Below are 214,019 nucleotides of genomic sequence, written 5' to 3'. Positions count from 1 at the left end.
GTCAGTCGATTCTTATGATGCAAGTCGCAAAGCTATATGGGATTTTAAACATATTGACGAGAAAGTTAGAATATCAACAAACCCTACTCATAAAAAACAGCTAGAGGATTATATATTCATAAGAAACAACAAGGTTGTGGGTAGTAATGGGCTAAAAGTGGATAAAGTTAATTATTTGTTGCCAAATAAGGCGGCAGCGGAATATAATAAAAACTTACTCAAGTTCGATGTAAACATATACTATATAACTGGGAAAAATAAAATAGTCAAGTTTCAAAACAGATAGTACCTATGAGTCAAAAATTTATATGGAAAGCCAAAACCATCAACAAACCATTAGATGATGGAGAGCTATTACAACTAATGTTGCAAAAATTGTTTGACATCAGTTTTATCAAACAAGTTGAATGGATTATAACAGATTGGAATGATAAAAAATACAAGATAAATAGTAGTGACCCTGAGCAAGTGTATCAGGAAATGATTGCCAAAATCCCTAAAAAAGATTACATATTTGGATTTGATCTTGGAGGGTCATCCCCTTATGAGTGGGAAATAGGTCTTGCTTTTGGAATGGGAGCTCGCATTTTATTTACTTTCAGCAGTGATTTAATTGAAGAAAAACCTAAGCAGGATTTACTGTTAGAACAATTTAAAACTGTTCATCAACAAGATAATACAGAATATGCTTTTATTCATCCACTAAACCACTATTATGATTTGGAGGACGACAAGTATTACAACCCTATAACAATACAAGGCATGTTCGAAGGAGTTTACTGGGCTAATTTCATAGGGCAAGGGCATATAGAGTCATTTGATTATCACAAAATAAACGCAATGAATGCCTACAAAACAGAATGGCTTGGCGACAACAAACACCTCTTTTTGCAAGCAGTAGCAGACATTCATCAAGTAACAAGTAAATCGTCTGAAAAAGAGTTGGTTCGTTTGACTAACCTATTCAATAAGGCAAAGGTGGAAGGTTCTAAATGGTATGATTAATTGGAGCAAAGAAAGTGAACAAAATTGGCACTACGGCTATATAGATGAAGACGAATAAATAGCTCATGACTGAAAATCATTTTGCCCAAAGGTTCAAAAGCTTTGGGGCTTTTTTTATTCGAATACCGCTTTGCCCAAACCATAGGCGAAGAATACGTGTTGGAGCATCCACAACTTAGCAGCCAAGAAAGTCAACTTTAGCCTATCACATACTTATCAGCTCAACGTAGCCCTCCCCTACTTTCCTTGCTCAAAAGCCGCCCTAAAGAATCCGGTCAAGTTGATAAAATTGATTGTCCATAGTTCGTGGTTTTGCTGAATGTTGGCAAAGGCTGCGTCTTTGTATTGGTTGGCTTGCTTGGGCTGCTGGGCATCAAACAGGTGTTCTCCGCTTTGCTCAAGGTGGGCAAAATGGGAGGCTTCTTTGCGGATGGGCTTTTGCCAGGTAGCCAAGGTAAATACTTCGCTGCCTAGCTCGCAATAACACCGTACAAATGCCTGGTAATCTTTTTGCCTGGGGTGGAGTATTTCGCCTACGGCATAGTTGACCATCTTTTTTTGTAAGAGCGTGTCTATATTGAGAATAAACTTCAGAACATTGTCAACAACAAAAGCTTTTTGTAACTGAGACTTTTCAAACTTGTTTTTATAAAAGTCTTGCGTATCCTGAGGTATTTCCTCTTGACCAAAAAGTATATCTTTCAAACCAACCCCTAGAGCTATAGCAATGCTCTCCAATTGCTCAACAGTCAGTTTCTTACCCCGCTTTTCCCATTTGCTATATTGAGATTTATCAATGCCTAACCTATCTGCAACTTCTAGTTGTTTAAGGTTGAGCCCTTCCCTAATACGCTTGATTCTTTCTGGTAAATCCATGCACAAAAATTCAACTTATTGCCGATTTAAACAACGAAAGGATTTATTTGTCTACAAATATATTTGCAAAAACCATTTTGTTGATTAATTTTGAAACAAAAAGACATTAAAGTCTACAAAAGGACTTAATCTAACACTTTCATTCAATGAATAATCAACTGCAAAAAACCTATTTAGGTAAAGAGCTGATTTTTACCTCCGATGGTTGGATAAATGCCACCCAAACAGCTAAAGCCTTTGACAAAGACATAAGACTTTATACTCGTTCCAAACAGTTTACTGAGTATGTAGCTGCTATGTGCGAATATTATGGTAAAGATGAAGATGACTTTATAAAAACCATGAAGGGGAACTTTACCGATATGCAAAAATTACACACCGACAATGAAAGTGATGTGCAAAAATTACACATCACTCAAGGCACCTATTTTCACCCTTTTTTGGCGGTACCTTTTGCCCGATGGATAAACCCACGTTTTGCAGTTTGGTGCGATGACGTGATGCGGCAAATACTCACCGGAGAGCTCGAACTACGCTACAAAGACCTTAGGCAAGACTATGGTAAACTGGAAGAAAAGCACGACAAGCTTTTCGAAGAACTCAGGCTTTATCAACGTCCCGAAGAACACAAAGACACGCCAAAACTCTAACCCTTTATATTGTACAACAATGACCAAAAACAACCCAAACAACCACTCAAATTGCGAGGCAAGCGCCCTACAACAACTTGCCGAAACCTTTGGCAGCTTAGACGAAATGAAAGACCTGTTCGACGGCATATTGAGCCGGATGATGTGGGCTTACCAAGGCAGTGCCCAGGCCAATTATCAGCTGGTGGGCGACTATGATTTTATCTACCAGCTAAAGCAAGCCCTTACACAAGACCTCAAAAAATTAGCCCTGAAAAATCCAGCCCCAACCTACGCTCAAACGCCTTACTACAGCAAAGTAACAAGCCCCCAATGCAATCCGCCCAAGGTGAGCAATGCCGCCCAAGCCCTGCAGATAGCTGAAGCAAAGGGCATTACCGACTTTAGGGTAACCAAACTCAACAACGAGTATGTGTTGCTCACCAATTGGACCCAAAAAGAGGTAACCGCTTACCAAAACAATACAAATCAGGCACTTTGGGGTAGTTTTTCGGACGAGGGTGTTTTTATGATTCGTTTTTTACACTTAATGACAAACACCGAAGGCTTATGAATCACAGCTTTACAGAAGTCCAACAACTGGTAACCACACGGTTTGCCAGCCTGGAGGCATTCATTCTTTATTTAGATGAGCTACTGGAGCGGCTTGCCTGGGCGTATGCCGGGCGGTATCAAAACCAAACACATAGTGTGTTTGACTATGACCTGATAAAAAGCCTAAAGCAAGCCCTGATACAAGACTTGCAGGGGGTAGAGTTGCTGTTTTGCCCGCCCCCTTTGCCCCCTCCCGAACCCAACGACTACAACATACGCCCTTCGTTTTTGCGTCCTCTGGTTACCAGTGCCACCAAAGCACACCGTATAGCCAAGGCAAGGGGCATTGACAAATACGAGGTAGGGTTTGAATACGGCAAGGCGGTATTGGTGCTCGATTGGAGCGAGCAAGACTTTGACGATTATTATAGGGCGGGTGGCAAAATTTGGGGCAACTACAACGAACACGGGCAGTTTGTAGCCCGGATGCTGCATTTAATGTAGCCTTGCCTTTTTGTGTGGGGTGCAAGAACGCTATCCTGCTTATTAGCTGGAGTTAGGCAAATCCAGTACCTCTAATGGTTATACTGTCAGATGGCTCTATATTGTTTCGCAATGCATCGCAGCGAAATATAGCCATCTGACAAGCCTTTTGAGGAAAGTGCGTAACATTCGTTTTTAGTACAATGTTGGCGGTAGGTATCCATACAACAGTTCTCACTAAGTAGCGATAAGTAATTAGCTATAAGTAAGGGTAAGTCGCTCATAATATGGCTTTTATGCCTACTCATTAGATATATTTCATTCTGCCTCGGTACTTCACTGAAAATAAGTTATACTATGAGTTGTTACCTATGAACCAAATCTACAGCAGTTTATTGCAATAAACCCAACACAGTAAAACAGGGCACGACTTGCGACTTGTTGCTTACAGCTTTATCTTACTTTCAAAATCTTAAACTCAATTCTGCGGTTTTTTCGGCGATTGACCGGGTTGTTATTCGGAAACTTTGGGCGAGTAGCCCCATAGCCTCTATAGATCAGTTGGGCAGGTTTCACCCCGTTTTTTGTCAGGTATTTGTATACCGAATAAGCCCGTTGGGTAGAAATTTGTAAGTTGGCAGCCGCCCGCCCGGTATTGTCGGTATGTCCGGCTATTTCACCCTTTAGTTTAGGATGCTTCTTTAAAAAACTGACCAATCGCATCAATTCTTCCTCCGACCTGGCATCGTGTAGTTCGGTGCTACCCGACTCGAAATACACCTCATGCAACACAAACTGTGCTCCTTTGCGTGCTTGAAAGGCTTCTTTGATGTGGTCTATTTCGGTTTTAATCTTCCCTTGATATTTGTACACCACCCCTGCCAACACAGCCAACACCAACAATAAAAATACTGGTTTGCGCACCTTGTGCCAGGTCGTAATCGGCTTTTGGTCTTTGAGGTAGCTAATCAACCGCGCTGCTTCGGTATGTGCCGGGTCGGTTTGCAAAGCTGCATGGGCATACTTCAGGGCGGTTTCTTTGTCGGCAGCCTTGCCCTTTGCCATAAACCGCCGTTCGTGGATGTGTGCCACGCCATACAACGCAGGGGCATCGTCGGGAAACACCAGCAACGCTTGCTCAAACTCTTTTTGTGCATCGTCTTCGTTTTGGTGTTCCAAAAAATTATACCCTCGCTCTATGTGCCCTCGTGCCACATTTTGCACTTCGCGCCACTCCGCTTCCGACATTCCCAAATCCAGGGCTATTTCTTTCAGCTCTGACTGACTCAAACCTTTACGCTGGTTTTTTATCTGAAGTATTTTTTCAAAATAAGCTTCTATACTTTGGCTATCCATACAATCAATGTTTTAGTTTTTTTAAGTGGGATTCTTTCAAAAGCATAAAATACTTTGAAGCCTGCTCTGATCAATACCAACTTGTTTTTTTGGTTGATAGTTGCATTTACTTTTTCGTCTTAGTCTCTGGTACTCTTTGCAGGCGATAAGTTACTTTAAAATGTTGATAAGCTATTGCTAAAACTGGATGTTTGGGGTATTTTTTCACGAGCTTGCGCCAAAGCTCATTCACTTCTAAATAAAAGTGTTTTTTGTTCCAGAAAAACATTTCGTTGAACACGGCAATAAGCGGAGACTTGGTTAACTGGTTTTTTAGTTTAAACTGTCGATAGGCAATGCTCATACTTTCATTATTTACATACTCTGCCATCACTGCATCCCCATCGCAGCCTCCCTCCCCATCGCTCCCTAATAACTTCAACTTTATAATATGATATTTATAAATGCTCTTTGCCTGGCTTAAACTCAAAGTAATATGCCTTTTAGATGATTTCACCTTTAACAATTCCTCCCCCATCATATCGGTGATGACCACCTCATACCTTGCTTTGGAGCTGTCTTTGGTGTGTTCATCGTACCAGGCAAAACTCAGTTCACGAGACAAAACCTTCAGTTTTGATGGCAGTAAGATGCCTACGGGCGGCTCAGGACAACGTTTGCCCCAATGATAGTAATAGTGATGCTTATAAGAGCTTTTTTGAGGGTTCTCAACTTTGAGATTAATTGGGTACTGGGGATGAGCTTTGGCGTAAGCAAGTAATTGTGCCTTTAGCAACTTTATAGCATAAGTACCTGCTTTATTAATTTCGACAGTAGCTCCGCTTTTGTGTAATAACACCACATAGCTTTTAGGAATCACATTTATTTGATCAAACAAAGTAAACCGTTGAAAAAAAAATACCCCCCTCCTTTTGTTATTGGTAGCTATCACCCTAAACTCTCCAAAATCGTTATCGATTGATTCTAAAGCAAAGTCGTTTTTACTATTGTCGTTTTTCTGAGCCAATGCAGACAAGCCAGTCATATATAAGCCCACTAGCAGTAATAAAAAGTATAGTTTTGTAGTCATTTTGTACACCCCAAATTTGTTTTTAACCTGTACCTATTACTTTTGTAATATACTCTATATACGACCATTATAGGATAACAAGTACTCATTAAAGCTTATAAATACAGGATGAGGAATAAGTTTAAACACAATGCTGATGCTATAAAACGAAACCAGGTAAGGTAACTGCTTTGCCCACTTCAAAATACAACATAGTATTTCGTACAAATCAGCATAACAACTTCTATTGATATGAGCAATAAATTAAATCTTCCCCCTAAAACTGTTTTGGTTTGCACAGGAAGCAAATGTGGCAGCAAGGGTGGCAATAATCATTATAAAAGCCTGCGGGCAATGACCCGAAGCGCAGGCAAAAAAGATGAGGTACAAATCATAAGAACTGCTTGTTCGGGCAATTGTAAAATGGCACCATTGGTAGGCATTATGCCCAAAAACAAATGGTATGGGCAAGTAAACAACGACAAGGTAGTCAAGTTGTTTGGCAAACTAATAAAGCCTAAAAGTAAAGGAAAGAAGAAACCCTTTAAAATACCTAGTACAATGGAAAAAATAAAGTAATCCAAAAGAAGGCAGTATCTGTTTGTTCCGCCTTGCGGAATCTCTGATTGGACGATGAAAAAAATCTTTGCGTAGCATTAGCTACGGAACTATTTTTTGAAGAAGTACAACGGTCAGAGACGAAATTCAGTGGATTAGGTTATTTTTGTAGTTTTACCTAAAGCATAACCTCACAAAAAAAGCCCCTGAGTTGTCAGGGGCTTCTTCATTTATCTTTTTAATTGGTCTTATTAGTTACCGTGCTGTTCGCGTACCTGACCAATTTGTTTGTCGATGGTAAACAAACCAACGCCGTCTTCACCAATAATTTCAAACAACTCTACAATACGACGAGCAATGGCTTCTTCCTCTATCTGCTCATTTACAAACCACTGCATAAAATTATCTGTAGCATAATCGTTGGTCTTGCGAGCCGCTTCTACCACTCGGTTGATCGCGTTGCTTACGCTGATTTCTTGCTCTAGGGCAGTTTCGCAAAGCTCACGCAATGAATCATACTCGTGACGCACATTACTTATTTCTGGTGATACTGCTTTGCCTCCGCGCTCAATGATATAGTTAAAAATTCTTAACATATGCGAACGCTCTTCGTCGGCTTGAGTCATAAAAAAAGTAGTGGCTTTTTCGAAGCCTTTCTCGGCACACCAAGAGGCCATAGCTAAATACTTAGCTGATGAATTACTTTCTATTTTTATTTGGTCGTTTAGAATCGATTCCATGTCCTCTGCTAAAGAGGTTTTTAGTCTTACTAAATCTTTCATATCGGTATAAGGTTTAGTGTCAAAAAAATAATACAATTGTTTAAGGGAGTGTGTAAATACCCTTATTGCATGCAGGATTATATGTCCCTTGCTTATGTTTGGCTAATTGCCTTAGCTTTACATGATATTATAACTCAAATTTAGGCAATAGGTTTGAAACAAACCACAGACAATGCCTATATATAATCAGTCTAAGTACAGGTAAAAATGAAATAGAAATAGCGAATGCCTTCCTTTAGCCTGTATTTGACACACAATTGAGTATGGTAAATTTACCTAAGAAAGTGGCCTTGAAAACAACCTTGCATAAGGGCATATGCTACAAAAACTTTTCATTGCCAACGTATGTTTTACCGCTACTTATAGCCCCTTCCTCTTAATTGAACAATTTCTCTGATTAATATCACTTTACCTAAACACCAGACATTTGCCCCTCCCACCAAAATACCAATTACAAAAGTTTGTATATGGTCTTTTTTATAATCTATTTTGCACTGGTTCTCAAAACTTCAACGGTGGCACAAACCACAAACAGCTCTTAGAGCTTGTAGTAAACCAACACTTTAGTCAACAAAGCTTCTTCAGCACCTTTATTTAAATGTAATAGAGGTAGCACCAGAAGGTCTATCAAAACTTTTGAAAATTTATCAGCAAATGAAATTTGACCGAAAGAAATACAAAGACGACTTACTTTTAGATTTTTATAAATACATTTTAAAACCTCGAATGATCGAGGAGAAAATGCTGATTTTACTGCGCCAGGGCAAAATCAGTAAATGGTTTTCAGGCATTGGCCAGGAAGCCATCGCTGTAGGTAGCACACTTGCGCTAGAGCCCGACGACTACATATTGCCTATGCACCGCAACTTAGGTGTGTTTACATCTCGTGGTATTCCTTTAGAGCGTTTGTTTGCCCAGTTTCAAGGCAAAGACCTAGGCTTTACCAAAGGGCGCGACCGTTCATTTCACTTTGGCAGCAACGAGCACCATATCATTGGTATGATCTCGCACTTGGGTCCACAACTATCGGTAGGAAGCGGTTTGGCGCTGGCAGATTTGCTTAACAACGACAAAAAAGTAACCATTGCCTTTAGTGGCGATGGAGGTACCAGTGAAGGTGAGTTTCATGAAGCATTGAATGTGGCGGCAGTTTGGAACCTTCCCATTATTTTTATGATAGAAAATAATGGCTATGGTTTATCAACCCCTGTAAATGAACAATACAAATGCGAATGGCTCAAAGACAAGGGCATAGGGTATGGAATGGAAGCAGTACAGGTAGATGGCAACAACTTACTGGAGGTATACAGTACAGTACGCCATTATGCCAGCGAGTTGCGCCAAGACCCTCGCCCTATTCTTATAGAAGCCCTTACTTTTAGAATGAGAGGGCACGAAGAAGCTTCGGGCACCAAGTATGTACCCAAACACCTTATGGATGCCTGGGCGAAAAAAGACCCAGTGATCAACTACGAAACCTTTTTGAAACGCCAGGGAGTACTCAACGATCACATCATCGAAGAAATCAGAGAGTACATCAAAAAAGAGATCGATGAAGGGCTTGCCACTGCTTATGCAGAACCATTGCCAGAGGCATCTGTTGCCACCGAAGAAGCCGACTTGTATGCACCTTATGAGTTTACCCCTACGCCTCCCAAAAACAAAGTAATGAACCCAAAACGCTTTGTAGATGCGGTATCTGACGGTTTGCGACAAGCTATGGAACAGTACCCCAACTCGGTCATTATGGGGCAAGACATTGCAGAGTATGGAGGAGTATTTAAAATTACCCAAGGCTTTGTCGAACAGTTTGGCAAAGGACGGGTACGTAATACGCCTTTGTGCGAGTCGGCCATTGTAGGCATTGGCTTGGGGCTTTCGGTCAAAAAATACAAAGCAATTGTAGAAATGCAGTTTGCAGATTTTGTGACTTGTGGGTTTAACCAAATCGTAAATAATCTTGCCAAGGTACATTACCGCTGGGGGCAAAACGCTGACGTAGTAGTGCGTATGCCTACTGGTGCGGGCGTAGGGGCAGGCCCGTTTCACTCTCAATCAAACGAGGCTTGGTTTTTTCACACTCCAGGGCTCAAAATTGTGTACCCATCTACCCCTTACGATGCCAAAGGCTTGCTTACCGCCTCTATTGAAGAACCTAACCCGGTGATGTATTTTGAGCACAAAGCCTTGTATCGTTCTATTACTGAAGACATTCCTGACGATTATTACACCTTGCCTATAGGCAAAGCACGGGTAGTACAAAAAGGTGAAGATGTGTCTATCATTACTTATGGTATGGGAGTACACTGGGCAAAACAAATTGCCGCTGAGTTGTTTCCTGACCACCCCGAAACAGTAGAGATTTTGGACTTGCGTACCCTGCTCCCCTGGGACAAGGAAGCAGTAGAAGCCACAGTAAAGAAAACTGGTAAAGTAATTGTCGCTCACGAGGATAACATAACAGGGGGGATTGGAGCAGAGATTGCTGCCTGGATCGCAGAGCATTGTTTTCAACACTTAGATGCTCCTGTAATGCGTGAAGGAAGCCTTGATACTCCGGTGCCCTTTGCTGCCCCTCTTGAGCAAATATACTTGCCTAAAGAGCGCATAAAAGACAAGGTGAACACCTTGTTAAATTTTTAATAATCAGTGAAAATCACTAACTTGGCGGGGATTATATACGTTCATGAGTAATGTAACGTTATTAGAACAACACATTATTTTAAAACAACACCCCGTCATGTTAGCTCAAAAACTTCTACGAACTTACTTCTTCATCATTACATTAGGTATACTTGTATCCTCTTGTTCACAAAGGTCGCAATGTCCTGCTTATGAACGTCCCGCCGGAGGAACTGTAAGAGTGTTTGAAAGCGGAGGAAAAACTCCAGCTGAGCTACGCAAACAAAGCCTTAAAATACTAGATAAGCAACAAGCCTACATACGCGTAAAAAGAGACAAAAGAACAGGCTTGGTAAAGAAAAGCAAAAGGGTAATGAGAAGAAAAGGCAAAAAGAATAAAACACGTACTCATCGTGGTTTTAAAAAAGATCCTAGGTCTAACCGTGGCTTGCGAGGTTACTAACAAAAACATACCCCACCCTTGGTGGCTTGGGGTAATCTAACCCAAATTAACGATGTCTGTCCAAGAAAAATTTTTTAAACGAAGCGTACAACTCCTGGTTACTCTCAGTCTGATGGCTGGCGGGTGGTTTTCGGGCGTAGCGCAAGAAGATAACCGTACACTTAAAAACCCAAACCGTTCTCGCTTTCGGACAAAGGTAAAAAAACAAAATGACCGAAAAACGACCAATTATACGGGTAATATCCGGGTAAGTAAAAGCCGAAGAAACAAACGTTCTCTTGCCATACACCGTCTAAAGGCCCGTGGCAAAAACAATCCTAAAAAACTTAGCCAATTTACAGGCAATTATACGTTGCGCAAGTCATCAAGAAAAAAGATGTCAGCACGCAGTAAACGCCTATCAGGAGTGATGAGTTATAGAGCTAAAAGGAGCTCTATTGCATCGCGACGTGGCAACGCAAGCTCGTTTAGAGGAAGAATGCGTTATGTCAACGTAAAGGCTCACCGGGCACGAAAAGCCCGCAAAATATCGTCTTTTATGGGTAAGACTACCCATCGCCTGCGTCGAAGAGGGCCTCATACCCCGCGTAGTTCTTCAGTAACTTCTTATCGGGCTCCTCGCTCACGTAGTTTCCGCAGAACAGCCAACTACAGCAAAAGACGACTCAAGAGAGGGTTTAGCAGACGAAATGTCAACCCACCGGCTTATAAAAGAAACCGTTCTAACAAACTACAGTACAACTCACGAGAAACCAAATGGATGATGCCCAAGCCGCGTAAAGTAGACAAAAAACGCAGCAAAGGCTCAGACGACGAATAAGGTTATACTTTGACAAGAAATTCTATTACATAAAAAAACCTGCAGGTTTGATTCAAACTCTGCAGGTTTTTTTTATTTGATACGTCATAACAACCTTTGCAATTATACAGTCATTAGTTCAGTTTCTTTCTTTTCGTACAGATCGTCTACCTTGTTTGTAAAATCATTGGTGAGTTTTTGTACAGACTCTTCGGCACGTTTTACTTCATCTTCTGAAGCGCCTTCTTTTTGCAAGTCTTTCAAAGAGTTATTGGTGTCTTTGCGCACATTGCGAATGCTTACTTTACCGCTTTCAATTTCTTGTTTTACCTGCTTTACCAGTTGTTTTCTGCGTTCTTCGGTAAGTGCAGGAATATTGATGCGAATGTTTTCGCCATCGTTTTGAGGGTTCAAACCCAAGTCGCTGTCACGAATCGCCTTTTCAATACCAGCAATCACACTTTTTTCGAAAGGCCTAATCATTAATGTACGAGCATCAGGTGCAGTTACAGAAGCTACCTGATTTAAGGGAGTAGGCGCCCCATAGTAATCTACCTGAATAGAATCAAGCATGTTAGGCATTGCTTTACCAGCTCTAATTTTATTTAGCTCGTGGTTGGTATGTTGCACTGCTTTGTCCATCAGCTCTTTGGCTTCTGCCAAATACATTTGTATCTCTTCTTCCATTTTAAAGTTATTTTTGTTTACACTGATCTATAGAAACAAACACTGGTACTTTTCAATACCAGTGTTTGCTTTCTTAATCTACCGAAATAAGCGTTCCGACTTCCTCTCCTTTGACAACTTTCAAGAGGTTACCGGGTGTATTCATATCAAAAACAATGATAGGTAAACCGTTTTCTTTACATAGGGTAAATGCGGTCATATCCATTACATTGAGTCCTTTGCTATAAACTTCTTCAAAAGAAATGTTAGAAAAACGAGTAGCATTCAAGTCTGTTTCGGGGTCTGCGGTATACACCCCATCTACTTTAGTGCCTTTTAGCACCACATCAGCCTCAATCTCAATCGCACGCAAACTTGCGGCTGAGTCGGTTGTAAAATACGGACTACCAATACCCGCACCAAATATCACTACCCTGCCTTTTTCCAGGTGCCGTACAGCTCTACGCTTGATAAATGGTTCACATACCTGTTCCATTTTGATTCCTGACATTAATCGGGTGAATAACCCATGACTTTCGAGAGAACTCTGCAAAGCCATTCCATTGATTACAGTTGCCAACATTCCCATGTAGTCACCTTGTACACGGTCAATACCGGTACCTACAGTTTCAACGCCACGAAAGATATTTCCTCCTCCGATCACAATGGCAACTTCAATGCCTTCCTGCACTACCTTTTCTATTTCCTGAGCGTATTGTTCAAGACGTTGGGCATCGATACCGGTTTGATTTTCACCTGCCAATGCTTCCCCACTTAGTTTTAGAAGTATGCGTTTGTATTTCATCCGTATAAAAAGTTTCAAAAATGTTGACAACCTCCCTATAATTTCACAACCAAGAGAGAATAAAGTTAAGATTTACCCAGTCTATTTCCCAACAATGATGTTAAAGCATGCAATGGTTTTTTGTCAGGAAACAGAAAACAGGTACATCTACTATTACTAATGCTTTTTACAAAACATTGTACAAATATAATATAAATACTCGAATTGCTCACAGATAATCTATTCTTTGGACAAACAGTCCCCTGAAGCAACCCAAGCCAGCTTTACAGCCCTGGCAACCATTAAAACTGCCACCTAATAACGATCATTATATACATTCAGATTCTCTGGTGGATTCAACGCTATTTTTTGGCCATCTTTTACAATTGTTAGACAGGGTATTTTATAGATCAAGTCTTTTCAAATCTATGCCATCAGGGATATTTTTTTGACTAACTTTACTTATATGCCCGACAGGGGAGGCTGGTTATGCAAGCGCTACGACTCAATTATCAGTTTAAATTTTTATCTATCTTATGCGTATTTATTTATTACTTACATTAGTGACCTTATTTGGCTTATTCTTTTTTCAATGTAAAAGTACCTCTGCCAATAAAAACGACGACCCAAAAAATGCGACTTTGAAGAAATTAGGAGAAGAAAAATACGGAGCATCTGCTCACTACATACCCAGCCCTGGTAAAAGTTATGTGCTTTGCTACAAAAAAGAGAAAGGGAATAGTGTCAAATCAACCCAAAAGACAGTTGATTTTTTTGTTTTTGAGACCCAAAGTAACAAAACCGTTTATGAAAATAACTTGCAAAACGGGTATGTGAAATGGTTTAGTGATTATCAACTGGAAATGTTTTTAGTGCCTGGCATTATGCCTGCTAATAAAAGTAAGGATGATTTTATTACTATTTATAACCTAAAAAATAACACAAGTATCAAAAAAAGTACAATTACAGGTGGTAACAAAGATTAATGCTATACTACCTATACCACCCAAAGGTGCACCATTGTTCTACCAGCTATCTTCTCGGTTTACTGCTCTTTTTAAGGTTTCAATGGCATTAGTTGCAATACACAACCTGAAAATTTACAAGCACTTTCCCAAAAAAAAGCATTCCAATACAATACACTTATAGTCAAGTACTTAAACAGGCTCCTCTTTAGTATTATCTATTAACCAACCTAGTATTTTTGCCTACCATGTATGGCGGATAAAAATATATCCCAAAAAATATTTCATATTTTTGTATATTCAAGTCATCCCCAAAACACTGCTCAGTTCGTATATGCACATCACATTTAATATTTTTTTATGAAAAAGTACATACTCACATTCACACTTATAATCCTATCGTTTGTAGTGTTGTATAATGTCAAGCTTCAGTCGGACACCACTGAAGATACAACAGACAAGGCAAAAGCGACTCTTGCCCAAAAACAAGCTACAACGAAAAAACCTGGGGTAGAAAACTCAGCAAATGCCCCCCAAAAAACTTTGCAAAAACAGGCGATTGCCTCAACAACAAAGTTGGCAAAAGCCCCAAAAAAGTCGGGTTATTTGTCGCTTAACCACGCCAAATATGCAAAGGTAAAACACTTGACTTATGCAGAAATAAAAAAACTGCCCAAGCGTGACCGACCTGACCTAGCTGCCTTGCAAAACTTTGAAATGACCGAAGACCCTAAGCTAGGTTACCCACCTAACCATAGAAAAATAGCCGCCTACAACTATGCAAAAAAACTGTTGCGTAGAAAGGCCCGTCAAAAGGCCATTACTGGGGTAAAATGGCAAGAAAGAGGGCCAAACAACATTGCAGGGCGTACCCGTGCAGTGATGTTTGACCCTAATGATGCTACAGGCAAAAAAGCCTGGGCAGGAAGTGTAGCTGGGGGGCTGTGGGTAAACAATGACATTACGAGCCCTACTTCTTCCTGGACTGCCATCAACAATTTTATGGCAAACTTATCTATTGGAACCCTTGCCTATGACCCTCAAAACAAAAACACTTTCTATGTAGGTACAGGGCCTGGTTTTACAGGAAGGTTTAGAGGTGCCGGTATTTGGAAATCGACCGATGGAGGAAGCAATTGGACGCAACTGGCCAGCACAAATGTTGAAAATTTTCACAACGTACAAAAAATTGTAGTAACCTCTACCTCTACTATTATGGCAAGCACTGGTAAAGGTTTGATGAGGTCGACCGATGGAGGGAGTAACTGGACAAGTGTTTTAAGTGAATTTAGTGCAGATGTAGAACTTGCTTCAAACAATCACCTGTTTGCTGCTACCAAAAACGGGCAAATATATAAATCAACTGATGATGGAATCAATTGGACCAAAATTACCCCAAAAGATGGAGGAATAAGGGTAGAGCTTGCAGTATCTCCCTCGAACCCTAATATTGTGTATGCTGTAGCTGAAGGAGGCGCTGGCAGTAATGATGTAGCTTGGTTTGTTAAGTCGGTAAATGGTGGGGATAACTGGACGGATATTACTATTCCTAAATACCGTGACCCTCTTGGCAACGAGCAAAACGCTCACTTTACGCGTGGTCAAGCCTTTTTTGACCTTATTTTGGCAGTACACCCAACCAACCCCAATGTAGTGTTTGCAGGTGGTATAGATGTAAACCGATCGGTAGACGGTGGAGTTACCTGGGAACGAATTACTAATTGGGTGGGAGCACTGGCCGACTCTTACGCTCACGCTGATCAACATGCCATGATGTTTAGGCCTGGCTTTAACAATGAACTTTTGATTGGTACCGATGGAGGTGTATTTTTATCTCAGGATGTGACAGCATCAAGCCCTACTTTTTTTGAAAGAAACAGAAACTATAATGTCACCACTTTTTATAGTGTAACTATGAAAAATGAGAAAAACTCCAACTACTTTATAGCAGGGGCTCAAGATAATGGTTCTTTGAGAACAACCGACGCAGGTATAGGTGCGGGCTATGAAGTAACTGGGGGAGACGGGGCTTACTGTTTTATAGATCAAAACAATTCAGCTATACAGATCACCAGTTATGTATACAATAGCTATAGGTTGTCTCAGGATGGAGGAAAATCTTTCAAGAGTATTTCGGACGAAACGTCAAAGGGTAGGTTTATCAATCCAACCGAATACGACAGTAATGCTGATATTTTATACGCTGCGGGTGGTTTAAATGAGCTTACCCGAATTCAAAATATAAGCAGCACCCCAGGCAACCTGGAAACGCTTACCTTAAGTATGAACAATCGCCAAATCACTCACATCAAAGCCTCCCCTTATACTGCAAACCGTTTGTTTGTGGGAGTGCGCATATTTGATGGTGAAGGCAAGATATACAGAATTGACAATGCGCATACTGCCAACCCAAGTGTGACCGAAATCACGGGTACTTATGCTGGTAGTCACGGTGGGTGGATTTCAAGCATAGATGTTGGTGCCAGTGACAATCAGTTGTTGGCTACCTTTAGCAACTACGGCGTAAACTCTGTCTATGAAACTACCAATGGGGGGACTAACTGGTCTAACAAAAACGGAAACTTGCCCGATATGCCGGTAAGGTGGGGGTTATACAACCCAAACAACAGAGCAGAGGTACTTTTAGCAACTGAAGTAGGCGTATGGTCTGCCGACAACTTTACGGCAAGTAGCCCAGTATGGGAGCCTACCAACACTGGTTTGGCCAATGTACGTTGTGACATGATTACTTACCGTAGTGCAGATGGAACAGTGGCAGTGGCTACTTTTGGAAGAGGCGTTTTTACTACCAATATTTTTTCAACGGTTACCAGTGCAGATTTTTCTACCAAACAAACGGTAGCTTATGCTGGCATGCCAGTAGAGTTTGCCAATAACTCACTCAATGGTTCTACCTGGGCTTGGAACTTTGGCGATGCTCAAACCTCTACTTCACGCAACCCTACCCATACCTATGCAGCAGCCGGAACCTATACCGTAAGCCTGAGTATAGATGGCGGTGGTGGTGACAAGACCAAAACCAGGACAAATTATATTACGGTGCTGCCCGCCAGGAATACTCCTTACACCTTGGCAAATGGGGGCAACTTTGAAACCAACCAGACCGACTTTATTGGCAAGTCTTTGCTTCATGGGGTCAATAACTGGGAGCTAGGTACACCTACTGGTACACTTAACACTACCGCCTCTGGTAGCAATGCCTGGAAAACAGGGCTCACTGCCAATATAAAAAATGAAGCCTTTAGTTACGCATCGGCACTATATACGCCAAGTTTTAACTTTACAAGTACTGCTGGTGCTTATAAATTAAAATTCAAAAAAAGTATTAAAACAAAGTATTGCAATGCACCAATTGCAATGCAAGTACAATATAGTACCGATGGAGGCAAAACCTGGGACATACTGGGGTCAAGCAAACCTACGTTTGGAGCTGTAAACTGGTATAACCGAGGAACATTTACGGGTTGTAATATTAACAGAGACATATTTCCTTCATTGAGTCAGGATGGATGGACTGCGGCAACAGCTGATGGTACTATTAATGAACAAACGGAGTATGATGTGTCCTTCTTAAAAGGCAATACAGGGGTAGCATTCCGCTTTGTGGTAGGAGTAAGTGCAGGTAGTGATCCTGAAGATTATGAAGATGGGTTTATGATTGATGATTTTGAAATTGCATTTACTGATCCAATCGCAGAGTTTGAAGCCAACAATACTGTAAGTTATGTCAATGAAAGTGTTCAGTTCAATTACCGTTCAAGTGGAGCCACTTCGTTTAACTGGGATTTTGGCGATGGAGGAACTGCTACTACCGAAAACCCTGGTCATAAATATACCAACCCAGGGGTGTATAATGTTAAGTTAAGTATTAATGGGTCGGGTGGGGCAAAAACCACAACAAAAACAGGGTATGTAACTGTTTTACCCTCCAAGCCATCTAATTATGGTTTGGCTGATGGAGGAAACTTTGATGTAAACGCCCAGGATTTTGCTGCTAAAAATACTGCAGGAACTAAGTTTGAAAGAGGTAAATCTACTGTCGCAGGTAAAGATGGTACCGCCTCTGGCGAATCTGCCTGGGTAACAGGTTTGTCAGACAATTATATTGATGACTCTAGAGCACACTTGTATACGCCCCTGTTTGATTTCACTTATTTGGGTACCTATACACTTGAATTTAAAGCCAAACATAAATTTGAAGACAACTGGGACGGGTTTATTGTAGAGTATACTACCGATAAAGGACAAACCTGGTTTAAGCTAAACAACAAACAAGAAGAAGGTTGGTATAATCAAATTTCGCATCCTGAGTCTATATTTGGCATTCGAACTCCTTTGTTTAGTGGCAGTACCAGCGGGGAGTTTGTAACCTATGCTACCGATCTCTCCTTTTTGGGTGGCAATGCCGATGGAGTAGCATTTAGGTTCGTGTTTTTGAGCGATGCTGCTACTACAGATGCAGGTGTGGCATTAGATGATTTTGTAATGACAGGACCAGTGGCTGGTCCTCCAGTAGCAGGGTTCACAGCAACCAATATTACTGGGTGTGCAGGACAATTAGTTACTTTTACCAATACATCTACTGGTAGTATTACAAGTCTTACCTGGGATTTTGGCGCCAATGCATCGCCTAGAACTGCTGTGGGGGTAGGCCCTCATCAAGTAGTCTACCTTGCCCAAACCGCCACAAAGAATACAGTAAAGCTAACCGCTAATGGTTCTATTGTAGAGCAAAAGGTTGACCTTGTCAGTATTAATCCTAAACATTCTCCATCGCTGAGCACAACTGTGGTAGATCAAAATACAGTGATACTGAATGCGTCAGCAGGTGATGCTTATCAATGGTATAAAGATGATGTGGCAATTAATGGAGCCACTAGTCAAACCTATACTGCCACAGTCAGGGGCACCTACAGTGTAGCGGTCACCATTGGAGGCTGTACTGCACTTTCAAACAGGGTACCAACCAGTCTTCACAGCACCGATTTCTCAAAAAGTATCAAGGCTTACCCAGTGCCAAGTCTTGGTAAAATAACAGTCGAGCTGAACACTTCGGATATCGGGCAGGTGCAGGTAAATGTGACTGACCTAAGCGGAAAGGTAGTATTCCAAACAATTTTTGATAAAAAAAGCCTGACATTTAAAGAATCACTTGATTTATCGGGTTTGAGCAAAGGGGTGTATTTATTAGAAATAGTGACTCGTAAAAATAAAGGGCTCAGAAGAATTGCAATAGATTAAATCCCTCTTTTATTTGTAAAATTTGAGCTGGATTCTTTATAAAGAGATATGTCTACTTGGGCATATCTCTTTTATTTTATCTATTCACAGCAAAAATTTTATTTTTATCTCCCTTGAACTCTATATTTACAAAAACAAGTCACCCCCCCTTATGAACACAATATTTTTGCGCTGTTTTATAGTTTTCATTCTCACAATCGTAACACAGCTTACTGCTCAAGCTCAAACCAGTAAAAAGCTGCTCGAGGGTCAAGCCTATGAAGCACGCACTTTTGTTGTGAAACTCAAACCTACCGCTCATCAGGTAGTACGTACCCAGTCTATTTATTCTGGCGATTTTCAGCAAAACCTTGCCCAAATAAAAGGGCAAATACAGCCTATATTCTCTCCACCTGTTGCTTCTAAATCGGCGGTGGCTCCCTCCAATCAGGCAAGGTACATTCAAGCCAATGATGTCAGCCTGTTTTATCGCGTTCGCTACCAATCTACTCTTACAGTAATGGAAGCAATTCAACAGGTAAAAAGTTCTGGTCTTGTTGAATATGGTGAACCAAGCTACCTGCACACAATTGATAACACCCCCAATGACCCCTCTTACCACAAACAAGAAGCATACATCAAGAAAGTACAAGCTGATTTGGCGTGGGGCATTACCAAAGGCGCTGCTGATGTAGTAATTGCTATTATAGATACTGGTATAGATATAGATCACCCTGATTTGGCAGATAACATCTATATCAATAAAGGTGAAATTCCTGGCAATAAACTAGATGATGACCACGACGGGTTGGTAGATAATTACAAGGGCTGGGATTTAATAGGTAGTTCGCTGGCTTCGCCTAAGCCTGACAATAACCCTGACATTGGCAACAATGGACAAGAACACGGCACCCATGTAGCAGGCATTGCCGGAGCCATTATGAACAACCACTTTGGGATTGCAGGAATAGCTCCCCAGTGCAAACTAATGATTTTTAAGGTAAGTGATGACACCCCCTCCGATACCATTGCAAGAGGGTATGAAGCCATCAAGTACGCCGCAGATCAAGGGGCAGATATAATTAATGTTTCCTGGGGCAGAGCCACTAACTTGCATTCTAAGTTTGAACAAGAGATGATCGCTTATGCTACACAGAAAGGAGCCTTGGTGGTAACATCAGCAGGTAATAACAGTAGCAATAGTTCATTACAAGCTCCTTCTACTTATCAGTTTGTGCTAAGTGTGGCCAGTGTAGACACCCAAGATGTAAAATCTCCTATAAGTAATTATGGGTTAAATACAGACATAAGTGCTCCTGGCGAACAAATTATAAGCACTGCAGCCAATGGTCGCTTTGAAACCAAAAGAGGCACTTCTATGTCTTCGGCAGTGGTGGCAGGTGCAGCAGCATTGGTCAAATCAAAAAAGCCACACCTGACCGGACTGCAAATTGGCGAATTGTTGAGAGTAACCAGCGACAATATAGACCACTTGAACAAACCTGCATATCAACAACAACTGGGTGCGGGTAGGCTTAACATTCTAAGGGCACTTACTGCCAAACCTTCACCATCGATTAGAACCACCCAAGTTTTGCAGCTGGATGAGCAAGATCAGGTACTAAATATCCGCTCTGTATTTACCAATTTACTCACAGCTACCAATGATTTAGTGAAAATAAAAGTAACGGGAGATAGTAGGTTTTTTGAAGTAAATACAGATCAAATAACTACGCCTAACAAATTGGGGACGCTGGAAAGTTTCGATAACAACCACCAACCTTTGCAGCTAAAATTTAAACCTTACGTCCCACGCCATTGGATTACAACCTTGACTTTTAGCTATAGTTCGGGGAGTTATACTGCTACCGAACATGTAACAGTAAAGCTCCGCTCCAATGACTACCTTACAGTAGAAAAAAATCAGTTGAAGGTAACCTTAAGTGACTACGGACGAATAGGGACGGATGAAAACTGGAACCATCTACAGGGAGAGGGTTTGGTTTATAAGGGCAAACGCTTATTACTGTCTGCGGGCTTGATCATAGGGAAAAGTAGCCAGCAAGTGGTTGACGCAGTGTTAGCAAATAATTCTCCTGTAGGTTTTCACGATCATTTTATTCCAGCCCAAAAAATTAAACAAGTGACTTTACCTCGACTTGCCGACTTTGAATACGAAGGGGTAGTGACGGATGCTCAGGCGGGCAATCATCAACTGGGGTTGCAAATAAAGACAAGGTATTACCTTTGGAATAAACCTCCTTATGACAAGTTTATGGTAGTGGAGCATACCATTACCAATACAAGTAACACGCCTCACCAAAATTTATACGCTGGTTGGTTTGCCGATTGGGACCTGCCTACACTCCATAGCATTTACCCTCGCAATCAAGCACGCTGGGATGAAGTAAATAGAATGGGGTATGTTAGAAGTGCCGAAAGTGATGAACAAGAATTTGCTGGTATTATGCTGCTTACACCTGATAAACAAGCTACTTATTATGCCATGGTCAACCGTAGGTTTGCCCGACCAGAAGAAATACTCTCAGACGGATTTAGCAGTGCCGATAAGTTCAAAACGTTGTCATCGGGCACCTCTCATAATATAGCCCCCCTTACTGGAGCATCAGACGTGAGTCATGTAGTGGGTGCAGGACCTTTTAGCCTTGCTCCTAACCAAAGTACTACTGTTACGTTTGCCTTTGTTGTAGGCGATCATCTCGAAGACCTGATAGCACAAGCTAAAGAAGTACAACAACTATATAATGGTAAAAGTACATTGGCACCACCAACCCAACTCAAGAACAATTTAAAAATATTACCTAACCCGAACAATGGCGAATTTTTGGTCAAAACTGGCGGGGCACAAATCAAAAGTGTGGCAATATTTGATATAAAAGGCAGGTTAGTAAAGCAACAATTTTTGGTCAATGACTCTAAACTTAAGCTTTCATTGGGAGCCGCCACCCAAGGGGTTTATTTTATCCGAATGTATACTTCAGATGGGTATTTTACCAAAAAACTAATCATTAAGTGAGTGCAAAAAAAATACCCGTTGAGTTTATAGTCCCAACAGGTATTTGTCAATGAGTGTATATTTATAATAAATACCAAGGCAGCATTAAACACACCTAATGAGTAGGTGTAATCACCTTATGATGAGCAAGTTACTTACAGCTAATTACTTGCTGCTACTTAGTTGGTTTTTACTCAAACAAAATGAGTAATTGATTTTTTTCTACGTTTTGCCCTTGTTTTACTTTAACGGCTTTGACTTTGCCATCAGCCGGACACTTGAGAGCATTTTCCATTTTCATTGCCTCCAGAATCATCAAAATATCCCCTTTTTTCACCTCATCACCTTCGTTTACATTTACACTAAGAATTAGCCCTGGCATAGGCGCTTTTACATCATTTACCTTGTTTTGGTTCACATTGTCCATGCCAAGGCGCTTGAGCAACAAGTCCATCTTATCTTCAGAGTTTACCGTATATAAGTGCCCGTTGACCTGTAAAGTAAAAGTTTTGGCAAGGTAATCGGCCTTAAGTATTTCTACCTGAAAGGTTTTGTTATTGTGAATAATATGATAGCTGTTGTCTTGCAACTGTAACAAGTCCCACGAAAATTCTTCTCCATTGAGTTTCAAACCCTCTTGATCAGTGAGTACTTCATAGGTTTTGGTGGCTTCTTTTGATGCCTGGGCGGGGGTAACTGTTATCTTTAACATATTATCTATCAAATAATATTTTTTAATTCATTAATATTGGGCAATAGCTGCAAATATTGTATGCAACCTAAAAATCATAAATAAGCTTATCTTATTCAAGTTATAAATGTCGGAAAATATATTACTTTTAAAAACAAAAAAGCTGAAAACCAAAGCAATAAATCTGCAAGGCATTGTATGGCTCATGGCAGTATTAGGTGTTACCTGCAGTTTTGTTGGTTGCAAATCTTCTAAAAAAGTAGTTGCCAACCAGCAAATGAAACAAACAACAGATAGCAGCATTGTGTCATTGCCCAAGGTAAAAGATACAGTGAATGCGAAGCCTCTCTCCTATCGCCCCGCTACACCCCGCACCCACGACTTGCTACATACTAAACTTGAAGTACGATTTGACTGGCAAAAAAGGCATTTATTAGGAAAGGCAACGCTGATACTTCGTCCTTATTTTTACCCACAAGATAGTGTAGTTTTAGATGCTAAAGGCTTTGATCTGCATTCGGTAAAAATTATTACCAGCAATGGACAACAAGAATTTGAAGAAGACCTGAAGTACCAATACGATCAGCGTAAACTTACTGTAAGGCTGGGGGCTACTTATACCCGCCGACAAACCTATACACTTGAGATTGCCTATACAGCCAAACCTTATGATTTGCCTAAAGGAGGAAGCAAAGCAATTACGGCTGATATTGGCTTGTATTTTATAAACGCAGATGGCAACACCCCTTATTTGCCTCAACAAATATGGACACAGGGAGAAACTGAGGCTAATTCGTGTTGGTTTCCTACTATAGACAGCCCCAATGAACGGTGTACTCAGGAAATGTATATTACAGTAGCCAATAAATTCAAGACGTTGTCGAATGGCGAATTGGTGTATTCACGAGAAAATGCCAATGGCACCCGTACTGATTATTGGCGCATGGAACAACCTCATGCCCCTTATTTGTTTATGATGGCAGTGGGCGATTTTGCTGTGTATAAAGACCAGTGGCAGGACAAAAAAGTACACTACTATGTAGAAAAACCTTATTTGAAATATGCCAAAAGCATTTTTGGGCGAACCCCCGAAATGTTGAGTTTTTTTTCAAAAAAGCTCCACTATCCGTTTCCCTGGAACAAATACGCCCAAGTGGTAGTGAGAAAATTTGTATCAGGCGCAATGGAGAACACCACTGCGTCGGTATTTAATGAAGGACTACAGATTGACGACCGGGCTTTGTTGGATGCACATTGGGATGGAATCATTGCCCATGAACTGTTTCACCAATGGTTTGGCAACTTGGTTACCTGCGAATCGTGGAGCAATCTACCTTTGAACGAAGCCTTTGCCAACTACGGCGAATACCTTTGGGCAGCTCACAAGTATGGCAATGATGAAGCAGCATATTTGGCACAACAAGAATTAAGGGGTTATTTGGCAGAAGCCGAAACCAAACAAGTACCCTTGATCAGGTACCGCTATAAACACCGCGAAGATATGTTTGATGCCCACTCTTATAACAAGGGAGGAAGGGTATTGCATATGTTACGCAAGTACGTGGGTGAGCAAGCCTTTTGGCGGGCATTGAATGTATACCTGACTCAAAACAAATACAAAGCAGTGGAGGTTCATCATTTACGCCTGGCTTTTGAGCAGGTAACAGGCCAAGACTTACAGTGGTTTTTTAATCAATGGTTTTTTCGTGCCGGACACCCCAAAGTAAGGGTTCAACATCAGTTTGACAGTGGCATACTCACCCTGCATACCAAGCAAATAAATGATTCTTTGGCGGTGTTTCGCTTGCCTCTCAAAATAGCCATCTGGCGCAATGGTAAAAGGCAATTGCACACAATTGATATTACTCAAGCAACACAAACTTTCAAGTTTAAGCTTGCCCAAGCCCCCGACTTGGTAGTGTTTGATGCAGAACAACAACTATTGGGGCTAATAGCCCACTCCAAAACCGATGCCGCAATGGCTTATCAATACACCCACGAACCCACCTATAAAGCCCGGATGGAAGTGATAGACAAAATTTATAACAAGGAGCAACTGAGTCCGGTTTTGGAAAAAACACTACTTACAGCGCTTAAGGACAAGTTTTGGGCTATTCGTCAACGCGCCATAGAAAAACTGGCCAATGATGTGCACCCTCAAAAAACCTTGGTAAAAAACCTGCTTGAAAAACTAGCCATGAACGATCCTAAGACATTGGTAAGGGCGTCAGCTATTCGTGCTTTGGCAACTTTAGACAAAAATCAGTATCAATCACTCTTTGCCAAAGGGCTCATGGCAAAGTCTTATGCAGTGGTAGGGGCTTCGCTAGAAGCGTATATTCAGACAAATGCTCCTGACATCTCAGAAAAAATTGTTAAATTTGAGCATTATAAGGCGTTGGAGGTAGCAAGTGTAGTAGCAAACTATTATGCCAATACCCAACCTCCCAAAGCGTATCAATGGTTTGAACAAAAGCTGTGGCAAACCTCATTGTTTACCCAACACCAGCTTTTACAATCATTTGGTTTGTACTTAATGAATAGTACCACAACCAACAAAAAAAAGGGTATTGATCTACTTACCCGATTCATTCGGGGGCAGGCGTCCGATTCGGTCAAGTTTTTAGCTTATCAATCGCTAAGCTACCTCACCGATATGCCAGAGGTAGAAGATTTACTCAGAAAATTAAAAAAAGAAGAAGTCAACCCTGAATTGAAGAAGATGTACGAGCTGGTTTTTCAGGAATAATCACGTTTTTCGTTTAAAAAACACTGACACAAAGAATTACATTCAAGAATTAAAACGCACAGTAAAATGCACGAAGACGAAGAAGAAGAATTGATCAATGCCCCCAAAACCAACGCAGGCAAACGGTTGGGTAATATGTTGAAAAATCGGGGAGAGGTGCAAAAAAAGAAATTCAAAATCCCTAAATTCTTTCGCAGCTTTTACTTTATCACAGGAAGCATTTTTTTGATATGGATGTTGTTTTTCGATATCAACGATTTGTATACCCAGTACCAACGTCGTGAAAAACTAAAGCAATTACAGAAAGACAAGGTTTTTTATGCCAATGGCATCAAGAAGATAAAAGACGAACGTGCCAGGCTCTCTACCGACCCCAAAAAACTAGAGAAGTTTGCCCGTGAAAAATATTATATGAAAAAGAAGGGCGAGGATGTATATGTGGTGGTAGAAGAAAAGGACAAAGAAGAAACAGTAGAAGCTAAAGTGCTCAATCCCAAAACCAATGCAACACCTCCACCCGCACCAATCAAACAAGATACTACCCAAAAAAAATAATGAGAAAAGCCTCAAAACTTCACACGTAGGTAAATTTTGAGGCTTTTGCACTTAAATCTATCAGTCACTAAAGATCATCTTTTTTCTTGGTAGCCTTGGGCACATCTAAGAAAAAAGACGAGAACTCATGGGCTTTCCAAATACCTTTATCATTGCGTTTCATTGTAACCGGGCGAGGTCGAAAACCTGCTACATCGACAAATACTTTGACCCTTCCGCTAGACTCTTTACCACTGTATTTGTTTCGAGAGGTTACTACTTTATAGGGTTTGCTGGGGGTATATCCATTTTTTAGAGTAGCCCCCTTAAGGTAAGCCTTGGGAGCATACGCCCAAAAATTACCTCTGCTACCTCCTCTTTTCAAACGATTTAAGTGATACATTACACTACGCCCAGGTTTGTAGCCTTTATACACGTTGCCACTTACTACCTGAGACTGATCTATAGCAATAGTGAGGCATTGCATACCTAATTTTTCGTTTTTACCCATATTGAGCAATGCCGCAAGAAACATAGCAGCTCCTCCCTCAGGGCTCCTCGACATTTTGTTACGCATCTTGATAAACTCTTCGGGTGATGCGGGTAGTTTATTCAAGGTCACAATTTTTTGGGCAAAACTGGTTTGGCTGCCCAGCATTAGAACTACAAGCCATAAAACGACGTGTCGGGTAGTTTGTATTTTCATAATCTTAGTTTTTAGGTAATTGATACATCTATTCAAACGCCTTAAATGGCCACTTGTTCTATATAAAGGGGGCTTCCTACTATAATTGACTCTATTTCAGGTCTTTTTAATTTTTTAAACGCCGATTCATCCGTTTTTAGCTTAGAAGTAAAAGTAGCAATGCCTTTTACTACCGGAAACACATGGTCACTGGCTTGCCTGAGCAATTCTACTACTATTTGGTTTACTGTACCATTGGCTATGCCTCCAGGTTCGTTCCAAGCAATCTTCAATGATTTTACCAAAGTATTACTGGAACTTTGCAGTTTAAGGGATTCTACCTTCCCTCCTACCAAGTGAGCGGTGGCTCCTGTCAATAACAACACCTGATGTTGCCTCGCAACTGCCACCAATACAGTGTCATCTTCTATCAACTTGACGCCTGCTCCTTGAAAGCCAAAAAATAAGGGAGCCTCTTGTCCAATTTCTTCAAAAGCTTTTAAGTCCCCTTTTTTTTCTATTTTCCTGATCACTTTTGGCAAGTTTTTGAGCGTTTGGGCACTGGCATCGGTGTTGTTCCCCTCAAGGTCAAACCAGGGTGTCTTCAAATTCAGCTTAAGCGGAAAACTATCCCACCAGTTTTTTGCCAGGTTTTGGTGCAACATATCCACCTCCTGACTAGAGATATACCAATAAAAATTCATATTTTTTTTTTAAAAAAAATTAATGGGTTGTTTTAGTGATTGTTTCCACAGATAAAACAATCCATTCCCCAGCGTTTATTTTCTGGCTATACCAGATTTGTTTAAAACTATATTGTCCATTACTTCCTCCTCAATATAAAAATTTCGTCCTTACTTTATGTTCTTTTTCGTGAGTTACTCAAAGCTTTCGTCAACTTTGCCACTTTTTTGCAAACTCTTTCCAATTTGAATTGTTATTTTTGCAGAAATAACTCAAATACTTGATACATGTTCCTTAAAATCATTCTTATCGTGGCCGGAAGTATTTTCTTTCCGGCAGTTGGTTATTATTTAGACTACCGGGATCGCAAAAAACGCAAGGGTAAGAAAAAGCACAAAAGTATCAGCTCATAACCCCATCCTTTTAATAATCATTGTATTGTCATTGCTATTCTCAAACTCCTGAGTGATAAACTCATCTCCTTTTCATTATGAAAAAGCACATAGCTATTTTGGGCTCTACCGGCTCTATAGGCACACAAACCTTAGAGGTGATAGCCGCCCACCCTGATCAATTTACAGCGTCGGTATTAACCGCCCACAACAACGTAGACTTACTCATAGAGCAATGCCTGAAATACGCTCCAGTAGCTGCGGTTATTACTAACCAAACCCATTACAGTAAGCTAAAGGAAGCCCTGGCTCATACTCAAACCAAGGCAATGGCAGGAGAAGATGCCTTAAGTGAGGTAGTAACTGCGCCCGAAATCAATATTGTACTTACTGCATTGGTGGGCTATTCGGGGCTTAGACCCACATTGAGCGCTATTAGGGCAAAAAAACACATTGCACTGGCTAATAAAGAAACTTTAGTAGTAGCAGGTGAGTTGGTAACGGCATTGGCCAAACAACACGAGGTAAACATTTACCCGGTAGACTCTGAACATTCGGCCATCTTTCAATGTTTGACAGGAGAAGAACAAAACCCTATCGAGAAAATCATTTTAACTGCCTCTGGTGGTCCCTTTCGGGGAAAAAAAACCAATGACTTAGTCAATGTTACCAAAGCACAGGCACTTAAACACCCCAACTGGACAATGGGTGCCAAAATAACCATTGATTCGGCAAGTCTTATGAACAAAGGGCTAGAAGTAATAGAAGCCAAGTGGTTGTTTGGACTAGAAGCCAGTCAGGTAGAAGTCATTGTTCACCCACAATCTATCATTCACTCACTCGTTCAGTTCGAAGATGGCTCTATGAAGGCACAAATGGGTTTGCCTGATATGAAACTACCCATACAATTTGCCTTAAGTTATCCTCAAAGGTTGAAATCTGACTTCGAAAGGTTTAACTTTGCCAATTATCCTAACTTAACCTTTGAACAACCTGATGTGAAAACCTTTCGTAACTTAGGATTGGCATTTGACGCAATGCATCAGGCAGGTAATATGCCTTGTATACTCAATGCTGCCAACGAGATAGCGGTAGACAGGTTTTTGAAAGATCGGGTCAAGTTTTTAGAAATGTCGGATGTAATTGCCAATTGTATGGCAAAAGTACCTTATGTTGCTACGCCTACTTATGACGACTTTGTATATACAGACGCTGAAACCAGAAAAATGGCCGAAGCTATATGCGATCGTTAAGTAACACCCGTTGGATATAATGGTTTACTAAAACTTTATTAATCGCTGCATGAAAAACTTATTGTTGAGTATCTTGTAGCCCAAAACATAAACTGTTGAAAAACAATGGCTGATTGCCTGCACAAAACATATAACCAGTAAGCACAATCAGTTACATTCACAAGAAAAACAAAAAATATGGATACATTCATAATGATTGCCCAGCTTCTGGTAGGGCTGTCTATTTTAGTGGGTTTGCACGAAATGGGGCACTTGTTGGCTGCCAAAATGTTTGGAATCAGAGTAGAAAAGTTTTCTATTGGGTTTGGTCCCCGAATTGTTGGTTTTACGTACAAAGGCACCGAATATATTATTGCTCCTATATTTTTGGGAGGCTACGTAAAAATTACTGGAATCATTGATGAATCAATGGATACCGACCACCTTAAAAAAGAACCAGAACCCTGGGAGTACCGCGCCAAACCCGCCTGGCAACGCCTTATTGTTATGATGGGGGGCATCATTGTTAATGTTATTACCGGAATTATTGTATTTATTTGCCTTACCTTTTATTATGGAGATACTTACACTCCGGCAAAAGCCACCGAAAAATATGGAGTAACCGTAGGAAGCATTGGTAAAGAAATAGGGCTGAAAGATGGAGATAAAATACTTAAAGTCAACGGAGAATCGGTAGAAAAATTCAGTGAGTTTCGCAGCAAAATTATCACTGAACGCGACTGTTTTTATACTATCGAACGCGATGGCAAAGAAATGACAGTGAAGGTACCCAACAGCATGCTCAACAAACTGGTCAGCATGAAAGGAGTAAATCCGCTGTTTTCACCTCGTTTTCCTTATGAAGTAAACAAAGTAAAAAAGAAAACTCCTGCCGCGAAAGCTGGATTAAAAAAAGGAGACAAAATATTGACCATAAATGACCAAACTACCCTACTGTTTGATCAGTTGAGTCCAGTACTCAAAGAAAATAAGGGCAAAGAGGTACGCATTCAGGTTGAACGCAACGGAGAACAAAAAACGCTTACGGCTAAATTAGACAGTACAGGCACTCTAGGGTTTTACCCTGAAAGTTTATTGGAAGAAAAACAAGTGCAATATTCACTGGGAGCTTCCATAAGTTTGGGTACTTTCAAAGCTTTTGATGTAATCTATCAGCAAATCAAGGTTTTTGGACGTATTTTTAAAAATGATGCTTCAGCAAGTAAATCATTAAGCGGACCCATTGGCATTGCTAAGTTTTTTGGTACTGAGTGGATTGCTCAACGATTTTGGACATTGGTAGGGCTATTGTCTATGGTATTGGCTTTTATGAACTTCTTGCCTATTCCAGCCCTGGACGGTGGGCACGTAATGTTTCTTACTTACGAGATCATCTCTGGTCGTTCTCCTTCCGAACGTTTCCTGATTATAGCACAAAACATTGGGATGGTACTATTGCTAGGTTTGATGGCATTTGCTATTATCAATGATGTTATAAAATTGTTTTAACAACGTTTAGTGATCTTTCATAAATAATTTGAGCCATTAAAGTGTATCTATTGCCCTCATTCTTCTCAAAAAAAAAGCCTCATAGCTTTGGCTATGCACCGTTTTTTTTGAATCGTCTGAGAACAATATATTTTCTTAAATTGGCACATCTTATTTTTTCCAGATCACTTATAAAAAATATTCGAAACTTCCGGTAAAATCTTTGGCAAAAGGTTTATCGGAAGTTTTTTTATGTGCGTTACCTTTCTGTAAACCATTATCTATCACAATGAATATACTCACTACTTTACTCATAAGCATTAGTTTGGCAAGCCATGCACCAATACACTCCAACAAACACGAGTTTCACACCAGTATAGCTGAAATAGAATACAACAATCAATCAAAGGCATTTGAGGTCAGTCTCAGAGTTTTTATTGATGACTTTGAAAAAGCACTGGGCAGTTTATCGGGCAAAAAAGAAACACTCGACAAGTCGGACAAACACCACCAGCTAATAATGAAATATATTCGTCAACGCTTTTTTATTACAAACCGTCGGGGTAAAAAAAAGGAGATGACCTTGATAGGCAAGGAATTTAAAACCGACGCAGTGTGGCTTTATATAGAAATCCCCTTTAGAGAATCGCTGCGTAAAGCAACGTTTACAAACTCGATATTAATGGAGCATTTTGACGATCAGGTAAACATTATAAACCTCCAATATAAAGGTAAAAAAGAATCTTTTCTATTTCGCAAAAACAAACTAGTACAAGGGGTTAATATAGGCAGATAGGTTGTATCTCCTCACTGAATGGAGTGCTCACTATCTTCTTTTAGCTCCTTTTCTTTGCGTCATCAATTTACTAAGTACTAAGGCAAAACTATATACACATTAAATGCCTATTTGTACCTACTATGGGAGGCAAAGTAAAAGCATTAAAACAAATCACTGAGAGAAGGTTATAAACACTCCAATTCCAGTTTTTTAGCCACCGTTGTCACATTATCTAATCGCATCTCTATAGTTAGTTGTATCAATTGATGGATGGATGGGTAAAGCATTACCAGCTTGATGACTTATCTAAACTATTTACCAAACCAGGTCAGGGAAGAAAATTGATACCTTACCCAAAAATTGGTGCCTTATAGGTGCGCAAAGTAGTAGAAACTGAACGTTAGCTATTTATCAATTTCACGGAGTTTGAACTTTAGGTAAAAATAACTTTGCTATGTTGCTTATCCGTTATATATAAAACGTAGGCTTTCTTTTTTAAGATTGTTTATAGAGCCACTTCACCACTCGAGGCAACATTGGCTTCGTTGAGCACCTAACACTCTACAAGGAAAATCACTCCATTCAAGCCACTTTCAAAAAAGAATCCTAACACGCTCCACCCCTCACTTATAGCTTTTCTTGATTGCTTACAAGTAACTCACTATAAATGACTTACCACCTTTTGTTAACAATTTGTGCTCCCTTGATGCACCTTTGTAATGCTTTGCCAGATGCTTAACTTCCCTTATTGCCTTAACTTAATAATAGGTTCAAAACCAAGCGTCCAAAACCACAGTCAAAACGTGAAGTTATTGGACAACAGTTTTTTAACAGTACACCGCTAAACATTTTCAAAACAATGCAGAAAAATCTCAACAAATCAGAAAATGAACAACAGCCGACCAATCAAACAATAAGGCCGCAATTATCTACTCCAACAAAGGTCACCCAGATGAAGAATCCTTCCAAAACGTTCACTACTAAAGAAGGACAAAAACCACCCATACAAGCTAAACAAAGACCGATACAGGCTAAACAAAGGCCGATACAGGCTAAGCAAAGGCCAATACAAGCTAAACAAAGCCCCATACAGCGTAAACCAAATGTAGACAACCAAGATCTTAAAACCCAAATGGGCAAACAATATGGGGTAGATTTATCAGGTTATAAGGAGCACCAAAACTCTTCGTTTCCGGACAAAGTAGGGGCACAGGCCACCATTCAGGGCAAGGACATTCATTATGCCTCTGGGCAGTTTACCTTACAAAACCGTAAGCACGAGCTAGGCCATGCTATAGACAATACCCTCAATGGCACCCCTCAGGGCAACACTACCATACAAGGGTACAACATAGACACCACCCGCGAAGAGGTTGCAGACAAAATTATGCATACGCCTTTGCAAAAACAATCAGACGATACTACTCCCGTAGTACAACAAAAAAGCAAAAGTAGCGGAAAAACAGTATTGCAACGCAAAGGAGAGAAAAAAGCACTAAGAAATACCCTGGAACCCAACCCAGACTTGGGGTATAAACGCATGCGCCGAGGAAACCGTAGAGGATCAGTCAGCGATACTCATGGATTAAGTACAGTAAAGGTAGTTTATCTTCGTAATTATACGGACATGCGAGAAACTACTGTTAATAATAAGACTCTTAAAGATAGTTTCTTCAATAGGGAACTGAAAGCTCAAAAACAAGCCATAGGTCAATGTTTGCCTCATGGTACTGATGTAGAAAAATGGATTACACAAAACTACAATGCACTGACAGCCTATTTGTTTAGTTACCTGGGCGCAGGCAACTGTGGCACGTTTGGCAGTGTTATCTTTGAGCAACTTATAGCACACACCACCGATCAATTGGTGGCCAGATGCAGCATGGTTGATACCACTGAGTATTATGACCATGGCTTTACGGTTACCTTACCCGCCAATGCCCAGTTTGTTAACCTTCAGAATGCGATTGTGAGGGTCACCAAGGACAACAGAGGGAATATTCAAACAAAACATCGAAAAACTGTGCGCGTTCTTGCCAATAGTGTAGACCCAAAGAAATGCACAATCGTTGATGGTTGGAATAATTATCAACTGCAGACTCTTGATCAGTTTCAGCAAAAAGACAACGTTTATGGTAGTATTTTAAACAATGCAAATATTCGTGTACAGAGCTACAAAAGAGCCACTGGTTATGACCCTGTAGAGCCCATAAGGGAGATTCTACAAAGTATAGGAGATGGTTGTCTGCAAGACTTGGAACAACAAGTAAAGAATAATAACCAACAATTCATTAGAAACCCCTGGAGCAACTGGACAAAGTATCCACGGATACGAAACTATAAAGACACGAAAGATGGTTATGACACCGTCTCAGACCCTAATTTTGATGAGAACAACGCTACGGACAATCAAAAACTCAAGCTTAGCTATATATTCGATTTCCCTGGGCGAAATACTGTGAATGATCAAAGACCATTGGGCACACAGTTAGAGGATCCGGATACCACACGTCAAGAAATCGAAGTTTTGCTAAAGGATATAAAAGACTTTGATATCGCGGAAAAAGAAGAGCTGATAAAGAGTTTTAACTGGAACAGGTATCAGGAAATGTCTATGAGTATTAGAGGTAATCTGTATAAGTTCGTGCGTAGCACAGCCCCTCTAACAAGGTTATTTCTTCAGACAATAAATAATAATAGCCACAAGGTCAAGGAAGTTTTGGGAGGGGATAATTTATGGAAAGGCAGCTTGACAAGAACTCAAAAAGCCCAGGCAGGTTTGCTCCTTAGCGCACTAAACCCTCAAGATGCTTTTGAATTTTTAGACGGCCTGGATTCGGATAAAAAACGTGCTAACTATTTGAATGAGGTAGATACAGACCTCCTAAACCTTTATTATCAAAGAGGAAACAACCTAATAAACCCATTCAATGATATCCCACGAAAGTCAACCATTATTAATGGTCTGAACGAAAGAGCATTTAAAGCCTATGCCACAACGCTCAACCATCACCAACAAGAGACACTGAAAAGCTATTGTAATGATCAACACAAAGTTTGGCTGAAAGAAGCAATAAATCTAAATAACATCATAGACAACCTGTCATTCTGATTGATTTTATCGGTTTTTGGCTTAGTCGTTATTAAGCATAGCTTTTATTTTCAAAAAATCGGCCTATTCTACCCAATGGATAGACCGATTTTCTTTTTTAAGGTGTTTTCCTCCTCCATAATAGAGCCACTTCACCACTCGAGGCAACATTGGCTTCGTTGAGCACCTAACACTCTACAAGGAAAATCACTCCATTCAAGCCACTTTCAAAAAAGAATCCTAACACGCTCCACCCCTCACTTATAGCTTTTCTTGATTGCTTACAAGTAACTCACTATAAATGACTTACCACCTTTTGTTAACAATTTGTGCTCCCTTGATGCACCTTTGTAATGCTTTGCCAGATGCTTAACTTCCCTTATTGCCTTAACTTAATAATAGGTTCAAAACCAAGCGTCCAAAACCACAGTCAAAACGTGAAGTTATTGGACAACAGTTTTTTAACAGTACACCGCTAAACATTTTCAAAACAATGCAGAAAAATCTCAACAAATCAGAAAATGAACAACAGCCGACCAATCAAACAATAAGGCCGCAATTATCTACTCCAACAAAGGTCACCCAGATGAAGAATCCTTCCAAAACGTTCACTACTAAAGAAGGACAAAAACCACCCATACAAGCTAAACAAAGACCGATACAGGCTAAACAAAGGCCGATACAGGCTAAGCAAAGGCCAATACAAGCTAAACAAAGCCCCATACAGCGTAAACCAAATGTAGACAACCAAGATCTTAAAACCCAAATGGGCAAACAATATGGGGTAGATTTATCAGGTTATAAGGAGCACCAAAACTCTTCGTTTCCGGACAAAGTAGGGGCACAGGCCACCATTCAGGGCAAGGACATTCATTATGCCTCTGGGCAGTTTACCTTACAAAACCGTAAGCACGAGCTAGGCCATGCTATAGACAATACCCTCAATGGCACCCCTCAGGGCAACACTACCATACAAGGGTACAACATAGACACCACCCGCGAAGAGGTTGCAGACAAAATTATGCATACGCCTTTGCAAAAACAATCAGACGATACTACTCCCGTAGTACAACAAAAAAGCAAAAGTAGCGGAAAAACAGTATTGCAACGCAAAGGAGAGAAAAAAGCATTAAGAACTACCCTGGAACCCAACCCAGACTTGGGGTATAAACGCATGCGCCGAGGAAACCGTAGAGGGTCAGTCAGCAATACTCAGGGATTAAGCACAATAAAGGTAGCTTACCTTCGTGATTATGTAGAAACATGGACTTGGGAAAAGAAGTCTGATAATGACAATAAAAAAGTGCCCCAAAAGGGCAGCTTTTTCATACAAGAATTAATAGCACGAGAAGACGATATACTCAATTGTTTGCCTAAGAAAACTAATTTCAACGCCTGGGTTTCCAAACACCATAAGGCGCTGAAAGCATACCTGTTTAGCTACCTGGGAGTAGGCAACTGTGGCACATTTAGTCAGGTTATTACTGAACAACTGAAAGCAAACACTACTGATCAATGGGTGGTTCAATGCAGCATGGTTTCTGATATGAATTACTATGACCATGCTTTTGTTCTTACCTTGCCTAACAAACCTAAGAGGGTTGAGCTTAACAATGCAATCGTGGGAATAACCCGGAATGGAGGGGAAGTAAAGGATCGTAGAGAGACCGTAAATGTTCTTGACAGAGATATAAACCCTGAAGAGTGTACAGTGGTAGACGGTTGGAATAACTATGAGTTAATGACACTTAAGCAGTTTCAAAATGGGAAAAACCCTTATAATAAGGAGCTGAACAATTCAAATATTCGTGTAGAAAAGAAGCATAAAGCTACTGGCTATGACCCTGTGGCTCCTATAAGGAACATTCTGCAAGACATTGCAAAAAAGTGCATGCAAGACCTGAACCAACAGTTAAAGGAGGATAAGCCACAAATCATCCAAAAGCCTTGGGAGAACTGGACATCGTATCCACGGGTACAAAACTACAAAAAAAAGAAAGATGATGTTCTGGCTGTTTTATCCTCTGATTTTGATAAGGAAAATGCCCCCAAAGAGCAACAAGAACTCCATAGACTTATGTACGACTTTCATGGAAGTAATACTATTAATGATCAAAGACCATTGGCCACACAATTAAAAGACCCAGATACCACGGATCAGGAGCTCGAAAAGTTGCTGCAAGGTGCTGTAAATTTTGATGATGATACAAAGAAAACCGTAATAAAGAGTTTCGACTGGGACAGGCTAGGAGAAATACCAAAAATAGTTAACACTTACCTATTTGCGATGGTATTTATGGGTAACTCTAACTCTACCTCTATGACAGAATTGTTTCTTCAAACAATAAATAATGATGCCAACAAGGTTATCAAAATTTTAGGTGGCGAAAAGGACTACAGAGCAATCCTTAAGATCGTCAAAGAAGAGAAGAGAAAGCTATTAAACCAAGTACTGAATAACAACAATGACAACAGTAATTAGTACACCTACTCCTAAATTTGTAAAGTCTATTTTATGTTTTTTGTTCAGTATGCATCGAAATTTAAAAACCAAACCATGCTAGTTCACTGTGGAATAAATTTTGAAATTCGTCAGAAAACAAAACTCACTTAAGTGTTCTATTTAAGAGCAAATGTACTGGTTTTATGCCAACATTGCATTTTAGGGTAAAGCGGTAGCGCTCAACAAAACTGTGTTTTTTCAAAAATGTATATTGGTTATCAGTACTTTATGATTTTTTGACATGGTTCATTGAACAGACTCACAAAAACAGCCTAAAAGTTATCTTTTAGGCTGTTTTTGTTATTTTAGTTTATTTATGGCTTATTTTTTTCTGCGCCGTCTCTTACCCCCATTTTGTAGTTGTGTAAGCCGCTGTTTATAAGCTTCAATAGAGGCCTCTCTTTTTACAAGTTCCCGTTTTAAGTCCATCTCTGCGCGCTTCGATTTTGCAAGCATATTATGCAATAGCTTTTTTTGACTTTCTCTTATCTCTTTGGCTTTTTCTTCTTCTTGCAATTTAATTTCTTCTACTTCCTGATCTTTGGTTCGTAGTTTTTCTTGGGTAACAACCAGCTGGTCTATACTTTTCTGTAGGTCACGTTCTGCTTTTCTCAGTTCATCTGCTTTATTTTTCAGTTCCAGTTCCTGAGACTTAAGTAAGTTAACATTTCGGTTTACCACCATAATCATACGTTTTTTACCCAAATCAAAAGCATTCATTTGAACTTCTGCATTGATGGTTTCACCTTGAATGGTTTCATATTGCCACTCAAAAATAGTGGCTCCTGTATCAAGGGTTTTCTTGACATGTGCTTTCAATAGTTCACTAGACCTTTGCCCATCGGCTTGCTCATTGGGAGAGTAAGAGTCAGGCATGCGGTCTATCATGTCTACCTTATCTTTTACCCCAAACATACGCAAGGCTGCATCATTACAGTCTATAATCAGGTTGTTCTCTATCAACCAGATGGCATCACGGTGGCGTTGATAAACCACCGTTTTCATGTCCATTTCACGCTGCGCCTGCTTAAGCTCTTCCAGGTTTTTACGTAATGTCTCTTCTCGTTTTTCTACACTCTCACGTTTTCTTTTTTCATCTTCGAGTGCCTTCTCCAGTTCTGTCTTTTGTTTGGTAATCTTTTGGTTTTGCCTTTCTACCTCATTTTGAGTCGCTACCAACTCTTCAAGATTCTGGCGCATTTCTTCTTCCTGAGTTTTCATCTGTTCACCCAGTTGTACCGACTCTAGTAATAGTTGCTCTGTACGTTTACTTGTTTTGATAGAAGCGAATGTAGAAGCAATGCTTTCTCCAAGTTTTTCAACAAAATCAATTTGAAAAGGTTGGAACTGATAAAAAGATGCTAACTCTACTACTCCAAAAATCTCATCGTTCAATTTAAGCGGCACAATCAAAATACAACGAGGGTTTGAGTCACCCAAACCAGAAGTAATGTTTACATAGTCATTGGGTACATCAGTAATATACACCGTGCTGCCTTCTTGAAAAACCTCTCCAACCAGTCCTTCTCCTTTATGAATGACTTTGTCTACATACTTACGTTTTTCGAAAGCATAGCTTGATAGTAGTTCAAGGTATGGAGAGTCGCCTTGGCGATCGTTCACAATAAACAATCCACCTTGGTTGGCATTAGTATATTTTACTAGGTTGGCAATAATATCATACGTAAACTCTTCTACTGCCCGATCTTTATCTTCACGCAAAATATTGGCAAACTTGGCCAAACCTTCAGATATCCAGTTACGCTGTCGGTCACTTTCTGCCACCTGACTCATTTTGTCACGCATCTCAAGCAACGCCCCCGTCAGTCGGTCGGCTCTTTGTAGCCCATTATCAACGCTTAATTGATACTCTACATCTAGTTTACCCTCACCTATAGCAGTAATAAAGTCAGTTGCATTCTGGAGGTTTTCAAATAATGTATTGATTGCGTGGGCTACCTTACCCAGTTCATCTTCTCTTTTGTAAGGCACACGTTGTTCAAAGTCGCCTTCGCTAATAATATCATCAATTTTGGCAATTTTTGATACCGGTCCTATTACTACATAATCTATGTAGAGATAACCTAAAAACAATAAAACAATATTGGCACTAAAAAGAGCAATGAGAATGTTTCGACGCTTGTCGTGTTTGTCAGTAAAATACCTTAAATCAGCCTGTACCAGCTTGCTATCCTTTTCGTACATATCGGATGAGTTTTCAAGCAAGTATTCTATGGCTTTTCTGACGTTTGAGTTGAGCGTTTGGGTTTTATCATCAATGGTTTTGAGATTTGCTACAACCTCAGCATTTTTTTTGTAGAGTTTCCAGGTTTCCTTTACTACACCAAGCGTAATTTGCACCGCTTTAGGAGCTGGCTTGTCAATATGCACTTGTTCATTATCTACATCAACATATCCCCCTTTTTCAAGTGCCATCAAATAGCTATTATGTTTATCTACAGCCTGCTTCAATTTTGTTTTTAACTCAGGGAGGTTATCTCTTCGGTTTTTGATTTCTAAAGCATACAACGCTATTTGCTGCGATAATGCTCCATTTTTTCCGGCAATATTTATGGTTTTTTCCGAAATTTCAATCAAAGAGTTATTATAGTATTGTACATACAAAAAGTTTCCTGTGATGATGCCTGTTAAGAAAATAACAAACAAGGTTAACTTTAAACGAATAGATAGGTTTTGTATGTTTTTTATCCTCTTAAGCATATTTCATTTCTTTTTCAATTGCTTTCCGTCTTGTAAAAGGGTGTTGTTAGTCGAGTCTTAGTCTGCGCTAATTTCAAAAAAAAAAATCAGTACTGCTATTCTTTAAGTAGCTTTTTCGCAGTAAACAGGAGATTATTTTTGATTAGGTAATATAGTGAAAATCACGCCAAACTTAATATAAGAATCAATAATTTTACTTTACAGGCTTAGTCAGCTATAAGGTAATGATATGCTTGTTGGCTTCTTACATTATGTTTGTAAGCCTGGTTGTTCTTCCCAAACATCTCTGCCATTAAATAATGAAAGATTTTGACGGTTCAATGATTCAAAAGACAACCTTATGTATATAAGTGTAAATAATGAAAGATTTAAGTTGCGCTTATTGACTAAAAAAAAAAGAATAACTTATAAATTACAAACTAATGTATAACTTTGCAAGTCTTTTGGAAGAAAGATCCAAAGCACTACTTATACATTGCTCAACTTTCTTCTAAATAGTCATAAGGTTCTTTTAGGAGTGGACAAAAAATAACTTTTCATATTTAAAGGTAATTTTTCCTCTTGGCATTTTATTGCTCTGGCAGTTCCGCCGGGATTGCACGCTTTTAGCCAAAGGCAAAGCTCCTATTCTAATGTATATCAAAACCTTAGAGCTTGTTTAAATTTTCGCGTTTAGTGTGATTTTCGATGAGTTTTGTGCTCAGATGCGTTAAATTTTGAAGTAATAGCAGCGCTATTGCTGATAAATTTAGCAATATATGAGTGCAAAAATCGCGTAAAACGCCTTTTAGGTGAATTTTAAACAAGCTCTTAGCTACTGCGTGATCTTTTTTAAAAGAAGTCAGGGGGAGTAAAGCATAAGAAATTTAGTTTACGGTGTACTTATATACAAAAAATAAGCAAAACCAGTTTGGGATTCCCTTTCTCTTCTACTCTTTGTTGAAAAACACAAAGTAATGAAGGTTTGCTGGCTTTTTATCATCCCCATTTTAACGGGAAAATTTTTATACAAATGAAAATTAATAAGCTATCAGTCATTATTCCAGCTTATAATGAGGAGAAAACAATTCACCTTATTCTTAACAAGGTAAAAGATGTTCAGCTGTTAGATAATATCAAGAAAGAAATTGTAATTGTTAACGACTGCTCTAAAGATGGCACTGAAGAGGCTATTCAGAAATACATAGAGGCAAATCCTGAGCTTCATATTAGTTATTTTAAACACGAAAAAAACCAGGGAAAAGGTGCTGCCCTACACACAGGTATCCAAAAAGCCAGTGGAGAATACCTGATTATTCAGGATGCCGACCTGGAGTATGACCCCCGCGAGTATAATATGTTGCTTAAACCTGTACTTGAGGGTTTTGCTGATGTAGTATATGGTTCAAGGTTTATGGGACACAACCCTCACCGAATTCTCTTCTTTTGGCATACCATCGGCAATAAATTCCTGACCTTTCTATCTAACATGTTTACAAACCTTAACCTGTCAGACATGGAGACTTGCTATAAGTTGTTCAAAACTGATATGATTCAAAATATCAATCTAAAAGAAAAAAGGTTTGGGTTTGAGCCTGAAGTAACGGCCAAAGTATCCAGAATAAAAAACGTGAGAATTTACGAAGTAGGTATTTCTTATTATGGGCGGACTTATGCTGAAGGCAAAAAAATTAACTGGAAAGATGGTTTCAGAGCAATTTACTGTATCCTTAAATATAACATCTTTTCAAGAAAATAATATTACGCTTTAAAATTAGACACTCTAAACAATTATATTTTACTCACAACATATCATGGGTTTATTCAAAAAAAGACAAAAAAAACTTGACTCACAGGAAGTAGGCTTGGACATAGGTATGATTTTTCTCAAGTTTTTCTTAGATACAGAATACCTTCACTATGGGTTTTGGGAAAATGGGCTCGAGCCCGAAGTAAAAAACTTGCGTGCTGCTCAAATCAACTATACCAATCATTTGTTTAGTCACATTCCCGAAGGAGTAAAAACAATTTTAGACGTAGGCAGTGGTACAGGCAAAGTAGCAGAGCAACTAATAAAGAAAGGCTATCAGGTAGATTGTGTATCACCCTCCAAACGTTTGACAGCCCGGATTAAAGAGTTACTAAGCGACAAAGCAGAAGTTTTTCATGGACGCTACGAGGATGTAAAAATTGATAAAAAATATGACTTGGTCCTTTTCAGCGAAAGCTTTCAGTATATTGACATGCAAACCAACTTTGAGAAGTCAGCACAGTACCTCAAAGAAGGCGGACATATTTTAATTTGTGATTTTTTCAGGTATCAGGAGCACAACCATCGCCCATTGGGGGGAGGACACTGGCTAGACCAATACAAAGAAATTTTAGCCAAGCACCCATTTGATATAATCAAAGATGAGGACATTACTGACAAAATTGCTCCTACAATGACTGTAGTAAATACTTTTACGATGGAAGCTATTCGTCCTTCGTTTGAACTAGGAATGGATTTATTCCAGGATCGTTTCCCAAGAATACATCGTTTTGTAAACTGGAAGTTTAAGAAAAAACTAGCAGGAACTAGGGAAAAACATTTTAAAGGCGAACGTAACGAGGCAAATTTTAAGAAGTTTAAAACTTACCGATTGATATTGTTACAAAAGCGCGCTCATTAGTCAGTGTATATATAATGTGATCAGTACCTGTAAACTTATGTTACAGGTATTGGTACTACTTATATCAAAAAAAATGTATTTGGCGCACGCTGCTACACAACAAAGAGACGAAAAGAATAAATGATAAAGAAGTATATAAATTATTTACCTTTTGTAGGCATTGGCATCGTATATATTGCTGGTGCTTTTTTAGATGTAATGGATATTGACGCCTCTCAATATGCTGCTATGTCAAAGGAAATGATGGAAACTGGCGAATACCTGCAGGTAAAAGAGCGCTCGCAAGACTACCTTGACAAGCCCCCTTTATTGTTTTGGGTTTCCGCTTTGTTCTTTAAGTTATTTGGAGTATCAAACTTTGTATTCCGAATTGTCCCCATTATAGCTTCTTTTATAGGGTTTTATGCTACTTATCGCTTAGGTAAGCTTTATTACAATACCAGAATAGGCTACCTGGCGGCACTGGTGCTGGCCTCTTGTCAGGCAATGTTTCTGATGAATCATGACATACGCACTGATACTATGCTCACTGCAGCTACTATATTTGCTATCTGGCAAATTGCAGAGTTTAATGAGTATAAAAAATGGCTCAATCTTATTCTCGGCTTTGTAGGCATTGGTATAGCTATGCTTGCCAAAGGTCCCATAGGGTTGATGGTACCTGTGCTGGCCTTTTCGGTGCACTTTATTCTCAAACGTAGCTGGGCAAGCTTTTTTCGTTGGCAATGGTTGGTAGGACTCGTTATTGTGGCATTGATGTTACTTCCTATGAGCATTGGTTTATATATGCAGTTTGACGCTAACCCTGCTTATGCAAACCATCCAGACAAAAGTTCTGGACTCTACTTTTATTTCTGGAAACAAAGCTTTGGTAGGCTTACTGGCGAAAACACTTTTGCTTCCAATGATGCACAAAACCCTCCTATATACTTTTTAGCTCAAAATTTTTTATGGAGTTTTCTACCTTGGGTATTGATCTTTGTACCTGCGCTTTTTCAAAATATTCGCCAATTATTCCGACAAAAATTCAAAATATCGAATAATAATAAGCATAAACAATTGCCAGAAGGGATTACTACTGGGGGGTTTGTTTTACCGTTTCTAGCTTTGTCACTATCCTCATATCAGTTACCTCACTACACCTTTGTTGTATTTCCACTGGCCGCTATTATACAAGCTCGTTATTTACATAAGGTATTGTATGAGCCAGCCTATAGGAGTAAATGGATGCGGGTAAATATGGGGCTACAGATTTTTACTATCATTATCCTTTGGGCACTGGCTATCATTCTTTCAACCTGGGCTTTTCCTTTGCAAAATATACTCACATGGGGAGTAGCTATTGCAGCCCTGGCTGTTAGTGTGTACTTTCTTATTACCCGAAAAAATGCATTTCAAGCTCTTATTATGCCCTCACTGATGACTATCATGGGAGTTAACTTTTTAATGAATGCCCATGTATACCGTAACCTATTTGAGTATCAAACAGGCTCAGTTATATCTAAATATGTGGCACAAACAAGAGAAATCAAACTCAACCGTTTTTATGTATTTGGGCAAGATTTGCACTTTGGTTCGCTTGACTTTTACCGTTCGGGGTTTACAAAAGATTTAGTAAACTCAAAAGATTTATTAGATTTGGCAAAAGAAGGTACATGCTGGATTTACACTAACGAGAAAGGTTTGGCAGAAATTAAAAACCTACGGCAGAAGACAACAGTGATCAAAAAACTTAAGAAATTTCCAGTATCTATGATCACGCTTCCCTTCTTAAACCCTGAATTAAGAGACAAAGAAGTAACAAAAGTATTTTTGGTGAAGTTCTCTTTGACTAAATAATATTTTGTCTAAACTGATATATCAACAACAATAACTAAGGCCTGGCTAATATTACGAATTTAACAAATATATGACATAAGCCTAACTCCACTAAGTATACCTCGTATAAAAAATAGGAGTTTTATTATTTCACATGTTCTTAAATTTATTTAGTAGCTATGCCAAAAACAGCATTTTGGAAACTACCCTTTGCGAAGCAAAATCACTTCATTGAAACTTCTATCGAAGAATTTTCAAACCAGAGCTATGAGAACGTTTCGGTCAAGTACATCAGCCAACAAATTGGAATAGCCAAAGGTACTCTTTACAAGTACTTCGAAAACAAAAAAGACTTGTACTTGTTTTTGGTCGAGTACGCCATTACGAAGAAATATCAAACCATTGATCGCTTACTGCAACAGTCCAATGAAGATGAATTATCTGAAGTTTTATTACAAATCTACACAAGCACAGCGCGGTTTGAGGTTGATTTCCCAGTATTGAGTCGTTTTTTGTATTGTGTACACCGCGAACATCCTCACCACGAGCTAGGCAACCTCCCCCAATTATTAAAGAAACAAGCTTGTAACCATTATCGGGCAATCTTGCATGATCAACAACAAAAAGGCAATGTTAGGTCAGACATTCCGTTAGAAATGTTAACATTTTTCGTAGTACAACTTGGTTGGGGCATTAGAGATTATTTTTTAAATAATCATTCATCAGCTTTTATCGAAAATGAAAGTTCTAAAAGCAAAACAGGGGCTAGTTTAAGAGAAATCGCACATAGTTTTGCTTCACAACTGACTTTGTTGGTAAACGAAGGAATAGCTTGAAAACTACTTTCGTTTTATACCTAATCTACACTGTACTACTCCTTCTGCCAGTTATATCACTCCTCTATCATTTTTTGCCTCTTCTAAGTATTACTTTTTTATAGTGAAACTTGCATCCCACATTTCCTTAAACTTTTTTATTAAAAAAACAAGAACTTTACGACAAAGTTATCGTTAAGACATACGGACTAAGAACACATGAGGGCCTTCTTTGATTTATCATATAATAAAATACTCTTCAGAACGTACTAAGGGTGTTTTTAATAAAAAAGTGCAAATTTAACTACACCACAACTAAACACATGAACAAAAAAACAAAAATATTATTTGTCATTTACCTAATTGTAGCTCCTACTGTATACTTTATTTCTTCGGCACATACGCCAAGCAAGCAACAAAAGGTAAAACAACAATTTGTCAGCCAACTGCCAAACAATGCAAAAGATCAGTATACAGCCATTGCTTTTATAAATGATGATGCACGCCAATACCAACATGTTTTAACCAAAATATTTAAAGGTAAGAAAATAAAAACAGTTTTTTTTGTGGCAGAGCACCAACAAAAGGTGGCTACCCATGCATCTTTGAAAAGCCAACAAGGGATGTATGCAAACAATCGTTTTTTTAAAAAGGCAGGTATAAAAATTGACAACGAAACTCCATCTATGCAACTATTTATTGTTGACAAACAACACAAATTGGTGCTTCATAAAAAGTACAACAACCCATACACCATTCAACCAAAACAATTGTTTTCTTATTTGAAAACCCTATAAAGAAAGCCCTTGCTGTTAACAGTAAGGGCTTTCTTTATAATAAGATATATATCTGCTTTTTTTAATCATCACTCTCATCAATGGTGACTTCAGGTTCACCAAAATTCACAATCATTCCAATTCTAAAAGTATCTGACAATGGGTGTTGGTGCTGCGCAGTTAAAACATAAGAAACATCTACCTGTACAGCTTTATACTTTACCCCCATGCCTAAAGTAAAAAAGCGACGATCACCTTTGGTGGGGTTTTCAGAAAAGTAACCCAAACGAGCAGCCACTGTATTGTCATACCAATACTCTAGCCCTACTGCCCAAGTAATTTCCTGCAATTCTTCGCGCCAGCCTTCTGGAGCATCAGCAAAAGATTCGACAATGCCTCTAATCACAGGTTTATCTTGAGTGCTTCCTTTAATAATTACACCTTCTGGGGTAACTACCGGAGGAGAAGGTACCAACAACTTATTGAAATCTACTCCAACTGTCAATAACTGAAGAGCGTCTAAATGCAAGCCAACAGAAGTGCCTAACCGAAAGTTGGTTGGTATTACTCCTCTTATTGCTTTATCATTATATGAAATTTTAGGTCCTATGTTAGAAATATGCGCACCTACTGCCCAATCTACTGGAACGGTGCCAAAATTTCCTTCATTTTTATAAAAGACAGAAATATCTCCTGATCCAGTGGCTCCTGCCTGGTTTTGGAGTTGAGTGGCACTCAATACATCGGCAGTAACATTAGAGTGGATAAAGCGACCACTAACCGCCGCACTAAAATGATTGGATAATTTGCGGGAGTAGGCAAAGGTAACGGCAAATTCACGGGGAGAGACTTGCTGACTGATTTGTCCGGAGGCGTTTACAAAATCTAAATCTCCTAAATCAAAATAACGTACTGCAATGCCCATGCTTTGATTCGAAGAAATCTTATAGTTACCCGTCAGATGATAGAGATAAAGTCCTTCTGTCATCACCTGTAACCAAGGGGTTTGAGCAAATGAAAACGAGGCTTTGTTGTCGATAAAAGCTAGTTTGGCAGGGTTCCAATATATGTCATTTACATCTGACTTGGTAGCCACCCCTACTTCTCCCATTCCTGTACTTCGCGCATCAGGTGCTATAGTGAGAAAGGGTACTGCGCTTCTTACTGCTCTTTGTGAAGTATTTTGCCCAATGAGAGTGGTAAAGTTTTGCCTTTGAACCTGACCATAAGCCTGAGTGATCATAACCAATGCCCATACAAATAATGTGGCAGATTTATGCAGCATTATCACAATGTTTAATTTTACAAAACAGTTCTCTACAAATGATTTTTATAGCCAACTGCTCTAGTAATCATATCGAGCCTATTTATACCCATTAATTGATGGCTAAAGACTAAAATTTTCTTCAATACCATCAATGCTTTTAGTAACATGTCTACCCATGGATGGGGCTTCGGTAAACCTTAGCAATAGCTATCTGGTTTAGCTTAAAACTTCTTTGCCTTGTCTAACTTCGAAATTTTTTCTAAAACCTGGACGCTTACTTTGAACAAATTACTTAGCGATGGATACAATTGGTTTTTAATGATTACCTGTGTTCCGAATATTAATTAACAGTAGAGGTGTATATCTATAGAGTAAGGTTTTAGAGATTTGGAAAAACTTTAAAGGATGAAATCAGGTCCAGCCTAACATCACCTAAAATGATATTCAGATAAGCTTTTTGTAGATAATACATATTCTGAAATAGGGTAACAAGATTGCTACCAAGTCTATTTGGGCAGTTGTATTATGTCTTTGTATGTGGTTAGAGGAAAAACACATAATATGCTTTTCACTATGATATTCAAAGTTAAAATATAATTACGTATGTAAGTTCGTTTCAAATATATTGTTCTTAAAGATAAAGTATTTTGTGGCATATTCATAGAAACAGCTACAAATACTCTACTGAGTGCAAATATAAATACGATAAATTCAATTATATAATATATTTGCCATAAATATTTCTTATAAGTAAAAATACAAGTGTTTATATCGTCAAATCACTCTTTAATTTAAGTTTAATTGCTTGAGGTTTACCCAAAACAACACTAATTGATGTGTTATAATAGTATAGAGTTGTTTGAGCAACCCTCTCCCCTACAACCACTGCATAAATAAAAGTCAGTCTAATTTGCTGTTTAATTGATAGAGCTTAAAATTAAATATAAGCCACAAAAACAATTCAGTACAAAACAACCCCAAAACTGCCCCATATCCAGCAAAGTTATAAATCAATATCAAACTTAATATAATATGAAAAACGGCCCCTATCATTGACAAAACAGTATATGTAAACTCTTTGTTCGTGACTAATAAAACCTGGCAAGCAGGCAAATTAGCCACTGCCAGCAGTGGAGTAAAGCTCAATATTTGCACAAAAAATGATACCTCAGGCAATACTTTACCAGCAAAAAGATACACTACTTCAGGGGCAAAAAAATAAAGTATGCCTGTGGCTGGCACCACAAAGACCAATATTAACTGCAAAAATCTTTTAAAAAAATGTTTCAACTCCCATAACGACTCGTTGGCAAGTTGTGCTACTCTAGGGTAAATACTTTGATGAATCACAACTACTGCTTGCCGTGCAATCATAAATATACGATCGGCAATACTATATAAACCTAAAGTTTCATTCGTAGCAAACAAACCCATAATAATCACCGTAGAATTAAAGGTAATAATGTTGGTAATGTTTGCCACAAACAAGTGGAAGTCTTGTCGCAATATATGACAAATAGATTGATAAGAAGGCTTATAGAAACGAACTTTAAAACGAACAATCATTACTCCCCACGCACCCAAGCCAGCAATCATGCTACCCAAACCCCAAAACAAATTGATGAAAATATAGTCTGACTTTTGGTGTACAAACAATACAATCCCTACAATCAAAAGGATTTTGGCGAATAAATTAAAATAAACAAGGTAGGGCATTTTCTCAATCCCTTGAAAAAACCATACAGGTAATAAAATTTGCCCTAATACAATGGCAAAACTACCATAAATCAGTCGGCTATTATTACCCAAAAACGGGATCGCTTGCACTAATAGAAACAATAAAAAAAAAGATACTAACCCCAAAAAGATTTGTGTATAAAAAAAATCACTTACTTTTTGAATACACTCTTTAGGTTTGGTTTTGTATAAACGGGCTATTTCACGCGGGGCAGACAATGAAAAACCGTAGTTGGTAAATACCACCAGGTAGAGCATCAGACTTTGAGCAAAAATGAGTAAACCAAAGTTGTCGGTACCTATCAAACGTATAATATAAGGATAGAGTAGCCAGCCAAGGACAAGGTTACTTAATTTCAAAAAAGACATTGAAGCAAAATTTTCAATCATCTTTTTATCAAAAAACAATATTTTACCTATATATCTCAAACTATCATTGTGATTATACTACCTGTACTATATCTACTAAAAAACGCTTAATAAAACACCAGACACTTCACTTTAAAAACAAAATGATGGTCTGAATTTCGCATAATTTTTGATAAAACCCTTCAATATCTACCACTAGGTTACTTTTATGGAAGTGATTATGCTTAAAAACCAAAAAGCGTAGCTTTAACTTTATATATTCATATTTTTTCATGTATGTTCAATTTACGTAGCTCAAGCTGATGAATATGCAGAAAAACTATTCAAACTAGTTATACTAATGTTGGCGACCATTGATATTTGCATGGCTAATTCTTTTATGTATCATACTGACTTTCAGGTACAGGCACCTATTATTACCTACAAGGGGCCTATTACGCATGAATTAATTGCCAAAATTAAGGGTTATATTCAACGCACCTTTAAAAAAACCAAAGTCCACTACAAGCTATTAGCAATATTTATAGAGTTAGCTCAAAATGTAATTGTTTACTCAGAGGAACAAAACACGTTTATTGGCAACGAATCGGTAGGCACCCTTATTATAGACGAACGGGATGATTGCTACTTACTTATTACAGGCAATACTGTAAGCAACTCCTCTGTAGAAACACTTCTCGAACGTTGCGAATACATTAATTCTTTGGACAGAGATGGGCTCAGAAAGTTTAAACGAGACTTACGCAAGAAAGACAAGGATCAGAAAAATAAAAGGGCAGGTATTGGATTAGTACAAATGGCGCTGCTCTCTGGACACGGACTACAGGTAATAGCAGAGAGAATAAACGATGAATTTACCTATCTTGGGTTTTGTGTAAAAGTGATGAAATAAGCTTTATCAGACTATCACCTTGCAATCATATGCTTCAAAAGAAAGATCCTTCCCATTTTCTATTTTTAAAGCTATTTTTTTTATATTTATGATCTAAACCTTACATTATCATAAATAATAAAATGATTATTCATTGATTATTATACCTCACCAATTAAAGTAAGATGGGTAATGTATATAAAAGAATAAATAAAGGTTAGATCATGAAAGATTTGTATATAGAAGGGACCAAAGGAGTGTTTTTCACACCAACTATACGTTTGAACGCCAAAACGGGCAAGTGTGAGATTCTAGGTGAGTCATACATTGAGGATGCACCTCAATTTTATGAGCCTATCCTTAACTGGATTGACACTTATGTCAAAGAGGTTAAGGGGACACTTACGTGGGATTTTCGTCTGGTATATTTCAATACAAGCTCTTCTAAAACTATATTGAATCTTTTGCAAACACTTAAAAACTATGAAAAACAAGGGGGCAAGGTAGTGATTAACTGGTATTATCCTGATGATAACGATGACTTGCTTGCCGAAGGTGAAGATTTTATAGAAGATAGTGGTTTGCAAATTAACTTGATTCCTTATATACTTGAAGATGAAGACGAAGAAGAAGATGAATTTACCCTAGATTAAACGTTTATCAAAGAACAAAATTAAAACAGCCCCATCAGTATTTTTATTGATGGGGCTGTTATGTTATTACGTAGCTTGTGTATTTGTATTTTTACCTTACGCCAAACGGTGGTTGATATGGTTGATGTAAAACAATACTAAACTGCTCCTGTAAAACCTGCAAAAACTCTTGCTCATTGGCTAGTGCAACTACGGTTTGTTCTTTGCCCACGCGGGTTTTAAAGTTCAAATCACTTAAAGTGATGCGTCCTTGTGGGGTAGAAACAGAACAAACCCGATTGTGTGTAAAATGGGTATCAGGCGATGTTTGCATATAATGACAAGCACCCTTAAAATCATCTAGTTGGCGAGGGGTTAAGGTAAACTTCCACCAATGCTTATAATTTGCACCTCCATCGTCCGATACAGCATATTGATAATATGTCTCATCTAGTTGCTTTAGGCGATAATACCGCCCTTTTTGCACTTGAACTTTGTCTGGTACAAACTCAATCGGATAAACGAAGTTATCACCAAACCCTACATCTACCAACCACCTTTTACCCTCTAACGCCACCAAATTAGTCAAATGCCCTAGTGGTATACCATAGTCGCCCTGATCGTTGATGACGGCAGCTGCTAGTATAGTAACATCAAACCCTATTTGCCTAAGTGCCCAGTTGAACAGGCCATTTAACTCAAAACAAAACCCTCCCCTGTTGTCATTCACTATTTTTTTGTAAAACTTTTCTACGTCCACCTCTATGTAACGGTTGTAATGAATGTCGAGATTTTCAAAGGGTACTTGGTGCATGTGAGCATAGTGAAGTAACCTTAAAGTTTCTAAGTTGGCCAAAGGCAATTTACTTCCTTTAAAACCTATTCTATGAAGGTATTTTTGTAAATCCATTGCGTTGGTTTGCCTTTATATATTTTTGGTCAGGTCATTCTTCTTCTTTTGTACCCGCCAAGGTGGGTTAATTCGGTTTTCACCTGCATAATAAAGACATACTACATTACCGTCAGGGTCGTTGATATGAGCTTCGCGCCAAAGGTAGCGTTTGTCGGTGGGCAACTCGGTAAACTCTAGCCCGGCAGTTTGTAACTTGGCTACCTTAGCATCTAAATTGTCACATTCAAAATATACCTTCGTACCATTTTGTGGGATCGCTTCATTGCGGAGGGCTACCGAAAAGGTAGCCTGCCCATGGTGCACCAAAAAGCGGGCATAGTGGGGCGTGTCTACTATAAGCTCAAGACCTAATGTAGTATAAAAATCAACTGACTTTGCAATATTGGTACTCGATACTGTAATTTGATTGAGGTTCATAGTTATCAATGTTTATTATCATAACTCACGTCAAGCGTGTGATTTGTTTTTTTTAAAAAAAGCCAACCTAAACAGTTTAAATCGTTTTTTGTTGGCAAGACATTGCCGACTTGTATCCTGTTGAATAGCTAAGAATCCATGTAACTTGGCAATTACAGAATATCAGCTATTATTTAACCAGGCAGAAAACATCCAAACTGTTTTTTCTTGAGTAGCAATAAAGTCGCTCAGCATTGCTACAGTTCCTTCATCGTGTAAATCGGCGGCGTACTCTAATGCTTGGCGCTCTATAGTAATGAGTGTTTGCATACTTTGTATTAGCATATTTACTGCTTCTTGGTCTTCCAGTACATTTTTACCTTCAGCAATTTGGGCGCGCTCCAAATAATCAGAAAAAACGTGTAAAGGAGTAAAACCCAAAGTAAGTATACGCTCAGCAATTTGATCTATTTTTTCCTGAGCATCGGTATACAACTCTTCAAACTTAGCATGTAACTCAAAAAAGTTTTTTCCTTTGATATTCCAGTGAAAACCACGCAGGTTTTGGTAATGAATCTGGAAATTTGCCAATAGTTGATTCAGGTCATTTGCCAATTTTCCGGCTTGTTCTTTATCCAGGCCTATCAGATTTAGTTCTGCTGTTATCATGAGTTATATATTAAATTAATAGATTTTATTTATCACAAAACTAATTCTTATAGACTCACAAATCAAATCAATAATTATTATGTTTCCATAGAGGTAAACTATATTTGTGAATAGATTAAATCATTAGCAATATTATGGTAAGCCTTATACAACTTGAATATATAGTAGCAGTAGACACTTACAGGCACTTTGCTACGGCAGCAGAGAAGTGTTTTGTTACACAGCCTACCCTCAGTATGCAAATCAAAAAGATGGAGGAAGATTTAGGAGTCGTTGTATTTGACCGCAGCAAACAACCAGTAGTGCCAACTGATGTAGGCAAACTAATTATTGAACAAGCCCGAAACACGCTTCGTGAATCAAGCAAAATTCAAGACATTGTACAACAGTTTCAGAACAATGTAACAGGAGAACTTAAGGTCGGTATTATTCCAACATTAGCACCTTATCTGCTGCCTTTATTTGTGGGTAGCTTTACCAGAGAATACCCCAGCATACAGCTCCAGGTGTATGAGCTACTTACCGAAGAAATCATAGACCATTTGCAAAAAGATTTGCTGGACGTAGGTTTGCTGGTCACCCCTTTGCGGGAAAAAGGAATGGTAGAAAAGCCTATTTTTTATGAAGAGATTATGGTGTATACGAGCAAAGACCACCCTATTTTAACCAACCAACAGTTACGTCCGAAAGACATTGCCAGCGAAGAGCTTTGGATGCTAAATGATGGGCATTGCTTTTATAATCAGGTGGCCAACTTGTGTGGGTATCAGGAACAAGCTCAAAAACAACAAACTTTTAACTACAGGAGTGGTTCGCTGGAAACTCTCAAAAAAATGGTAGAAGTAGAAGGTGGGTTTACCTTGTTGCCTGAACTTGCCACGCTGGATTTACCATCAGGCAAACAAGCTCAAATACGTCGTTTTGAACCAGAAAAACCCTTACGTGAGGTAAGCCTGGTGTATGTACGCAACTTTGCCAAAATCAAATTGTTAGATTTATTGTTTGAGCATATTGCCCAAAATATACCACAAGATATGCACAACAAAGATAAGGGCAAAGTAACTGAATGGAGGTAACTATTGGTAGATGGGAGGGTTACAGTTTATGCAAAAATTGGCTGTTTTATTTTCAACAGTAAAACAGCACTCGCCTTCAACCCAATTATAAGCCAGTTAAAAAAGCGATTTTGTAATCCTTCGTGAACTTTCCCTCAATTCATCTATATTTGTGCCCTGTCTTAAACACTTCTTTCAATTGAGTTGTAGGATATTTTGTATCCAGTGGCTTGTTTAAAAGTCAGCGTCTGGGCTAAAAAAGTAATTTTCAATTCAAAAGACAGGCTTTAAGCAAGCGTCAAGGTTAACCAATGGGAAAAATCTACACTTGATGATTCCTTTGAAGTCTCACTCAAAAACAAGCTTATAACTTAGCTGTAGAGGTAACCTGACCATAAGTTTGCTACAAAACACACTGGATATGAAAGAGTCAAACAAGCATTGATGCCTTACAACTTGCATTATTTTAAACAAACAAAATGAGCGAAACTACTACTCCTCAAATAGGTATCATTATGGGCAGCAAGTCAGACCTGCCCGTGATGCAAGACGCAGCCGATATACTCAAAGAACTGGGTGTGGCTTATGAAATAACCATTGTATCGGCACACCGTACCCCTCACCGTATGGTAAACTATGCCGAAAGTGCTCAAAAAAGAGGGCTTAAAGCTATTATAGCTGGGGCTGGTGGAGCTGCTCACTTGCCTGGCATGGTGGCCTCTATGACTACCTTGCCCGTGATTGGTGTACCTGTAAAATCAAGCAACTCTATAGATGGTTGGGACTCTATCTTGTCAATTTTGCAAATGCCCAATGGTGTACCAGTGGCTACAGTGGCGCTCAACGCTGCCAAAAATGCGGGTATTCTGGCAGCTCAAATGGTGGGCGCTTTTGACCTCAATGTGCAAGTCAACCTACAAAACTATAAAATAAGCCTTGCCAATAAGGTAAAAAAAGACGCACTAGAGTTAGGTGGTAAAGATGAATTTTAGCATCAATGGTAAAAGCTGATAGCGATCTAACCCACAATACCTCACTGCCAAGACAAAATTTAAATGAGCCTTGAACTTTGCCTAAACTACCTAAAACAATTGAAAGCTTTTAAAATCTGATTTTTTCAATTAATTTGAATTATATTTAGTTACAAGCATCTAGCAACAAGCTTCAAGTATACATAGTATAAAAAGTGTCTATTTTTATTGCTTTGCAAAGAGGTTAAAAATAAATAAGACTTCATTGCTTGTCGCTTGAAGCTTGCTACTAGTGCATCAGGGACTAAGTTACTCACATATTATTTGGCGACTTATTTAATCCCTAATGCACTAGTACTCTGGCTTCTAAGTAGGTAAAGTAGAAATTTTGATGGATTAACTACGTTGAGCTCGCGAAAAGCTCGGTTTTGGTTACTGACGATCTTCAAAATTTATCCCGCAGGGAACTAAGCCGTAGCTATGGGATATTTAGCCTGTGGCAGAGCTCAGCACAGCGAAGCTGTAGCTATCGGTTTTTAAGAGAAGCTAGTGAACAAAAGGCGTGAAATAGCGCTTTACTTATGTAGTGTCCAGAGTACTAGATAACACCTACGCAATCAAAGACCAATTAATGATTTAAAACTATGAGCGAATTTAAACCTTGTGGCTGCGATAACGGCTACTTTTTTCCATCTAACCTTGACGAATGCCCCTATTGCGAAGATGGACAGGGTGGCGGCAATGTTCAGGAAATGCCTCCTTCTATGCCTAACATGGGCAATCAGGGTTTTGACGATGACAGCGACTTTAATCCTGGCCAAGGGGGTGGCTTTGGTGGTTTAGACAAAACCAAGCTTGACACTGGCGGAGGAGGAGGTATGTTTGGAGGAGGCTCGCCTCAAACCGAGATTTTTGGCAACTCTGGCGGTGGAGGGGGAGATTTAAGTCGCACTCAGATTTTTGGTGGAGGCGGAGGATTTGACCCACAACCCAACTTTCCACAAGTACCCCAGCAACAGGGACGTAAAATGGTAGGCTGGTTGGTGTCTTTTACTATAGACGAAAATGGGGTAGATTTTAAATTATATGAAGGACGCAATATTATAGGTGCCGATGGTGCTTGTGACATTAGTATTTCAGGCGATCAGGCAGTATCAGGTAAACACTTGACCATATTACACCGCATGGGGCACTTCAAATTCAGGGATGAGTTTTCTACCAATGGAACCTTTATCAATGATATATTTGTAGAAGAAGGTACGCTCAAAGATGGTGATGTGATACGTATAGGAGAAACCATTTTCAAATTCAGAAGTATTGCCTAATAAACTTTTAACTAATGGAATTTACAATGATGAAAAACGTGCTTAAGAAGTATGCTTGCCTTCTTTGGTTAGTGGCAGGCTTTGGTCTACTCAGTTCGCAATCGTATGCTCAACGTATCAATGTTACAAAAATAGATACTGCGGCTTTTCCTGAGTTAAAAGTAGAGTTACAACTGGTAGGTGCTGATAAAGCCGTAAAAGACGACTTTAAAGTATTAGATGAGAAAAACCCTACCGAACCTATTTCTTTTAACCTGGCAGCTCCCGAAAAAAAAGATAGTGCTGCTAAAAAGAAAAATCGGGCGATCCTGTTTTTGATAGACGCATCAGCAGTAATGAACGGCAACCCTATTGCTAGTGTAAAGCGTGCCCTGACCAATAGCCTGGGGGTACTTACACCTGACGATAAAATTCAAATTGCCTACTTTTCTGATAGTGACAAACTCTCTTATTTGTCGCCAGACTTCACCAATAACTTTGCATACTTTACTGAAGCAATCCAAGATAAGATTGTAGCCCACCAAGATACCAGCAGTACTCCTGTATCTAAAGTACACGCCTCTATTTATCATGCTCTTGAGGTACTGGATGAAACCGAGTTGGAAGGGCAAAAAATATTGATGGTATTGTCGGCAGGTAAAAACAAAGGAAGCTCATTCAGTTCTACTGAATGCATCAAAAGGGCTAATCACTTTAAAATTCCTGTCTATTCGGTTACTTACCAATTAGACAACAAGCCTCCCGATGACTTAAGTCGCATTAGTACTACTGTAGAATTTGAAGGGATACCCAAAGGTGAAAGAAGTAGAATAGTGAAAACTTCCAGCGAAATTCAACGCGCCATCAGCGATTTTTTCTCTATCAGGGAAGAGATCATAGAAAACCAAGGCATTAACGTAATGCTTACCTTTGACACTGAAGCAGCAGCTGACGGAAACGAACATAGCTTTGAAATTCGCTATAAAAACGAGAGCAAACGGGTCACTTACTTTTCACCTTTGCGCCCAAATACGGGTGGTAATTTTTTCCGTAAGTACGGTATTTTTATCATCATTGCAGCAGGCGCTTTGCTGGGCATATTGGTGTGGTTTGTGCACAGCCGCAATGTGCGACGTGCCGAAGAAGAACGCATTGCAGCCGAAGAAGAAGCTGAAGCCGCTGAACAGGCAAGAATGGCGGCTGAAGCTGCTCAACGCCAAAAACAGGAGGCAATGATTAGAAAACAACAGGAGGAATCAGCCAAACAAAGTGCCGCAACTGACCAACGCCTTAAATCGCTTGAAGAACAAAACATTCGCTTGCAGGAACAAGTAAGGGCTCAGCAACTCAACGCACAAAACCATCAGCCAACCCCGGTTGACCCTAAGTTCGACATGAAACGTACCGTTATCTCTGGTGGCGGTGGTGCACCCACCTTGATGGTTTCGGCGGGGAGCTTTAGTCATAGCTTTTCGCTCAATAAACCTAAAATGTTTATTGGACGCTCAGAAGACAATGACATCACCATACCTACTCAAACAGTATCAGGACAACACGCTACCATTACCATAGAAAAAGGTAGTTTTTACCTCACCGACCTGGGCAGTACCAACGGTACTTTTGTAAATGGCTCACGGGTGTCAAGAACAATTTTAAAATCTGGAGATATGATTAAATTAGGTGCGGCAAACCTTAAATTTCATATTTAAACAGATGGAAGGAACGTTATAACGATATGAAAAACTTTCATTTTGGTAGCCATACCGATATAGGGCATGTACGAAAGCAAAACGAAGATTCTATGGGGTATTATGAAACCTCCAATGGATATGTTTTTGTGGTGTGTGATGGCATGGGCGGCGCTGCTGGAGGCTCTACAGCTTCGCGGATGGCTGTAAACAGCATCAAAACCTTTTTTCAACACCAATACTACCCTAATCCCATAGAAGCTATCAGTCAGGCAATACAATATGCTAACCAACAGATTTTTCAAGCAGCTCAGAAAGCCCCCGGAATGCAAGGAATGGGCACCACTTGTGTGTTAATGTTGGTGCGTAATGATCAGGTATACTATGGGCATGTAGGCGACAGTCGCCTTTATCGTTTAAACCAAGGCGGCATATCCAGGGTAACTAAAGACCATTCGTTTGTGCAAGCTTTGGTAGACCAGGGGGTAATAAGTGATGAAGAAGCTGAAACTCACCCCCGTCGCAACGAATTGTTACGAGCATTGGGTACCCAACCTGTAACAGAAGTAGAAGTGTCTTTTTCGCCTATTATACCTAACAAAAACGATATATTTTTACTTTGTACCGACGGGCTCAATGGCTTGGTGCACGACAAAAGTATAGAAGGTACACTTAACTCTCCGATAGATGTAGAGCACAAGGCTATAAAACTGGTACAGATGGCAAACAACCTGGGAGGTTATGACAATACTACTGTACAATTAATTGAGTTTTATAACTTGCCTGAAAAGCATAAATTTAACTCAGGTGAGCAAAAGAGTGTATTAGGCGGTACGCTTATTAATAACCCACCACCTACCAGTGATTTTTCTGATACATCTTCTGCCGATGATATAAACGCTGGATTTAATGATTTTTCACCAGAAGATATATCGCAAGGTACATCTTCTGACTTTATACCATCACCTGAACCAGAAACCTACCCTCCTACTCCAAAAACACCTAGTCCAAAAGGAAAAGGACCTCACGCTAAACGTGACTACGATCGTGATGAAGATGACGAGGAAGACTATCAAGATAGTCGTGGTGCACGAAAACGCCGCAACAGAGGATCAGGCTTTAGGCTAGACATAGACTCTCCTATTATGCAGGTATTGGGCAGGCTGGTATTGGTAATAGTGGTGTTCTATGGAGCTCAATGGTTATATAAATACGCTGTGAAAGAGGGCATTATAAATACAGGTATTGTAGACAAAACAAAGAGGCTGTGGCAAGATGGGGAAGAAACTATTAACAACGCCAAAAACAAATACAATGCAGCAAAAAAGCGGATAAAAGATGCCCAGGATTTCATTAATTCTACCCAAAAATCCTTGAACAATACTTTACTTAAATTAGACAGTTTACGTAATAAGTTTAACCACATCACGGTGCAGGTAACAGAAAAAACCAAGGACTTAAAAAAGTTGGCCGAAGAGCAGGGCTCAAAACTTGAGTGGATACTGGAGGTAAACGGGCTAAAGTCTGCCGATGAAATTGAAACAAAGAATATTAAGAAGTTAATTGTACCTAAAGAAAATCCCAAAAAGGTGATAGATAAACTAGATGACTTGAAACAAAAAGCACAGAAAACCATTGCCGAAGAATCAGCAAAATTAAAACAATAAACAGAGAAGTATCCAATTTACTTCTACCAAGTAAAATTTAGAAAGCTAAAAGTCAGCGTTATAAAAATAAGTTGTATTTTTGCTTTTAAACCAAAATGTAATGGGCGAGAATAATAACAACAACATATTAAACTACCGCATAGAAGAATTAGTCCAGGAGAATCAGGTCTTTCGTTCTTACGTGGGTACACACATTCAGTTTCCCAAAAAAGTCTTGATTAAAACCCTTAACCCATTACTGGACTATAACCCTGAGGCAAAGGCTTCTTTTATGGAAGAAGTAAAAAAACTTGCCGCTGTACAACACCCCTATATTGCCACTTTGTATGATTGCCTGGAGCAAGGCGATGATCTTTACCTAATATATGAGTATCTGGAAGACTATTCGCTTACTCACCATATTTATCGCCAGGGTGCAATGAAAGAAACAGAGGCAATAACTCTGTTTATGAAAATACTGGAAGCCTACCAGTATGCACACCAAAACCAATTGATCAATGGTGCTATCAGCCCCAATCATATTTTTGTGTCTCAAGACCAAGAAGTAAAATTGCTAGCATCAGCTTTGAGCAATGTTTTTTTAACCGAAAATTTAAAACTACAGAATGTAGAATTGGCAGCTTATATCAGCCCTGAACAAGCCCGTGGACAAGCCACTAACCAAGCAAGTGATGTATACGCATTGGCAGTGATTTTTCACTTTATGTTGCATGGCAATCAACCTTACGAAGGAAAAACACTTGCTCAACTACAAAAAGATATTATTCAAACTCCTTTGCCTCTGAAAAACACTAGTGCTGGGTTGACAAACATACTGCAAAAGTCTTTAGCAAAAGACCCGGCACAACGTTTTGCGACACTGGAAGAGTTTATAGAGGCGTTGAAAAAACATACAGAATCGCTTAACTCAACCAAAACCAACCCTACTCCTGCTGTTTATCCTGACGATCTGGAAGAAGAACCTGAAGTTTATGCTGAAGATGTAAAGGTGGTAAATTTACCTTTGTATATTCTCATAGGGTTGGTGGGTGTTATGCTTATTTACAATTACGCCAAAGACAACACCAAAAAGTTTGTCAATACAGCAGTAGTATTCAATATCCAGGATACCAGCTCTATTCGCTCTATGCAAGACTCTATCAAGAGAGCCAACAAAGCGCAACGAGTGAGTGACAGTATTCGCCGTATGACCATGGGTAAAGCAAATGACAGCACTAAGGTATTTATTCATAAAGCAGGCTATGGTGAAACCCTCGAATGGTTGGCAAAAAGGTATTATGTACCTTTAGAAACCCTTGAAAAAATGAATGATATAAAACGTACTGATAAAATTCGCCCTCGTACTGGGTTAAAAATATTGGTGCGTGACATTTATAAACTGAAAGCAAACGAAAATATTTATCACGTATCCCGTAAATATCGTATCAACCCAAAAATAATTCTATATGCTAATGGAATTTCGCTGGCAAATGCGAAGCGACAATACGACGAACAAGGGATGTTGATAGAAGAAGAGAAACCTATTTATGAAGGAAAAGAATTGGTGATTCCATTAAATGCTCCCAGATATTAACCCTCATAAATGACTTGCCTCACTTCAGTTGTTTCGTTATGAAAACTACAGAGGTGAGGTATATTTATTTCAGGCATCATAAGATAAGAGTATGTTTAAAAATTAGTTTGTTGTCTTATTTTCAAAGGTGAAACAGCACTCGGTTTGATGCATCTAACACGAAAACTTCCTATAAACGAACGCTTTAAACATACTCTAAACCCAACTAAAAGCACTTTAAACTTTATTATGTAATGATCGGGGAAAAAATTCTTAATTATCATATAGATTCACTCATAGGCGAAGGGGGTGTAGGAACTGTATACCAAGCAACCCATACTCAGCTTGGCAGAAAAGTAGCCATTAAAGCCCTTAACCCACTGTTGGTAAACAACGAGCAAGTAAAACAGCGTTTTCGGCAAGAAGCAACTACACTGTCCAACCTTCAGCATATCAACATTATTACTCTATATGATTACTTAGAAAACGAAAAAGGCTTGTTTCTAATTATGGAATACGCACAGGGCGAAGCACTTGATAGGTTTATTAAGAAACGCCCCATTCCTGAAGAACAAGTTCGTTATTACTTTTCGCTTATATTGGCAGGTATGGAGTATGCCCACAAACAAGGCGTGATTCACCGCGATATAAAACCCTCAAACATTATTATCACTCAAGATGCTGGTGCCAAAGTATTGGACTTTGGGATTGCTAAAATTTTAAAAGAAAACAAAAACAACCTGACCAAACCTGGTGCTCAACTAGGTACAGTGATGTACATGAGCCCTGAACAAGTACAAGGTAAAGAAATAGATCAACGAACTGACGTATACTCGCTAGGGGTTACCTTGTTTGAAATGCTTACGGGAAAAGCGCCTTATGACGAAACTCAACTTACTGAGTTTGATGTGTTCAATAAGATAGTAAATGACCCCTTGCCTCCTTTGAAGCAGTTTGATGGTACCATTTCGGAACGAATGCAACAATTGATTGACAAAGCCACTGCAAAAGATCCAGCACAACGTTTTCAGAGTTGCGCTGATTTTAAAGAAGCATTGCTCAAACAAGAAGAGGCCACAGGAGATACTACCAGTCAATCACAAAACTTAAGGCCTACCCAAGTAAAGGCTACAGATGCCGTTGCACGTAATACCAGTGCTGCCAGTCAAAAACAGAGGAACAAAAATACCCGCCCCAAAAGAGTCTCTTATGCCCCTTTGTATATCTTGATCTTTGTTTTAGTGGGGCTTGTAGGCTTTGTTATTTACAGTGAATTTATGGGAGATGGTGCCCCTAAAAAAGGCATAGCCGATAACCGAAAAAACACTACGGGCAAGGATCAGGAAGTGGTAAAGAAAGATCCCAAAACAGTAGAAGATCAGAACAAGACAAAAGAGGAAGACAAGGAAAAAGATAAAGAGGACGAAGAGAAGAAAAAAAAGCTTGAGGCACAAGAAGCTGTCATTGATAGTCTGAATTCAATCAAAAAACTTTTGCAGGACACACTAAAAACAATCCAGCGAAAACGTGCCGATTCGTTGATGAGAGGACTAGTAGTAGATGGCAGACTACTCGAAGAAGACGAGCTTGCCGAAGGAATGACGGTAGAAGTTACTTTGGTAAACAATCGCTCAGATGTAAAGTTTAAGGATGTAGTGATTGCTATAAAGTACTTTAATGCCGCCGGAGCTGAGTTGGAAGAATATGTACACAAGTACGGCGACTTAGCTAAAGAACCCAAAGTACCAGTTACTTTTAAGATAAAACGTAACATAGAAGCTGCTCGCTTTCAATGCATACGAAAGTCGGCAAACCCACAAGACCTAAACCCACCTGCTCAGCTAGACTCACTCAACCAGAAAATTAAAAAGATTGCTGAGGAAATTAAAACAGCCCAAGAAAAAAAAGAAGAAGAGAATTGATCTGTAGGATTGTTGAATACGCAGCATAAAAAAACGTCTTTTGAGTATCTCACAAAAGACGTTTTATATATAATATATCGCTCACACTACTGCATGGTGACTGAGTAGGTAGTAGTACCTGTTTTGGTGCTCTCAACGGTCATTTTGAAAGTTAGCTCAGTCGAAGTAGCGTTTACATCAGAAAAGCTACTTGCGTAAGCTGTACCACTGGCAGGAGTAAAAGTAATAGTACTGCCAGTAACAGTGTAAGTACCTGATTCGGTAGCGCTTCCTAAGGTATGAGTATAAGAACCGTCAGAACTGAAGGTCACTGTTTTACCCTGAAAGGTAGTAACCTCCGTATTGTTTTGGTCAGTCACTTTTGAAACTGTCCAGGGTTGCTTAGCAACTAGTAAATCAGTTGTGCCTGGATCATTGTCACCACCTTTTTTGCAAGCTGTAAAAGCAAAAACACAAACAAGGGTCATTAGTAATAAAGAAAAATAATTCTTTTTCATAATTTCTCGAAATTTTAAATATATCAAAGCAAAAATAACTAAAAAAATCAATTAAATACGCAGTCTGTTTTCCGAATTATAGGAAAACCTGATTTTTATAGCGTTATGCAATCAAACATATACTTGCATTATTTACTCAAAGTAAGCAAAACAAGTTGTCTATTTTTTTGAAATTAACACTGTAGCCATAGCTGCTACTCCTTCTTTACGTCCAACAAAGCCCAAGCGTTCTGTTGTAGTGGCTTTTACAGACACATCATCCACAGAAATATTCATTACATTGGCCAGACACTGCTGCATTTCTGGGATGTATTGCCCTATTTTTGGGGCTTGCAAACAAACTACGGCATCTATATTTCCTATTTCATAATTGGCATCCTTCAGTAGCTTTATCACATCCTTCAGCAGTATTTTACTGTCAATGCCCTTGTATTGAGGGTCTTTATCAGAAAAGTGATACCCTATATCACGCATATTTGCTGCCCCTAGCAAAGCATCACAAATAGTATGTATGAGCACATCGGCGTCTGAGTGCCCAACTGCGCCATGAGTGTGGGGAATTTTGATTCCACCCAGCCAAAAATCAGCCCCTTCTTGTAGCTGATGTACATCATAACCTTGACCTACACGTATTTTCACAATATTTTCTTTTAATGATTAATGCAACAAATTACTCTATCCTACTATTTTTCGCGCTGATTTTTGTCCCCACAACCGAGTTTACGAGTCCTTAGAGACCGTGCTCAGCGCAGCTAAATCAAACCACTTGTAAGTCATTAGATGCTGATGTATATCGGCGCCCAAAAAACAACTTACTTTAGGGTATCGATCAGTGACACGCAGGTGAAGCGAGGACGGCATTAAAAAAAAGCGAGTAGCAACGAATATCAATATTTTAGCGACATTAATCAAATATCCTACACAATGTATTGGTAAATGTGAACAAACCAACCTACTTGTCACGCTTTTCTATAATAAAGGGTACTGCTATTTTCGGGGACCAAAATCTGATTGGCTATATCCATCATTTGCTGAGCGTGTACTGCTTGTATTTTCTCAGACTCATTGTTTACTGCATTAGCATTGCCCAATAACGCCGCAAAACTAAGGTTCATGATTCTGGTAAGCACCTCTACCTCCGAAAACACCAAAGTAGACTCTGCCTGATTTTTCACTTTACTCAACTCTTGTTCTTGTATTTTATGATTTTTGAGCTCAGTAATGATTTTTTGCACTGCCTCATCGCCCTCTTCCAGCGACACACCTTCGTTGAGGTTGCCATGTACCACCAACAAACCTGGCTCTACTGACCCGGTAATATAAGCATTGACAGAGTTAAATATATTCTTTTCTTTGACCAACCTGGTATACAACCTTGACGATTTGCCTCGCCCCAACACATCGCTTAGCAAATCTGTAGCATAATAATCAGGGTGGCTTTTAGATACCATGTGATACACCTTATAAAGCGCATTCATTGGCACATCGCCAGTGACTTCTGTATACCTGGGCTCTGTTTGTTTCGGTTCTTTGGGTAGCTTTCGCTGATAGTCGGTGCCCGCCGGAATGTCACCAAACCATTTCTCGGCAAGGTACTGTAGTTGTGCTTTATCTATGTTGCCGGCTACTGCCAAAATAGCGTTATTGGGAAGGTAAAACTTTCTAAAAAAATCTTTTACGTCTTGCATTGTAGCACGCTCTATGTGCGAAATATCTTTGCCTATAGTTGCCCAACGGTAAGGGTGTACCTGATAAGCCAATGGTCGTAGCTTGAGCCATACATCTCCATAAGGCTGGTTCAAATACCTTTGCTTAAACTCTTCTATCACTACCTTTCGTTGAACTTCTAACACCTCAGGGTCAAACGATAAGCTCATCATACGATCAGACTCCAGCCAAAAGGCTGTTTCTATGTTAGCAGTAGGTAGTGTAATGTAGTAATTGGTAATATCAGGCGTAGTGTAGGCATTGTTTTCGCCTCCTACTCGTTGTAAAGGTTCGTCGTAAGACGGAATGTTTTTAGACCCACCAAACATTAAGTGCTCAAATAAATGGGCAAACCCTGTTTTGCTTTCGTCCTCATCTTTCGAGCCCACATTGTATAGTATATTGACCGCCGCTACTGGGGTAGTAGTGTCTTGGTGTAGGTATACTTGCAAGCCATTTTTTAGTGTAAAGTATTGATAATCAATCATAAACGCCAAAGTATAATTTGATGGATGTGTGTGTAATAGTGCTTTTAAAGTATTGCTACACAATAAAACGAAATCAGATTTAAAAAGTCTTGTTTTGAGGTACTATATTTTAGCTAAGAAAATAATGTACTTGCAGAAAGGGATTTAGGGAAAGTATACGGGTAAAAGGCAGGAAAATACAATAAAAAAGCAGACGCCTGATAGTGTGAGAAGCACAGGCGTGGGGTGTATTTTTTTAAACCAACACAGAGTACAAACGTTCGTACAAGATGCTATTTAGTTCAAGCATTACTTTGGCACCAGAAAGTAGTTCTTTAAGTTCGGCAATTTCGGTAAGGGTAAGTACATAACAACGCTCGCAACTACATGGCGCTATTATTTCATAATCATAAACGGCGTCAGAGTTGTTTGCCATTAAGTCCAAATCTATGTTATCTACTGCTTTTTTGAATTTATAAAAGCAAAGTACTTTGTAGGAGGTAATCACTCCATTAAATTCTACCCAAAAACAACGATCTTTATTTGATTGGTATACCGCACCATTTGGGGTTTGGTAAACTTCTATAAAGTGATTTGGTATATCTTGCTTCATTGTTGTGTTTTATATGCTGTTGGTATTACAAAAGTATGCATTATTTATAATCAGTCCAAATAAATGTAAGTTTTCAAGCATTACAAAAAAAATAAATTGTGCAATTACCTTGAATAGTCATATTTTTTCAAGACAAAGATATAATACTTCTTCCTTTACAACACTGACAGATGTCATTGCAAAGCATAGAAAACAGTGTCAACTAAAGCAAACATTGATAAGCACCTTCCTATTTATCTTTTTTATAAGATTTGATAAGCTTATGGACAGTTTTTTTATCTATGCCCGTTATCTGTAAATTACCACTCGTAATGGTTTCCTGCACCAACGGTGCCGATAAAATTTCGCCCTCAAAAACAATCACCAAGGGTTTTTGCAGGTTCTTTTGGGTCATTTGAATAAGCTTTGCTTTCCCCGCTTTATTTAACTTAATAGATAAAGTTTTGCCCTGAGGTGTAGACTTAGTAGTCATTTTTTTGAAATCTGCAAAAGTAATGGCTACAGATTTATCTATCCTCAACGATCTATCTGGGTTATTGTAAAAAGGGAGCTTTACCCCTCCTTGAGCCGCAGTTTGAAAAATACCACTAAGACTTGCCTGATCGTTTTGTCCATAGCTTAGCTGGACAACCAACAGAGTAAACCCTAACATCCATATCAGTTTTTTCATAGAAAGTTTAATTTAGATTAATCTTCTTCATTACTCACTAAAAACTCTTGTTGTTGCCTAATAGCTGAAATAAAGTTCTCCATAAAGTCTTTTTTACGCACTTCACTCAGTTTATCAAGCGACAAAAATGGGTTGAGGTCTTCCAATTCTAACAACAACCAACTACTATCGTCCAAACGACAAGCATCTACCCGTTGTATCCCCCAATCCATGTTGTTCCAGGCAATAAACTTTTGAGCAAAAGCAAGGTCAGTATCATTAGGGATAAACTCTTGAAGTTCCCACCTTTTCTTTTTGTCTGGTGCATACAAAGCATACTGAAATTGACCATTGAGGTAATAAAAGGAGGCTTCGTACACAAAAGGCACAAAAGGTTGAATAAGCATGTCGGTGAGGTCGTGCTGTGAAATAGCACTTTTGGCAACAATTTTCATCCCTATCGAATCAGCCCCCAGCTTGGGCTTAAGTATGTAGTGCGGTGCGCTCCCCAATACCGATAACTCCTCTATATTGTCTATTGTAGGAATAACAGGGTACTGTTTTTGGGTGAGTTCGAGCAAATACTGCTTACCATGCATATCTGCTTTGCCATCCATAGAGTTAAATATTGCCATACTACTTTCATTTACTACCGATAAAAATTCATTGAAATATTCCTGGTAATAAATCACAGGTCCTGAGTTTCTTACAATGATCAGGTCGGCTACTTCAACGAAACCAATGGCTTGCTGAGGGTGGCAAATTAATAGATTGAAATGTTCTTTGAGTTGTGAAGTAATGTATAAATCTTCTTCAGGATAGTTTCTCCCTTTTGCCTCATAATACAGGTCAGTGATGTATAAAATGGATTTCATAACAAATGCTTTGTGATACAACAAACCCACTTTGCCCCTCAAACAATAAAAACTATGTGAGATAAATCGGGTGTGTGGCAAAAAATAAAAGAGGTTGTCTCATAATTCAAAAGTTGTCTAATTTCATTAGAGAAAACCATTTTTCAAGAAATTTTATCCCTGCCAGGTTTTTAAAACCCAGCAGGCATGACTAATACTCTAGTACTCCAGACACTAAATATGTAAAGCACTATTTCGCTTCTTTTGCCCTTTGGCTTCTCTTGAAAAATATCGCGTAGCTATGGCTATGCTCAATTTTTAAAGATCGTCAAAGAACAAAGTCTAACTAAATTGTTACTTTACCTACTTAGAAGCTAGAGTACTAGACACTAAATACGTAAAGTATTATCAACTATTTTTTAAACCCACAGGCATTTCTGGGATGAAAGCCTCCGCCTATAGGCGAACCTGCCGGAGGCATAGAAGGCGCAGTAAATTTGTGTTTAATGATGCCTTTCTGAAACTTTTCAATCTCTGATGCAGCAAAAAAGTAGTGTGCTTTAGTGGCTCTGTCTTTTACAGATGTTTGCTTGTTTTTGAACCACTCTTTCATTCCCTGTAATTCATAAGTAGCAATGGCTTTCACCTGAGTAGCTGCCTTAGGGTGGTTGGCAAGTTGCATAAGTTGATAAAGCACTGTATTATTTACTACTTTTTGCACTTCACCAGGGTAGCCTTGCTTGATATTACTTTTTACGGTAGCCTCTATCAACTGAGTAATTACTTGCTGTAAACCAGGGTTTTTAGTATTTCGGGCATGGTATTGTACCAAACGTGCAGCTCTTTCATGGTGCAACAACATCTTAAGGGTAATGCTGGCAGCTGTTTCGGCGGCGGCCAAAGGATCGAAGGCTACCCCGGTACGTGCTCTAAAGTTTTCGTGATTACGAGAATACCCATAAGCTTTTGGTGGAATTATCTTAAGCGTTTTTTCGGGCAACACCAAAGCCTTGGGCTCTAGAGTTGCCAACAGTGCCTTAAGTGCCTTTTGTTGTTCTTTTGCCGGAACTATGCGGGTTACTTGCTGTTGGTCACCTCGCAAAGCATAAGTATAATACAAGCCTCCCACCACTTTCGACGCGGCTTCTACCTGGTAACGGTGCAACAAATATACTGGTACCAATACATCTTCCAAGTGAGACATAGGCTCACCCATTCTAATATTTTTCTCTGAGAACTTCGCCAGTGCTTTGGCACGTACCTTCATTATTCGGTCGAGTTCGTCAGCAGCATTGGTACCATTGTCCCACAGGTGTGCCAAAGGGTGTGCTCCACCCATCGGGCGCGCATCGGCATCAGAGATATAATACAACCCTTGCTTTATTGCATCATTCAATATTTTGTTCAAAGCCTTTTTTTCATCCGTATTCGGAAGAAACTCACTATAACCATACTTAATCGCTACCTTGTCCCAATTACCTATATTGGTATCATACACATCAGCCCAGCCTATAGCCCCATTGCCCTTTAACTTGACCAATGGGTGAGGGTAATCCATTACCGAAGCCCTTTTGTTTACACTAGACGCAAAGTTATGCGACAAACCAAGGGTGTGCCCTATTTCGTGGGCAACTAATTGGCGTAAGCGAGCCAATGCTATTTTTTGCATGTCTTCGGGTACTTTAGTACCATTGGCATAGGGCGCCAACAAGCCCTCAGCAATCAGGTAATCTTGGCGAAGCCTAAGCGAGCCCAATGTCACATGTCCTTTCATAATTTCCCCGGTACGAGGGTCAGTTACTGTAGCACCATAAGACCAACCACGCGTAGAACGGTGTACCCAATTTACTACATTATAGCGTATATCCATAGGGTCGGCACCTGCGGGGAGAACTTTTACCTGAAACGCGTTTTTATATCCGGCTGCCTCAAACGCCTGGTTCCACCAACGCCCCCCTTCCAACATAGCCGATCTGATAGGTTCAGGCACGCCAGGGTCAATGTAGTATACAATAGGCTTTATCGGCTCGCTTATTTTAGCCTGAGGATTTTTCTTTTTAAGCCGATGGCGTGGTATCATGTTTTTTACAATGCGATCGTTGAGTGAGCTGGCATAGTCTACATACGACAAGCGACTAAAACCAGCCCTTGGGTCAAACTGTCGAGGTTTGTACTTATTGTCTGGCAACGCTACCAAAGAGTAATGCTGGCGCACCGTAACTGCACCGGGCGTAGGAGCCACACTACGTATATGTTTGCCTTGCGCGTTTCCGGTAAAGGTAAGGGTTGCTTCTACCTCAGTATTTTTAGGAAAATTTTTGGTACGGGGCAAATAAAACGCAGAACGGGTATTGTCCAACCGATAATGCCCTTGCTTTTTTGATTTTAGACGGTTGACCACCCCATGAGCATCTCTCAGAAAGAAACGAGTAGCCTCTACCAACACCTTATCACCCTCAACTGCTGCTACCTGAAAACCCCATAAAACCGACTGAGCAAAAGCCAACTCCACGGCTTGTTTTTCGGCTTTATTTTTAGTGTTGGCTCTATACTTATAGTTAGGTTGAACCATCAAAACCTTATTACCCACTCGCTGAAATTTTACAATACGGCTCTTCCCCAACTGCCCTCGGTCTAGTCCAATGTCGTTAGAACCCACCCCACCAGCAAGTGATTGAACATATAAGATTTCCTGGTCAAGCTTATCTATTTCCAGCCATAACCCGCCGTTGTCTTTGTCCCAATACAAAGGAAAATAACCCTCAAGTTTTTTCATTCCAATGGTTCTTTGTTCAATGGTAGGAGTGCCTATTTGTACTTGCGCCCACAACCCAAAAGATAAGCAGATACAAATGGGCAGAAGTAATAATTTTTTATACATTATAGATGATGTTTAAATCTTTGTTCCAAAAAGATGACGAGATGTCAAACAATGTTACCTTTATAAATAGCTTTGAACTTATAAATTTGTCAAATAATTATCAAAAACCACCGATAGTTTAACTTTTCCCCAGAAGTTTTTATTTTTTTGTAGAAAATCAACCCTCAAAACCTACAGTTAAAATGAACATAGAAGAATTTAGAGAGTTTTGTATTGCCCTGAAAGGAGTAACCGAAGAGCTACCTTTTGATGAAGACACCCTAGTGTTTAAAGTAATGGGTAAAATGTTTGCCCTTACAGGAATGGAGACATTTGCTGGGGTAAATGTAAAATGTGAACCCGAAAAAGCCATAGAGTTGCGCGAACAATACAATGCAGTAAAGCCTGGCTATCATATGAGCAAAAAACACTGGAACACAATTGAAGTAAACAGCGACATGCCCGACAACGAAATTCGCCAATGGATACAACACTCCTATGACCTGGTGGTGTCAAAACTACCCAAAAAAGTGAAAGAAGAGCTTAGTAAAACTACAAAAATAACCTAATCCATAGAACTTCGCCTTTGAGCACTGTGCTTCTTCAAAAAATAGTTCCGTAGCTCTGGCTACGCAAAGATTTTTTTCATTGCTCAGTACACAAATACTGTTTTCTTTTGGACCACTTTATTTTTTCCGTTTTACTTAAAACAATGGAATGAAAGCATTGTTAAAAAAAATCTTAAGGTTTTATTGGCGGGGCACTTTGTTTTTGGTTGCTTTTGTAGTGTTATACCTGGTAGGTGCAGTAGTGGGAGCCCTCATTACTATGGGCACTCACAAGCCCCAAAAGCTAAGTAAAAATGCAGGTACTGACATCATCATTTATATTACAAGCAACGGTTTGCATACCGACATAGTGTTACCCGCCCAACATGCGGTTAAAAACTGGCAAAAACACCTACCCCCTACCACCCGCAAAAAATACGCACCATACCCTTATATTAGTTTTGGTTGGGGCGACAAAGACTTTTTCTTGAAGTCAACCCACACCAATACTCCCAACTTCATTACAACCCTCAAAGCCACCTTCGTACCTTCCCAAAGCCTGATGCATTTGTCTTTCTATCAAACGATTAATGCCAGTTCGCCCAACGTATACCCGTTGGTTGTATCCTCTACTCAATACCGGGCATTAGTTCATTATATACTCAAATCGTTTGAACTCACTCCAGAGCAAAAATTTCTTTGGGTAGCCAAAGGCTATGGCAACCACGACTTATTCTTTCAGGCAAAAGGGCGTTATCATTTATTTAATACTTGCAACAACTGGACAAACCGAGGGCTAAAAAAAATGGGCATCAGCACGGGTATTTGGACTCCATTTGAGCAAGGAGTATTGTACAATTTAAAATAACAAACACTCTCATAGAATCAAGGTGTTTGCGTATAATTAAAAAATAAAGTGACCCCCAAAGAAATCAGCACCTGTTTGTTCTAATTTAGCAGAATCTCTTATTGAAGAAGTACGACAATCAAAGACGAAGTTCAGTGGGTTAGCTGCACAGCGCTTGACCTGAAGGTCTGCGGTTAAGTGAGTTTTGTAGTTTCCCTTTAAGAGGTAGTAGCATACTTATGTTGGTACTGTTTGCTTGTTTGGTAACGCCTCTCAAGCATATCTAGCCTTTGGTAAGCCTGCTCCAGCAATAACTGTTTCTCTCTCAAAGCGGCTTGGTACGCCCTGGCCTTGTCTTGTGCTTCCTCTATGGCAATGGCTTGCTCTTTAAAATTTAAAAAAGGCTGCTGATCAGTTGTAAAAACCTCCAGTGTATCGGCGTAATGCTCAAAACGAATACGCAGGAAAGCACTGGCATAACGAGGTTGCTTGGGCAAAGGTACCAGTTGATGCTGAAAACGTTGCCAGGCAAAAAACTCATTGCTATGAGGTGCATATACATAATACTCGCTCAACTCTTTGTTCTGATAAAGTTGTAGCCACCTTTGATACACCTCTGCCCATGACATGTGCTCAGGGACAATGTCTAATATAATCTTAAATTTAGTAGTTTTATTATTATTTTTGATTACACTTTTATTATGAATGATAATGCTTGTGATAGATTTTTTACCTACCTGATTCATAACAAGTTTGATATCTAAGTCAGACTGAAGCCTTTCCTTGAGCTTTAATTGCATATTTTGGCAAAATGTATATGCCCACGCAAACTGTGAAAAATTAAGTATATTCATATTGCTATCATTTTTATTATATATGCAAATATAATAATTTATTTCAGTTTTGACACTCTATTCTTACTTTAAACTACTCACACTTTCAGAAAAAAATATAACCAACTCATAAACAAGTAGTTACATTTAATATTTTTTTGCAATTATTAGAATTTAGCCCACAAAAAAACCTTTGATCGTATTCAAACTACCAAAGGTCATTAAATATTTTTATTGGTGTACTTTGCCCTCAAAATACCAATTGACAAGCAATTGTTAGGCAGCAATTTCTTGCTCATTGAGCCAGTCATTGACAGCATCTATATCATTAAAAAAACTCAGACTGATTTTACCAGACGACACCACCGCCTTGAACATCTGTTCCATAGATAAGCCCGTCACAAAATCTTGTGGCTTAATAATTCCGATTTTTTTAATGTTTGCCTCTAAATACTTTGTGATAATATTTTGTTGGTACCACTCCTGAAGCTCAGGCTCTATTGTAAAATTAAAGTATTCAGCATTAATAATTAAACTTACAGGTTGATAGGCTTCAATAACCAAGACAAGTTGCGAGAGCGAGTCTTTAAAATCCTGATTTTCTATAGCTACAGGTGGGGTTTGCCAGGCGATCTGAATATTTTGCTGAGATTTATTAAAACTTATTGTGCAAAAATCTGAGTTAAATAATTCTTGTAACATCATGATAAAAATTTTGGTGAATGATTTTTTGTTGTTTTTTTCTGTAATTTTTTCTGGTTAAAACACAGAAAATGAGGCATAAAATGCACAGTAAACCTCTTGCTGTCCGGATCTTATATCATTTTAATTGGGCTTAAGTGGGTAGGTAAATGTTGCATAATTAACTGAATAAAGATAATAGAGGTCAATAGTTGTACACACGCATTCTAATTATTTTTGTTGGGCTAAATACCATTGTTTACTTAAATAATTATGATTTTTTAATTATTGTATGTTATTTATTCTGTTTTTTATCATTGCATAGGTAGTACTATTAATTATTTATCTATTACTTTGCGAGACAAAAAGACTTAAAATACACATTTTTAAATAACATTACACCAAAAAAAATAATTGGTGCAGCGCTCGCTCCAACCAGCCGCCCTACACCAAAATATTTAAATAGAGAATAAATATTACTTTTGATAGAAATACTTTAAATGATTACCCTTTATCTCATTACAAAACTTATAACATCCGCTTACCCAGAAGTGGCTACACAAAAACAAAGCGTTGTTTTTTCATCACATAAAGTCATTAATTTCTGCTTAAAATACCCATTATATTAACCCAATACAATGAATAGCTTCATCCATAAAGTCTACCTAGACACTGCTGGCGTATCCAGGCTATTGCCCCAGGCAGCCCACGCCATGCAAACCACCATCATGGCCCAGCAATACCAAGGTAAAGCAGGCATCAAACAAGAGGCCGCCAGGCTCATCCCTTCATTGCGCCATCAGGTAGCCACCTTGCTTGGCTGCCACCCTCACGAAACCGCCATTACTGACAACACCACACACGGTGTAAACATTGTAGCGCAAGGCATACAATGGCGTAAGGGCGACTGTATTTTAATTCCCGATAATGAGTTTCCTTCCAATGTTTACCCCTGGCTAAACCTGGTAGCACAAGGAGTAGAGATTGTACGCATACCTACTCAACAGGGCAAGTATACTGTAGAGGATATTGCAAAAGCAATCACCCCTAAAACCCGCTTGGTCGCGCTTAGTCATGTAGGGTACTTGTCAGGGTTTAGAGCAGACATCAACGCTATAGGTGAGTTATGCGCCCAACAAGGCATATTGTTTTTTGTAGATGCTGCCCAAAGTGCCGGCTTACTAAATATCGATGTAAAAAAAGCCAAAGTATCGGCATTGACTACCTGCAGCTGGAAATGGCTCAGAGGTCCGGTAGGGGCTGGTTTTTTGTATTGCTCTGAAGAGCTGATGCCTCAGCTCAAACCAGCATATGTGGGGGCAGGCGCTATGCAACAGTCAGAGTCTGACCCTGCCACACTGCCTTTTGACTTTAAACCTGGAGCAGCCCGGTTTGAGTATAGTTCGCTCAATATATCTTCTATTGCAGGCGTACATGCCGCTATCAAACACCTGAACCAGGTGTCTACCCAAAAAATTGAGGCAAAAGCTTATGCTGACATTAGCTTTTTGTTTGGCGCTTTGCGCAACGCTGGCTGTACCATGTATACAGGTCAACAACCACCAGAAAAAACACAAACAGCTGGTATTTTATCGTTCAAGCACCCCGAAATACCTACTGCTACCATCGAACAATTTTTAGATCAACACGACATTGCCTATGCACACTGGCACGGCTATACCAGGCTATCGCCTGCGTATGACACCCCCCAAGCGGCACTAGAGCAATTTGTACATATACTTAATCACTTATTAATTTTAGCATGAGTAAGCTTCCTATTATTTTTGATGATCATTTAGACCACTCGAAAATTGAATTACAATATTTTGTAGATACCCGCATTGGCAAAAACACCTGCAAAGCAAAGTGTGAGTTTTGTTGGCTCGACAAACCACACCTCAACCATTTTAAACAAACACCAGAAGAAGCCGAAGTCATTATCAAAGGACTTGAACACCATGGGTTTAAGGTGGTTCCTATAGTATCTGATAGCTTTGCCGAAAACGGCAAATACCTAAGATCAAACATTTTTAAAGACAACGATGACTGGTACATGGGCAATGCTGCCTGGTCGAGCGGCAGACCTTTGCTGCAAGACAACTACGAAGAGTTGCTGGATTTGTGCATAGACAATAATGTAAAAACCATTATTATGACTAGCCATGGTACTGAAGATAAATCCAAAGATTTTAAGGGACTGACCCAACCCTCGGTCGTAAAAAAAGCTACAGCACGTATTAAAGAATTTTCGGCAAAACGCCACTGGAAGTTTAAGGTAATTCTCACTTTTACGATTAGCCGCGCCAACATGACCGAGCAACACCTTAAAAGCTACTTTGCCCATTGTGAAGCACTAGAGGCAGATGTAATACGTTTGAATAGGTTTGCCGATAAACAAGGCATTTATGAGCATTTACGCCTCACCAAAGAAGATACCATTGCTTGCTATCAACTCATGAAAAAAGTGTATGACGAATACGAAGGTAATGTGCAATTAAGCGTAAGCGAAGACTTTGGCAACTGGGGGGTAGAAGTAATGGGGTTTCCGGCAGAGGTAGGCAATTGTGTAGCCGGTGAGTATTTGTTTGGGGTGGTATACCCCGACGTATATGTGTGCCCGGTAAACCTTACTCTTAAGGTAGGCAAAATACAACCCAACCACACCATACAATGGAACCAAGAGGTAATAGATCAACTGATGGCAGCCAAAACCCACCCCGATTTTGGGGGTTGCATAGGCGTAGCTTATCCTCATTCGCAAGAAATAAGGGATTACTTTCAAGACCTTAAGCTTGCTACTGTAAGGTAGCATATATAGGTGTGGTTAAACTGCACAATGAGCAGGGAGTAGTTTAGCCACACTAAAATAATTTGAATTATTCGTAATTCCCTACTTTATTTCCAGTATAATCAAGTCAAAATCTTTGTAGTTGGCTTTTTTGAGCCCTACCATAAACTCCCCCTTTTTCAAGCGCGTTTGCTGTGGTTTCAACATGGCGTTGCCAGGCGCTACCAAGGTCATTTCTTCGTTGTGCGCCAACTTGTCTTTGTCGTTAAACCAACGCACATCTACTTTTAAACTTTTAATGGTAAGCGTTCCTGTGTTTTTCACCTCAAGTATAAAATCATGCGAAAACTTGTCGCTGTTGGGTATCATAGTTTCTTCGCGTTGCCTTACCTCTATATTGATGCCCACCGGAGGCGACTGTTCCCACTGCAGGGGCACCAGTTTGGCAGGTTCATATTTGCCTTCCGGCGATGTTTTAGAAATTTTCACTACACTTAGCAAGGCATCTTTAAAATGAGGGGGAAAGGTTTGTTGTCTGAATATCTTAGCAAAAGGAATATAATCGTTGGGGCGTATAGGCACATCTTTGTCTGCGTTTAACACCTCAAAGTCTTTTTCAAACTTCACCTCTCCGTTTCGGTCAACCAGCTTTAGCCGCAGGGTAAGCTGCGACACCTCAAACACTTTGCTTTGAATGCTCCCCCTGAGCTGATACAACATTTCATAATCCCCCCGGCGATACAACGAGCTCTCCAGGTCGAGCGCCAACCCAGTGGCATTGTCATTGCCATTGTGCAACACCACAGGCAAATCAATCACATTGCGGTTATCTGTTTTTTTTACAATCACAGGTTCGGTGTTTTTGGGCTTGGGGGGAGGTGGTGTAGCATGCACAGGCAATTTATTTATGGGCATCTTATCGCGGCTCATGTCCCATATAATATACCCCGACACCCCCAGGGTAGTAAGCAATACCAAGGCAACCAATAGTATGCTTTGCTTGCTGGTTTTGGGTGTTTTTTGTTTTTCGAGCCGACTAATCAAACGCAGGGCGGCATCATGGGCATAGTCTGCCTGCACACAACGACGTGCATACGCTTCGGCCTGTTTCATGTCAGTTTTTTTGCCCTTCTTGCGGTTGCGTTGCCAATATGCCACTGCCAGGTGGTAAAGCGCATCGGCGTGAGCGGGGTTAATTTTTACGGCAAGCTGTAGCTCTTTTATGGCATTGTCCCAGCTTTTGTATTGCACAAAACTTTTACCACGGGCAAGCGAAGCATCAAACGTGCTTTGTATATGTTGCCAGTCGTTTTCACTCAACCCCAGATTTTCGGCAATACGTTTCAACTCTTCGGTTTGCAAAGGAGCTTCGGCACGTTCTTGCTGAATTTTGAGAATCTGACGCACATAGTTCTGTAGTATTTGGTCAAAATCGCTCATCCATCTTCAATTTTAAACGAAAGGGAAAATACAAGGCTACAAAAGAAAAAACAAGTATTTAAAGCCTTTAGCTGTTAGTCATTAGCTTTAGCTTGTCGCAGATGGCGCACCCGTTTGTCTTTTTTAATGCTTAAGTCGATAGCCCAGGTCTATCTAACGATCGTTTTATCGATACATTTTAGGCTGGGCAACCACAAAGGTATCCCTACAATAACACCGTTTGTTTATTGCAATGCCTCAAATGCGCTTTTAAAAAACTCTTCGATGTTTAAGAAGTGGATGTCCTTACAAGGTGCTAGGGACTAGGTGTAAGGTTCTAGGTACACCCTATAAGCAACTAACAAATTCATTGTATGCTTATTTTCAGTGGCTTATGAATTTGTTAGTTAAAAGGTCATTTTTTGGTGTCAAAAGCATCGTACGTAAGGGGTGTTTTAATTTAACTTTTTTTACGAGGTTTTAGATTTGCTACTAACGGAGTAGTACTTCTGGCAGCAGCTGGTGGTGGTGGCGGCGTGCCACCATTTTCACAACAGTTGCCACCTTTTATGTTTTTCATTTGATTTTTGCTCAAATGATTGTTGTTGATAAAAAATGACTTATTTTTGAACCTAAACATAATATTGAAATTTATAAGTTATTATTTGGGTAATTAGTACACTATCCAAAGATATAAAAGTGATCAAAGGAATAGTCAATCTAAATTATATTATACGAAGCTTAGAGAAAAAAATGAGAATCATAACTTTAACCTTGCTGTTGCTGTTGAATGCAACCGTAGTGACTTTTAGTCAAAAAAATACAGAAAAAAGTGCTTTTAATAAATTGTACCTAAAAGCCTTGCCTCTTGTGCAGAATAATGACATTGATAGCGCAAAGATAGTTGCTTTTAACGCTTTTAATATAGCGGCTAATAATAAAGAAAAAAGAAAAGCTAGTTTTTTGCTAGGGCACATTTATAGGATAAGCAAGGAGTATAACAAAAGTAATAAATTTTACAACTTATCTATTAACACACAAGATAAGGCCTGGCAAGCATATGTTCAAGTCAATATTGCTAATAATTGCATGAGTTTAAACAAGCCTTACGAAGCTATACGATTGGGTCAGGAGGTGGTTAATAGTGGTTTTCATGCCAATTATTTATATGCTGTGTATACTACAATCGGTAAAGCTTATGCCAATATCAACAAACCTGATTCTTCGTTTGCTTACTTAGATAAAGCATACAGCAAAATACTAACAATAAAAAACAATAAGATACTTAAAGCCAATCACTTTTTTACTATTGCAAAAACAAACGAGATGTTTGGTCGGTATGATGATGCTGTGCTCTATTATAAAAAGTCACAAAAACTTAGAAATAAAAATGAAGATAGATGTAATGTGTCGTTGCATTTAGCGCAATGCTACCTTAAGAGTAATAATTCCAATCTAGCGGAAAAATATTTAAGGTTAGCAGAAAGTATAAATAGCGGTAGCTTATATAATAAAGCATTGCTTTTGAAAACTAAAGGCATATTGTTTTTTAAGCAGAAAAAACTGAGTGAACTTAGCTTGGTGTGTCAAAAGATAAATGATTTGCTCGATAACAACTTAAGGGAGATTATAAAAGAAGATCAGTTGTTTTACGTGAAATCAAGGAAAGAATTATTTCATAAAAGGAACCTACTACAGTTGGAGTTTGATCAAAGAGCTATTTCGGCAAAACAACACCTACAAACAGTGGCTACTCTAAGGTTGGCGGGTTTCCTATCAATGGTGTTTTTATTAGTTATTGTGCTCATTATTTTTGCAAGGCACAAAACTAAAGCAAAGAAAAGAGAACAATTACAATTGTTAAGTTCAGAAAATATAGGTCAAAATATAGTTAAAATAAGAAGCTTGAAAGTGGTTCATACTGCAAAAAAGGATGGCACTCTAGAGCAAGAAAATGAGCTTACTGAAGATGAAAAAGCCAAACAGGTTTGTGATTGGATATCAAGCAATGCCACTTTTACCCTCCGAAGAGACACTTGAATCTCCCTTTTCTGTATTGTCATATATTTTTGCCAAGGCTTTCTTATACCCGTCTCTCTCTTCTTTTATAGTTGAAATATCCTCTAAAAGCCTTTCAATGTAAGCTGAAAGATGGGCAAGAGTTTTACTTTTAACATTCTCACAGCCCTGATTACTGCTACCTTGTTCTAATATCATCTCGCCCAAGCCCAAAAGTATATAGTTAGGCGATACATAAAACCTATCATACAAAGCTATTAGCGTATGAGAGTCTATCTTTCTTGTAAGGTTTTCTATTTTTGTTATAGTACCCTTAGAGAGATTAAGCTCTCTTTCCAGTTCTTTTTGCCCCAGTCCTAAACTTTTTCTTGCAGACGTTATTCTTTTAGCTACTTCTTCTAGCATACCTTAATTACTTTTTTCAGCCTAAAACAACCGATTTAGTAAAAATAAAAACCTTTATAGTATTTTTAAACCTAAAATAGTATATATTTGTACCAAGCTTATACTAAAAATATACACTCAATACAAATATAGCAATGATTGACGAAAATCATATCTCTGAAATTAATGATGTTCTACACATCTATTCATCAAAAAAATAAAAATACTATCGATGAACAACCAACTACAAAAAACCTTCTTGGGCAAAGAAATAGTGTTTACACCCGACGGCTGGATAAATGCTACCCAAACCATAAAAGTAATGAAAGCTAAAAGGCTGGATAACTTTATCAAATCAAAGTATTTTACCGAATATGTAAAAGCATTTTGTAAGTACCATTGCTTGGGCTACAGTGATGTAGTAAAAACCTTTAAAGGCAACTTTTCAAAAAGTGATCACTCAAAAGCAGGGATCACTCAAGGTACTTACTTCCACCCTGATTTGGTGGTATTGTTTGCCCGATGGATAAATCCTGATTTTGCGGTGTGGTGCGATACCATTATCAAACAGATACTCACAGGTGAACTTGAAGTACGTTACAAAGACCTTCGCCAAGACTATGACCAGCTAGAAGAGAAACACGACAAGTTATTTGAAGAGTTGAGGCTTTACCAAAGACCCGATGAAAATAACCAAAACAACAACGAACCTTTAAACGCTTAAACCTCTGCCCTTATGCAAAACCCCCAAACAAACACTACCGCCATACAACAAGTCATTGAAACCTTTGGCAGCGAAGCCGAACTATTAGAACTGTTTGACAACCTGCTGCACAGAATGACATTGGCGTATGCTGGCAACCCGCAGCCCAATTACTTTTTAGTGGGCGATTACGATTTTTTACACCAATTGAGGCAAGCCATTAAACAAGACCTGCAAAACGCTTGCCCTGCACCCCATTACCGGGCGTTGCCTACAGAAGACCATTCGCACATACGCCCACTGACCAGACCTAAGCCAATAACCAGCATTGAGCAAGCTATAGCCATTGCCGAAGCTAAAGGAATTACTGATTTTAGGGCAGTAAAACTCCAAAATGAATATGCATTGTTTACCAATTGGACCCAACAAGACGTAAAAGCCTACCAAGAATCGGTGGGTAAACTATGGGGTAACTTCTCCGATGAAGGTGTTTTTATCATTCGTTTTTTACACCTGATGCAAGACAATCAGGAGAACCTATAAGGTCACAACAATGAAAAACAGCATAAACAAAGAAGCACAACCCACTGCTACAGCTATACAACAATTGGCCGAAAACTTTGCCAGTTTAGATCAGGTAATGCAGCGACTCGATGCCCTGCTGCATAGGCTCACGTGGGCTTATGTGGGCAAGCCACCAAAGTATGCTTTTATGGTGTACGACATAGACCTGGTCAAAAGACTCAAAGCCGCCATTTACAAAGATTTGCAAAAGGTGTATACCCACCTACACTATAGCCCGCCCCCCCTGCTACCACCCGAACCCAACGACTATAATGTAGCTCCTTCGCTTTTGCGCCCTGCCATTACCAGCAAAGCCAAAGCCGATAGAATAGCCAAAACAAGGGGCATGACAAAATATAAGGTAATGCTTGAAAACGGTAAGGCTGTGCTGGAGCTTGATTGGACAGCACAAGACTTTGACAATTATTATAAGTCGGGAGGTAAACTTTGGGGCAACCACGGCAAAAACGGGCTTTTTATAGCGCGCTTGCTGCACCTCATGTGAGTCATCATTTTCTGGGTTTAAACCAAAAGGCTTACAAGTAGCATAAATTCCACGTTTCTTTTTTGTGCCAGGTTTGTACAGGTATGCTAAAAAGCAAAAAGGGCACGTTGTTGAACGTGCCCTTTTTGTTTGGTATATCGTCACTTGAGCTTTTAAAACCCAGTGTTTATTCAATGAAGGCTTATTACTTCACTACCATTGTTTTAGTAAATACTTTACCAGCTACTGCCAAACGGTAAATGTAGATGCCTTTTTGCAAGCCAGTAGTGTTCAACTGTACACGATGTGCACCAGCCTCTAAAGCTTGGTTCAACACAGTAGTTACCACTTTACCTGACAAGTTTAACACGTCTACTTTTACCTTACCAGCCTCAGCCAACTCAAAACCAATTTGAGTGCTGTATTGGGCAGGGTTAGGGAAGTTTTGCTTCAAAGTAGTTACAGTAGTAGGCGCAGCCAAACGTTGGTCAGTACCATTGTCTACACCCACCAACTCGATGTTATCAACCCAGGCAGCATCATCACCAGAAGACACAGAGTAGTCTTTGTTGTAGGTCCAGGTAAGGGTATGCTCACCAGCTGCTACGCTAAAGTTTACACGGCTCCAGTCTACATTGCCACTCCATTTTTCTTGCAATTGACCATCTACATAAAACTCTAAGAAGTCGTAGTTGCCCTCAGAAGAAACTTTTCTGTCAAAGAAAACGGCACCGTTGGCACCAAACGTTTTGGTGATTGACATGCTCACTTTTTCGTCGTGAGTAATAGTTTGCGATTTTGCCGCATAACCAGTAGCTCCGCCAGTTTGGGTTACTTCCCATTTGAAGTCGTTGCTAGTACCACTAAAAGTGAAAGCCTCTTGGCTAAAATCAGTAGTTTCGAAGTCAATAGCAATTTGAGGAGTTTGTCCTACTTTAGGATTAATCAATTCAATATTGTCTAAGTAAGCAGCATCATCGCCTCTTTTCTGTGAACCGTCTTTGGTATAAGCCCAAGTCAAAGTATGCTCACCAGCAGGTACCGCAAAACTGATGCTTGTCCAGTTGATATCGCCACTCCATTTGCCTTGCTCTTCTCCGTCAATAAAGAATCGCAAAAAGTCGTATTTTCTTTCAGACGAAACCTTGAAGTTGAACGCTACCGCAGCACCTTCGTTGAAAGTTTCAGTAATCGCTACTTCAGTACTTTGGTTATCGGCAATAGTCAAAGATTTTACTCCATAACCAGCCATTGATACTGCTTGAGTAAGCTCCCATTGTTTGTCATCGGTAAACGAGAACGCCGCTTGAGTAAAGTCGTTGGTTTCAAAATCAACCATTTTAGAGGTAGCCTTGATCCAGATATTGAAGGTTTGCTCTGCAGATTCTTTGCCATCGTTGGCAGCAATTACTACCTGAGCAGCACCTGCCTGACCAGCATCAGGAGTACCACGCAATACATATTGACCATTCTCTTTAGCAAGAGTTAACCAAGCAGGGCCAGAAACTAAAGAAAGGGTTACGTCATCACCGTCTGCATCCATTACAGTTACATTGTAAGTAAAAGTTTGGTTGGCAGCAATACTTGCAGCAGGAACAGAAGTAAACTCAGGGGCAGCATTTACAGGTTTGATACCAATAATAGCCGCGTTGCTTTCTACCCAGTTGTGGTCACCACCGTGTGTAATCATCTCGGTTAGGTAAAAATAACCGTTAGAGCGTCCAGCCCATCCCCAGTTAATGCTGAAGTAATCACCTTCGTTTGTTACTTCATAACCATCTAAGGCAAACAAGTGACCAGCGTTGGTAGTTAAGGTACTTCTTGCCGAATACAATACAGGACGTCCTTCTGAAAGCTCTTCTTTCATTTTGTCAGACCAGTCCTGGGCAGAGTAACGGCTTTTGTAGATCATGCTGATGCCACGATCGTAACGGAAATAATTTTTCAATGCAGTTACTACGTCTCTAGAGTATGCTCCAGAAGACTCTCCACTGTAGTTCATTCTTACAGAAACTCCACAGTGATACAATAGTTGTGCGTTGTGCTCGTCAGCTCTTGACTTTGACATAGCCGACCAGTCGTAAATAGTGTTGCCAAAATCAGCCGACAATTCACCATACGTATTGTGGTTATAAGTTCTTGAACCTTGTCCCTGGCGTGGGTGCTCCCAGAATCTCATTACTTGACCCATAGCAGTAGCTACACAACCAACCAAAGCACGTCCGCTAGGTCCTTTTTCGTCTTCTGGACACTGAGCGTTCCAGCCACTTCCCTGGCTATACAAGATGTCAGACATCATAGGCTCTACCTTGGTTTTTACACGCTTAGACTCGTTGCGGGTCAAACGGCTCCAGGCAGCTCTATAAGAAGTTCTTCTTGCCTTTTGTTGAGTTTTTACCAGGTCGTATACATAAATTTTGTAGTTTTTCATCCAGTTCTGAATCACCGGATTTTGGAAAGAATCATCCAAAGGATTTGTTTCTGAATAGCCCAATACAGGCTTGGCTTTATCATCAGCAGATACAATCACATAACCACCTTCGTTGTAAGACACAAGGTAGTATACTGTCATGCCTTTGTACACTACAGCTTCACAGCTTTTTACTGTTTTTTGGTTTCCTGTAGTTCTTTGGTTTCCGTTTTGGCTAGAAAGCCAGTTGAGTGCAACACTAACTGCTGTCGACTTTTGGATAGGGTCAGCAGCAAGGTTTCCTATGAGCAATAAGCTCATAAAAAGAGTAGTAAATAATCGCTTCATTCTAAGAGTGTTTTGTTTGTTAAGGGTTAATTAGTTTTAGCGCATTATTTTTCTGAAAAATAACAAGTAACAGTGTTTTGATAAAGCATCGTCTACATTCAACAAATAATTGTTAAGTACATTTTTTTTAAGCCTGGCTATGCGAAGTCAATTCCTCACTTAACACTGCTTTTCCTCAATTATTACTTGTCCATAGCTCGTCTTACAATCAATAGCTGGTGTTATATTTTCTAAAAAAATAATAGAATGACAGTAGTCAAATAAAATACCTGGCTTACACCAGAAAAGTAGTTTTGAAGTAGGTTTCTCAACATATATATGCTCAGCACCCGAATCTTAATAAACTACAAATTTTTATTTCACATTACTTCTTTTGTAAACTAAATTTAGTCAAAAAATAAAATATTCTTTATTCCGAATCGTTTTGCAAAGCTATTGAAAAAAGGAGCGCAGTCACACATTAGGAGCCTAAAATGTTTACACTTTTTTAACAAAAACCCTCCGAAGTAGCAATTAATCCCAATCATAATAGTATCATTGACCATATCAGCACAATAAACTCTTTGATTAATCTAAATGGAAAGTAAAAATTTTCATAGCGGATAAGTACAATTAATGTGTATTTTATCGAAAGCAAATAATCAGAAAAAGACAAACGTTTTTACGTACCCTTTAGTTGCCTTAAACAGCTACTACCGAAGTCAATTCTACAGTTTTGCCATCTGCCGGAATTATCGCCTGAATGCCTTGGTTATTTACTGACTTTTTGACGCTGGAGTATTGCATAAAATAGCGGCTGATTTTACCTTGACAATCAGCCTCCGAAGTCTAGTACTCCAGACACTAAATGCAAAAACAATTAGAGCAGTTCTTTGTCGTATTTTTAAGAATGGAAAAACAAATGAGTAGGAAACAGGCATCAGGCTTCAATATAATGTGTTCAACCACACACCTACCCAAAACACTTCAATACTGATTACTTCCTTTTTAAAGAAGGAGGGGAGGTAAAAGCAAGACCTAAAGGGAAAGAAAAGAAAAATTATAGCCAATACAATCAGGTGATTAACTAAGCATATAATAACCACAAGAAATATTAAATCACTTTTTACTCCTATGTAGGTGATTTTTTTAGTAACTTAACAACTACCTGGCTTAGGTCAGATACGCATTTACTGTATCACAAACAAACTTTAAATTTATATAATTATGACAATCGCAAGTATTATAGTATGGATGCTATTAGGAGCACTTTCTGGATGGATAGCAAGTAAGCTGATTGGTGGCATAGGCACCGGATTGCTTGGCACCATATTAATTGGTATAGCAGGTAGCTTTTTAGGAGGCTGGCTTGGTTCTGTACTCAAAATATCAGGGGCAACAGTTGGAGGGTTGAGCCTTCCCAGCATATTTACCGCAATATTTGGTTCTGTAGTATTACTGTTTCTTATTAAATCGCTGAGACGTTAAATACAACTACACACAACCTCATTAATTAAAAAAGGCATACGCTACCAAAAAAGTATTTGGTGGCGTATGCCTTTTTTAAGCAAATCGTAAAAATAACTTTGCCTTCCAACGCTAACGTTATGCTCTAAAGCTCAGCATACCACACGACGTATCGTCGGCATATAAATATTTAAAGTTTGCTGGTGTAAAACCTGTTGGCATTTTTGACTAACAAAACTATAAACACTTAAAAATGAACAATTTATATACATGTTAGTTGCTGGTAGCACAGGGGCTAACTTGAAGCTTGTTGCTGAAAGCTTGTTGCTGAAAGCTTGCACCTGTTGACGCTTTTGACTAGCAAATTTATAAACACCTGAGAATACATGTATTGTGAAATTCGTAGTTGCTTAAAACTCAAGGTGTAAAACCCAGTATCTAGCATCTAGAACCCAGAACCCAGTAAGGGCTACCAACCACATCATTTACTTACCACCTTGATGCTCCGCTTAATCAGGTCAATCTTTTCTTCGAGCCCTTGCAGCGTTTGGTCAAGAATAGTCACGTGCCCCATTTTGCGCGAAGGTTTGGTTAGCTTTTTACCATACAAATGCAAATAAGCCCCCTTTACCCCCAAAGTATCGTTTACTCCCTCATAATGTGCATTGCCAGTATGCCCGCTTGCCCCCAACACATTCACCATTGCCGCCAAACTCTGTGCACTGGTGTCTCCCAAAGGTAAATTCAAAATAGCCCGCCAAAGTTGCTCATATTGTGAGGTACCATTGGCTTTGATTGTATGATGCCCACTATTATGAGGTCGAGGGGCCACTTCATTTACTAAAATTTTGCCTTCTTTGGTCAAAAACAACTCTATTGCCAGCAAGCCTACCATATCTAGTTTAAGCATTACCTCTTGTGCCAGGGCTTCGGCCTGAGCAGCTTGTTCGGGGGTAATTTGGGCGGGTGCCAACAAGTAGTCTACCAAGTTGTGTGCAGGATGAAACACCAGCTCGACCACAGGGAAAGTGCGCATGCCTCCGCTTTCGTTACGTGCTACAATGACCGAAATTTCCTTGTCAATGTCTACCAGCTTTTCGAGCAAACTGGGTTTGTCAAATCCATGTTCAAAATCATTGGGACTGGTAAGTTTTTGTACCCCTCGCCCATCGTATCCATCTTTGCCCAATTTCTGAAAAGCAGGCAAGAAGTCAGCGTGATCAGCCAACTGCCCCTTATTGTCTATGAGCACAAACTCAGGCGAAGGAATTTGATGTGTTTGATAAAATTGCTTTTGTAAACGTTTGTCTTGAATAGTTCGAATGACCTGGGGTTGAGGAAAAACTTTTTTTCCTTCCTGGTGCAGTTTCTCCAATGCATCTACATTTACACTCTCTATCTCTATGGTAAGCACATCGACAGTTTGCCCAAACTGATACACCGTATCAAAATCAGTAAGTTTACCTACTTCAAACCTGTTGGCAAACAATTTACAGGGTGCGTTGGGGTCAGGATCTAACACACTAATATCAAGGTCGAAATCAATGCCTGCCTGGATCAACATACGTCCCAGTTGCCCACCTCCTAATATACCTACTTTTTGCATTTTGTTAATTTAATGATTTGTACCTGTTTTTCAGGCTATATACAACGTGACAATTGGGGCAAATTTAGGCAAAAAACAGGGGATTCGCCCAAATTATCGCATAATAGCGCCCATATCAAACAATAAAAAGACACATAAACTTAAACTTGAAAACAGACTTTTTTTAGTAATAAAATACTAGATTGCTCACCTAAAGTAAAACAATAATATCATTCGTTAAATACCTAAAGTAATTATGCCTGATCAAATAATGAAAACCCAAAATGAGGGTGCCAATACACAAAACAAGTCTAAATCGCAAGTTGTACACAATCAAACTATTAAAACCAACCAAACTCCTCATAAGGCTAAGCGTGGAGCAGTAATACAGCGAAAAACCACGCCTTCTAAAACAGAAAAATGGACGTTTAGCCAATTCGAGAAAGCCTACAACACCCCGGTAGACCAAAGTGAACTCACCACCGAAGAAAAAAAATACTTTGAGGAGTATGAAAAACGCGCACAAGTATACCTCGATCGTGCCGGAAGCAAATGGGGCGGAAAAACCAAGATTACCGGAAGTATGTTTGCCAATGCTGCCCGCTGGAGCTACCTGCACTATGGCAAAGACATGAGCAAGGTAGTACCAGTAGAGTTTGCACTTGCCCAGGCTCAATTTGAGTCTCACCTGGGAATGACAGGACGAAGTGCATCAAAAAACCCGTTTAACATTGGAGAATATAACAACAGTACTGCATCGTTTGTGAGCAAAGTAAAAGATGGAGATATGGGAGTAGCCATGTACTATCACCTCATGGCAGAAGACTACCTCTCGGCGCGCACCTCAGACGAATTGCTCGAAAACTTTGTCAATGAACGCGGAAGTCGATATCAGGTAGACGATGGTGGAGTAAGTGACAAAAGCTATGAGGCCGATGTAAAAAAGCAAATGGGGTTTATTGGCAGGTATGCCGATAAAAACGGGGCTAAATTCACCACTACTACTCCTGACAAAAAAACTACTACCGCTAAAAAAACCACCAGCAACCCGGTAGAGACAGTCTATAAAAAATATAGTAGCGGCAAAATAGATATGATTGCCTTGGGCACAGCACTGGTGCCATTGGCAAAGTCGCATGCCTCGCATATATTACAGGTATTTGATAAACTCCCCTGGCTGCACCGCGATAACCTGGCGTATGTAATGACCAACCACGGAGGCAGTGCGCTGGCATCGTTTGATAAAAAAGTATTGCAACGAATAAGTGATGAGCTAGACGCTGTTCCTTGGATTAGCCGCACATATACAGCCACCCAAATACAAAAGAAAAAGGTGGATGCGTTGCTAGGCGGACAAAAAAAACAGCCTTCTTCTAAGAAAGGAATTGTAACGGCAAGCTCGCTGAATGTACGCAAGGGGGCAGGAGCCAATTTTGGAAAAAATGGTAAGGCAATCAAAAATGGCGCAGAAATTACCATATTAGAAACCAAAAACGGATGGCACCGTATTGGCGACCACCGCTGGGTATCGGCTAAGTATGTGTCGTTGGTAAAAACCGAAGAAAAAGACAAAAATACTAAAGGCAAAAGTAGTGTGCCTACCTCCACCAACTTCAAGGCATCAGAGTTTGATTGTCACGATGGCACTGCAGTACCCCCTGAGTATTATCCCAACGTACAAAACCTTATGAAACAACTGGAAATATTACGCACCGAAATGGGGGCAAGCATTGCCATTAATTCCTCTTATCGCACCCCAAGCCATAACAAGGCAGTAGGGGGCAAAGCAAATAGCCAACATTTGTATGCTAAAGCTGCCGATATAGTCGTTAAAGGGTATACTCCTAAACAAGTACATACCAAAATAGAAGCGTTGACTAAAGCCGGAAAAATGACCCAAGGCGGGCTGGGGCTTTACAAAACATTTGTACATTATGACATTAGGGGTACTAAAGCCCGCTGGGACTTAAGTTAAAAACCCTAACCCAAGAAGTTGTGAAAAATGTATTTATTTGGTTGATGGTGGGCAGTCTTTGGGGCTGCCACGGATCAACCTCTACTCAACATCCACCTGTAGCCACCCCCAAAGACTCTGTTGTTTCTACTACCATAGTGGCTCCTTCAGCTCAAAAAGAGGTCAAACCTCCTGTAAAAACAATAGAAATTCCTTATGACGCTACCGCAGGCAAAAAGAGGGCATTGTTGGCACAAGAAGCTTACAAAAACCCTCGCGACCAACGTACTTATGGAGCTGACCCCAAGGCAAAAGCCAAAGGTGAAAAGTTAGATTGTTCTTATTTTGTCCGAGAGGTAAGCACTACTGCCCAATCTGACAAAGCACGTAGGATCAAACAACAAAGGGGTTATTTACAACCCCACGAACTGGTAAAATACGATCAGTTTTTCACCCCAAAACGCCTGTATGCCAACAAACTAAAATCGATGAGTGGCAAGATGGCCGATGTGTTGCAAAAGCATGGTGTATACAGCACCAGAGTAAACGATATACATCTGGGCGATTATGTATTTATAGGTAAGGGCAAAACCCGCAGCATACAGAGTATTGGACATGCAATGGTAGTAAGTAAAATAGATACCATCAATGGGCATCTCAGGTATTACTTCATTGATGCGGGTTATCGTGGTATCAAAAAAGTGAATGGAGTAATAAAAAGAGTAAAAAGAAGCGTACGCAGTGGGTATTATATTACCCACCAGGGTACTGTATGGAGTGGTAAATATATCAGGTATTTTAAAGGTACAGGCCGCCCCAGGTAGAGGTTAACCATTCAAGGCAAGCCAAAAGGCTTGCCTTGAATGGTATTACTTTATTTATATTGAGAGCCTAACGGCGCTTCCTTATCTTACGTATTTTCAACATGTTTTTATCCAACTGCTCTACCTTATAGTCTAACCCATTGCCTACCTTACTGGCAATATTGAGAATAGCTACACGGTTTCTTTGTGTCCAATGCCAGTTATATTTATCAAACGAAGGTCCACGGCTGTTCCCATGCTTTCTCCATCTGTGCTTAAGAAGTTTCCCTCCTTTTTCGAAAGTAAGTCCCGTATATAACAAACGATTGGGCACTTTATTCTGCTCTGCCACTTCATAAGGACGGTATACTATTACTCCTTTGACAGACTCTGAAGGAGACATCACCCAATGCTGGTATAAATAGTTTTGGTTGACTCTTGTGTTGTTGTTATTGTTTAAGGTAGGGGATGTGAAGGTGAAGGCTGCTGTTACTAAAGTTAAAATAAATGTACTCATCATAGTCTTAATTTATATTTTGGTTGCCATAGTATTGTAGGTTGTAAGGTGTTTGGTTAATTGCTATTATTTAGAGCATGGTACGCTAAAAAGGGAGCATAAAGTTTTACTTTTCCATATAAATTTTGTCCTATTTTCTTCCACCAATCAATAATAGGTAATATTACTAATCAATTACCAAGCAACTTCCCCAATTCGCCTTGGTATAGTTGTATTATTTACAGATTGGCACGTGGAACAATTCTGCTATATTATAACACTCACCAACAGTACATCAAATTGCTTATAATATAACCTAAATGAACATTGTTTGTATTTCAACTACTACCCTACCCCCCCTTCCGTCTCTTGTATTATTCTTGAATATTATCACTCAACCTAGTACCTCAACCTCTAAATACCTGATACATTATTTCGGCGATATTTGCCCCCTGACTTTACTTAAAAAATATCGCGTAGCTATGGCTATGCTCAATTTTTGAAGTTCGTCAGAGAACAAATCTCATCCAAAATAAATGGTGCATTTACTTAGAGGATAAGGTACTAGTCATAGTCTTGCCCCACTTTAGCTTATTTTTTTGTATAACTTTATACTAATGAATTGTTCAAAAATAAATTTACACTCTGAGAGGTGATTTTTCGCCTTGATACTTCGTTATTTTTAGCCTTTGGCAGAGCTAGCTGTAGCCATCGGTTTTTGCCCGTAGCACTGCTATGGGCGCAAAAAATAGCCTCGTCTCAAAACAAAACCTCTACCTCAAGAATAGCAATTTAATTGCTCACCATTCCTTAGAGTTTCTACCTGTTGCTTGAAAACAAGCAAATATTTATTAAAAAACACAAAAAAACCGTACACCTTCACATGGTACACTGTAGATACACGCGAAAATGAGGCATTAAGCCTATCTATATGTTAATACCTGACATATTTTTAACTTTAGAACAGCACCTATGAAAACCCTCCAATGCCTTATGGCAACTTTGGTCTACGTACTGACTATACCGCCTGTATGGACGCAAAAACTTTATCAATACCAAAAAGAAGGGAAGTGGGGTATACTTGATGAAAACAAACAAGTAGTGTTACCTTTCAAATACGACAAGATTCACTACGTTAATCAAGGGTTTATAGTAACAATCAATAAAAAAAAAGGTTTGCTGACCAGGGAGGGCAAACAAATGTTAGCTATTCAATACGACTATATCAGTCAAAACAAGAATGGGTTGATCATAGGTAGTAAAAATAAAAAATATGCGTTGTTTACTGCACAAGGCAAAGCGCTTACGCCTCATTTGTACAGCAACATGTACCATAACGAGCACGCCCAGCTATTAAAGGTCACCATCAAAAAACCAGGGCAGACCAAAAAGCAGGGCTTTATCAACCATCGGGGCAAGGTAGTAATTCCAATTAAATACGATGAGCTTGACAACTTTTACAAACACCCTTTGGTGAGCGTAAAAATCGGCAAAAAACAAGGCATGCTCAACAAAAAAGGGAAAGTAGTAGTACCCATTGTCTACAGTTATGCCTACTATTTGTCTGATCAGCTCATTCTTTTGAAGAAGAATAAAAAGTATGGGGTAGTTGATGTAAACAACCAACCGATACTGCCCATTAAATACGATAAAATAAGCAGCAGTTTGTTGTTTGAACAGTTTTTGGCTGCGGGTAACCATCAATATATAGGGATGTTCGATACCCAAGGCAAACAAGTGTTGCCTATCAAATACACCAAAATAGAAGCTTCCAGTTCAATGATTAAGCTTACTTCAGCCCACCATAAAGTAGGCTTGGCCAATGCTAAGGGTAAGCTCATTGTCTCCCCTAAATATGACTATATCAACCCTTATGCTAATGGGCTCATGCCAGTACAACGCAACAAAAAAACGGGTTATATCAATGCTCAAGGCAAAGAGGTGATAGTATGCCAATATGAGAGTGGAGGGCAGTTTAAACAAGGGCATGCACTAGTAAAAACACAAGGGAAATGGGGCATTATTAATACCAAAGGCGAAATGGTAGTAGATGCCATATATGACTATATAAATCTGGATGACCTAAAGAGTGGTACGCAATATATACAAGCACAAAAAAATCAAAAATATGGTATGATCAATTTACAAGGGTCCACCACTATTTCGTTTATACACGATAGTTATATTTACAAGCACAACGGCAGCACACCAATATTTGTGGTGAAAATTAACGGTAAAAGCGGGGTAATAGATTACAAAGAAAACATATTGATCCCTATTGAATATGATAATGTGGTATATTACAATGGCCTTTATAAACTCAAAAAACAGGGTTTATGGGGATGGTTTGATCCTATAGGCAATTATCAATCGGCGCTTGTTTACAAAAAACTTAAATTCTTGAGTAGAGATGTGGTCATGGTCAGGCACAACAACGGCAAATATAGCTTGTATGATGTATTTTCGGGCAAAAAACTTACTGAACAGTATACGCAAATGGGGTATTTGTTTTACCAATCAGAGTTGGGCGATTATATTATCTACCCTTACTTTTCTCACGGAATGATACCAGTAGAAAAAAATGGAAAATGGGGAATGCTTAGTCAGGGTGGTAAATTGATATACCCTTGTACATTAGACAAAGTATATAGCTTTGCGCATAACCAGGCACGTGTAGTAAAAGAAAAAAACACGGGCTATATAAACAGTACTGGAAAGGTGTATTTTGTAAAAGAATAAGTAAGCTTCTTTTTTTGACAAAAAAGCAAAGTTTCAGGGAGAAATGATAGAGTCTATCAACAGAACCAGAAACCTGTTTTTACCCAAATAATTGCCCAAAGTTTTTTTCATTTTGCTCAAATTACCTACCTTATTGCGTCAAGACAGGGGGCTGATATACAAAAATGCTTGCCTCCTTTGCTGTTTTTAAACAATCAAAAATATGGTTTCTGATATTAGTTTAGATCGTGTCAAGGGTTTTTTTATGGGCTTGGCAACAGGCGATGCACTGGGTATTCCGGCAGAGTTTCAAAGCAGACAAAAGCTGAGCAAAAACCCAGTAACAGGCATGCGTAAAGGAGGAATATACGGAAAATCTGCTGGAATATGGTCGACCGATGGTTCGTTGACATTTTGCGTAGCCGAAAGCTTGCTTACGGGGTTTAACCTACACGACATTGCCAAAAAATTTGTAGATTGGCTATACAATAACTACTGGACAGCCGATGGAGAAGTATTTGATGTGGGAGTGATTGTAGCCAAGTCAATCCAACGCATTAAGAATGGCACTGAGCTTTCCGAAGCTGGTGGCAACGATGAAATGGACAACGGCAATGGTGCACTCAACTATACCCTGCCTTTGGGGTTTCATACCCGTACTTTGTCTATCAGCGAACGGTTTATATACATAGAACAGCTCTCCTCATTGACCAATCGCCATTTGCGTTCTGTGATTGGCGCATTTATCTTCTCTGAGATGGCCATCTGGCTTATGCGAGGTGGTGATATTGACATTGCCAAAGCGTATGGAGCCATGACTCAAACCCTGAACGACTTTATCAAAGAAAGAGAAAACCTTCAGCAAGAAGCTGCCTACTACCAACGGGTGCTAGACGGTAATCTTAGACAACTCCCCGTAGAGTCTATCTCGTCTACGGCTTATGTAGTAGATTCAATAGAGGCTTGTTTTTGGTGCCTGCTCAACACCAACAACTACCAAGATGCAGTGCTCAAAACCGTTAACCTGGGAGAAGATGCCGACACCATTGGGGCAATGACAGGCGCATTGGCAGGGCTATACTATGGCTATGAAGCCATTCCAACCATCTGGAAAAATCAAGTAGCCCGCAAAGATGATATTATTGCCTTGAGCGAGCAATTTTACCACAGTGTAGCAAGCCATACATCAACCAATTAGAAGTTTCCCACGTTTTACTGAGAAACAATACTTACCATTATGAAAAAACTCAGTGTTATTTTACTCATCACCATATTTTGTGGAACAATAGGCTATGCCCAAAAACAAGCAAAAACTCCATTAGACTTGCTCAAAACTATTCACAAACTAGCTGAAGCCAAAAAATACAAAAAACTGAATAAATACCTTTATCAGGGAAAGATCACCAATGCGCCTGTAAAGGAAATGGCTAATAAAACAATGGGGCAATTGATACTGGAAGGCATACAAGGTAAAAAAACAATCGGAGTAGCGGCTTACAATGCCCAAGGACTCAATGCAATCATTACCAAACACGCCGAACGAATTGTGCCTATTACTAAAGAAGTATTGAAAGATTTGTTTGGGGAGGAAAATGAGGGATTTGCTCAATTCGCCGACCTAAAATACCTGGCAGATAACCGCCCAAATGATTTGTATATTTTTGACCATCAAGGAGTGCATATACTCATGGCAAAGCTAAAGAAAAAGAGGTTTGTTCTGGTATTTTGGGAAGGTTTGTCAAATATAACAGAAGATAATAAAAACAGCACTGAACCTAACATAAAAGCGATAGATGGAGGAAAATAACCCTCGTTTATGGTAATACCAAGGCAAAAACTTTTTATATATAAAAACTTATCAATGATGAAAAAAATCAGTTCTTTAATGCTCATCTTGTTATTCAGCACTTCTGTAACAATGGCACAACGCCGGGCAAAAACACCTCTCAAACTACTCAAAATAGTATATAAACTTGCCGAAGCCAAAAAATATGACAAACTCAAAAAGTTTCTCTACAATGGCAAAGTATCCGAAAAGCGAACAGGCATGACAGGTAAAACCATGCGTGAATTACTCTTGAACGGCATTAAAAATAAAAGCAAAAGCGGAGATTTTTCTTATAACGGCCAAGGACTCAAACTCATTATTGACAAGTACTCAGATAGGATTATACCCATACCTCAAAAATTAAGAAAACGCTTGTTTGAGGGAAACAGAGACTTTGCCCAGTTTCCTGACCTTAAAACCATCTCGGAGCAACGCCCACAAGATATTTATATTTTTGACTATAAAAGTGTGCATATCCTGATGGCAAAAATAGACAAAGGGTACCAATTGGTATTTTGGGAAGGTTTGAAGCGTATCAACAGCAAAAACAGTAGCACAAGTGAGTCTAAAAAATCTTCAAGTAAAACAACTGATGGTGGAGGAGAATAGCTTTTTTATGAAAATGAAATATTACTACATTATTTTATTGGTTGTATTTGTGGGCAGTGCAAATACAGAAGCCCAACGTCGAGCAAAAACTCCAGCAAAGCTGCTCAAGAAGGTTTACCAACTTGTGGAAGCCAAGAAGTTTGACAAGCTTAAAAACTACCTTTATCAAGGAAGTGTAAAACACTTATCAGACACACCTAAAGGGCAAGATCATACCATAGGTGATATGATTATAGATGGAATCAAGAGAAAAAGAGATCAACCCCATGATTTTGGCTATAATGCCCAAAACCTTAAGTTGATCATAGACAAACATCTTGATAAAATTAAACCAATATCTCAAGAGCTCAAAGAAAAAGGGTTTGGAGACAGAGAGCGAGAGTTTGGACGCTTTCCAGACCTGTATGCCATTGCTAAGAAACACCCAAAGAATATTTACCTTTTTCAGCACAAGCAAGTGGTTATCATTATGGTGAAATTTAAAAAGAAAGGGGTTAAACTAGTTTTTTGGGAAAATCTTGGAGCAATGTCCAAGGACAACGACTTAAGCCAAGGCTAAGGGTGGAAACAAACTTTGCCCAAAAGCTGGATAGCACATTGCCAAGCATAAAAAAAGCTTCAGAAAATCAATCTCTGAAGCTTTTTTTAATTTGAATTATGCTATTTCAAAAACAAATTGTCATTCAATGCAATCAAAAATGCTTCTTTGTCTTGAGTGTCTATCAATAATGAAATGTTGTGCGAACTGGCACCATAAGAAATCATGTGAACAGGAATGCCTTTTACTGCTTCGAACACCTCTACTGCAAGCCCTCCCCTATTGAAAGGAAAATACCCCACCACGCACACAATGCTTTGGTTTTCGTCTACTTCTATAGTGGCTATTTTCTTGATTTCCTCCGTTATTTCGTGCAAAAAAGTGTCGTCATCGATGGTAATAGACACTGCCACTTCTGAGGTGGTAATCATATCAATAGGTGTTTTGTACTGTTCAAACACCTCAAATATTTTGCGTAAAAAACCATAAGCCAACAACATTCGGCTCGACTTAATTTTAATAGCTACAATCCCATCTTTTGCTGCTACCGCCTTTACCTGCTCCTCTTCATCCGGAATATTTCTGATAATGGTTCCTTCTGCCTCTGGCTGCATAGTGTTTTTGAGTCGTACCGGAATATTGTATTTTTTTGCCGGATGAATGGTCGCTGGGTGTAAAATTTTTGCCCCAAAATAAGCCAACTCTGCGGCTTCTTCAAACGACAACTCAGCTATAGGAAAAGTCTTTTCTACAATGCGGGGGTCATTGTTATGCATCCCGTCAATGTCTGTCCATATTTGTATTTCGGCAGCCCGCAACGCAGCCCCCAACAACGACGCGGTAAAATCACTGCCACCCCGCTTAAGGTTGTCTACTTCATTGTTGGCATTTTTGCATATATACCCTTGGGTAATAAATAGCGTATCTTGTGGGTATCGTGCGATTATTTCTTTAAGTTTTTGCTCAATCACCCCCAAACGAGGTTCGTTGTATTCGTCGATGCGCATAAAATCAAGCGCTGACAACAACACGGCGGGAACGTTGACTTCATTCAGGTAGTTTTGAAACAACTTAGTAGACAACAATTCGCCTTGTGCAAGTAATTCTCTTTCTTTTTTGAGCGTAAAACCAGCTCCTTCCATCTCTATGATGGTTTCTATAAAACCGAAATGCGCCGAAACAATTTGGAACCCCTTCTGGTAAGTCTTGTCCTGTTTATACAACTCCTTGATAAAAGCTTCGTAGTGTTTTCGTAGCTGCTCAATTTCTTCCAGGGCTTCCTTATTTCGCCCATAAGTCAAATGACTGACAATATTTACTAGACTATTGGTTGTACCCGACAATGCCGAAAGTACCACTACTTGCTTATCAGAGTTATTAATCAACTGAGCAATGTGGCGCATGCGCTCCGGTTTTCCTACCGAAGTGCCTCCAAATTTAAGCACTTTCATTTCTGTGTTTTTTTATTTTAAAGGTTTGAAGTGTATTTGAGATTTACGGGGCAAATAGCCCCATAATAAATTGCTGTTCTAAAACCCTAACATTTTGATGGCTGTAATTGCCGCTTCATCGCCTTTATTTCCGTGTTTGCCACCTGCCCGGTCTAAAGCCTGTTGCTGAGTATCAGGAGTAAGTACCCCAAAAATCACGGGTTTGCTGTACTTCAGCGATACATCGGTAATGCCAGTGGCTACCGCCTGAGAAATGAAATCAAAATGTCGTGTTTCGCCCTGAATAATACAGCCTATACATATTACTGCATCTATTTTAGGGTCTTGTGCCATCCACTGTGCTCCCAGGGTTAGCTCAAAGCTACCAGGTACAGTTTTTACCACAATATGATCGTCGTTAGCTCCTTCTTTAGTCAAAGTAGCTATTGCTCCGTCCAGCAATGCTCCTGTTACTTCTTCATTCCACTCTGCCACCACAATGGCAAAACGCTTATTGCTAATGTCACTCAAATTTTTTTGAGAGTATTCACTCAAATTTTTTAAAGATGATGCCATACTTACTATTTCTTAAATTCAGGAAAACAGATGTGTATATAAACAAAAAAAGGTTGAGAGGTAGATAATACCTTTCAACCTTCTTAAGGTAATAATTATATCTCTCCCTATTTTTTCTGAGCTAAAAGTTTACCCTTGTATTTCTTGGCATTGTTTGCATCTGAAGCATTTGGGTAATCCTTCAATAAACGCTCATAAGTAGCTATTGCTGCTTTGGGTTTATTTTGCAACTCATATACAAGTGCTAACTTCATTAGATAAGGAGGGGTAAAAAACTTATTTGGTTCATGATCTATGGCTTTTTTGTAGTTCAAAATAGCCTTGTCATACTGTTTCAATTCTTGGTAGGCATCAGCGACTAATGAATAGGCACGGGCTTGCACCAATAAATCTGAAGTACTGAACTCCTCTAGATAGTTGATTGCTTCTTGAAACTTGCCTTGCTTAAGATAAGCTACGCCAGTATAAAAAGCCGCCAGGTTTCCGGCTTTGGTGCCAGAATAGTCTTCGTTGATAGCCTTGGCACCAGGTCTGGTTCCAAAACCATTCACTACACGGTTCAAAGAATCTATTTCATAGTATCGTTGAGCAAAGAAAATTTCTTCCTGAGCTTTTCTTTCTTTTTCGCCTTGCAGGTAGTTCATTACAAAATAGCCAGCTACTGCTACTACCAATACACCGAGCGCTATAGTAATGATACGTTGGTTTCTCTTGAGGAAAGTTTCTGTTCCTAGCAAGCGTTCCTGCAAAGTGTCTGCACTTTCCAGGTTCTCAAATATTTGAGTAGTAGTGTCTCCTTCTTGTGTATGGAGCTCTTTTTTACCTTTGTTAGTAGAAGGTTTTCCTTTTCTGTTGGGTCTTTTATTTCCAGCCATTACTCAACACGTTTCTTTTTTGAAATGCAAAGTTAGTAATAAGGACTCAATTAACAATGCTAATAAATAATAATTTGTTGATAAATAAGCATAGAGTGAGCCCAAAATGGGGCGCAAACCTAACAAAAAACCTTAGTTATGTCCATCATTTTTTGATAATTCTTCAATTTTAGCCTTCAACTTTGCTATTTCCTCCTTTTTTTCTTCAATTTTTGTCTGATCTCTCATCCGAATTTCTTCAATGGCTTTATTCGCTTTGAGCAATTCGTCGGTTCTTTTCTTAAGTTTTCGAGTATTTTGGCGGGCTTTTACTTCAAAATATTTCACTTCTGTAATGTCTTGAGCAAACTTTACAATCTTGTAAGGCTCTCCATTCAGATCAAATATTGGATTATAAGTTCCACTAAACCATATTTCAGTACCATCTTTTTTTACCCTTCTGAAACGCCCACTTACATACTCTCCATTGAAGAGTTTTTCCCATAAAGTTTTATAATCATCAGAGGTTTTGGTAAAATCATCTACAAAAATATTATGATTTTTATTTACCAACTCTATCAATTTATATTGCATCAGGTCAAGAAAACGCTGATTGGCATGCAAGATGTACCCTTTCATATCAAACTCTATCACCAGATTCGATTTGTTAATGGCAGACATTTGCCCTTCGTAGTCCATGTTTTGTACCTTTTGCTGGGTAATCACAGTTGCCAGTTGAATCACCTTGTAAGGTACTCCAGTAATATCTTTTACTGGGGTAAAGGTAGCGTTCAACCAAACAGCCTTCCCGTCTTTGGCTACCCTCTTAAACTCTCCTATTTGAGGAATGCCTCTCCTTAGCTCGCTCCAAAACTTCTTATAAGTTGCCATATCCTCTGCGCCCTCTTCCAACAACAAAATATCTTTATGCTCTTTGAGCTCATATACATTGTATTTAAGTGCATCCAAAAAGATGTTGTTCACTTCAAGTATGTTCCCCTCCATGTCAAACTCTGCCGTGGCAAGCGCAGTGTTGATAGCAGTTATTTGTCCAGTCAAAGCCAACTGATTTTGCTCTAGCTCTGTTTTTTGTTTCTGCAAAATAGAAGCATTCTCTTTCAGCTCTGTTTCATACGTCTTCACATCGTTTATATCCTGAGCAAAGTTTTGTATTTTATAAGGCTGCCCATTCAAGTCTAAGATAGGGTTATAGCTACTTCTCACCCATACTTTTTCGCCCGACTTATTGATGTACTGAAATTCTCCGGTAAGGCTCTTGCCCCTGGCCAGCTTTTTCCAATCTTGCATATACTGCACCGTTGCAGGGTCTTTAGTATCTACCAATACAGAGTGGTGCTTGCCTTTGATTTCGTTTAAACGATAGCCCATCAACTGTAAAAAGATATTATTCGCATTTAATATATAGCCCTCGGTGTCATATTCTACTACTGCGTTGGTTTTATTAATGGCCTCTAGTTCTCCTTTAAAGTCCATACTCAACTGCTTTTGCTCAGTAATATCTATGGCAAGTTCTATGACTTTATAAGGGCGCCCCTTGACATCTTTTACAGGAGTATAAGAAGCATTTAACCAAATTTCGCGTCCATCTTTGGTAATTCTTTTAAACTCCTCGGTTTGGGGTAAACCTTCCTGAAGTTCCAGCCAAAACTTTTTGTAACGGGACTTTTCTACTTCTTTGGGATCAACAAAAATAGAATGGTGGCTGTCTTTGATGTCGTAAATGCTGTAACCAAACATCTCAAGAAAAAGGTTGTTGGCATTAAGAATGGTACCTTGCATGTCAAACTCAGCCGTGGCAAGCGTAGTATTGATGGCGGTCATTTGACCAGTCAATTCTGCCTGACTCTTTTTCATTTCTTCTTGAGTAGTTACCAACTCTTGCAAACTCAAGGCACTTTCTTCTTCTTTTCGCTTTAATTTTTTGGCTGTTTCCTGGGCTTCGTTCAACAGTAGTTGAGCTTCGTGGTTATTTTTAAGGGTAGTCACACTGGCACCAATGTTCTCGGCAAGTTTTTTTACAAACTCTATTTCATAGTCTTTAAACAAATGAAAAGAAGCCAGTTCGATAATGCCTACTACATCATCTTCGTTTACAATCATAGGAATCACCAAAATACTACGTGGGTTGGCGCTCCCCAAACCAGAGTTTACCAGTGTGTATCCAGAGGGTACCTCTTGCAAATACACCGCATCTTTTTCTTGCCAGCTTTGTCCGGCAAGCCCCTGTCCCAAATAAATTTGCCTTTTCAGGAAACGCTTACGGTCAAAGGCATATACTGAGGTAAGTTCCATACAAGGTGCTTCATAGTCTTTGTCATTGAGCACAAATATGCCTCCCTGATTAGCACTGAGGTACTTTACCAGGTTTGATATTACTTCATCGGCAAGATCTTGTATTTGTTTACTTTCACGCACAATGCTGTTAAACTTGGTCAAACCTTCGTTTACCCACTTGCGTTCTTGGTCTTTAATAGCAATCTGCTTGAGCCCTTCTTGCATTTGATTAAATGCTTTGCCCATTTCGCTATGCTCCTCAAAGACATCCAGTTTACTTTCCAGGTTGCCATCAGCGATTTGCAACGAAAAATCTTTTGTTTTTTGCAAGTGATAGGTCACCAACTGTAATTCTTCTACAATCTCACTGGTTTCGTCCTCCAGCGACTTCATGTGTTTGGGCAGCTCTCCCTTTCGCAACATGCGCACATAGTCACGCAATTGATAAATATTCCGCAGAATTTTATGAGACAAATCGCGGATCAGGTAAAGCATCACGGCAAACAATACCACCCCAAGCGCTACAAACAACATCCAGAAAACATTCCAGAGGTAAGCAATTTGCCCGTGTTTCATTTCCAGCTCCCGGTTCTGAATACTTTGTAGCTCTAACACTTCATTGTGCACTTGATTGATCAAAGGCAACACTCTCTTACTGAAAGCATCTTCCCGGCTACTGGTTTGTGGGGTAAGCAATACATCGTTTTGATGATTTGCCAGATTTTCTATGTTCTCAAGGTTATAAATGTCATCACTGCGCTTAGCTATCACTTCTTCTATCAAAATCTGGCTGTTTTCGAGCTTTTGGAGGATGGTTTGCAAGTTGAGGTACTTGAGCTTCATATCCAGATTTTGCCACTTTTGCTCATACACCGCCAATGTATCATAAATTTGCTTGATTTCTTTTTTCCAGATACTTGCTCGCTTTTGCTTGTAATCACCTTCTACCTTTTGATTGTTATTTTCAAAAATCATGTATACCTGCAAAAATATAGAGCTGCGGTTTACCATTTCATTAAGCGCCTGAAGATGTACTTTGGTGGGGTTAATGGTATTGTCGATGTAGGCATTGATCCGAGAGATTTTATTTAACTCGTTGAGTGTTACGGCAGTAAAAACCACCATAACCACTGCAAGCACTGCAAAGCTTCGGATAATCCGTTGCCGTATAGTACTTGAGCTTTTCTGTGTAGTTACTTTTATCTCTTTGTTCTCACCTTTCTTTGCCATAAGAGTCTCTCTGTTTATAATACAGGAAATATAATGCTTTTTAGTGAATAGTCCATATCCTTTGCGGGCTATTAGGCTTTACTAGTATAAACTAAAATCATACCTGAGTAATAGTGGCAAATCAAGTAAAATAATACTGTTTACCTGTTTGCTCAGGCAGACGGTCCTCCTACTCAACATAACTAACTGTATGCAAGCACCTTACGTTACAAAACCATTCGCACACTTCCAAATCAACGAATTTAACAGTCCATGTTATTGAATACTGGTTTTTATGACGTTGGCGTTTGGGTATTTTCTAGCATGCGTACACTGCCCACCTGTATTACTTCTCTGATATTTGTTCAAACCAACTATTATTTTTGTGGGGGCTTCAGTCCAAAATAGTTTACATCAGGCAACTGGCTTTTAGTTGCCTTTAATACTTGCCTCATTACTCCATAAATCTCCCTTACTCCTGACCTACTGTCAATACTGGTATTGGTCACAAAAGCCCAACTAATGCCATTTTTTAAGGTAGCGATTACAGCATCTGAGCCACCCAAACTACCAGTGCGCCAACACCCACGTGGTGAGCACCAACGCCAACCCAACACTTGTTTGCCTTCTTCATCATCGGGGGTCATCATTTGTCGCACAATGTCTTTGCTCAAAATATCGGGCACATTATCAAAACCATCAATCGCAGTAACCAATTTCATTAAATCTACCGGAGAGGCAATCCAGGCACCCGCCCCTGCCAATGCGTCCAGGTTGTTGCCTCCATACATACGCAAAACCTTCTGACGGGAGTTGTATACCGAGTGAGCTTTAGGTACATCTTTTCCTTCGTAATACTTTACCTCCAGTGGGGCACGGTCTTTCAATAGGTTTTTGCTTAATCTCACCCCTTTTATATCAAGTTTTGCCAATAAATCCTGTACATATTTTTCATAAGATACTCCAGTTACCTTAGCTACTACTTCGCCTAAAATAGCATAGCCATAGTTAGAGTAACCAAAGTGGCTCCCTGGTGCATACCATAGCCTCCGGGCAACACAAAACGAGTTACATCATGGAGAGATGGGGGCGATTTGATGCCAAGTTTGCGCGCTACCTCTAGAGGTCTGAATATGGGGTCACCCACACACTTACGACACCAGCCTGCAGTGTGGTTGAGCAATTGCTTGACTGTAATCTGGTACATTCTCTGATCTACTGCTGTAGTATAGAGCGAATCGTTCAAAACTCCCGCTTTACCAAACACGGTATCATTCAACGCCATTTTTTTTTCATCAATCAATTTCATTACTGCCACTGCTGTTACCAGTTTCGACACACTGGCAATGCGAAACTTATGCCCTGGGTGCACTTTTACCCTTGCTTCTTTATCGGCATAGCCATAGCCTTTAGCATACACCAATTGCCCATCTTTGACAATGGCCATCGAAGCTCCCTTAAGCTGAAAAGTGTCCAGGTAAGCGTTGACCAAACTATCGGCTTTTTTCATAGGCTTATGGTCTGACAAATCGTTGTGGAGTACTTGCCTGGCAATGGCCTGTTTAAACACTGGCGCAATGTTGTTTTGCCCTGACTCGACACTTGTGGTACATTGGACAAAAAATATAAATACCAATAATTGACTCAAAAGAGCCATGGCTAACTGCTTGTTTGTCATTGAGAAAGGTTAACTGCCTGGCATTGTGCGCCATAGGCGATCAGTGTGTATTAAAATAAGTTGTACTACTGATAACAAAAGTAATATTTGAAATGATTTATGGGAGACTTTGAAGGGTATTTTTTTGTAGGAATACTTTGAGTAAGAACAAAAAAAACCGCACCAAATACTGAGTTTTAGTGCGGTTTTCTAATTTAAAAAGTCCCAATAAAGTTTTTGTCCTCGTTGTATGTTGTATTACCGGAGACTTTAATATAAATAAAGTACATCATTAAATTTAGGCAAAGTTACGCAATGATTTTGCTAAAAAAATGTCATCATTTAACATGTAGCGATAAAATCAAGGTTTTTAATTTATTTTTTCACAAAAACTTATATCAAAAAACTCTTCGAAAAATACAGCTTAACGAACCATCAAGCGTTGGGTGGTAGTGGTTTTGCTGTTTTGAATAGTCAATACATAAATACCTTTCTTCCAAGCACTTACGTTTATACCAAATACACGGCGTTTGCGGGAGCTTTGGTACACTACCTGACCTTGCATATTCGCTACCACCACCTTGGCGGCATGGCTTAGTTGTATATTTACCTGAGTGCTCGCAGGCACGGGGAAAACCCTTACCTTGTTGTTTGTAGCAATTGGCTGCACTGTAGTACGGTGACTGGCTCCGCCGATTTGCCCAAAGTGAGAAAAAATATTTTGTCCGTGCCGTGTCCAGTAGCTTGGGTTGTAGACAGAAGAGGGCTTATAAGCTGACGACTTACGCTCTAGAGTCACTTCTTGCCCAAAATAGCTGCCATCACCGTATACCCCTACTATATCAATGAGTGTCTCACCTTTAAACAAAGCAATGGCATCATTTCCATTAAAATTAAGTACAGTGTGGCTGGTTTTCAGGTCTGCCGAGAAAGTAGCAGAGGCGTTTGCCAAAGTATACACAGTACCGCTTGCCAATGCCCCACTTAGATTGAGTACCTGCCAGCTACCTGAACCATTGGCTTGTTTGCGCAAAGAGTAGCCACTTAAGCTCACCTCGGCACCAGTAAGATTGGCGATTTCAACGCCTTTATTGTAAGATGTGCCCTCTACATACTCAGAAATAAACAAATCAGGTGAGCCATTTCCTCCTGCACCGTCATTGTTGCTGTCTCCACTGCCTGCCCCAATATTTACAGTATAATCTTCTACCTCGCCATAAGAGATGGTCTCGCAACATGTAGGCACTCCGTTGTATTTCATAGATACACGCATACGGGTAGCGCCTGCAACTGCTGAGGCAGGCACCGTAAAAGAGCCTGCAACTATGCTTGCACTGGTTGCCGAATGAGTAAACACTTGCTCACCGCTATCGGTAAAATCGCCATCTTGGTTAAAGTCTACCCAAACTGCATACCCTTCGCTATATATACTCCCTGACCAGGCTGGTTTGATGGTAAAATTTACGGTAGCACCTTGTGTCAGGCTCGTCGACACTGAGGTAAAATCGGCATAACCACCATTGGCACCCGATGATTTATAAATGCTGGCAACTACTACTTGCCCAATCCATTCATCGGCCACACTATTGCCTTTAGAGGCACAATAAGCCGCCGTTCCACCCCCGCCATCGCTCGCACCAGTAAATCCCCAGGCACGTGCTACCAGGTGGGGCTGGTCTATGTAAGGGTTACGGTCGCCCTGGTACTGTTCTATAGCGTTGTTGCGGGCAATTTCGGCAGCATCTACCGGATCGTTCAAATGCCATTGATATAAAGTATTGAGGTCACCCACCGAAGTAATACTGCCAGCTTGGGTAGGATACATGGTGAAAAAATAAAAAACCGCGCGAGCCACATTTCCTTTGTGATCTTCACGCGGTTCAAATTTACCGTTGGCATATTCGCTGTATTCATTTATACCAGAGGAGGGGCGGCTGGATTGGGAACTTGTGTGTCGCATCCATTGGGTGGTTTGATTGTCGTCAATTTCAGCGAAAGCGTAGTTAGACCGGATGCTATTCCAGTTTTTGTAGGTGGGAAACAGGTGGTGAATATCAGACTTCATAGGTTCGGCTTTTCCAAAAAAGCTTTGAGGCACAGTATGTTCACAGTTGATAGGATCAGGGTTGGTACTGGTGCCTCCATAAGACCAGCTCTTGGCATACCCGGAGTATACTCCGCTAATTTTACTGTTTTTGTTGTCAATGTAGTTATACATTTTTCTGCGGGCCTCGGTATACCCTAGGGTATTGTGCTTACCCTCATAATAATTGGCTTTAAGCCAACTACGCAACGATGCTCCATCAAGGTTGGAGGGAGGGGTTTGTGCCCAGGTAAGCATGCTTAACAGCAAGCATATAAGCGTAAGTGTCAGATGTTTAAAATGTTTCATTGGGTTTTGAGTTTAAGAGGCAGGTTCGGAATGCCCCAAGTGCAAATTTAAAAGTCAGTTTACATCCTAACTTTTGTAGGATTTGGTTACTCAAAACTATTTAGTCACTTACTTTATTCAATGTAACATTTTAACATGAATTGTTAAAAATTTATATAATTACACGTATTCACATAACATTAAATTAACATTCACATTTTTAACAAAATTATATTTTACAAAAACACGTAACACACAAATTTATATTATAAACATTTAAACTGGTAAGTCAGTTAATTTAACGCTGCTTTTATGTTAACAAATTATGAAGTCAATCGTGTACTTTTATTTCTTAACAAAGGGTGGCTTTAGGGGTAAAAAAACCTATTTACTCCCCCACTATCTTCTATTAACAGCCCATTAACATATATTCAAAAATCATTAACTACACCTCTGTATAGACATTCATACCTTTGAGCTATCAAATAACCAAAACATTTTTTAGTCATGATAAAACAAAAGTTAACACTCGCGCTTTCTCTTATCTTATTAGCAGGACTTACCGTATTTGCCCAACAAATGGCGTTTAATACACCCCAGAAGGCTACTATCAACACTACCAAAGCATCTTTTCAATGGCAAAAGACCGCCTACTCGTTTGGCAAAATAACGCAAAACAAGCCAGCAAAGGCTACTTTTAGCTTTGTAAATACCGGAAATGAGCCTTTAGTGATTACAAGTGCGGTGGGTTCTTGTGGGTGTACTGTAGCCAACTACCCCAAACAACCCATCAGACCAGGCCAAAAGGGGGAAGTAACGGCTGTATATAATGCAGCAAAGTTAGGGAGTTTTAACAAAACCATTACCCTGACCTCTAACGCCCAACAAACCAAAACGGTGCTGTCTATCAATGGTGAGGTAGTCAAAAAATAACTTTATACCACAAAAAAGGCTAAGAATGTATGATACACTCTTAGCCTTTAAAATATTGGTTTTCTTACTACTTTACTTCTTTTTTTGAGCAGCTTTTACCTCGCCCACTGTTACAATTTCGGCCTTGTTGCCCCAACTATTCATAATGTAGTTGAGCACATCAGCTGTTTGTTTGGCAGTAAGTCCTTGTGGGGGCATGTTGCCGTTATAGGTTTTGCCATTGACTACCATTTTGCCCGATGCTCCATTCAGTATTTGGTGAATAGAACGTTGTCGGTCTGCCATCAAGTAGTCAGACTTTGCCAAAGGAGGAAAAACACCTTCTATGCCCAAACCATTTTGCATGTGGCAAGTTTGGCAATAACTGCCATAAATACGCTTGCCTCGTTCCATGCTTTTTTTGAGGTCGGTTTGAGCATCACTGTCAGTAAACGAAAATAATGTAACAGCCACTGCTATCAAAAACAGGCATAATGTAAAATTTTGTTTCATAATTTCATGATGGGTTTTAGTTATGCTTTTTAATAACACCATACGATCTTTTTGGGCAAAACATAACTCATCGCGCTTAATTTAAGTATCAACACTACAACGCCAAAAGCCTGTAAATAGTTAAATTTATTGGTTGTAATGCTCCCACGTCAGTTTAGTGGCTTGGTGTGTTCAAAAAAACCAACTCAGGTGTGTGATTGTTTTTTCAACAACCCATCTGTTTTCTCCCTGAGAGATAAAGGTGAGTGCATTGTCAATGTAGGTAGGTAGTTTTTGACAACATTGTTTGGTCAAAGCATTACATCTTCAGCGCCCAACTACTATTGTCGCCTGGATCAGCTTTTACCCCCAAAGCGTTTTTGCCTTCCATATTGCTTTTAAGTTGTAACCTGCCATCTTCGCATTTGGTCATCTTAAAACTCCAGGTAATCTCTTGTTTTTTTTCTTTGCTTTCTACGGTTTTTCCTTGCTTTACCTTTTCTTCAGTCACTGAGATAAATTGAATAGTCAGAATATTATGCTCTACCTTATAAGTACCCTTGGAGGTAGTTCTTAATTCAAAAAAATCAGTTCCTCCAGTGTTCATTGCCTCAGCTGTTATTGCTTCTACTGTATTATCGTTGTTAAATTTCATCATCGCCCAATACTCCGAGTAAGTCAAAGCATCACAATCTTTAAGGTTTACTCCAAAAGCAAAAATTCGGTTCTTGACCATACCAGCATCCATCTGTTCATTTTTCACTTTTTTGGTATTTTTACCCATCTTTTCTATCGAATCTTTAGCAGTAGTGCCAGATTCTTCTGATGACTTTCCACAACCAGTCAAAAATATCAGGTATAATAATGCTAAAGCAAGCTTTTTCATGTTCGTAATATTGGAGGTATGGTTTAGAGAAAGCTAAGATAGTGAATTCGAACTAAATTTTTCGATAGGCCTACTAGTGTATGGCATATTCAGTACAAAATAGGTTAATTTGGTATTTTTGGTCATACTTACAAAAAAACAGGGCTTTGTAAGAGCTTTCATTTGCTTGGAGATATGGGCTTTAGTTACGAATTTTAGCCACGGCATTTAATAACGTTTGATATGAAAATTTCACAAGGCATCTATGGGGTCATCTTCAGTCTTTGGGTCGGTTGTTCGCCTCCTTCTCTGTTTTCCGACGATCCTCGCGACAAGTTTATCGGACGCTATAGTGTGTCAGAAACTTGTAACCCGTCTAAGGTAAGCCAAGGTTACTCCATACAAGTTGTTAGGTCTGCCAGTGATACAGACTCTCTCATTACTTTAGAGAATTTTTATAACAGTGGGGCAAAAATAGAGGGGGTGGTCACAGGCAACCGGGTCGCTTTTCCTGCTCAAAGCTTTGCGGCGTATACTTTTAGCGGAAATGGTACTGTTTTTACTAAAAAAGAAAGTACCGAACGTTTTATAGAATTGACGTATATAGTACAGGTTACCCCTGGTAGTTTTGCCGATACTTGTCAGGCAAAAGCCATTATTCAGGAATAAGGTCATTGTTCACCTAAAACCTTCCACATGAACCGTTTAATCATTTTTTGCTTCGTTTACATTGTATTCCACCTGGCTGCTCAAGCCCAAACTACTCCCTTGCCTGATACCAATCAAATCAAACAAAACCCATTTTTTCAAATCCAAACTACTCCCAGGTTTATGAGCTTGTCAATCATAAGTCCTACATTGTACAACCACTGGAGCACACAGCTTAAATTTTTTGAAGAAAAGTACAAAAATCAAAATATGCTACTGTTGGTTTCTGCTACTACAAGTAAACAAAAAATCGAGTTTTTGACTGAGTTTATGTCACAACAAAGTACCGACAAAGATTTGTTGGTTGCCTATGCAGATGCGCTAAAAGTAGTGACGCTCAAATACCGGGCATTGGACTTTAAACACCATCTTTATTTAAAAAAACAGTGATTTACATTACCCCTCCTTTGCGCACCAAAAACTCTCGTGTATTATCAGCCATTGTAGCTCCAGTAAACACTGACTGTTTTACATTACGTACCCTCATATCGCTTTGATTTAAGTTGGCAGCTGCCATATTAGTTTGGGCAAGCAAAGTATCTTTCAGGCAAGACATGGACAGGTCTACCCCAGCAAAATCAGCATATTCGAGGTTTGCCCCAGTCAGGTCTACATTATGAAAGTGCGCCCCTTCAGCTTTAGTGTCGCTTAAGTTTGCCTCCACCAGGTTGGCATGGTCTAAATAAGCCTCTTTGAGGTTGACTCCTTGCAGATTGGCGGCTTTCAATAGTGCATAACGCAAGTCTGCCTGAAATAAATCACTGTTGGCAAGGTTTGCCTGGGTAAGATCTGCATCGTGCCAACGCGAATAATGAGCTTTTATCAAGCGTAGGTCGGCAGCCTGCAGGTTGGTTTCATACAAATAAGCTCCACTGAGATTGCTCCCTGCCAGGTTAGCTTTGCGCAAATCAGCCTCTGTCAACTGAGCGTTTTCCAGTTGAGTATCGGTCATAGTAGCCGCATAAAAAGAGGTAAAATGTGCCTGTACATTGTCTAAGTTGGCTTTGCGCAGGTTGGCTCCCTGACAATTGGCAGAGGTCAGGTGGGCACTTTCCAGATTGGCACTTAACAAAATCGTGTTTTCAAGGTTGGCATGGTTCAACAAAGCACCCCTCAAGTCACAGTACGACAAATTAGCATTGCTTAAGTTTTGATATTGCAAGTTTAACCGCAAAGGTTTGGTCATTTTAAGCATAAAGGTAAACTTATCGCGCAAAGCAGGCTCGGCAGGCACAAAGTTATAGCGAGGGTGTGCATACGCCAATATAGAAATATACGCAACAAATGTGTTTTTCATCAACACATTGGGCGCTATATGGGTATGAACCTTCGCCACATGAATAAACTGCTGATCGAGCAGGTCGGGCATAAAAAAACTCATGCGTTCGCTCAGCTCCATTCCCAGTTCTTCGGTTTCGGCTTCTACCAATTGGGTTAAAAAAACTACCTCATCAAGCGATAGCTCTTTTGCGGCAAACAAGTCGCTCAAAATAACCAACGCTTGCGCTGGCTGATTGAGTCGATAACTCTCATCAGGATTTTTAGACAAGAAAGAATGCTTGAGTACTGTAAATTTTTCTTCAATGTGTTTCATAACCGTTTGCCGTAGATGTTGAAAGCAATATAAAAAGTTTCAGAGAAAATACGGCTTAATCATAAAGATTTACCTGCCTTTACTCTTCTTCTGTTTTATTACGCTCCCACACCTCCAGCGCTTGTTTGACTGCTTAGGAACGTGATCGCAATAACTGTCCGATTTAGAACATATCCTCTTTACTGACTTTCGTTACTTTTTTCGCCGTAGCTATGGCTACGCCTGCAAAAAGTGCCTCAGCCAGCCTCGAGTATACGCCCTCAATCTCGACACTTATTTTGAACATGTTCCTTGACGTATAGCATTGAGCTGGATTACCTCCTTGGCTCATCACTATTTTTTTGTTTGAGATAATTAAAAAAACACAACTCAACCAGCTTCTGAGGCTGTTTTTAGGTCAGCCGCAAAATCTTCGAAAGCTTGGGTAAAATCAGGCAAACTGCCCGCAATGAGCGGAAGCATAAAGCCACTAAACACCTCCTGCATTTCAAAGTCCGCTGTTCCATCCGCACAATCGGTCAGTGTATAAGTTCTCACTCCTTTGAAAGCTGCCGCCCCACTTTGCCACACCATTTTTTTATTTGGTACCAATTCGCTCACTTTTAGATTAAAAGGGCGCTTGCTTAATTTTACAAATACAGTGATCTTTTCATTCAGGGCAATCTGCCCTTCTATCTTTTCTACAGTGGAGTTCCATTTCGGGAAATCGGCGGCATTGGTAAGCAAACCCCATATTTTTTCTGCGGGCGCCGCTATGTTTACTTTCACACTATATTGCAGTTTAAAAGTATGTTTTACCTTCACTGCTTGTCCATTTTGTTGTGTAGCTTGACTTGTCATGGGTCTGTAGTTTTATATTTAAAATAAAGAAGTCGTCTCACCTTTTAATAATGAATTACACAGAGCTTATTTTGTCCAATAGCTTCGATATTTTTTAGCCCCGTAGCGCTGCTATGCTTCACAAAATTTCATCGTTATCGAACCAAAGCAACCATTTTCATCAAAAAAAATCGAGATGACTTCAAAGTATAAAATGAGGCAACAAACGCAGTTGCCTTTCTGTATTACCTCTTAGACTTTTTGCCTGCTAAAAACGGATGAAAAATTGAGAAAAAATGCCCTATTTTCCATAAGTGCTTAATAATCAACCCATTTATTTTACATGATGAGGCATATTTTCTAACATATAATTGTGCAAGTCAAATCCTTGGGCATTGATAGGGTCTATGCTTTGTATGAGCTGTAGTCTTAAATTGAGCAATTGTTCATGGTTTGCTTTGTCTTGTGCTTTCACCATCTCTATTTTGTTAGCCTCTGCCGCAAATACTTGCTTGGGGTTAAACATCCCGTTCAGTTCAGAACACTGATGGCAGGCGCCATTTTTATTAATGAGTGAACAACGGTTATCAAAAATATGGCGCAAACGAGCGCGGGCATTGGCTAATCCATACTTTACCTGTCCCTCGCTCAATTCCATAATCACTTCAATTTCACGCACTTTAAAGGCATATACTTCTTTTAAAATCACACAAACCTGTTCTTCCAACATCAGGGTTTTGCTTATACAAGTAAAGCAATAGTCTATGTGTTCTCGCAATACAAATTGACCATAAGTTGAGTTTTGGGCAATGTCTGCCATAGTTTGTTGAATCTCTTGAGAAGCATAAGTGGCTTCGCGGCATCGGTCCTGATAGTCTTCTTGCCAACGCTGCTCTTTTTTTAGAAAATCTTTGGCAAGATTGGTAGCAATGGCAAAAACCCACGTCTTGAAAGAAGACTCACCTCTAAACTTTGCCAAGTGCTGAAAAGCCTTGACGTAAGCCTCCTGCACTATGTCTTCGGTGTTTTGGTGGTGTGCCACCAAACGGTATATATAAGAGCTAAGTGAAGATCGAAATTCAACGAATTGATCTTGGTAGGTTTGTACATCCATCATAGTAAAATATTAGTTACTGTTTACCTTCACACAAATATTATTCACTTTTATATGCGTATGCCCAACCACAAAATATCGTCACGCTGAGTGGTATTGATCATTTGCTGGTGTAAGGCTTCTTCTATTTTCTCTTTTTGCCCCGACAATGGCAGCAAGGCTATTTGATTTAACATCCTGATCAGACGGTCTTTGCCAAACTTTTTTCTATGTACATCATTTTGGTCTTGCAGTCCGTCTGACCCCAAATAAATCAGGCTTTCGGGAGCCAGATTCAGTACGTGGTTCACAAACTGTTTATTTTCGTTTTGTATGCCCCCCAACGATTTGCGTGCTCCTTTCAGTTCACACAATAACAATTCGCCTTTAGGCAAATAAAACAGTGAGTTTTTTGCTCCAGCAAATGTCAACCGGGTGAGGGCACCATTTGCTTGCTCAAGGCTTACAATAGTAGCATCCATTCCATTGATATCTTGAGTTTCTTTTTGGCGCAATACCAACTGTATTTCAGTGTGTAAGGCATCAAGTATAGCCGCAGGGCTGGTGATTTTTTCGGTGCTGACAATCTTATCAAGCAAAGTGTTGCCAATCATTGTCATGAAAGCCCCCGGAATACCGTGTCCGGTACAATCGCTCACCACCAGTATAGTATGACACCCTACCTTGTTTAGCCAGTAAAAGTCACCCGATACTTTGTCTTTAGGATAATAAATAACAAAATAGTCACGCAGCAACTCATTTAGTTTTTGAGGGTGGGGCAATAAGGTTTCCTGAATCGTTACTGCCGAACGAATACTTTTTTGAATAAACCGGTCGCGTTGTTCGAGCACTTCGTTTTTATTACTTATTTTTTGTTGAGATTCTCTTAAAGATTTCACCGCTTTTCGCAATACACGCTCGCTACTGCCCAATTTATTATTCAAAAATTTCATTTCCTGGTTTTTCTTCTCGATAAAGTCCCGCTGGCTCACCACTTCTTCTTTTTGCTGCACTAACTCTTCGTTTTGCACCTGCATTTCCTCTTTTTGAATCTTTAATTCAAGGTTTTGTGCCTGGATCACCTGCTGGCTTTTTTCTTTGATCTGCACAAAAATGCTGGTAAGCCAGGTAATCATACAAGCCAGCCCTGTATTTAGCATCACACTATAGAGTGTGTGCCCTTGTTTGGGCAGTTGATTGGGCAATGTACCTGCCATGGCAAACCCCAAAATAACCAATATTCCTAAGCCAAGCCAGACAACGCCTTGCCTGAGATCTATTAACAAAATAGCTGTAATGGGAATAAAACAGATCCAGGAGAGTGCCACTGACGCTATGCCACCCGACAGGTATATAAATGCGATCAACCCAGTGAAACAAATAATTAAAAAAACCTGGCTGAGATGATGAAAAGAAATGGTGGTTTTGTATAAAAAAATGCAGGCTACAAACAATACAAATAAACTCAGGTTTGCATACACGGCTGGCACAAAACCAATCGACAGGCATACTATAGCATAAACCCCACAAAACAAGGCGGCTATTACACAAAAGTGCAGCAGCAGTTTGGGGTTCTTTCTAATTCGCTGGCTGTCTTTTATGCGAAAATCACTGATAAAAAAATCATAAAATGCCTTCATTCGTAATATTATCGGGCTAACCTTAACAATAGTCCATAGCGCCTGCAGGGGCAAGCTTTAAGCGACAAGTCCTTAGATACCGATGTATATCGGTGCTTCAAGTTTGACGCTGCTCTACAAGCAACTTACCGATTTTATAGGACGTTGATTATTAGCGGCTTATAAAATAGGCAGATGGAAGTCCATAGCTGATTTGAGTAAACGTTCACCTTGTTAAATGCTGTAACCCAGTATTTTATATTAAGATTGCGTACTCACTTTATTTTTAAAAGTGTTTAGGCGTAAAACCGAAACACCCAATTAAATAGTTTTTAAATTCATCAATAACTGATAACCAGCAAACAACTTTGACTAAAATCACTGCAGAGTATTGGTTTAAGCATCAAGACAAAAATAGTTGACTAAGTACTTGAAGTCAATGGACAAAATGAACGATTTGCCGCTCATTATTAAAAGTCGAGATGAGTTCTATTCATAGTGATCTTTCATAAATAATTTGAGCCATTAAAGTGTATCTATTGCCCTCATTCTTCTCAAAAAAAAAAGCCTCATAGCTTTGGCTATGCACCGTTTTTTTTGAATCGTCTGAGAACAATATATTTTCTTAAATTGGCACATCTTATTTTTTCCAGATCACTAAGGAATAGTACCAAAATAAATTTACATTTTTAACCTCATCTTTCGCTGACAGAATGCGTTAAAAAAACTTACCGTAGCGCTGCTATGACGCCGTCCCGCAGGGCTGGCTCAACATCCACTGGATATTGCCCTGCCTCTCCTAACAACAAAATATTTTGGCGTTACTATAGAACTTTATTTTTACACCATTCCTAAGATAAAAAAGTAAGCCTGATATGACAATGATTGGAAAGGCAATTTTAGAAAGTTGTTGGAGAAATCTTGCTCAGCGCCAAATTAGTATAAAGTTTAGGGCATAAAAAAAGCCTTGACTCTTAATAGTCAAAGCTTTTTGAAATTATTTATTATTTGTGAGAGATGATCTGTTGATCACCTTACTTTCACAAGTTTTAAACAATTGCTGTTATTCTACCAATGCTTAAAACTATATGAATCACCTATATACTCTACATAAACTTGATCACTATTTCTCTTGATTACCTATTCTTTATCACCCGATCCACGGTTTCGTCTGATCTTGTGACTTATCTTATATCTATTTTTCACAATCATTTATCATTTGATCGCTGTATTTTCCTAGGTCTGTATCACCTCGAGCTTTCCAAACCCGTTTGATCCCTCTTTCCTGGTCTGATCACCTACCTTTCCCTGGGGTTGATCACTTGTTATTGGATTAATCCCTCGTATTTCCTTGGTGGTTTGACCACGTCCATTCCCTTTTTCTTCCATTTCTTTTTGGAACTGATCCCTCTTTCCTGATCTGATCACCTACCTTTCCTTGGTGGTTTGACCACTTCTATTCTTTTTTGTTTTCATTTCTTTTTTGGGTTGATCACTCTTTCCCTGGTCTGATCACTTTTGGGTTGAAAAAGGAGTTGTTTTTTCCTTTTGTTATTATATACTTAAGAGCAAGGGGCTCGATGGATATTTTTTTATCACTTTTTTTTATTTTTTTCACACATAACACTTAACACCCTCATTATCAAAGGAAAAATCTCGAATAAAAAAAGACAAACATGGTTGTTTGCCTTCTCATTGAACTGATTCTAAAAGTGAATCAACCTCTCTAAGGTATCTTATAACTCAATTTACATGTAAGCATAAAAACAATGTATCTCTAAGATATCATCTATGCTACGATTATGATAAGTATTCATAGATCCCTCTAAATCTATCACCGCCATATCTACCAGCATATCAGTATACCCATTAACAGGATAAAACACCATGGCAGGTACTAACACTTTTTCTCTAGGGCGATAAGCTGCTTCCAATGTGTGAAACTGATGGTTTGTTCCGGGGTCACCCGTATAGGTTACCTTCATGTGTAGTTCTACCTGAGCTCCTACTTTTCGATACTTAAGCCAACCATTAAAACTAGAGGTAGCAAGTGTAATTTCTTTATAATTACTTTCCATTACTACTGGCGTCAGCACCCTTGTACCTCCCTGGCTCTCTACCACAATGTATTCGCCACTTGCAGGAGGGATGCCCGCCAAATCAGCAAAATAATTGACTCGGGTAGTTTTATTGGCAGCATCTTCTACAAACATACGCTCTTCATGGTATACAGGAGAAGCCATGCGTAAATAAGCAGGAAAGCTTACCTCTGTTTTCCCGGCAAACTCAAGTATTTTACCGTCTATATACACCAATCCAGGGCTTATAGACGAGCCCGCTACTTCGCAACCAGACAGAATAAAAGCTCCCTGGTTTTTGTATTGGTCTTCAATGGCTTTATAGAGGTTTTCAAACTGTAACCTGAAGTCACGATTAAAAACAGGTTGCCCTCCAGATTTAAATTCTAATCTATTCATTGAGGTTATATTTTTTAAGTTTTAATTAGCTAAATTTTTGGTATTCTTCACGAAGTTCAAACCATTGACTCTTCAATAAAACCCAGGAACAAACTTTACTTTTCTTAGGGGGCTCTAAATGAAATACCCTCCAGGATAAGCCAAACCGAGGTGGTCAGGTTACAGCTTACTTCACCATTTGTACCAATGGTTACATACCCCGTAATATGGGCGCCTCCATTAGCCATTCCTACCACACCAAACCGTGCTGCACTACCTACTAAAAGTGGTCTATACTCTTCGGGTAAAGTAAATATAGCCTGATCGGCAGTTCCACCTCTCACTCCTCCCCCTATATACACTCGCCCTCTGTCTTTGTAAAAATATACCTCTGCCCCAGAAACTAGCCAACCATTTTGAAAGCTGGGCTCTCCTGGTGAGCCTACCACATGTACAGGGTCACTTGGTTCATTCATGATTGTTTTCAACGTTCTAATGGGGGCAGTATCAGACACAGTAATGTGTTCGCCCTCTGTAGGTGGCGATGTCACCAGTTCTGCGTGATAATTGATCCGGGTGGTTTTGTTGGCAGCATCTTCTACAAAGAAACGTTCTTCATGTTGCACCGGAGCAGATTGTTTGATATAAGAAGGAAAAGTGATACCAGACACTTGGTCAAACTCCAGTATTTTACCATCAATATACACCAACCCAGCACTGATGGAAGTTCCTGAGGTTTCGCAACCAGAAAGGACAAAAGCGCCTTTTCCTTTGTATTGATCTTCAATAGACTTGAACAATTGATCAAACTGGAATTTAAAATCACGGTTCAAGAAGGGCTGACCACCCGACTTAAATTCTAATCTATTCATAGGTATAAAGTTTTTAGGTATTCAGATTATAAGTTTTGCCACTAGTCTTGTACTTATCTACCATACCACGTATTTGTCTGGTAGTACTGATGTCATCTAAATCATAGAGGATGAATGGTGTTTCATCGCTTATGATCAAAGGTTGGTAACCATCCAGCAAAGCATACAAGCTCAAAGGATTGGCATCGCTCAACGAGGTAGCAGCACTATCGCTTAACACCCAGGGATGATTATTTCCTTCTTCGTTGTTGATAATTGTTTGGTACTTTTTAGCAAGATCGTTGGGGATTTTGATAAAAAAATCTACGGTTGTATCAATATCAGCATCATCTTTTACTACCAATGCCTTTGCCTCTACATCTGACAATACCAGGTTGCGGGCATCGCTGATTATAATGGCAGTAGAGTCTGCATGGATGATTCTAATTCGTTTTTCGGCAGGGTCAAATTTTTCATTGAGAAAATACTCTAGCACTCCGGTTTGCCCAGTAAGTCTTACCTCACTTAACATTACTTGCTGCTCGGCGATAAAATTACGGTGTCGGTTGTACAAAGGAGTGGTGAGTGCCTTTATGAACGCCAATAGACGGGGCTTGCGTAAAAATGGGGGTAAAAGCCAACCAGCAAGCTTTGGTATATCTACTTCGTATTTCATTCAGCGTAAAATTTAAGTGGGTAAGTCAGTCAAAAGTTGAATATTAGAAGCAGAAGCATCGTACTGAAAACGACCACTGGCCGCACTGTAGCTCAGTGTAACCAGCTTGGTCTGCTCATTCTGAGTCACACTTACTTCGTTCATTAGCAAATCGTCTATTTCGGGCAAGTTTCTCAATTTTGCAATTAAGTCATTGGTTTTAAAAGTTCCATTAAACCCTATTTCTTCCAGGTAAGCATTGATTGTATCATTTATCTTGGTACGGACTACCTCTTCGTTGGCAAGTTTATTATAATATACTTGCGCAATCAACGTGAGCACATCAGACGAAATACTCACATAACTTATCTGGGTGCCAGCAAACTTGACTTGTTCCATATACACCTTAAATTTTTCTAACTCGTCGCTAGACAATACATCCTCTTTTTTGGTAATTTTAAGGGTGACTCCTCCCAAAATATTTTCTTCAGCAGAAGCATGATGCACAATTTGCTTATTTACCTCCACCTCATCATATTTCAGCGTTTTTGGGTCAAGCAAGTCATCTAACTGAAAAGCCTGCGCCTGGTCTACATACCACTGCAAAGTACCTGGGCGTTTTGCTTCTATGGCAGTGTATACTTCCGTTTTAAAAACATCAATGAGTTGCTCTAAGGTAAAAATCACAAAAGCCATTACATATACAATGGCTCCCCATACACTAAACCGGGAAGAGGTATCAATGGTATTCAGTGTTTCGTCACTACTTTTAGCCGTCAGTATTTCGGCTTCAATTTCTTCAATAGTTCTTGCCATAGTTGTAAGGTTTAATCAGTCACAGGGATTACATCTTTTTCGCGTAAATAGCTGACGACTTTTGGGTTAATTACCTGCTCAGTATCTACCCGTAATATTTGCCCAGCCCTCAGGTCTTCGGTCAGTGCCAAGTCGTTGAGCATTGCCAGCTTGATGGCTCCGGTAGCATCGCCCAGGTATTGAACGGCTACATCGAGCAGGGTTTGGCGGTCTTGTACTTTGATATTTATGATTGCCATCGTGCTTCTATTTTAAATGGAAGGTTTCTAAAGTCAGCTGCGGTTATTTGGGCTCCGTCTACTGCCAGCTCAAGTTTTATTTTACTTTCCAAGGCATTCAAACGTACCTCTCCTTTCATAAAATCTAGGGCATTGACTCCTATGGAGGGGTACTGTTTAAAAGAACCTTTGTGACTCATCACCACTATTTCGGTGGTTTGGTCGGTGGCTTCGCCTATTTGGTTAGTAATGTCAAAGTTTTCGTCCAAGAGTAAGTCTTTCATTGTATTAAGTTATATTGTCAGTGTTTTACTTTGTCGTTTTCTAGGTCTGTCACCTGGGTTTCGGTCAAGTTGCCTATGCTTGGGGGTGACTCAAAACTAGTAGTGATAGAATTAGCAGTTGTTGTTGATGTAGTATCTATATACTGGTGATTATGTCCTTTATAATCGGTGATCAAATCATTCACTTTTTGTTCTAAGGCGTTAAGTTTTTCTACCAAACTCTCAATTTTTATCAAGCCTTTGTTTTCGCCTTGGTGCAAGGTGACATTGCCTTCATTATCAATTTTGAGAATTTCTTCCTCGTTTTGTACCAGTTGTACTTCGTCTATGTCAGAGTACATGGAGATGTAATAGTCTGCCGAATTCATTCTGGTTCGTTGAGTGTCTTCCATTAGGCTAACCAGTACAATACTTTTTACTTTAGGTATCAGAATAAAACCATTTGGGTTAATTGAGTTATCCTGATTTACAATATGTGCTTTTAAGTTTACTCCTTCTATTTTCATATCATTGGCTAGTAGTTTTACTATACACTCCATTTCTGCCATATTTACGCTTACTACTTCGGCCTTCTGTCCTTGTACAAGAGTTCTATCATCCACCAAGTCTTTTAATTGATCCGCTACTTCATCTTCAGTATATATTCTCATGGCTATGTCTTTTTAACTAGGTAAAATCAGGAGTTGAGTCATTGTCAATGATTGAAGGAATGTTTTCAGGCAAAGAATCCACAAATCCACTCTCCCCTCTGGGAAGCAAATCATCCAGTATCATTAACTTACCCAATTTCACATTTCTTCTAAAGCCTTCTGTACTAAAACTTGTGTCCACTCCATCAATAAAAAAAGTTCCATTTTTTTGCCCATATTTTACACTTTTGAGTTTAGCCAAATGACTATGCTTTACATAAGGCAAACCAAATGTTTCAATGGCTCCTTCTAAAGTATCTTGCTTAAGTTTTTCTAATTTAGCTTTGGCTAATTTTTTCAATACTTTTTCATCCTCTATGTATTTGAAGTGTAAGGTTCTCTCTTCGCCATCTGGATCACCTACTGACACTTCTATTTTTTTACCATTTCTCAGTATAGACACAGCTTTAGCCTTCAACTTAATCGTATCTTTGCTTCTAAACAGAAGGTTCTCTTTTACAATATTCCCTCGATCACCATCCAAATGATAAACATGGGTAGGGGTATTCAATTCAGTTACATAATCACTACCTACCAATAGTTTATTTCCTCTAAAATAAGCTGTTATAAAATAACTTTTTTTAAGTTCTTTTATAACTTTATAGGGAGTTGCTCCCTCAATTTTAAATTTTTGCAAGGTAAGTTTGGGTATAGATTCAGTAAGTACTACTGCGTCGCCAAACAATTCCTTGAGCAAATCATTGATGGTAATTTCTTTGTAAAATTTAGTAATACTTGGTTTTCGTTTCCAGATATAAGCTTCGTTTTCACAAAATAAAGTAAAGGGAGTAGAGAACTGTACCCGATCAATGTAACCTTCAAATTCGGGATTAAAATTATCGTTATTAAAACTAGTAGCCATACTCAGCTCTACTTTCACCTTATCCCCCGCCTTAAAAGTTTTGCTTCCTATCCTGTTGAGATATTTCTCAAGGTTAGGTATTTTCACTTCACAGGTTTCAGCAATATTTTTCCAATTGCTCTGTATTTTTATACTATTCACTGATCTTATTTGGTATTTCTCAGCAATCGTTATCTTTACTTTGTTAATATAAGCCATACCTGATTTTATTTTTCCAAAACCAATATTTCTTTATGCTCATCCGCAATAGCATTAAATGAGTAAGTAAAAGCAGTAGGATAATACGTTATATCAGATATTTCCGTAATAACAATAGAACCTATTCCTAACTTGCTCAATAACTTACACTTTACAGGCAATGCTTCATTTTTTGCAAATAATTGGTATAATTCATCGAGTTTATCTATTGGAAATTGATCATCCCGAACATACAATTCTCCGTAGTTAGTCTCTACTAAATTCAGTGCGTTTTGTAGCTGAGTCAACTGATTAGGTTGATAGTTGATTTTATGTTTTTTTGTATTCTCTATGTATCCTTGTATTTTTATCTTAAAAACATCGTGTCCAATCATTTCTACCACAGGTGGGCGAGCCGAACCAGCTACTTTTGTTGTGATTACATTCTTCTTAAGATTTACAGATATAACAGGTGGAGGATTAAAGGTGTAAGCATCGCCTTTTTCTCTTCCCTCACCCAAGGTAAGATCAAATACCGAAGCATTTTGAGTTGTATTAGTAGATTTCTTGAGCGGATTTTCTGGTCTGCTATCCAACCTTTTAGTAATCTCAGCACCTGCAGCTCCCGATATTCGGTTTGCGGCTTTAATAACAGTCCCATGTACATCCAAGTATTGGTCTACCCCCAACACACTGGGAACAAAGCCATAAAAGTTCAAAAATTTTTGTTGATCGAATAATGCCATAATATTTAAGATTGTTGTGCATTGTTAACTACTCTCATAAACATTTCCAAAAACTTATCATAGGTTTGTTGAGTGCCAGTTTCTATATTTTCGGATTTCACTACAAAATCTCCATCTACGAAACTACCAATCTTAATATGATAGTTTTTTTCTTTTACTCCACTAGCCGATACTTGCTGTAGACCTCCTTGAAGTTTTTTGTTTTCTTTGCTATCTTGGTGAAAAGTTCCCGAAAATCCTCCCATTCCTTTTTGAGCTGCTTTGCGCACTTTAGCGTTGTGGGCATACATTTGATCCAATAAACGTTGTTTTTCCTTTGCTGGAATTTGCACGCTATCAATCGTTCTATCCTTCGGAGCTATTTTCTTTTTTTCCAACACGTTTTTATCCTCTAAAAACTTTTTAGCCTGCGCCTCATTAAAACTCATAGCTCTTGGAGCTCTATCCACTTGGCTAATTTTTGTATGCAGTGCTTTTTTATCTTCAGTACCTAGATATACTTTTTCGTAAGCTAGTAGCCGCCTCAAAATCTCCTCGTTAGTAATGTAGTATTTACCCAAAATTTGTTGGTTACCACGAACCTTTTGTCCATTGCGATCCCTTATTCCTTTCTCTTCAATTCGTCGTTTTTGCGCAAAAGCATCCATCTTTTTATCAATAGACATCTGTTCTCCATTTACATTTACATTGTAAGCAGTGGGAGTGCTGAATTTTTTGTTTAGCATATCTTTTTTATTTCCCAAAACATTCATTTGCTCGCCTGTCTTTCTGAACCCACTAGTAAGCATAGAGAAAAAACCACTAAAGAGACCTCCAATCAAACTGATGACTGGCTTAAGAAGAGCAAAAAAGCCATCTACAATCTCTCTAAACCAGTCAAACTCTTTATAAGCCCATTGTACTGCTGCTATCAAGAGAGAAAGAATCATTACTACTCGTAAAATTGGATTATTATTCATCACAGTATTGAGTAGCTTCCAGATTTTTATAAATGAGAAGGATCTCACCGCTGCTATCATTTGTGCCATGCCCAAAGCATTTATGCCAAATACTTGCATCCAAATTCTTCGGGTCAAAACTAAAAACAACACCGATGCTAAAAACAGCACAGGGTTGCCCGTACGCACTGCTGCTATCAACATCCCAAAGCCTGTGGCTAAAAATAATATAGGTGCCATGGTAGGCAGCAAAGCTAATTTCAACCTTAACATATTCATGTATAATATGCCAATAGCAAATGCTACTCCCAACAATATAGGCTTGATAGCACCCCAGTTAGTTTGTAAAAAAGCCGCCAGTTGTTCAAATTTTATTGCCAGCCACTCTACAGCTGGAGCCAACATCCCTCCTATGGCTACTTGCAATCGTACAAATGACTTGCTTGCTATAGCCATTTTGCCTCCCAAAGAGTTATTCACATCATTGTAGGCTTTTGTTAGCGCCGTAACTCCACCTAAATCCTGCTTAAGTGCCAGCAAATGAGATTGATAATCACCTGACTTCTGAATCAGTTGAGTAAGCACCTTAATGGCATCAGCAGAGCCTTTCCCTTTAATACCGAGAGACATTAATTGCCTTAAAGCAGCCTGAGGGCTCTTAAGAGTAGATAATTTCTCTATCAATGCTTGTAATACCTCCCCTGATTTCAATTTTTCTAAACCTTCAGGCGTTTTGCCCAAAAAACCTGCAAAATTTTTGCGATTGGCAGCTATGCCATGCATTATTTTAGTCAAAGCAGCAGAAGCTTGTGGTGCCTTTATACCTACTCCTTCAAGGGTAGCAGCCATAGCCAAAAGCTGATGATTGGCAGGGGCTAACTTTCCTAATGATTGAGTGCTTTTGAGCATTTCAAACAAGTTGGTAGCACTTGCACCTTGTTTGCGCAAAACCAGCATAGATGAAGCAATTTTTTCGGTGAACTTAGCCACATCCATTCCTACAGCCTGATCAGGGCTCAGGTTGCGAAACATATTTTGCATGGTTCCTGCCAAAGCATTAGGACTTGCCCCAAATATATTGCCCATCGTAGACTGAATTTTATCTGCTACTTGAACAAACTTTACCCTCATAGTATCAGGAATGGCAGTGGATTGCTTCATCATATCCAACAAAGCACTGTCTGAGGTACGCGTATGTATCTTTTGCAATTCTCGCAGCGATTTTTGAGACATGCCTGTGGCATGGGCTACCTCTACCATTTTATCGCTATACTTAGCTGCTTCTGATACAGCCGACTTGAGAAATGTGACGCCCTGAGCCACTTGACCATGAAGTTTTTCTTTTGCAGCTACTTTTTGCTCATTTGTATAAAACGTACCCTGCAACTTCTTTATCCCATCAATACTTTTTTGAGTCTTGGCTATTTGAGTATTATAATGTTTGATTTGTGTCGCAGAAAAAGCTTTATTTCTAGCTTTTTCCAGGTTTGTCAGCTTTTTTTCAAGTTGATCAAGCGGGGTAAATGTTTTTTGTATACCTTTACTCAAACCTTGATAAACATTCTGTTTTTTTAACCTATTTAAGCTCTTACTAACTGTGCCTATCTGTTGATCTAATTTGGTAAAATCTGCATTTGAATCCTGCGACTTCATTTGCTTTCGAGAGGTCAAAAGAAGCTTGAGCATTTCTTCCTTTTTAATTAAGCGATTGATTTGTGCAATTTGTTTATCATATCCTTTTACATATCCATTACTTTTCCCAGATTTACTCTTGTTTCTTAAGGCTTGAATATCCTTGAGCTGTTTGTTGTATTTACCCAGTTGGGTCGTAGGAAACCTATCTTTGACATTTTTTGCAGTCTCAAGGCTTTTTAGATTTCGATCAAGTTTTTTAACTTCTTTGTTTAAGTTATCAAATTGAAAATGCGCAAAGGTCTTTTGAGTTACTTTACCCCAAGACTCTATGTCTTTTTTTAATTCCTGCACCTTGGGATTTATCTCCGAAAGTCGTTTTTTATGCTCATCAATTTTTTGATTTACATTTTTATAAGTATTCAAAACATTTTTTAAGTGTGATATATTCATAAAAAAAGCTTTACTTATTCTCTTGCTCTAAAATCCAAACGGCTTGTTCGTATAAAACCCAAAAATCATGGTCTTCGAGTGCGTCTAAATCGGTTTGTTTATACGCACCCCGAAAGATGCGCATAATAATGGCAGAAGCCTGAAGGTAAGGGTTGCTACCTACGAGTCTTTTGGCCGTTGCCTGCGCTTTCCCATAGTAGCCTCCAATGGGGTAATGATCATTTTTACCTTGTCGTGAATGGCCCGGCGCACGTCTTCGTTTTCTTTGATCAAATCTAAGCCATTTAAAGAACAGTTATTGATGATCACGTCGTTGTACTTTCCTATGTCTTCGTCTTTGATAATGGCCTGGTTCGCCATTTTTATCACAAAGTTGGTAGGCGATTTAAACAAAAACTCCCCGGATTGCATCCCGGTTTCGGGGTCGTTTACTATAATAGAGGTAATGCGCCCATACTTATCTTCCAATTCAAAATAAACTTCATCATTTACATCTACTACATTGTTCAAGTTTATCTCTTCTTGAGTTACTTTATTTTTCGTCATGTCTCAAAATTTAAAAATGTATAATTATAACCGATGACCAACTCACCTTGTACATTAATGTAAGTGCGCACCATCTATGGTTATTGAAGATAGTTTTATTAAAAGATCACAGTCAGCGACTGTGATCCTTTTTTACTCTTATTTGACGTGTTCTATCACATTTAACATTATTACCTCCATCTCTATGGCCTCTACTCCATCACCAGCCGCAAACTTCTTCGCAGTTTTGGTAACTTCTACCCCAATCCACTTATCTGTTGTCTGTATGCCAGTATGATCTGGCATATATACAATACTTATGTCAAACGGTTTCAGATCAAGCACCGAAAGCCCTTTAGGCACTTTTTCCTGAATCTTATTTACAAACTCAGAATGTATAACTGTGACTTTCCCAGTAAACTTCTTATTGCTGTACTGAGTAGAATAAGGGTGTGCCTGCCCTACAACATGCAAATGATTTTTTTCCATTTCCATGTCATAGCTCATCTCACGTATGCCATAAAAAGGACTTTCACCAAACATACTTACTTCTATTCTATTTACATTATATTCTGCCATGGCTTTAATTAACTAGGGTTATCCAATGAAATAATGGTTTCGATTACGTCTACACTTCCAGTAGGAACAATAGACTGATTAATGACTACCTTTTTGGTAGATAGTACATTTTGGGTAGGGTCAATATTGATTTCTACGCTTGATATTTCGGGCAAACGTGCAGGATCAGGATGCTGTAGCATTTCCTCAGTAATGGCACGAGTAATCACATCTTTGAAACGCTCTACTACTGAAGCCAAAAGTTGCCCAGTATTACCATCTACTTGAATGGTGGCTTTCAAAAAATTAAGGAAAGTGGCACGGGTAATGCGAGCAGCCTTGTTTGCTACCCGGTTCAACGACAAACGGCTATTGCTTTTGGTAGCATCTTCGCAGGTATTATCGTTTACAAAGTAAAAGCCTGCATAGCCCGCATAACGATCTATAAAAGTGTACCCTTTGTTATGCAACATATCCAATGATGCTTTATCAAACGCATTCAAACTTTGTGCTCCCGAAAACTCCACCTCTTCTACTGGCAAGTTATCTTTGGTTTGAAACAAAGGAGGAACCGTCAAACGCCCAATATTTTGGTTTACCTGAATGCTGGCCGCTTTGCCCAAGGCAAGCCCTACTGCAGCATAATGTACTGCGCTTGGAATCAGTGGGTTCTCATCCACATCTTTTTCCAGTGCCAGTCGGCGGTTTTTGTCCCGGCTACTCACCACCATTACATTGCCTGCATTTTTGGCACGCAAATCGGTCGCAGCAGTAGCGGTTCCGGTAAACTTTCGGTTTTCTAAAATAATCTCCACTGGGCGGTGCTCTTCAAATTCCCCATTGGCAAACGTATGCGCATGCGTAATGGCAGCCTCCAAATCGGCACTAATGCTTGTAGTATCAGCTTCACTCACACCATCTGCTGGATTCACTGCCACCCCAACCAACTTAATATCACCTCCTTGTGTTTGTAGGTAAGTCTTAAGTGCTCCATAGTGTGTTGCCAAACCAGCAATGCCATCAAACAAGTCCTTGAACGTGGAGTCGGCACCTGTAGCAGTTTGTGGTACTAACAACACATGAAGAGGGGTACCGCTTGCCAAAGCAAAGAAATCTTTGACATGCTCCCACACAAGGGCTTTCTGGGCAATATCGTTGGCAGCAGTAATGCCTGCGGCTTCTGCCCCTTTAAGCGATACAAATTCGTTTTCATTCACCAGGGCGGCATAAGCAGCTGGGGCAGAAACCACCAGCAAACTAGTGCCATCCTGCAAAGCAGCAGCACCAATGGTGGTTACTTCTTTTTTAACAATTAAACTAGGTCTTTGCATAATGTAAGAGTATTATTAATCTAAATCCATTTAATTTATTTGGGTGGTAGCCTCTGGTACTTCGGTACGCCCAAGTTCATTTTCTACGCGCTTGGTATCGTCATTGATCGTAGTTACAAACTGTAATACGTCTATCATCAAACCATCACGTACCTGATTGGCTTGCTCTCTCAAGCGAGTAAAGTTGAAAAAACTACTGGAGCCTGCATCTTGCAGTGCCAGATACACTTTGTTGGGAAAATCTAAAAGAGTGGCAATGGTTGCCTGGGCAGGTGTTGTTGTGTTCAGATCGGCGTGCTGCTGTACCACATGTATGTCTACAATGCTTTCGCCATATTGTAAACCTTGTCCTTCGTCCTGGTAATTGGTTTCTCCAAAGCCAATGAGCGCCAACGGAAAACTCAATCCTGTCAAATCAGCCTGATCTAATTGCCCACGATCTACGTCTATTTGTTGCAATTCGGGCACTTTTGTAGTTAAAAGTGATGCAATGTGAAGAAATAGTTGCCCTTTCATAATGATGCTGATTAAACTAATTAAAAGTACTTAGTGATCTTTCATAAATAAGATCACCTATGTGATTTTTAACTAAAAAAACAAAATTTTATACACGCTACTCCACCACCCACCTTTAACAATTACACTCACAAGAGAAACAAAACGATCAAAACAACAACTTAAGTCATATTAAATCATCTATGCCTTATACAAGTAGCAATCCGTGACTGTCAAAACATTGACAATTATCACGATATACAGGTAAAGCTTTCAATGTGATTTATTTGTATTGAATACTTTTTTTAAGCGTCTGTTATTATATACTCTAGTGGTAAAATCCAACGGATAGGTATTTTGTATTTTTTATCAAAAAAAACATAAAACACCCCTTAAAAGGCTCTAAACACCCATAATATTTTGTAATTTTAAATAGTATGATTATAAAAACAGAATGGTAATCAGTGAGTCAACACTTGTTAACATTACAAGTAGCTACTTTTGATGGGTAGGGTTGCTGGCAATACACTCAGGGGGGCAGGCTAACTCATTTGCTGCACAATGTCTTTGCCGTAACGCATCATATCATGAATGTGCCCATATACAAACTTACCCCCTCGCCCCGATAAATGCAGATTGGTGAAGTGTTGAAGGTAGGCATTGATTTTAGCTATTTTTTGAGGGTAATCCAATGCCAATACTGGGTAAGCATACTTGATCGCATAAGTAGTAGTATCTATGATATCGGCGGCAGTAATCAAACCTGTACTCACCAAACCACGGCAAGTTTTGGCAACGAAGTCTTCTTTACTCCACTGCCCCAAAGGGCTACTTTCGTTGTAAGGTATTTCGGCAATCAAAGAGGTTTTGCCTGCCGGAGCCATGGCTATGCTTCGGTTGCGGGGTTCTACTACTCTGGTAAAAACCAGGTCATTGTCAGGAAAATAAAGGCTTGCATTGGGTGTAACCAAAGGTTTGTTCAAAAATATTCCTACCAGCATCAAGTGCTGAAACCGAATAGCGCGGGTCAAAGCCAATATTTCTGTGGACGCTTTGGGCTCAAGTATTTGCAAAAAGATATTTAAGGGCAAGGTGCTCACTACTTGTGCCCCGGAATGAATCGTTATTTTTTCCTGATGATTGACTTCTATAGCTGTAATGCGCCCGTTATGATGATAAATCCGGGTAATGGGCGAGTTTTTGTGTACATGCTTCTTTCCGCAAGCCACCTCCATTCGTTCAAATATTTCTCCTATCCCCGACACCGGGTAATAAAAACTGCCATCTATGTGCTCGGTTTTGGCTTTATTGCCTTGCAATGCTTCTTTGATAAAAGTACGTAAATTCAATCCAGACAACCTTTTGCCTGCCACTTCGGGCGAAAGTTGTGCCGGGGGCAGCCCCCATAGTTTTTCGCTGTAGTTGAGCAAAAACCGCTGGGCAATTGTTTTACCATAAGTCTGCACTGCTAACTCTTCAAAGCTTACCCCAGCAGTTTTTGGCAAAGCCTGTAATTTGCTTTTGATAAACTGCCAACTTGCTTTGGCCAATTCTTTTACTCCCAGGTTATGTACCAGGTTAAGCGGGGTGAGCGGAAAGTCAACCAGCTTTTGTTGGCTGTAAATCTGGCTGGGAGCATGAATTTGAGGCATGCGTTCTCCCATGAGTTCTAGTAGGTCTTGGGTAGTCTCAGGGTCTTTGGCGTGAAACCGGTGCGCCCCCGAATCAAACCGAAACCCTCCGTGACTCAAAGTAATACAGTTACCCCCTGTCTGATGGCTTGCTTCGTATAAAGTAAAATCTAAAGATTGTTTTTGGGCATAAAACCCCACTGCCAGCCCGGCAGGTCCTCCCCCTAAAATGGTCAATTGAGATGGCTGTGTCATAATTATTGCAAAATAGACATTTTCAATAAGGCATCAATCAATACCTTTTGCTCTTTTTTAGGTTGCTGCTGTTAACTTTTAGTCAAAACCTGCCATAAACAAGCAAAGTTTATTTAAACCTTCTCAATTAATTATGAAACCACTCAATTTTATTTTATGGAAACCTGAGGGTGCTCCTGAATTTTCGCCGGGAGGCGCCACCTTTACCGATGGTACCACTATAGAGCTGGCAAGTGCAGCGGCTACTTATGTACAAGAGAACAGCCTCGAACTTACTCAAACCTCTTTTATCATTACCTTAAACTCAGACGAAAAAGAACTGGCTTCTCATACTTTCCAGATGGAGAAACTGGGAGGTTCGGTTAATCTATGGTTATTGGCAAACCCTAAAGAAACTGACCCCAATGGAAGTTTTACGGGTAAGTTTCTTCAGGCATTGTGCGACTTAGCACCCGCCCAAACTCCACTCACTATTAAAATAGGAGCAACCACCAACGAAGAAACTACCTGGATAAATGAAGGAAACCTGGTGTTTGACGGTACCGCAGGAAATGAAAAGTATCAGCAACTGCTTACTTTTTACGACGATGTAGACGCCAGCCGTAGCCAAGCCAACAAAGAAACTACTGAGGCTTACGCCGAAAAAAGAGCAGAAGAAGCTCAAGCACGACACAATGCCAATCACTTTGAGGTATTTTTTAAAAGTAACCATTCCTCACAAACTACTTATGTGATTTGTAAAGACACGAAAAGTTTGTCAGAAAATATAGTGGAGGTTCAGCCCAATGCAAAAATAAGTGTAGAATTTTGGCGAGGCTCTAGCCACGAGATACTGGCTTACTCACAAAATGTGTCAAAAGAAGCTGCCCACAAAGTCACTACGGTCACCGAAACCCTCGAAAATCAAGAGATTTTGATATAATGGCAGAGTTCCGGGGACTTGAAGCCAGGTACACTCTACCAGCAACTCACAAGTTTGGATGTTAGCTATTTAAATTACTGATTATCAATGGTTAGTTTTATATAAAACTCCGGTGGGGTATTGGTTTAAACAAACCTTTGATAAAAGAAAAAGCAGGTGATACTTTGATTGTTTCACCTGCTTTTTGCGTGCTGCACACCCAGTCTTTTTGCTCTATTCATTTGGTTAACCTTGTGTAGGGTCACTGTTATCTGTTTGGGCATCTGCCTGACCTTCATTAAACTTGATCAATAAAGCTGTATGATCATCATGTACAGGCATGCCACGGCTAAAGTGATTCAGGTCAGTAATAATTTTATCGTTGATCTCATCAGGTGACAAATGGGCATTGGCAAGCACTAAGTCTTGTAGCCGTTCATAACCATACTCTTCTTTTTCTTTGTTCATTGCCTCTATTATTCCATCGGTATATAACAACAACATATCGCCCTCTTCATAGTTAAGGGTTTGCATCTCGATGTGGTCAGAAAACAACTTATTACGCAAAATACCCAACCCCATTCCTTTGCCCTGATAGTACTTTACCTCTTTGGTTTGGTGATGATAATACAACGTAGGGCAGTGTCCGGCACGGGCAAACTCTATTTTTTGGGCACTGTCATCTATCAACAAAATGGTTACTGTAATAAAAGAAGCCCGGTCTAAACAATTAGTCAAAGCATTGTTGGCGTAGTACAAAAAACGCTCGGTGCGTAAACCAAACTGAGCCAGGCTATGAAACACTCCTTTCATTTGCGCCATATTAAATGCCGCGTTGGTGCCCTTGCCCGACACATCGCCCACAATCACCATTACCCGGTTGTTGTCAATGGGGTAAATGTCATAATAATCGCCACCAACATCTTGTGCTGAGTCCGAAAATGCCGCAATTTCCATTTTTTTGCTCACCGTTAACTCTTCGGGTAGCGGCAAAAGGCTTTTTTGCACCGTGCGCGCAATTTTTATTTCTTCTTTGTACCGTTCTGCTTCAATGGTTTTGGCAAGTAGCCGGAAGTTTTCAATAGAAATGCTTGCCTGACGCACAAAAGTCTTAATCAACACTTTTTTGTCATCGTCAAAGCCATCTTTCACATTTTTCAGCAAGGTCAGGTTTCCCAATTGGTGATCGTGCGCCACCAATTTTTGCGTAAGCATCGATTTAAAACCATGCTCGTTGAGGTCTTCCATCAAAGGATCATGCTCTTGATTGCGGGCAAAGGTGGCATCAATTATTCGACGGGTGTTATGGCGTTTGATGATCCGCTTGAGCTTGCTTATCTCTTCTTTGTCTACTCCTTTGTGCAAAAAAGCCACCTGTTCGTTGTTTTCATTGGTAATTTCTAACCAGGCAGCATCTGCTGAAGCAGTATTGACCGCACTATCCAGCAAAATCTCGTATACCTGCGCTTCTTGTTCACCTGCCTGTAGTGACTGTGACAGTTTCTGAAAACTGATAATTTCTTCCAGTTTTTTTTCAAATACCGAAGTAGTGGGCAGGTTAAAGACCATTACTAACATAGAAAAAATAGTGTAAAAAATAACAAAGGCAAAAATGGCAATGATGTATACACTATGGTTCAGGTTGGTAGTAAGGTAAGGATGATTGGAGTGCCTGATCACCGTTTGGAAAAAGAAAATAGCAAATAAGGTAATGAAAGACAGCAGTAGTATACTCTGCCATTTCTCTTTGGCATTGAGGTATACCACCCATTTAAAGTTAAATGATAGGTTGAGCGCAAGTAAGATTAAACCACCCAACACCAGTAAAAACAAGGGTTGATTGAAGTCAAGCTCAAAAAAGTTAAACAACAGACTAATCAGCAACAAATACTCATACACAGTCCAAAGGCGTTGCAAACGCTGGGTTTTTTGGTGCATAATGAGCTTTTTCCAGTAAAAAAAAGCCTTGCTCAGAAAAATCACCAGTAAGCCTATATTGATATGGTACAGCAAATTGAGCCAGCGCTCTTGGTGGTGGGCTTCCAGGTAGTTGCTGCTCAGCTCCATTGCCGCGTATACTATCAAAGCTATAGTGTTGGTAACCAAGCCAGTAATAAACAAACTGGTGAGCAACTCGATAAAATCTATTTCTTTGAGCTTTTCGAGCCTGGAGTTGTAGTAAAAAAATACACTAAGAATAAATAAGTTTAGGAGAAGACCTTTGAGGTAAAAGTCTGACCCTACCCCAAAAAAAGGCACTGGAGTAAGCCCAAAAGATGATAGTAAGTATATTACCAGCAATAACAACCAACTGACAATATTTACATATATAAATATTCCTATGACATTTCTTAACGAGAGCATATTTTTTATTTAAAACAAACATTTGGTTGACTCTAGTCGTCAGCCAGATGTTTCGTTAGTCGAGTTATTGTTTACTGTGTAAGAAGCATGCCTGACTTGCTGCTATTATTAATTTAACAGCCCAAGCAACTATTCACCTTTATTGTATGCCTGAGTGCATAAAAAACATTTGAAATGCTTAAGAAAAATTACAACAAACAACGCTCATTGTTGCTTGTGTACCAAGCAAATTTAAAAATTAAAACTGATATTGAGAAATCATACAAGCATTGTAAAAGGGTTGTAAAGACTTAACTTTAAAATAAATTGCATATAACCAAAAAGTAATGCTTATTATGAGCAAATAATATTGAAAATATTCGCATAAAATTAAAGTTAAACCCACTTTATTTTTATCCAAACCCAGCGTATAAGCGTTCAAATACAACTGCCAAGGCATTTGTTTATTGATCGAAACCGTTGAAATCTTACATAAGGATAGGTGTAAAACTGGGCGCCGAACGCTGAAGCCGTAGGTTCGGTTGCCAGGTACCAAGTCAAGTACGAGACTCTTGGCTAACATCGCACAGGGCTGGGTTTCACAGATTTTGCACTTTGTTCTACGGTTTAGAACACCTGATTTTGAACCTGATTCACCTTTTCAACCTCTCGGCCTCCACTCGCAACAGCAACTTTATACATACGCTCACTTTCTTTAAAATTATGGCAAAAAAACTTGATAAAATTTTAGTAATAGATGTAGAATCTACTTGTTGGCAAGGACCACCACCCGAAGGGCAAGTAAGCGAAATTATAGAAATAGGCATTTGTGTATTTGATCTCAAAGAACGCCAACGTGAATCGCGCGAGGGTATCTTGGTAAAACCTACCCAATCTGAGGTGAGCCCGTTTTGTACCGAATTGACCACCATTACCCCAGAGTTGATAGATGCTGAGGGGGTAGACTTGAAAGAAGCTTGCCGCATTTTGCGCAAAAAGTACGAAAGCCAACAAAGAGTATGGGGCAGCTGGGGCGACTATGACCGACGGCAGTTTGAACGCAACTGTAAAAACCGGGGCATTGGCTACCCTTTTGGCACTAACCATCTCAACGTTAAAACTTTATTTGCTATTAAAAACTGCCTTGAGCGTGAGTTGGGCATGGATGGTGCGATGGAGTTGATGCAGTGGGAACTGGAAGGTACCCACCATAGAGGGGTAGATGATGCCTGGAACATTGCCCGATTAATGTCAACTTTGATTTAGGGCTTGACTCCCCAAAACAGGATTCAACAAAAGCTTTGATCATTGTTGGGGCATAATGGAGTTAATGGTTACTTTTGTGGCTCAATTGCTCACGCATTCAGACCAAATACAATGAAGTGGAAAAAGATATTTACTAAAATATATAAATGGGAGTTTTGGACATTTTGGGTGTTTTACATCCCTGTATACTACTATTGGGCTTATTGTTGGGCACGTACCCGCTCCATGTTTTTTTTTAGTGCAGCAAACCCTTCAATGGACATGGGTGGTTTTATTGATTACCCCAAAATGGAAATTTTTAAAATTATTCCCCCCGATTTGTTGCCCAAGATGGTATTTATTACCAACAAAGAAGAAAAACAACAAGCCGAACAAATGGCTACTGCCAAAGGCATTCAGTTTCCACTGATCGCCAAACCCAATCGCGGTGAACGGGGCAAAGGAGTGGCAAAAATTAAAAATCCAGCTCAACTAAAAACTTATCTGGATGCGGCCACTGATCATATTATTTTGCAGGATTTTGTAGAATATCCTCTGGAGTTTGGCATTATGTATTACCGCCTCCCCAACGAAACCAAAGGAAACATTACCTCTATAGTTCAAAAAGAGTTTTTGACCGTTACCGGAGATGGTAAGTCAACCGTACGACAGCTCATGCGCCAAAGCAAACGGGTGGCTTTGTACGAATCTCATGTGGAAGGTAGTTATCCTGAAATACTAGAAAAGGTTCCGGTGAAGGGAGAGGAAACCTTGCTAGAGCCCATTGGCAACCACTCACGCGGGACGATCTTTCGCAACTCGAATTATTTGATTAATGATCAATTGATTGATGTATTTGACCAAATGAGTAAACGTATTGAAGGTTTTTACTTTGGTCGTTATGACATCAAAGTACCTACAATGGAAGACCTGTATACAGGCAAAAATATTATTTTGATGGAGCTCAACGGGGTCAACTCTGAACCCGCCCATATTTATGACCCTGACATGAATATTTTTGCTGCTTACCGCGACTTACTTAAGCACTGGCAGGTATTGTACAAAGTAAGTACCCAAAATCACCAAAATGGAGTACCTTATATCGATAGCCGTGAGGCTTTTCCGAGATTGGTGCAGCATTATAAATAATGATGAACCGACCGTAGGAAGCCCTGCTTTAATTAATAATATTTTTCTTTTTATTCTTTTTTTAAAAACAATGCCCTGAGTGCTTTTTCAGGGCTTTTTTAATGTTCCTTATTTAATTTTTTGTCTAAATAAACTGACCGTTTATCGAGCATTTTTGACGTTTTATCTAAAACGTTTTGCAAGTTTCAAAAAAAATCCTACTTTTGTATTGCATAGCTGGTTGAAGGATCTTGGGGGTTAGGAATTCGTTCCTTCCCTCAAGTTTTTTTTTGCCCCTACCCTATCTGCATTTTCATCAACATTACTTTTCCTCAATTTATTGCTTCACAGGTCTACCCTATTTCCAATTCTCTGCTCATCAAACATTAAGACAAACTTCTAAATGGGCTTGATACACTCAAACAAAAGCTTTTCATTTTTAAGGTATTTTTGCTAAATTTGAATTAGCAAAATGGCATTCATTGCGTATTTTTGCTACAAATGCAAACATTGCAATGGTATTCACCCTAAATTTACTCACAACTTACCCTATATGGAAACGGCTGAATCAACTCCAAACACTTCTCCTGAAAGCGAAAAACACCTTAAAATAAAAAAGTCGCAGGTAGTAATGGTACCTGTAGAGCGCATTGATGTACACCCTGACAATCGCCCGTTGGGAATCAATGAAGAAAAAATTGCCCAACTTCAGATATTGATTCAACACGATGGTTTCGATAGTTCGCATCCTTTGGTAGTGCGTTTGCAAGACGAACGTTACCAGTTGGTAGAGGGTGAGCACCGCTTTAGGGCTGCCAAAGCGTTGGGTTACGAGGAACTCCCTTGTGTAATAAGGGTCATGGACAATACCGAAGCCTTGATTCAGTTGATTACCGGAAACATTCAGAGTGATAATAAACCTCTTGAAATAGGTTTGAACGCTCTAAAAGTAATACAAGCAGCGAATGAACAGGGTTTGTCAGTTACAAACTACGCCCAACGCCTGGGCATGTCTGAAACATCCATTAGGCGTTATATGCACGCCAGTGAAGCATTTCAATTTATCCAATCACAATTGCCCGCTGGGGCTTATATTCTCGAAGAGGTATACAAGCTCGAAGAGATTCAACGTTGCGCCCAAACCGACTGGATATGGCTGCATGACCTTATTACAGAAAAAGAACTGTCTAAGGCACAGGTCATAGAAATTTCGCAGGCAATCAGAGACATCAAAACCGACAACCCTGCCATTTATCAGTTTTTTGATTTTACAGCTATTCGCCAAAAAATAGCCCGTGAAATCATTCAGGGGCAAAAAACAGCGCATCGGGTATACAACGATTTGCTCGAAACATTTGAGACCAGTTACGAAAACCTCGACGAAAGCATTGAAAGTTATGAATACAATGTACTGCACGACGAAATAGAACAAGAAACGGTCAATTTGCGGGAGTGGTTTATAGAAAACCTCAAGTCGGTTTCGCCCTTGATCAAATCGGCTATATTAGAGGTTTACAAAGATGCCTTACAGCTCAAGCGTAGCAGTAGCAAAGAAGAAGCAGAAAGAGATGCGGCTTATTTTAGGGATAAAAAAAACCAAAAAGAGCGTGAAGAGCAAGAGCGCATAGAACGAGAAATGCGTCAGGTGTTGCCGGGTGAATGGTGGCAACTGGGCGAGCACTTGCTTTACTGTGGCAATGGGCAAGACCTGGTGTTTAGAGAAAGGTTGCCCGAAAAATCGGCTTGGGCTTATGCCAATTTTATTAAAAACAACCCTGAGCACCAAGACAATGACAGCACCACCCCTCACCTTGCCTGGCAACAATACGACTGGCTGGTACAGCGTGCCCAAGTAGTCACGACAATTGTACCTACCGAGGCCATTGCCCGTTTTTTAAGAGCCACCCAAATGCCTTATAAATGGTCATTGTCGGCAAAAATCAGTGAAAACGAAGGGCACTGGAATAGTTGGCTTTATTCGGCGGTTTTTTCAGCAGCCAAAAGCATTCGTCAGGCAACCGATTTAGTAGAAATACGCAACGCACCCAATATGTCGGGCGACTTACCCAAAGATTTGCTCAAATATTTTATTGAAGCTTTTTCTACTACTCACGACCCTATCATAGACCTTGAGGCAGGCGATGGCACACTATTATTACTTGCCGAAAAAAACAATCGGGTTTGTTATGCGGCAGAAGTCAACCAGGAAGCCTGCAAAAGGTTATTGGATGACTGGGAGCAAACAAGTGGTGGCAAGGCCCGCAAAATAGATGATGCAGCAGCAACCCTGCCTGAGATTACAGAATAGCTTATAGTTTTCAATAGGTGCAAGCTTTGAGCAACAAGCTTCTAGTACACTGGGAACTAATAAACAATTTATTTAATCCCTAATGCACTAGTTTTTGTAGCCATCTAATATACACCACACCTACCTTTTTGATCTTGCCTACACATTTGTAAAAGTATGTTTAAAGGAGGGGTTGAGAGTGAGAAAAAAATAAACCCTACTGAAAATGTTCAATCACTTTCAGTAGGGTTTTAACTTTACTTACCATTTGTTCTTACCAGTTGGTAGCCTGTTAAGTAATGGACAAAAAATAAGTTACTAAACATATTTACTCTTAATTACGGTCAGTTTTTCGCGAGTCATTTCGTGCATGCTGTATGGCACACCTCCCATACCAATCCCTGAGGCATCTCTGCCTCCAAAAGGCATCCAATCAACCCTGAAAGCAGTATGATCATTTACCATTACGGCAGTTGCATTCAATCGCTTGACACAATGCAAGGCAATGTCTATATTTTTGGTAAATACGGCCGCTTGAAAATGCACATCCAAACTATTGGCTATGTCAATGGCTTCGTCTCGGTCGGAGTAAGAGTAAATGCATACCACAGGCCCAAACACCTCTTCGGTTGACACCTTTACACTTGTGGGAGGGTCTAACAGTACGGTGGGCTGATAACAAGTATCAGAGATACGCTTGCCTCCACACAATAATTTAGCTCCCTTGTTTACTGCTTCATTTACCCACTCTTCTACCCGGTCTACTTCTTTGGGTGCTATCAAAGGCCCCACCTCGGTAGTCTCTAGTGTAGGATCGCCTACGGTTAATTTTTCGGCAATATCGGCAAGCTTGTTTGCCAGCTTGCTACAAATACTTTTATGGGCAAAAACCCTTTGTACTGATACACACACTTGCCCAGCATGGTAAAACCCTCCTTTAGCAAGTGTAGGTAGCATTTCATCAAAATTAGCGTCAGGCTCTACAATTACTGGAGCAGCTCCTCCGTGTTCGAGCGCACAACGGGTACCCGGAGCAAGTTTAGACTTAAGGTACCAACCCACTCGCGCTGAACCGATGAAAGAAAAATAGTTTACTCTTTTATCCGTGACTAAGTATTCGGCGGCTTCGTTTTCACAAATCACTGCCTGACACCAACCTTTTGGCAAACCGGCTTCTGTCAAAATATCTACCAATGCAAGGCAAGACAAGGGTGTGGTACGGGCAGGCTTTACAATCACCGGGCAGCCGGCAGCCACTGCAGTAACCACTTGATGTACAATCAGGTTGAGCGGATGGTTAAATGCACTTATCGAAGCCACTACCCCGATAGGTTCACGGGTGGTATAAGCAATACGGTTTTCTGAAGCTTTGGTCAACCCCATAGGCATTTGTTCTCCCCTGAGTTGTCCAATATGTTCTTTGGCAAGCTTTACTCCATTAATAGCTCGCGAAACTTCTACTTTAGAGTCTACCAAGGGCTTGCCCCCCTCTTGAGCAGCAGTTGTTGCGAGTTCATCAAATTTTTTCTCCATAATGGCAGCAGCCCGTTCCAAAATGGCAATGCGTTCGTGGGCAGGAATCCACTCCGATTGATCAAGAAATAACCCATAGGCTATCGAAAGTGCTTTTTCTATTTCTACCTTCCCTACTATAGGAAGCTCTTTAATAAGACTTAAGTCATAAGGTGATTTTACTTGTAACATCTTGATAGATAGTTTTTAGGTGATACTTTACTATTGCTTAACCCCTGCTTGTTGTTTAAGCAACACATTTAAAATAGAATGATTGAGAGAGTAGTCAACTGCCAGGTCTATAACGTGTACCCCGTCAGTATTGAGGGCTTTGTCGAGCATTTCAATGAACTCATCATCACTGGCAGGCCTATGACCAATGGCACCGTAACTTTCGGCATATTTCACAAAATCAGGGTTATTATAATCTAGCCCAAAATTATCAAAACCCATGTCTTCCTGTTTCCATTTAATCATTCCAAAAGCATTGTCATTCAGAATAATTACTGTAAGGTTTAACCCCAGACGCACTGCCGTTTCAAGCTCTTGTGAGTTCATCATAAAACCTCCGTCTCCACATACCGATACTACACGTTTCTCAGGGTTGAGTAATTTGGCACACATGGCCGATGGCAAACCTGCTCCCATAGAAGCAAGGGCATTGTCTAACAGCAAAGTATTGGGTTGGTAACAATGATAGTTTCGGGCAAACCATAGTTTATATACTCCATTATCTAGCGTAATAATGTCCTCTTCGGCAAGGGTTTGCCTTAATAGGTTTACCAAACGTTGAGGCAACATCGGGAAACGAATATCTTCAAAATACTTGCTTAAGTGTTCCCCTACCTTGATTTTGATTTTTTCGTAGTCAGCAAAATCCCAATTACTATGGTCATTGACCTGTTCGGCAAGCTTTTCTATATTAGAAGCAATGTCTCCCACTACATTCAGTTGCGGAAAATATACTTCGTCTACTTCAGCCGGAAAAAAGTTTAAATGAATGACCTTAGTACCACCTTGTTCCATAAAAAACGGTGGTTTTTCTATCACATCGTGCCCTACATTTATAATTAAGTCAGCCTTGCCAATAGCCGCGTGTACAAAGTCATGGTCAGACAAAGCAGCTGTGCCCAAAAAACGAGGGTGACGCTCGTCTACCACCCCTTTGCCCATTTGGGTATTAAAGAAGGGGATTTTGGTTTTTTCTAAAAACTCAGTCAAGGCCTTACTGGTTCTTTTGCGATTGGCTCCAGCTCCTATCAACACTAAGGGCATTTTGGCATTTTCTATCATCTTTGCCGCCTCACCAATCGTTTCTTTGTCGGCATCTGGACGGCGGTGTCCTACTACAGTAAATACCCGCTCTTGACACTCTTCTTCGGCAATGTCTTCGGGCAATTCTAAATGAACTGCGCCAGGGCGTTCTTCCATTGCCAAGCGAAAAGCCTCGCGTACCATAGAAGGAATATTATTACCATTGACAATCTGCCTGGTATACTTGGTGATGGGGCGAAACAAATCTACCACATCTATGATCTGAAAACGCCCTTGCTTGGACTTTTTAATAGGTTTTTGCCCAGTAATCATCATCATAGGCATGGCACCTAATTGGGCATAAGCAGCCGCCGTAGTAAAATTGGTGGCGCCTGGACCTAAGGTAGCTAAACAAACTCCGGGTTTGCCAGTGAGTCGGCCATAAGTAGCTGCCATAAACCCAGCGCCTTGCTCATGACGGGTAAGAATTAATTTTATTTTTGAGTTTTTCAGCGAATTCAAAAAATCAAGGTTTTCTTCTCCTGGGATTCCAAAAATATATTCAACCCCTTCATTTTCAAGTACTTTAATAAATAACTCTGATGCTTTCATGTGCTGTGTTGTTAATTACTCACTTTATGTGTGACATATACCTTCTGTGTTCTTGCTAAAGCAAGAACAATTCATCATGTCATCAATATAGTTAGTTCTTTTGCAAGAACCAGCAAAAGCATGCGAAATAAATAACAACCGTAGGAGCCCGAAATAAACAACGCCTAAAAATCGATGATCTTTAGGCGTTGGCAAGTATAATATAGTGTAATTGAGTGGAATCTACTCTTTACTTTGTCCTTGGTTGGTTTTAGAGCCTGCTCCAGTACTTTTCATTTTCTCCTCTATTTTGTCCCAGGTACCATCTGGCAATACAGGGGCAAGCATTTGTCCTACATAACTTTTGGGAAACTCTTCTTTAATACCAAATTTTTCGGGCTCCTTGTCTGGGCAAGTATAAGTACCAAAAATAACATCCATTAAAGGCGATATATTGGCATAGTTACCCGCATCCCGGTCAAGATCGTGGTGCCAATGATGTAACTCAGGAGCACCAATCAACATACGTAAAGGACCTAAGGGCAAACGCACATTTGAATGAATGTAAATAGCCCATATCCCTCGAAAAGCCACTACTCCTGCCAAGGTTTCTAGCGGAAAACCTATGATAAAAGCGGGTAAGTTAATCAACCCTATAGTATATATAGAGTCTAGGGGGTGTTCGCGATGAGCTGCCAGCCAGTCTAAATGCTCGGCACTGTGGTGCACTTTATGAAAACGCCACAAAAAACCTACTTTATGTTGTAGTCGATGCCCCCAATAGATGAGTAAATCACTCAACACAATGACCTCTATTGCCTGTAACCACCAAGCTTGATTGCGTAGCAAGAGTTGAAACTCGGCAGGAACGATAGTAGTGAGATAATCACTAAAATAACTCAATGCCCACAGTACCAACCCACCCCAAAGCAGGTATTGCCCCAGAAAAAAACATAAATCGAGCACCCAATGAGGGCGCAATATTTTTTGCTGGGCTTTTGCCGGAAACGCCTTTTCCATTGGGACAAACACTGCCATCAAAAAAAGTAAACTCAGCCCGGCGGCTTCCAGTAAATTCCAAAATTCCATTACTTTTTCTTTTGAGTTGCTTTTTTCTTTTTGCTCGTATCTTTTTTAGGTGTAAAAATCACCCCAGATTTAGAGCTGGGCATGATAGGCAGTTTTTTCTTTTTCTTGGGTTTAAACACTACTCCAGATTTGGAGCTGGGCAATACAGGGCGCTTTTTGTTCTTTTTAGGTCTAAATATTTTGCCAGACTTGGAGCTAGGGATAATTCGGGGGGAGTTCTTTTTACGAGGAGTGTCTATCTTGGTAACGCCTTTTTGCCCCTTCAACTTTTTCTGAGCCTTTGCTTTTTTAGTTTTGAGGGCGCTTCCATTGGGACTCAGTTGAATTGCAGAGGCTGAGTTGCCAAACCAACCTGCTCGATAAGCTATGAAAGACCCCATCAAGCTTACAAAAGACAGGAGGGTCAATGTTTTGATAATTGTGCGTTTCATTGGGTATTTTGATTAGTGTTTGTGCGATGTCGTTACTTTATATAAAGTAAACGTGTATTTCTAAAAATAAGATTTTATTTATAGAAAACAGCACGATACACTAAAAGCATTCTACAACTTGAAAGATACTATAACAACGGCTCCACGCTTCCGGTCAATAACCAATCTATTGCATCCTCCACAGTACCAAAAGCATTGTAAGTATATTTGTCGCTGGTTTGCCGAGGTTTTAGCAAATTATTGAGGGCAAATTTAGCAAATACATCTGGCGAGTATACATAAGCAGTACGAACAAGTCCTGCATTGATGGCTTTTGGTAACCATTCGTTATTTACCCAATCGTTGACAGCAGTAAAAGTTCCTTTCAACTCTACCAGGTTATTTAGCAAATAGGTTTGATCATGCGTTTTTGCATGAGCCAATATTGCTTCGCACCCTTGCTGAATGCCTTCCACTGATTGGTAACCAACCCAATGGCATATCAATAGGTTTTTGACCTTGTCATAAGAAATGACCAGGTTTTGTTGTTCTAAAATAATTTGAGTCATACTTACTAAATATTTTTATCGCCAGTAAAATGAGTTAGGAACTTGTTTAAAATTAATCGAAAAGACGGGAACTTCTGAACTTTACCCAGAAGATTTAGAAGCTCGGTTTGATGTATTGGAACACAAAGCTCATCGGAAATCACGCTGAACGCGCAAACTCAAACAAGCTCTCAATCAAAAACTCTAAATCTTTTGATGGGGAAGAGGTATTTTAATACTTCAAAAAAGAAAAAAAAGACTCTTTTTGAAGTATTGAGTTTAAAAAAGCGAGTAAAAAAAGTTGCAAAGAGAAAAAAAACGACATAAATGATAGGTATGTTCGCGACTTTTACCCCTAATATTATTAAATTATAAATGAAAAAATAAAGTAATCATTACTAGGTACTATTTTTGCTATAGAAAGTACATAACGAGCAGCGTTTTACATTATTGCTCTCCCTCCCCTAACAATCCATTTTTAAACCTCTCAAATACTTCTTGAAAATGTGCTTTAAACTGAAAGGTTGTCTCTATCATATTTAATAAAAAATGCTTGATGAAAGCATTATTGGTATTTTGCTTGTCTACCAATATCATACCGATAGTACTGATTTAGCAATAAAAACCCTATTTTCAAGCTTTATTAGCCCTTAGTTTCAATATTTCGTAAATCTATAAATTGTACAATAAAAAGGGAGTAAAATATTTTCACTATTATCTATACCATTGCCATAAACGTTGATATATGCCAGGCCTAGTGCTTGATACCATCCAAAACCAGCACTACCAGACAATATTTAACGCAAGCACCTGTTTTCTTTGTAGGTCTATTTGCCAGTCATTTATTAGCTATAACCGATTGTTACTATATCAAAAGTCATAGAACCAAAGGTGAACCCCGACATACGATGCATTATTCAATAAGCAAAGGGAAGCAGCATTGGAGGTACCTGATTTTGTTGAGCGCATAAAAAATGTAGCTTGAAATGAATTGAGGAGAGTTCAAATGCTATTAGTCATCTGAGCTAAATTGTACTTTTCAAATAAAAAAACTCTATGAAGCATTATTATAAATAATTTTGTAAAAAAACTTTTGTAAAAATGTTCGAGTTTTTTCGTATCTTGAATTCAGTTAGGAAATAGCAAAGGGTTTGTAGGTATTTTACCTATTACTAACTGGTCAAGTTTCTCATAACCTTCTGAGTTTTTGCCTGAGTTTTCACTAAAAAACGCTTGCACATCTGACAACTATTACCTTTGAGGACTGCTATTTCAAGATTTGATTTTAAGAAGTTTTAGCCTTAAAAAAGTCAAATTACTTGTATTTTATTACATTTGTAATACCCACTCTCAAAAGCTCTCTACATCTGACTTAAACCCTATTTTTTAAGCTAATATTTCAAGCTAACATTCCTCCTCAATTGCCTCAGATTTGGCTCCTAAGAAATTACTCCATTACTTTGTATCGTAATCAAAAACACAACATCACAACAAAATCTGAAATAGTGTTAATGATTCACAACAGCATCTACAACAATCACACTTCAAGCATTTTTACTCAGGTTTTTGTATAAAACATTACATTACCATAATGAGAAGTTGCTCAGAGAAAAGTTGTAGTACAAATTAGCTTATATTATTAAATATCTATCTTTTATATTCTTTTTCAGCTCTGCACTAAATTAAATTTATTTAACAACACAAAGCCTATTAAAATTATGAAATTCACAGCATCATCTGTATTAGTATTGGTATGTCTTTTTTTCTCAGTTTCATTGTCAAGCCATACCTTTAAAGGAAAAAAACCCGCCAAAAAAACCAAAAAGCATAGAACTTATAAATTGAATTCTTCAGTGAAGGATTTCAAGTTAAAGAACGCCGTTGATGGCAACATGGTGTCTTTGTCAGACTACCAAGATGCCAAGGGATTTATTTTGGTGTTTATCAGCAATAGCTGCCCTACTACTCAACTTTATGAAGAGCGCATTATCAAACTTCAGGAAAAATATGCTCACAAAGGTTACCAGGTAGTTGCAGTAAACCCTTATAACCCTACTTACCACCCACAAGAGGGTTTTGAAAACTCTAACAAAATGGCTACTCGCAAGCAATATAACTTTCCTTATTTAGTGAATGGTTATGAAGTTGCTCAACGCTTTGGTGCAATCAAAACACCTCAGGTATATGTATTACAAAAGAAAGGTAAGCGACTTAAAATCAAGTACATCGGAGCTATTGACAATAAGCCAAGATTGCCTAAGTACCATAATACTAAGTATACTGAAAGAGCGGTAAAAAGCTTGTTGGCTGGTAGCAAAAGATACACTAAGGTAACTCGCCCATTAGGAACTACCATTGACCACTACGTTCCTACCAAAGCTGATGAGTTGGTATCACGCAAGTAATCACACTGAATACAATACAACAGGTTTTGCTAACCTAAACGACGATCATTGTCTGCAAAACCTGACTAATCAAACCCAACAGATTGGCTCAAAATTTTAAAAGGTGTTAAATATAGAACAGGGGTTGTTCGGAGCTTTGAGTAAAACCAAAAACTTTGGACAACTTCTTTTCAACACACTGACCAATCTTATGACTTGTCGTTCAATAAATCATCAATTAACCGGGACGACTGCTGATTTAGAAAAGAGAACACTTCTTGTTCCAACTGATCAAATTCTCCTTTTACAAACATTCTTTCTATTTTTTTATGTTGTAAAAAACTGATTTGATCACATATAACGGTGAGTGATTCGAATATATGAGAAGTAATTAAAATAGTTCTCCCCTGTTGGGCTAATTTCTGTAAAACGGTTTGTATCTTACTATAGCTCTCTAAGTCTACTCCATTATAAGGTTCATCTAAGATTAACATGGGGCGATCTAGAGCCAAAACACCCAAAAAAGCTAACTTCTTCTTCATTCCGGTAGAATAGTTTTCTACCAATTTTTGAAGGGGCAAATCAAACAAAGCATTCCATTGATGTATATCAAACTGCGGATTTTTTAACTGAAATAACCTTAAATACTCCCAGCCGGTCATCTTTGCATAAAAAAAATTATGTGTTTCAAGATAAGCCATCTTTTGGGTAGTTGCTATGTTATTTTGCCAATAAATGACACCACTTTTTTTGGGTACCAACCCATACATAGCATTTAACAAACTGGTTTTGCCTGAACCATTCAGTCCCACAATCCCATGAATTTTACCTGGCTCTAACACCAAGTGCAGGTTTTCAATGACAGTAATACCTTTCTGATAACTTATGGTCAAGTCTTTGACTTCTAACATGGCGATAAAAATTAATCAACTTAAATAATCTTGCATATTGTTAATAGCCCGTCTATAGTAACGAATGACCCAAAATATGTTGACTAAAAAACTAAAAGGAGGCAAAAAGCAAAACATAATTGCCATTGTCATCAAGGTGTTGTTATGTGAAAGGTCTTCGTTGGGGGTATAACTTGCATACTTGAGCACTACGGCAAGGGTGAGTAATAAGGTTGATACAAACCCCACTGCTGGTAACACGAACCAATAGGTTGGGTTAAAAATAAGAAACCCTATCCAAAATGGGGCGTTCAATAGTCCAAATAAACGCAAAGTCTGGGCTATTTTCCACTGTACAAACCGATGGGCAGAACATTTAAATATTTCTACCATTTCTTTGGGCTCACATAACAGGTAAAACTGCACTGCTACAAGGGTAAGCAAAAATGTGATAATGGGGGCTACTGGAGCAAAAGCACAAAAGACCACACCCAATAACCACAAAGTGGCTAAATAAGGGAAACGTTGTCGTACTCCACTGATCCATTCAAAATGAAGGGGCGACCAAAATGTTTTGGAGTCCCACCAATGTATTTTTTTATAGACCCGATGCCTCACAGAAAGTTGGGGAATGAATGGTAAAACTAAACCTTCTAACAATAAGCTTAGGCTAACTACCCAATAATGTTTATAGGCAAAAATAATAATAAAAGTAAGCGATAGTATGCTGTACTCTACACAAAACAACCATTGCCAACGTACTCCCAGCCTTTTAAGAAAGTGATGATCGGGTCGTTTGAAGTGGATGCTTGCCAAAATAAAGCCCCAAAACCAAGCAAGATAATAAGGGTTTTTCATCCATAATTCAAGTGCCAAACGTGGCAAAAAAATCGTGATGGCTATGAGCAATACAATTACCCTAAGTAGCCCTATTTCTTGCATATAGCGAAACAGTTGTCGAGCCCTGAACTGTAACATAAATTGAATCATATACAAATGTAATCAATGCATTTAAATCTTATGTATTAATAGGTGTTTTTTTAATTTACTGTTTTTCACTAATTTTAGATAAACTTTGGCAAGTACCAATTACTCCATTTCTATGAAACTATTTTGGACAGGCGCTTACAGTTGGTTGTTAGCGATCACTGTCACCACATTTATACAAGCGCAAAGTCGTATTCCAGAAAACGTACAAAGACTCTGGGACAAAGCACAGACCCAAGCTAAGGCTAAGGCACTGGCAGCGGCAGCTACTGCTTATGAACAAGCCATCGATGCATTTAAAACTAAAAATACTCACCCTGACTATCAGGTAATTATGGCCCGTTTATACCATGAGCTTGCAATGCTGAACTCCACGGATAAATTAGTAAATTTCCAATTATTTTTTGAGTATCAGATGAAAGCTAAAGAGGCAATCCAACAAAGCAATGATACCCAATACAAAGGAGAGATTTTATACCAGACAGCCATTGCTCACTACTATTACCAACAGTTTAGAAAAGCCGCCCCTTTACTGGAAGAAACGATTGAATTGGCGCAGCAACGAAAAGACTATGTGTTGCAAATAAGAGCAATGAATGTTATTGGAAGGGTATACATGACGTTGTCATTATACGATATGAGCTTAAGTTATCTTGAAAAAGCAGAACGGTTGCTCCAACAACACCCCGACACACCCAAGGCATATGCAGGACAACTATACTCTAACCTTAGCCTACTTAAATATACCATTGATGATCAGACAAGTGCCTTGATTGATGCTCAAAAAGCCTTGCCTTTTTGGATGGCGGCTTATGGGGGGGAACACTTCCGAGTAGTGTCTATTTATAACCAGATTGCACGTATTTATTTTGCGCTGGGCAATACTCAACAAACCAAGGTGTATTTACAAAAAGTTTTTGCCATTGATAACCCTCACGTACGCAAAGGCAGGGGTGCCTACTTGACCCTTTTAGGTAATGTGCACCATCGCGAAAAACATTACCAAAAAGCCATTGGAGCATTTCGGGAAGCTATACAGGTACAAATCAGCACTTTTGGAGATGATACTGCTGACAATACCGAAATTTACCAACACCTTAGCAAGTCTTACCAAGCAAGTCAACAGTTTGAGTTAGCACTTCAAAGTATTCAAAGGGCTTTGATCTTAAATAACACCTTATTTACTTCTACTGATTTTGCTGATCACCCCACCCTGAAGGGGGCGGTTTATAATGAACTACAAATACATTTGCTAAGTGACAAAGCCACTATCTGGTATGAGTGGTTCAAAACAACTCAAAACATCGATTATTTGCACAAAGCATATCAAGTATATCACTTTTTGCTTCAAGAGGTAAAATATTGGAAAACAAGCTTAAATGATGAAAACAACTTATTACTGTTAATCAAACGGTCTAACTATATTTTCACCAACGCTATAGAGGTGTTGCACACACTTTATAAATTCACAAAACAACAACGTTACCTCAGAGAAGCTTTCCACATTACCGAACAAGCCAAAGCTTATGTATTGCTCAGGTCGTTGTATGTGTCTGGCAAGTCGCCAGGGAGTGCCAACAACCAGATTGAAAATAAGATTACAAATCGCCTCAAAGATTTGAAAGAGCACCTTATAGCAGAGGAGAATAAGCCTAACCCTGACACCAGAAAAGTGGTGGATTACAAAGACCAAATATTTGAACTTAAAGCCAGCCGGGATAGCTTACGACAGTCTTTTCAAAAGTTTTCGCCAGAATACTACCAAACAAAGTATCAATTTAAAATTGCCTCGGTACCAAGCATACAACACAAAATTTTGGGCAAGCAAGAGGCTTTGATTGAATATATGCTGGCTGACAATGCTGTATTTATATTTACTGTTACGCCACAAAGCATCACCCTGAAAAAGGTAAAATTCTCTGCCAATATTAAAGAGCGTATCAAGGATTTACGTAAAAGTATTACCCACAAAAACTTTCAGGAGTTTATCAGACACAGCCACTTTTTTTATCAAAAACTGATACAACCTATTGCTTTGCCCAAGCAGGTCAACAAACTACACATTGTGCCTAGTGGTGTGCTCTATCATTTGCCTTGGGAAGCACTCATTACCCAACTCCCCACAAGCAATCAGGCCAACTATAGCCAGTTGGATTACTTGCTCAAAAACTACGTGATTAGCTATGATTATTCGGCTACTCTTGTATTAAACAAAATGATTCGAAAAAAAATAATTAGCACGGCACAATTACTCGCTTTTGCTCCTGAGTTTAACAGCCAAACTGGCTCTAGTGATGATACTCTCAGAAATAAACTGTCGTCGCTTACAGGTGCCCAAAATGAGGTAAAAGTACTACATACGCTTTATCAGGGAGAGTTGTTTACCGGGCAGCGGGCTACTGAACAAGCATTTAGGGCACATATCAAAAACACTTCGGTGCTCCACCTTGCCACACACGCGGTTATCAATGACCAACGCCCAGCTTTGTCGCGATTGCTGTTTAGTTTATCGCCCCACGATACTGTCAACGATGGGTACTTACACGCTTATGAATTACACAATTTACGACTCAATACTGAACTGGTAACCTTGAGTGCTTGCAATACTGGTTTTGGCAAAATACAAACGGGAGAAGGGGTTATGAGTCTGGGAAGGGCATTTGCTTACGCTGGAAGCCCCAATGTGTTGATGAGCCTGTGGAGTGTACCAGACCAAAGTACGGCTAAAATAATGACTGAGTTTTACAAACACCTAGCAGATGGCGTACCTAAGGATGTGGCACTACAACGTGCCAAGCTTACTTATATTGCCGACTCAGACCATATCACCAGCAATCCTTTTTACTGGAGTAGTTTTGTACTTATTGGCAATCCGCAACCCCTACAACTACAACCTGCCAAAGCTTTTTACCAAGGGAGTTTTTTTGTATGGTGTGGCATCACGTTTTTCGGTATTCTTATATTTTTGTGGGCAGGACAACGTTTCTTTAGCAAGTAGCACCACAAGGGTTTAGCTCTGTAATAAATTATGCTCAATTCATTTTGTTTAAATGCTTTTTTTAGTTAATTTTAAACAAAATGTTTAAATTGCATACTATGAAAAACGAAGAAAAAATACTGGAGCTGCTTGCTGAAAGCCTCAAGAAGCTTGATCAAAACAGCAAAGTACCCGACTTTCCGCACCTGTGTAGCTAAAACCGAGTAATTTATTAAACCACTGTTTATGAGGCGTTTATTCAAGGAGATAGTATTTCCTAACTTCTTGCCCCAGTAACCTAATGACCTTTGTATGCATCTCATTCATATTAAGAATGAGCATAGGTTGTTCTTGATTAACCCACAAGCAGTGAATGCCTCTAAAAAACTCGAAAATCCATTTCATTGTGGGTTTTTGAGTTTCTTTTTTAGTTTGATCCAGGACAAACTCCTTTTCCTGCTGCAGGTTTTTTCTTAATTCTCTCTCCAAAGCTGCATACACCATCAGCGACAATGCCATAATCATGAGTATAGCTTCAAGTCTCTCTGGCTTTTTTACAAAGAAGCTATCAGCAAGGAAAGCTTTATCTTTCAAAAACCTAAAACCTTTCTCGACATTAGATTGTCCTTTGTAAGCCAGTAGTTTATGTCCATTCCCCCACCTTTGTGCTGTATCATTGGAAGCAATCACAAACTTGCCCTGTTTTTGTCTTAGTTGTTCATAGTGTGTGAGTTTGGTTAGTGGACACCCTGTAATACGATACCCTATGGTCTGTTTTTGAGCTCCTTTGGGAGGTTTACCTGGTTTTTTAAACCCCTTGACTTGTTGAAAATTCAGGTCTTCTATTGACAAGTACTGGCACTTTTTTGAAAATTGTTCCCAGGCTTTTTCTGCATCCTGTTTACAGCTAAAAACCTTTTTGCAAAGCTTGATAAAGTCTTGGTGCTCTTCACTGCTTTTTTTTAGGTAACGTTTTTTCAAACTATGAACATCCCGCTTATAACCTGCCTCAGAAAAGACAACCATCCATTCTTGTCTTACACCTCCATAGCTGTTGCATACTTTCTGGTAGCGGTAGTTTTTCAATTTTTCTTCTGTGAAGAATTGCATATGCTCTGGCTGTACCTGTAGGAGTAATTCTTGAACAGCAGTAAGCTTGGAAGGAACACGGGTGATCCAATAATGCCGACCTGAGATTTTACCGATGGTTTCCTCAGTGTATAAGGCACTATCTGCCACCCAACATATAGGCTGACCATTATTCTGCCAACGTTCTACATAATCATCAATGGTTTGACCAAAGCTTGTTTGGTCACTTGTATTGCCATGCAAACCTTCCATAACCAAAGGTATGCCTGAGGAGTTTTCTACTACCAAGTTAAGCATTACCTGATTTAGGTCAGGGCGGTGATCCCGGCTGTAACCTTGGGTGATGTGAAGGCAAGAACTCTGCTTCGTTAAGTTCACTATTATATTGCCCTTCCAACCCAAAACTGGTCGCATCCAAGTGGCGAAACTCTGAGTCTACTTCTTCTGACAAACCCAGTATTTCATAACTCTGTGCAGCCAAATGGCTGAATAACTCACTTACACCAAAGGCATACAAATCATCCAAGCAACGACCAAGACGATCATCATTGAACATTTCTGCGCTTAGATTTTCTCCTAATAAGTGAGCAACAGGCTTATCAGAAAAAAAATGAGGACTCAGGTATAAGCGACGCTCGGCAAAACCTAAACCATTTAAAATCAAGGCTTTGACGCAAGTACCTGTGCTTACTTGATGAAGCCCATTGGTGTTAGGTAAAAGCTCATCTATTTTAGAGCTCAAGTTTAAACGATCACACATGCCACTTACCAACCCTAAGTGGTCAAGGTTTTTACTTATGGGAAATGATTGCATACCAAAAAGTAAAACTTTTGGTCGACATAAAAAAATAATGCTTTTGCAATCAAGTGATTACATCAATTATTTGTTTTCCCGAACATACGTGCGGAAAGTCGGAAGTACTTGATAAACACGGTAAAACACTTGACAAACACAGCACAATACTTAACAAACACAGCACGCAAATACAAAGACTGGTGGATGTACAAGTCACTCAAACCGACATTATGCGTGGAATGGCTATTGACATTCATGAGCTTAAAAACACGAATGTGAGCATTGCCGAACTAGAAAAGCGAGTGGATGAACTGGAGAAGTATACTGGTAAAAAATACAATAGTCCATAGTATTTAGTCGATAGTCCATAGCTGATTCGAGTAAATGTTCACCTTGTTAAATGCTGTAAACCAGTATTTTATATTAAGATTGTATACTCACTTTATTTTTAAAAGTGTTTCGGTTTTACGCCTAAACACCCAATTAAATAGTTTTTAAATTCATCAATGACTGATAACCGAGCCTCTGGCGAGCTCAACAAAGTTAATCAGCAAACAACTTTGACTAAAATCACTGCGGAGTATTGAAATAAAGGCATTGATATAAAAACCCCTCACTGATAAAATTGGCATTATCAACGAGGGGTTTTATTTTATAAAGCTAAACCTGTTTTAGCTCATCTTTGAGTTTCTTACGCAAAATTTTACCCACATTCGACTTAGGTAAATCCTCTCGAAACTCTACTTCTTTGGGCACTTTATACCCTGCCAGATTATTTTTACAGTAACCTATCACATCGGCTTGGGTAAGGTTAGCATCTTTTTTTACTATATATACCTTTACCCGTTCAGTAGCCTTGGCATCGGGTATGCCTATAGCAGCTACCTCTAACACACCATCGTGCCCTGCCACTACATCTTCTACCTCATTAGGATACACGTTGAACCCTGACACCAAAATCATATCTTTCTTACGGTCTACAATTCTGAAAAAACCATCAGGTTCCATCAAACCAATGTCTCCAGTACGGAACCAGTTATCAGGAAAAAAAGTTTTGGCGGTCTCGTCGGGTCTACCGTGGTATCCACTCATTATCTGAGGACCACGTGCACATATTTCGCCTGGTTCGCCTTGAGCTACTTCGTGACCATCATCGTCTAAAATCTTCAGTTCAGTGCTTGGCAAAGGTAGTCCTATGCAACCAATGCGGGCGTTGCCGTCCAATGGATTACAGCTCAGCACTGGCGAGGTTTCGCTTAAGCCATATCCCTCGGCTACTTGTACACCTGTTGCTTTTTCCCAGCGTTCAGCTACAGGTTTTTGTACTGCCATACCACCGGCTACTACAAACTTGGTATGAGACCAGTCTACCTGGGTAAAACCATCAGTATTTAATAAGCCATTGAAGAGGGTATTTAAACCGGTAAATAAAGTGGGTGGGTTTTGAATCAAGGTTTTGACAAAACCAGGCATATCGCGGGGGTTGGTAATCAGCACACTTTTGGCGCCTACGTGTGCCATCAGCAAACAGTTTACTGTCAAAGCAAACACGTGGTATAAAGGCAAGGCAGTAATCATTACTTCTTTGCCTTCTTCGAGTCCTATAAACCAAGCCTTGTTTTGGGTAAGATTTGCCACTATGTTTCGATGACTAAGGGTAGCTCCTTTAGAAACTCCGGTAGTACCTCCGGTATATTGTAAAAAAGCAGTATCAGTATTTACCAGTTCAGGTTTAGCAAAACTCATACTCTGCCCCTTTCGTAAAGTATCTTTAAAGCGGATCATGCCAGGAATACGAAACGCAGGCACCATTTTTTTGAAATGTTTCACTACAAAGTTAGTAATCAAACCTTTAAAAGTGCCTAGCATGTCGCCTACCTCGGTAACAATCACATTTTTGATTTTAGTTTCGGATAAAGCTGTTTGCAGTTTATCGGCAAAGTTTGCCAAAATAACGACCGTTTCCACTCCAGCATCATTGTATTGGTGCACCATTTCGCGCACAGTATACAAAGGGTTTACATTGACAACAACCAGCCCCGCACGCAAAGCTCCAAATAATGCCACAGGATACTGAAGCAAGTTGGGCATTTGTAAACCTATTCTATCACCTTTTTTTAGCCCCAGACTTTGCAAGTAAGCAGCAAAGTTACGAGAAGCTTGGTCTATTTGTGCATAAGAAAGGTCTACTCCCATATTGGAGTAAGCTGGCTTGTTGGCAAACTTTTGAAAACTCTCTTCAATGATTGCCACTACTGAACTATATTTATCTGGGTCTATTTCTGTTACAATACCCTTTGGGTACTTTTGATGCCAAGGAAAATCCGCCATCGAGTCTAATTTTTCGTTTTTTAAAGATATTATTTTAACGCTTTAAAGATAAGTCTAATTTTTGTGTAAATTCATTATAAAAACAATCATTTTATTTTGTTCACCTCCTTACCTATCTAAATCATTATCCTCCACCTTCTACCATTATATCTTCTCTGAGTTATGACCTACCAACGCCCTGAAATCTGGATCTTGCCAATACACTTTAAAATCAGTGTCTTCGGGAGCATCCCACTTAAATTTGGTATCACAACGAATGGCTTGGCCTAAGTGCTTGAGCATCTCAGTTTTGTTTTGCTGTTGAGCATAGGTACAAGCCTTGTTAAACCACGCACCTCCCATCGAAGGCTCTATACTTAAGGCTTGGTCGTATGCCTGGTGTGACTCTTCATACCGTTTGAGGTAAAACAAAGCTTGCCCTTTGCGAAAGTACAGAGAACCTTCCCAGTTTCGTGCTACTTGTGGGTTTTGCTTATATATCACCAATCCAGCATTGGCAGCAGCAAGCGATTCGGTTTCTTTACCCATCAAATGGAAAACATGTGCCTTGTTCGAAAAAGCTAAAGTATCCTGAGGGTTCAAAGCAATGGCTTTATCAAAACAACGAATTGCCTCTTCACGGTTTTGGAGTCGCCCCAGGGTTACCCCCTGCACATTCCAATAATCGGGTTTGCTGGTATCCAGTGCCAACGCTTTTTTCATATAATGAGACGCACTATCGTAGTTTTCTTCCTGAAAAGCACTACGTCCCATTACCGAGTAATGATAGGCCATAGCTTTTGGGAAAAAACACTCCATTTTCAGTATTGCCTCATTACTCAAAGGCGTGTCGTTAAAATAAACTCTTTCCAGATTTACCAGTTTTTGGAGCTCGTCGGGTATGTCAGTAAAATTATTGTTACTTAGTACCAAGTGTTTCGTTTCAGTAAATAAGCCCACTTCGGGGGGCAATTTATCTAGTTCAAAAGCAGACAATGAAAGCCATTCGGTGTTGTAAACTTCTTGTAAAATGTGCTGAGGTGAAGCAGTGTTATTTTTGAGACAATAGGCTCCTCCTATGTTACCATATTTCAGCATTAGGTTTGCCAACAACGCAGTGTCTAAGTCTTCAATCTCTTTGGTCTCCTCCAAAAACTCCGAAACTTCATGTTCACTGAGGCTCAGTGGATCATCATAGTCCCACAAATTTTGGGTATAATCAAGCAATACCTGGGGTGCATTGGCTCTAAATAACTCATGTGCCTGTTTAGCAATGTCCAAATCATCACAACAAAGACTAATGACATACAAGTAAGTAAGCAATTCGGAAGGTACCCCACCACTAGTGATGAGCTGCAGCGCAAGGCGTAGGTTTTCGTACAACTTACTATCAAGCAGTCTTTTTATCTTTTCAATGTATTGGCTGGTTTCTTCGTTTTTATGTTTCAGGTATTGCTCATTTTCCATCACTTGGTAAGAGATTGGGTTCAATGATAAATATAAGAAAAATACAGGACTGATGGGTGTTTTTAAGGCTACTTAATGGGGTACAAACACCGCCTTAAGGCAGAAAAAAAACGGTAAGATCAAGATAAAAACCGCAGCACCAGTATATTTGTAGTCAAACACGAATTATAATCAATGAAACCTATACACATTCTATTTATTATTGCATTTGGTATTGCTGGGGCATTGTCTTTTTTTGAATTATCAAAACAACCACCTATTCAACATGTTACTGAGGTATTTGGTACTTATACTGATACCAGCAAGTTACCCAAAAACTACAAACTATTTCATGTGAATAAAGATATACTCCCTCATTTGCGTTGGCGTATGTTTGAGGGTTTTTTAGCGGGTTTGATTTATGGATTTTTGATGATGCGTTATCTTTTGTGGGCGATTTACAAAAGAGGAATAAATAAAGGCGTGGATAAATAACATCTTTGTCGTGCATACAGGCTTGCCTAAATTTTAGTATATTAGAACAAGAACCCATCCCGGGTTTTTGTTTTTTCGAGAGACGAATTCTAAGTGTTATTTACCTGCCAATAGTTGCAGGGTAAATGAGCTGGTGATTTTTCACGAAAACCAACAGAATGTACTCCCTTTCTGTTGTTGCTATAGTACTAAACACTATTTACATACATATTATGAGTAATACATCACCAAATACTGACGACTTTATTAACTATCAATCTTTTTTTAGCCCTCAGGATGCTCAACCTTTGTTAGATTTTTTAGCTGAATTTGAGGTACAATATCAGCTCGAAGAAATTCCTGAGTTATTGGGGCAACCCCTCATTGGAGATCACTTAAGGGCTAAATGGTTGTTGCGCATTGCTCGCAGTGATATAGATAATGTCAATGAATTGTTGAGCAAGGCTGCCGAACAAATAAACGATGTACCTAAAACCCATTATTTACATAAATTTACCAATCCAGAGCTACGCGATATTATTAAATCGCCTCAGGAATGGAACCCTCAAGATGTTCACTTTGCCAAATTATTGCTCAAAGATCGGGGGAAACCCTATGAGTAATTTTGTTGGTTAGAAGCTCTGATAGGGGGCAAGATTTAAGCGACAAGCTTCAAGTTGCGCCCTATTCCATAGGTAACTAACAAATTCATAGTATACTTATTTTCAATGGGTTTCCATATTTTTTAAGCGTTTTTATTTTTACATTCTTTGTCAAAATACCTAAACATTGTTTTTTTTTGGCAAAAAATGTATCCCACTCCGTTGTGCTGAGCTAAACGAAGTTAAGAACCGCAGAGTGCTAAAACCTAAATTTTATACATTTAGGTTTTTTATTTGAATCAAATACAATATCAACATGGAGTTCATCAAAGTAAAATCAAAAAACAATCTTTCCACAATTTATCCAGCATTTTATGCTTCATTACATGCCTCTTTTGATGGCATGTGGGACCAAATTACTGGCAATGCCACCCACTGGAGTATTAGCCATCAACACAAGAACATTGGATTTTATGTAATTGATGATGCCAACATCTTGATCAACTTTTTTCTGATAGAAACTGCTCTCCCTTTATTAGAAGAGGTTTTTGCACAACTATTGGCCCAACATAAGGTTAAGTCTGGCATAGTGAGCACCAACGCCCCTGTATTTGTAAGTGCTTGCGCAGATTTTGCCCATACTATTACTCCACACTCATATTTGTTTCAAGATCATAAAAAGCGTGATTTGGTGGCTCCTGCTTTAGCCAATGGAACCAAGCCTGTGTTGAAAGTTGCTCAAACAAGCGACCATCAAGCTGCAGTAAACTTTGGAGTAGTGGCTATAGGAGCAGACAAAACATGGCTAGAAGGCTACTATGCCCTTAGAATACAAAAACAAGAGTTGTTTTTGTGGCAAGCTGGAGAGGAGATTATAGGTGCTTGTGAAGCCCGCAAAAGTGATTCACAACCAGGAATAGGCGACGTGGGTATGGTAGTGGGTATTCCTTATCGCCGCCAAGGTGTAGGGGCTTACCTACTGAATGAAGCAAAAAAGAAATGTTATCAGCAGGGGCTTACCCCGATATGCTCTTGCGAAAAAGAGAATATAGGCTCTCGTCAGTCTATTTACAAAGCAGGTTTTGTGAGTAAGTATCGAGTGTTGAACGTGGAGTTCTGATTTTTTTCAAACTTGTACCCCTACCAGTAAAATATCATCCCGTTGTTCACAGTCTTCCATGTGGTTATCCAGCATTTGTTCTATGTGCGATTTTTGTTGGGGCAATTCCAGAAAAGCCACCTCTGCAAGTATTTGTTTCAGGTAGCGGTTTCCAAACTTCTTGCGGGCTTTATTGTTTTGGTCAGCCAAACCATCAGAACCAATATAAAACATGCTTCCTGAAGGTAGGGTCAGCTGCTGTGTTTCAAAGACAATATTTTCGTTTTGGTATCCGCCAATAGAGCGTCGGGTACCTTCCAGCGTGTTTAGTGTGTGTTTTTTGTTAACCGATACATAAAATAAAGGCCTTTTGGCACCGGCAAAGCTAAGACAAATATCGTGGTTCGATGAGGCCTCTTCCATAACACAGATGGCAACGTCCATGCCACTGTTATTACCCGTTTGTTCCTGCTTAAGACCATTTGTAATATTGACATGCAGGTAGTCAAGAATTTCTGAAGGGTTAAAAACTTTATTTACTTTGATAATGTTATCAAGCAGGGTATTGGCTACCATGCTCATAAATGCCCCCGGAACACCATGTCCGGTACAGTCCACTGCCACCACAAACCTTTTGCCTTCTACCTGCTCTATCCAGTAAAAATCACCCGATACAATATCTTTGGGGCGATAAATAACAAAATAGTCAGGCAAAAATCTGGATACTCTCGCTTGGGAGGGAAACGTAGCTGCTTGAATGTTTTTTGCCACTTTGAGGCTTTGAAAAATTAACTCATTTTTTTTGCCCAGTTCTTTATTTTTAACTTCTATAGCCTCTTGTTGAGCTAAAATTTCTTCTTGCTGTTGGTACAATTCTTCATTTTGAACTGATATTTCATCTTTTTGCAAATGCAACTCACTATTAAGACTTGTGAGTAGAGCATTGGCTTTCTTTTTTGAGCGGTAATACCCAAACAAGATAACAGCAAATACCAGAGTAAAGACGGAAGCCCCGCTCACGGCAACTAGAAAATAAAACTGTTTTTCTTGGGTAGCCTTACTTGCTTTAAGTTTTTTATCTTGTATTTCTTTGTCTTTGAGTAGCAATTCGTTTTCCTGCTGCTTTTTCTCTACCTCGTAGATAGTCTGCAGGTTGGCTATTTCCTTTACCTTTTGCTGATTAAAAATGCTATCTTTCCAGAGTATAAATTGCTCATGAAACTTAAGTGCCTTGCGGGGGTTGTCCTGAGCTTTGTAGAGTTGGTACAATCCCTGTAAGCCTTCCACCACATCCCGGTCTGATTTTATTTTTTTTGCAGTGGCAACGCCTTGCTTCAGGTATTTTTCGGCGAGTATGGTATTCCCCTGCTGTAGGTATATATTACCAAAACGTACTGAGAAATAAGCTTTATAGTACTGCTTGCCGATCATTTCAAATCCGGCAAGGGTTTTTTTAAGCAATGCTATAGCTTTGTCGTATTCATGCTTTTTACCATAGATGAGCCCCACATAGCCCATCGAGAAATATTTGATAAATTGATTGTTGTTTTTACTGCTTATTTCCAGCGCCTTTTGGCTGTATATCAATGCATTGTCGTAGTCCTTTTGGGCGTAATAAACTTCTGTGATGCTTGCCGATATAAGCGCTATTTTGGGAGAATGGTTGAGTTCCCGTGCAAGGGTAAGCCCTTTGAAAAAATGCTTTAATGCCTGAGAGTATTCTGCTTGTTCGTAATATACCATGCCAATGTCATTAAACACCCATGCTATATATGCCTTATCTTGAGTATATTCAACGATTTTCAAAGCTTTGAAGTAATACTCCAGAGCTTTGGTATAATTTGCCTGACTAATATAAGATACCCCAATATTTTTGTAAGCAGAGGCCTCTCCTTTTTTGTATCCTATTTTTTGGGCAAGTTCCAGTGCTTGTTCTGCATATGCTTTTTCCTGCTTTACATCGACTCCATAAAACGCATAAGAGAGCTTGTTGAGTAATGCTACTTTCTGACTATCTGCCTTTACAACCTGTAGTTGTTGGATCAGACTGTCAATCTCCCGACTTTGGGCATTGGTTTGGTCAGGTATCAGACAATAAAATGTCCATAATAGTATTAAACAAGTTTGTTTCATATAGCAGTACATTTAAGACGAACATCATAGATTTACAAAAGTGGAGATGGGTGAAGGCTCAAGCGGATACAACAAGTGCTATATTGCCAGGGATATTTTGTGATAGCTGTGGTTTAAGTTTCGGTGTAGATTACCGAATCATGCGGGTTAGAGTATTTTGTTGAATTATTATCGTAACAATCTGTTAATTAGACATTTAACTATAACACCTATTACTTGTTGTTGCGAACATTTTTTGTTATAACTTTAAAACGAAACATTTGTACTATTGTTCGGTTAACAGAATGCTTTTGCCAATTAAAAAACAAAAAAGAATCTGATTAGCCCCTGGAGTTGTCCAAAGAGGGTAAAGAGTTTCTACATATCAGGTTTTTCAGATTTTGAGTACTCTTTTGGAAACTATTTTTTTAGGCTGGTCAATACAGTGATTTACTTTTTATTCTCTTTGCTTTTTAATATTTTCTTCAAAAACTTTAGGGTGTTTCTGGATACTTTTTTTTCACACTAACAGCTTGTAGTGTCTGGCAGGCGTGGTTATGAAGGAGTAAATCTCAAGACATATTTAAAATTTAATGCAAGAACTCATGTGTATCTTATGTTTACAATGGTGCTGTTGGCATCTTGCAAACCAATAAGGATATTAACGAAAATAAATGTGGCAGTTTTAAAGTATTGACAGGTAACACCTGGAAATGGACGGAGTAATCAATCAACAGCAATTCACTTGATAATTTCAGGTAGCTCATAACCAAGTACCCTCATATCAACCAGATCAAAGAATATGAAGGCTCATCAGACTATAGCTGTGTTGGTACACCTAAAAAAAATAGAGATACACCTGATGGATAATGGATTGGTTGCGTCGGGAGTAAGTTCTCAATCCTCGAAACGACTAAATTTGAGCTTAGAAAACAGCGGAAAAACAAATGATTTGCCGTAAAACCAATAGACCCCATTCAAATGAATGAGGTCTATGTTTTTGTTTATTTTTTCACCGTTTCCAAGGGTGTTGCTACGCTTCTTCTTTCTTAAACAATGAGTCTACAAACTCGTGTTTATTAAAAATCTGCAAATCCTCTATACCTTCGCCTACTCCTATGTACTTTACGGGTACTTTGAACTGATCGGAGATGCCAATGACTACGCCACCTTTGGCAGTGCCATCTAACTTGGTAATGGCAAGGGCAGTTACTTCTGTAGCTTCGGTAAAGGCTTTAGCCTGAGAAATGGCATTTTGTCCTGTGCTCCCATCCAGTACCAGCAATACCTCATGTGGTGCCTCAGGAATTACTTTGCTCATTACCCGCTTGATTTTGCTCAACTCGTTCATCAGTGGTACTTTGGTTTGTAAACGTCCGGCTGTATCTACAATCACCACATCAGCGTTCATCTCTACTCCTTTCTCTACTGCATCAAATGCTACCGATGCTGGGTCTTTGTTCATACCGAGCTCAATCACAGGCACCCCTACTCGCTCGCCCCACACCTTGAGCTGGTCTACTGCTGCTGCTCTAAAGGTATCGGCAGCCCCCAGCACTACTTCTTTTCCCGCCAGTTTAAACTGATTGGCTAGTTTACCAATGGTGGTTGTTTTTCCTACTCCATTTACCCCTACAACCATTATTACATAAGGCTTGGTGTTTTTGGGCAGGTCAAACTCTTCTACATTATCTTGGTTGCTTTCGGCTAAAAGGTCAGCTATTTCATCTTTGAGAATACCGTCAAGTTCATTGGCAAAAAACTTTTCTTTTTTTACTCTCTCCTCTATCCGCTCAATAATTTTAATTGTAGTGTCTACTCCCACATCCGAACTAATCAACACCTCTTCTAAGTCGTCTAGCACTTCATCATCTACTTTCGACTTACCTACTAGCTTTTTACCTAGTTTTGAAAGGAAATTTTTCTTGGTTTTCTCCAAACCCTGATCGAGTTTTTCCTTTTTTTTCTTATTAAAAATACCGAATATTCCCATGGTATAATTTTATTATTAGTTAGTTTGGATTTGCACAAGTAAATCCTATCAAGTAAGAAGCCGAAACAATAAGAAGCAGTACTTGGTGTCAAACTGTCAGTTTTTCACCTAAACGCTGCACAACTTCGCCAAGATAGCGCATAAAAAGATAAAAAAAAAGAAGTTTCACTGGATGAAACTTCTTCAGAATATCTTAAAGATAAGTAAGCATAAAATTACTTTAATGCTTCTTTTGCCTCTCCTACTGGCACCATTTCTTCTTTAAAAGTGTATGCTCCAGTTTTTGCAGACTTCACAGCCTTTACGATTTTCACAAACTTAGCACCTTCTCCGGTTTTAAGCGTTGCTACGGTTTTCTTTGCCATAATTCATTCAAATTTTTTGACTATACAAATTGCCTCTCTCTCAATACAAGGGAGGGTTTAAGTCATTGAAATTACTTAATTTCTTTGTGAACAGTATGCTTTTTTAGAACCGGGTTGTATTTTTTCAACTCTATGCGTTGAGTAGTGTTCTTGCGGTTCTTTGTTGTTATATATCTTGACATACCAGGCATACCGCTTTTTTTGTGTTCGGTACACTCCAAGATAACTTGAATTCTATTTCCTTTCTTCGCCATTATTCCAGTAAATTTCAAATTTGAGCACGCAAATATAAAGTATAAAAGGCATAAAGTCGAGTTTATGTCAGGAAAATTTTTTATGGGTCACGATATCCTATCTATTCATTTGCCATAAAATAATTTACTAAAGCTTTTTGTGCACAGAGGCATACCCAACACCCCCGCCAATCTACCAGGCATGCTTTACGTATTATTTTGCTTTCCATCTTACCTTACCAGTTTTACCTTCACAGGCTGAACTTTCCCGGGTCAATAAATGTTAAGCAATCAACTTATGCTTTTGCATTTAATGTAATTGTATTAGTTTTGTGCGCAACTAATACCAAGTACACATCTCGAACATCGTATTATTTTACCAAAATGAAGATACAAAAAGTTATTTACTGGGTAGCTACAGGCCTATTGTCAGCCCTAGTACTTATGTCGGCAGGAATGTATGTATTCAACTATGAAAACATAAAAGTTGTATTTGCCAACTTAGGCTACCCTACTTACATTATTTACCCATTGGCTGCAGCCAAAGTGCTTGCAGTGGTGGCTATACTCACTAAAAAATCTGCCTGGCTCAAAGAATGGGCTTATGCGGGGCTATTTTTTGATTTTTTACTCGCCGTTGCTGCCCATGTAGCCATCGCAGATGGAGAGCACTATGGGGCTATTGTAGCATTGGTTCTTTTGACAGCGTCGTATTATTTTGATCGAAAAATTTTTAGTAGCTAACACTTCCCTCTACGGGTTTAATAAATCACTAACAATCAACGTAATACAAAACCTTGGAAGTTCATAAAGCAGCCTTTCACTTATTGCTTAGATATGCATCGGCATCTAAGAACTTGAGGTTGTGGTAGCTCATATTATTACATAGTTAGGTTAGAGTTTAGTTATAGATTCGCTAAAAGTCCATAGTCATTGATTATGGGCTTTTTTTATTAGAGGACTTGTTTAAACAAGCTCTTACAGTCAGCAATTAAACCAACTATTATTCAATAGCCAGGGTACTTGTTGTAACATTATCGAGCGAAGTTATGCTTGCTCTATCAACTACGTAGCAATGATAATAATACCAATAGTTTTCACCTTGTCAATTAAAACAGCAACGCCTTGACAATTAGACAAGGCGTTGGTTAAAAAAATTTTGGTTGGAGTTAAAGCATTCAAAGCCAGGTTAGCTAAAACCAGTCAACGGTCAGCAAACTTAACCTTTGAAATACTCTTTGCCATTTACATCAATATAGCCCATTTTTTCGCCTATGTTGACCAAAGCAACACCATTTTCGAAGCTTTGGAAAAACTCTACATCTACTTCATCTAACTGTTGTACATCTGCGGTATATTTTATTGGAATTACCACTTCGCCTTTAGAGTCTATAAAACCATACAAGGCACCTTGACGTATGTACGCGCGCCCATTTTGAAAAGAGCCTACATAATCGTACTTAAATGGTATGGCTTCATTGCCATCTTTGTCCATAAACCCCCACTTTTCACCTTTTTTTAAAGCTACCAAGCCCTCGCTAAACTCTTGTGCATCGTCATAGGTAGGCTTTACAATCACTTGTCCGGCTTCATTGATAAACCCGTAGCGTTCTTCTTCCATAATAATAGCCCTGCCCTCGAAAAAGCCATAAGCTTGCTCAAAGTCAAAGTCTATCAACAGTTTACCCTCTGGACTTATGTAGCCATAGGCTGGTCCGTCTTCAAACATTTGAGCTACTGCAATCAAGTGAGTTTGATTGCCCACATCCAAATCATCATAGTCAAGCGGCACCATCTGTTGCGTTTTTAGGTCAATGATTTCGTATTGTTCATCGCGCGCCAAAAATGCCAGGTTGTTTTGTACCTCTATGATAAAATTGTCGCCCAACTCTACTACTTCGTTGCCTTGTGCGTCAATCACCCCATGTTGTTCATCTATTTCTACTTCAGCAAACCCGTTTTTAAACAACCCAGCATAATCATATATGCAAGGAATCACGAGGTTGTTTTGAGTATTTACATAGCCATACTTGTCGTCAGACATGACCGCTGCCAGTCCATCTGTAAAATTGGCAACATCCTCGTAATCAGCCGGAACCACTAGTTTGCCAGTGGTATCGATAAAACCAATCAAGCCATCGAGCATAACAGCTGCCAGTCCTTCCTGAAAAGGGTGCACTTCTTCAAAAGTACATGGAATAATTACATTGCCCTGTGGGTCAGCAAATCCCCATTTCTCGCCATCACGATAAGGTATCAGTTGTGGGTTCATTCAGATATATTTTTAACTTTCTTGTTTAAGGTGTAATCATAGAAAAGTATGCACTGCTTTGCAAGAGCAAACTTGTTTTTTATCAGGTTTTGGCAAAATCATTTTCTTTAGAGTACTTTTAAGCACCAGAACTTATCTTGAGGTATTCACCTTTGAGTCAAAGCAAATGCTTTTGATTAAACTCATCCTGGATTGTTCCTCCAGAAGGTACCTCAAGGCAAGTTTACTAATCAAAAAATGCCTCTTATGCCTAAGTTTGAGAAAATCAGTGCGGCTTTGCTGCTCGTCTTTGCTTTACTTGTACGGTTTCCACTAGATTACTTTTTGTTTGACATTGTCCATTCGTTTGCTATTCAAATAGTTGTGCTATACTTATGTGTAGCTATACTGAGTTTTATTTGGCAAAAGAAGTGGTTGCTCACCAGTAGTCTATTAAGTAGTGTACTCATGAGTACATTGTTTATTCAATGGTTTTGGCAGTCGCACCCTGACCCAAAAAACGTGAAAGGTACTGCTTTTAAGGTTGCCCATTTCAATGTGTGGAAAAGAAATACTCAGCACCAAAAAGTGATTACAGTAGCCAAAAACACCGAAGCTGATATCATTTCTTTTGAGGAGGTAAACAATCGTTGGTGGCAAGCACTTAAAAAAGGCTTGGGAAACACCTACCCGCACCAATATGTGGTCACCCGTGACGATAATTTTGGCATTGCCATGTTTTCTAAATTTGAGATGCAAAACACTCAAGCCAAGTATTTTAGTGACCTGCCCAGTATTACCACCACTATCAGCATGCCTTTTGGTCAATTGCATTGGGTGTCGTCGCATGTGTTGCCCCCAAAAAGCAATGATTGGTATCAGCGTCGTAACAGTGACTTGGTAAAAATTGCGGTGTATATGAAAGGCAAAAAAGGATATAAACTTGCAGTAGGCGATTACAATGTTGTGAGTTGGTCACCTGTGATTCAACGTTTTAAAAAAACTGCCAATTTACTGGACAGTCGTCGTGAGTTTAGCCCATCTTATCCGGCCTGGAGCTGGTTATTGGGGGTGCCGATCGATCATATTTTTCATTCGCCCAATATTCAATGTCTTAGCTTTGGCACTACCGAAACTACCCCATCCGACCACTGGGGCATTGTGGGGCAATACAAGGCTATTTTAATTACGAATTACGAATGAATCAATTACGAACCAACCAGAGGGAGCTCTGCAAAGCTAATTACGAATGAGTGAGCTCGTATATTTGTAAAAAAAATAAAGGTCTATGAAAAGTACAAAAAGATGAGTATTTTTTAAAAGGTATTAGCAGGGAATACACGAGCATTTCGAGCTTTCAACATCTTATCGATGATTCTCTGGCAGAGGTTTCGCCGGTATTCCTTGCAATTTTCTTCGTATCTCAACAGTACCCAAAGCTATAGCAAGGCTATAAGCTTCTATACACGAGCGTAGATGATGGGGAAATTCGCTAATATCCAATTACTAAATAATTAGCTTCAAAATACTTCAATGATGACTCAACACAAAGTTTTGACCCAAAATGTAGGCATTGATATAGCAAAAGACAGTTTTGTAGCCTGTATTAGTTCTTTATCGTTTGATCGCGATATTAAAGTAGTATCAGTTCAGGATTTTAAGAATAATACAGAAGGTTTTATCACTTTTTCTGATTGGATTCATCAACATGCCGTAGCAGACTCTGGTTTATGCTTTACTATGGAGGCTACTGGGGTTTATTATGAGCAATTAGCTCATTACTTATTTGTAGAGAACCACGAATTATCAGTTGTTCAACCCACGCAGGCAAGTAACTATAAAAAAAGTGAATCACAGTCCTCTAAAACTGATAAGCTGGATGCTAAGTCTTTGGCACGTATGGGTTTAGAGCGTAAACTAGAGCCTTGGAAGCCAACCTCAGAGTATTATATGCTGCTTCGAGACTTAACTAGAGAGCGTAGTACTTTGAAGAAAGACCAGACTCGTCTTAAAAACCAGCTTCACGCACTCCTTTGCACCCTGTGCGCAAAGACTTGATAGAAGAACGATTGGGTTTGATCAAGTCCCAACTTAAGATCTTAGAAAAAGAAATTAAGAATCATTTGACTAAGGAATCCAAAGGGTACCAAGATGTGAGTCAGAAAATAGAGAATGTCCTGTCTATCCCAGGGGTTGGTCACACTGTAGTCGCTACGGTATTAGCAGAAACTGATGGTTTTGCCAAAACACATAGTGTTCGCCAGCTGATTTCCTACGCAGCATTAAGCATTGACCATTCAGAGTCAGGAGAAATGAAAGGGAAAAGTAAGATGAAAAAAAAGGGTAACAAACATATTAAAGGGGTGTTGTTTTGCCCTGCATTGAGTACAATTAGGGTTTCTGAGGAGATTAGAGCTTTTTATGATAGAGTAGCCGAAGGAAGGAACGGCAGAGCCGCAGCTCTAGCTGTATGTCGTAAAGTACTTACGCTCATATATACATTATGGAAGAATAATACTTCTTATGACCCTAATTATATAAAAAAAGGGGCGACGAGCTGCCCCTCCTAAAATCTAAAAAAAATTATAGTCAAATACTTGGCTTTGTACACAGTACCTCTGCTTTAGCTAATTACGAATGAATCAATTACGAATTTGAGAATTACGAATTACGAATGGGCGCGAAGCGAAGCCAATGACGAATGGGTCAATTACGAACCGACCAGAGGGAGCTCTGCCTTTGGCTAATTACGAATGGGTGCGAAGCGATGCTAAAAATCATCGTATGCAGACTGAATTAAAAACATGTCAATTACGGATGAGGAGAGGCAAACCAAGACAATTCAACCTTAAAAAACATTCCCCTGCTTTGGTCTTAGTGAAGCGAGACCAAAGCACGCCAACACTCGAAACATCATACACAAGTTGTTTGTGACGTTTTCGGTCGGCATTGTTCAGGTCACCCTTCGGTAAGACCTTCACAGGAAGTTGTTTATTGGCAGGGGCAAGCTAAGACAATTCAACCCTAAAAACATTCCCCTGCTTTGGTCTTAGTGAAGCGAGACCAAAGCACGCCAACACTCGAAACTATTTTAATTACGAACAGGTCAATTACGAATTGTTTAATTAGGAATTACGAATGAGTGAGCTCTGCTTTAGTTAATGGGCGCAAAACGAAGCTAAAAAATGATGGTCTACTGACTCCCGACTCCGGATTAAACCTTTTAGTATTAAACATTTGAATTTCAATGTTTTAACTGTGTTTTTTCTTGCAAAACGCGGGCGTTTTTACTATATTTGTTCATACTTTCATGGTGAAAGTAAGCCCAAGAGGATTGTTTTGACAGACCTCCCTCAAGGGCTTTTTGTCACATAAAAATATATAACAGTATGCAATTTACTGAATTAAACGCAGAGGCACAAAGCATTACCATTCCTGAATCAATTGTAAACATATTTGCCCAAAGTGTACGCGCCAACTTAGAAGCATTGGCACTTGACGCAGATATGCCTTTAACACTGTTCGAAAACCAAGAGTACGAACAGGTAAAAACTTATTTACAGGCAAGTATTCTTCAAATGCAATATTTGCTCAACAATGTAGAGTTGCTGGATGCCTTGCACCAAAAATAAATATAAAAGCCTGATGCTGATGTACAATGCATCAGCATCGGGCTTTTCACTTTCTTTGTTTACAGACTATCTTCCCGTGTTTAACCGTTGTTGCTCAAACGCAGTCAATTTTTTGATTGCTTCACGAGCACTAACAACATTATGCGGTACAAACTTTAAATTTTTGCCTATTACTTTACCTATGCGTACCTCCTCAGATGCCAACAATACTCGCTTTTTTGTAATCAATCACAATCAGGGTAGCTTTTTCGCCTTTGGGCAAACGTCTAAAGTATAACTTTCCCTGATAATATTGATAACCTGCCACCACACTACGGCGTTGGTGTAGCAAAAGATAATATCGGGTGTTTCTGAAAGAATGATGGGGTGCTACCTGTACTTTTACCATGGCGCTGTTAGATACGCCTACAAAAGCATCACAGTTAACCCAATCCAAACGATTGGTACTCATAACGTAGGCTTTGTTCCCCTTTTCATTTGCTTGATTTACACTTGCCATCATTAAACGGTTGGCTGCGGTAGCTTTCTTGGTTTCCTTATTTTTAAGTAGGCGTAACCTACGGCTAAACAAACGTCGTAACCAACATATTCTGGGTCTGTTGATGCAAAGTAATGAACCACCACGTACCCATCCTCTATTGTTGCGTTGCCAGTTGATCAACCCTTCATTGCCTCGTTTGCCATTAAAAGCGGTCATACCTTTTTTTAGACTATTTGTCGGAAAAGACAATAGTACATTTTGCCCTCTTTTCAACCGGAGTGCTTTGCCTGCCTGTGTAGCGCGTATTTGTAACATTCCTCCCGTCTCTAGCAGTCGTCTGCCCGAAGTAGTAGTAAGGTCGGCAAACACCATATCGGCATAAGTGTAATATTCGCGTAGGGTAATGGTGATAGGTTTTGCAGTTTGCCCGCGTGGGATGTAAAACGATTGAGCATAAAAAAGCATTCGAGTGCCTTTTTTGCCCACCAATATAGTGTCGAGGCTGTTGTCAATCACAAAAGTTTGGGCGGTTTGCCTTACACTATCAAAAAACACTTGGATATTATGTTCTGATGGTTTGGTGGGAGGCCTTTTGCTTGCTATTGGTTTGCTGCGTGTTTGCCAACGCAACACTATTTCAACCCTTCGGTTGCGACGATGCTCGTCTTCGTTATTTGCCGGGCGTTCGCCCAACACTTTTACTGTTACTTTATCGGCACCAACACCCTGAGCAATCAGATAAGTTTTAACTGCCAAGGCTCGTTTATTTGCCAGTTGATGATTAGCGGCTACATTACCCACCGAATCGGCAAGCCCGGTAAGTGTTACCTCATAATCGAGCACTTGCTTGCGATAAAGACGCGCAAATGTTTGATCAAGCTTTTGCTTGGCTTTGGCGCTTAACTCACTTTGCTTGTAGGCAAAATAAACTGAAGAGGTACGGACAGGGGAGGTTTGGGCAAATGATAAAGTGATGCCCATCCACCAACTTATCATCAGAGAGTAAAAAAAATTGTTCATCATAGTATGATCCTTTTGTGTTGTTGATAGTAGTATTGCTGGTTAGAAGCTCCAGCAGGGTTCTAGGGGCTAGTGCACTGGAAACTAAATTCCTACCATATTAGCTTCGCAGAGCTCGCCACAGCATAGCTGTAGGCTCGGTTCTTCGGAGTCTTTAGCCCGCTGACTTTACTTCAAAAAGTTTGCGTAGCTCCGGTTCCGATATACATCGGAATTGTAAACTAACTCTGTGCACTTTTTGAAGTGCGTCAGCAAACAAAATACCCTCGAATAAATAGCGCATTTATTTAATCCCCAGTGCACTAGGTGTTAGGCTCTAGGTAAACCCTACTCCGTTGAACTCATCACAGCAAATTGCTGTAGATTTGGTTCACAGGTAGTTACACGTTTTCTATCACATTGATTTTTAGCGATTTGTAAAAACCTTAGCTAGAAGCATAGGTAAATATATACAGGAATCGAAAATAAAAAATGGAGATTTGAGGTGGTGCCAGGGTGGGTAGAAGCGGTAAATTCTAAATTATTTTTTCATTTAAATATTGCTTTATTTTTAATGCTTTTGAAGCAAACATTTGGTCAATGCAAATAGCCCTGCTTTGCCTATTGCCTCCTCTACTTTATTCTTTTTTTTCAATTAGATTTTATTCTTGAGTTTTTAAACATGTTTTTCATTCAAAAACCTTCTTTATAAGCTCTAAAAGACCATTACTCAGCAAATGAGCACCCCGCATTTAAGATATTTTTCAAAGTAAATTCCTGCCTTTGGTTTGGTTGGTTAGGCGTTGTTTTACCCCTACTTTTGTATCACATTACTACTAAAAACAACACCCCATAACACTCATGAAAAGAACACTATTATCTACCACATTTGCTTTGAGTTGCATGTTGGCTTCATGTGGAGAAGTTTACCAAGGAGCAAACACCCTAAAAGGTGAAGCTCAGGTAATGACGGCAAGTATGAGCACCACCACCAATATATTGCACAAACGTCCCAATTTTGACGGTTTTGCGGTGTTTGATTTAAGCAATGCAGGATTTGCGGCAACCATTATGGCACCTAAAAACGCCAGGGTGATTCCACATAAAACCAATTTGGGGGTTACAATATATGGAGGCAAGTATTTTAAAATGCAACTCAACAAAATACAAGGAACAGCCCAAGAAAACACTCAGGCAATCAGGGCATTGGCTACAGACAAGGATTTGAACCCTTCGTTTGCCAAGCTTGAAGTTGACGGAGCAACCGGATACCTGAAAGCCGATAAAAACGGCGCATTATCTTTTGTGCATTGTGTAGGTACCAACGGCGAAACTGTAGTCATCAGTAGTGGCATGCCTTATCGGTTGTCACCTGATAAATTTACGGCTTATACTCGCCAAGACGTGCAACTGATGTGGAAGTCTGCTAAAACATTTAAACTAAAATAAAATGTGCTAAACCTAACTACTAACCACTAGCCCAGCTATTTTGCTATCCGGGTCTTTTTCGATAAGTGGTCAAACTTTTTTTATTATTCAAGATAGAGCAAAATACCATCAGGCAATACAAAACCTATTTTTCAAACACTGATTATTTATGAACACCTATTAAGCGAGTTTTAAATAAGTGATCGAACATTTTTAATCTGACAAAACCTAACTAATCAAACGAATCACCAATACAGATTCATTTGCTATCCGAGTCTTACGAATAAGTGATTAAATCCAAAAAGCTTGTCTAACAACTTAGACAAGCTTTTTTTTAGCTTCATAAATCAAGCTTGTAATATGCCTCTTCTACCCCCTGGCTCAGTGCTACTTTATCAAGTACAAAACCCTGTTTGGTGAGCACCTTGACCGATGCCTTATTTTCGGGTTTTACTATGCCTACCAAAGTTTTTATTTGAGGTAAAGCACGACAATGCGCCATTAAGCAAAGGAGCATTTCGGTAGCATAACCTTGTCCCCAATTGTCAGGCATCATACCATAACCTACTTCAACGGTGTTGTTATCATTGAAATAAGCTAGTTTGGCGATGCCAATATTTTTGTTGGTTTCACGGTGTTTTACTACATATAAGCCCATTTCGGGGTTTGCCAGGTTACTTTCTATAGCTTTGGCAAAACGTTCGTTTGCCTGAGCCTTGGTCAAGCCTTTGCCCGTAATGTATTTCATTACCTTGTCGTTGGTATACCAGGCCATATAACCTTCGCGCTCGGCTTCGGTCACTGGAATATACAGGAGTCTTTCGGAAGTTAAATTCATGGGGGTTTTATGGTAAGTTTACAATCAAACAAGAGCACAAATCTACCATTTGCCCAGCTTTGTGCAAGCAAAATAGGGTATACTGCTATGAGTACAGGACAACACATCAAAGAGTGCAAAGAAAGCGCTAAAAAACCACTGTAAACGCCGTTCCCTGCCCTATTACTGAGTGACAAGACAGACTGCCTTTGTGCATACGCATTATTTGACGACACAAGCTTAGCCCAATGCCTGAGCCCTCAGGTTTGGTAGTAAAAAAAGGTACAAATATTTTGTCTAATTGATCGGCAGCAATGCCAGGTCCATTGTCTTTGAGTTTTAGCCAGGTTTTGCCTTCGGGCGAAAGCCCCACCTGTAGGGTAATGCAAGGGTTGGGTTGATTTTCGAGGGCTTCTATGGCATTCTTGATCAAATTGAGCAGTACTTGTTCTATCAATTGTACATCAGCAAGAATATACACTTCAGGGTCGGGCAAGTCAATCAACAAAGGAATTTGGGCTTCTTCCAAACGGGGCTGCATCAAACTACGCAAACGTGCCACCAAAGCAGACAACGATAATTGGGCAAACTGCGGAGGAGGTATTCGGGTGAGATTTTTATAGGTTTCGGTAAAATTGACCAATCCTTTGCTACGGTTTCTGATGGCATCGAGCCCCAAACGAACGTCCTCCAGGGTTTTGGCACTCAAGGTGTCTGTACTTTGCAATGATTGGGCAAGTATCAGGTGTAAAGTATCGCTCAGGGAAGTAATAGGCACCACCGAGTTCATTATTTCGTGAGTCAACACCTTGATTAGTTTTTGCCAGGCGTCTAGCTCTTGTTCATCCAGTGCCCCTTGAATGTCTTGTGCAGATATTAGCTTAAAATATTTGCCCTTGAGGTTAAACTCGGTGGCTTGTATGGCAAGCTGAAGCAGGTCATTTTCCCGCCTTATTTTTATTACTTTACGTTCGCCTGCCTTGGTCTGTTGGATAGCCTCGCATAATGTCTTCTGTACTCGTTTGAGGTCATCTACTTGACGCAACAAAGCTTGAGGTTGTTGCAGTATTTGCCGAAAGGCATTGTTTAGCAAATGAACTTTACCGTGTCGGTCAAAACTGATAATGCCTACATTGAGGTGCTCTACCAACATTTGTTGATGCAAAAAAAGCACTTCGCGTTCGGCGTTGAGCTCCAAAAACTTTTGATTGATCGCATTGAACGACTTATACAAGTGTGCCTGACTCTTGCCTTGGTACCCTGCCGAAAAACGGGTGGTAAAGTCGTTGTGCAGCAAGGCAAGTAAAAAGCTGCCCAAATCGCGGTTGGTCTTGTCTACATACCACAAAAACTCGGCACTAGCCAACACCAAAAATGCCATAATGTATATACTGCGAAGTTGCCTACCCAATACTACCCAAGTGTACATCAGTAGTCCCATAAGCGCCAACAGTAGTATAAAGCGAAGTAGTATATTTAATTTTATGTTTTTCAATAGTACAGTTTTTTAGGTGGCTTGATTTAGCTTCGAAAATCACTAGAATTGAGCATTAAAAAAACAGACGCGTGAGCCATCTGCGACAGGCTAAAGCTAAAAGCTAATGGCTTTGTTAAAGAACCGAACGTAGTGAGCTCAACGCAGTTAAACAGCATTGAACACGCGGCTATCAACTATTTTATAACCCATACTTCTCCATTCTGCGGTACATCGACCCACGGGTAAGCCCCAACTCTTTGGCAGCGTGGCTTACATTGCCTTTATGTTTGACCAAGGCATTTTTGATCGCCCATTTTTCGAGGTCTTCCAGATTGTAGTTTTCCACTTTTCGTTCTTCTTCTACGTCATCGGTCAAAAACTGAAAATCACTGGATTTGAGGTGTACCCCATCGCTTAAAATCACGGCACGCTCCAGGGCATGTTGTAGCTCGCGCACATTGCCTGGCCACTGGTATTTTTGCAGTTTTTTTACCACATACTCGGGAACTCTTAATTCGGGTTTTTGGTATTTTTTGCAATATATTTTCAGAAAATGTTCAGCAAGCAAAGGGATGTCTTCGTTGCGTTCACGCAGGGCGGGCAGTTGCACAGCAATGGTGTTGATCCGGTACAACAAGTCTTGCCTGAAAGTACCCTCTTTTACCATTTTGGTCAGGTTCATATTAGTCGCACATACCAGGCGTATGTCTATAGCAATGGGTTGGTTGCTACCCACCCTTACTACTTGGCGGTTTTGCAACACCGCCAACAGTTTTGCCTGCAAAGGCAGCGAAAGATTGCCAATTTCATCTAAAAACAATGTCCCACCCGACGCCGCTTCAAAGCGCCCTACCCGATCTTCTTTAGCATCGGTAAAAGCTCCTTTCTTGTGCCCAAAAAGTTCGCTCTCAAACAAAGTCTCAGACACTGCCCCCAGGTCTACACTAATAAACACCTCGCCAGCCCTCGCCGAGCTACGATGTACTGCCCTGGCAATAAGCTCCTTACCTGTACCATTTTCACCTAAGATCAAGACATTGGCATCGGTTTGGGCTACTTTTTCTACGGTTTGAAAAACCTCTTGCATGATTGCGGAGCGCCCTATCATGTTGGCGTACTGATGATCCATTGCCGAACTCAAAATATCTTTTTGCGAGCGCAGATGTTTCACCGCTTTTTTAGATTGACTCAGTTGACAGCCCGCAGTGACTGTAGACAGCAGTTTTTCGTTTTGAAACGGTTTGACCACAAAGTCTACGGCTCCGTCTTTGATCGCTTGCACGGCCATGTCTACCGCTCCATAGGCAGTCATCAATATTACGCTGGTGTTAGGATCTAATTCTATGATTTTCTCCAGCCATTTGATCCCTGCTTTACCCGATGTTTCGCCAGGGCTAAAGTTCATGTCCAACAAAACCACATCAAATACTTGTTGGGCAAATGCTTCTGGAATGAGTTTGGGCGAATTGAGCACTTCTACTTTTTTGAAGTATTGCTCCAGCAACATTCTCAACGACAATGTTACATATTGGTCATCGTCTACTACCAGTATTTTCCCTGTTTGTTTAGCCATGGTGGTTTTTGTTTTTGGGTAATGCCATACAAGACCCAAACCATTTATTGCAATTGGTTCAGTGTCAAACACTTGCCAAAAATACACAAAAACCTTTCACTTTCATAAGTGCCCAGCTTTGAAACAAAAAATGTCCACTGGTGGGCAGTTTAAAAATCACATGAGGTAAAGAAATGGCTTCAAGTCACTGCCTTTCAGTATATTAACGCTACGGCACAGAACTTGAAAGCGCAGTTCCAAAACTTGTGCATAAAGGATTAAACACTAAAAAAACAAACACGTGAGCCACCTGCGACAGGCAAAAGCTAAAGGCTTGAGGCTGTAGAAGCTATGAACCATTATACCATATAACCCCATTGAAACTATGTTTATAAGTTATTTGAAAACCGCCCTGCGCAATCTTTGGCGCAATAAACTACACTCAGCCATCAACCTGCTAGGGCTTACACTGGGCATTAGTTGTAGTTTTATTTTATGGCTTTATATCCAAGACGAGCTGAAGTATGACACTACCTTTCCTAAAGCCCAACGCATTTACCGGGTAGTAGAACGCAACCAAACAGCCAATCAAACGACTCGTTGGTTGGCGTATACCAGCAGCGCATTGGCAAAGCCAGCTCAAAGCAGTTTTCCAGAAATAGAAGAAGTAGTACAGTTTGTAGCGGGTGGACAGGCAGTGATTAAAATTGGGAACCAAACCTTCAATGACCGTTTGTTTCAGATTGCCACGCCCAATGTATTAAAAGTATTTGACTTGGAAATGCTGGCGGGCAATGCCCAAACTGCGCTTACCAAACCCCATTTGGTGGTATTGACCAAATCAGCGGCTTTGCGTTTGTTTGGCACCGTCAACGCTGTAGGTAAAACAATGGAATTTAACCGCTTTAAGAAAAAAATCACTGTAAGCGGAGTGATTAAAGACTTGCCTCAAAATACCCACGTGCGCTTTTCTATGTTGTTTTCGCTGCCCTTAAACCAGCCTCGCTGGAGAAAGTATTTGAAACAATGGCAAAACCGGGCAGCCATTACTTACATGTTGCTAAAGCCTCATACCAACGTCCAAACATTGTCACAAAAGCTCTCGACTTTGGCTATTGCCAAAGGAGGCAACTCCTGGAAAACCCGTTCTTTGTTTCTTCAGCCACTTACTGAAGTGCATTTTAACTCGACCCACATCGAGGTAGGGTTTGCGACGACCAACAAAGGTAACATTTTTTATGTGTATGCTTTTACGGCAGTTGCCCTGTTTGTACTTATCATTGCCAGTATCAACTACATCAATCTTACCACGGCTAAGTCGGTGTATCGAGCCAAAGAAATAGGCGTACGCAAAGTAATGGGGGCATACCGCCAACAGTTAATCGTGCAGTTTTTGATTGAGTCGAGCATCGTTGCTTTGCTGGCTTTTATTATGTCGGTAGGGGTTATCGAAGCCATCTTGCCTTATTTTAATGAACTTGCCCACAAAAATTTTGAGATTGGCTGGCACAGTGCCGCAGCATCGCTGGGGCAACTATTTCTGATTACCCTGGCTGTAGGTTTGCTGGCAGGCATTTATCCTGCCCTGATACTTTCTGGCTATCAACCAGTATATGTACTTAAGTCTCAGGTAAAAACATCTCCCAGAGGTTTGTTACTGCGCAAGGTTTTAGTGGTAGGGCAGTTTGCCTTGTCTATGTTGATGGTAATCGCCACCTTGATTGTACATAAACAACTCGACTATGTTCAAAATAAAAAAATGGGCTTTAACAAAGAGCAGTTAATGGTAATAGACATCAATAGCGCCAAAACCCGTCAAAGCTTTAGGGCAATCAAGCAAGAGTTGCTTAAGCACCCTACCATACAAAAAGTATCGGCTACTTCCAGGGTGCCGGGCGACTGGAAAGAAATTACGCTGTTACCTGTGCTGGGCAAAGGGCAAACAGTCAATGAAGCACAACAATCGTTTTTGGTGGGCGCAGATCAAGATTTTCTGTCTACTTTTGATATTCAATTGGTGGCAGGAGCCAATTTTGGGGGCAATGACAAAACCGACTCAAGCAAGGTGTTGATTAACCAACTTGCCGCCAAACAGTTTAAACTGGGGGTGGGAGATTATGTAAGATCGGCAGATACTAGTCGTAGGTTTAAGGCAAAAGTCATAGGCATTGTCAAGGATTTTCACTTACAATCATTGCATAACAAAATGGCTCCTTTGATCATAGCGCATTGGAATAATCCAGTAAGACGTTTAGACTATTTTTCGATAAAAGTACACAGTCAGGATATGGCTCAAGTAGTGGCTTATGCCAAAAAAGTAAATGATAAATTTGATGCTGACACCCCACTGGAATATCATTTTTTGGATGAGCAAATGAAGCATTTTTATCATAAGGAAGCACTCACCGGACAAATTTTCAACATTGCCGCCATTATTACCATACTCATTGCCAGCATGGGATTGTTTGGGCTTGCCACTTTTACAGTACAAAAACGCAGTAAAGAAATAGCCATACGGAAGGTTTTGGGGGCTTCTTCAGCACAACTGTTTGCCTTATTGGTCAAAGGCTATATCAAACAAATTTTACTGTCTTTTGTGGTGGCTTTTCCTGTAGGGTATTATGTAATGCGTCACTGGCTCGATGGTTTTGCCTATCGCACTTCGATAGGACTCATGGTATTTGTATGGGCAGGAAGCATCGCTTTGCTTATTACATTATTTACTATAGGTTATCAAACCCTTGCTGCTACACAAAATAATCCAGTAAGATCGTTGAGGAACGAGTAGTTGACCTAAAAACCATCAATTACCTACGCTTATCGTTGGCTCGTGATTCCTTTCTTTTTTTTAGCACCCCATGACTTGTATAGTGATTGGGTGTTTTTCTTATTGTAAACTTTTTTCACAAATCATTGCCTACCTTCTTTATTTAGTCCTACTATTTTAACCAAAACAACAAAAGAAGCTGGTTCGACACATTTTTGTAACATCAAATTGTTAGTTTTAAAAAAAAGTAACATCTTTAAGTAGTTGATGTGTATAGTTTTTGGCTTTACCAAGTACTTAATAATTCTGCAGAAACCACCTTATCACCAACATTCTTAACAAATAGCTTTCTGGAGTTTCATTACTTTTGTATTCTTATTCAGGCAGGATTATGTGTTTATACTATCACTTCAAACAAACTATAGCCAACTAAATATGATAAACATTCTAGAGTTTTTACAGACAGGGGTCATTCAGGAAGTAATCGTAGGCATGTCTAAAGATGTTGTGTTCAATATTATTTCTGACATAGATGATGAAATTCTGATGGATTTGCCTAACTATCACGCTTATTTATACGAGGGTATAGAGCTTATTTTCTATGAAAATGTACTGGAGACAGTCAACTTTAAAATGGAAAACAAGCCTAGTGTACAGATGGAATGGGAACGAAAAAAGCTCATGTTCAGTTATGATACCTCTATTTATGACGCTACTGATGCGTTGAACAAGGCAGGTATTATCTGGGAGTTTTACCAACCTTTTTGTATACAAAAACAAATTGCTATAATGACCGAAGGTGAAGTATTGTTGTTTTTTTCGTTTGGTGCCGAAGGTAAAATGGAAAAAATTCAACGTAGGGTAGACGCTTCGCTTACGGCAAGCCTCAAAAGTAGGTTGAGGACAACACAATTGAAAAAAAGCAAATCATAATGCTTATGTTTTCAGCCTTATTCCAGGTGATTTTTCTCCAACAACCAATGCCATTGAATGAAGGTTTTAATAAGGGGCTTAGCGCTACAAACTTGCAAGACTTCTCTGGCTAATCACCATCAATATATTTTGCTTAGTAAAACTTTCAAAATAACCTACATTCAGAGAACAACACCTTAGGCAGGAAGACTTCTTCAAAAGCTGAGTGAACTCTATGAAGCTAATTTTTCCATAGCTTTGGTTCCGATGAATTAGAATTGCCAACTTTATAAAGGTTTTTTCGCTCGTTCGCCCACTGTTTTGTTCTACTGGACTACTTTATTTTTTACGTTTTACTTAACGAACTACTTTTATTATTTATAGATTGCAATGGGTAAGCATGAGTTATCCTTTATTTTTTGCAGGACTTTAGTCCCCAGTATTTTAGCGCCCCTAATGGAATAGTTCATCATACAATACTTCTCAAACAGAAAAAATTAAACAAGCTATAAAATTATAAATAGCATGACCAATATTTTCGAATTTCTGAAAACCGGGTTTATATATGGAACCACAGTGGGTATGTCGCGTAAAGAGGTACTTAATATTCTAAAAACTTTTGACGACGCCGGATCATTGAATCAACCTGACTTGTTTTCGCATGTGTTCAAAGACACGGAGTTTGTTTTTTATGAAGATGAGCTCCAACTCATTAACTTTGACCTGGACAAGGGTGCTCAAGTATACCTGGAAACAGAGGATCATCAACAGATTGTTTTTACTCCACAAACTTCTCTCTATAGTTTTTGCGAAACACTGGACGCACAGGAAATTGCCTGGGAGTTTTATCAGTCGCTCACCGGAATGAAACAAATCACGTTGATGACCGAAGGCGAAACGCTGGCGTTTTTCTCGTTTGAAGATGAAATACCAAAATTAGAGAAAATACAGTTGGTGCTGGCGGCCACATTACCTCCTAATATTCAGGAGCGCCTGATTAATATTGTCATGAGATAACAATACTACTACATTGAAAATATTTGTGATTGGTGGAGGAGCCGCAGGCTTTTTTGCTGCTATTTCTGCTGCCCAACACCACCCCGAAAGTAGGGTTACCCTACTGGAAAAAAGTACTAAACTACTCGCTAAAGTCAAAGTATCAGGAGGAGGGCGTTGCAACGTGACCCACGCTTGTTTTGACCGAAAAGCTTTGCTCAAAAACTACCCACGTGGCCAAAAGGTGTTGCGGCAAGTGTTGGCACAATGGATGCCACAAAACACCGTAGAATGGTTTGAAAACAAAGGAGTCCCGCTCAAAACCGAAACCGATGGGCGAATGTTTCCAACATCTGACGATTCACAAAGTATCATTGATTGCCTCATGCTTGCTGCCCAAAAACTCAAAGTAGAGATACACACACAGACCGAAGTAACCGAACTCAAGGCAAACAATGACGGCACTTTTTTGTTACACATAAAAAACAAAGCCATCGAAAAAGCTGATCGGGTGATTGTAACTACCGGAGGCAGCCCTAAACTGACGGGTCTCAACTGGTTGGCCTCGCTCAACCTTGATTTGGTGCCACCCGTTCCTTCACTGTTTACATTTAACCTGCCCAAAGAGGACATTACACAACTGCCCGGCATTGCGGTGCCCAAAGTGCAGGTAAAAATACCAGGTACCAAGTTGCAAGAAGAAGGCTCGCTCTTGGTAACTCACTGGGGAATCAGTGCTTTTGCTGTACTACGTTTATCGGCGTGGGGGGCACGTGTTCTACACGATTTACAATACCAATGCCCAGTCATTGTCAATTGGTTGCCCGAAATCAATGAAGAGGCATTGCGTAACCAAATTGTTGCCTACCAACAAACCTACAAAGCCCGTCAGGTACAAAACAAAAACCCTTTTGGGCTACCCCACCGTTTATGGGAGTTTTTGCTCAACCGCTGGCAGGTGCCTGCCCAAAAAAAATGGAGTGAACTATCGAAAAAAGAACGAAACCGCCTGGTCAATGGCTTGTCGAACGACACTTACCAAACCCACGGAAAAACTACTTTTAAGGAGGAGTTTGTTACTTGTGGAGGGGTGAGCCTCGACGAAATTGAGGCAAAAACAATGGGTTGTAAAAAACACCCCGGGCTGTACTTTGCCGGAGAGGTACTCGACATTGACGGGCTTACTGGTGGGTTCAATTTTCAGGCTGCCTGGGCTACTGGCTTTGTGGCGGGTAAGTTGGGGTAACACTAGTACCTTAACCACTAAATACCTAACCCGTTATTTCGGCGATTTTTGCCCACTGACTTTACTTGAAAAACTTGCGTAGCTAAGGCTATGCGCGATTTTTGAAGTGCGTCAGAAAACAAAACTCACCCCAAATAAAAGGGTGTTTACTTAATGTTTAAGGTGCTAGTTTTCACTTTTAATACTTTGCTGTATTGCTCCTATTCTTTTTTTTGAACCCTGACACCCCTCTTCAAATGATGAAACAATTGATGGTATTTTTGGTCTGTCTTTCATTGGGCGCAAGTGCTCAAACGCCCACACTCATTCCCTACCTTCAAAACCAACGCTGGGGATTTGTAAACCAGGAGCGCACCATTGTTATCCCATGCATCTACCACTATGTAGCACCTTTTTCTGAAGGGCTCGCGCTGGTAGAACTTAACCGTAAGTATGGATACATTGACCGTAGTGGAAAAACCGTCATTGCCCTTAAATATGACAAAGCCCAGTCTTTTAGTAATGGACGGGCGAAGGTAGAAGTTATTTTTGGCAAAAAGACAGATGGACAGTTCAAAGCAGGCTACATTGACAAAACTGGTCAGGCAATTATTCCGGTAGCACATTTAGGAGTCACTACTTTTCGCGACAGCGTGGCCATGGTCTGGAACGGCCACCAACACGGCTACATTCACTGGCGGGGCGACACCTTGCTTAAGCACCAATATGCTTATGCTACCCGTTTTAGCGAAGGCAGGGCGTTGGTAGCCAACCAACCCCCTCGCTATGACCCTGCATTGGGTATACATGTTTTCACTAAAGCTACTTTTATAGATACTCAAGGCAAAGTTCAGGCAGCTATCCATCGGGCAGGAGCAGAAAGTTATGCCAATGGGCTTGCCCTGATCATTGCCAAAAGCAATGACTCGACTCAGGTGATGTATTTCATAGACAAACAAGGCAACAAAGTACTTGATGTATCAAAATATGGGGCAGTACATGGGTTTACCGAAGGTTTGGCGGCTGTAATGAACCAAGGCAAAGTAGGGTTTATTAACCCAAAGGGGACATTGGTTGTTCCTTGTCAGTATGTGATCAATGCCGAGTGGTTTAGGCAAGAACACAAACGTCGAATGCCTCGGTTTGTGGGTGGTTTGGCGGCAGTAGCCTTGCCCAATAAAGGCTGGAACCTGATTGACCCACAAGGACGGGTACAATTGCCTACTTATTATCAATACTTACAAATAGTGCCTAACCAACAGGTGCTGGCTAAGAAAAACGGACGTTGGGGCATTATTCACCCTTCAGGCAAAGTTATTTTACCTTTGCAATACGATGCAGTGAAGCCTTACAAAAATGGGCTTGCTTTGGTGCGTAAAGGTAAACGACGTTTTTATGTAGACCGGGCAGGAGAAGAATACTTTGATGAGTAATCAATTGTTAGCTATTGCCTCACTGGTTTTTAGCTTTTTTTAGTCAAACCACCACACGTATTTAGACCTCATCCTATGTTGCTTGCCAATTAGCCATATATTTTTTGGCAAAATCTACAAAAACTTGAATTACCTGATGCTGAAAGTGAGGATTCCACACCAAGTCAATAGGAAATTGCACCCACGGAGTACTTACGATGTTTTTAAACACCACCTTGCCAACAAACATTTGCTCAAGACTGGCTGCCGCAAGTGATACCCCCATTCCTTGGGCTACCAACTCTACCCTTGCCAGTGGTGGGGTAGCCTCCATCCATACATTGGGATGAAAATTACCTTGTTCAAAACACGCGCTTATAAACAAGTCATATAATGTGGGGGATAGTTTACGCGGAAAGAAAATGAACTGTTCGTCTTTGAGTTCACCTAATGATATCTCCTGACAGTTTGCCAGAGGGTGGTTGGGTAGCATCACTAGTTTAAGCTGCTCGCTAAACACCTGATGGTAGACCAAGTCATTGCAAAGAGATGCTGAATGGCTAAAAGCAGCATCTAACTGGTTATTTAGCAACATGCTTTTGGTAGTCTCAGGGTAGTTTATCTCGGTTATGTTTACCTGAATATGTGGGTGTGACTGCCTGAATGTTTTGAGCAAACCTGGTAAAAACAACAGCATTGCCGGACGCACAAACCCTATTTGCACTTGGGTAGGCGCACTTTTGACAATGGTTTTGAGTTTGCTGACTGCTCCTTTTACCTGCGACAACAAAGCTTTAGCTTCTTCATAAAACAACTCCCCTTCTTTGGTTAAGCGAACCGATTGGGTATTGCGGTAAAATAACGTGGTGCCCAATTCGGCTTCCAAGGCCTTGATATGCCTACTCAGTGGAGGTTGGCTGATGTGCAGTTTTTTGGCTGCTTGGCTAAAATTAAGTTCGTTTGCCAATACAAAGAAATACTCAACATGTTTTAATTCCATAAGGTCTAGGTAGTCTGATCAAAATAACCAACAAAATGTTGTATAATGTCTTGGTGCTTGTGCTCAGGTTTATATCCCATAAATATTCGGGCTTTACTACGTACATTTTTGTGTAATGGGGTAAAAACTATATTAGGAGTATGCAATTTTTTTAGGCTTTCGCTGTCCATCATTACTCCTAACCCCTCTGACACTAACGACAACCTTGCCTGATGAGGCCTCATATAAAAGGCAATTTCGGGCTCAAATTTCAAAAACTTACACATATTAAAAAACATATCCATTAAATAAGGATTAGACTCACGTGGGGGCAAAATATACCGCAAAAAAGGGGCGTGTGCCGGCGTTATTTCTTTGACCCGTGCATACTCAGAGTTGGTAGGTTGAATTACCACAATGTCGTCTTCATACACCATCAGGCTTTGCATATTGTCTTGAGGGTAGGTTTGGTAATAAAAAGCTACATCTAAATTGCCTTGATGAAACTGCTCCAACAGCTCCAGATTGCTGTGAAAAGTCTGGATTTGAATATTGACATTTGGTAAGGTGGTTTTCATGGCACTGATAAACTGAGGCAAGAAAGTAAGCATTGCCAAAGGCACAAAGCCTATTTTAATCTCCTGGGGACGAGGCTCACTCTTTACCACATTGCGGGCTTTCTCTGAGGTAACCAATATTTTGCGGGCTTCTTCTAAAAAAACCTTGCCTTCAAAGGTAAGCGACAATTGTTTTTGGTTACGAACAAACAAAGCTACACCTAATTCATCTTCCAGGGTTTTGATATGTTTGCTTACTGTAGGCTGGGTAATAGACAAACTTTGAGCTGCTTTGCTAAAACTCAAACTCTCAGCAACAGAGATAAAAACAGTCAGCTGTTTAAATTCTATCATAGGATGTACATTATTTGAATAAATTACTTTTGGGAGGAACAACTACAACCGCATGGTATATAATGATGTTTACCGCTCAGGTAAAGTTACCTAATATCTCTCTACTTTGAGAAAACTGAATACCTCCCCCCCTGAAGTTTTTTGAGTCCCTCTGTTCTAGAGTATGTTGATAAAAGCGATGATTTGGTACATTTCTATCTGTACTATATTTACCATATCGAGTATAATATTGACTCAATTTTGCTAACTATTATGTAATCGTCTAATTTTCAAACTTGTTTGTTCAAACCCCTTACATTCGTTGCAAGGGGGCAGTCATCATGGTTTGATAAAATTAAGCTCTCCGTTTTTTTCAGTAATAAAAAAAATAATTGTAACTAAGTACGCATTAAGACAGCGAATCGGGTCTGTCAGGTTTCGAAAATCTGGCAGGTCTAAATTACTGCCTACGACTAATTATCAGGTAGCAAAAAAACAACTTTATGAGCACTGTTAACACAAAAAAAGACCTATTGGTTGGGCAAATCAAACAAGTATTGCTTCTGTACGATTTGGGAGTTTTAAAAAACTGCTTTCAGCTCAGTTTTGGTTATGCCAACCAAAACTACCGCATAGATACTGACCAAGGAAGTTTTTTGTATCGGGTGTGCACCCAACAACCTTTACCCCTCATTGAGTATGAAGTAGCTTTGATGAAAGCCTTGCAACAAATAGACTTTCCGACGGCATACCCTATTGCCAAAAAAGACGGTGGGTTTATTCATTCACTGGGCGAACATTATGTCATGGTATATGAATTTTATAATGGGCACGAACCTGCACTAAACGTACACACCAGCAGTGCCATTGCTGAAGCTATAGGCAAACTAAGTTTGTTGCCCAATGCCCCACGTTACCTCAAAAAAAATGCAATTCATTTAGATACTTGTGATGCTTTGATAGCTGAATTTGAGCGGGCAAAAAATCCGATCCCTGTTTTACTGGAGTATTTTAAAGAACAAACCAATTATTTACGTCCCTTGTTGAGGCAACCTTTGCCTGAAGGAGTAGTACACGGCGACTGCTTTACGGACAATACCTTGTTTGATGGCAACCAACTGGTGGCAGTCATTGACTTTGAGGAAGCATGCTACGATCACTTGTTGTTTGATGTGGGGGTGACGATTAATGGCTTTTGTTTTCCTGACAATCAATTGGACTCTGTCTTACTTGAGGCGTTTTTGACTGCCTACCAACGTCAACGCCTACTTACTCATGAAGAATGGACACTGCTGTTTGCCTATATTCAATGGGGAGCCCACGGAATGATTACCTGGCACTTGCAAAACAACTTGCTGCACAAACACCACCACAGCCAATGGCAAAGGGTGCAAGAGTTGATGCACCGGGTACAACAGATGCGACAAGAAGAAACTCAAATCAATCAATTGATAACTCAAATAGCCAAACGCTTGAAAAATGCAACGAACAGAGAATGAATACTATATCCAACGCTTGCGGGTAACCGATATTGCCCGTCAGTTTGGCACGCCTGTATATGTGTATGATGCTGACCATATTTTGGGGCAAATTGCTCGCTTTAGGGAGGGGTTTTCGACTGTAAACCTTCAGATAAAGTACGCCTGTAAAGCATTGACAAATATCAATATTATGAAGTTGATGTTAAGCCAGGGTTTGGGGCTCGACACAGTGTCGTTGTCTGAGGTACGCATGGGGTTGGCAGCAGGTTTTGTGCCGCAACAAATCGTGTTTACCCCTAATTGTGTAGGCATTGAAGAGCTGATAGAAGCGGTAGAACTGGGGGTAAAAATAAACATAGAAAACCTATCAAATTTAGAGAAGTTTGCCCAACGTTATGGTAGTCAAGTACCTGTATGCATCAGGCTAAACCCTCACATTGCTACCCAACAAAACGCCGATAAGGTAAACTGGTGGCATAACCAATCAAAGTTTGGGATTTCTATGGATCAGTTAGCCCAAGTAAAGGCTATAGAAACCACCTACAACTTACCCATCAATGGCATTCATATCCATAGCAGTTCGGTGATTATGACTCCAGAAGTGTTTTTGCAAGGGGCACAAACCGTGTTTGACATTGCGTTGGGCTTCCAAAACCTGGAGTTTATAGATTTTGGCGGAGGCATTAAAGTAGACGTAGGCGATGGTCAAGAAGTGATTGATGTAGTAGAACTGGGGCAAAAACTTGACCCGGTATTTCAACAGTTTTGCCAAAAATACGGGCATACGCTGGAACTTTGGTTTGAACCAGGGCGTTTTTTGGTGGGCAATTCGGGTACTTTGCTCACCGAGTGTAAGGTATGCAAACGCAACGGAGGGACTGACTTTGTGGGGGTTGATTCGGGGTTTAATCATTTGATTCGCCCGATGATGTACGATGCTTACCACCAAATTGTAAATGTGTCGAACCCTCAAGGAACACAAAAAAAATATACCGTAGTGGGTAATGTCTGTGAGATAGACAACCTGGGCAAAGACCGAATGCTCGCCGAGGTACGCGAAGGTGACCTTATTGCCCTGAAAAGTGCCGGGGCTTATGGCTACAGCATGGCGTCTACCTATAACTCAAGGTTTCGCCCAGCCGAGGTATTGGTGCTCAATGGCGAAGCCAAACTGATTCGCAAACGAGATACTTACGAAGATCTAATGCGCAATCAAGTAGATTTGCCCACCGTTGACTTTGCCAAAGTAATCACCCAATAGCTTGTACTGCTGGGCATACACACTTGAGGCTTGTTGCTCACTGCTTGTGACTATTTAAAAACACCACATTAGTTTTTAGAGGGTATTTTATAAATACCCGTATGATTAAAAGCGGAGTCGATGATTCCGCTTTTTTTGAAAAAATCACCCGCTTGTCACCTGCCTGACATTTGCTTGATTTGACATTGCTTATATTTGTGATAAATTAACTTATACTACGCGCTTATGAATATGCACAAATTTCAATTCTCAGTTTTTACTTTAGTCATGGCATTGCTGTGTTGGACAAGCACTGCCTACAGCCAGTCGACCAAAACCAAGCATTTTAATACCAAAAGAGGCAACCTTGCCATCAAGGGCTACGACCCGGTAAGTTATTTTACCGAAGGGAAAGCAGTAAAGGGCAATGCTCAGATCACCCACAACTACGGGGGCATAGTATATCGTTTTAAAAATGCTCAGAACAGAAATATATTCAAGCAAAACCCAGCAAAGTATGAGCCTATGTATGGCGGTTGGTGTGCCTATGCTTTTGGGCTCGACAAACCCTCTAAGGTAGATATTAATCCTCGTACGTTTAAAATTATAGGAGGCAGGTTGTACTTGTTTTACAACAAGCTGGGCACCAACACCCTTAAGATGTGGAACAAAGATGAGCGCCAATTGAAAAGTAAAGCCGACAAAAACTGGCAAAAAATTTATAAATAATCCCGATTGTAACAAATCATTGCAACATACGTTCTCCTTTCGTAGCGATTGCAATGATTTTTTGGGTGATGTAAGGATTCTCATTAATTCCACCCCTTTAACTCCTACTTTTCTAATCTATTTTATATACATTTGCAAGGCAATTTGCCCTATAGCACCCAATTGTTATGAAAAAAAACATTGTTTGGATTGCACAACTTATCTCCGCATTGTTCATGCTACAAACCGTTTTCTTGTATAAATTTCCAGGGCATAAAGATTCAATTTATATTTTCTCAACTATAGGGATGGAGCCTTATGGCAGAATTGGGTCTGGTGTAGTGGAACTCATTGCCTCGGTTTTGTTGTTAACCTCCCGATATAGTTGGATAGGTGCACTATTGGGACTCGGAACTATGAGTGGTGCCTTATTTTTTCACTTAACTACCTTAGGCATTGTAGTCAATAACGATCATGGCTTTTTGTTTGCCATGGCAGCTATACTATGGACACTTTGCCTTATAGTACTTATTCTTAGAAAAAAATATATACCGATTAAGTTATAACATTCCTCATTGATTATGAATTTAATTACATCATCTAGTAATATCTTAAATCAACTTGTTGGACTCATCAAACAACTCAGTCCAGAAGAATATACCAGTCCATTGCCTTTGCTAATGGATAACTCTATCAGCAAACATTTGCGTCATATTGTTGAATTTTATGACTGCCTCTTTAAAGGTATAGCAGATGCTTCTATCAATTACGACCTCAGAGAACGTAATCCTTCTATTGAGAATGATCCTGAGTTTGCCATCAACTTTATAAACAATTGCATTCAGCACTTGTCTACGATGGAGTTGTCTAACGACCCTATCAACCTTACTACGTTGCTTTCGCCAGAAGGACATGAAGCTTGCACGCTTACTTCGCTAGACCGTGAACTTGCTTATAATGTAGAACACGCCATTCACCACATGGCAATTATCAAGATTGCCATCAAGCAATGTTACCCTCATGTTACCTTGTCCAAAGACTTTGGGGTGGCTTATTCTACGATCAAGTTTCACCACCAAACTGCTTAAGTAGCATTTAGGAAGCTGTTCTTAAGTATTTGAGCGCATCACATCGTATTAGGAGAATTGTAACAACGATTCTTCTAATACGATTTTTTTATGTTTAACCGATCTTTCGCCGCACGTATTTTAGCAAAAACACACCAATAGACTCTTTTCGCCTCGGTTTGTGTCTCCACAAATCGCCCTTTCGCAGAGTTTTTTCAAAGTTTAACTCCTTTCATTCAAAGTGCAATAGACTCATTATCAGTAAATTAACACTTAATTTTACTTGCAAAAGGTGGGCTTTTTTACTATATTTACCAAGTACTTTCAGGGTGAAAGTATAGCCCAAGAGGTTAAGTTTGGACGCTTCCCTCAAGGGCTTTTTGTCACATAAAAATATATAACAGTATGCAATTTACTGAATTAAACGCAGAGGCACAAAGTGTTGCCATTTCAACCCAACAAATCGATTTGTTTGCCTTGAGTTTACGCGCCCGGCTTGAGGTGTTTGTGCTCAATGCCGATGCCTCGTTAGACTACCTGTGGGAGCAACAAAACGAACCGCTCAAAAACTATTTGCAAACCACCATCTTCGAGTTAGAGTGTTTGCTCAACGAGTTCGAAATGTACGATTCGCTACAGCAACTCAACCCATAACCCACACAAGCCTGCCTCATTCATTGATGGCAGGCTTTTTTGTTGCCAATTAAATTTACTTTCTCCACTGCCTTGCCTTCATCTGGTATGGTGGTTTAACAATCAACCATACGAACGTAACACCCTATTGGGTAAAGTAATGCGCATAATTACTCGTATTTATGAAATAATTGCCTGGTTGGTAATAGTATACCTAGGTCTGGTGTGTATTGTATTCCCCAATCACTACAACACTCACTTTGAAGAGTTTTACAAGGTTTTAGACAAAAGTCAAAAATTTGAGAGAAAATACTGGAAAGAGGATATTACTAAGTTATTGAGCAAAAGGGACAATGGCTATCAGGTTTGGCAAGAACTACAACAGCTATGGCACAAACCATTGAAAAAGTTGCGACAAATAGATTACTACAAAAAAAATATGCCTCAATACCTTCATGCAAGCCAGGCAAAAGCATTGAAAGACAGTTTAAATGCCTATATGGTTTTTAGGAACGAACAATATAAACACTTGGATATTCCTCAGTTTGGACCTATGCCTACCAACTACTTTGGCAAAGCGAATACTACTTACGAAACCTTGGCAATGCTCACTGCCTACCAATTGTTTATATTAAAGCATTGGAAACCAATAGTAAAAGGGGTAGGGATAAAATATGGTATATATCCTTATGGTTGTTTTTTTATACCTACAGTAACAGGAATAACACAACCTGTCAACCACATAGAGGTGGGCGATACGCTCAAAGCAGCGATGGTGGTAGGGGAAGCCTTTCCCTTTTGGGATAAAAAACAATGGTATTATGCCGAAGTCAATGGCAAGCCAGCTTTCCTTAAGGGCAAGGGTGCTGTTATAGAGTTTCGCGTAAGCGGCAAGGGCAAACAATACTGGACAAGTAAGTTTAGCTACTGTCACGAAGGTGTAGAATATACCAATACAGTAAAAACACCCTATTGGGTAAAGTAATGCACATAATTGCGCGTATTTATGAAATAGTTGTCCTGCTCATTGTCTTGGGGTGCTTGAGGCAAATACTTTGGGGCACGCCTACGTATGATGCCCAACTTAGTGAGCTGCAAACGGCTATGAACACCAATTGGCAACAAAGCCAAAAACAAGCGTTTGAGTTGATCAATGATTTTAAAGAATCGGTGATAATAAGAAACAATACAGCCCAAAACTGGGAAAGTGTAAGAAAGGGGCAACAACTAGTACACAAAACCAAGCAAATAAACAATGCCCTTGAGCATATAAAGACTCACGGGCAAAACAATCAGCAAGCGCTTAGCTCCTTGGAGCAAACGGTGAGCAAATATCACCAGTGGCTTCAACGCACATTTAAGAATCTTCAATTGCCACTGCTTGACTCATTGACAAAATACCCTGAGGTGGGCGGTGCTACCCCTGCTGTTGTCAGGGCATTGGTCACCACGAAACAGTTACAACTACAACAGGTGCAAAAAATGGTGTTGCGTGCTTTACTGATTGTATGCCCCTCAGGTGAAATCAAGTGTTGTTTTGGGTGCCAACGTGTATATATAACTCCCAAAAGTCAACTGGTACAAGTAGGCGACGAGTACAGGGCAAGCTTGTATTATGGACAGCCCGTTGATGGCGAAAGTATTAAGCGATCGTCCTCCCCTCACCTACAATACCGCAAAGGGGTGGTGAGTTTTACCCAAAAAAACAGGGGCAAGCAATATTGGGAGGCTAAGTTTAGGTATTATACATACAATGGAAAAGATACTACTGTAGTGCACAAAATTTATTATGAGGCATTGCCAAAAGGCAAGTAATAAAATGTTCTATTGAGGCTAAATTATCAGGTATAAAACATGCGCCCTTTTTTTTCACGTAAGCTTTAGGCAAATGAACTGGAACACAATTTATCGTATATATGAAGTACTTGCTATATGCCTAGTGGTGATTTGTGTGGGGCTAATGGCTTTTACGCCACCGTTTGCCTACCAAACAACATTTAACATCCTACAAACAACCCTGAACGAAGATATAAAAGACTCCAAAGCATACCTCATCACAGCAATTAAAAACTTAAAGGCAGAGGTGGCTAAATTCGGTAATGGACGTGATGGATTATCTAGGTTAAAACGGGCGAAACTAGTGCAAAGCACTACCCAAAAAGTGATGCAGGCGCTTTACCAGATAGAAAAAAACAACCACCAACCTCAAATAGTAAAGCAACAAGTGTATCAAGTAATGAATGCCCATGTAAAATGGTTGAATAAAGAATACGAAGACCTAGACAAACCTCATTTTACTTTGCCGTTCGATTTCCCACTCAAGACCCCTACTTTGGGGCAATGGGTTACTCATTTTTTTGATACCACTACTTCCGCTTCGCTCAAGGCTTGGCTTGCCCAACAACGTTTGTCATTGCTTCATTACCAAAGCCAAGTATTGTACTTCTTGGGGGCATTTTACCCAAATATCGACATTAGCGAGGCTTTTCCTTTTAATCTTGCGCCTTCACCAATTACTGTGACAGCCCCCACCAGTTGGGTAAGGGTGGGCGATACATACACGGCTGACATGTTTTGGATCACGCACTGGCACTATGCATCATTAATCACTAAGATGTATTATAACAACAAAATTACAGGGGACGGCGCTGTACGTTTTGAAGTGCCCCCACGAGGCAAACAATATTGGGAGGCTAAGTTTAGGTATTATACAGTAGACGGAAAAAAAGACACCACTATAGTACAAAAAGTGTATTATGAGGTAAAATAGTTTGATGATGAAGCACACCATTACTCGCATTTATGAAATAGTTGTCCTGCTCATTGTCTTGGGGTGCTTGGGGCAAATACTTTGGGGCGCACCTACGTATGATGCTCAACTTAGTGAGCTGCAAACGGCTATGAACATAAGCTGGCAGCAAGGGCACAAGAAGGCAGTGGAAGACATGGAGAACTTAGAGGAGGATGTACACAAAAATGGCAACCCTAGAGAGGAGTTGGAAAGCATAAAACGCGCGCAATTACTCATCAAAAAAACTACGAAAATCAATGGCTTATTTGAGCGCACAAACAATCAGTGGCACAATGGTAAACAAGGGTTTGATGCCTTGAAAAGGGCTGTAAAAAAACATGCAGATTGGATCAATAGCGAATTTGGCGACTTTGATTTGGAACTAGTTGACCCAAAGCATGCTTTGGCAAAGTACCCTCACCGAAGTAACGCTACCACCATTGCTACCAAGGCGCTCATTGCTGAGAAAAAGCTACAGATACAGCGTTTGCAGGCAGTGATATTAAGAAAGCTAGGAGTAGATGAGATTACCTTTACTGGATGTGGTCTTAGAAGTTGGCAGCGCGTTGTACCTCAAACGAATGTAGTGCAAGTGGGCGATACATACACTGCTGACCTGTTTTTGGTCAAAATACGGCGTTATGGCTCATTAACCACCCGAATGTATTATAACAACAAAATTACAGGGGACGGCGCTGTACGTTTTGAAGTGCTCCAACGAGGCAAACAATATTGGGAGGCTAAGTTTAGGTATTATACAGTAGATGGAAAAAAAGATACTACTATAGTACAAAAAGTGTATTATGAGGTAAAATAACTTGATGATGAAGCACCCCATTACTCGCATTTATGAAATAGTTGTCCTGCTCATTGTCTTGGGGTGCTTGGGGCAAATACTTTGGGACACGCCTACGTATGACCTGCAACTCGGTGACCTGCAAACGGCTATGAAAGCAATTTGGCAGCAAGGGCACAAGAAGGCAGGGAAAGCCATGGAAAACTTAAAGGAGGATGTACACAAAAATGGTAATTCAAGAGAAGGACGCGAAAGAATAAAACGCGCGCAATTACTCATCAAAAAAACTACGAAACTCAATGGCTTATTTGAGCGCACAAACAATCAGTGGCACAATGGTAAACAAGGGTTTGATGCCTTGAAAAAAGCGCTAAAAAAACATACAGATTGGATCAATAGCGAATTTAACGACCTTGATTTGGCACCAGTTGACCCAAAGCATACTTTGGCAAAGTACCCTCACCGAAGTAACGCTACCACCATTGCTACCAAGGCGCTCATTGCTGAGAAAAAGCTACAGATACAGCGTTTGCAGGCAATGATATTAAGAAAGCTAGGAGCGGGTGACTTGAGTGTTTCTATTAGCGATAGGTACTTTCGCCCAGGCGTTATTCCAACACTCAACCAAATACAAGTAGGTGATCGTTACCAAGCCGATATGATATTATCAGGAACAGCATCCCGTTCAATCCCCAGGTTCAGTATTTATAAAATCCCTTTACCTGTAAATGAGGGAAAAAGTGAAGTGATTTTTAAAACCCAAGGCGTAGGCAAACAATATTGGGAGGCAAGATTTCGGTTTAATTCTCGAGGAAAAGATATTACTATAGTACAAAAAGTGTATTATGAGGTATTGCCTCAAGGTAATAAACAAAGCAAAAAAGCACTCCAAACAAGTATAAATAACTGACCTTTCCCATGTCAAAAATTTTAGGCAACGAATACAGCAAAGTAAATATACCAACCCAAAAGCCTGTCAAGTTTTATTGGCAAGATAAAATCACCTATCGTAGGTAATGGACGATTTTCAAGTTTTTACTATTAACCCATGAACACAGAAGAAAACGAACCCACTCAAAAAGAAGCCCTAAAAAACAACTTGAAGGCTCCAAGGCGCAAACGAATCATTCGGTTTTCGGTGGTTACCCTGGCGCTCATTTTATCGCTCGGTGCTTGGTATTATACCCACTACCGAGTCCCCGAACCTTTGATACAAAAATTTGTGCTTATCAACAGTACTTTAGAGCATTCGCTGGTCAATTACAAGCGGGAAAGCGATCAATCACTTCAATCGCTCAAAAGAGATGTAAAGAAGGGGGGGAATGCCCTCAAAGGCTTGGAATTGATTAAACGGGCAGAGATGCTCAAGAAAAAGTCGACAGAGATCATAAGCGAGCTCACCAAAAACAAACAACGCTTGATAAATGAAGCGGGAGACGGGCTTGATGAAAAAACATATACAGTAAAACGCCCCCAAGCCAAGCTCAGGGTAAGTAAGCTAATGGTAGGCATGCTGGGTAGCCCCAAAGGAGTAGCCTATACGCTTGAAAAAAAGCTCAATGCTTATAGCCATTGGCTAAACAATGAATATAAAGATTTGTTCAAAAAGCCCTTGCCTTTGCTTACCAAAAACCCTGAAGCACCCAAAGGCAACTTTGTATATGATAACTTTTGGCAAAAGCCTGTGGTAGTAGCATTGGCAAAGCTTACTCAACTGCAACACCAAGTATTGAACGATCAACAAAATATACTCACCCAATTGCATGTCCAACAGCCGGCTACCGAGGATATTAAATTTGACAGAATATATACTGGAGTGAGCGCAGAAAGCAATATTTTATGGTCGGGCGATACCTACCGTGCCAATATGGTGATAGCTGCTGTACCCAGCAAAGCAAACGCAAAAATGACGGTAAACGGCGAACCCATTAAAGTAGAAAACGGCATAGGCAAAGTGCGCTTTAAGACCACCTACCCATTGGGGCGTAAATATTGGGAAGGTACCATTACTTTTAAAAACAAAGGAAGAGATACTACCTTTAGGGTAAAAAAAGAGTATGTGGTGATTCCACGCATGAAATAACCTATACAAAACGGGATTGTGGCAATATACATTCCCGTTTTTTGGTTTAGCCCAACAAATATTTTACTTGGTGGTCTTGTCTCCGTGACTTTTGGTAAACACCTCATCTACTGGTTCCCAAAGCTCAATTTTATTGTTTTCAGGATCCAATATGTGCACAAACTTACCGTAATCAAAGGTCTCTATTTCATCCAACACAGTGACTCCTTGTGCCTTGAGCTCTTCTACCAGTTCTTCCAGGTTTTCTACTCTATAGTTTACCATAAACTCTTTTTTGGAAGGGGCAAAGTAGGTAGTATCCTGCGAGAATGGGCTCCATTGTAAATACCCTGGTTTTTCGGGAGCGTCTGCTTGCCGAAACTCAAACAAAGCGCCGTATTGATCGGTACGCAAACCCAGGTGTTGGTGATACCAGGTTTTCATTTGGTCAGGGTTTTGGCATTTAAAAAATATGCCTCCTATACCCGTTACTTTCTTTTTTTGTGTTGACATGGGGTTGTTCAGTGAAGGGTTAAATTATTCAATTTTTTCATTGATCTTCAAGTGGGCAAGTTCTTCGCTGCGCCACCATAGTTTTTGGGCTTGTTTTTTATCATAGCTCTGCTTCGACGATGGCTTTTCCTTGAACCCATCATAGTATTTGCCACTTGCGTTTGCTTCACTAATAAGCGAAGCAAGCGCCTTGCCCGACTCGTTGGCAGTGCGAATGGCTTTAGAGAACCGACTAAATAAGGGCAACACATTGAACCACAAAAACTTACTTACAGGCGAAGAGTTTTTGCCCAGCCCGGTGCCCGGTATAAACCCAGGGTTAAAAGCATTTACCAAAATATGTTGACGGTGGGTTTTCTTGAGCTCTTCTGCCAGGTGATACACAAACAACACATTACAAAGCTTAGAATTGGCATAACGCAATGCTCCTTCTTTCTCCCAATTGATCACCCGTGAGTCATCGGGGTAGGCAAGCTCTAGTGCCCGCTCATAATAAGGTGGCGGATGATACCCTTGTATATCTGGGTTGTGCGCATCAGACGATACCACAGCTATGCGCTGCAGGTTTTGGGCTTTGCCAAGTAGTAAGTTTACCAACAAAAAATGTCCCAGGTGATTTACTCCAAAGGTTTCTTCTATTCCATCTTGAGTAAACCGGGTAGGGTGTGCATAAGAAATGCCTGCGTTGCATACGACTCCATAAACATTATTAAGCGGTGTATTCAGGCAAAACTTACGAATATGATTGAATGAAGCCAGGTCTAGATGAGCAATTTTAGTGCGTTTTTTCCCGGTTTTTTTATGCAGCCACTTCTGAGCTTTTGCTGCTTTTTTTAGGTTACGACAAGCCAACACTACTGCATAGTCTTGCAACAGCAAATGTTTGGAAGTATACAATCCCAAACCCGAATTGGCTCCGGTAACAATCACAGTTTTCATAGTTTTACAGACTTATGGTGGTTTGGCTTGGTGTATGAACACCAACAAATTTTTGATTGATTTTGTTTGTGAATTGCAGCGCAGGTTTACAGGTTATTTTAATATACTCATTTTTGCGGATTTTTTCAGTATTTATCCAAAGTAAAGTCAAGTTTATCGAGGTGATTTTTTCAAAAATTTATAGGTGGTATACTCCACAAAACCGTTTACACTCAATACAAAGCTTTTTACTTTGCCATTGCTTACCTCAAAAGGGAACGCCTTCACCCCTAGCAGGTAGTCAGAATAAGTACACAAAAAATGGTTATCTTTCAGGTACTCAAGTTGACCTTTCAGCTGGGGGTGGTTAGCAAAATGCAAGATCAGTTTTCCCTTACGCTTCTTTATCTCAACCTCTCCGTACACTTTGTTATGGTATTTTCCTGCAAACTTTTTCAATGCAATGTTAGGCGAGTTCTTTTGAGCCACTACCTTTTTTAAAGAATCAATTAACTCTTGTTCTGTCTGTTTTTTTGCTACAAATTTTTGGTATAATTGAGCGTCATTGTTTTTTACAGGCACTTTCAAAAACAAATCTCTTAACTTATCGGTCAAATGTTCAAAAAAGTTGTTTTGGTCACTGTTTGTCAACACTACTATGCCTAGTTTATCTTCTGGCACAAACACCACTGACGATAAAAAGCCGTTAACGCCTCCTGTGTGTGAATAAACCAGTTTACCCTTGCGGTCGTTGATGCTCAACCCCAAACCATACAAGTAAAAATGAGTTGCTTTTTGGTGCCGTTGGTTGGTGCCCAAAATAGATTGGGGAATACGTGTAATACGAAATACCCGTCCCGGAATAAGCTGTTTACCGTTGGGCTTGCCATCATATACCTGGGCATTTAGCCAAGTGGCCATGTCTTGGACATTGGATGCCATACTACCTGCGGGCGCAAGGTTATCAATGTTGATGATGGGTACACTGGCCAGTTTGCCTGCTACCAACGAATGAGGCTGAGCAATGTTAGAGGCTTTGGCAAACTCTTCTGACAACATCAAAGTTTCATTCATCCCCAACGGCTTCAGTATCTGTGACCGTATGTAGGTTTCCCAGCTTTGCCCAGCTACCTTGGCGGTAAGCTCTCCGGCTGCCACAAAAGCTGCATTACAATACCCCCAGCGGGTACGTAAACTATAGGGTGCGTCAATCAATCCCATTTTTTGCACTACTTCTGTCCGCGAAAGCTTAGAACCCCAATAGACAAAATCTCCTTGAAATGTTTTGAATCCCAATCTGTGCGACAACAAGTCGGCAATACTGGCTTCTTTGGCAGCCAGTGGGTCTTTGAGCCTAAAAGATGGCAACCACTTTTGTACCCGATCGTTTAGGTTGAGCTTACGGCGGGCGTGCAACAAGGCTATAGCCGTACCAGTAAAAGCTTTAGTGTTAGACCCGATCATAAACAAGGTATGCTTATCTACTTTTTGCTTGCCTCCCACTTTGGTTACCCCATAACCTTTCATAAAAACTGTTTTTCCGTCTTTGACAATGGCTATAGCAAGCCCAGGAATTTGCCATCTTTGCATGTTTTCCTGAATGTTTTTGTCAATACGCTGCAAAAGTTCATTATTATCTACGCCTTGAGCCAAGGTATAGTGACTCACAAAAACGAATACCAACCAGGCAAATACTCTTTTCATAAGATTATAATTTTAGGTAAGGAGAATTACTATCATTACAAGATAGCTTTTTTGGGGCAATACTCCGCAGTGATTTTAGTCAAAGTTGTTTGCTGGTTCTCAGTTATTTACGAATTTAAAAACTATTTAATTGGGTGTTTGGGCGTAAAACCGACACACTTTTAAAAATAAACTGAGTAAGCAATCTTAATATAAAATACTGGTTTACAGTATTTAACAAGGTAAACATTTACTCGAATCAGCTATCGACTAAATACTATTGGGGGGAGTACACCAAAATAAAATTGATGTAGGCAGGTATAAAAACACCAAAGGCTTTGCCCTATCCAACAGATAGAACAAAGCCTTTGTCAAAAGAGCGGAAATGAGGTTTAATGAAAGCTTACCAAGGCATTCGGAAACCAAGCCTTAATTTTGAGTTGCTCAGTTTTGGGCAACCTGTTTTTGCCCAGGTATAGCTCTATCAGGTTATTCAACGAATGAATACGCTTGGGCAAACTTGATAGCTGATTTTGGTATAAATCCAGTTTACGCAAGTTGGTGAGCAAGGCTACCTTGGGGCTAAGCGATTTCAAATGATTGTTGCGCAAGTCTAAATCTCTTAACCCTTGTAAAAACACAATCTGCCCCGAAAGTTTTTGTAAGTTATTGCCCGATAGGTCAAGCTTCTGCAAACCCTCCAGGTTACCCAATACGTCAAACACTTGTGCATAATCAAGCTGCGGGTTTTGGCTTAGGCTTAATACTTTCAAGTTGGTAAGTTTGACAAACCGTTTGGGTAGCTGAGTAAAACGGTTTTTAGCCAGCGAGAGTACATGTAAGTTTTTTAACAAACTTAACTCTTCGGGCAATTTGCTCAAGTAATTATTTTGCAGGTAAAGTTCCTGTAAGTTAAGCATCATTCCTACCTCCATTGGTAGCTCCTTTATATTATTGTTAGTAAGGTTAAGTACACGCAGATGGGGTAGTTTTGCCAGTACTGCCAACACTTCTTCATAGTTGAGGTGGGGGTTAGAACCCAAGTAAAGTTCTTCGAGATTTTGTAGCTGCCATGCGTTTTTATCAAACTTATGCAAAGCATTTTGGTGCAAATTCAATATGCGCAAATGCCCTAACTTGCCAATGTTGGCTGGTACAAACTGCACCTGGTTGTGGTATAAGTCTAGTACTTGTAAGTTGGCAAGTGTAGTAATACAAGCCGGGATTTGGCTCAATTGGTTAGACTGTAAGTATACCTCTTTGAGCTTGGTAAGTTTACTCACCGTGGCAGGCAACGTACGCAACTTGTTTTTGTATAAATTAAGTACCTCAAGCTGCGACAAAAGCCCTATTTCGGGTGGCAGCATGGAGAGTTTGCTATAGGCCAGGTGTAGCTTACGCAAATAAGGTAACTTGGTCAATTGTCTAAAAACTTCAGCTAAGTTCAAGTCAGGGTTTTGGCTCAGGTTCAGCTCTTCCAGGTTGGTCAAAGCAGTGATGGTCTGAGGCAAACGGGTAATTTTGGTATTGAACAAGTCCAGTATTACCAGGTTTTTAAACTTTTGGATGTCACTGGGCACTGCCAAGAGCTTTTGCTCGCTCAAGTCAAGATGTTTTACTTTATTAGGTTCCTGCAGGGCTTGTTCCAGCGACCTATATATTTTGTAGGCGTCGGGCTCAGCCATTTTATAAATTTTTTGGGCCTTGGTTGAATGCGCAAAAAAAGCTGATAGCAGTACGACAAAAAGGGTTTTATAACTTAAGTTGAATATTCGTTTTCTCATAACTACCGTAAATTTGTGTTTGAGAGCTTGTTTAAAACATTCGTATTTAGCGTGATTTTCGATGAGTTTTGTGCTCATATGAGTGCAAAAATCGCGTAAAACATCTATTAGGTGAAGTTTAAACAAGCTCTGAGGTCATCTTTGTAATAGTATAGCCGTTGGCGTTTGGTTATTTGTTATCTATAGTTCGTTTTATACACTAAACAGGACAATTAATAGAAAGTAGTTTACCTACAACAGTTGCACAAAGCAACCTGTCAAAATCAAATAATTTATACAGTTTAGGGCATTACATATATAAAGGTGTCAAGTTAATATACGTTTTTTACAAGATTACGGCAGTCTCATGTACCAAAGTAAGCCTTTTTACTCCCATAAAGGATAGTGCGTCAATTGTACATGCTTGCCAAAAAACAACTGGGTAGAAGTTTCAAAAGATTGAGTAAAGTCTGAAACATAAAACTTTTGCAACACTTTGCCAGTCTTGTTGGTCAGGTTATGCATTTCCAACATTCCCTTAAGCGAACTTGCTACGATCTCTGACGAGTCGAGCACTTCTACCTTGGTGTTATAAAATTTTTGGATAGACGCTTTGATCAAAGGATAATGTGTACAACCCAAAATCAAGGCGTCAATGTCCTGTAATTCTTCTCGTGACAAATAGGTCTCAATGATTTCTGCCCGAATACTGTTCTTGAAAAAATTCTCCTCGATCATAGGCACCAACAATGGGGTTGCCAACGACCTAAGGTCTATACCTGCCCCTAGTTGGTCTACCTTTTTTTTGTATACATTCGACAAAATAGTTTGCTTGGTACCTATCAACCCTACATTCTTGCCTGCATATACATCGTTTATGTAATTGATCATGGGCTCTATCACATTCATTACCTTAGCCCGGCTACCTACATACTCTTTTACCAAGTCATAAGCGGCTACCGATGCAGAGTTACAAGCCATCAATATTACTTTACAGTTTTGCTGAAGCAATACGTTGCATATTTTGATGGCATACGCCTGAAGTGCAGCTGTAGACTTATCGCCATAAGGCAAATGAGCCGTATCGCCAAAGTATATGATGCTTTCTTGTGGCAACAACTGGCGCACAGCACGTGCTACAGTCAACCCTCCTATTCCGCTGTCAAATATGCCAATAGCATTGGAGGTATCCATGCGTGACATTTTTGTTGGTGTATACATTCTTTTATGCGTTTTTTACCAAAAAAGTAATTGCAACAAAGGTCTGTTTTCTTTGAAAAAAAAAGATTCCAATGTAATATTTTGTAAGTTTTCAGCATTATTCACTCTTCAAACGCCCTATATTATCAAGGTTTAAACACATAATGTAAACATTGTGTATAATCTCTTGTATTTTTGTTTTCTCAGAAAAACACCCATTCCATGAACAAGATTATATCGCTTTTGCCCAGCGCCACCGAGATAGTATGTGCTTTGGGCTTTCAAGATCAATTGGTTGGTAGGTCACACGAATGTGATTACCCGGTAGGTATCACCAATTTGCCCGTATGCACCGAAGCCAAGTTTCCGCAAGGCAGTAGTGCCGAAATAGACCAAAGTGTAGGTGCTTTGGTACAAAAAGGCTTGTCGGTATATGAAGTATACAATGAGGTACTGGAAAAGCTCGCACCCGATTTCGTAGTTACTCAGTCGCAATGTGAGGTATGCGCAGTAAGTATGAAAGATGTAGAAGCCGCCGTATGCCAGTTAATCAGCTCTAACCCACAGATTATCAACCTCGAACCAGTAGGTTTTCAGGACGTATTCAACGATATATTGGCGGTAGGTAAAGCTTTGGGAGTACCCCAAAAAGCCCAGCAATTGGTCACTAGCTTATTGGCAAGAATTGATTCAGTAGAGCAAACCACCCAACCTATTGCCCGTAAAAAAAGAGTGGCTTGTATAGAATGGCTTTCTCCTTTGATGAATGCCGCCAACTGGGTGCCCACTTTGGTAGAAAAAGCGGGGGGAGTCAATTTATTTGGCAAAGAAGCCCAGCACTCGCACTATATCCAATGGGCTGACATTGAGCAACAAAACCCTGACGTGATCTTAATTATGCCTTGTGGGTTTGGTATTGAGCGTACCCTGCAAGAGATTAACCTATTAACAGATTTGCCTGGTTGGAAAGAACTGCCTGCTGTACAAAACGGGCAAGTATACCTGACCGATGGCAATCAGTATTTTAACCGCCCTGGTCCTCGCTTGGCTGATTCGGTAGAAATTATCAGCGAAATTTTATACCCTGAAACATTTGGGCGAAAGCACCCCAAAAAAGACTGGATAAGTTTAGATGAAGCATTGATTACAACTTAAACTTGATACCCTCAGATGACAACATTTAGTACTCCCAATATGGTCGAAGGGCACCCTTTTCGGCAATGGCGAAAATGGACTATCCCTAATACCACATTTACTATAGAAGGCTATTCACGCTCGGGTGATAAAACCTTTTTTTATATTCCACAGCTCAAGCTTTGCCTCGATGCTGCACTCGCCGAAGGCAGGCAGGGCGACTATGTGTTGGTAACCCACACTCACAACGACCACATTGCGGATATAGAGTATCTGGCGAGTCGCAATGGGGTACAAATTTATTTACCCAAAGCTTCTCAAAATTATTTAGAAGAATACATCATTGCCCGACGCTGTCTTAACCACTCGGCACCTTACAACCCTCGCTTACGTGGCAGTTACAGTATTACGGGAGTTGCTGGTGGAGACACATTTTACATAGGTAAAAACGATCGGTATCAGGTAAAAGTGGTTAATTGTGAACATAGTATTGTATGTGTGGGCTATGCTTTTGCCGAGAAAAAACAAAGGCTCAAGCCTGAATATGAGGCATTGAAACAGCAAAAAATGGCGGAGGGCAAAATGCAAGAGTTTGGACAGTTGATGGCGCAAAAAAAGCAAGAAGCCAAGCAAAAAGGCGAAACAGTGGAAGAAACTTATTACCAACCATTGTTTGTGTTTATGGGCGACACCCACGCCTCGGTTTTTGATAACAATGCGTGGCTATTTGACTACCCTACCATTATTACAGAGTGTACTTTTCTGAAACCAGTCAATGAGGCTTACGCCAACGAACGTTGCCACACACACTGGAAACACCTTAAGCCACACATCAATCAACATCCAAAGTGTCAGTTTGTGCTTACCCACTTTAGTTTTCGATATACCAGCCAAGAGATTGTCAATTTCTTTGAACAAGAACTTACTCAAAGTCAAACAAATAATGTATTGATCTGGCTCTCAAGTGATACCCTGCTCCCGCAACAACACGAGAGCAAAAAATAATGACTGAGCTTTTATTGTTTACTTCCCACCAACAATACTTAAAGTCTACTAGAGGATTTCAAACAAAAAAAATACACCGCTTCATAAAGTTCAAACTTAGTATTACACAAAAACTGTTTTAATCACAATTTACGCTAAAAAAATTTGGTAGTTTGGGACAATGTCTACACAAAGAGCGTATTGACCGATTATATACCAAATAAGCAAAACAAAAATGCACGTAACATTTGCTTAAAAATAAGGTAATTTGGGCTTAACAAAAATCATATTCCTATTGGAAAATAACACATTAGCCTATTATCTTCGTTGTGTGTTAGTGCAACTATTTCAAGGGGTAATTCCCTTTATAATATACGCTTATTTCAGGGAGCGCAAAATGTGTATGTTTTGCTCCCACAAGCAATAACTACTATAATACTATGGTTTTAAACGATGTATATGTAAAATGGCAAGAGGAGGCCCCTCTTGGCTCTATAAGCCCTGACGGCAATAAGGTGAAGCTAAACGATAGCCACGGTTATCCTCAGGAGCTTGAAGTGATTTATTTTACAAGCAACGATCGTCAAGTAGCTTGTGTTGGTCTTGAAGGGCACTATTATTATCAGGTAAGCGACAAGGAATGGCTCCATTACGAAGAAATTCCTTACCCTGATTTTGACAAGTATGCTTTTGACTTTACACCTAGCAGCAATGATGTTTCTTACAAAATCAGGGCTACTTATGTGTAAACTGTCTACACAACTTTTAAGATAATTAATTAGTACTTAGATTTGAAAGATAACGAGGGCTGAGTCATAGTCAGTCCTCTTATCGCTGCCCCTTTTCTCTTCCTAACTTTCCCTTCTTGTATTTTTTTAAGAAAGCAAAAATGAACAAGTGGCTGTCATTTGATTTGCCCATATTTGTGTTATTGAACTCCCAACACAATTATGACAAATCAACACGATCTTCATAACGACTACCAAACCCGCATTCAAAAAGTCCTGGAATACATTCGCCAGCATTTGTCTGAACCTTTAGATGTGGCACGACTTGCCGAAATAGGTAATTTCTCGGTTTTTCACTTTCACCGCATTATCAGAGCTTACCTCAACGAACCACTGGGGGCATACATTAAGCGAGTGCGTATGGAAACTGCCGCCCAGTTGCTTACTTATAGTCATACCCCTATCCACGACCTGAGCTATCAGATGGGCTACGAGCTGCCTTCTTCGTTTAGCCATGCTTTTCGCAAATATTTTGGCAAAAGCCCCCAAGCCTTTAGAGAACAGCAACAACAGTTTATTAAAAACCAACCACAAACTACCAATACTACTTTACCGGGTTTTGTCCTTACTCCCAAAATTATCGATTTACCTGCCCAACAGCTATTGAGCACCCGAATTTTAGGTAAATATGAAACCAGTGTCATTCAAAAAGCCTGGCAAAAACTGATGACGTATGTATTTGCCCAACAATTATTTTATCCTACAATGGAGATGTTTGGTATCTCGCACGACCATCCCGAAATAGCTGGTGATATATTGTACCAATACGAGGCTTGTGTAACCTTGGCAAAACCTGTGGCATCAGAAGGCGAATTTGTAGTAAAAACACTGCCTGCCGGAAAATACGCCATGTTTACCTATCAGGGGAGTTACGCTCAGTTAGACACAGTATACAACCTGGTGCTTAAGCAGTGGTTATTTAACAGTAGTTATTCATTGCGTGAAGCACCCATTTTTGACCAATACCTCAATACTCCTGACAATACTCCCGAAGAAGAGTTACTCACTAAAATATTCTTACCCATCACCTTTTAATTCATTATGAAACAGTTTGACAAAGATTTATACAGTGAACACAAAAGTTTATTCATTAAAGTCAGGACATTGTTACAATCTTATGAGGGCATCGTTGAAACCCAAAAAGTACGCATCACTACTTATACCAATGCCAATGGAGGGATATGCCACTTGCGTACTATGCCACATGGGGCAGATATTGGTTTCCTGAAGGGTAGCAAAATGGAAGATAAACCAGGCTTGCTCACTGGCAAAGGTAAAACCCTGAGGATTCTCTCTCTTACCAGCTTCAATCAAGACATACTCAAACATTACATTGAGCAAGCCATTGCTATTAACCAAACCAAAAAATAACCTATGATCATTGAAGATTTTAACCCATTTATTGGGCAACATTGCGAAACAACTGCTACCGGGAGTTTACTCAAGCAACTAGGCATCCATTTATCAGAGCCCATGCTATTTGGCTTGGGTGAGGGCTTAGGCTTCATTTTCTGGCGCACAAAATCAATGGATTATCCTTTTATAGGGGGGAGGGTTAAACCGGATCAACTTACCCAAAATATTTGCAATCATCTAGGGCTTATGCTTGAGGTAAAAGAGACTTCCTCGGTGAAAAAAGCCTGGAAAAATGTGAAAGGTTATATTGATCAAGGCAAGGCTGTAGGGCTTAAGCTAGACTGTTATCATTTAGACTATTTCACAAAAAAAATCCATTTTGCCGCACATTACGCTGCCATGTATGGTTATGACCAAACCAAGGCATATTTGATAGATACACAACCTCAGGGAAGTCAGGTAAGCACTTCGTTACCCAGTCTGGCACTTGCCCGAAGCGCCAAAGGTGCTATGGCATCACGCAACTTAAGCTATACCATTACCCATAGTGGGCAAGCATTTGATCTCAAAAAAGCCATTCAAAATGCCTTGATCAACAATGCTCAAAGGTACCTCAATCCACCCATCCAAAACCTGGGATACAAAGGCATACTCAAGACTGCCACTGAAGTAAAGCAATGGTTTGAACAAAGTAAAAACATCAAACATGAGTTTCAGACAACAGCAATGTTGATGGAACGGGCTGGTACAGGAGGGGCTTTATTTAGAAACATATACCGCGATTTTTTGAAAGAAAGTTATGAACTACTGGCGATTGATGCCTTTGCAGTGGCTTATGAACGCTTTGATAATATAGCTCAGCAATGGACCCAAGTGGCTGATTTGTTGGATCAAATAGGGCTTACTCAACACAAGGTGTTGGTAGATGAATGTGCTTACTTATTGACCACACTTTCGGCAAAAGAGCACGAGGTAATGACCCAACTATATACAGCAGCTTTGAGCATTTAAAAACACTTGTTTTGCCTTTGGAAAAACATCATTATATTGGGTTTTATTCACAACATTTTCCATCGAATACAAATCAATTGAGAAGCCTTATACCCTGCAACAATCCGAATGTAGCTCAATAAGGAACTTAGCTAAAACAAGCAAAACAATGAAAGTCAAAATAATCAGCAGCAAAGGACACTGGCGGAATGGCTGGCTCACTACTCCAGATGAGGTAAAAAGAGCCACCAATATATTACAACAAGCAGGCGTTGAAGTAACCACAACGGAGGTAGAAAACGTAGCCCAACTGGAACAAACACTGGACAACACTCCTGCTCAAACAATGATTTGGAGCAATGCCTATTATGTAAACAATGGTGATGAAAAAGCGGTATGGCTCAACGACTATGTACAAGCACGAGGCTTGCCTTTGCTTGGCTCAAATGCCCAAACGCTGCGCAACTTACTACAAAAAAATGACTGCCAACGTATTTTAAAAGAGGTTGGTTTACCTATTCCTACCCACCTTATACTTACTCGCTCAAACCTGAAAGAGGTTTCGTCTCTACTCAGTCAAAGTGCGGTGGGGTTTCCGATGGTACTCAAGCCTACTGCCGAATCGGGCAGTGTAGGCGTAAGAATGGTCACTACTTTGGAAGAAGCCAACGATGGTGTGCAACAAATACTGGCAGATTTTCCATTGAGTGAAGTAATTGCTGAAGCTTTCTTGCCAAACGATGATATTACTTGTGGTTTTTTTCGTTTGGGCAATCAAGTAATGCTATTGCCTACAGCTTATATAGTCAAAAGTGTGGCAGGTAAAACCAATATTCTGAGTCGTAAAGAACGGTTGCAGGAATGGAGTGAAAACGACAAGATACAACCTCATATTACAGAGCAACACATACTCGAACAACTCCAGCTGTACATTCCCCAAATTGTAGAAGCACTTAACATTGAAGACATCAGCCGAATAGATGGACGTTTGGACACCAAAGGGCAACTGCGTTTTTTTGACGCCAATGGGTTGCCTGCACTCGATTTTCCCGAAAGTGTAATGAACAAGCAGTGTTTTACTTGTTTTCCGGACTACAGCCAAGAGGAGGTGTACCAGGCATTGATTCATACAATTGTATACAATGCCTTGCTTAGGTATGATATGGAAGTACCTCAAGCGTTCAAAGATCACAACTTGTTTACGATGACTAGCCAGTGTATCCTGAAATTGGATGAAGTTAACCTGGCATTAGGTTAGAGACAAGAAGAGGCTGTTTCATCATTCAAGCAATGGTCAAGTTTTATTCCTGTCAGGTAAAACCTATGATGAACCAGTACCTTAAACATTAAGTAAATGCCCTATTATTTGGGATGAGTTTTGTTTTCTGACGCACTTAAAAAATCGCGCATAGCCTTAGCTACGCAAGTTTTTTTTAAGTAAAGTCAGTGGGCAAAAATCGCCGAAATAACCGAGGCTACAGTTCTACTGTGCCGAGCTCTACTTTAGCTAATGGGTTAGGTGTTTAGGAACGTGATCGCCCCGTAAACGGGATTTCGGGCATAGCCCTCAACAATAACTGTCCGGTTTAGAACATATCCTCTTTACTGACTTTTGTTACTTTTAGCCTTTGGCAGAGCTCGGCGCAGCAGGGCTGCAGCCATCGGTTTTCGCCGTAGCTATGGCTACGACTGCAAAAAGTGCCTCAGTCAGCCTCGAGTATACGCCCTCAATCTCGACACTTATTTTGAACATGTTCCTTAGTGTTTGAGGTACTAGCCTCTTTTCAATAAACTTACGAGCTTAACAAATAATATTGCGTATGACATATAGTAAGCACATCAATATTGAACAACTTGCTGAAACCTACGCCCCACAGCTGATCAACACCTTACAAACCGGTAAGCAGTTAAACATTAGCACTCCTGGCGAAGTAATCAATATTTTGCTGGACAAAATAGCCCAAGGGTTTGGCAAACTATCGGCCAGGTTGCCTCAACAAGAAATCGCTTTGTTGTACCAGTTGCTACAGTATCAAGACTTGCAAACCCTGGAAGCTGCTGCTGGTGACGAAAAATTGATGAACAATGAAATGCCTTACCACAAGATCACCCTCAAAAACCCTGGCATACAACAAGGAGAGAAGTATCGGCGGTTGCCTGTACACATTGCCGATGGTTTGTTAATCCAAGAACAAGGAAACCACCAACAACCTTATACTGGAGCAATCAAAACATCTTTGGGTTTACCCCAAAAAATATCCTATGTCATTATGCCCAATGGAGAAGTAAGGTTTGGCAACGGACATTATTATCTTGCAGGCAACTCGCCTATTGCTCTTATAGGTGCAGGGGTATTGCGTGCCCGCAATGGTAAAATTATTTCGATTATGAACGACAGCAACCATTTTCGTCCTACGCGTATGGAGTTTATCAGTTAATTGCGTTACCTGGCAAGGATTCGGGTATTACACCCCCACCTAAAGATTGACGAAGTGCCAATTACGGTGCATCAGTAAACCATTTCTTATGAGTAAATTTGAGTAAACCGGAGTATAAACATTGGAAGGTTTGTACATTACTTGTATATTGCAACTAAAATACAGAAACAGCTTATATCTAACCATTTTAAATGCTTATGCTCACTTCAACACTTCATACAGAGGTAACTATGCCAATGAGTCATAGTGTATACCCTGTGTTTCTCATACCTCTGCTTTGCCTTTGCTTCATTCAATCTATAGTTACCCAATGGGTGCCTACCTCTTCTATTCTATAAGGTTATCAGTTTTAAAATATTGACTAGCAACCATTTATGTTGTTAAATAAGCATTAAAATGTAGTGTGTATCAGTACCATCTATGTATTGTTGACAGGTATGCTCATAGCATATCTGTCAATTTCTGAAAAAAATCATAGAATATTTAATCGCAGTGTACATAATGGATGGATAATAGTAATACCTAACTAATCTTTTCCATATAAAAACCGCTTTCAGACCACTAGGTTTGGGGCGGTTTTTTTGTGAATGAGATAATCAAGAGAAATAGTAATATGAGAAGGGAGTTGGGATAGGGGCAAAAAAAAACTTGAGGGAAGGAACAATGTTCCTAACCCCCAAGATCCTTCAACCAGCTATGCAAATTTATATACTACTTTTAGCAAGTGAAGGTTTCATTATTCAATGTATTTTTTACAACATTATAGTTTACATGATTGAACGTTTGGACAACGAAGTTTATCCTTAAAGATCTGAAGCAAGGAAATAATGAGTAGGTTTTTACGAGAAGACGGGAACATCTATTAAGTAAAAAAGCCTCTGATACTATAAAATGTATCAGAGGCTTTTGATAAAAGTGCACCCGGAAGGATTCGAACCCTCAACCCCCAGAGCCGAAATCTGGTATTCTATCCAGTTGAACTACGGGTGCAATATTTATTTGACAAGCGTCAAAAAGGATTGCAAATTTAGTTAAATATTCATTACATGTACAAGCAGATAGAGGCTTTTTTAGTAAAAGTATGGAGTTTACTCTTTACTTGGTTTTATTGGTGAGTTTTAAGCAAGGCTATTATGCCCACAAAAAAAATAAAAACAGGTACAGCCACAACACATCGACAAAGTGCCAATAAATAGTTACTAGCTTGAGCCTAAGCTGATTGGGAGGGTTTATGCTATGAATGAAAGAGTCTACATAAGAGGTGTGACGGGCAATATCTATAAAAATAAGCGTAAGGAACAATATGCCCCCTAATATATGGGCAATGTGCAACCCCGAAATAATGTATATAAATGATCCTCCTAAACTGTTGGACAAGTAAACTTTTTGCGCAATGAGCTGTTGCCAGCCAACTACCTGCAAACCAATAAACAACAACCCTAAACCCAATGTTGTACCTAGCAAGATTTTGGCTCTGCGAAACTGTTCTTTTTTGACCGCCTGATTGGTTTGCCAAAGTGTAAGGCTACTTGTGATAATACTAAAGGTGCTCAACCAAAAAGCCAAAGGTAAGCTTACAGCTTGCCACTGATGTTGCCCCTTGCGCAGGCTATAAATAATGGTAAGCGCCAAAAACATAATAGAAATGCCTGCAATGGCAGTCCAAAGCATAAAAAGAAAAGGTTCACGGCGTTTAAACAAACCTTGTTCAACAGATGGTCGTTTTATCTTGGGTTTATTGGTCATAGTTTGATAAGTAAAACAGCATAAGGTGTCATTAAAACAACGTTAGGGCATTTTTTTTGGTATATCCCTTCTTGCAAACCACCTCCTTATTTGCTCAGTACTCTCCCAACATAAAGTTATATCGAAGTGTTTGATTTTTTGTAAAAAAGCCTTTGTTTTTTTGAAGGTAACAGCATATCTATTTGCTACTTTGGGGCACTCATTAAATCATTCTGCCTAAAAATTTATCATTTACAATTAATTTTTAACTTTGTAAGGATAATGGTCAATAGTCGACTCACCACCATCGACAAAATAAGCGAAGCGTTCCTAATCGTAAAAATAAAAGGATTCTTATATTTTTTAGTTGAACTTACGTTGATAAACCCAACACAGCAAATAACGCTGATTTGTGTAAGGCTAATTGCCACTCTTGTTTTGAGCAGCTATGGGTGGTATAACAAGACTAAAAACCGGATCAGTAATAGATGTGATGCTGTAGACTTACATAAATAACTATCAAAAATGATTGGCGCACAAGTACTTAATTACCGAATAGACTCAAAAATAGGCGAAGGAGGCATGGGCAGTGTTTACCTTGCTTCTCATTTGCAAATGAGGCGTAAGGCTGCTATCAAAGCTTTGCATCCTAATCTGGTAAACAATACTCAAATCAGAGAGCGGTTTCGTAATGAGGCAGAAGCAATGGCAAGCCTTAAACACCCTAATATCATTGATTTGTATGATTTTCTGGAGACCAACCAAGGCTTGTTTTTGATCATGGAGTTTATAGAGGGCAAGCCTCTGGATGACTATGTGCGCACTGTGACTGGTCCATTACCTGAAGATCGCGCCATTGCTTTGTTTACCAAAGCATTGGATGGTTTTGCTTACGCTCATGACCGAGGTATTATACACCGTGATATTAAACCTTCTAACTTGATGATTGGCAACGAAAACCAGATTAAAATTCTGGATTTTGGTATTGCCAAAATTCTAAATGATGTCAACAAAGGACTTACACGTACTGGATCTAAGATGGGTACGGTGCTTTACATGAGCCCTGAGCAGGTAAAGGGCTTATCGGCAGACCGATGCAGTGATATTTATTCGCTGGGAGTTACGCTTTTTCAGATATTAACCGGGCGCCCTCCTTACGACGAGAAAACGTCTACTGAGTATGATGTATATACCAAAATAGTAAACTCACCGTTGCCTCGTTTGCGTAAGTTTAATCCAGGTGTATCGGAGCGTATGCAAGCCATAATAGACAAAGCTACTGCCAAGGAACCACAAGAACGTTATCAGACTGCAATAGAGTTTAAACAAGCCTTGCAAAGTTTGGTACAGCAGACTATTCCGACAGGCTCTACCTTGACCACTACTGCACCTACAGGTGGCAGTGTGAACCCGCAACGCCAAGCTCCACCAAACAAGCCTCGTACACAAAACCGCAAACCTGCTCCAAAAAAAACTGCTCCTAACAATAATATTTGGTTGCCTTTGTCGGTCGTTGTTTTACTGGGAATATTGACTTATCTGGTGTTGTGGAACCCTTTAAATATCAAGCCTTTGCAAAAGATTGCGGTGTTTTCGCATGCATACAAAAAACGAAATGCTACCACAAAACAAGATAAAAAGGAGACGGTAAAGATTACATTGCGTAAGTTTTATGATGCTGCAGAAAGCCGTAATTTTGACAATATCCGTCCATTTTACCGTAAAACAATTACCAATTATTTTGGCAATAAAAACATTGACCGCGAGCGGGATTTGCGAAGTGCTTATAAGTATTCGTGGGATAAGGTAGTGACCGAGGAGCGACACAAAATTGATTGGGATAGTATGCAGTATAGCGAAGACGAAGAGGGTAACCACACCGCAATATTTGATTATACTTATGAGTATCAACCCAAAAAAGCTAAAAAACCCGAAGATCAAGGTAAAACAAAGTCTGTATCACGCAAGGCAGAAGTGCGCATGGACAAAGAATACCGGGTATACTATGTGAAAAATATCAAGAAATAAACTTGCCCAAAAGATAAAACATCTTTCAAAAGAAAGGGTTGGATGAAACCACCCAACCCTTTTGCTGACACACACATACTGGCAGAGGATGCTAAACAGCAACCAAGGCCTGGAGCCTCTGTCACCATATTCCCTCTTAATATTTTTTTACTCTACTCATATATATCACCTACACTAAAAAGCCCTTTGCTACCTACACAAAGGGCAAACATAATGACTTGACCTGGGGTAAAGCTTATGTGATGTTTGAGAAACTATTTTGTTTGAAAAACTGATATTACAAAAGTAGTTGTTAAAAGTGTTTTAGGTAAGCGTGTATCTACGGCTTTTGCGAAAACAGGTAGAAATACGGGGAGGGTAGCTGGTGTAAGTTTATGATATTTTTGGGCACAATAAAAGCCCTCGCTGTAGCAGCGAGGGCTTTTTACATAAGCTTTTGCCATTAGAAAAGTTATGTGAATTTGAAAAACTGATATTGTATAATAAGTAACGAATATAATAGGGTAGTAGTTGCCAAAAATCCCTAAAGTTTGTGCAAGTAAAACACGTGTTTTTATGGGTGAATATGCGTTTTTAACAAAATAAGTTAATTGCACAAAACCTCCACACTGCCTGTAAACAAATATAAAGTATTTTCATCTTTTTTTATAT

Annotated in this window: 182 protein-coding genes, 1 tRNA gene and 1 pseudogene; 96 read left to right on the top strand and 88 right to left on the bottom strand. The window is 39.7% G+C overall.

Annotated elements, in window-relative coordinates; genetic code table 11:
* Both M23134_RS42095 and M23134_RS15320 read left to right on the top strand, forming a co-directional pair.
* Positions 1-286: hypothetical protein (locus tag M23134_RS42095; RefSeq protein ID WP_045113641.1), on the top strand; the 286-nt coding region annotated here is incomplete at its 5' end.
* A 5-nt stretch (positions 287-291) separates the two neighbouring features.
* Positions 292-1,005: a hypothetical protein gene (locus tag M23134_RS15320; protein WP_002697661.1), complete on the top strand. Its 714-nt coding sequence runs from the start codon at positions 292-294 to the stop codon at positions 1,003-1,005.
* 237 nt (positions 1,006-1,242) lie between these two features.
* Here the strand turns inward: M23134_RS15320 and M23134_RS38250 are convergent, their stop codons facing one another.
* A complete protein-coding gene (locus M23134_RS38250) occupies positions 1,243-1,881 on the bottom strand; it encodes a helix-turn-helix domain-containing protein (RefSeq protein WP_002697659.1) in 639 nt (212 codons plus the stop codon).
* A 146-nt stretch (positions 1,882-2,027) separates the two neighbouring features.
* Between M23134_RS38250 and M23134_RS15310 the strand changes: the two genes are divergently transcribed.
* From M23134_RS15310 to M23134_RS15300, 3 genes are read left to right on the top strand one after another with little or no spacing between them, the layout of a single operon-like run.
* Positions 2,028-2,531, top strand: a complete 504-nt coding sequence (locus tag M23134_RS15310; RefSeq protein WP_002697658.1) for a KilA-N domain-containing protein — start codon at positions 2,028-2,030, stop codon at positions 2,529-2,531.
* Positions 2,532-2,550: 19 nt separating this feature from the next.
* The gene (locus M23134_RS15305) at positions 2,551-3,084 is read left to right on the top strand and encodes a hypothetical protein (protein WP_002697657.1); all 534 of its coding nucleotides are present in this window, start codon (positions 2,551-2,553) and stop codon (positions 3,082-3,084) included.
* Positions 3,081-3,569, top strand: coding sequence for a hypothetical protein (locus tag M23134_RS15300; RefSeq protein ID WP_002697656.1), 489 nt, complete (start codon positions 3,081-3,083; stop codon positions 3,567-3,569). The genes M23134_RS15305 and M23134_RS15300 overlap by 4 nt, the downstream gene beginning before the upstream one ends.
* A gap of 432 nt (positions 3,570-4,001) precedes the next feature.
* Here the strand turns inward: M23134_RS15300 and M23134_RS38245 are convergent, their stop codons facing one another.
* Together M23134_RS38245 and M23134_RS15290 are read right to left on the bottom strand one after the other, a co-directional pair.
* Positions 4,002-4,904, bottom strand: a complete 903-nt coding sequence (locus M23134_RS38245; RefSeq protein WP_002697655.1) for an OmpA family protein — start codon at positions 4,902-4,904, stop codon at positions 4,002-4,004.
* Positions 4,905-5,010: 106 nt separating this feature from the next.
* Positions 5,011-5,973 (bottom strand): hypothetical protein, encoded by a 963-nt coding sequence (locus M23134_RS15290; RefSeq protein ID WP_002697652.1) that lies wholly within the window; start codon positions 5,971-5,973, stop codon positions 5,011-5,013.
* 231 nt (positions 5,974-6,204) lie between these two features.
* On the opposite strand from M23134_RS15290, the gene M23134_RS38240 reads away from it, so the two are divergent.
* Positions 6,205-6,531, top strand: a complete 327-nt coding sequence (locus M23134_RS38240; RefSeq protein WP_002697649.1) for a (2Fe-2S) ferredoxin domain-containing protein — start codon at positions 6,205-6,207, stop codon at positions 6,529-6,531.
* A 230-nt stretch (positions 6,532-6,761) separates the two neighbouring features.
* Here the strand turns inward: M23134_RS38240 and M23134_RS15280 are convergent, their stop codons facing one another.
* A complete protein-coding gene (locus M23134_RS15280) occupies positions 6,762-7,292 on the bottom strand; it encodes a ferritin (protein WP_045113671.1) in 531 nt (176 codons plus the stop codon).
* A gap of 654 nt (positions 7,293-7,946) precedes the next feature.
* On the opposite strand from M23134_RS15280, the gene M23134_RS15275 reads away from it, so the two are divergent.
* Genes M23134_RS15275 through M23134_RS15265 form a run of 3 tightly spaced genes read left to right on the top strand, consistent with a single transcriptional unit; the run spans position 7,947 to position 11,197 of the window.
* On the top strand, positions 7,947-9,935 hold the full coding sequence (locus tag M23134_RS15275; protein WP_045113640.1) for an alpha-ketoacid dehydrogenase subunit alpha/beta: 1,989 nt from the start codon (positions 7,947-7,949) through the stop codon (positions 9,933-9,935).
* 43 nt (positions 9,936-9,978) lie between these two features.
* Entirely contained in the window at positions 9,979-10,377 is a 399-nt protein-coding gene (locus M23134_RS15270; protein ID WP_157558498.1) for a hypothetical protein, read from the top strand.
* A gap of 52 nt (positions 10,378-10,429) precedes the next feature.
* Positions 10,430-11,197, top strand: a complete 768-nt coding sequence (locus tag M23134_RS15265; RefSeq protein WP_002697645.1) for a hypothetical protein — start codon at positions 10,430-10,432, stop codon at positions 11,195-11,197.
* A gap of 102 nt (positions 11,198-11,299) precedes the next feature.
* On the opposite strand, the gene frr is transcribed toward M23134_RS15265, so the two are convergent.
* Together frr and pyrH are read right to left on the bottom strand one after the other, a co-directional pair.
* Entirely contained in the window at positions 11,300-11,863 is a 564-nt protein-coding gene (frr, locus tag M23134_RS15260) for a ribosome recycling factor (RefSeq protein WP_002697642.1), read from the bottom strand.
* Between the two features lie 73 nt (positions 11,864-11,936).
* Entirely contained in the window at positions 11,937-12,647 is a 711-nt protein-coding gene (gene pyrH, locus M23134_RS15255) for a UMP kinase (protein WP_002697640.1), read from the bottom strand.
* A 515-nt stretch (positions 12,648-13,162) separates the two neighbouring features.
* On the opposite strand from pyrH, the gene M23134_RS15250 reads away from it, so the two are divergent.
* The 3 genes from M23134_RS15250 to M23134_RS15240 all read left to right on the top strand — a co-directional run bounded on the left by M23134_RS15250 (position 13,163) and on the right by M23134_RS15240 (position 21,869).
* Positions 13,163-13,612, top strand: a complete 450-nt coding sequence (locus M23134_RS15250; RefSeq protein ID WP_002697638.1) for a hypothetical protein — start codon at positions 13,163-13,165, stop codon at positions 13,610-13,612.
* Positions 13,613-13,951: 339 nt separating this feature from the next.
* Positions 13,952-18,853 (top strand): PKD domain-containing protein, encoded by a 4,902-nt coding sequence (locus tag M23134_RS15245; RefSeq protein ID WP_045113638.1) that lies wholly within the window; start codon positions 13,952-13,954, stop codon positions 18,851-18,853.
* Positions 18,854-19,004: 151 nt separating this feature from the next.
* The gene (locus M23134_RS15240) at positions 19,005-21,869 is read left to right on the top strand and encodes a S8 family peptidase (protein ID WP_045113637.1); all 2,865 of its coding nucleotides are present in this window, start codon (positions 19,005-19,007) and stop codon (positions 21,867-21,869) included.
* A 169-nt stretch (positions 21,870-22,038) separates the two neighbouring features.
* Here M23134_RS15240 and M23134_RS15235 read toward each other — a convergent pair whose 3' ends face one another.
* Positions 22,039-22,560 (bottom strand): acetyl-CoA carboxylase biotin carboxyl carrier protein subunit, encoded by a 522-nt coding sequence (locus M23134_RS15235; RefSeq protein WP_002697632.1) that lies wholly within the window; start codon positions 22,558-22,560, stop codon positions 22,039-22,041.
* 256 nt (positions 22,561-22,816) lie between these two features.
* Between M23134_RS15235 and M23134_RS15230 the strand changes: the two genes are divergently transcribed.
* Together M23134_RS15230 and M23134_RS15225 are read left to right on the top strand one after the other, a co-directional pair.
* Positions 22,817-25,288 (top strand): M1 family metallopeptidase, encoded by a 2,472-nt coding sequence (locus M23134_RS15230; protein WP_198145030.1) that lies wholly within the window; start codon positions 22,817-22,819, stop codon positions 25,286-25,288.
* 66 nt (positions 25,289-25,354) lie between these two features.
* Entirely contained in the window at positions 25,355-25,843 is a 489-nt protein-coding gene (locus tag M23134_RS15225; protein ID WP_002697630.1) for an FtsB family cell division protein, read from the top strand.
* Positions 25,844-25,910: 67 nt separating this feature from the next.
* On the opposite strand, the gene M23134_RS38235 is transcribed toward M23134_RS15225, so the two are convergent.
* A complete protein-coding gene (locus tag M23134_RS38235; RefSeq protein WP_157558497.1) occupies positions 25,911-26,528 on the bottom strand; it encodes a DUF6935 domain-containing protein in 618 nt (205 codons plus the stop codon).
* Positions 26,529-26,569: 41 nt separating this feature from the next.
* Complete coding sequence (locus M23134_RS15215; RefSeq protein ID WP_002697627.1) at positions 26,570-27,211, bottom strand: DUF7019 family protein; 642 nt, start codon at positions 27,209-27,211, stop codon at positions 26,570-26,572.
* A 267-nt stretch (positions 27,212-27,478) separates the two neighbouring features.
* Here M23134_RS15215 and M23134_RS42505 point away from each other — a divergent pair, with 267 nt between their 5' ends.
* The 6 genes from M23134_RS42505 to M23134_RS38225 all read left to right on the top strand — a co-directional run bounded on the left by M23134_RS42505 (position 27,479) and on the right by M23134_RS38225 (position 36,654).
* Positions 27,479-27,604 carry a hypothetical protein gene (locus M23134_RS42505; protein WP_002697625.1) on the top strand — a complete coding sequence of 42 codons (126 nt, stop codon included), beginning with the start codon at positions 27,479-27,481 and terminating at the stop codon, positions 27,602-27,604.
* A gap of 77 nt (positions 27,605-27,681) precedes the next feature.
* A complete protein-coding gene (locus M23134_RS15210; protein WP_002697623.1) occupies positions 27,682-28,836 on the top strand; it encodes a 1-deoxy-D-xylulose-5-phosphate reductoisomerase in 1,155 nt (384 codons plus the stop codon).
* A gap of 177 nt (positions 28,837-29,013) precedes the next feature.
* Positions 29,014-30,324: an RIP metalloprotease RseP gene (rseP, locus tag M23134_RS15205; RefSeq protein WP_002697622.1), complete on the top strand. Its 1,311-nt coding sequence runs from the start codon at positions 29,014-29,016 to the stop codon at positions 30,322-30,324.
* A gap of 268 nt (positions 30,325-30,592) precedes the next feature.
* Positions 30,593-31,099, top strand: coding sequence for a DUF6702 family protein (locus tag M23134_RS15200; RefSeq protein ID WP_002697620.1), 507 nt, complete (start codon positions 30,593-30,595; stop codon positions 31,097-31,099).
* A 934-nt stretch (positions 31,100-32,033) separates the two neighbouring features.
* Complete coding sequence (locus tag M23134_RS38230; protein WP_157558496.1) at positions 32,034-34,193, top strand: hypothetical protein; 2,160 nt, start codon at positions 32,034-32,036, stop codon at positions 34,191-34,193.
* A 565-nt stretch (positions 34,194-34,758) separates the two neighbouring features.
* Entirely contained in the window at positions 34,759-36,654 is a 1,896-nt protein-coding gene (locus M23134_RS38225) for a hypothetical protein (protein WP_157558495.1), read from the top strand.
* A 342-nt stretch (positions 36,655-36,996) separates the two neighbouring features.
* On the opposite strand, the gene M23134_RS38220 is transcribed toward M23134_RS38225, so the two are convergent.
* Positions 36,997-39,396, bottom strand: a complete 2,400-nt coding sequence (locus M23134_RS38220) for a GAF domain-containing protein (RefSeq protein ID WP_002697610.1) — start codon at positions 39,394-39,396, stop codon at positions 36,997-36,999.
* Between the two features lie 1,012 nt (positions 39,397-40,408).
* On the opposite strand from M23134_RS38220, the gene M23134_RS15180 reads away from it, so the two are divergent.
* From M23134_RS15180 to M23134_RS15160, 5 genes are all read left to right on the top strand, one after another.
* Entirely contained in the window at positions 40,409-41,134 is a 726-nt protein-coding gene (locus M23134_RS15180; protein WP_045113664.1) for a glycosyltransferase family 2 protein, read from the top strand.
* 55 nt (positions 41,135-41,189) lie between these two features.
* Positions 41,190-42,047: an SAM-dependent methyltransferase gene (locus M23134_RS15175; RefSeq protein ID WP_002697608.1), complete on the top strand. Its 858-nt coding sequence runs from the start codon at positions 41,190-41,192 to the stop codon at positions 42,045-42,047.
* A 120-nt stretch (positions 42,048-42,167) separates the two neighbouring features.
* Positions 42,168-43,886 (top strand): glycosyltransferase family 39 protein, encoded by a 1,719-nt coding sequence (locus M23134_RS15170; protein WP_002697607.1) that lies wholly within the window; start codon positions 42,168-42,170, stop codon positions 43,884-43,886.
* Between the two features lie 158 nt (positions 43,887-44,044).
* Positions 44,045-44,701, top strand: coding sequence for a TetR/AcrR family transcriptional regulator (locus M23134_RS38215; protein ID WP_002697606.1), 657 nt, complete (start codon positions 44,045-44,047; stop codon positions 44,699-44,701).
* 302 nt (positions 44,702-45,003) lie between these two features.
* Positions 45,004-45,477, top strand: a complete 474-nt coding sequence (locus M23134_RS15160; RefSeq protein WP_002697605.1) for a hypothetical protein — start codon at positions 45,004-45,006, stop codon at positions 45,475-45,477.
* Positions 45,478-45,538: 61 nt separating this feature from the next.
* Here M23134_RS15160 and porV read toward each other — a convergent pair whose 3' ends face one another.
* Positions 45,539-46,741: a type IX secretion system outer membrane channel protein PorV gene (gene porV, locus M23134_RS15155; protein WP_002697603.1), complete on the bottom strand. Its 1,203-nt coding sequence runs from the start codon at positions 46,739-46,741 to the stop codon at positions 45,539-45,541.
* Positions 46,742-47,623: 882 nt separating this feature from the next.
* Positions 47,624-48,850: an oligosaccharide flippase family protein gene (locus M23134_RS15150; protein WP_045113636.1), complete on the bottom strand. Its 1,227-nt coding sequence runs from the start codon at positions 48,848-48,850 to the stop codon at positions 47,624-47,626.
* A gap of 343 nt (positions 48,851-49,193) precedes the next feature.
* Here M23134_RS15150 and M23134_RS15145 point away from each other — a divergent pair, with 343 nt between their 5' ends.
* Both M23134_RS15145 and M23134_RS15140 read left to right on the top strand, forming a co-directional pair.
* Complete coding sequence (locus tag M23134_RS15145) at positions 49,194-49,721, top strand: SiaB family protein kinase (RefSeq protein ID WP_232296808.1); 528 nt, start codon at positions 49,194-49,196, stop codon at positions 49,719-49,721.
* A 203-nt stretch (positions 49,722-49,924) separates the two neighbouring features.
* Complete coding sequence (locus M23134_RS15140; protein WP_002697598.1) at positions 49,925-50,353, top strand: DUF1987 domain-containing protein; 429 nt, start codon at positions 49,925-49,927, stop codon at positions 50,351-50,353.
* A 91-nt stretch (positions 50,354-50,444) separates the two neighbouring features.
* Here the strand turns inward: M23134_RS15140 and M23134_RS15135 are convergent, their stop codons facing one another.
* The 3 genes from M23134_RS15135 to M23134_RS15125 form a co-directional block, all read right to left on the bottom strand.
* The gene (locus M23134_RS15135) at positions 50,445-51,242 is read right to left on the bottom strand and encodes an arylamine N-acetyltransferase family protein (RefSeq protein WP_002697597.1); all 798 of its coding nucleotides are present in this window, start codon (positions 51,240-51,242) and stop codon (positions 50,445-50,447) included.
* Between the two features lie 15 nt (positions 51,243-51,257).
* Positions 51,258-51,662 carry a VOC family protein gene (locus M23134_RS15130; RefSeq protein ID WP_002697596.1) on the bottom strand — a complete coding sequence of 135 codons (405 nt, stop codon included), beginning with the start codon at positions 51,660-51,662 and terminating at the stop codon, positions 51,258-51,260.
* Positions 51,663-51,824: 162 nt separating this feature from the next.
* Positions 51,825-52,310 (bottom strand): Dps family protein, encoded by a 486-nt coding sequence (locus M23134_RS15125; RefSeq protein ID WP_002697595.1) that lies wholly within the window; start codon positions 52,308-52,310, stop codon positions 51,825-51,827.
* A gap of 134 nt (positions 52,311-52,444) precedes the next feature.
* Here M23134_RS15125 and M23134_RS15120 point away from each other — a divergent pair, with 134 nt between their 5' ends.
* The 7 genes from M23134_RS15120 to M23134_RS38200 all read left to right on the top strand — a co-directional run bounded on the left by M23134_RS15120 (position 52,445) and on the right by M23134_RS38200 (position 62,469).
* Complete coding sequence (locus M23134_RS15120) at positions 52,445-53,386, top strand: hydrogen peroxide-inducible genes activator (RefSeq protein WP_002697594.1); 942 nt, start codon at positions 52,445-52,447, stop codon at positions 53,384-53,386.
* Positions 53,387-53,844: 458 nt separating this feature from the next.
* Complete coding sequence (gene purE, locus M23134_RS15115) at positions 53,845-54,357, top strand: 5-(carboxyamino)imidazole ribonucleotide mutase (protein WP_002697592.1); 513 nt, start codon at positions 53,845-53,847, stop codon at positions 54,355-54,357.
* Positions 54,358-54,980: 623 nt separating this feature from the next.
* Positions 54,981-55,661, top strand: coding sequence for an FHA domain-containing protein (locus tag M23134_RS15110; RefSeq protein WP_002697590.1), 681 nt, complete (start codon positions 54,981-54,983; stop codon positions 55,659-55,661).
* A 26-nt stretch (positions 55,662-55,687) separates the two neighbouring features.
* The gene (locus M23134_RS38210; protein ID WP_198145026.1) at positions 55,688-57,349 is read left to right on the top strand and encodes an FHA domain-containing protein; all 1,662 of its coding nucleotides are present in this window, start codon (positions 55,688-55,690) and stop codon (positions 57,347-57,349) included.
* Between the two features lie 26 nt (positions 57,350-57,375).
* Positions 57,376-58,995 carry a Stp1/IreP family PP2C-type Ser/Thr phosphatase gene (locus M23134_RS38205; RefSeq protein ID WP_002697586.1) on the top strand — a complete coding sequence of 540 codons (1,620 nt, stop codon included), beginning with the start codon at positions 57,376-57,378 and terminating at the stop codon, positions 58,993-58,995.
* A gap of 100 nt (positions 58,996-59,095) precedes the next feature.
* On the top strand, positions 59,096-60,568 hold the full coding sequence (locus tag M23134_RS15095; protein ID WP_002697584.1) for a protein kinase domain-containing protein: 1,473 nt from the start codon (positions 59,096-59,098) through the stop codon (positions 60,566-60,568).
* A 233-nt stretch (positions 60,569-60,801) separates the two neighbouring features.
* Entirely contained in the window at positions 60,802-62,469 is a 1,668-nt protein-coding gene (locus M23134_RS38200) for a serine/threonine protein kinase (protein ID WP_002697581.1), read from the top strand.
* Between the two features lie 86 nt (positions 62,470-62,555).
* On the opposite strand, the gene M23134_RS15085 is transcribed toward M23134_RS38200, so the two are convergent.
* From M23134_RS15085 to M23134_RS15055, 7 genes are all read right to left on the bottom strand, one after another.
* On the bottom strand, positions 62,556-62,966 hold the full coding sequence (locus M23134_RS15085) for a lipocalin family protein (RefSeq protein ID WP_002697580.1): 411 nt from the start codon (positions 62,964-62,966) through the stop codon (positions 62,556-62,558).
* 159 nt (positions 62,967-63,125) lie between these two features.
* Positions 63,126-63,605, bottom strand: a complete 480-nt coding sequence (ispF, locus tag M23134_RS15080) for a 2-C-methyl-D-erythritol 2,4-cyclodiphosphate synthase (RefSeq protein WP_002697578.1) — start codon at positions 63,603-63,605, stop codon at positions 63,126-63,128.
* Positions 63,606-63,925: 320 nt separating this feature from the next.
* Complete coding sequence (locus M23134_RS15075) at positions 63,926-65,161, bottom strand: M16 family metallopeptidase (RefSeq protein ID WP_002697576.1); 1,236 nt, start codon at positions 65,159-65,161, stop codon at positions 63,926-63,928.
* 235 nt (positions 65,162-65,396) lie between these two features.
* Complete coding sequence (locus M23134_RS15070; protein WP_002697574.1) at positions 65,397-65,753, bottom strand: DUF6686 family protein; 357 nt, start codon at positions 65,751-65,753, stop codon at positions 65,397-65,399.
* A 229-nt stretch (positions 65,754-65,982) separates the two neighbouring features.
* On the bottom strand, positions 65,983-66,423 hold the full coding sequence (locus M23134_RS15065; protein WP_002697572.1) for a SecDF P1 head subdomain-containing protein: 441 nt from the start codon (positions 66,421-66,423) through the stop codon (positions 65,983-65,985).
* Between the two features lie 17 nt (positions 66,424-66,440).
* Positions 66,441-67,277 (bottom strand): hypothetical protein, encoded by an 837-nt coding sequence (locus M23134_RS15060; protein ID WP_045113658.1) that lies wholly within the window; start codon positions 67,275-67,277, stop codon positions 66,441-66,443.
* 391 nt (positions 67,278-67,668) lie between these two features.
* A complete protein-coding gene (locus M23134_RS15055; protein WP_002697568.1) occupies positions 67,669-70,137 on the bottom strand; it encodes a zinc-dependent metalloprotease in 2,469 nt (822 codons plus the stop codon).
* A gap of 182 nt (positions 70,138-70,319) precedes the next feature.
* Between M23134_RS15055 and M23134_RS15050 the strand changes: the two genes are divergently transcribed.
* Both M23134_RS15050 and M23134_RS15045 read left to right on the top strand, forming a co-directional pair.
* Positions 70,320-70,685: an MmcQ/YjbR family DNA-binding protein gene (locus M23134_RS15050; RefSeq protein ID WP_002697566.1), complete on the top strand. Its 366-nt coding sequence runs from the start codon at positions 70,320-70,322 to the stop codon at positions 70,683-70,685.
* A gap of 148 nt (positions 70,686-70,833) precedes the next feature.
* Positions 70,834-71,532, top strand: coding sequence for a TIGR02117 family protein (locus M23134_RS15045; RefSeq protein ID WP_002697564.1), 699 nt, complete (start codon positions 70,834-70,836; stop codon positions 71,530-71,532).
* 197 nt (positions 71,533-71,729) lie between these two features.
* Here M23134_RS15045 and M23134_RS15040 read toward each other — a convergent pair whose 3' ends face one another.
* Both M23134_RS15040 and M23134_RS15035 read right to left on the bottom strand, forming a co-directional pair.
* Positions 71,730-72,365: a hypothetical protein gene (locus M23134_RS15040; protein WP_002697562.1), complete on the bottom strand. Its 636-nt coding sequence runs from the start codon at positions 72,363-72,365 to the stop codon at positions 71,730-71,732.
* Between the two features lie 255 nt (positions 72,366-72,620).
* On the bottom strand, positions 72,621-73,049 hold the full coding sequence (locus M23134_RS15035) for a hypothetical protein (protein ID WP_045113633.1): 429 nt from the start codon (positions 73,047-73,049) through the stop codon (positions 72,621-72,623).
* A gap of 614 nt (positions 73,050-73,663) precedes the next feature.
* On the opposite strand from M23134_RS15035, the gene M23134_RS38195 reads away from it, so the two are divergent.
* Together M23134_RS38195 and M23134_RS15025 are read left to right on the top strand one after the other, a co-directional pair.
* The gene (locus tag M23134_RS38195) at positions 73,664-74,791 is read left to right on the top strand and encodes an aminotransferase class V-fold PLP-dependent enzyme (protein ID WP_002697558.1); all 1,128 of its coding nucleotides are present in this window, start codon (positions 73,664-73,666) and stop codon (positions 74,789-74,791) included.
* Entirely contained in the window at positions 74,788-75,834 is a 1,047-nt protein-coding gene (locus M23134_RS15025; protein ID WP_002697555.1) for a hypothetical protein, read from the top strand. Before M23134_RS38195 ends, M23134_RS15025 begins: the two co-directional genes overlap by 4 nt.
* An 81-nt stretch (positions 75,835-75,915) precedes the next feature.
* Here M23134_RS15025 and M23134_RS15020 read toward each other — a convergent pair whose 3' ends face one another.
* Together M23134_RS15020 and M23134_RS15015 are read right to left on the bottom strand one after the other, a co-directional pair.
* The gene (locus tag M23134_RS15020) at positions 75,916-77,253 is read right to left on the bottom strand and encodes a tetratricopeptide repeat protein (protein WP_002697553.1); all 1,338 of its coding nucleotides are present in this window, start codon (positions 77,251-77,253) and stop codon (positions 75,916-75,918) included.
* A 439-nt stretch (positions 77,254-77,692) separates the two neighbouring features.
* A complete protein-coding gene (locus M23134_RS15015; protein ID WP_002697551.1) occupies positions 77,693-77,872 on the bottom strand; it encodes a TIGR04149 family rSAM-modified RiPP in 180 nt (59 codons plus the stop codon).
* 59 nt (positions 77,873-77,931) lie between these two features.
* Between M23134_RS15015 and M23134_RS15010 the strand changes: the two genes are divergently transcribed.
* Positions 77,932-79,272, top strand: coding sequence for a tetratricopeptide repeat protein (locus tag M23134_RS15010; RefSeq protein WP_157558494.1), 1,341 nt, complete (start codon positions 77,932-77,934; stop codon positions 79,270-79,272).
* Here M23134_RS15010 and M23134_RS15005 read toward each other — a convergent pair.
* Entirely contained in the window at positions 79,234-79,656 is a 423-nt protein-coding gene (locus M23134_RS15005) for a helix-turn-helix domain-containing protein (RefSeq protein WP_002697547.1), read from the bottom strand. The two genes, M23134_RS15010 and M23134_RS15005, sit on opposite strands and share 39 nt — an antisense overlap.
* A 211-nt stretch (positions 79,657-79,867) precedes the next feature.
* Between M23134_RS15005 and M23134_RS38190 the strand changes: the two genes are divergently transcribed.
* The 3 genes from M23134_RS38190 to M23134_RS14990 are packed head-to-tail and all read left to right on the top strand — an operon-like array spanning position 79,868 to position 81,407.
* The gene (locus tag M23134_RS38190; RefSeq protein WP_002697545.1) at positions 79,868-80,359 is read left to right on the top strand and encodes a KilA-N domain-containing protein; all 492 of its coding nucleotides are present in this window, start codon (positions 79,868-79,870) and stop codon (positions 80,357-80,359) included.
* Between the two features lie 12 nt (positions 80,360-80,371).
* Positions 80,372-80,881 carry a hypothetical protein gene (locus M23134_RS14995; RefSeq protein ID WP_002697543.1) on the top strand — a complete coding sequence of 170 codons (510 nt, stop codon included), beginning with the start codon at positions 80,372-80,374 and terminating at the stop codon, positions 80,879-80,881.
* A gap of 10 nt (positions 80,882-80,891) precedes the next feature.
* The gene (locus M23134_RS14990) at positions 80,892-81,407 is read left to right on the top strand and encodes a hypothetical protein (RefSeq protein ID WP_002697541.1); all 516 of its coding nucleotides are present in this window, start codon (positions 80,892-80,894) and stop codon (positions 81,405-81,407) included.
* A gap of 184 nt (positions 81,408-81,591) precedes the next feature.
* Here M23134_RS14990 and M23134_RS14985 read toward each other — a convergent pair whose 3' ends face one another.
* The gene (locus tag M23134_RS14985) at positions 81,592-84,144 is read right to left on the bottom strand and encodes a C10 family peptidase (RefSeq protein ID WP_045113632.1); all 2,553 of its coding nucleotides are present in this window, start codon (positions 84,142-84,144) and stop codon (positions 81,592-81,594) included.
* Positions 84,145-85,350: 1,206 nt separating this feature from the next.
* Here M23134_RS14985 and M23134_RS14980 point away from each other — a divergent pair.
* A complete protein-coding gene (locus M23134_RS14980; protein ID WP_002697537.1) occupies positions 85,351-85,611 on the top strand; it encodes a GlsB/YeaQ/YmgE family stress response membrane protein in 261 nt (86 codons plus the stop codon).
* A gap of 460 nt (positions 85,612-86,071) precedes the next feature.
* On the opposite strand, the gene M23134_RS14975 is transcribed toward M23134_RS14980, so the two are convergent.
* Entirely contained in the window at positions 86,072-87,196 is a 1,125-nt protein-coding gene (locus M23134_RS14975) for a 5-(carboxyamino)imidazole ribonucleotide synthase (protein WP_002697535.1), read from the bottom strand.
* Positions 87,197-87,431: 235 nt separating this feature from the next.
* On the opposite strand from M23134_RS14975, the gene M23134_RS42090 reads away from it, so the two are divergent.
* Together M23134_RS42090 and M23134_RS14960 are read left to right on the top strand one after the other, a co-directional pair.
* Entirely contained in the window at positions 87,432-89,150 is a 1,719-nt protein-coding gene (locus tag M23134_RS42090) for a D-Ala-D-Ala carboxypeptidase family metallohydrolase (protein WP_002697530.1), read from the top strand.
* A 20-nt stretch (positions 89,151-89,170) separates the two neighbouring features.
* A complete protein-coding gene (locus M23134_RS14960) occupies positions 89,171-89,953 on the top strand; it encodes a hypothetical protein (RefSeq protein ID WP_045113631.1) in 783 nt (260 codons plus the stop codon).
* Positions 89,954-90,020: 67 nt separating this feature from the next.
* On the opposite strand, the gene M23134_RS14955 is transcribed toward M23134_RS14960, so the two are convergent.
* Positions 90,021-90,452: a hypothetical protein gene (locus tag M23134_RS14955; protein WP_045113630.1), complete on the bottom strand. Its 432-nt coding sequence runs from the start codon at positions 90,450-90,452 to the stop codon at positions 90,021-90,023.
* Between the two features lie 948 nt (positions 90,453-91,400).
* On the opposite strand from M23134_RS14955, the gene M23134_RS14950 reads away from it, so the two are divergent.
* From M23134_RS14950 to M23134_RS14930, 5 genes are all read left to right on the top strand, one after another.
* Entirely contained in the window at positions 91,401-93,167 is a 1,767-nt protein-coding gene (locus M23134_RS14950) for a WG repeat-containing protein (protein WP_082226578.1), read from the top strand.
* A gap of 202 nt (positions 93,168-93,369) precedes the next feature.
* Positions 93,370-94,344 (top strand): ADP-ribosylglycohydrolase family protein, encoded by a 975-nt coding sequence (locus M23134_RS14945; protein WP_002697517.1) that lies wholly within the window; start codon positions 93,370-93,372, stop codon positions 94,342-94,344.
* 39 nt (positions 94,345-94,383) lie between these two features.
* The gene (locus M23134_RS14940; RefSeq protein WP_002697514.1) at positions 94,384-94,953 is read left to right on the top strand and encodes a hypothetical protein; all 570 of its coding nucleotides are present in this window, start codon (positions 94,384-94,386) and stop codon (positions 94,951-94,953) included.
* A 54-nt stretch (positions 94,954-95,007) separates the two neighbouring features.
* Positions 95,008-95,583: a hypothetical protein gene (locus M23134_RS14935; RefSeq protein WP_157558493.1), complete on the top strand. Its 576-nt coding sequence runs from the start codon at positions 95,008-95,010 to the stop codon at positions 95,581-95,583.
* A 13-nt stretch (positions 95,584-95,596) separates the two neighbouring features.
* Positions 95,597-96,142, top strand: coding sequence for a hypothetical protein (locus M23134_RS14930; RefSeq protein WP_157558492.1), 546 nt, complete (start codon positions 95,597-95,599; stop codon positions 96,140-96,142).
* A 101-nt stretch (positions 96,143-96,243) separates the two neighbouring features.
* Here the strand turns inward: M23134_RS14930 and M23134_RS14925 are convergent, their stop codons facing one another.
* The 7 genes from M23134_RS14925 to M23134_RS14900 all read right to left on the bottom strand — a co-directional run bounded on the left by M23134_RS14925 (position 96,244) and on the right by M23134_RS14900 (position 106,534).
* Entirely contained in the window at positions 96,244-97,572 is a 1,329-nt protein-coding gene (locus M23134_RS14925) for an aspartate kinase (RefSeq protein ID WP_002697509.1), read from the bottom strand.
* Positions 97,573-97,650: 78 nt separating this feature from the next.
* Complete coding sequence (gene ribH / locus M23134_RS14920; protein ID WP_002697507.1) at positions 97,651-98,127, bottom strand: 6,7-dimethyl-8-ribityllumazine synthase; 477 nt, start codon at positions 98,125-98,127, stop codon at positions 97,651-97,653.
* A 107-nt stretch (positions 98,128-98,234) separates the two neighbouring features.
* Positions 98,235-99,002: a tetratricopeptide repeat protein gene (locus M23134_RS14915; protein ID WP_002697505.1), complete on the bottom strand. Its 768-nt coding sequence runs from the start codon at positions 99,000-99,002 to the stop codon at positions 98,235-98,237.
* Between the two features lie 132 nt (positions 99,003-99,134).
* Entirely contained in the window at positions 99,135-102,506 is a 3,372-nt protein-coding gene (locus M23134_RS38185; RefSeq protein WP_002697503.1) for a PAS domain S-box protein, read from the bottom strand.
* A 356-nt stretch (positions 102,507-102,862) separates the two neighbouring features.
* On the bottom strand, positions 102,863-103,480 hold the full coding sequence (locus M23134_RS42500; protein ID WP_262492908.1) for a serine hydrolase: 618 nt from the start codon (positions 103,478-103,480) through the stop codon (positions 102,863-102,865).
* A complete protein-coding gene (locus M23134_RS42495) occupies positions 103,474-104,163 on the bottom strand; it encodes a serine hydrolase domain-containing protein (protein WP_002697498.1) in 690 nt (229 codons plus the stop codon). The genes M23134_RS42500 and M23134_RS42495 overlap by 7 nt, the downstream gene beginning before the upstream one ends.
* 403 nt (positions 104,164-104,566) lie before the next feature.
* Entirely contained in the window at positions 104,567-106,534 is a 1,968-nt protein-coding gene (locus M23134_RS14900) for an endonuclease (RefSeq protein ID WP_082226577.1), read from the bottom strand.
* A 486-nt stretch (positions 106,535-107,020) separates the two neighbouring features.
* Here M23134_RS14900 and M23134_RS14895 point away from each other — a divergent pair, with 486 nt between their 5' ends.
* Positions 107,021-107,446, top strand: coding sequence for a DUF1573 domain-containing protein (locus M23134_RS14895; RefSeq protein ID WP_002697494.1), 426 nt, complete (start codon positions 107,021-107,023; stop codon positions 107,444-107,446).
* 72 nt (positions 107,447-107,518) lie between these two features.
* On the opposite strand, the gene M23134_RS14890 is transcribed toward M23134_RS14895, so the two are convergent.
* Both M23134_RS14890 and M23134_RS14885 read right to left on the bottom strand, forming a co-directional pair.
* Positions 107,519-107,938: a c-type cytochrome gene (locus tag M23134_RS14890; protein ID WP_045113651.1), complete on the bottom strand. Its 420-nt coding sequence runs from the start codon at positions 107,936-107,938 to the stop codon at positions 107,519-107,521.
* 298 nt (positions 107,939-108,236) lie between these two features.
* Entirely contained in the window at positions 108,237-108,803 is a 567-nt protein-coding gene (locus tag M23134_RS14885) for a hypothetical protein (protein ID WP_002697488.1), read from the bottom strand.
* Between the two features lie 222 nt (positions 108,804-109,025).
* Here M23134_RS14885 and M23134_RS14880 point away from each other — a divergent pair, with 222 nt between their 5' ends.
* A complete protein-coding gene (locus M23134_RS14880; protein ID WP_045113627.1) occupies positions 109,026-109,451 on the top strand; it encodes a hypothetical protein in 426 nt (141 codons plus the stop codon).
* Between the two features lie 27 nt (positions 109,452-109,478).
* Complete coding sequence (locus tag M23134_RS14875) at positions 109,479-109,880, top strand: hypothetical protein (protein ID WP_002697484.1); 402 nt, start codon at positions 109,479-109,481, stop codon at positions 109,878-109,880.
* A 1-nt stretch (position 109,881) separates the two neighbouring features.
* Here M23134_RS14875 and M23134_RS38170 read toward each other — a convergent pair whose 3' ends face one another.
* The 19 genes from M23134_RS38170 to M23134_RS14780 form a co-directional block, all read right to left on the bottom strand.
* Complete coding sequence (locus tag M23134_RS38170; RefSeq protein ID WP_002697482.1) at positions 109,882-111,084, bottom strand: pentapeptide repeat-containing protein; 1,203 nt, start codon at positions 111,082-111,084, stop codon at positions 109,882-109,884.
* Positions 111,085-111,453: 369 nt separating this feature from the next.
* Positions 111,454-111,924: an SRPBCC domain-containing protein gene (locus M23134_RS14865; protein ID WP_002697481.1), complete on the bottom strand. Its 471-nt coding sequence runs from the start codon at positions 111,922-111,924 to the stop codon at positions 111,454-111,456.
* Between the two features lie 313 nt (positions 111,925-112,237).
* Positions 112,238-113,020, bottom strand: a complete 783-nt coding sequence (locus M23134_RS14860) for an RNA polymerase sigma factor (RefSeq protein ID WP_157558491.1) — start codon at positions 113,018-113,020, stop codon at positions 112,238-112,240.
* 47 nt (positions 113,021-113,067) lie between these two features.
* The gene (locus tag M23134_RS14855) at positions 113,068-114,636 is read right to left on the bottom strand and encodes a PP2C family protein-serine/threonine phosphatase (protein ID WP_002697479.1); all 1,569 of its coding nucleotides are present in this window, start codon (positions 114,634-114,636) and stop codon (positions 113,068-113,070) included.
* A 1,727-nt stretch (positions 114,637-116,363) separates the two neighbouring features.
* Positions 116,364-117,092, bottom strand: coding sequence for a hypothetical protein (locus M23134_RS14850; RefSeq protein ID WP_002697476.1), 729 nt, complete (start codon positions 117,090-117,092; stop codon positions 116,364-116,366).
* A gap of 104 nt (positions 117,093-117,196) precedes the next feature.
* The gene (locus tag M23134_RS14845; protein WP_002697475.1) at positions 117,197-117,943 is read right to left on the bottom strand and encodes a hypothetical protein; all 747 of its coding nucleotides are present in this window, start codon (positions 117,941-117,943) and stop codon (positions 117,197-117,199) included.
* A 13-nt stretch (positions 117,944-117,956) separates the two neighbouring features.
* Positions 117,957-118,598 (bottom strand): hypothetical protein, encoded by a 642-nt coding sequence (locus M23134_RS14840; protein WP_045113626.1) that lies wholly within the window; start codon positions 118,596-118,598, stop codon positions 117,957-117,959.
* Positions 118,599-118,610: 12 nt separating this feature from the next.
* Positions 118,611-119,393 (bottom strand): hypothetical protein, encoded by a 783-nt coding sequence (locus M23134_RS14835; protein ID WP_002697472.1) that lies wholly within the window; start codon positions 119,391-119,393, stop codon positions 118,611-118,613.
* Positions 119,394-119,404: 11 nt separating this feature from the next.
* Positions 119,405-119,632: a hypothetical protein gene (locus M23134_RS14830; protein WP_002697471.1), complete on the bottom strand. Its 228-nt coding sequence runs from the start codon at positions 119,630-119,632 to the stop codon at positions 119,405-119,407.
* Positions 119,620-119,895 carry a hypothetical protein gene (locus M23134_RS14825; protein ID WP_002697470.1) on the bottom strand — a complete coding sequence of 92 codons (276 nt, stop codon included), beginning with the start codon at positions 119,893-119,895 and terminating at the stop codon, positions 119,620-119,622. The genes M23134_RS14830 and M23134_RS14825 overlap by 13 nt, the downstream gene beginning before the upstream one ends.
* Before the next feature lie 17 nt (positions 119,896-119,912).
* Positions 119,913-120,545 carry a hypothetical protein gene (locus tag M23134_RS14820; RefSeq protein ID WP_002697469.1) on the bottom strand — a complete coding sequence of 211 codons (633 nt, stop codon included), beginning with the start codon at positions 120,543-120,545 and terminating at the stop codon, positions 119,913-119,915.
* A 16-nt stretch (positions 120,546-120,561) separates the two neighbouring features.
* On the bottom strand, positions 120,562-121,644 hold the full coding sequence (locus tag M23134_RS14815) for a hypothetical protein (protein WP_002697468.1): 1,083 nt from the start codon (positions 121,642-121,644) through the stop codon (positions 120,562-120,564).
* Positions 121,645-121,652: 8 nt separating this feature from the next.
* Positions 121,653-122,369 (bottom strand): DUF6046 domain-containing protein, encoded by a 717-nt coding sequence (locus M23134_RS14810; RefSeq protein ID WP_002697467.1) that lies wholly within the window; start codon positions 122,367-122,369, stop codon positions 121,653-121,655.
* Positions 122,370-122,374: 5 nt separating this feature from the next.
* A complete protein-coding gene (locus M23134_RS14805; protein WP_002697466.1) occupies positions 122,375-125,392 on the bottom strand; it encodes a phage tail tape measure protein in 3,018 nt (1,005 codons plus the stop codon).
* Positions 125,393-125,551: 159 nt separating this feature from the next.
* The gene (locus M23134_RS14800; RefSeq protein ID WP_002697464.1) at positions 125,552-125,938 is read right to left on the bottom strand and encodes a hypothetical protein; all 387 of its coding nucleotides are present in this window, start codon (positions 125,936-125,938) and stop codon (positions 125,552-125,554) included.
* Positions 125,939-126,076: 138 nt separating this feature from the next.
* A complete protein-coding gene (locus M23134_RS14795) occupies positions 126,077-126,496 on the bottom strand; it encodes a hypothetical protein (protein WP_002697463.1) in 420 nt (139 codons plus the stop codon).
* 8 nt (positions 126,497-126,504) lie between these two features.
* Entirely contained in the window at positions 126,505-127,806 is a 1,302-nt protein-coding gene (locus tag M23134_RS14790; protein ID WP_002697462.1) for a DUF2586 family protein, read from the bottom strand.
* Between the two features lie 30 nt (positions 127,807-127,836).
* A complete protein-coding gene (locus tag M23134_RS14785; protein ID WP_002697461.1) occupies positions 127,837-128,322 on the bottom strand; it encodes a hypothetical protein in 486 nt (161 codons plus the stop codon).
* A gap of 521 nt (positions 128,323-128,843) precedes the next feature.
* Entirely contained in the window at positions 128,844-130,187 is a 1,344-nt protein-coding gene (locus tag M23134_RS14780; protein WP_002697460.1) for a protoporphyrinogen/coproporphyrinogen oxidase, read from the bottom strand.
* A 133-nt stretch (positions 130,188-130,320) separates the two neighbouring features.
* Between M23134_RS14780 and M23134_RS14775 the strand changes: the two genes are divergently transcribed.
* Positions 130,321-131,109, top strand: coding sequence for a hypothetical protein (locus M23134_RS14775; protein ID WP_002697459.1), 789 nt, complete (start codon positions 130,321-130,323; stop codon positions 131,107-131,109).
* Between the two features lie 225 nt (positions 131,110-131,334).
* On the opposite strand, the gene M23134_RS14770 is transcribed toward M23134_RS14775, so the two are convergent.
* Positions 131,335-133,452: a GAF domain-containing SpoIIE family protein phosphatase gene (locus M23134_RS14770; protein ID WP_002697458.1), complete on the bottom strand. Its 2,118-nt coding sequence runs from the start codon at positions 133,450-133,452 to the stop codon at positions 131,335-131,337.
* Positions 133,453-134,154: 702 nt separating this feature from the next.
* On the opposite strand from M23134_RS14770, the gene M23134_RS14760 reads away from it, so the two are divergent.
* The 3 genes from M23134_RS14760 to M23134_RS14750 all read left to right on the top strand — a co-directional run bounded on the left by M23134_RS14760 (position 134,155) and on the right by M23134_RS14750 (position 138,112).
* A complete protein-coding gene (locus tag M23134_RS14760; RefSeq protein ID WP_002697456.1) occupies positions 134,155-134,697 on the top strand; it encodes a 3'-5' exonuclease in 543 nt (180 codons plus the stop codon).
* 111 nt (positions 134,698-134,808) lie between these two features.
* Positions 134,809-135,825 carry an ATP-grasp domain-containing protein gene (locus tag M23134_RS14755; protein WP_002697455.1) on the top strand — a complete coding sequence of 339 codons (1,017 nt, stop codon included), beginning with the start codon at positions 134,809-134,811 and terminating at the stop codon, positions 135,823-135,825.
* A gap of 532 nt (positions 135,826-136,357) precedes the next feature.
* Entirely contained in the window at positions 136,358-138,112 is a 1,755-nt protein-coding gene (locus M23134_RS14750) for a ParB/RepB/Spo0J family partition protein (protein ID WP_002697454.1), read from the top strand.
* 297 nt (positions 138,113-138,409) lie between these two features.
* Here M23134_RS14750 and M23134_RS14745 read toward each other — a convergent pair whose 3' ends face one another.
* The 5 genes from M23134_RS14745 to M23134_RS38165 form a co-directional block, all read right to left on the bottom strand.
* A complete protein-coding gene (locus tag M23134_RS14745; RefSeq protein ID WP_002697453.1) occupies positions 138,410-139,795 on the bottom strand; it encodes an aldehyde dehydrogenase family protein in 1,386 nt (461 codons plus the stop codon).
* A gap of 30 nt (positions 139,796-139,825) precedes the next feature.
* Positions 139,826-141,469 (bottom strand): acetolactate synthase large subunit, encoded by a 1,644-nt coding sequence (locus M23134_RS14740; protein WP_002697452.1) that lies wholly within the window; start codon positions 141,467-141,469, stop codon positions 139,826-139,828.
* 222 nt (positions 141,470-141,691) lie between these two features.
* Positions 141,692-142,537, bottom strand: a complete 846-nt coding sequence (locus tag M23134_RS14735) for a sterol desaturase family protein (protein ID WP_002697451.1) — start codon at positions 142,535-142,537, stop codon at positions 141,692-141,694.
* A complete protein-coding gene (locus tag M23134_RS14730; protein WP_002697450.1) occupies positions 142,537-142,968 on the bottom strand; it encodes a hypothetical protein in 432 nt (143 codons plus the stop codon). Before M23134_RS14730 ends, M23134_RS14735 begins: the two co-directional genes overlap by 1 nt.
* 128 nt (positions 142,969-143,096) lie before the next feature.
* Positions 143,097-143,516 (bottom strand): hypothetical protein, encoded by a 420-nt coding sequence (locus M23134_RS38165; protein WP_002697449.1) that lies wholly within the window; start codon positions 143,514-143,516, stop codon positions 143,097-143,099.
* A 1,697-nt stretch (positions 143,517-145,213) separates the two neighbouring features.
* On the opposite strand from M23134_RS38165, the gene M23134_RS14720 reads away from it, so the two are divergent.
* A complete protein-coding gene (locus tag M23134_RS14720; RefSeq protein WP_045113625.1) occupies positions 145,214-145,900 on the top strand; it encodes a redoxin domain-containing protein in 687 nt (228 codons plus the stop codon).
* 188 nt (positions 145,901-146,088) lie between these two features.
* Here the strand turns inward: M23134_RS14720 and M23134_RS14715 are convergent, their stop codons facing one another.
* Positions 146,089-146,790, bottom strand: a complete 702-nt coding sequence (locus tag M23134_RS14715) for an ATP-binding cassette domain-containing protein (protein WP_002697444.1) — start codon at positions 146,788-146,790, stop codon at positions 146,089-146,091.
* 15 nt (positions 146,791-146,805) lie between these two features.
* Complete coding sequence (locus tag M23134_RS14710) at positions 146,806-147,759, bottom strand: hypothetical protein (protein ID WP_045113624.1); 954 nt, start codon at positions 147,757-147,759, stop codon at positions 146,806-146,808.
* 112 nt (positions 147,760-147,871) lie between these two features.
* Here M23134_RS14710 and M23134_RS14705 point away from each other — a divergent pair, with 112 nt between their 5' ends.
* Complete coding sequence (locus M23134_RS14705; RefSeq protein ID WP_045113623.1) at positions 147,872-150,754, top strand: CHAT domain-containing protein; 2,883 nt, start codon at positions 147,872-147,874, stop codon at positions 150,752-150,754.
* Between the two features lie 234 nt (positions 150,755-150,988).
* On the opposite strand, the gene M23134_RS14700 is transcribed toward M23134_RS14705, so the two are convergent.
* Positions 150,989-152,119: an IS1634 family transposase gene (locus M23134_RS14700; protein ID WP_002697440.1), complete on the bottom strand. Its 1,131-nt coding sequence runs from the start codon at positions 152,117-152,119 to the stop codon at positions 150,989-150,991.
* A gap of 5 nt (positions 152,120-152,124) precedes the next feature.
* Positions 152,125-152,636 (bottom strand): annotated as a pseudogene (locus M23134_RS42080) (IS1634 family transposase); the annotation flags it as partial.
* Positions 152,637-152,689: 53 nt separating this feature from the next.
* Between M23134_RS42080 and M23134_RS14695 the strand changes: the two are divergent.
* Positions 152,690-152,968, top strand: a complete 279-nt coding sequence (locus tag M23134_RS14695; protein ID WP_045113622.1) for a hypothetical protein — start codon at positions 152,690-152,692, stop codon at positions 152,966-152,968.
* A 310-nt stretch (positions 152,969-153,278) separates the two neighbouring features.
* On the opposite strand, the gene M23134_RS14690 is transcribed toward M23134_RS14695, so the two are convergent.
* Positions 153,279-154,949 (bottom strand): AMP-binding protein, encoded by a 1,671-nt coding sequence (locus tag M23134_RS14690; RefSeq protein ID WP_002697434.1) that lies wholly within the window; start codon positions 154,947-154,949, stop codon positions 153,279-153,281.
* Positions 154,950-155,093: 144 nt separating this feature from the next.
* Positions 155,094-156,419 (bottom strand): tetratricopeptide repeat protein, encoded by a 1,326-nt coding sequence (locus M23134_RS38155; protein WP_157558490.1) that lies wholly within the window; start codon positions 156,417-156,419, stop codon positions 155,094-155,096.
* 150 nt (positions 156,420-156,569) lie between these two features.
* On the opposite strand from M23134_RS38155, the gene M23134_RS14680 reads away from it, so the two are divergent.
* From M23134_RS14680 to M23134_RS14670, 3 genes are all read left to right on the top strand, one after another.
* On the top strand, positions 156,570-156,869 hold the full coding sequence (locus tag M23134_RS14680) for a hypothetical protein (RefSeq protein ID WP_002697430.1): 300 nt from the start codon (positions 156,570-156,572) through the stop codon (positions 156,867-156,869).
* Between the two features lie 212 nt (positions 156,870-157,081).
* A complete protein-coding gene (locus M23134_RS14675) occupies positions 157,082-157,471 on the top strand; it encodes a hypothetical protein (RefSeq protein ID WP_002697429.1) in 390 nt (129 codons plus the stop codon).
* Between the two features lie 295 nt (positions 157,472-157,766).
* A complete protein-coding gene (locus tag M23134_RS14670; protein ID WP_002697427.1) occupies positions 157,767-158,570 on the top strand; it encodes a GNAT family N-acetyltransferase in 804 nt (267 codons plus the stop codon).
* Positions 158,571-158,576: 6 nt separating this feature from the next.
* Here M23134_RS14670 and M23134_RS14665 read toward each other — a convergent pair whose 3' ends face one another.
* Positions 158,577-160,682 carry a tetratricopeptide repeat protein gene (locus M23134_RS14665; protein WP_002697426.1) on the bottom strand — a complete coding sequence of 702 codons (2,106 nt, stop codon included), beginning with the start codon at positions 160,680-160,682 and terminating at the stop codon, positions 158,577-158,579.
* Positions 160,683-161,463: 781 nt separating this feature from the next.
* Here M23134_RS14665 and M23134_RS41155 point away from each other — a divergent pair.
* Complete coding sequence (locus M23134_RS41155) at positions 161,464-161,622, top strand: hypothetical protein (protein ID WP_157558489.1); 159 nt, start codon at positions 161,464-161,466, stop codon at positions 161,620-161,622.
* A 72-nt stretch (positions 161,623-161,694) separates the two neighbouring features.
* Here M23134_RS41155 and ftsY read toward each other — a convergent pair whose 3' ends face one another.
* From ftsY to rpmG, 3 genes are all read right to left on the bottom strand, one after another.
* Positions 161,695-162,654, bottom strand: coding sequence for a signal recognition particle-docking protein FtsY (ftsY, locus tag M23134_RS14660; protein WP_002697425.1), 960 nt, complete (start codon positions 162,652-162,654; stop codon positions 161,695-161,697).
* 215 nt (positions 162,655-162,869) lie between these two features.
* Positions 162,870-163,019, bottom strand: coding sequence for a DUF4295 domain-containing protein (locus tag M23134_RS39830; RefSeq protein WP_002697424.1), 150 nt, complete (start codon positions 163,017-163,019; stop codon positions 162,870-162,872).
* Between the two features lie 71 nt (positions 163,020-163,090).
* Positions 163,091-163,273, bottom strand: a complete 183-nt coding sequence (gene rpmG / locus M23134_RS14655) for a 50S ribosomal protein L33 (protein WP_002697423.1) — start codon at positions 163,271-163,273, stop codon at positions 163,091-163,093.
* Positions 163,274-163,636: 363 nt separating this feature from the next.
* Between rpmG and M23134_RS14650 the strand changes: the two genes are divergently transcribed.
* Positions 163,637-163,996 carry a DoxX family protein gene (locus tag M23134_RS14650; RefSeq protein WP_002697420.1) on the top strand — a complete coding sequence of 120 codons (360 nt, stop codon included), beginning with the start codon at positions 163,637-163,639 and terminating at the stop codon, positions 163,994-163,996.
* Between the two features lie 475 nt (positions 163,997-164,471).
* On the opposite strand, the gene M23134_RS14645 is transcribed toward M23134_RS14650, so the two are convergent.
* On the bottom strand, positions 164,472-165,524 hold the full coding sequence (locus M23134_RS14645) for a WG repeat-containing protein (RefSeq protein WP_002697416.1): 1,053 nt from the start codon (positions 165,522-165,524) through the stop codon (positions 164,472-164,474).
* 246 nt (positions 165,525-165,770) lie between these two features.
* On the opposite strand from M23134_RS14645, the gene M23134_RS14640 reads away from it, so the two are divergent.
* The 4 genes from M23134_RS14640 to M23134_RS14625 all read left to right on the top strand — a co-directional run bounded on the left by M23134_RS14640 (position 165,771) and on the right by M23134_RS14625 (position 169,135).
* Complete coding sequence (locus M23134_RS14640; protein ID WP_045113621.1) at positions 165,771-166,706, top strand: endonuclease/exonuclease/phosphatase family protein; 936 nt, start codon at positions 165,771-165,773, stop codon at positions 166,704-166,706.
* A gap of 330 nt (positions 166,707-167,036) precedes the next feature.
* Positions 167,037-167,561: an IS110 family transposase gene (locus tag M23134_RS14635; protein WP_002697412.1), complete on the top strand. Its 525-nt coding sequence runs from the start codon at positions 167,037-167,039 to the stop codon at positions 167,559-167,561.
* The gene (locus M23134_RS14630; protein ID WP_157558488.1) at positions 167,558-168,073 is read left to right on the top strand and encodes a transposase; all 516 of its coding nucleotides are present in this window, start codon (positions 167,558-167,560) and stop codon (positions 168,071-168,073) included. Before M23134_RS14635 ends, M23134_RS14630 begins: the two co-directional genes overlap by 4 nt.
* An 819-nt stretch (positions 168,074-168,892) precedes the next feature.
* On the top strand, positions 168,893-169,135 hold the full coding sequence (locus tag M23134_RS14625) for a hypothetical protein (protein WP_002697408.1): 243 nt from the start codon (positions 168,893-168,895) through the stop codon (positions 169,133-169,135).
* 193 nt (positions 169,136-169,328) lie between these two features.
* Here the strand turns inward: M23134_RS14625 and M23134_RS38150 are convergent, their stop codons facing one another.
* Positions 169,329-170,639 (bottom strand): OmpA family protein, encoded by a 1,311-nt coding sequence (locus M23134_RS38150; RefSeq protein ID WP_002697404.1) that lies wholly within the window; start codon positions 170,637-170,639, stop codon positions 169,329-169,331.
* A gap of 837 nt (positions 170,640-171,476) precedes the next feature.
* On the opposite strand from M23134_RS38150, the gene M23134_RS14615 reads away from it, so the two are divergent.
* Positions 171,477-172,064 (top strand): hypothetical protein, encoded by a 588-nt coding sequence (locus tag M23134_RS14615; protein ID WP_045113619.1) that lies wholly within the window; start codon positions 171,477-171,479, stop codon positions 172,062-172,064.
* 319 nt (positions 172,065-172,383) lie between these two features.
* Here M23134_RS14615 and M23134_RS14610 read toward each other — a convergent pair whose 3' ends face one another.
* From M23134_RS14610 to M23134_RS14600, 3 genes are all read right to left on the bottom strand, one after another.
* Entirely contained in the window at positions 172,384-172,881 is a 498-nt protein-coding gene (locus M23134_RS14610; RefSeq protein WP_002697398.1) for a GNAT family N-acetyltransferase, read from the bottom strand.
* A gap of 127 nt (positions 172,882-173,008) precedes the next feature.
* The gene (locus tag M23134_RS14605; RefSeq protein WP_053337308.1) at positions 173,009-174,355 is read right to left on the bottom strand and encodes a sensor histidine kinase; all 1,347 of its coding nucleotides are present in this window, start codon (positions 174,353-174,355) and stop codon (positions 173,009-173,011) included.
* 181 nt (positions 174,356-174,536) lie between these two features.
* Entirely contained in the window at positions 174,537-175,910 is a 1,374-nt protein-coding gene (locus M23134_RS14600) for a sigma-54-dependent transcriptional regulator (RefSeq protein WP_002697393.1), read from the bottom strand.
* 364 nt (positions 175,911-176,274) lie between these two features.
* Here M23134_RS14600 and M23134_RS14595 point away from each other — a divergent pair, with 364 nt between their 5' ends.
* The 5 genes from M23134_RS14595 (at position 176,275) to M23134_RS14575 (ending at position 183,222) form a co-directional block, all read left to right on the top strand.
* Positions 176,275-178,677, top strand: a complete 2,403-nt coding sequence (locus M23134_RS14595) for an ABC transporter permease (protein WP_002697391.1) — start codon at positions 176,275-176,277, stop codon at positions 178,675-178,677.
* A gap of 414 nt (positions 178,678-179,091) precedes the next feature.
* The gene (locus M23134_RS14590; RefSeq protein WP_002697390.1) at positions 179,092-179,589 is read left to right on the top strand and encodes a hypothetical protein; all 498 of its coding nucleotides are present in this window, start codon (positions 179,092-179,094) and stop codon (positions 179,587-179,589) included.
* Between the two features lie 504 nt (positions 179,590-180,093).
* On the top strand, positions 180,094-180,585 hold the full coding sequence (locus M23134_RS14585) for a hypothetical protein (protein WP_002697389.1): 492 nt from the start codon (positions 180,094-180,096) through the stop codon (positions 180,583-180,585).
* A gap of 13 nt (positions 180,586-180,598) precedes the next feature.
* Positions 180,599-181,810, top strand: coding sequence for a BaiN/RdsA family NAD(P)/FAD-dependent oxidoreductase (locus tag M23134_RS14580; RefSeq protein WP_002697388.1), 1,212 nt, complete (start codon positions 180,599-180,601; stop codon positions 181,808-181,810).
* A gap of 236 nt (positions 181,811-182,046) precedes the next feature.
* The gene (locus M23134_RS14575; RefSeq protein ID WP_002697387.1) at positions 182,047-183,222 is read left to right on the top strand and encodes a WG repeat-containing protein; all 1,176 of its coding nucleotides are present in this window, start codon (positions 182,047-182,049) and stop codon (positions 183,220-183,222) included.
* 73 nt (positions 183,223-183,295) lie between these two features.
* Here M23134_RS14575 and M23134_RS14570 read toward each other — a convergent pair whose 3' ends face one another.
* Together M23134_RS14570 and M23134_RS14565 are read right to left on the bottom strand one after the other, a co-directional pair.
* Positions 183,296-184,201, bottom strand: a complete 906-nt coding sequence (locus tag M23134_RS14570; protein ID WP_002697386.1) for a LysR family transcriptional regulator — start codon at positions 184,199-184,201, stop codon at positions 183,296-183,298.
* Positions 184,202-184,206: 5 nt separating this feature from the next.
* Positions 184,207-185,091 (bottom strand): LysR family transcriptional regulator, encoded by an 885-nt coding sequence (locus M23134_RS14565; RefSeq protein ID WP_002697385.1) that lies wholly within the window; start codon positions 185,089-185,091, stop codon positions 184,207-184,209.
* Between the two features lie 482 nt (positions 185,092-185,573).
* Here M23134_RS14565 and M23134_RS14560 point away from each other — a divergent pair, with 482 nt between their 5' ends.
* The 12 genes from M23134_RS14560 to M23134_RS14505 all read left to right on the top strand — a co-directional run bounded on the left by M23134_RS14560 (position 185,574) and on the right by M23134_RS14505 (position 195,869).
* Positions 185,574-186,569: a homoserine kinase gene (locus M23134_RS14560; protein WP_002697384.1), complete on the top strand. Its 996-nt coding sequence runs from the start codon at positions 185,574-185,576 to the stop codon at positions 186,567-186,569.
* Complete coding sequence (lysA, locus tag M23134_RS14555; RefSeq protein WP_002697383.1) at positions 186,550-187,812, top strand: diaminopimelate decarboxylase; 1,263 nt, start codon at positions 186,550-186,552, stop codon at positions 187,810-187,812. Before M23134_RS14560 ends, lysA begins: the two co-directional genes overlap by 20 nt.
* 231 nt (positions 187,813-188,043) lie before the next feature.
* Positions 188,044-188,520 carry a YHS domain-containing (seleno)protein gene (locus tag M23134_RS14550; RefSeq protein WP_075164028.1) on the top strand — a complete coding sequence of 159 codons (477 nt, stop codon included), beginning with the start codon at positions 188,044-188,046 and terminating at the stop codon, positions 188,518-188,520.
* A 167-nt stretch (positions 188,521-188,687) separates the two neighbouring features.
* Positions 188,688-189,065 (top strand): hypothetical protein, encoded by a 378-nt coding sequence (locus tag M23134_RS14545; RefSeq protein ID WP_045113617.1) that lies wholly within the window; start codon positions 188,688-188,690, stop codon positions 189,063-189,065.
* A gap of 15 nt (positions 189,066-189,080) precedes the next feature.
* Complete coding sequence (locus M23134_RS14540; RefSeq protein WP_002697375.1) at positions 189,081-189,587, top strand: DinB family protein; 507 nt, start codon at positions 189,081-189,083, stop codon at positions 189,585-189,587.
* Between the two features lie 384 nt (positions 189,588-189,971).
* Entirely contained in the window at positions 189,972-190,220 is a 249-nt protein-coding gene (locus tag M23134_RS14535; RefSeq protein ID WP_002697369.1) for a hypothetical protein, read from the top strand.
* 139 nt (positions 190,221-190,359) lie between these two features.
* Positions 190,360-191,184: a hypothetical protein gene (locus M23134_RS14530; RefSeq protein WP_045113616.1), complete on the top strand. Its 825-nt coding sequence runs from the start codon at positions 190,360-190,362 to the stop codon at positions 191,182-191,184.
* Positions 191,184-192,014 carry a hypothetical protein gene (locus M23134_RS14525; RefSeq protein ID WP_002697365.1) on the top strand — a complete coding sequence of 277 codons (831 nt, stop codon included), beginning with the start codon at positions 191,184-191,186 and terminating at the stop codon, positions 192,012-192,014. The genes M23134_RS14530 and M23134_RS14525 overlap by 1 nt, the downstream gene beginning before the upstream one ends.
* Before the next feature lie 73 nt (positions 192,015-192,087).
* Positions 192,088-192,969, top strand: coding sequence for a hypothetical protein (locus M23134_RS14520; protein ID WP_045113615.1), 882 nt, complete (start codon positions 192,088-192,090; stop codon positions 192,967-192,969).
* 4 nt (positions 192,970-192,973) lie between these two features.
* Entirely contained in the window at positions 192,974-193,807 is an 834-nt protein-coding gene (locus M23134_RS14515) for a hypothetical protein (RefSeq protein ID WP_002697361.1), read from the top strand.
* A 4-nt stretch (positions 193,808-193,811) separates the two neighbouring features.
* A complete protein-coding gene (locus tag M23134_RS14510; RefSeq protein WP_002697360.1) occupies positions 193,812-194,696 on the top strand; it encodes a hypothetical protein in 885 nt (294 codons plus the stop codon).
* Between the two features lie 138 nt (positions 194,697-194,834).
* Entirely contained in the window at positions 194,835-195,869 is a 1,035-nt protein-coding gene (locus M23134_RS14505; protein WP_002697358.1) for a hypothetical protein, read from the top strand.
* A 63-nt stretch (positions 195,870-195,932) separates the two neighbouring features.
* Here M23134_RS14505 and M23134_RS14500 read toward each other — a convergent pair whose 3' ends face one another.
* The 5 genes from M23134_RS14500 to murI all read right to left on the bottom strand — a co-directional run bounded on the left by M23134_RS14500 (position 195,933) and on the right by murI (position 201,919).
* Positions 195,933-196,361 carry a VOC family protein gene (locus M23134_RS14500; RefSeq protein WP_002697356.1) on the bottom strand — a complete coding sequence of 143 codons (429 nt, stop codon included), beginning with the start codon at positions 196,359-196,361 and terminating at the stop codon, positions 195,933-195,935.
* Positions 196,362-196,385: 24 nt separating this feature from the next.
* Positions 196,386-197,300 (bottom strand): SDR family NAD(P)-dependent oxidoreductase, encoded by a 915-nt coding sequence (locus M23134_RS14495; RefSeq protein WP_002697353.1) that lies wholly within the window; start codon positions 197,298-197,300, stop codon positions 196,386-196,388.
* Positions 197,301-197,453: 153 nt separating this feature from the next.
* Entirely contained in the window at positions 197,454-198,983 is a 1,530-nt protein-coding gene (locus M23134_RS14490; RefSeq protein WP_002697348.1) for a serine hydrolase, read from the bottom strand.
* A gap of 371 nt (positions 198,984-199,354) precedes the next feature.
* Positions 199,355-200,647, bottom strand: coding sequence for a leucine-rich repeat domain-containing protein (locus tag M23134_RS14485; RefSeq protein ID WP_198145024.1), 1,293 nt, complete (start codon positions 200,645-200,647; stop codon positions 199,355-199,357).
* 465 nt (positions 200,648-201,112) lie between these two features.
* Positions 201,113-201,919: a glutamate racemase gene (gene murI / locus M23134_RS14480; protein ID WP_002697344.1), complete on the bottom strand. Its 807-nt coding sequence runs from the start codon at positions 201,917-201,919 to the stop codon at positions 201,113-201,115.
* Positions 201,920-202,147: 228 nt separating this feature from the next.
* Between murI and M23134_RS14475 the strand changes: the two genes are divergently transcribed.
* From M23134_RS14475 to M23134_RS14440, 8 genes are all read left to right on the top strand, one after another.
* Complete coding sequence (locus M23134_RS14475; protein ID WP_002697343.1) at positions 202,148-203,080, top strand: cobalamin-binding protein; 933 nt, start codon at positions 202,148-202,150, stop codon at positions 203,078-203,080.
* A gap of 15 nt (positions 203,081-203,095) precedes the next feature.
* Complete coding sequence (locus M23134_RS14470; protein WP_045113612.1) at positions 203,096-204,064, top strand: MBL fold metallo-hydrolase; 969 nt, start codon at positions 203,096-203,098, stop codon at positions 204,062-204,064.
* A 419-nt stretch (positions 204,065-204,483) separates the two neighbouring features.
* On the top strand, positions 204,484-204,792 hold the full coding sequence (locus M23134_RS14465; protein ID WP_002697337.1) for a hypothetical protein: 309 nt from the start codon (positions 204,484-204,486) through the stop codon (positions 204,790-204,792).
* 201 nt (positions 204,793-204,993) lie between these two features.
* The gene (locus tag M23134_RS14460) at positions 204,994-205,866 is read left to right on the top strand and encodes an AraC family transcriptional regulator (protein WP_002697335.1); all 873 of its coding nucleotides are present in this window, start codon (positions 204,994-204,996) and stop codon (positions 205,864-205,866) included.
* 6 nt (positions 205,867-205,872) lie between these two features.
* Positions 205,873-206,202, top strand: coding sequence for a DUF1801 domain-containing protein (locus tag M23134_RS14455; RefSeq protein ID WP_002697333.1), 330 nt, complete (start codon positions 205,873-205,875; stop codon positions 206,200-206,202).
* Positions 206,203-206,205: 3 nt separating this feature from the next.
* Positions 206,206-207,198: a BtrH N-terminal domain-containing protein gene (locus tag M23134_RS14450; RefSeq protein WP_002697331.1), complete on the top strand. Its 993-nt coding sequence runs from the start codon at positions 206,206-206,208 to the stop codon at positions 207,196-207,198.
* 148 nt (positions 207,199-207,346) lie between these two features.
* Positions 207,347-208,435 carry a D-alanine--D-alanine ligase family protein gene (locus M23134_RS14445; RefSeq protein ID WP_002697328.1) on the top strand — a complete coding sequence of 363 codons (1,089 nt, stop codon included), beginning with the start codon at positions 207,347-207,349 and terminating at the stop codon, positions 208,433-208,435.
* 562 nt (positions 208,436-208,997) lie between these two features.
* On the top strand, positions 208,998-209,615 hold the full coding sequence (locus M23134_RS14440; RefSeq protein ID WP_002697327.1) for a hypothetical protein: 618 nt from the start codon (positions 208,998-209,000) through the stop codon (positions 209,613-209,615).
* Between the two features lie 916 nt (positions 209,616-210,531).
* Here the strand turns inward: M23134_RS14440 and M23134_RS14435 are convergent.
* A tRNA-Arg gene (locus M23134_RS14435) sits at positions 210,532-210,605 on the bottom strand.
* 141 nt (positions 210,606-210,746) lie between these two features.
* Positions 210,747-211,361: a cytochrome c oxidase subunit 3 gene (locus M23134_RS14430; protein ID WP_002697325.1), complete on the bottom strand. Its 615-nt coding sequence runs from the start codon at positions 211,359-211,361 to the stop codon at positions 210,747-210,749.
* 504 nt (positions 211,362-211,865) lie between these two features.
* Here M23134_RS14430 and M23134_RS38145 point away from each other — a divergent pair.
* Positions 211,866-213,368 (top strand): serine/threonine protein kinase, encoded by a 1,503-nt coding sequence (locus M23134_RS38145; protein WP_002697323.1) that lies wholly within the window; start codon positions 211,866-211,868, stop codon positions 213,366-213,368.
* Positions 213,369-214,019 lie beyond the last annotated feature (651 nt).

Source organism: Microscilla marina ATCC 23134, from assembly GCF_000169175.1.
Classification (GTDB): domain Bacteria; phylum Bacteroidota; class Bacteroidia; order Cytophagales; family Microscillaceae; genus Microscilla; species Microscilla marina.
This window is presented reverse-complemented; position numbering and strand designations above follow the sequence as displayed.

Excerpts from the sequence above, each read along its gene's own strand:
- M23134_RS15320 (WP_002697661.1), top strand. The coding sequence starts at position 292 with ATGAGTCAAAAATTTATATGGAAAGCCAAAACCATCAACAAACCATTA.
- M23134_RS38250 (WP_002697659.1), bottom strand. The coding sequence starts at position 1,881 with ATGGATTTACCAGAAAGAATCAAGCGTATTAGGGAAGGGCTCAACCTT.
- M23134_RS15310 (WP_002697658.1), top strand. The coding sequence starts at position 2,028 with ATGAATAATCAACTGCAAAAAACCTATTTAGGTAAAGAGCTGATTTTT.
- M23134_RS15305 (WP_002697657.1), top strand. The coding sequence starts at position 2,551 with ATGACCAAAAACAACCCAAACAACCACTCAAATTGCGAGGCAAGCGCC.
- M23134_RS15300 (WP_002697656.1), top strand. The coding sequence starts at position 3,081 with ATGAATCACAGCTTTACAGAAGTCCAACAACTGGTAACCACACGGTTT.
- M23134_RS38245 (WP_002697655.1), bottom strand. The coding sequence starts at position 4,904 with ATGGATAGCCAAAGTATAGAAGCTTATTTTGAAAAAATACTTCAGATA.
- M23134_RS15290 (WP_002697652.1), bottom strand. The coding sequence starts at position 5,973 with ATGACTACAAAACTATACTTTTTATTACTGCTAGTGGGCTTATATATG.
- M23134_RS38240 (WP_002697649.1), top strand. The coding sequence starts at position 6,205 with ATGAGCAATAAATTAAATCTTCCCCCTAAAACTGTTTTGGTTTGCACA.
- M23134_RS15280 (WP_045113671.1), bottom strand. The coding sequence starts at position 7,292 with ATGAAAGATTTAGTAAGACTAAAAACCTCTTTAGCAGAGGACATGGAA.
- M23134_RS15275 (WP_045113640.1), top strand. The coding sequence starts at position 7,947 with ATGAAATTTGACCGAAAGAAATACAAAGACGACTTACTTTTAGATTTT.
- M23134_RS15270 (WP_157558498.1), top strand. The coding sequence starts at position 9,979 with ATGAGTAATGTAACGTTATTAGAACAACACATTATTTTAAAACAACAC.
- M23134_RS15265 (WP_002697645.1), top strand. The coding sequence starts at position 10,430 with ATGTCTGTCCAAGAAAAATTTTTTAAACGAAGCGTACAACTCCTGGTT.
- frr (WP_002697642.1), bottom strand. The coding sequence starts at position 11,863 with ATGGAAGAAGAGATACAAATGTATTTGGCAGAAGCCAAAGAGCTGATG.
- pyrH (WP_002697640.1), bottom strand. The coding sequence starts at position 12,647 with ATGAAATACAAACGCATACTTCTAAAACTAAGTGGGGAAGCATTGGCA.
- M23134_RS15250 (WP_002697638.1), top strand. The coding sequence starts at position 13,163 with ATGCGTATTTATTTATTACTTACATTAGTGACCTTATTTGGCTTATTC.
- M23134_RS15245 (WP_045113638.1), top strand. The coding sequence starts at position 13,952 with ATGAAAAAGTACATACTCACATTCACACTTATAATCCTATCGTTTGTA.
- M23134_RS15240 (WP_045113637.1), top strand. The coding sequence starts at position 19,005 with ATGAACACAATATTTTTGCGCTGTTTTATAGTTTTCATTCTCACAATC.
- M23134_RS15235 (WP_002697632.1), bottom strand. The coding sequence starts at position 22,560 with ATGTTAAAGATAACAGTTACCCCCGCCCAGGCATCAAAAGAAGCCACC.
- M23134_RS15230 (WP_198145030.1), top strand. The coding sequence starts at position 22,817 with ATGAAACAAACAACAGATAGCAGCATTGTGTCATTGCCCAAGGTAAAA.
- M23134_RS15225 (WP_002697630.1), top strand. The coding sequence starts at position 25,355 with ATGCACGAAGACGAAGAAGAAGAATTGATCAATGCCCCCAAAACCAAC.
- M23134_RS38235 (WP_157558497.1), bottom strand. The coding sequence starts at position 26,528 with ATGAAAATACAAACTACCCGACACGTCGTTTTATGGCTTGTAGTTCTA.
- M23134_RS15215 (WP_002697627.1), bottom strand. The coding sequence starts at position 27,211 with ATGAATTTTTATTGGTATATCTCTAGTCAGGAGGTGGATATGTTGCAC.
- M23134_RS42505 (WP_002697625.1), top strand. The coding sequence starts at position 27,479 with ATGTTCCTTAAAATCATTCTTATCGTGGCCGGAAGTATTTTCTTTCCG.
- M23134_RS15210 (WP_002697623.1), top strand. The coding sequence starts at position 27,682 with ATGAAAAAGCACATAGCTATTTTGGGCTCTACCGGCTCTATAGGCACA.
- rseP (WP_002697622.1), top strand. The coding sequence starts at position 29,014 with ATGGATACATTCATAATGATTGCCCAGCTTCTGGTAGGGCTGTCTATT.
- M23134_RS15200 (WP_002697620.1), top strand. The coding sequence starts at position 30,593 with ATGAATATACTCACTACTTTACTCATAAGCATTAGTTTGGCAAGCCAT.
- M23134_RS38230 (WP_157558496.1), top strand. The coding sequence starts at position 32,034 with ATGAAGAATCCTTCCAAAACGTTCACTACTAAAGAAGGACAAAAACCA.
- M23134_RS38225 (WP_157558495.1), top strand. The coding sequence starts at position 34,759 with ATGAAGAATCCTTCCAAAACGTTCACTACTAAAGAAGGACAAAAACCA.
- M23134_RS38220 (WP_002697610.1), bottom strand. The coding sequence starts at position 39,396 with ATGCTTAAGAGGATAAAAAACATACAAAACCTATCTATTCGTTTAAAG.
- M23134_RS15180 (WP_045113664.1), top strand. The coding sequence starts at position 40,409 with ATGAAAATTAATAAGCTATCAGTCATTATTCCAGCTTATAATGAGGAG.
- M23134_RS15175 (WP_002697608.1), top strand. The coding sequence starts at position 41,190 with ATGGGTTTATTCAAAAAAAGACAAAAAAAACTTGACTCACAGGAAGTA.
- M23134_RS15170 (WP_002697607.1), top strand. The coding sequence starts at position 42,168 with ATGATAAAGAAGTATATAAATTATTTACCTTTTGTAGGCATTGGCATC.
- M23134_RS38215 (WP_002697606.1), top strand. The coding sequence starts at position 44,045 with ATGCCAAAAACAGCATTTTGGAAACTACCCTTTGCGAAGCAAAATCAC.
- M23134_RS15160 (WP_002697605.1), top strand. The coding sequence starts at position 45,004 with ATGAACAAAAAAACAAAAATATTATTTGTCATTTACCTAATTGTAGCT.
- porV (WP_002697603.1), bottom strand. The coding sequence starts at position 46,741 with ATGCTGCATAAATCTGCCACATTATTTGTATGGGCATTGGTTATGATC.
- M23134_RS15150 (WP_045113636.1), bottom strand. The coding sequence starts at position 48,850 with ATGATTGAAAATTTTGCTTCAATGTCTTTTTTGAAATTAAGTAACCTT.
- M23134_RS15145 (WP_232296808.1), top strand. The coding sequence starts at position 49,194 with ATGGCTAATTCTTTTATGTATCATACTGACTTTCAGGTACAGGCACCT.
- M23134_RS15140 (WP_002697598.1), top strand. The coding sequence starts at position 49,925 with ATGAAAGATTTGTATATAGAAGGGACCAAAGGAGTGTTTTTCACACCA.
- M23134_RS15135 (WP_002697597.1), bottom strand. The coding sequence starts at position 51,242 with ATGGATTTACAAAAATACCTTCATAGAATAGGTTTTAAAGGAAGTAAA.
- M23134_RS15130 (WP_002697596.1), bottom strand. The coding sequence starts at position 51,662 with ATGAACCTCAATCAAATTACAGTATCGAGTACCAATATTGCAAAGTCA.
- M23134_RS15125 (WP_002697595.1), bottom strand. The coding sequence starts at position 52,310 with ATGATAACAGCAGAACTAAATCTGATAGGCCTGGATAAAGAACAAGCC.
- M23134_RS15120 (WP_002697594.1), top strand. The coding sequence starts at position 52,445 with ATGGTAAGCCTTATACAACTTGAATATATAGTAGCAGTAGACACTTAC.
- purE (WP_002697592.1), top strand. The coding sequence starts at position 53,845 with ATGAGCGAAACTACTACTCCTCAAATAGGTATCATTATGGGCAGCAAG.
- M23134_RS15110 (WP_002697590.1), top strand. The coding sequence starts at position 54,981 with ATGAGCGAATTTAAACCTTGTGGCTGCGATAACGGCTACTTTTTTCCA.
- M23134_RS38210 (WP_198145026.1), top strand. The coding sequence starts at position 55,688 with ATGATGAAAAACGTGCTTAAGAAGTATGCTTGCCTTCTTTGGTTAGTG.
- M23134_RS38205 (WP_002697586.1), top strand. The coding sequence starts at position 57,376 with ATGAAAAACTTTCATTTTGGTAGCCATACCGATATAGGGCATGTACGA.
- M23134_RS15095 (WP_002697584.1), top strand. The coding sequence starts at position 59,096 with ATGGGCGAGAATAATAACAACAACATATTAAACTACCGCATAGAAGAA.
- M23134_RS38200 (WP_002697581.1), top strand. The coding sequence starts at position 60,802 with ATGATCGGGGAAAAAATTCTTAATTATCATATAGATTCACTCATAGGC.
- M23134_RS15085 (WP_002697580.1), bottom strand. The coding sequence starts at position 62,966 with ATGAAAAAGAATTATTTTTCTTTATTACTAATGACCCTTGTTTGTGTT.
- M23134_RS15075 (WP_002697576.1), bottom strand. The coding sequence starts at position 65,161 with ATGATTGATTATCAATACTTTACACTAAAAAATGGCTTGCAAGTATAC.
- M23134_RS15070 (WP_002697574.1), bottom strand. The coding sequence starts at position 65,753 with ATGAAGCAAGATATACCAAATCACTTTATAGAAGTTTACCAAACCCCA.
- M23134_RS15065 (WP_002697572.1), bottom strand. The coding sequence starts at position 66,423 with ATGAAAAAACTGATATGGATGTTAGGGTTTACTCTGTTGGTTGTCCAG.
- M23134_RS15060 (WP_045113658.1), bottom strand. The coding sequence starts at position 67,277 with ATGAAATCCATTTTATACATCACTGACCTGTATTATGAGGCAAAAGGG.
- M23134_RS15055 (WP_002697568.1), bottom strand. The coding sequence starts at position 70,137 with ATGTATAAAAAATTATTACTTCTGCCCATTTGTATCTGCTTATCTTTT.
- M23134_RS15050 (WP_002697566.1), top strand. The coding sequence starts at position 70,320 with ATGAACATAGAAGAATTTAGAGAGTTTTGTATTGCCCTGAAAGGAGTA.
- M23134_RS15045 (WP_002697564.1), top strand. The coding sequence starts at position 70,834 with ATGAAAGCATTGTTAAAAAAAATCTTAAGGTTTTATTGGCGGGGCACT.
- M23134_RS15040 (WP_002697562.1), bottom strand. The coding sequence starts at position 72,365 with ATGAATATACTTAATTTTTCACAGTTTGCGTGGGCATATACATTTTGC.
- M23134_RS15035 (WP_045113633.1), bottom strand. The coding sequence starts at position 73,049 with ATGATGTTACAAGAATTATTTAACTCAGATTTTTGCACAATAAGTTTT.
- M23134_RS38195 (WP_002697558.1), top strand. The coding sequence starts at position 73,664 with ATGAATAGCTTCATCCATAAAGTCTACCTAGACACTGCTGGCGTATCC.
- M23134_RS15025 (WP_002697555.1), top strand. The coding sequence starts at position 74,788 with ATGAGTAAGCTTCCTATTATTTTTGATGATCATTTAGACCACTCGAAA.
- M23134_RS15020 (WP_002697553.1), bottom strand. The coding sequence starts at position 77,253 with ATGAGCGATTTTGACCAAATACTACAGAACTATGTGCGTCAGATTCTC.
- M23134_RS15015 (WP_002697551.1), bottom strand. The coding sequence starts at position 77,872 with ATGTTTAGGTTCAAAAATAAGTCATTTTTTATCAACAACAATCATTTG.
- M23134_RS15005 (WP_002697547.1), bottom strand. The coding sequence starts at position 79,656 with ATGCTAGAAGAAGTAGCTAAAAGAATAACGTCTGCAAGAAAAAGTTTA.
- M23134_RS38190 (WP_002697545.1), top strand. The coding sequence starts at position 79,868 with ATGAACAACCAACTACAAAAAACCTTCTTGGGCAAAGAAATAGTGTTT.
- M23134_RS14995 (WP_002697543.1), top strand. The coding sequence starts at position 80,372 with ATGCAAAACCCCCAAACAAACACTACCGCCATACAACAAGTCATTGAA.
- M23134_RS14990 (WP_002697541.1), top strand. The coding sequence starts at position 80,892 with ATGAAAAACAGCATAAACAAAGAAGCACAACCCACTGCTACAGCTATA.
- M23134_RS14985 (WP_045113632.1), bottom strand. The coding sequence starts at position 84,144 with ATGAAGCGATTATTTACTACTCTTTTTATGAGCTTATTGCTCATAGGA.
- M23134_RS14980 (WP_002697537.1), top strand. The coding sequence starts at position 85,351 with ATGACAATCGCAAGTATTATAGTATGGATGCTATTAGGAGCACTTTCT.
- M23134_RS14975 (WP_002697535.1), bottom strand. The coding sequence starts at position 87,196 with ATGCAAAAAGTAGGTATATTAGGAGGTGGGCAACTGGGACGTATGTTG.
- M23134_RS42090 (WP_002697530.1), top strand. The coding sequence starts at position 87,432 with ATGCCTGATCAAATAATGAAAACCCAAAATGAGGGTGCCAATACACAA.
- M23134_RS14955 (WP_045113630.1), bottom strand. The coding sequence starts at position 90,452 with ATGATGAGTACATTTATTTTAACTTTAGTAACAGCAGCCTTCACCTTC.
- M23134_RS14950 (WP_082226578.1), top strand. The coding sequence starts at position 91,401 with ATGAAAACCCTCCAATGCCTTATGGCAACTTTGGTCTACGTACTGACT.
- M23134_RS14945 (WP_002697517.1), top strand. The coding sequence starts at position 93,370 with ATGGTTTCTGATATTAGTTTAGATCGTGTCAAGGGTTTTTTTATGGGC.
- M23134_RS14940 (WP_002697514.1), top strand. The coding sequence starts at position 94,384 with ATGAAAAAACTCAGTGTTATTTTACTCATCACCATATTTTGTGGAACA.
- M23134_RS14935 (WP_157558493.1), top strand. The coding sequence starts at position 95,008 with ATGATGAAAAAAATCAGTTCTTTAATGCTCATCTTGTTATTCAGCACT.
- M23134_RS14930 (WP_157558492.1), top strand. The coding sequence starts at position 95,597 with ATGAAATATTACTACATTATTTTATTGGTTGTATTTGTGGGCAGTGCA.
- M23134_RS14925 (WP_002697509.1), bottom strand. The coding sequence starts at position 97,572 with ATGAAAGTGCTTAAATTTGGAGGCACTTCGGTAGGAAAACCGGAGCGC.
- ribH (WP_002697507.1), bottom strand. The coding sequence starts at position 98,127 with ATGGCATCATCTTTAAAAAATTTGAGTGAATACTCTCAAAAAAATTTG.
- M23134_RS14915 (WP_002697505.1), bottom strand. The coding sequence starts at position 99,002 with ATGGCTGGAAATAAAAGACCCAACAGAAAAGGAAAACCTTCTACTAAC.
- M23134_RS38185 (WP_002697503.1), bottom strand. The coding sequence starts at position 102,506 with ATGGCAAAGAAAGGTGAGAACAAAGAGATAAAAGTAACTACACAGAAA.
- M23134_RS42495 (WP_002697498.1), bottom strand. The coding sequence starts at position 104,163 with ATGACAAACAAGCAGTTAGCCATGGCTCTTTTGAGTCAATTATTGGTA.
- M23134_RS14900 (WP_082226577.1), bottom strand. The coding sequence starts at position 106,534 with ATGAAACATTTTAAACATCTGACACTTACGCTTATATGCTTGCTGTTA.
- M23134_RS14895 (WP_002697494.1), top strand. The coding sequence starts at position 107,021 with ATGATAAAACAAAAGTTAACACTCGCGCTTTCTCTTATCTTATTAGCA.
- M23134_RS14890 (WP_045113651.1), bottom strand. The coding sequence starts at position 107,938 with ATGAAACAAAATTTTACATTATGCCTGTTTTTGATAGCAGTGGCTGTT.
- M23134_RS14885 (WP_002697488.1), bottom strand. The coding sequence starts at position 108,803 with ATGAAAAAGCTTGCTTTAGCATTATTATACCTGATATTTTTGACTGGT.
- M23134_RS14880 (WP_045113627.1), top strand. The coding sequence starts at position 109,026 with ATGAAAATTTCACAAGGCATCTATGGGGTCATCTTCAGTCTTTGGGTC.
- M23134_RS14875 (WP_002697484.1), top strand. The coding sequence starts at position 109,479 with ATGAACCGTTTAATCATTTTTTGCTTCGTTTACATTGTATTCCACCTG.
- M23134_RS38170 (WP_002697482.1), bottom strand. The coding sequence starts at position 111,084 with ATGAAACACATTGAAGAAAAATTTACAGTACTCAAGCATTCTTTCTTG.
- M23134_RS14865 (WP_002697481.1), bottom strand. The coding sequence starts at position 111,924 with ATGACAAGTCAAGCTACACAACAAAATGGACAAGCAGTGAAGGTAAAA.
- M23134_RS14860 (WP_157558491.1), bottom strand. The coding sequence starts at position 113,020 with ATGATGGATGTACAAACCTACCAAGATCAATTCGTTGAATTTCGATCT.
- M23134_RS14855 (WP_002697479.1), bottom strand. The coding sequence starts at position 114,636 with ATGAAGGCATTTTATGATTTTTTTATCAGTGATTTTCGCATAAAAGAC.
- M23134_RS14850 (WP_002697476.1), bottom strand. The coding sequence starts at position 117,092 with ATGAATAGATTAGAATTTAAATCTGGAGGGCAACCTGTTTTTAATCGT.
- M23134_RS14845 (WP_002697475.1), bottom strand. The coding sequence starts at position 117,943 with ATGAATAGATTAGAATTTAAGTCGGGTGGTCAGCCCTTCTTGAACCGT.
- M23134_RS14840 (WP_045113626.1), bottom strand. The coding sequence starts at position 118,598 with ATGAAATACGAAGTAGATATACCAAAGCTTGCTGGTTGGCTTTTACCC.
- M23134_RS14835 (WP_002697472.1), bottom strand. The coding sequence starts at position 119,393 with ATGGCAAGAACTATTGAAGAAATTGAAGCCGAAATACTGACGGCTAAA.
- M23134_RS14830 (WP_002697471.1), bottom strand. The coding sequence starts at position 119,632 with ATGGCAATCATAAATATCAAAGTACAAGACCGCCAAACCCTGCTCGAT.
- M23134_RS14825 (WP_002697470.1), bottom strand. The coding sequence starts at position 119,895 with ATGAAAGACTTACTCTTGGACGAAAACTTTGACATTACTAACCAAATA.
- M23134_RS14820 (WP_002697469.1), bottom strand. The coding sequence starts at position 120,545 with ATGAGAATATATACTGAAGATGAAGTAGCGGATCAATTAAAAGACTTG.
- M23134_RS14815 (WP_002697468.1), bottom strand. The coding sequence starts at position 121,644 with ATGGCTTATATTAACAAAGTAAAGATAACGATTGCTGAGAAATACCAA.
- M23134_RS14810 (WP_002697467.1), bottom strand. The coding sequence starts at position 122,369 with ATGGCATTATTCGATCAACAAAAATTTTTGAACTTTTATGGCTTTGTT.
- M23134_RS14805 (WP_002697466.1), bottom strand. The coding sequence starts at position 125,392 with ATGAATATATCACACTTAAAAAATGTTTTGAATACTTATAAAAATGTA.
- M23134_RS14800 (WP_002697464.1), bottom strand. The coding sequence starts at position 125,938 with ATGACGAAAAATAAAGTAACTCAAGAAGAGATAAACTTGAACAATGTA.
- M23134_RS14795 (WP_002697463.1), bottom strand. The coding sequence starts at position 126,496 with ATGGCAGAATATAATGTAAATAGAATAGAAGTAAGTATGTTTGGTGAA.
- M23134_RS14790 (WP_002697462.1), bottom strand. The coding sequence starts at position 127,806 with ATGCAAAGACCTAGTTTAATTGTTAAAAAAGAAGTAACCACCATTGGT.
- M23134_RS14785 (WP_002697461.1), bottom strand. The coding sequence starts at position 128,322 with ATGAAAGGGCAACTATTTCTTCACATTGCATCACTTTTAACTACAAAA.
- M23134_RS14780 (WP_002697460.1), bottom strand. The coding sequence starts at position 130,187 with ATGACACAGCCATCTCAATTGACCATTTTAGGGGGAGGACCTGCCGGG.
- M23134_RS14775 (WP_002697459.1), top strand. The coding sequence starts at position 130,321 with ATGAAACCACTCAATTTTATTTTATGGAAACCTGAGGGTGCTCCTGAA.
- M23134_RS14770 (WP_002697458.1), bottom strand. The coding sequence starts at position 133,452 with ATGCTCTCGTTAAGAAATGTCATAGGAATATTTATATATGTAAATATT.
- M23134_RS14760 (WP_002697456.1), top strand. The coding sequence starts at position 134,155 with ATGGCAAAAAAACTTGATAAAATTTTAGTAATAGATGTAGAATCTACT.
- M23134_RS14755 (WP_002697455.1), top strand. The coding sequence starts at position 134,809 with ATGAAGTGGAAAAAGATATTTACTAAAATATATAAATGGGAGTTTTGG.
- M23134_RS14750 (WP_002697454.1), top strand. The coding sequence starts at position 136,358 with ATGGAAACGGCTGAATCAACTCCAAACACTTCTCCTGAAAGCGAAAAA.
- M23134_RS14745 (WP_002697453.1), bottom strand. The coding sequence starts at position 139,795 with ATGTTACAAGTAAAATCACCTTATGACTTAAGTCTTATTAAAGAGCTT.
- M23134_RS14740 (WP_002697452.1), bottom strand. The coding sequence starts at position 141,469 with ATGAAAGCATCAGAGTTATTTATTAAAGTACTTGAAAATGAAGGGGTT.
- M23134_RS14735 (WP_002697451.1), bottom strand. The coding sequence starts at position 142,537 with ATGGAATTTTGGAATTTACTGGAAGCCGCCGGGCTGAGTTTACTTTTT.
- M23134_RS14730 (WP_002697450.1), bottom strand. The coding sequence starts at position 142,968 with ATGAAACGCACAATTATCAAAACATTGACCCTCCTGTCTTTTGTAAGC.
- M23134_RS38165 (WP_002697449.1), bottom strand. The coding sequence starts at position 143,516 with ATGACTCAAATTATTTTAGAACAACAAAACCTGGTCATTTCTTATGAC.
- M23134_RS14720 (WP_045113625.1), top strand. The coding sequence starts at position 145,214 with ATGAAATTCACAGCATCATCTGTATTAGTATTGGTATGTCTTTTTTTC.
- M23134_RS14715 (WP_002697444.1), bottom strand. The coding sequence starts at position 146,790 with ATGTTAGAAGTCAAAGACTTGACCATAAGTTATCAGAAAGGTATTACT.
- M23134_RS14710 (WP_045113624.1), bottom strand. The coding sequence starts at position 147,759 with ATGATTCAATTTATGTTACAGTTCAGGGCTCGACAACTGTTTCGCTAT.
- M23134_RS14705 (WP_045113623.1), top strand. The coding sequence starts at position 147,872 with ATGAAACTATTTTGGACAGGCGCTTACAGTTGGTTGTTAGCGATCACT.
- M23134_RS14700 (WP_002697440.1), bottom strand. The coding sequence starts at position 152,119 with ATGCTTAACTTGGTAGTAGAAAACTCCTCAGGCATACCTTTGGTTATG.
- M23134_RS14690 (WP_002697434.1), bottom strand. The coding sequence starts at position 154,949 with ATGGCGGATTTTCCTTGGCATCAAAAGTACCCAAAGGGTATTGTAACA.
- M23134_RS14680 (WP_002697430.1), top strand. The coding sequence starts at position 156,570 with ATGAAACCTATACACATTCTATTTATTATTGCATTTGGTATTGCTGGG.
- M23134_RS14675 (WP_002697429.1), top strand. The coding sequence starts at position 157,082 with ATGAGTAATACATCACCAAATACTGACGACTTTATTAACTATCAATCT.
- M23134_RS14670 (WP_002697427.1), top strand. The coding sequence starts at position 157,767 with ATGGAGTTCATCAAAGTAAAATCAAAAAACAATCTTTCCACAATTTAT.
- M23134_RS14665 (WP_002697426.1), bottom strand. The coding sequence starts at position 160,682 with ATGAAACAAACTTGTTTAATACTATTATGGACATTTTATTGTCTGATA.
- M23134_RS41155 (WP_157558489.1), top strand. The coding sequence starts at position 161,464 with ATGAAGGCTCATCAGACTATAGCTGTGTTGGTACACCTAAAAAAAATA.
- ftsY (WP_002697425.1), bottom strand. The coding sequence starts at position 162,654 with ATGGGAATATTCGGTATTTTTAATAAGAAAAAAAAGGAAAAACTCGAT.
- M23134_RS39830 (WP_002697424.1), bottom strand. The coding sequence starts at position 163,019 with ATGGCAAAGAAAACCGTAGCAACGCTTAAAACCGGAGAAGGTGCTAAG.
- rpmG (WP_002697423.1), bottom strand. The coding sequence starts at position 163,273 with ATGGCGAAGAAAGGAAATAGAATTCAAGTTATCTTGGAGTGTACCGAA.
- M23134_RS14650 (WP_002697420.1), top strand. The coding sequence starts at position 163,637 with ATGAAGATACAAAAAGTTATTTACTGGGTAGCTACAGGCCTATTGTCA.
- M23134_RS14645 (WP_002697416.1), bottom strand. The coding sequence starts at position 165,524 with ATGAACCCACAACTGATACCTTATCGTGATGGCGAGAAATGGGGATTT.
- M23134_RS14640 (WP_045113621.1), top strand. The coding sequence starts at position 165,771 with ATGCCTAAGTTTGAGAAAATCAGTGCGGCTTTGCTGCTCGTCTTTGCT.
- M23134_RS14635 (WP_002697412.1), top strand. The coding sequence starts at position 167,037 with ATGATGACTCAACACAAAGTTTTGACCCAAAATGTAGGCATTGATATA.
- M23134_RS14625 (WP_002697408.1), top strand. The coding sequence starts at position 168,893 with ATGCAATTTACTGAATTAAACGCAGAGGCACAAAGCATTACCATTCCT.
- M23134_RS38150 (WP_002697404.1), bottom strand. The coding sequence starts at position 170,639 with ATGATGAACAATTTTTTTTACTCTCTGATGATAAGTTGGTGGATGGGC.
- M23134_RS14615 (WP_045113619.1), top strand. The coding sequence starts at position 171,477 with ATGAAAAGAACACTATTATCTACCACATTTGCTTTGAGTTGCATGTTG.
- M23134_RS14610 (WP_002697398.1), bottom strand. The coding sequence starts at position 172,881 with ATGAATTTAACTTCCGAAAGACTCCTGTATATTCCAGTGACCGAAGCC.
- M23134_RS14600 (WP_002697393.1), bottom strand. The coding sequence starts at position 175,910 with ATGGCTAAACAAACAGGGAAAATACTGGTAGTAGACGATGACCAATAT.
- M23134_RS14595 (WP_002697391.1), top strand. The coding sequence starts at position 176,275 with ATGTTTATAAGTTATTTGAAAACCGCCCTGCGCAATCTTTGGCGCAAT.
- M23134_RS14590 (WP_002697390.1), top strand. The coding sequence starts at position 179,092 with ATGATAAACATTCTAGAGTTTTTACAGACAGGGGTCATTCAGGAAGTA.
- M23134_RS14585 (WP_002697389.1), top strand. The coding sequence starts at position 180,094 with ATGACCAATATTTTCGAATTTCTGAAAACCGGGTTTATATATGGAACC.
- M23134_RS14575 (WP_002697387.1), top strand. The coding sequence starts at position 182,047 with ATGATGAAACAATTGATGGTATTTTTGGTCTGTCTTTCATTGGGCGCA.
- M23134_RS14570 (WP_002697386.1), bottom strand. The coding sequence starts at position 184,201 with ATGGAATTAAAACATGTTGAGTATTTCTTTGTATTGGCAAACGAACTT.
- M23134_RS14565 (WP_002697385.1), bottom strand. The coding sequence starts at position 185,091 with ATGATAGAATTTAAACAGCTGACTGTTTTTATCTCTGTTGCTGAGAGT.
- M23134_RS14560 (WP_002697384.1), top strand. The coding sequence starts at position 185,574 with ATGAGCACTGTTAACACAAAAAAAGACCTATTGGTTGGGCAAATCAAA.
- lysA (WP_002697383.1), top strand. The coding sequence starts at position 186,550 with ATGCAACGAACAGAGAATGAATACTATATCCAACGCTTGCGGGTAACC.
- M23134_RS14550 (WP_075164028.1), top strand. The coding sequence starts at position 188,044 with ATGCACAAATTTCAATTCTCAGTTTTTACTTTAGTCATGGCATTGCTG.
- M23134_RS14545 (WP_045113617.1), top strand. The coding sequence starts at position 188,688 with ATGAAAAAAAACATTGTTTGGATTGCACAACTTATCTCCGCATTGTTC.
- M23134_RS14540 (WP_002697375.1), top strand. The coding sequence starts at position 189,081 with ATGAATTTAATTACATCATCTAGTAATATCTTAAATCAACTTGTTGGA.
- M23134_RS14535 (WP_002697369.1), top strand. The coding sequence starts at position 189,972 with ATGCAATTTACTGAATTAAACGCAGAGGCACAAAGTGTTGCCATTTCA.
- M23134_RS14530 (WP_045113616.1), top strand. The coding sequence starts at position 190,360 with ATGCGCATAATTACTCGTATTTATGAAATAATTGCCTGGTTGGTAATA.
- M23134_RS14525 (WP_002697365.1), top strand. The coding sequence starts at position 191,184 with ATGCACATAATTGCGCGTATTTATGAAATAGTTGTCCTGCTCATTGTC.
- M23134_RS14520 (WP_045113615.1), top strand. The coding sequence starts at position 192,088 with ATGAACTGGAACACAATTTATCGTATATATGAAGTACTTGCTATATGC.
- M23134_RS14515 (WP_002697361.1), top strand. The coding sequence starts at position 192,974 with ATGATGAAGCACACCATTACTCGCATTTATGAAATAGTTGTCCTGCTC.
- M23134_RS14510 (WP_002697360.1), top strand. The coding sequence starts at position 193,812 with ATGATGAAGCACCCCATTACTCGCATTTATGAAATAGTTGTCCTGCTC.
- M23134_RS14505 (WP_002697358.1), top strand. The coding sequence starts at position 194,835 with ATGAACACAGAAGAAAACGAACCCACTCAAAAAGAAGCCCTAAAAAAC.
- M23134_RS14500 (WP_002697356.1), bottom strand. The coding sequence starts at position 196,361 with ATGTCAACACAAAAAAAGAAAGTAACGGGTATAGGAGGCATATTTTTT.
- M23134_RS14495 (WP_002697353.1), bottom strand. The coding sequence starts at position 197,300 with ATGAAAACTGTGATTGTTACCGGAGCCAATTCGGGTTTGGGATTGTAT.
- M23134_RS14490 (WP_002697348.1), bottom strand. The coding sequence starts at position 198,983 with ATGAAAAGAGTATTTGCCTGGTTGGTATTCGTTTTTGTGAGTCACTAT.
- M23134_RS14485 (WP_198145024.1), bottom strand. The coding sequence starts at position 200,647 with ATGGCTGAGCCCGACGCCTACAAAATATATAGGTCGCTGGAACAAGCC.
- murI (WP_002697344.1), bottom strand. The coding sequence starts at position 201,919 with ATGGATACCTCCAATGCTATTGGCATATTTGACAGCGGAATAGGAGGG.
- M23134_RS14475 (WP_002697343.1), top strand. The coding sequence starts at position 202,148 with ATGAACAAGATTATATCGCTTTTGCCCAGCGCCACCGAGATAGTATGT.
- M23134_RS14470 (WP_045113612.1), top strand. The coding sequence starts at position 203,096 with ATGACAACATTTAGTACTCCCAATATGGTCGAAGGGCACCCTTTTCGG.
- M23134_RS14465 (WP_002697337.1), top strand. The coding sequence starts at position 204,484 with ATGGTTTTAAACGATGTATATGTAAAATGGCAAGAGGAGGCCCCTCTT.
- M23134_RS14460 (WP_002697335.1), top strand. The coding sequence starts at position 204,994 with ATGACAAATCAACACGATCTTCATAACGACTACCAAACCCGCATTCAA.
- M23134_RS14455 (WP_002697333.1), top strand. The coding sequence starts at position 205,873 with ATGAAACAGTTTGACAAAGATTTATACAGTGAACACAAAAGTTTATTC.
- M23134_RS14450 (WP_002697331.1), top strand. The coding sequence starts at position 206,206 with ATGATCATTGAAGATTTTAACCCATTTATTGGGCAACATTGCGAAACA.
- M23134_RS14445 (WP_002697328.1), top strand. The coding sequence starts at position 207,347 with ATGAAAGTCAAAATAATCAGCAGCAAAGGACACTGGCGGAATGGCTGG.
- M23134_RS14440 (WP_002697327.1), top strand. The coding sequence starts at position 208,998 with ATGACATATAGTAAGCACATCAATATTGAACAACTTGCTGAAACCTAC.
- M23134_RS14430 (WP_002697325.1), bottom strand. The coding sequence starts at position 211,361 with ATGACCAATAAACCCAAGATAAAACGACCATCTGTTGAACAAGGTTTG.
- M23134_RS38145 (WP_002697323.1), top strand. The coding sequence starts at position 211,866 with ATGATTGGCGCACAAGTACTTAATTACCGAATAGACTCAAAAATAGGC.